The organism is Streptomyces shenzhenensis, from assembly GCF_021462265.1.
GTDB classification, from domain to species: Bacteria; Actinomycetota; Actinomycetes; order Streptomycetales; family Streptomycetaceae; genus Streptomyces; species Streptomyces shenzhenensis.
Map to the genome: position 1 here is coordinate 1 of NZ_JAJONF010000022.1, position 169552 is coordinate 169552.

Here is a 169552-nt window from a genome sequence, read left to right on the forward strand (position 1 = left end):
GTCCTCTTCCTCGCCTCCCCCCTCGCCGCCAACATCACCGGAGCCGAGATCGTCATCGACGGCGGGCAGATCAAGACGATCTGATGCCCGCACACGACGCGGAACGGACGGCGGCACCGCTCATGCCGGGCCACCAGCGGACTTGTGCACGAAAGGGCAACCCAGCCGGTCAGCGGGCTTTCCCCGCCCCCTGATCGGTCTCGCGTCACACCGCGTCACGGTTCCGCGCCCGGTCGTCGGCCAAAACATGTTTAGCATTCAACTTCCAACACTCGACTGGAGACACACATGTCGGTCAACGACCCGATCACCCCTGAGCCGCTTCTTCAGCTCGGCCTCGGCTTCATGGCTTCCAAGACGCTGCTGAGCGCGGTGGAGTTGGGAGTCTTCACCGTGCTGGCCGACGGCGGCCGCGACCGTGAGTCCCTCGCCTCCGAGGTGGGGCTGCACCCGAGATCCTCCGCGGACTTCCTCGACGCCCTGGTGTCACTCGGCGTTCTGAGCCGCGACGAGAACGGCGTCTACGGCAACACCCCCGCCGCGGACCTGTTCCTGGACCGGGCCAAGCCGTCGTACGTGGGCGGCATCCTGGAAATGGCCAACACCCGTCTCTTCGGCTTCTGGAACAACCTCACCGACGCCCTGAAGACCGGCGCTCTGCAGAACGAGGTCGCGCACAGCGGCGCCCCGTTCTTCGTCGCCCTCAGCCAGGACCCGGCCGCATGGCGCAACTTCCTCAACGGCATGAACGGCGTCAGCACCCCGCTGGCCGGCGCCCTCGCCGCCGACTTCGACTGGACCGGCCGCCGCCACGTCATCGACCTCGGCGGAGCCCTCGGCGCCGTCCCGGCCGCGGTACTGCACGCCAACCCGGACATCACCGGCGCCGTCTTCGAACTGCCCCCCGTGCAGCCGGTGTTCGACGAGTTCGCCGCCGCCCACGGCCTGACCGACCGCCTCACCTTCCACGGCGGGGACTTCTTCGCCGACCCGCTGCCCGCGGCCGACGTCTACGTCATGGGGCAGATCCTCCACGACTGGAACCTGGAACAGCGCCAGTTCCTGCTCAAGAAGGCCTACGACGCGCTGCCCGAGGGCGGCACCCTCATCGTCTACGACGCCATGATCGACGACGAGCGCCGCCACAACACCTACGGTCTGTTGCTGTCGCTCAACATGCTCATCGACACCGAGGGCGGATCCGAGTACACGGTCGCGGACGCCACCGGGTGGCTCCAGGCCGCCGGTTTCGCCAAGGTGGAGGCCCGTCATCTCGTCGGCGGCTACACCGCCGTCTACGCCACCAAGTGAGCGTGTGGTCCACCGTCCCCGCGCCGGGCAGCGCGCTGCCGAGGACCACAATGGCCGCCAGGCCCCGGCCGCGGCAGCGCACACGGGACACATGCGCCGCCCCCTCCATGACCCACCCGTGAGGGGGCGCGTCCCACGCGCGTGCCACCAGCGCATCCGGCTCCGGCAGGCCGCCGCTGCGGGAGCCGGAAGGCCGTTGCAAGGTTTCGGCAAGGTCCTGGCAGGCCTTCCGTCCACCGGCAGGGGCAGAGGCCCGGCAGACGAGGGCTGAACCGGCCCGCAGGACAACGGGGGACATCATGTCGGCGTTGCGGAAGAGTACGGACACGTCGGTCGAGGAACGGGAATGGCTGACGCTCGTGGAACGCAAGACGGTGCTGGTCGTCGTGCACACCCTCACCTACGGAAAGCGGCTGGTGGACGTCCTGGCGCTGCTGGAGGCCGACTTCAGGGTGCAGGTGGTGTTCACGGCACCGCCGCACGTCTTCGGCGACGAGGTTCCGCGCTTCCTCCAGGGACTGGGCGGCGCGGTGCTGCCCTGGGACGAGGCGGTGCACATGACGTTCGACCTGGCCCTCACGGCCGGGCCACGAGGCGTGGAGAGGATCTCCGCTCCACTGATCACGCTGCCCCACGGGGCCGGTTACCTCAAGCGTCTGGTCTCGGGACCGCATCCGGGTGTGGCCGGACTGCGCAGGCAGGACCTCGTACCCGGCGGCCGCCTGCCCGCCGCCGTCGCGGTGCCCCACCGGGCCGAACTGGCCGACCTGGAGCGGCACTGCCCGGAGGTGCTCCCGCTCACCCACGTGGTCGGCGATCCCGCGTACGACCGGATGGCGGCCAGCCTGCCGCTGCGCGCCGGGTACCGCCGGGCCCTGGGCCTCGCGGACGGCGAACAGCTGGTGGTCGTCGTCTCGACCTGGGGTGCGCGCTCGTCCTTCGGCCGGCTCGAGGCGCTGCTGCCCCGGCTCGTCACCGAGCTGCCCGCCGGGCGGTTCCGGTCCGTTCTCCTCGTCCACCCCAACGTGTGGTCGGGGCACGGTTCCTGGCAGATCCGGGCCTGGCTGGCGCGCTGTGCCGCGCTGGGCATCGCGCTCGTACCGCCGGAGGCGGACTGGCGTGCCGTCCTGATCGCCGCGGACTGGATCATCGGCGACCACGGTTCCGTGACGCTGTACGGCACGCTCACCGACGCGCCGATCCTGCTGGCCAGTTCACCGGAGCGGGAGATCAACCCCGCCTCGCCCGCCGCCGCCCTCGCCGTGACCGCGCCCGCGCTCTCGCCGACCCACCCGCTCGTCGCCCAGCTCCAGTACACCGCCGCCGAGTACAACCGGGAGGAGTACGCGGCGATCGCCGCGCGCATCACCTCGGAACCGGGCCGCTTCAACCGCAACATGCGGCGGCTCATGTACCGCCTGCTGGGCCTGGGCCAGCCCGCCCATGAACCCGAGACGGTCCCCCTGCCGGAGCCACCGCCGCTGCACACGTGGACGCGGGGGCGCAGCGGGGTTCCGGCATGATGCGCTTCGTCTCCGTCCGGCTGGGGACGGCGCTGCCGTGTCCGCGGACTGCGCAACGGGACGTCGGACCGGCCCTGCTGCTCCGGATACGGGCAGCCGGGAGGGACTACCGCGTGCTGGCCCGGGCCGGCCTCACCGGGCCCGGCGACCCCTTGGGCGCCGACGGAACGGCGGTCGCCGCCGACGAGCACTTCGCCGCGGACGCCGGCCCGTGCCTCCAGGACCGGTGGCGGGCCTGTGCCGACGTACTGCACGACCGGCACCCGCGCCCGTTCGCCGACACGGTGCGCCGGCTGAACGACATCACGGCCGCCCATCCGGGATGCCGCCTGGCTGCGGCTCCCCTGGCCGAGGGCGGCTGGGCGGTCGCCGACGGGACGAGCCGTACCGTCGTGCCGCTGGCCCACCGGGTCCCTGCGGGCGAACCACTGCTGGCGTCCTGTCTGCACGCCTGGCTGGTCGCGGGACACGCGCTCCGGGACATCGAGGACATCCGCCTGTTGCACGGCACGTGAGCACGGCTGCGGCTAGGTTCGCCGGAGCCGGCGGGCGTCCGCCGGACTGGTGGTCTCGTACAGGGCGAGGGCCCGGGCGTGGAGTTCCTCGGCAAAGGCGTCCTCGCCCCGTTCACGCGCGGTGTCGCCGAGCATCTCCAGGGTGCGGGCCTGCCAGTGGACCGCGCCGGAGGCGGTGAACACCGCGAGCGCCTCCTCCATCTGCGCGGCGCCCGTGGCCTGGTCGCCGGTCCGGGCCCGGGCCCGGCCGAGGAAGGCGAGGGCCCGGGCCGCGTCGTGCGGGTCGGCCACCGCGAGGAGCCCTTCCCTGGCCCGGGCGAAGCAGCTGACGGCCCGCTCGGGGTCGTGCTCGGCGAGTGCGACCTCGCCCAGCACGATCCGGGCGAGGGCCACCCCTCGCGGGTAGCCGCACCCCTCCCAGGTCGTCACCGCGCGATTCAGGTGCGCCACGGCCTCGGCGAGACGCCCCGCCTCGTAGTGGCAGCCGCCGAGGCCGAGCAGCGCCTGCCCCTCGTCGCGCGCGTCCCCGGCCTCGCGTGCCGCGGACAGGGATGCCGAGTACCACTCGGCGGCTTCGCCGGTCCGGCCGGCGGCGCTCAGCCCGATGGCCCCGGAGTTGAGCATCTGCCGTTCGGCCTCGCGGTGCCCGTGCGCGCGGGCGGCTTCCAGGCCGATGCGGTGCGCCTCGATCCACAGGTCGTAGTGGCGCAGCCGGAGGAACAACGGCCACATGGCGTCGACGAGTTGCCAGGCCGTGGCGTGCCAGCCGCGGTCGACGGACAGGCGCACGACCGCCATGAGGTGCGTGCGCCGGTCGTGCAGCCAGCCGAGGGCGCTCCGGTCGTCCGTGAAGGGGGCGGGCAACGAGGAGGGCTCCGCGTAGGTCCGGGGCAGGGTGAGCTGAAGGGGCGTGATGCGGCTCTGGGCCGCGGTCGCGACCTGCAGGTACCAGTCGGCGACCCGTCGCAGAGTGCGGGCGCGGTCCGCTTCGCTGTCCGTCGCGGTCGCGCGGTCCCGGGCGTGGATCCGGACGAGATCGTGGAAACGGAACGCGTCCGGGCCGATGTCCTCCAGCACATTGGCCTCGACGAGTTCGTCCAGTCGCCGCTCCGCCCACTCGAGGGACGTCGCACAGGCCGCGGCGGCCGTCCGGGAGTCGAAGTCGGGCAGTGGCAGCAGGCCGAGGGCCCGGTACGTCCGGGCGGCCTCCGGGTCCAGTACCGCGTACGACGCGTCCAGGGCCTTGCGCACGGTCGCCTCCCCTTCGACTTCCAGTACGGCCAGCCGGCCGGCGTCCGGTGCGAGTGCGTCCGCCAGTGCGGCGACGGGCTGTCTCGGCCGGGCGGCGAACCGGGCGGAGGCGAGGCACACCGCGAGGGGCAGGCCCGCGCAGAGGTTCACGACCTGGCGGACCGCGGCCAGGTCGTCCGAGACCCGGTCCTCACCGGCACCCCGGATGAACAGCTCCACCCCGGCGGCGGGACCGAGCGCCTGCACCTGGTGGAACTCCGCTCCGTCCAGGCGCAGTCCCGTCAGCCGGCGTCGGCTGGTCACGACGACGAGGCTGCGGGGCCCGCCCGGTAACAACGGCCGGATCTGTGCCGCGGTGAAGGCGTTGTCCAGCATGACCGCGATGCTCAGGTCCGCGGTGACCGACCGCCACAGGGACGCCTGCTCCGCCAGGTCGACGGGCACCGCCCATGAGCCGAGCGCCCGCAGGAACCGGCCGAGGATCTCACCCGGACCGGCCGGTCCGTCCGCCGCGTGTCCGCGCAGGTCGGCGTACAACTGCCCGCCCGGGAAAGCGGATTCGTGTCCGTGCAGCCATCGGGAGACCAGGGTGGTCTTGCCGATCCCGGCCGGGCCGTTCACCACGATCAGCGGCTGCCGGGTCCCGGCGCCCGGGTGTCGTGCGAGCAGCCCGTCCAGGGCGGCCAGTTCGGCATGCCGGTCGGTGAAGTGCGCTGGTACCGGCAGAAGTTGACGGGGTGTCGGCGGTCGCGGCGGGGCGGTCCGGACGTGGATACCTCCGTGGACGTCGCGGGCCTGGACCGTGGGTCCGTAGAACTGCGCCGAGCCGCCGATGGCATTGCTGCTCTGACTCCCGCGGCCGTCGCTGCGCGCCGCACTCATACCGCCCGTCCCCCTTCGACCGGTTGCCCGCCACATCGATCGAGGCCGTCCTACCCACGCCGCGCCGCGCTCGATGCGGATCACGAACGTTCGGCTACGCCACGGAGGGGCGATTCAGCCAGTCCACCGGCGTCCCGGTCCCGTTCCGCACGGAACCGCACCTGGAAACACTCTCCGCTCCCTGTCATGCTCGTCGGTCCATGGCATGTCCATTCCCCACTGCCATGTTCGTCGAACGGCCGGACCAGCGGGAGGCGCTGGTGGAGTTCCAGGTACTGGGCCCGGTGGGTCTCCGGGTGGACGGTCGGCGGGTGGAGCTCGGCTCCGACAAGGAGCGGGCCCTCATGGCCGCGCTCGCGTTGGACGCGGGCCGGCCGGTCGCGCTGGACGTGCTCATGGACCGGCTCTGGGACGGCGAGCCGCCGCCGCGCGCCCGCGAGAACACGCACAGCTATGTCTCGCGGCTCCGCCGGCGATTACGGCTGGCCGGCCCGGCGTCCCCGAGCGCACCCCGCATCATCAGCCGAGCGCACACGTACACCTTGGAGGCCGCCCGCGAATCCGTCGACTGGCGCCGCTTCCAGGATCTCGTGGCACAGGCCGGTGCCGCCGCGGCGGGCGGTGACGACGAGCGGGCGGCCGCCCTCCTCGACCGCGCCGAACGCCTGTGGCGGGGCGAGGCGCTGGCAGGGCTGCCCGGCCTGTGGGCCGAAACCGTGCGCCGGACCCTGGCGGAACGGCGGCTCAGCGCCACCGTCTCCAGGGTCGGCGCCTGTCTTCGGCTGGGCCGGTTCACGGAAGTGAGCGCCGAACTGTCCGCCCTCGTCGACCGGCACCCGGGCGACGAGACGCTGGCGGGTCAGCTGATACTGGCGTACTACGGCAGCGACCGGTACACCGAGGCGTTACGAGTGCACCAGGAGACCCGTCAGCTGCTGATGACGCAGTACGGCTCCCGCCCCGGCGCCGAGCTGAACCGCCTGCATCGCGGGATCCTCGATCGCGTACCGGCCGCCGATCTGGTCCGGGGCCGGCCGGACGCGTCCCGCCCGGCCGCGGCCCCGCCGCCTCCGCGTCCGCACCGGCCGAGGAACCTGCCGCATCAGCCGCCCCTGGTCGGGCGTCGCGCGGAACTGCAGGCGCTGAGCACAGCGGTCGACGCCGCGGCCGAGGACGGCACGGTGATCAGCCTGGAGTGCGTCAGCACGGTCAGCGGGATGGCCGGAATCGGCAAGACCGCCGTGGCCGTGCACGGCGCGCGCCGGCTCGCCGAGCGGTACCCCGCCGCCCAGCTGTACGTGGACCTTCGCGGCCACTCCCCCGCCGGCGAACCGCTCGGTGCCGGGGCGGCCCTGGCCACGCTGCTGCGGCTGCTCGGCACGCCCGCGGAGACCATTCCCGTGGAGCTGGAGGCCCGCGCCGCGCTGTGGCAGACCATGCTGGCCGAGCGCCGGGCCGTGATCGTCCTCGACGACGCGGTGAGCGCCGACCAGATCCGCCCGCTGCTGCCGAGCGGTTCGCCCTCACTGACGATCATCACGAGCCGACGCCACCTGACCGGCCTGCCGCACGCCCGGCACATCCCGCTCGACGTACTGCCGACCGACGACGCCATCGCCCTGTTCCGCGCGTTCGCCGGCGGGGAACGCACCCTGGACATCCAGGAGATGACCCGAATCGTCCGGACATGCGGTCACCTTCCGCTGGCGATCGAGCTGGTGGCGAGCCGCTTCCGCGCGCATCCCGCTTGGACCCTCACCACACTCGCCGACCGCCTGATGCGCAGCGAGGGCCGGCTGGACGAGCTCAGGGACGCCGAGCGGGAGATGGTCCGCGCCTTCGACCTCACGTACCAGACCCTCACGGAAGAACAGCGCACGGCGTTCCGCCGGCTCAGCATGATTCCCGGCCCGGACGTCACGGCGGACTCCGCCGCCGCCTCGCTCGGCCTTCCCCCCGCCGCCGCGGAACGCGTGCTGGAGTCGCTGCTGGCCTGCCACCTGCTCCGCGAGCCGACCCCGGACAGGTACCAGTTCCACGACCTCCTGCGCGAGTACGGCCACCAGAGGTCCCTCACCGACGACACCGAGCCGGACCGCGCCGCCGTCCTCCGCCGCCTCGTGGACTTCCGCGTCGCCGCCGCCGAGCACGCCGACCGTCTCGCGTACCCTCGCCGCACCAGGCCCGCTCCGCCGCCGGACCACGGCCGCACCCGCCTCCCCCACTGGCCGGACGCCCCGGCCGCTCGGTCCTGGCTTGCCACCGAGCGCGCGAACCTGCTGGCCACGGAGGTCCAGGCCCGCAGCCGGGGACACCACGGCGCCGCCGCCCGGCTCGCCTACGCCATGGCCGGTTTCCTCGACGAGGAGTGCCACTGGCACGACGCCAGGACCGTGCTCCAGCACGCCGCCGACCACTGGACCCGGACCGGCGAACAGGCCGCGCTGTGCCGCACTCTGCTCCACCTCAGCGCCGTCCATGCCCACACCGCCCGCTACCGGGAAGCGGCCGAGACCGGCGACCGGGCCCTGCGGATCGCCCGTGCGACCGGAGACACGGAGGCGGAGGCCGAGGTACTGCGCACGCTCGGCACCCTGAACTGGCACCTGGGCGACCACCGGGCCGCGCTCGTCCTCTTCCAGAAGTCGTTCGCCATCACCACGCGGTCCGGAGATTCCCTGGACCGTGCGCGCCTGCACAACAACATGGCGGTCACCCTGCTGTTTCTCGGTGAACACGACCGCGCGCTCGAACACTTCGAGAAATCACTCAGCGGGTTCACGGAGGCCGGTGACCACGCGGCAGTCGGAAAGACACTCAACAACATCGGTGACTTATACATGCGTCGCGGAGATCTGGATTCCGCCCGTCGCGCGTTCGAGGAATCGCTGGCTTTTCTGGAGCGCTCCGGCAACCGCTACGACCGTGCCACCGTGCGCGGCAGCCTGGCCGACGCCCTCACGGAATCGGGCGACATCACCGCGGCTCTCCCCCTTTACCAGGAAACCCTGACGGAGTTCCGCGAACTCGGTGACCGAAAGAGCCAAGCCGACACATTGATCGGTCTGGGAGAGGCACACCGGAAAGCAGGTGCCACCGAGAAGGCCGTACGGCAGCTTCTGGACGCCCTTGACATCGCCCGCATGATCGGCGCGGCCCACCAGGAGATACAGGCACTGCACCGCATCGGGCAGACCTATTTCGACGCCGGCCGGTTCGACACGGCGAGGGAACACCTGGAGGCCGCGGTTTCGCTGGCCGAGCACACCCATGACGCCGACGAGAAAACGAAGGCGGAAAGCGTCTTGACGGAGGTGCGGCTGGCGTCGGGGACGGCCGCCGAGCCCCGGACGCCAATGCAACGAACGTTCGATCTACCTGGCAGTAATTAAATCCGCAACCATTACACTCGTTCAATTAGCCATATAAGCTGAAGATCACTACGCTCCCCTCCGTACTGCCGATCACTCAAGGAGGGGCACGTCCAGGTGAGCAAGATCCGCCGGCTGGCCATCGCCGGAGCCAGTCTCGTCACCCTCGGCATAGTTGGCGTGAACACACCAGTCGCTTCGGCGACCGAGCTCGCTTCGACCTCAACGGTCACCGCGAACCGCTGCATCATGATGGAGACCCCCTGAGGGTCAGTCGGCGCACCCGGGTGGCGGCACAAGCCGCCACCCACCCCTCGGATCCAGAACGGTTCTGCTCGCGTGCCGGACGGCTGCGCCTGGTCCGCCGCGTCGTCGAGGACGACCGGCCCCTGCGCCGGGCCGACCGCTCAGCCGGACGGGGAAGGCCTGCGGGGCCATGAAGCCGCACAACGGACAAGCAGTGCGGCGGGGCGGGCCGACGGGGTCCTGGAGCGCGGAAGGCTGTGTGCCGGGCAGCCCGCCGCACGTCAGGGCCAACTGCCGTGCGTGACGGGTCACTTGCGATCGGCAGACCCGGCCCCCGGGAATTCGCCGGCGGCCCCGTCAGGACGGAGCCCTGCGCACCATGGGCCATGTTTCCCTCCCTGCCCGGCCGGCCCTGCCCCGTTCTGTGCCTGTGCCGCTGTGCCGCCGCCCTCTGCGGTCAGTGGATGTGGGACCCGCCGTTGACGTCGTAGGTGGCGCCGGTGATGTACCCGGAGCCCGGGCGTGCCAGGAACGCGATGACGTCCGCGACGTCGGAGACGTCGCCGATGCGGCGCATGGGGATGTCCGCTGTCATGGCGTCCTTGCGGTCCTGGTCGAGCTTGCCCTGGGTGATGTCGGTGTCGATGAGCCCGGGCGCCACGCAGTTCGCCGTCACCCCGGACGGACCGAGCTCGCGGGCCAGTGCGCGGGCGAAGCCGAGGAGCGCGGCCTTTGCCGCCGAGTACGCCACCCCGCCGAAGACCCCTCCCCCGCGCTCCGCGGAGACGGAGGAGAGGAAGACGATGCGGCCGAATCCGCGCTCGGCCATACCGGTGGCGACGCGGTGCCTCACAAGGAAGCTGCCGCGGACATTGACGTCGAAGATCCTGTCCCAGTCACCCGGCGTGACATCGAGGAACGGGACGGGCGAGGTGATACCCGCGTTGTTGACGAGGGCGCCGATCGGCGGCAGGACGGCTTCGGCCTGTGCGATCGCCGCGTCCACGGCGGCGGCGTCGGTGACGTCCGCCGCGAGGGCCAGCGTCTCGACCCCGTGACTCGCCGCGACGTGGCGAGCGGTGTCTTCGGCGGCCTCCATGTCCAGGTCGACGACGGCGATGTGGTACCCGTCGGCGGCGAGCGCGTGTGCGGTGGCACGGCCGATGCCACGAGGGGAACCGGCTCCGGTGATGACGGCGGTTCGGGGAGTGTGCGGGGTGGTCATGCGGGCTCCTCGCTGAGGTGGGGCGGGTTCACGGCCGTCGGCGTCACAGTTCTCGCCGCACGCGGTTCTTGATCGCCGCGACGGAGAGGCCGTACCGGTCATGCAGCGTGGGCAGCGCGCCCGCGGCGAGGAACTCGTCCGGCAGAGCGATGGGAACGATCCGTGCCGTGGTCCGGGCGAAGGCCAGGCAGGCGGCGACCGACTCCGCCAGACCGCCGACGACGCTGTGGTTCTCGAGGGTCACGACGAGTCGGCCCTTGGCCGCCTCCCGGACGACGGTCTCGTGGTCGAAGGGCTTGATGGTCGGCACATGGAGGACCGCGACGTCCACACGGTCACGCTCCAGTTCCCGGGCCGCCGTCAGGACGCGGACCGTCATCAGACCGGTGGAGACGAACAACACGTCGCGGCCGCCGCGCAGTTCGGCGGCGCGTCCCAGCTGGAAGGTGTAGTCGTACTCGTCCAGCACCGTGGGGACCGCCCCGCGCAGCAGCCGCATGTAGGTGGGGCCGGGGTGTGACGCCAGTGCGGGGACGGCCTGCTCGATGTCGACGGAGTCCGCCGGGTCCACGATCGTCAGTCCGGGCATGGCGCGCAGGATGGCCACGTCCTCCGTGGCCTGGTGGCTGGGCCCGTAGCCGGTCGTGAGGCCGGGGAGGGCGCCGACGACGTTGACGTTGAGTCCCGGTTCGGCGATGTCGAGGCACAGGAAGTCGTAGGCACGGCGGGTGGCGAAGACGGAGTAGGTGGAGGCGAACGGGGTCAGACCGGACTCGGCGAGCCCCGCGGCCGCGCCGAGCATCGTCTGCTCCGCCATCCCCATCTGGAAGAAGCGGCCGGGATGCGCCTCGCGGAAGACGTGCATGTCCGTGTACTTGGCGAGGTCGGCGGAGAGGCCGACGATGTCGGGGCGTCCCTCGGCGAGCCGGGCGAGTGCGTGTCCGAAGGGTGCTTTCGTGGTGCGCTGCCCCTCCTCCACGATGGAGGCGATCATGGCGGAGGTGGTGAGCCTGCGCGTGGCCGGCGCGGTGGCGGCTGCGGAGTTCATGCGGTGTGCTCCTTGCTAGTGCTCTGACCGGGAAGGTTCGCCGGGTCGGCGGTTCCAGCGGTTGGATGTCCGGAGACGTCCGACCCAACCGTTGGGGGTGTGGTGGCTGAGCCTGTCCGTGTGCGCAGATTGACCGACCAGGAGGGGCAGAAGCTGCAGCAGATCGTGCGCCGGGGCAGCACCAGCTCGGTGCGGTACCGGCGCGCGATGATGCTGTTGGCCTCGGCCGGCGGAAACCGGGTCCCGGTGATCGCGAAGCTGGTTCAGGCTGACGAGGACACCGTCCGCGACGTGATCCACCGGTTCAACGAGATCGGCCTGGCCTGCCTGGACCCTCGCTGGGCGGGAGGCCGTCCCCGCCTGCTCAGTCCTGACGACGAGGACTTCGTCGTCCAGACGGCCACCACCCGCCCGACCAAGCTCGGCCAGCCCTTTACCCGCTGGTCGATCCGTAAACTCGCCGCCTACCTGCGGAAGGTGCACGGCCGTGTGATCCGGATCGGCCGCGAGGCATTACGGTGCCTGCTCGCCCGCCGCGGCATCACCTTCCAGCGCACCAAAACCTGGAAGGAGTCGCCCCACCCCGAGCGTGACGCCAAGCTGGACCGCATCGAGGAGGTGCTGGAACGCTTCGCGGACCGCGTGTTCGCGTTCGACGAGTTCGGGCCGCTCGGCATCCGCCCCACCGCCGGGGCCGGCTGGGCTCCCGCCGGTCACCCCGAGCGCCATCCCGCGACCTACCACCGCACCCACGGGGTGCGGTACTTCCACGGCTGCTATTCCGTCGGCGACGACCGGCTGTGGGGCGTCAACCGCCGCAAGAAGGGTGCGGTGAACACCCTGGCCGCACTGAGGTCGATCCGGGCCGCGCGCCCGGACGGCGCCCCGATCTACGTCATCCTGGACAACCTGTCCGCCCACAAAGGCGACAAGATCCGCCGCTGGGCGAAGAAGAACCGTGTCGAGCTGTGCTTCACCCCGACCTACGCCTCGTGGGCCAACCCGATCGAAGTCCATTTCGGGCCACTGCGGCAGTTCACGATCGCCAACTCCAACCACCGCAACCACAGCGTGCAAACCCGGGCCCTGCACGCCTACCTGCGCTGGCGAAACACCAACACCCGCCACCCGGACATCCTCGCGGCGCAGCGTCGCGAACGTGCCCGCGTCCGAAGCGAGAAGGGCATCCGCTGGGGCGGACGTCCCTTGCCGTCGCAACCTGAACGATCTGACGAATCCATGCGGTCGCGGCCCGAACGTGCAGCAGAGCACCGGGCAGACGAATCACTCGCGCGTACGGCCTGACGCGGGCGAGGCGAGCATCGCTTTGAGGATGCGTTGCAGCTCAACGCGGTCCTGGGGGGTGACCCTCGCCAACCTGCGGTCGTACTCCGCCGCGAGAGCTGCAAGTGCTCGATCGCGTGCTTGCGTGCCCTCAGCGGTCAGTACGAGCCGATGACGCCGCAAGTCCGCCTCGTCGATCTCGCGGCGGACAAAGCCCTTGGCGACGAGGTTGCGAACGTAGACCGTCACGCTCGCCTTGGGCAGCAGCAGCGCAGTCGCGATCTCAGCCGGGTACGGCGATGCCTCCACCTCGGCCAGGACGAAGAACTCCTTCGTCTCCAACCCGAGCTCGGCCAGCTCCCCCGTGCAGGCATCCATCACAACACCCAGCAGCCGCTGGTTCAGCGTCCACAGCTGCGCCCCGTCGACTGACATCGACCCTCCATCCAGATGATACGGTTTCGTATTAGTTTCAGATCGTACAAGATATTATTGTGTACTGGACTCCTATGGAACAACACTCTCGCGAAGGAAGCCAGGCATGCTTCAGCACCTCACGATCCCGCGCGGTCCCATCAACCTCGCCGCGGACCTCCACCTGCCCGACAACGCCGACAGCAGAGCACCGCTGCGCGCCGTGGTGCTCTCCACCCCAGGCAGCAGCGTGAAGGAGCAGATCGGCGCCAACTACGCCTCCCGTCTCGCCGCCCGCGGCATCGCGGCGCTCGTCCTCGACCCCGCCCATCAGGGCCAGAGCGAGGGCGAGCCCCGCGACCTCGAAGACCCCTACCGCCGCGGCGAGGACATCTCCTACGCCATCGACGTGCTCACCACGACCCCCGGCATCGGCCCGCAGCGCATCGGCGTCCTCGGCATCTGCGCCGGTGGAGGCTACGCCGTGCACACCGCCCGCACGGACCACCGCATCAAAGCGGTGGGTACGGTCGTCCCCGTCAACATCGGCAACGCGTTCCGCAGCTTCTCCCCCGACGGTCCGGCCGCAGCACTCGACGCCCTCGCGGACGCACGGACCGAAGAGGCCCGCTCCGGCGGGACGACCCGCGTGAACTGGCTGCCCGACACCCTCGAGGACGCCGCGGCAGCGGGCCTGACCGACATCGACACCACTCAGGCCGTCACCTACTACCGCACCGAGCGCGGCGGTAACGAACACTCCACGAACCGGCGCCTCCTGCGCAGCGACTCCCACCTGCTGGGCTACGACGCGTTCCACCTGGCCGATCAGCTCATGACCCAACCCCTGCAGGTCATCCTCGCCGGACGCATCGGCAACACCGGCTCCTACGACACCGGCATGCAGTTGTGGAAGCTGGCCCCCGACCCCGTCGACCTCATGGTGATCGACGGCGCCGGCCACTACGAGATGTACGACGAACCCGAATACGTCGACGCTGCCGTCGAACGACTCGTCAGCTTCTATGCGAACAACCTGTAAGGCATACGAACCGGCGAACCTATGCGGTCACAGCACTAGCCGGGGCTGCGTTCCGGACGGCCTGCAGCTCGGCCTCCTCGGCGTGGAACCGCCCGGTCAACTGGTCACGCGCGATCTGCCATTCGTGCTCCTCGACCCGCATGAAGTGCGCCTTCTCGCGGGTCTCGAGCATCGGCACCCCCGGCCGATCCGCGTGTCGCAGATGAGTACGCTGGGCGCGCCTCGGTAGGCGCGCACGCTGTCGAAGGCCGTGACGAGGGCGTCGACGTCGTTGCCGTCGACCCGGACGGCGTGCCAGCCGAACGCCTCCCACTTGGCGGTGACGGGCTCGGTGCGCAGAACACCCTGCGTCGGTCCGTCGGCCTGAAGGGCGTTGACGTCGACGATCGCGGTGATGTTGTCGAGTGCGTGGTGGGAGCAGGCGAGAGCCGTTTCCCAGGTGGAGCCCTCGTCCAGTTCTCCGTCCGACAGCAGGTTGTACACCCGCGCGTCACTGCCCTGGTGGCGCAGTCCGAGCGCCAGTCCGGTCGCGATGCCCAGGCCGTGCCCGAGGGACCCGCCGGATATCTCCATGCCCGGGGTGTAGGAGGCCATGCCCGACATGGGCAGGCGCGAGTCGTCACTTCCATAGGTGGCGAGTTCGGACTCGTCGAGGACGCCGGCCTCCGCGAGCGCCGCGTACAGGGCGATGGCGTAGTGGCCGATCGACAGCAGCAGACGGTCTCGCCCGGGCCACTCCGGGTCCTCGGGGGCGGTGGTTGAGGACGTCCTGGTAGACGACGGCGAGAATGTCGGCCACACCGAGTGCCTGACCGATGTAGCCCTGGCCCTGGACCTCGCCCATGTTCAGGGCGTTCAGCCTGATGCGGTAGGCGGACTCCCGCAGGGACCGCAGTCGCTCCGCCGGTGCGGCAGGTGGGCCGGTCCGCGGGTCTGCGGCCGAGGGGGCGGTGGTGGGGGTCACGTCGTTCCTGTCTTGAGTGGAGTCAGTGGAGTTGGGCGGCGGGAACGGTCACGCCGACCGCGGCCCGCGCCGCCAGATCGGCCTGGTGCCGCTCGAGGAGGTGCGGATCACGCGCAGGACACTGCTGGAACTGCCTGAGCCGGGGCCGCCCACGCCGCTGGCGGCCGGATCGGAGCTGCCGGTCAAGGCGGCCTACCAGGAGATCCTGGCAGTGTTCGCCGAGGCTGGCGGTCCGCTACCCGCGCGGGGTGTATGCGAGGCGATTGACCTGGACCTGGCTCCGAACAACATCAATCCCTGAACTGGGCCCACCGGCGCTGGTGCTATCGGCTGCTGTTCCGTTGATCTGCACTGTCAGGCATGAGGCGGGATTCCCAGGCCCAGGCAGTGATCTCGCTGCGGTTGCGGGCTCCGAGTTTGTTCTGGATCGCGGCGAGGTGGCCCTTCACGGTACTGACGGAGATGAACAGGGCGGCCGCGATCTCCTGGTTGGTGCGACCCCGGGCGACGGCGCGGACGACGTCGGTCTCCCGGTCGGTGAGCGCGGGGTCGGGCTGGTGGGCCGGGGAGGGATTGATGGAGGCGAGGTCGCGGAGCAGGCGCCGGGTGATCGACGGGGAGATCAGCGCGTCCCCGGTGCTGGCAGCCCGCACGGCGGCGGTGAAGAGGGTGGGGTCGCCGTCTTTGAGGACGAAGCCGAGGGCTCCGGCCTGGAGGGCGCCGTGGACGTACTCGTCGAGCCCGAAGGTGGTGACGATGACCACCCGGAGCGGGTCGGCGACGCCCGGGCCGGCGAGTGCGCGGGTGACGTCGATGCCGTCGAGGCGGGGCATCCGGATGTCGATGAGGCAGACGTCGGGCCGCAGTTGGCGGGCGAGGGCGACGGCCTCGGCGCCGTCGCGCGCTTCCGCGACGACGGTGATGTCGGGCTCGTCCTCCAGGATGAGGCGCAGGCTGGTGCGGATCATGGCCTGGTCGTCGGCGATCAGCACGCTGATGCTCACGGGCGGTCTCCGGCTTGCAGGGGCAGGGTGGCCCGTACCGACCAGCCGACGCCGGGCCGCGGACCGGCGTCGAGCGTACCGCCCAGTGCCTCGACGCGTTCGCGCATGCCGACCAGGCCGTAGCCGTCGCGCGTGGAGGCGTGGATCGCGGGGTGCGGCGGAACATCGTTGTCGATCTCGACGGTGAGGTCCGTGCTGTCCTGGGAGATGGTGACGGTGGCCGCGTGGGTGCCGCGGGCATGGCGGGCGATGTTGGTCAGAGACTCCTGGACGACCCGGTACACGGTGGTGGTGATGATGGGTGGCCAGGTCGGCGCCGCGGTGGGCAGACGGAGGTCGACGGCCGGTCCGCGCTCCTCGAAGCGGCGGACCAGGTCGACGAGTTGCTCCTGCCCGGCGGTGACGGCGGCGCCGTCCTCCTCGTCGCGGAGCAGGGCGACCACCCGTCGCATCGCGTCCATGGCGTCGGTGCCCGAGCGTTTGATGTCCGCCAGGGCGTCGCCGAGCTGGTCGGGCTGCTTGCGGAGCATGATCTGGGCGGCATGGGTGTGCATCACGATGCCGGACACGTGGTGGGCGACGACATCGTGCAACTCCCGTGCCAGAGCCAGTCGTTCGTCACGCCGTACGGCCTCGACGGTGGCCCAGCGGCGCTGCTCCAGTAGGCGCAGGACGAGCCCCGTGCCGAGGCCGGCTGACCAGCCCTGGACGCCCATGTGGACGCCCATGTGGAAGTGGGTGGCGGCCTGCGAAATGGTCACCAGCCAACCGAGTCCGGTGACCGCGAGCCCGGCCGCGGCGACCGCGACGGCCCGCCAGGGCGGCAGCGCCCGGACGGCGGAGCCGGCCAGGACGGCCAGCGCCAGGGAGGCGGCGACGCCGGGCTGACTGGTCAGGTACCCCATGGCGGCGACGAGGACGGCGGCAGCCGCGACGGACAGCCCGACGGCCGCGGCGACCAGCCGATCGCGCTCCCGGAGCAGCGCCGCTACGCACACCACCGCACCGATGCCGCAGTCGAGCAGCCAGCCCCGGTCACCCGGGTGGACGGCATGCCAGCAGGCCGTCGCCGCCAGCACCGCCGCGAAGGCCAGCCCGAGCAGCACGTCGATTCGCCTGGCGGCCAGTGCGGCCAGCCGTTCCATCACCCTCACGGTGCTCAGGCTAGGGAACCGGCCGCAACCGCGGCACCGGCCAAAAGGACCGCTCCGTGACGCCCGATCAGTACTTGTGGCCGTTACCGACTCCAGTCGGCGCGAGCAGGCTTGACGGCATGCAACGAGACCTCGACACACCCCGCGTCGCCCCGGGGCCCGCACCAGCCGGCAGGCGGACGTGAACCGGTCCATCTGGGCCCGCCTCCGATTGGAGCTGCGGGTCATCGGTATCGCCGCGCCGTTGACGGCACTGGCGGCAACGCTGGGCGGCGCGACCCTGGTGATCGTCATGCATGCCACCGGGGCCAGCGCGGAGCACCTCAACCTCGCCGCCGGCGCGGTCCTGGCGGGCCTCGCCCCGCTCGGCACCGCCATCACGGCCTCCTCGATCGTGGGGCGTGATCCCGGCGCCGAGCTGGTCGTGACCAGCACGGTCTACCGCCGGGTGCTGTTCCTGCGTGCCGGCCTGGTGGTGGCCCCAGCGGCCCTGGTCACGCTGTTGGACGCCGTCGTGTTCCGCGCCTTGAACGCCTGGCCCGCGGGGCAGGGCACAGGCGGTTACGTCCTGGTGTGGGCCCCGCCGATGCTCTGGCTGGTCGCACTGGCGATGCTCATCGCGATCGGCCTACGCAGCCCGGCCGCCGCAAGCGGCCTGATCGGGGGCCTGTGGCTGGCCCAGTACCTGATGACGCGCGCCATCCGGGACAACACGGTGCTGCGGGCGCAGTACATGTTCATGGGCGTCGGCACCAAGGTTTCGGCGCACGAATGGACCGTCAACCGAATCGCCCTGTCCGCCGTCGGCGTCGTCGCCGTGATCGCGGCCGGTCTGCTACTGGGGCGTCCCGAACGATTTGTGGGGAGCGATACCGCATGACCACCGTCCTTCAGCGAACCGCCCCGCCGACGGCAGCTCGCACCTGGTGGGCGAAGACCGTCGCGGCCGCCCGCTACGAGTACCTGATGCAGGTGCGCCGCCCGGCGGTCTGGCTGGTCGTGATCGGGCTGATCGCGCTGCGCTGCGCATCGCTCTTCCCGCCCGGCTTCACCAGCACCACGGACCACGACACGCTGGTCGCGGACTGGGCGAACAACTTCATCCAGCTGTGCCCGATCGGCGTCGGCGCCGTCCTCGCCGACCGCGCCCGGCGGGAGGCCCGGCTGGGGTTGGACGACCTCCTGACCTCGACGCCCACCGGCATCGGCCCGCGCCTGTGGGGCAAGGCCATCGGCGCCGGCGCGGCGACCATCACACCGGTCGCCGTCGCCTGGGTGGGCCTTCTCGGCTACCTGACCGCCCAGCGCGGCGCTGGGGTGATCCCGGTCGGCCTCGCGGCGTTCGCCGCCATCATCCTTCCCGGGCTGGTCTTCATCTCGGCCTGCTCGGTCACCATCCCGTATCTGACCGGGCCCGTGCTGTACCGGCTCGGTGTGTTCGGCTACTGGATCTGGGGCAACATGGTCGGCCCGCGCTTCGGGATCCCCACCCCCGCCGGCACGCCCTTCGAAGCCATCGGCGAGTACCCGGCCGGTGCCTGGTTCCACGGCTTCTTGTCCGACGCCAGGGAGCGGGGAATCACCCCGACCGGCGGCGAGGCCGTCCTCAGCATCGCCTTCCTGCTGCTCATGGCGCTCGCCGCCCTCGTGACTACCCAGCTCGTGCTCACCAAGAGGAGCCCGTCATGACCGCGCCCAACGTGACCATCACCGATCTGACCGTCACCTTCCGGCGCGGACAGGTCCGCGCCCTCGACAGCGTCAACCTGCGCCTGCCCGCCGGTATGGTCGGCCTGCTCGGCCCCAACGGAGCCGGCAAGACCACCTTCATGCGGGTCCTGACCGGGGTGCTGCTGCCGACCTCGGGCACCATCGCGGTGGACGGCACCGAGCTCACGTCGCGCAGCCAGCGCCGAGAGGTCAAGGCCACCACCGGCTACCTCCCCCAGGAGCTCGGCCTGTACTCGGACTTGACGGCCCGCCAGTTCCTCGACTACATGGCGCTGCTCAAGGGCATCACCGGCCGGCGCGCCCGCCGCGCCCGCGTCAATGAGGTCCTCGAACTGGTCTCGCTCAGCGATGTCGCCAACCGGAAGGTAAAGGGCTACTCGGGCGGCATGAAGCGCCGCGTGGGCATCGCCCAGGCCATCCTGAACGACCCCCGGCTGCTGATCGTCGACGAACCCACCGTGGGACTGGACCCCGAGGAGCGGCTGCGGTTCCGCAGCCTGCTCGCCAGGCTGGCCGGCGACCGGACGGTACTGCTCTCCACCCACATCGTCGACGACATCGTGCAGACCTGCCCGAACGTCGTGGTGATCGAGCGCGGGCACGTCGCCTTCCAGGGCGCCATCGGTGACCTCGCCACCCGTGCCGAGGCCATGGTGTGGCACGTCACCCAGCCGGCCACCGCCGTGCCACCCGACCTGCCCACCGTCAACGTCACCCCCGGCATGGCCGGCACCACCTACCGGGTCATCAGTTCCACCGCCCCCGCCCCGGATGCGGAAAGCGTCAGCGCCACCGTCGAGGACGGCTACATCGCCCTGATGCACGACATCGCCCCGGAGCGGGCCAGCGCCAATCTCCGCGTCATCTGACCCCAGCCCCGCCGATACGAAGGACCAGAAGATGTCCCAGCAGCCACTCGCCGCCGTCCTGGCCGCCGCCAACGACACCGGCTCCCACCCCGGCCCTGCCTACTTCGTGTTCTGGGCCCTCGTCATCGCCGCCATCGTCGGCGCTCCCATCTACGTCCTCCGTCTGGTGCGCAGCCGCCGCAACTGCCGTTGAACAACTGCCTGAGCACACGGCGGTTGGCGCCTCGCGTGGCGCTCGGATGGACCCTGCCCACAAGCGCCTCCCCAGAGAGCTCCTCCTCGACCGGGGGCAACAGAACGTCGCCGGTGTCGTGCTGTGGGCGCGGACCGGTCGGTCCGCGCCCACACCAATGGGCCGTGATCTGCGCTCGCGTGCACTTACTCGTTTGCAGCGGGGGTGCTGCTGGCGAATGCTGACGTACTGCTCGGGCTCCCACTCGGGCGAGGCGACCAGCTGGTCTTCGCATCCATATCTCTGCCATGCCCTTCTTGTGGTGGGCGGGACGGCTGTACGCCTCACCGGTAGCCAGGACGCGCCCGACGTCGTGACGGGTGCCGGAGTGCGGTTCTTGGAGCCTGATGGTCGGCCGGGGCCGGGCCGGGTCGGTTTCGGTGCACGTGCTGGCCATGGGTCTTCGTGTGGAGGTTCCTGAACCCGCGTCGAACGCAGGCGGGCGTAAGTTTGTTCGATTCGGCCGGTCTCTCCCAAGGGCGGCTGCGGCGTGCAGGCTCTGCGTGTCGAGCACCCCAGGCTGGGGTCGGCTGATCGGCCCCTCTTCTTGCGGACCTGCCAGCGCAGCAGGTCGTGAATGACCTGGTCGGTGCCGTCATTGCGCCACGTGTAGAAGTAGTACTTCACCGCGCCGCTCGGCGGAAGGTCGTGCGGGAGGTAGTCCCACTGGCAGCCGGTCCGGGACTGATGGAGCAGCGCGTTGACGATCTCCCGAATCTCGTAGCGGCCCTCGTGGCCGCTGACGGAGGGGCGCTGGGCCTTCCAGGCGGTGATCACGGGCTCGATCAGCGCCCAGCGTTCATCGGATGAATCGCTCTTGTAGGGCTTGCGGTTACTCACCCAGCCTCCTCAGCACGGCACTGGCCCGGCGACCTGCCACGGACGGCAAGGCCACACGTTCAGGCGACGACAGAACAGATATCAGCTCACATTCCGCCCCCTCAGAACCGGATGGCCAGGGCGAAGGGCAATCACATGCCCGTGCTGGTGGACATCCCCGCCTGGCGCGCATGCGGCATCGACATCCGACGCATTGTGTCCGATCCCCCAGACTGGCCTTCAGGGGCAAGATGGCCCCTGTCTCACGCCGGGCCAAGCCGTACTCGCCCGCGTGGACCCTTGAAGCCACCACTCCCGAGATCTACTTGACAGTCGATGCCGACGACCTGCTCCACCACTGACCGACGTCGAGGCCCCGGCACGGTGAAGTACGCAGACCGTGCAGGCACACGCTGCACAAGGCCCCATCGCCGCTGGGGGCGCCCTGGACCATACTGGGCCTTCCGGCTGCATCAACGGGCATAAGCGTCCAACAGTCATCATTGGCACAGGTCAGCAGGCCCAACGGTATCCGCGCCACACGCTGCCTCAGGGCCAAGTCGGCGCGATGCCAGACGTCGGTCGCGGCCAGCCTTCGGGAGGTTGCGTCCCATGGAGGGGTGCACCGACAGCTACTCCACGAGGCGCCCCGCCACCATCCTCTGTCCGGGACGCACTAGAAAGCCACAGGTCAGACCATGCACCCGCACCACCGGCCCGCCATCTGTGGCGCACCTTGACTGGGTCAAGGTGCGCCACAGCCCCTTCAAAATGCACTGGTCCCCAAGCGGTCCCCAAGAATGATCAAGGGGCCGCTTCAGATCTCCTCTGAAACGGCCCCTGACCTGCGACTTCGTAAAGTCGGGACGACAGGATTTGAACCTGCGACCCCTTGACCCCCAGTCAAGTGCGCTACCAAGCTGCGCCACGTCCCGATGCCGTTTGACCTGGGGTTTCCCCGGGCGAAACGCGCAAGGAAACAATACCGCACTCGGCTCGGTGATCGCGCACGCCTTTCGTCCGGGCCGGCCGCGGCGGGGCCAGGGGGTGATCAGCTTCCGCCCGGCAGCCCCAACTGCGGGTAGGCGTCCAGAAGTCGCTGCGGGGCCGCCTGCCTCCAGGAATCGGCCAGGATGTCGCGCAGTTCGCCCTCGTCCTCCAGGGCGGCGAGCCGGACCCGGACCCAGGCGAACTGGGCCTCGTGATCGGCGATCCAGAACTTGCCCGGCTCGGCGAGCACCAGTTCGTCGCGCTCCTCCTTGGGGCAGCGCACGGCGATGGAGGTCTCGTCCTCGGGCAGTGTGGCGAACATCTTCCCGGCCACCCGGAAGGTGGGCATACTCCAGGCGATCTTCTCGCTGGTGTCCGGCAGGGAAAGGGCGGCACGGCGTACGTCTTCGGCTTCCGGCATGCCCCGAACCGTAGCCCCTGCCACTGACAGTCACCTGGCCGGAGCACCAACGCGCTTGTAGTAGAGGGTCGTCGGCCGCAGCACGCCGGAGGGGTCCGCGGCGTAGTCGGGGATGACACCGGCGCGGGTCCATCCCGCGGAGCGGTAGAGGCGTTCGGCGGGGCTGTCCGTCTCGGTGTCCAGGTGCAGCAGGGTGATCCCGGCGGCGGCCGCGGCCTCCTCGGCGACGGCCAGCAGTCCGCGGGCGACACCGCGGCCGCGGGCGTCGCGGTGGACCATCAGCTTCACCAGTTCCGCGCGGTGCCGGCTGTTGGGTTTGCCGGGGAACGGGAAGCTGAGCCCGACGGTGCCGACGACCCGGCCGCCGGCGTCCAGTGCCACCCACACGGCAAGGTCCCCGGCGGCCACCGCGGCCGCCCGCCCCGCCCACCAGGTGACGGCCTCCTCCGGGTCCAGCGGCGCGAGGAACCCCAGGGACGCCCCGGCGTTCACGGTGTCGGCCAGCAGCCCGGCCAACTCCACTGCCCAATCCCGGAGTTGTGCCTCCCCCAGCCGCAGCGTCCTCATGGCCGCACCACCGCCAGAACGTACCGGGCCTCGCGCGGCCCGGCGCAGCGGAACCGGGTCGGTCCCCACACCCGCAGCCGCAGGCAGTCACCGGTTTCCAGTACGTGCTCGACGCCGTCCGCGGTCACGCCGAGCCTGCCCTCCAGCATCCAGATGTGCTGCTCCAGGCCGGGCACCGGCGGCCGGTCGTAGGCGATGTCCGCGCCCTGCGCGAGCCGGCCCTCGACGAGTTCGCCGCGCAGTGCGCCGTGCGGCGGCGACACGGACCGGCGTACGAAACCGGAGGCCAGGTCCTCCCACACCGGCTGCTCGGCGGCGCGCAGCACCGGGGCGGGTTCCGCCTCGACCTCGCTGAGCAGCTGGGACATGGTCCGGCCGTAGACGCCGCAGAGGCGGTTGAGAAGGGCTGCCGTGGGGCTGGTCTCGGCCCGCTCGGCCCGCGACAGGGTGGACTTGCTGACTCCGCTGCGCTCCGCCAGCTCCCCCAGCGACCAGCCGCGCTCGGTCCGCAGCTCGACGAGCCGGGCGCCGAGGCGGGCGTCCACGGGGTCGGGGGTGACGGTCACCTCTCGTTTCATATCCGGGACGATATCCCCGATATGAAACGGCCAGGTTAACTGCCCGCGCTCACAGCCGTGCCGCCTCGCCCAGGGCCGTGAGCACCGGGCGGATCAGCGGATGGCCCTCGGCTCCTTGCCGTACGGCCGCGAAGACGCGGCGGGTCGGAGCGACGCCGTCGACGGGGCGTACGACGACTCCGGTCAGGTCCATGCCGCGCAGCGCCGAGCGCGGGACCAGGGCCACGCCCGCGTCGGCCGCGGCCAGGGCCACCACGGCACGGAAGTCGTCGGAGGAGTGTTCGAGGCGGGGCTGGAAGCCGGCGCTCTCGCAGGCCAGGACGACCACGTCGTGGCAGGGGTTGCCGGGGTAGGGGCCGATCCAGGTGTCCTTGGCCAGCTCGGCGAGGGGGACCTCGGGGCTGTCGGCGAGGCGGTGGTGGAGCGGGACGACGGCGTCGAAGGGCTCGGCGTACAGGGGTACGTGGGTGAGCCGGGGGTCGTCGGCGGGCGGGGCCCCCCGGTACTCGACGGCGACCGCGACGTCGACCTGCCGGTCCAGGACCATCGGGAGGCTGGCGTCGCCCTCGGCGTCCTGGACGCGGATGCGGATGCCTGGGGCGGTGCGGGCGAGGCGGGCCAGGGCCGGGGCGACCACCTGGGCGATGCCGGTGGCGAAGGCGGCGACGGTGACCGTGCCGGCCTCGCCGGAGCCGTACGCGGCCAGTTCGGCCTCGGCCCGCTCCAGCTGGGCGAGGACCGCGTTGGTGTGGGCGAGCAGGATCTCGCCGGCGGGGGTCAGCCGTACGCCCTTGGCGCTGCGCTCGACCAGACGGTGGCCGGTCTCCTGCTCCAGGGCCGCCAGTTGCTGGGAGACGGCCGACGGCGTGAGATACAGCGCGGCGGCAGCCGCCGTCACCGTACGGTGGTCGGCCACCGCACGGAGGATGTGGAGCCGCCGCGCCTCGATCATGAGATTGATTATCGCAATATGTCGGGGCCGCCCGGACCGTCGGCCCTGCTCAGCCCGTCAGACTTGCTGGCCCGCCGGACCTGCTCGGCCCGCCGGTCCCGCTGAGCCCCCGGTCCCGCTCAGCCAGCCAGCTCGGCCCGGGCCGCGACGAAGGCGTCCACCGCGCGGTTGACGTCGTCCGTCGAGTGGGCCGCGGACAGCTGGACCCGGATCCGGGCCTGGCCCTGCGGGACCACCGGGTACGAGAAGCCGATCACGTACACGCCGCGCTCCAGCAGCAGCTCGGCCATCCGGGCGGCCTCGGCCGCGTCGCCGATCATCACGGGGGCGATGGCGTGGTCGCCGGGGAGGATGTCGAAGCCCTCCTCGGTCATCCGGCGCCGGAACAGGGCGGTGTTCTCGGCGAGGTGGACCCGCAGGTCGTCCGCCGCCTCCAGCAGGTCGAGGACCTTCAGCGAGGCCGCCGCGATCACCGGGGCGAGGGTGTTCGAGAAGAGGTAGGGACGGGAGCGCTGGCGGAGCAGGGCGACGATCTCGGCGCGGGCGGCCACGTAGCCGCCGGAGGCGCCGCCGAGGGCCTTGCCGAGGGTGCCGGTGACGATGTCGACGCGGTCCGCCACGCCGTGCAGCTCGGGGGTGCCGCGGCCGGACGGGCCGACGAAGCCGACGGCGTGCGAGTCGTCGACCATGACCATCGCGTCGTAGCGGTCGGCGAGGTCGCAGATCTCGCCGAGCGGCGCCACGTAGCCGTCCATGGAGAACACGCCGTCGGTGACGACCAGCCGGCGCCGGGCGCCCTGTGCCTCCTTCAACTGCTGTTCCAGGTCGGCGAGATCGCGGTTGGCGTAGCGGAGGCGGCGGGCCTTGGAGAGGCGGATGCCGTCGATGATCGAGGCGTGGTTGAGGGCGTCGGAGATCACCGCGTCCTCCTCGCCGAGGAGGGTCTCGAAGACACCGCCGTTGGCGTCGAAGCAGGAGGAGTAGAGGATCGTGTCCTCCTGGCCGAGGAACGCGGACAGGCGCGCCTCCAGTTCCTTGTGGACCTCCTGGGTGCCGCAGATGAAGCGGACGGAGGCCATCCCGTAGCCCCAGCGGTCCAGGGCCTGGTGGGCGGCGGCGATCACCTCGGGGTGGTCGGCGAGGCCGAGGTAGTTGTTGGCGCAGAAGTTGAGGACCTCGCCGGGGCGGCCGCCGGAGGTGACGTCGACGGTCGCGGACTGGGGGCTGCCGATGACCCGCTCGGGCTTGTGCAGGCCGGCGGCACGGATCTCGTCGAGGGTGGCGCGCAGGTCGTCGCGCACGGAGTCGAACATCATCAGTCCTTGGGTGTCGTCAGTGGGTCCAGTCGAGGATGACCTTGCCGCCGCGGCCGCTCGCCGCGTCGGCGAAGGCCGCCTCGAAGTCGCGGTAGCCGTAGCGGCCGGTGATCACGGGGGCGAGGTCGAGACCGCCCTCCAGCAGGACCGACATGGCGTACCAGGTCTCGAACATCTCGCGGCCGTAGATGCCCTTGATGGTGATCATCGAGGTGACGATCCGGGCCCAGTCCACGGGGAACTCCTGTGCGGGCAGGCCGAGCACGGCGATACGGCCGCCGTGTGTCATGTTGGCGATCATGTCGCGCATGGCCTCGGGCCGGCCGGACATCTCCAGGCCGATGTCGAAGCCCTCGCGCAGCCCCAGCTCCCGCTGCCCGTCGGCGATCTCGGCCTGCGACACGTCCAGGGCGAGGCTCACGCCGATCTTGCGGGCGAGTTCGAGCCGCTCCTCGCTGACGTCGGTGATCACGACATGGCGGGCGCCCGCGTGCCGGGCCACCGCGGCGGCCATGAGGCCGATCGGTCCCGCCCCGGTGATCAGGACGTCCTCGCCGACCAGCGGGAAGGAGAGCGCGGTGTGCACGGCGTTGCCGAACGGGTCGAAGATCGCGGCCACGTCGAGGTCGACGGGGACCCGGTGCACCCAGACGTTGCCGGCGGGCAGCGCGACGTACTCGGCGAACGCGCCGTCCCGGCCGACGCCGAGGCCGACCGTGGCCCGGCACAGATGGCGCCGCCCGGCCTGGCAGTTGCGGCACTTGCCGCAGACCAGGTGTCCCTCGCCGCTGACCCGGTCGCCCGCCTTGACGTCGCTGACGTCCCGGCCGGTCGCCACGACCTCGCCGACGAACTCGTGCCCGACCACGAGCGGGGTGCTGATGGCCTGCCGGGCCCAGCCGTCCCATGCCCGGATGTGCAGATCGGTGCCGCAGATGCCGGTCCGCAGGACCTTGATGAGCACGTCACCGGGTCCGACCGCGGGCTCCGGCACGTCCGTGAGCCACAGCCCGGGCTCCGCCTTCTCCTTGACCAGCGCCTTCAACGCTACGGCTCCTGTGCGTGAGGCCCCGGCCGCGGGGGCGCCGAGGCGGCCCGCGGCCGGGGAGGGGGTGGAATCTCACAGCAATCTGCCGCACCCGGGGGCGCCGGTCCATCGAGGATTTCTTAAGCGCCGCCACAGCTGCGCTTCACACCGCCCGCAACGCCCGGCAGGACACGGTCAGTCGAGGCGGGAGACCTGGTAGTGGGCGATGTACCAGTCCTCGCCCGACCGGGTGACGAGGACGGAGAGCTTCACCTCCAGCGGGGGCCGGTCCGTGAAGGAGAACTCGACGGCCAGGTAGCCGAGGACGACGCCGTCGGCGGGCCGCCGGGTCTCCAGGACGCGGTACGCCGCCTTCATCCCGAGGGGCTGGGAGTCGTAGTACGCGGCGACGCCCTGCCGTCCGACGCTGTAGGGGTGCAGCCCCTGGAAGACGGCGTCCTCGGTGAACTGGGCGGCGACGCGCTCGGGTTGGTGCGCGTCGACGGCCTCCTTCCACCTGTCGAGCACCCCGGTCAGGATCGCCGTGTCGTCCGTCGTGCTGGTCATGTCCGCTCCTCCTTCGTGTGCCCTGGTGACCTGCTCGAGTGAGCGCCGTGCCGTCAGTGTCCGGCGCTCATGCCGCCGTCGACGTGCAGGATCTCGCCGGTGACGAACGGCGCGGTCTCCAGGAAGAGGACCGCGTCGACGATGTCGCTCACTTCACCCATCCGGCCGACCGGGTGCAGCGCGGCGAGGAACTCGTGGGTCTCGGCCGGGTGCATCGGAGTCTTGATGGTGCCGGGCGACACCGCGTTGACGCGGATGCCGCGGGTGGCGTACTCGATCGCCAGGGACTTCGTCGCGGACTGCAGGCCGCCCTTGGTCAGCGAGGCGAGGACCGAGGGGACCCGGGCGTCCGCGCTGTCGACCAGGCTGGTGGTGACGCTGACGATGTGTCCGCCGCCCTGGGCGAGCAGGTGCGGGAGGGCCTGCTGGGTGAGGTGGAAGAAGCCGGCGACGTTGATGCCGGTCACGGCGGCGTAGTCCTCGGCGGTGTAGTCGGTGAAGGGCTTCGCGACGAAGACGCCGGCGTTGTTGACCACGGTGTCGACACGGCCGAACCGCTCGACGGCGGCGGCCACCACCCGCTCGGCGGTCGCCGGGTCGGCGATGTCGCCCTGGACGGTCAGGACGCCGGCGTCGTCGGTGGGGGCGATGGTGCGCGAGGTGGCGACGACCGCGAAGCCGAGCTTGCGGTAGCCCTCGACGATGGCGGCGCCGATGCCCTGCGAGGCACCGCTGACGATCGCGACCTTCTGCTGCTGCGTGCTCATGGTGACCTTCTCTGTAGTGGCTGACCGATCACTAGCCGACCGGTCGACTATTTGGAAGGTAGGCCGCCCCGGCCCAGGGCGCCAGGATCGGTTTCCTCCCGGTTGGGAGGCTGGGCCTCCCAACGCAGCTCAACCCCGAAGTACGTACGGGTCGCCGGCGGGCAGCCAGGCGTCCGGGGCGTGGATCCCGAGGTCGCCGACGCCGTCGCACAGGGCGTCGACGGCGGCCAGCACCCCGGCGCGGTCCTCGTCGGCCCGCCAGACCAGGGACCAGGTCCAGTACACCTTCGGCGCGACGATCTCGCGCCGGACCAGGTCGGGCGGGAGCGGGGTGGTCTGGCCCTTGGGCGAGTTGAGGACGGGCCGGGTGCAGCGCCGGACGTGGTCGAAGTAGGCGGGGCCGGTGACGGCACCGTCGGATATGCGCACCGGGCGGGCGCCGACGGCCTGGACGAGCTCCTCGGCGTACACGTTCCAGGAGGCCCAGGAGGTGATGTCGGCGTCGATCAGGATGTCGGCGTCCCGGGCCGGCAGGTCGCTCGTGTCGGTGCCCTTCGCGACGGCGTAGAGCCGGTCGGCGCCGACCAGCCGGGCCCGCAGCCCGAGCCGCGCGAGGTCCTCGGTGCGCACCCAGCAGACGGCGAGGTCCAGGCTGCGGTCGGCGACCCGGGCGGCCTGGGTGTGCGAGGGGGCCACCCAGGCGTCCACGTGGATCCGGGCCGCGGCGGCCGTCCTCGACATCAGGTCCGCAGGCAGCCAGTTCACGTAACCGAGGCGTACCGACTGCGAACCGGACAGCCGGGCGGCCCGGCGTTCGAGGTCCTCGGCCCGCTCCAGCAGGGTGCGGGTGTGCGGAAGCAGGTCGGCGCCGGCCGGGGTGAGGGAGACCGAACGGCGGTCCCGGTCGAACAAGCGGACGCCCAGGTCCCGTTCGAGTGCCTTGATCTGCTGGGAGAGCGAGGGGCCCGCGATGAGCAACCGCTCGGCGGCCCGGCCGAAGTTCAGCTCCTCGGCGACCGCGACGAAGTACCGCAGCTGGCGCAGCTCCACGCGCGTCATGCTACGCGCACTGGGAGGCTGCGCCTCTCAGCAGCGAGGCGGCCGGTCGTGGCACCGGCGCCGGCGTCGGCGGACGATGGAGTCACCGACGATGAGAGGGGCACACCGTGCGAGAGTTCCTGGTCGAGATCACCACCACCGTTCCCGAGGGCACGGGCCAGGACGAGGTCGACCGGCGGCGCGCGGCGGAGGCCGTCCGGGCGCGGGAACTGGCCGCGACCGGTCATCTGGCCCGGCTGTGGCGCCCGGTGGGCGAGTTGCGCAGCATCGGCGTCTGGCGCGCCGCCGACGAGGGGGAGCTCCACGAGAAGGTCCTCGGCACCCTGCCGCTGCGCCCCTGGATGACGCTCGCCGTCACCCCGCTGGAGTCCCATCCCAACGACCCCGGCCGGGGCGACGGCACCCGATGACCCGCACCTTCACCGCCGCCTCTCCGTGGACCGATGTCGGCAGGGCCGCCGCCGCACTCGCCGCGGGCATGGGCATCGGGCGTTTCGTCTACACCCCGGTCCTCCCCCTGATGCACGCCCAGGCGGGCCTGTCCGCCGGGGCCGGGGCGAACCTGGCCACCGCCAACTACGCCGGCTACCTGGTGGGCGCGCTCGCCGGCACCCTGGCACCCGCGCTGGTCCGGTCGCGCACCGTGCTGCGTGGCTCCCTGCTTCTACTGGCCGCCACGCTCGCCGCGATGCCCCTCACGCACAGCACGGCGGTGTGGGCCGCACTGCGACTGCTGGCCGGAGTGGCGAGCGCCCTGGTCTTCGTGGTCGCCGCCGCCTCGCTGCTGCACCATCTGCGGGACCACCCGGCGCACCTGCCGGGGTGGGCTTTCGGCGGGGTGGGCGCCGGCATCGCGCTGTCGGGTCTGCTGGTCCTCGCCCTGCGGTCGGTGGCCGACTGGCGGGCGGCCTGGTGGGCGGCGGCCGCGCTCACCGGCGTGCTGGCCGCGGCCTCCTGGCGGCTGCGGCCCGAGGACGCGCCGGCCGCGACGGGTACCGGCGACCGGCCCGGCGCCCGCACCCACCGGTGGTTCGGCGCGCTGTTCGTCAGCTACTTCCTGGAGGGCGTCGGCTACATCGTCGCCGGTACCTTCCTGGTCGCGGCGATCGGCCAGGGCTCCCCCGGCTGGCTCGGCAGCGGCGCATGGGTGCTGGTGGGGCTGGCCGCCGTACCCTCCTCAGCGCTGTGGGCCCGGCTCGGGCGCCGCTGGTCCCGGCCCGGTCTGCTGCTCACCGCGCTCACGATCCAGGCGGCCGGCATCGCGCTGCCCGCGCTGACCGGGAGCACCGCCGCCGCCCTTGCCTCGGCCGTGCTGTTCGGCGCCACCTTCCTGGGCGTGAGCACCCTCGCCCTGGCCACGGGCGCGCACCTGCGCTTCCCGCGCTCCGTAGCCCTGCTGACCGCCGGATACTCCGTGGGCCAGATCCTCGGACCGCCGGTCGTCGCCCCACTGCTGCGCCACGGCTACCACCAGGCCCTGCTGCTGGCCGCCCTGTTGGTCCTCGCGGCCGCCGTCGCCGCCGCCGTGCTGCGGATCGGCTTCCCGCACCACATGGGCGGCGACCACACAGTGCGCGTACGACAGCGGCAACCGGCCGAGGCCACCCGCCCCTAGGCGCTGCGTGGGCGGATCCAGACCGAGCCAAGCGCTTCCCGGTGAGCGGGCGGTGCTCACCTCCCGGACCGTGAGCGTCGGCTCACCGCATCGCGCGACGACGGCACCTGCGGCCTGCGACGGCTTGTCCGCGCGCACGCCGCGCGCCCGGCCGGGGCCAGCCGGTCGGGCGCGCGGGCCGTCCGGACTGGTGGTCACCTCTTGACGACGGACCTCACCCAGCCGATGAAGTTCGTCGTCGGGTCGCCGGTGCGCTCGGCTTCCGTGTGTCCCTGGGCCCACACGGTGGCGAAGTCGACGTCGCGGATGCCGTAGTTCTGCAGGGCGAGCAGGAGGTTGATCTCGGTGGTGTTGGCGGTGTCTCCCTGCATGATGCCGGTGCGGATGCGCCAGTGGCGCGCCACCCGCGACCGGCGGTAGCCGCCGAAGGCGGGCGAGAGGAAGTACAGGGGGTTGTACGCGTCGGCCCGCCAGGCCATGTCCTTGCCGACGCTGTCCTTCTTGGCGAAGTCGGAGTCGTACGCCGAGGCGCCGTAGTCGGACTCCCAGTCGGAGTACGTGGCGTACGCCGTCTCGTTCGCCTTGATCAGGTCCCGGGTGAGCGGCGCGAAGTGCGACGGGGCGTCGAGCCCCATGGCGAACACGTTGTTCTCGGTCTGCTCGCGGGAGTAGCCGTCGAACGCGCCGACGGGCTTGCTCGCGGTCTTCTGGCTTTTGACGAAGCCCTCAAGGCCGGACACCGTGGCGGTGTTGGTCGTGGGGTCGTAGGTGACCCAGGTGCTGTCGGCGTTGAGGTGGGTGATGTAGTCGCCGGCCGTCTCGTATGTGGTGGAGGACCCCGTCCGGCCCGATCCGGGCGGGCCGCCCGTCGTCGTGACGGTGTAGGGGAAGGTGTTGTCGGACAGGAAGTGGTTCAGCGAGGTGGTGATCACCTCGATCAGGTGGTCGTAGTAGCTGCCGGCCAGGTGGACGCCGCTGCTGGACTCGGTCAGCTCCAGGCGCCTGCCGTGCTCGTCGCGCAGGCCCAGGCGGTTGAGGTACCTGGGCCAGGCCTTCGCGAGGTCCGCCGAGTAGGCGCTGGTCCATGTCCCGGAGGCGCGCGTGCCGGTCGAGGCGAACTGGCCCATGTTCCACTCGTAGGACAGGTTGGCCTCGTGCAGGCTGGTGATCGGGCACCAGGCCATGACACCGGCGACCGCGTCGCTGAGGGGCCGGCCCTCGGCGTCCTCCATCGCCGCGCCGATCGTGCGCAGGTAGGGCTCGAAGAGGGGGCTGTCACCCGACGCGCCCGCCACGGTGTCCTGGGCTCCGCCGCCGCTCATGCCGAACAGGACGATGTCGTCGGTGCTGCCGGGCAGGACGCTCCGGTTGTACCGGAGGAAGCGGACCGCGGCCTTGAGGTCGGTCACGCCCCAGGGAGCCGCGTCGGAGCGGGTGCCGGTCGAGCCGTCCCGGCCCCGCAGACCCGGCCACACGTAGATGAGACCGGCCTCGAGGTGGTGCGACACGCTGCCGTAGCTGTAGGACGTGGCCGGCTTCTGCGCGGCGTAGCCGGGGGTGTTGACCGGGATCACGATCGGCGCCGTGCGTCCCGAGTAGTCGCCGACGGTGCCCTTCGGGTTGACGGTCGCGGTGTATGTGGTCCCGTCACTGTTCGCGGTGGCCGTCAGGTAGGCGCCCGGCACGTAGATCGACAGGTTCTCGTAGTCCGCGGCGGCCGGGTTGGCGACGTACACCTTCCCGGTCTGGTAGTACACGTCGTTGGTCGCGTCGTACGACCAGGCGGTGGAATCGAACTCCAGCGAATACGCCGAGGAGCTGCTTGCCAAGCCGCCCGACGACGAGGTACCCGCGAAAGCCGCGCCTGCCGCGCCCTCGACGATTCCGAACGCGGCCATGGCCGCGGCGCCCCGTACAACGGTTCTGCGGTTGATGTCCACCCGTGGACCTCCTTGTGCAGCGGGTTACGTGGTGACAGCCGTACCTGCGCACCGCTCCGGCGGCACCGCGGGCGAGTCAGGCTGTGCGGCTCGTTCGAGTCCCCGACTGTAGGCAAGGAGCCCATGGATTGTTGACAATTTCGATGATAATTTTGTTAGAACAGCTAGGAGGTCGCTGTCATCCCCAGCAGGGCCCGGCAGTTGTGCCAGAGCGGGCTCAGCCGCCCGGCGCTGTTGTACAGCTTGGCGAACATCACCTGGCCCTCCAGCTGCGCCACCACCGCCCGCGCCGCCTCCCGGGTGTCGGTCACGCCCACCTCGCCGCGCTCACGGGCCTCGGCGATGACGGACTCCACCATGTCGACCTGGGCGTCGAAGATCTCCTGCAGCCGCCCGCGGACCGCCTCGGTCTGATTGCTCAGCTCCAGGGCGAGGTTCCCGAACAGACAGCCCGCCACGGTCCCGCAGCCCTGCTGTGCCGCCAGCTGACCGGCCTCGGTCTCCTCGAACAGCCGCCGCAGCCGGCGCAGCGGCTCCGCGTCACCGGTCAGGGCCCGGGTCCAGTCGCGCTTCTGGGCCGCCCAGTGCTCGTCGACGACCGCGAGCGCGAGGGCCTCCTTGGACTCGAAGAAGTAGTAGAAACTGCCCTTCGGCACCCCGGCGGCCTTGCATATCTCGGCCACCCCGAGCGCGGAGTAGCCGCGCCCCTCGATCAGCGAGCGAGCGGCGTCGAGGATCTTCCGCCTGGCGTCACTGGTACGTCCCATGCGGCCAGGATACGGAGATATTAGACCGGTCGGCTAGTGACGGGGGTGTTCCCGTCGTCACAGCAGCGGCAGACCGTCGGCCTCGCGGCGCTCGATGCGGGCCACCAGCTCCGCCGCCGACGACTTGATGGTCTCCAGGCCGGGCCGGCCCCAGGGCCGCGGCTCCACGTCGACCACGCACAGCGTGCCGAGCGTCGTCCCCGTGCTGTCGATCAGCGGTGCACCCAGGTAGGAACGGATCCCGAACTCGTCGACGACCGGATTGCCCGCGAACCGCGGGTAGTCGCAGACGTCCTCCAGGACCAGCGCCTTGCGCCGGACCACCACATGGGGGCAGAAACCATGGTCGCGGGGCAGCTCACGGCCCAGGACCGGGGTGCTGCCGTCGGGCCGCACCACGGGCGGCGCCACGTCCGGCAGGTGCAGACCCGCGAAGAACTGACGGTTCAGATCGATGAAGTTGACCATGGCGTACGGCGCCCGGGTGACCTCGGCGAGACGGTCCGCGTAGGCGTCGAGGGCGGGGTCCGGGTGTGCGCCCAGGCGCAGTTGGCAAAGGCGCCGGGTGCGCTCGGGGGCCTCCTTGTCCTCGGGCGTGAGCAGCAGCCGGCCGGCCGGGCGCGACGGGTCGTACCTCATGCGCGGGCTCCGTCGCGGTGGGCGTGGGTCATATACGGGCTCCGTAAGGGGTGTATGGGATTCACATGTGGGCGCCGTGGCTCGGCGCGGAGACCGGAGCGTGGGCGATGAGATGGCGGACGAGGGTGAGCAGGGTCTGGACACCGGAACTGGAGATCCGGGCGTCGCAGCGGACCACCGGGATCTCCGGGTCGAGGTCGATGGCGGCGCGCACCTCGTCGGGGTCGTAGCGGTAGGAACCGTCGAATTCGTTGATGGCGACGACGAAGCCGAGGCCGCGTTCCTCGAAGAAGTCGACGGCCGCGAAGCAGTCCTCCAGGCGGCGGGTGTCGGCGAGGACGACCGCGCCGAGAGCGCCCTCGGACAGCTCGTCCCACATGAACCAGAACCGCTCCTGTCCGGGCGTGCCGAACAGGTAGAGCACGTGTTCCGGGTCCAGCGTGATGCGGCCGAAGTCCATGGCCACGGTCGTCTCGACCTTGTTCTCGATCCCTTCGAGACTGTCGGTCGCGGCGCTGACCGTGGTGAGGAGCTCCTCCGTGGACAGCGGCGCGATCTCGCTGACCGCGCCCACGAAGGTGGTCTTGCCGACCCCGAAACCCCCGGCCACCAGGATTTTCAGCGCGGTGGGAAAGGGATCAGAGCTGTCGTCGTAGTCCATCGAGCACTGCCTCCAGAAGGGACCGGTCAGTGGGGTTGTGGTGGAAGACGGGGGGCTTGGTGGTCAGCGCCCCGCAGTCGACGAGGTCGGAGAGCAGCACCTTGGTGACCACGGCGGGCAGTTCGAGGTGCGCGGCGACCTCGGCGACCGAGACGGGGGCACGGCACAGGTCGAGTGCCTGCGCGTGCTCGGGGCCGAGGTAGCCGAGGGGCGTGGACCCGGTCGCCATCACCTGCGACATGAGGTCGAGGGCGATGCTGGGCTCGGTGCGGCCGTTACTGACGGTGAAAGGGCGCACGAGGCGTCCCGCCGCATCGTCGAGCCAGGGCCCGTCGCCGGCTGCCGCCACCCTCAAGGCCTCATCGCCGTGGATTCGACGGCGTGCTGCCGGGGCGCGGTGACGAGGTACGGACGGACGCTCTTGACCAGCATCGCCATCTCGTAGCCGAGGACGGCGGCGTCGGCCTCCCGGTCGGCCAGCACGGCGAGGCAGGTGCCGGAGCCGGCGGTGGTGACGAACAGCAGCGTCGAGTCGAGTTCGACGACGACCTGACGGACGTCCCCGCCGTCGCCGAACCGGACGCCGGCGCTGCGGCCGAGCGAGTACAGGCCGGAGGCGAGCGCCGCCATGTGGTCGGCGCTGTCCGGGTCCAGGCCGTGAACGGACTTCACCAGCCCGTCGCAGGACAGGAGCACCGCGCTGGTGGTGTGCGGCACGCGCTGCACCAGGCCGCTCATCAGCCAGTCGAGGTCGGATACCTGGGCGGTCGGCGCATCGCTCGCCATGGTGGATCGACTCCTTGGGGTACGAAGGTCTGCGGGAGCTGTGGGGGTGAAGGCGGAGGCGGGGACGGTGCTGGTCATCCGGCCGGAGCGCCCCCGTCGGGCTCGGCGGTGAATTCGGAGGTGCGCACCGGGCGCAGGGCCTGGGAGTAGGGCTGGGGCCAGGCGGCGGACTGGCCGTCAGAGGGTTCCCGCTGTGTCCGGCTCAGGTGGGTGGGGGCGGCGGGGAGGGGCGCCAGGTGGTCCGCGGCCGGGTGGCCTGTGGGCATGTGGTCGGAGGCCGTGTGATCCGAGGCAATGGGGTCGGAGGCTGTGTGGTCTGAGGCCATGTGCTCTGGGGACAGAGGGGCCGGCTCCGTGGCGTCAGGTGTCACGCGGTTCCGGGTCGGCCGGCCCGAGGCCGTGTGGTCGGGAGCTGTGCGGCCCGGAGTCAGGTGGCCCGCCTCCCTGTGTGCCGCGTCCGCGGGCGCCACGTCCATGTGTGGGGCCTCCATGTACGGGGCCTCCATGTTCGCGGCATGGGAGGTGTTGGTCGGCTGGTCGCCGGATCCGTCACCGGCGGCCATGTCTCCGAACCCCATATCGGTGAATCGGTCGTGGAGGGATGCGCCATGTGTCCCGCCCACAGACTCGGCGGCGGTCGACTCCGTCTGGGTGGCTTCCAGGTGCTGCTGGGCCTCCGCGAGGCCGATGCCGCGCTGGAAGGCGGCCATCAGGCCGGGGTCGTGTCCGGCCGGGGACTCGTTGTCCTGGCGTGGTGCCGGGCCGCCGCGGAGCTGCGGAACGATGTGCTCCTGGGCCCGGCGGCGCGGCAGTTGGGGTTTGCCCATGGTGCCGCGTACGGCGCCGACGCGCGGTACGGGCACACTGCCCGCGTGCCCGCCGACCGCGGGACGGTCCTCGGGCCGGATGCCGGGCAGCGCCTCGGCGGGGTTGGGGCGCAGCTCCTGGGCACCGCGCACCGGCAGCGGCGCGGGCGCGCCCCCGGGCTGCGCGTGCCGGCGCCGGCCACCGGCGCCGGCCGTGGCGGGACCTTGCTGCTGCCCGGGCCGTCCGCCGTCAGGCGAACCGCCCGTGGCGGCCCGGTTGTCGGCCCCCGCGTCCGGTCCGGGGGCGCCGCCGCGGACGCCTTCCAGCGCCCCGGTGCCGCCGGAGGGACGTGCTCCCGCGGCTCCGGGCGGACCACCCGGCGTCCCCGGCGCGCCGCCCCCGTTCGCCGTGTCGCGTGGCTGCGGTACGGCAACGGGAACCCCGGGTGTGCCCGGTGCGGTGCCCAGCAGGCCCTGCGGGACGACGAGAACGGCCTGGACGCCGCCGTAGATGTTGGTCTGCAGGCGGACGTTGATGCCGTGTCTGCGGGCGAGCTGGGAGACGACGAAGAGGCCGATGCGGCCGTCGGCCAGCAGGCTGGCGACGTTGACCTGGTCGGGGTCGGCGAGCAGGGCGTTCATCTTGGACTGCTCGCCGACCGGCATGCCGAGTCCGCGGTCCTCGACCTCGACCGCGAGGCCGGAGGTGACGAGGTTGGCACGCAGCAGCACCTGGGTGTGCGGGGCGGAGAACACCGTGGCGTTCTCGACGAGTTCGGCGAGGAGGTGGATGACGTCGGCGACGGCGTGCCCGCGCAGTTCCCCGTCGATCGGCGGGACGAGTCTGACCCGGGAGTACTGCTCGACCTCGGCGATGGCGGAGCGCAGCACCTCGGTCATGGACACGGGGTTGCTCCACTGCCGTCGGGACACGGCGCCGCCGAGGACGGCGAGGTTCTCGGCGTGCCGCCGGATACGGGTGGCCAGGTGGTCGACGTGGAAGAGGCCCTTGAGGAGGTCCGGGTCCTCGATCTCGTTCTCGAGTTCGTCGAGGATCGAGATTTCCCGGTGCACGAGGGACTGGAGGCGCCGTGCCAGGTTGACGAAGACCTCCAGCTTCTGTTCGCTGCCGGCCTGGCTGGAGAGCTGGGCCGCCTGCACGACGGCGGTGACGGCGCCGTCGTGCGCACGGGACAGGTCGGCGGCGAGCAGCTCGAAGTCGTCCGCGTCCGCGGGCGGTCCGCCGCGCGGCTTGCGCTGGGGCGGGGTCTCGCCACGGCGCAGCGCGTCGACGAGGGCCAGCAGATCGGCCTCGCCGCGGGCGGCGTTGCGCCGCAGGATGCCGAGGCGGTCGCTGACCGAGCGGGCGGCGCGGCCCGCGGCCACGGCGGCGATCATGATGCCCGCGGCTGTCACCGAGGCCGCTCCGGTGAGCACGGCCAGCAGGGTGAGGCTGGGCCGGGCGCCGCTGGAGCGGATGGTGAACAGGACGGCCGCGCAGCCGCTGAGCGCCACCGCGACGGGCGGCAGGACCGCCAGACGCATGAGCTGAGGCCGTATGTGGGTCTCGGGCAGCGCGGGAACGGGTCGGGCGACCGGTCGTCCGTGCCGGCCGCCCTCACGGCGGTCGGCGCGGGCGGCCGGTGCACGGAGGTGAGACATCTGCGTCCTCGTACTGGTCCGTCGGGCCTGTTTCCTCGCGCGGGTCGCGCGAGTCGGGCATGCGCCATCGCGGTGCCGGCCGAGGGGACCGCAACGGAATTCGGCCCCGCACCGCCCGGCGGACACTCACAGTAGTCGCCAGGGCATCATGTGCGGTGGGCAGTTGACAAAGTCCCCCGGAGACGGTCCCGCTCTGGTATGAGCCGTCGCACGAAGGACCGATAACCCCCTCGGCAACCCGCCCTCGATCAGTCACCGACCGATCCAACCTGGTCAGAAGCGGTCGGACACAGAAGATGCCGAAGACACGAACCGGGCTCCCCTCACCCCTGTCCCACTCCCCGCCCCTCGGCCCGCACGCCCTCGATCGGCCCGCCAGGAGACCTCACAAGGTTTTCAGCGCCCCCCGCACCCCCCGAAACATCACTCACAGTGACTCCTTTGGCCTCGGCTGTTCTCCATCGGCGCGCAGCACCCGATCGGCGCGCAGCACCCGGAAGGGCCAGGAGCGGCAGGGCCGGGGGCTGGGGTGCGGGCGAAGGCACTGCCGATTCATTTGCCGTACGGCGGGTAGCGCCGGCCCAGCAGGCAGGAAGAGCCGCATCAGGTCGCGGACCAGGCGAACGGTCTGGACGGCCGCTCCCAGCGCGCCAGGAGCGGGCGCACGGCCTCGTCACAGAAGCACCGGAAGACCCCAAGTCCCGGTAGGTAAGAAGAAATCGATACATGTGCACGGCGAACGGCGGTGCCCCCGCCCGGATGGTGCAGGGGCATGCGCCCCACTTTCACGCCACTGTCACGTCGAAACGGCGTCGCAGGCCTTTCGTACGCGTTCCTCGCCTCAACGGGTCACCGGCCCGCCGTCACAGCTCGCCCGCGAGGTCGAGGTCCCCCCGCCCCGGCGCGCCCTCCGGCTGCCTGTCGAGGTGCCACGGCCGGGCGATCGGCGCCGAGACCGTTCGCCACCATGGGTCCGCGGGCAGTTTCCCGGACGGCTCGAACGGCTCACCGGGACGCGGCAGCGCGACCGCCTGGCCCGCCTCGTCGCCCGCGTCCTTGGTCCACTCCCCCGGCTCGGCCCACGCGTGCGGTGCGAGGTTGAAGGTGCCCCAGTGGATCGGCAGCAGCACACCGTGCGGCTGCCCGCCCTGGAGGTCGAGGTGGGCGCGCACGCCCTCCTGAGGCGTCATGTGTATGTCGGGCCAGTACTCGCTGTACGCGCCGATCTGGATCATCGTCAGGTCGAAGGGCCCGTGGTCGGCCCCGATGTCCCTGAAGCCGTCGAAGTAGCCGGTGTCACCGCTGTGGTAGATCCGGTGCTCCCCGCCGGTGACGGCCCATGACGCCCAGAGGGTGTGCTGGGTGTTGCGCAGCCCGCGGCCGCAGAAGTGGCGGGCGGGGGTGGCCGTCAGAGTGAGTCCGCCGACCTTGGTCTCCTCGTGCCAGTCCAGCTCGCGCAGCCGGCCGGCGGGCACGCCCCAGTGTTCGAGGTGGGCGCCTACGCCCAGCGGCACGGCGAACACGGTGTCCGTGCCGGCCAGCGCCTTGATGGTGGGCAGGTCGAGGTGGTCGTAGTGGTCGTGCGAGATGACCACGACGTCGACCGGGCCGAGCGCGGCGAGCGGCAGGGGCACCGGGTGCAGCCGCTTGGGCCCGACGAACGGGAACGGAGAGCACCGCTCACCCCAGACGGGATCGAACAGGACCCGGTGTCCGTCGATCTCGGCGAGGACGCTGGAGTGCCCCGTCCACGTCACCCGCAGGCCCGTGGCGGCGGGCCGGGAGAGGTCGGCGACGGTGGTGGGATGCACCGGAACGGTGCCCCGGGGAGCTCTGCGGGCGCGCTGCTCCTTCTCGAAGTAGGTCTTGGCGAACTCCAGCATCGAGCCCGAGGGCCGCATCCGGGTGGTGCCGCCGGGGTTCTGGAAGACACCGTCCTTGAAGTGCGGGGAGCCCTGGATGCGGGCCAGGCGCTCGCCGCCGGGGTCCGCGCCGAAGGCAGCGGGCCGCAGCACACGGAGCCCGGAGCTCAGGGAACGCAAACCGGTCACGGTACCTCCAGAGGTGTCGCCGAGTTCCCCATTATGGTCGGCCCTTTGGACAGTCGGCGTTGACACCGCGCCATCCGCCTCCCAATACTGACCCACTGTTCAGTAACACCCTTTCTGCACGCAGTTCCCGAGGAGCCCCCCCCCGTGACCGCTCCCCTGATGTCCCTCGTCTGGACCGACCACGTCACCGGCCGCCAGGGCTTCCTGGTCGTCGACCGGCTGGTGCGGGGCGTGGCCAGCGGCGGTCTGCGGATGCGGCCGGGCTGCACCCTGGAGGAGGTGACCGGACTCGCGCGCGGAATGACGATGAAGGAGGCCCTGCACTACAACCCCGAGGGCCACTACATCCCGCTGGGCGGCGCCAAGGGCGGCATCGACTGCGATCCGCAGGACCCCGGGGCGTACGCCCTGCTGGTCCGCTATCTGCGCGCCATGCGGCCGTACCTGGAGGGTTTCTGGACCACCGGCGAGGACCTGGGGCTCACCCAGGACCTGGTGGACCGGGCGGCCGCCGAGGCGGGGCTGGTCTCCTCGATCCAGGCCGTGTATCCGCTGCTCGACGACGAGGCGGCGGCCCGCCAGCGGCTCGCGGACGCCTTCGCCGCCGAGGTCGACGGGATCGGCCTGGACGAGCTGGCAGGCGGCTGCGGGGTCGCCGAGTCGGCGCTGACGGCCCTGGACCGGGCCGGGGTGCCGTACCCGGGGACGCGGGTCGCCGTGCAGGGCCTCGGCACCATGGGCGGGGCCACGGCGCGGTTCCTCGCCCGCGCGGGCCTCACTGTCGTGGCGGTCGCCGACATCAAGGGCACGATCGCCAACCCGGCGGGACTGGACGTCGAGGCGCTGCTGCGCGCGCGGGACGCGTACGGCACCGTCGACCGCGCGGTACTGCGCCCCGGTGACGTGGAACTGCCGGGCGACGCCTGGCTGTCCGCCGACGCCCAGGTGCTGGTGCCGGCGGCGGTGTCGTACGTCGTCGACGCGGCCAACGAGCACCTGGTCACCGCCCGCTGGATCGTGGAGGCGGCCAACATGCCGATGCTGCCCGAGGCGGAGGAGCGGCTCACCGCGCGCGGGGTGACCGTGCTGCCGGACGTGGTCGTGAACTCGGCTACCAACGCCTGGTGGTGGTGGACCCTCTTCGGCGACATCGGCCCCGACCCGGACGAGGCGTTCGCCCACACCCGCCGGTCGATGCGGGCCCTGGTGGAGTTGACGCTGGACCGCGCGGAGTCCGACGGCACGACCCCGCGCGCCGCGGCCCAGGCCCTGGCGACCGACCGGCTGCCGGTGATCGCGGAGCGGTTCGGCTGGTACCGGTGACGGATCCGCGGCGTCCGAGGGCGGCGGCGAGAAGCAACGCGCCCAGGGCCGTGAGGCTGGTGCCCTGCCGGCCGAGGGTCTCCAGGAGGGGTCCGGCGCCAGCCGTGCCGGGGGCGCCGGTCGTGAAGTCGGTGGCGACCGTGGTGAGCACGGGCCGCACGGCGCAGTTGTCGGCTGTCGCCGTCCCGGCTGTCGCGGCCGGCAGGAGCGTGCCGCCGGGGGACGGCGTCCGGCTCACGGCCGGGTGTCGCGGCTGAGGACGACGGCGTAACGGCACTCGGAGCCGGTGGTGTTGGCGAAGACGCGCTCGGCCGGCGCGCCGAGTTCGACGGTGTCGCCGGCCTCGAGTTCGTGGACCGTGTCGCCGTCGTGGAAGGTGAGGCGGCCGTCGAGGACCCAGACGAGCTGCCGTACGAAGGCGAAGGCCGCGGCCGGGTAGGGCACCCGGGCTCCGGCGGGCAGCCGGATCTCGGCGATCTCCGCCGGGAAGCGCGGGCCCGTGATCTGGCGGCGCCGGTAGCCGGTGCCGGGATCGCGCCATTCGGCGGCGTCGGCGCCGCGCCGCACGCCCGGCACGTCCGCCCCGGACTCCCGCGCGCCTTCGGCGAGGGCCAGCAGCGCGGCGACGCTGAGCTGGAAGGCGGCGGACAGCTTGCCGAGCACGACCGCGGTGGGGCTGCTCTCGCCGCGTTCGATCCGGCTGATCATCGCCGAGGAGACACCCGAGGCGTCCGCGAGCTGCGCCAGCGTCCAGCGGCGGCGCTCCCGCTCGGCGCGGACACGCGCGGCGATCTGCCGCACCAGGGGGTCCGCCAGGGGTTCTACTATGTTGGACATGAATCCAATATACGAGAGAAGCCGAGTGACGGTACGCCCGGCCCGTCCCGGCGACGAGGAGGCCGTCCGCGCGATCCGCAATCACGCGATCGAGCACTCGACCGCCCTGTGGACCGAGACCCCGCAGTCCCCCGCCGAGGGCGCCGCCTGGTTCGCCGCCCACCTGGAGCGCGGGTCGGCACTCGTGGCCGAGGCGGCCGGGACGACGGCCGAAGCGCCGGGCGAGGTGGCCGGGTTCGCGGTCTACGGCCCGTGGCGCGCGCTGGACGGCTACCGGCACACGGTGGAGGACTCCGTCTACGTCCGGGAGGGCAGGCACGGGCTCGGCATCGGCTCCGCGCTGCTGGGCCCCCTCATCGCCTCGGCACGCGAGGCCGGCCACCATGTGATGATCGCCGGCATCGAGGCGCGGAACGCCGCGTCGATCCGGCTGCACGACCGGTTCGGCTTCGAGCACGTGGGCACGGTCCGGGAGGCGGGCACCAAGTTCGGGCGCTGGCTGGACCTGACGCTCATGCGGCTGCCGCTGGCCTGAGAGGGCAACGCGGGCGACGGGTGGACCGAATAGGGTGACCGCGTGGCGAGAGTGCGGTTGAGCGTGGCCGAGCGGCGGGAGGAACTGCTGCGGGCCGCCATCGAGCAGATCCAGGCGCGGGGCGTGGCGGCGGTGCGGATCGCCGACGTGGCCTCGGCCCTCGGGGTGAGCAACGCACTGGTGCTGTACCACTTCTCGACGAAGGAGAAGCTGGTCGCCGCCGCCTTCGCCTACGCCGCCGAGGACGACCTGGCGCATCTGCGCAAGCTGCTGGGCCGCCGTACGTCGGCGTTGCGCCGGCTGCGGGCGGCGGTGCGCTGGTACGCGCCGACGGGGCAGGCGAAGGGCTGGCGGCTGTGGATCGAGGGCTGGGCGGCGGCGTTGCGGGAACCGGCGCTGCGGGACGTCACCAAAAGCCTCGACCAGCAGTGGAAGGCGGCGATCGCCGAAGTCATCGCCGAAGGGGTGGCGGCGGGTGAGTTCCGGTGCCCCGACCCCGCGGCGGCGGCGCTGCGGCTGACCGCGCTGCTCGACGGGCTCGCCGTCCAGTTGACGTCGTACCCGGGTGCCGTGCCCCGCGCCCGGGCGCAGGAGTGGGCGGACGAGGCGCTGGCGCGCGAACTGGGCCTGCCCGGGGAGCGGTAAGGGGCAGCCCGCGAGGAGGCCACCCCTTGCCCGTCTCAGGCCACGGAAGCGATCCGCATCTTGATGTCGTCCGGGGAGAGCGCCCCCTTGGCCGTCACGTGATCGCCGGACGACTCGCCGCGCAGCCGGCGGCCGATCCAGGGGACCAGGTACTCGCGGGCCCAGTGCACGTCGTCGCGGCGGATCTCCAGGGTGCCGCGGGGTGGCAGCGGCGGCCACGGCTGGTCCGGGTCGGCCGGCACCTCGACGCCGAGCACCTGGCCGGCGCGCAGCGCCACGCGCGTGTGCCCCTCGGGCGAGAGGTGCAGGCGGTCGCCGTCCCAGGCCCGGCGGTCCTGCACCGTCTTCAGGGACCACAGGTCCAGGACCGGGCAGCCGTACCGGTCGGCGATGGCCCGGACGTGCCCGTTGTACGTGGCGATCTTGCCGCGCAGATGCTTGAGGACGGGCACGCCCCGGGTGTCGAATCCGGTGGTCACCAGCACGGTGCCGATGGCCTCGGTCAGCTGGGCCACGGCCCGCTCGAACCGCTCGGCCACCTCGTCGGGGTCGGTGCCGGGGCGGATGATGTCGTTGCCGCCCGCGCAGAAGGAGACCAGGTCCGGGGCGAGTGCCAGGGCCTGCGGCACCTGGTCCGCCACGATCTGGTCGAGCAGTTTCCCGCGTACGGCGAGGTTGGTGTACTCGAAGTCGCCCTCGGGGCGCCGGTCCGACAGCAGTACCGCGAACCGGTCGGCCCAGCCGACGAACGCCCCGTCGGGGCCGGGGTCGCCGACGCCCTCGGTGAAGCTGTCCCCCACCGCCACGTACGACCCGATCACTGATGCCTTGTCACTCTTCGAATCGTCTGCCACGTCGGAACATGATTCACCTTCGGTTGTGACCTACGCGACCGTAATAAGGGGTTGACGTTCGGTGAGATAAGACACTTTTAAATACTTTGCCAAGCCTGGAATAAGGCCCTGACCAGCGGTGTTGACATGTCGATCGTCAGAGCCGGAAGTCAGGTCCGGGACACGGTCGTTGACACCGCCCGCCGGCACCGGGGGGCGGTGGGTTCGGGGACGTACGGCCCTTCGTGGCGCCGCCGTAACCGGATTCGGTTCGCCGGGTCAGCCGACGGTGAGGCCCTTCGAGCGGAGGTAGGCGACCGGGTCCACGTCCGAGCCGTAGTCGGGCGTGGTGCGGATCTCGAAGTGGAGGTGCGGTCCGGTGGCGTTGCCGGTCGCGCCGGAGAGGCCGATCCGCTGGCCCGCGGTCACGGTCTGGCCGACCGAGACGGAGAGGGCGGAGAGGTGGCCGTACTGCGCGTAGTAGCCGTCGGCGAGCCGGATGACGACCTGGTTGCCGTAGGCGCCGCCCCAGCCCGCCGTGACGACCGTGCCCGCACCGACGGCCTTGAGCGGGGTGCCGGTCGGGACGACGAAGTCGACGCCCGTGTGGTGGCCGCTGGACCACATGCCGCCGGCGACGTGGTAGCCGGTGCCGACGGTGGCACCGGTGACCGGGAGAGTGAAGCCGGCGGCGGTCACCGCCGAGCCGTCCGAGGAGGAAGCGGAGGACGGGGAGGACGGGGAGGAAGCCGAGGGCAGGGAGGAAGAAGGCGAGGACGAGGAGGCAGAAGGCGAGGAGGCCGAGGGCGAGAACGACGACTGCGCGTCCGACCGCCCCTCGGAGCGGAAGCCGAACCCCTCGGTGTCCGTCGTCGCGGCGTGCCGGCCGCCGAGCGTGAGCTTGAGGCCGGGGTGGATCAGCGCGGGGTTGTCACCGACGGCCTGCCTGTTGTCGGCGTAGAGCCGGGGCCAGCCGCCGCGTACGTGCTGCTCGTGGGCGATCTTCGAAAGACAGTCACCGGGCACCACCGTGTAGACATGGTGCGCGGAATTCGGCGCGGCCGCCTTCCGCACCGCGCTCTTCCCGACCGCGGGAAGCGACTGTGCGGCCTTTTCGGAAACGGACTGTGAGGTGGCGGCGTGGGCGCCGGTGGCGCCCATGAGCGGCAGGGCCAGCGCGGCGCCGCCGGTTCCGGCGACGGCCATCGAGCGGGTGAGACGCTGGGTTTTGGGGCGGCGGTGCTTACCCTTCGCGGGCATGGCGCTTTCCTCTCCGGCGCCTGCGAGGTGAGCTGTCGGGTTCGGGCTGGAGCCGCCCGGCCACGCACCGTCGCGTGACTGCACCCCGAGCCGTCCCGGGAACCGGAACAGGCGGTCTTACCTGGTGGGTCCCCCGCTCCTGCCGGGCACGGGTGAGTGTGTGGGGATTCCGGGCGGCGGCAGGATTCGGCGTTCCGCCCGGATGTGTGGCGAACGTAAGCGAGTACGCCGCACACGGACAAGCAGCCGGTTCCGCCCGTCCGGGTTCCCGCTTGATCCGTTACCGGAAATCCCGGTGACCCTCCGTGAATTCCAGCCTTTTCGCTTTTCCAATGGCCGTGAAAGACACCGGAATTACGTGAACATGACGCGCGACGGACGGTCACGAATATGACGCTCCTCACGCACGTCATGCCACACATTCCCATTCCGGACCGAGTCGCAATGAAGGCTGCAATTCGGGCAGATGTGTCAAATCCGGCGAATCCGGATGACTGCCGCATCCAGGTCACCCTTCAACCCGGTGTGCAGCCCGTGGTGCATCAGGACGGCACCCCGGTGCACTTCACCCGTTTCGCGGCATTCGTACGACGCCGTCGGGTCCAGGCCTCGCAACCGCAGTGCCGGCGCCGGCTCGCCGTAACTCTGGGCCTGGAGCCAGGCGAGGACGACGGTCTCCTCGCCGAGCGTGTACTGCACCGCGCTGAGCCCGCCGGTCGGCGGGCTCAGCCGGAACTGGTCGCCACGCTGCACCAGCGGCCGGATCTCCTTGTAGAGCTCCACCCAGCGGCCGGCCTCGGCGAGCTCGTCCTCGGTCCACCGCGAGAGGTCGCCGCCGACGCCGAGTGCCCCGGCCATCGAGCTGACGAAGCGGAAACGCAGACTGCTCACGCGGCCGTTGAGCTGGTGGTTCGGGCTGTCGGTGACCCAGGCGGACATCACCCGGGCGGGGTGGATCTGGCTGAAGCCGTGCTGGATGGCGAGGCGGTCCAGCGGGTCGGTGTTGTCGGAGGTCCACACCTCGTCGGTACGGCTCATGATGCCGAGGTCGATCCGCCCGCCACCGCCGGAGCAGGACTCGATGGCGACCTCCGGGTGGGCCGCGCGGAGCCGGTCGAGCAGGGCGTACAGCCCGCGGACATGGTCGACCCACAGGCGCTGCGGGTAGGGCTCGCCCGGCCAGCCCGCGTCGGTGAAGCAGCGGTTGAAGTCCCACTTGACGTAGTCGATCGGGGCGCTGGACAGCAGGGTGTCGAGTTGCGTCCAGAGGTACTGCTGGACGTCCTCGCGGGCGAGGTTGAGAACGAGCTGGTTGCGCAGTTCCGTCCGCTTTCGCCCCTGCTGGTACTGCACCCAGTCGGGGTGGGCGCGGTACAGGTCGCTGTCCGGGTTCACCATCTCGGGCTCCACCCAGATGCCGAACTGCATGCCGAGGGCGTGCACGTAGTCGGCGAGGGGCTTGAGGCCCTTGGGGAAGCGGTCGGGGTTGGGTGTCCAGTCGCCGAGTCCGGCGCGGTCGCTGGTACGGGCCCCGAACCAGCCGTCGTCCACCACGAACAGCTCGACGCCGATCGCCGCCGCCCGGCGGGCGAGGGTGGCCTGCTGGTCCTCCGAGATGTCGAAGGTGGTGGCCTCCCAGGAGTTGAACAGCACCGGCCGGTCCCGGTCGGCGTCCGGGATGATGTACGCCCGCTGGTAGGCGTGCCAGGCACGGCTCGCCCCGCCGAAGCCGCCGTCGGTCCACAGGCCCGCGAAGACCGGGCTGGTGTACGACTCCCCCTCGGCCAGCATCAGCAGGCCCGAGTCGTCGTAGCCGGCGCCGCCGGTGATCTGCACGCGCGCGTCGGGGAGTTGAGCGACGGCGATGCGCCAGGAGCCGGACCAGCCGAGGGCGCATCCCCAGACCTCGCCGCGCTCCTCGGTGGCGTCGGTGTCCAGGGCGACCCAGGGCAGGTGCTGGTGGCCGGTGTGGCCGCGGCGGCTGCCGATGACCTTCTCGCCGTAGGTGAGCGGGCTCCTGGCGAGCCGGGACTCGGCGGCCCAGCGGCCGTGCAGCTGGGAGAGCCGCCAGCCCTCGCGGTCGGGCAGGGTCCAGGTGGCGGGGTCGGCGCGCAGCAGCTCCACGCGCGCGTGCCCCTCGTTGCCGACGGTCACCCAGCGTTCGACCACGTCACCGCGCATCCGGTAGTGCAGCGTGATGACGATGCCGTCGTCCGTGAAGCGCAACCGGAGTTCGTCGTCCTCGACCTCGTACGACGCGAAGGTCCACTCGGTGCCGCGCCGCTCCTCGGTGCGCACGGACAGGGCGGGGCGCACGAACCGGGGCCCGCCCTCGACCGGGTACTCCTCGCGGCCGTCGAGCGGCGACTCGAAGGGCCAGTAGCCGGGCAGCGCCCGGGTGCTGAGCTCCTCGGCGTCGGCTAGCTGGATTCTGGCGCCCCAGTGCAGGTGGAGCAGCTCGTCGGCCTCCGTCAGATGCAGCGCGTAGCTGCTGCCCGGGCCCGACAGGAGCCAGGTACGACCGTTTTCGGCGATGTCCACCATCGAGAAACCTCACACAAGGGCCAACAGATCCGCTCAAGCACCAACATCATCAAGGGCCACGGGCTCCGGAAGCAAGGGCTGCGGACTCTCAAGGCGCCGCCTGTGGACAACTCGCTGCCCGCGGAAACCGATGTCGTATCGTCGAGCCAGTGCCCGTTGACGAGCCGCGCCGACGGGGCCGACCGGGAGGAGCCCCCGTGACGCAGCAGGTCCCGTCCACCGAGCCCGAGCTGGCCGGGGTGCGCAACTTCCGTGACGTGGGTGGCCTGCCGACCGTCGACGGGCGGCAGGTGCGCCCGGGTGTGCTGTTCCGCAGCGGTCATCTGGCGCACGCGACGGAGCAGGACGCGGAGTTCCTCGCCTCGCTGGGCCTGCACACGATCTTCGACTTCCGCAACGCCGCCGACCAGAAGCTGGAGGGCCCGGACGTCGAGCTGCCCGGCGTGCGGAACGTGAACCTGCCGCTGACCGACCCCGCGCACGGCGCCGACTTCTGGGTGATGGTCCGTGAGGGCGACCTCGACCAGCTGCACGGGCTCCTGGGCGACGGCAAGGCCGCGGCCCGGATGGTCAGCTCCTACCGCGCGATCGTCAAGGAGCGCACCGGCGAGCACTCGCACGTGCTGCACGCGCTCGCCGAGGACAGCGTCCCGGCGCTGATGCACTGCGCGGCCGGCAAGGACCGGGCCGGTGTCTCCATAGCGGTGACGCTGCTCGCGGTGGGCGTGGAGCGGGACGCGATCGTCGCCGACTACCTGGAGTCCAACGCCAAGCACCGCCGGTACAAGGTGCGGCGCAGCGGCGGTGACGGCGCGTACAGCCCCGAGGTGATGGACCTGCTGAGCCCGCTGTTCGACGCCCGCGTGGAGTACCTGACGGCGGCCTTCGAGAGCATCGAGGAGACCTGGGGCGACGTCGACACGTACCTGGAGCGGGGCCTCAGGCTGGCCCCACAGACCCGGGAGCGGCTGCGCGAGCGCCTGCTCCTCGGCTGAGGCTCAGCTCTTCGCGCCGAGGGAGAACAGCAGGAACAGGAACGCTGCCAGGACGTGCCCGGCGGCGATGTAGATGATCAGCCGGATCCACAGGGCCCGCGGGAACTTCTCCTCCATGTTGGTCATGGCAACTCTCCAATGATCGGTCCCAGGCACAGGGCGGCCGTGGGACTCTGCAACAGGGTGTGGACGAACAGGAGCTCGACCCCGTCCTCGTCCTGGGCGGCGAGGCGGTGCGGGGTCAGGGAGTCGAAGTGCGCGCTGTCGCCGGCCGCGAGCACGTGGGTGGTGTCGCCGAGCCGCAGCCGGAGCCGCCCGCGCAGGACGTACAGCCACTCCTCGCCGGGATGCACCCGCACGATGTCGCCCTGGGAACCGTGGGGCACATGGACGCGCAGCGCCTGCATGCCCCGGCCCGGGGCACCGGTCTGCCAGTACGTCCAGCCGCCCGCCCGGGTCGGATCCATGTCAACGGCGCGCACGATCGCGTCCCGGTCGGCGACGGTCTCGCCGAGCAGGTCCGAGACCGTCGTACCGTAGATACGCGCGAGGGCGAGCAGCATCGGCAGCGAGGGCTGCCGGTGCCCGGTCTCCAGCCGGGACAGGTGCGCGGGCGACAGCCCGGCGTCCCGGGCGGCGGCCTCCAGGGTGAGGCCGGCGCGGCGGCGCAGGGCGCGCAGCTGCGGGGCGACGGCGGGCAGGTCATCGACCGGCTTCCCGCCCGCCCGCTCGTTCGCGGAGGAGCTCATGCCTCCATTGAGCCGCGACTTTGTCTCATTGGCAATTTCCTTGCCTCAGAGACAAAGTCCAGGGTGCCGCCCTAGCGGCCGGCCACCGCCTGCTTGACGAGCGTCTTGCCGAAGTCCCACATCAGGCCGCCGCCGCTGTGCGCGTCGTCCATCACATCGGTGAAGGCGTCCACGAAACGGTCGACGTCGGCCTCGTCGACGATCAGTGGCGGGATGAGCTTGATCACCTCCAGGTGGTCGCCGGAGACCTGGGTGAGGATCCGGTGCCGTTGCAGCAGCGGTACGACGACCATCTGCGCGAACAGGCCCTTGCGGGCGGCCTGGAGCATGGTCCAGCGGCTGCGCAGTTTCAGTGAGCTGGGCCGGCCGAACTCGATGCCGATCATCAGGCCCCGGCCGCGCACCTCGGCGAGCAGTTCGTACTTCTCGGTCAGCGCGGCGAGCCGGGACTTCAGCCGCTCCCCGACGGCCCGGGAGTTGGCGACGATCTGGTCGTTCTCCATCACGGAGAGGACGGCGAGCCCGGCCGCCATGGCCTGGGCGTTGGCACCGAAGCTCGCCGAGTGGACCAGGACCCGGTCCATGGAGGAGTAGACCTTCTTGAAGATCCAGTCCTTGCCGAGCGTGGCGCCGACCGGGACGTACCCGCCGGACAGCGCCTTCGCCACGCACACCAGGTCCGGCTCGACGCCCTCCTCGTGCTGGTAGGCGTAGAAGTCGCCGGTGCGGCCCAGGCCGGTCTGCACCTCGTCGGCGATGAGCAGAGCCTTGTGCCGGTGCAGCAGTTCCTGCGCGGCGCGCAGATAGCCGGGCGGTGCCTCGTGCACGCCCTTGCCCTGGATCGGCTCGACGATCAGGGCGGCGACATCGCCCTTCCTCAGCTCGCGGGCGAGCGCGTCGAGGTCACCGAGGGGTACCGCGGTGTCGGGAAGCAGCGGAGCGAAGCCGTCCCGGAAGCCGGCCTCGCCGTTGACCGACAGGGAGCCGGTGGTCAGGCCGTGGAAGGCGTGGTCGCAGTAGAGGACACGAGGTCTGCCGGTGGCGAAGCGGGCGAACTTCAGAGCCGTCTCGACCGACTCGGTGCCGCTGTTGCCGAAGAACACCCGGTCCAGGTGCGGGCTGTGCGCGAGGAGCCGTTCGGCGAGCAGTCCGGGCAGCGGCTGGCAGTCGAAGCGGGTGAGGTCGGCCAGCTGGGCGTCCAGCACGTCGTGCAGGGCCTTGCGGACGACGGGGTGGTGACGGCCCAGCCCCATCACCCCGAACCCGGCGAGCATGTCCAGGTAGTCGTTGCCGTCCGCGTCCCAGAAGTGGGCACCCTCGGCCCGCTCGTAGACCTTGTCGAAGCCGATGGTGTGCAGCATGCGCGGAAGCTGGTGGTTGAGGTACTTGCCATGCAGCTCGTACCGCTCCCCGCCACGCTCGGCGAGCAGCGCCCCGAGGTCGAACTCCGTAGTCATTGCCTCTCCTTGTCAGCACCCTCGGCGTCAGCGCCCCGAAGGGGCGCGGGGCGCATCGATGTGCGGCTGCCGCGGCGGGGCGCGACCAGCGCGGACGGCGCCGCACCCGCCGAACGACCCCCTGCGGCGCCCCCGTAGGCGCTGCCGTCCCCCCGCACCGCGAGGCTGGACCCGATCCGCCCCGCGATCTCCACCGGCGTCAACCCGATGTCGGCCAGCACCTCCCCCCGCTTGGCATGCGCCAGGAACTGCTCCGGAATCCCGAACCTCCGCACCGGCACGTCCACTTCCGCGTCACCGAGCGCGAGCGCGACCGCCGCGCCGACACCGGCCGCCCTGCTGTTGTCCTCGACGACGGCCACCAGCTCGTGCCGGGCCGCCAGGGCCGGCAGCGCGGGATCGACGGGTTTGACCCAGCGCGGGTCCGCCACCGTGCAGCTGATGCCCCGGGCGGCCAGCAGCTCCGCGGCCTGGAGGCACACCGGCGCCATCACGCCGACCGCGACCAGCAGCACCCGCGGGTCCTCCCCACGGTGCAGGACGTCGATCCCGCCGACCCGGTCGACCGCCGGGATCTCCGGGCCCACCGACTCCTTCGGGAACCGCACCAGCGTCGGCGCGTCGTCCACGGCGACGGCCTCGCGCAGCTGGAGCCGCAGCTGTTCGGCGTCGCGCGGGGCGGCGATCCTGAGGCCAGGGACGACCTGGAGCACCGACATGTCCCACATACCGTTGTGTGATGCGCCGTCGACGCCGGTCACACCCGCCCGGTCCAGGACGAACGTCACCCCGCAGCGGTGCAGCGCCACGTCCATCAGCAACTGGTCGAACGCGCGGTTCAGGAAGGTGGCGTAGACGGCGACGACCGGGTGCAGCCCGCCGGTCGCGAGGCCGGCCGCCGAGACGGCCGCGTGCTGCTCGGCGATGCCGACGTCCCAGACCCGGTCCGGGAAGCGCTCGGCGAACTTGCCGAGGCCGACCGGGTGCAGCATGGCCGCGGTGATCGCCACGACGTCGTCCCGCTCCTCGCCGATCCGGACGATCTCGTCGCCGAACACCGAGGTCCAGGACGGCCCGTTGGACGGCGCGAGCGGCTCGCAGGTGAGCGGGTCCATGACGCCGACGGTGTGGAAGTGGTCCTCCTCGTGGGCGAGGGCGGGCTCGTAGCCGCGGCCCTTCTCCGTGAGGCAGTGCACCAGCACCGGCCCGTGGAAGCGTTTCGCGCGCCGCAGGGCCGACTCGACCGCCCTGATGTCGTGGCCGTCGATCGGGCCGACGTACTTGAGGCCCAGGTCCTCGAACATGCCCTGCGGGGCGAACGCGTCCTTGAAACCCTTCTTGGCGCCGTGCAGGGACTCGTAGATGGTGCTGCCGATGACCGGCGTGCGCAGCAGGACGCCCTTGCCCCAGGCCAGCATCCTCTCGTAGCCGTCGGTGGTGCGCAGCGTGGCGAGGTGGTTGGCGAGGCCCCCGATGGTGGGCGCGTAGGACCGCTCGTTGTCGTTGACGACGATGATCAGCGGCCGGTCCTTCGCCGCCGCGATGTTGTTGAGCGCCTCCCAGGCCATCCCGCCGGTCAGCGCGCCGTCGCCGATCACCGCGACGACATGGCCCTTCTCCCCCTGCACCTGGCGGGCCTTGGCAAGGCCGTCGGCCCAGCCGAGCGCGGTGGAGGCATGGCTGTTCTCGATGACGTCGTGCTCGGACTCCTCGCGCGAGGGGTATCCGGACAGGCCGCCCTTGCCGCGCAGCTTGGAGAAGTCCTGACGGCCGGTCAGCAGCTTGTGGACGTAACTCTGGTGGCCGGTGTCCCACAGGATGCGGTCGGCCGGGGACTCGAAGACCCGGTGCAGTGCGACGGTCAGTTCCACGACGCCCAGGTTGGGCCCGAGGTGACCACCGGTCCTGGCGACCGCGTGCACCAGGAACTCGCGTATTTCTTCGGACAGTTCGCCGAGTTCCGCCTCGGACAGCGCCTTCAGGTCGCGTGGTCCCCGGATGGTCTCCAGAATCGTCACGCTCGGCCCCCTCTCGGTCCGTGCTGTTCAGCTCACCGTGACGGCGGGTGCTCCGGACCCGGCGCCGTCCTGCTCCATCTGCTCGGCGATCTTCATCGCTTCCTCGATGAGGGTCTCCACGATCTTCGACTCGGGCACGGTCTTGATGACCTCGCCCTTGACGAAGATCTGCCCCTTGCCATTGCCGGAGGCCACCCCCAGGTCGGCCTCCCGCGCCTCGCCGGGGCCGTTGACCACGCATCCCATGACGGCGACCCGCAGCGGCACCTCCATGCCCTCCAGGCCGGCCGTCACCTCGTCCGCCAGCTTGTAGACGTCGACCTGGGCGCGACCGCAGGACGGGCAGGAGACGATCTCCAGGCGCCGCTGCCTCAGGTTCAGCGACTCCAGGATCTGGATGCCGACCTTGACCTCCTCGGCCGGCGGGGCGGACAGCGAGACGCGGATCGTGTCACCGATGCCCTGGGACAGCAATGCTCCGAAGGCGACCGCCGACTTGACCGTGCCCTGGAACGCCGGGCCGGCCTCCGTGACCCCGAGGTGCAGCGGGTAGTCGCACTGGGCGGCGAGCTGCCGGTACGCCTCGATCATCACGACCGGGTCGTTGTGCTTGACGGAGATCTTGATGTCCCGGAAGTCGTGCTCCTCGAAGAGCGAGGCCTCCCACAGCGCACTCTCCACAAGCGCCTCGGGCGTCGCCTTCCCGTACTTCTGGAGCAGCCGGCGATCGAGCGAGCCGGCGTTGACCCCGATACGGATCGGCGTGCCGCGGTCCCCGGCGGCCCGTGCGATCTGCTTCACCTGGTCGTCGAACTGCTTGATGTTGCCGGGGTTCACGCGGACCGCCGCGCAGCCGGCCTCGATGGCCGCGAAGACGTACTTGGGCTGGAAGTGGATGTCGGCGATCACCGGGATCTGGGACTTCCGCGCGATCGTCGCCAGGGCGTCCGCGTCCTCCTGCGTGGGGCAGGCGACGCGGACGATCTGGCAGCCGGACGCGGTGAGTTCGGCGATCTGCTGGAGGGTGGCACCGATGTCCGAGGTGCGGGTGGTGGTCATCGACTGCACCGACACCGGAGCGCCACCGCCGACGGCGACGGGCCCGACGTGGATCTGCCGGGAGACCCGCCGTTCGGCGATCGGCCGGGCCGGGACCTCGGGGAGGCCCAGGGGGATCGCGGTCATGCCGTCACTCCCGGTTCCCGGAGACCGTCTCGCGCATCGCGCGCAGGGACTCCTTGAGCGAACCCATGGTGGCGAGGACGGCGGTGGGCTCGTAGCCGCAGTGCGCCATGCAGTTGGCACAGCGCGGGTCCTTGCCGCGGCCGTACTTGTCCCAGTCGGTCTTCTCGATGAGTTCGCGGTACGTCGGCACGTATCCGTCACTCATCAGGTAGCAGGGGCGCTGCCAGCCGAAGAGCGAGTAGTTCGGGATCGCCCAGGCCGTGCACGGGAAGTCGACCTTGCCCTCCAGGAAGTCCAGGAAGAGCGGGGAGTGGTTGAGCCGCCACTTCTTCCGGTTGCCGCCCGCGAAGGCCTTCTTGAAGAGTTCGCGGGTCTGCTCCACGCCGAGGAAGTGCTCCTGGTCGGGGGCCTTCTCGTAGGCGTAGGCGGGCGAGATCATCATCTCGTCGACCTTCAGGTCGTCGTTGAGGAAGTTGAGCACCTCGATGATGGTCTGGGGGGTGTCCGTGTTGAAGAAGGTCGAGTTGGTGGTCACCCGGAAGCCGCGCCGCTTGGCTTCCTTGATGGCCTCCACCGCCTCGTCGAACACCCCTTCCTTCGCAACGGACTCGTCGTGCCGCTCGCGCAGCCCGTCGATGTGCACCGCGAAGGCGAAGTAGGGCGAGGGCGTGAACTTGTCCATCTTCTTGCGCAGCAGCATCGCGTTGGTGCACAGGAAGACGTACTTCCGCTTCGCCACCAACTGCCGCACGATCTCGTCGATCTGAGGATGCATCAGCGGCTCGCCGCCCGCGATGGAGACCATCGGGGCACCGGACTCCAGCACCGCACCGACCGCCTGGGCGACGGGCATACGCTGCTTGAGCACCCCCGCCGGATGCTGGATCTTGCCGCAGCCCTCACATTTCAGGTTGCACGCGAAGAGGGGTTCAAGCTCCACGATCAGCGGGAACTTGTCCCGCTTGCGGAGCTTCTGTTCGGCCAAGTAAGTAGCGACCTTGATCGACTGACGCAGCGGCATGGCCATCTGGCTCACCTCCGGGGGAGCAGCAAAGAACGGTGCCATTCGAAGAAAGCAGGAAGAACGGATCGAAGAACGCGGAAAGCAGATATCCCACCGCGCACCGTGCCGATCCGGACGAGTTCGTGTTCAGGGGCGTCCACGACCACTCGTACGGCCGCGACCGGGCGGTCGCCCGCGCGGACGGCGCTCAGGAGCGTGGCCGCCGATTCCATGTCGACCGCGATCGCGCCGGTCGCGAGCAGGTCTGATCGCTCGTGACCGCGGACGACATGATCGGAGCCGGTGAGGGGGCCGGTGTGGACGGTGCGGCCGGGCAGGGTCCGGACGAGTTCTTTCACCAGGAGTTCGGTGCCCACGCACGGGACGCTGCCGCGGGGGTCCCGGGTCTCCTCGGCGACGACCAGGTCGCCGGGGTGCATGCCGGGGGCGAGTCCCGCGCAGAAGCCCGTCGCCAGGACCGCGGCGGCGGCGAGCGCCGGGTCGGCCAGGACCCGGGTGACGGACCGCTCCGCCGCTTTGGGCCCCATGCCCGTACGCAGCACGGTGACCGGCCCGCCCGAGCCGCCCCTTTCGCCGGCGCGCAGGGCGAGGTGCTCGATGCCGAGTGCGCAGGCGATCAGCAGCGGGGCCGGCGCGGGCGTGGTGTTCATCAGTCCCCCTCGGCCTCGGGGGTGGGCTCGCCGTGGACGTAGCGGCCGAGGGCGGTGAGCGGGAAGACCTGCCGGTAGAGGTGGTAGTTGATGGAGAAGTCCCAGGGGAAGCCGGTGCCGGTGAAGTACGGCTCGTCCCAGGAGCCGTCCTCCGCCTGCGTCTCGGCGAGCCACCTGACGCCCCGCTCGACGGCTTTGGACTCCTTCTCCCCCGCGGCGAGCAGCGCCATCAGCGCCCACGCCGTCTGGGAGGCCGTGGAGACGCCGCGCCCGCTCCAGTCGTCCGCGTACTTGTAGGAGCGCAGATCCTCACCCCAGCCGCCGTCCTCGTTCTGGACCTGCTCCAGCCAGCTCACCGCGCGCCGGATCGCCGGATGCGAGGCCGGCAGGCCGGCCGCCGTGAGCGCGGGTACCACCGACCCGGTGCCGTACACGTAGTTGACGCCCCAGCGCCCGAACCACGAGCCGTTGGGCTCCTGTTCGGCGAGCAGCCACTCGACGCCGCGCCGGGTGCGCGGGTCGTGGGACATGCCCTCGAAGGCGAGCATCTCCACGACGTGCGCGGTGACGTCGGCCGACGGCGGGTCGATGACCTCGCCGAAGTCGCAGAACGGCAGCCGGTTGGGGAACGGGCTGGTGTTGTCGACGTCGAAGGCCCCCCACGCCCCGTTCTTCGACTGCATGCCGAGGTTCCAGCGCACCCCGCGCCCGATGGCCTTCTCCATCCGCTCCGGGTCGTGGTGCCGGACCCGGCGCAGGGCGAGGACGACCTCGGCGGTGTCGTCGATGTCGGGGTAGTTGTCGTTGTGGAACTCGAACGCCCAGCCGCCCGGCGGCAGTTGGGGGCGCTTCACGGCCCAGTCGCCGGGCCGCACGATCTGTTCGGCAAGCATCCAGTCGGCGGCCTTGACGAGCTGCGGGTGGTCGGCGGGCAGCCCGGCGTCGGCGAGGGCGATGGTCGCAAGGCAGGTGTCCCACACCGGCGACTGGCAGGCCTCGATCATCCTGGAGCCGTCCGCGCGCCACACGGCGTATCGATCCAGCGACTCGAGTCCCGCGCGCATCACGGGGTGTTCGAGGTCGTAGCCGAGCAGGTACAGGGCGATCACCGAGTACACGGCCGGGGGCTGGATGCCGCCCCACGCGCCGTCGTTCTCCTGGCGCTCGACGATCCAGCGGGCGGCGGAGTTCAGCGCGGAGCCGCGCAGCCGGCGCAGCGCGACCTTGCGGTAGCCGCGGACAACCTTGTCGAGCCGCTGGAAGACGCCCTCCCAGCTCGCCACCGGGGCAAGCGGCTGGGGCGGGTTCGGATGCGCCGGGTCGGTGTGGAGTTCGTCCAGCGCGAAAGGGGCGGGGCGCACCGGTCGCTTGGCCGAGACCACGGTGAGCGGCACGATGGTCTGCCGGGCCCACTGGCCGAAGTTGTAGATGCTGAGCGGGAACCACTTGGGGAAGTACAGGAGCTCCGGCGGGAGTTCGGGCAGGTCCTCCCACTTCCACCAGCCGAACAGGGCCAGCCAGATCCGGGTGAAGACGCGGGCGGCGGCGATCCCGCCGCGCTCGCGGACCCAGGCCGACGCCTTCGCCATGTGGGGCGCGTCCGGCGCGTCCCCGGCCAGCCGCAGCGCGACGTACGCCTCGATGGTGGTGGAGAGTTCGCCCGGGCCGCCGTAGAAGGTGGCCCAGGTGCCGTCCTCGCGCTGCTCGCCCCGGATGAAGAGCGCGGCGGCCGCGGTCGTCGACTCGTCGCGGATGCCCAGGAACTGACGGAGCAGCAGGTCCTCGGCGTCCATGGTGACGTTGGTCTCCAGGTCGCCCTTCCACCAGCCCTGCGCGTCCTGCCGCGCGAGCAGATGGGCGGTGGCACGCCGCACGGCGCGTTCGGCGGCTTCTTGCACCCCGGCCGCCACGGGGGTGGTGAGTTCGGTGCTGGCCGAGTCGGCCCGGGGCGGCGGGGCGGCCCCGGTGCTTCCGTCGGTCGTCGCTGTCATGGCTTCCCCTTCGTGCAGTCGTACGAAATCGTTCTGCTGTGGGTCCGCCGTCGGCCGGTGCTGGCTGCGCGTTCGCACCGGCCGGCGACTACGCGAGGGTTGTTCGACCGATAATGATCATCTCTTTCGTACGACGACGAAGTCCGCCAGCGCCGTGAACCGGGCCCGGACCTGGGCGGGCATGTCGACGGCGTGGAGGGCTTCGATGGCGATGGTGTGCTGACGGCGCGCCTCTTCGGCGGTCCACTCGCGGCCGCCGGCCTCCTCGATGAGGGCGGCGCGGGCCGCGAACTCCTCCTCGGAGAAGTTCTCGAAGTCGCTGCTCTTGGCGTCGGCCGCGAGGATCTCGCCGAGCTGCTCGGAGGCGGGCCCGCCCGCGGCGAGGGCGGCGACGACGGGCAGGGACTTCTTGCGCTGGCGCAGGTCGCTCCAGGTCTGCTTGCCGGTGGACTCCGGATCGCCCCAGATGCCGAGCAGGTCGTCGACGGCCTGGAAGGCGAGGCCGAGGTGGTAGCCGTACTTCTCCAGGGTGTCGGCGGTACGGTCGTCGGCGCCGCCCAGCACCGCGCCGATGGAGCTGGAGGCGGCCAGCAGCGCGCCGGTCTTGTTGCCCTCCATCTCCAGGCACTCCTCGACGCTGACGCGGTCGCGGTGCTCGTAGGAGATGTCCTGGGCCTGGCCGTCGATCAGGGCGCGGGTGGCGGTGGTGAGCCGGCGGGTGGCCCGGCCGGCCTCGACGGTGCCGAGTTCGAGGAGGACCTCGTTGGCGAGGGCGAACAGGGCGTCGCCGACCAGGATGGCCTGGGCGGGGCCGTGCACCTTCCAGACGGTGTCGCGGTGCCGGCGCTGTTCGTCGCCGTCCATCAGGTCGTCGTGCAGCAGGGAGAAGTTGTGGACGAGTTCGACGGCGACGGCGCCGGGGATGCCGACCTCGGGGGCGGCACCGGTGACCTCGGCGGAGAGCACGGCGAGCGCGGGCCGTACGGCCTTGCCGCCGTCGCCGTCGGCGGGGTTGCCCGCGGCGTCGATCCAGCCGAAGTGGTAGGCGGCAACGGTGTCCATGGGAGGTGCCAGGCGGTCGACGGCCGCCCGCAGTACCGGTGTGGCAAGGGTCCGGCCGCGCTCCAGGAGCGCGGTCACGTCCACCGCGTCGGCAGCCGTCTCGGCCGGGGGCACAGTGGGCACAGTTTCTCCTCTTGTTGCGGTACCGGGGGTGCGGGGGCCTGCCGCCTGCTGATCGAGCGTCACGCCGCCTCCTCGAACTCGAAGAGGTGACGGGGGCGGGGCCGGCCCAGAGTGCACAACGCGGCATCGGCCGCGCTGACACCGCTGCGGACCGCACTCTCCATGGTCGCGGGCCACCCGGTGGCGGTCCACGCTCCGGCCAGGTAGAGGCCGGATGCCTTGGTACGGGCGCCGGGCCGCAGCCGCCCGACGCCGGGGGTGGGGGCGAACGTCGCGGTGCGCTCCCGGGTCACGAAGAAGTCCCGCACCCCGGCGCCGCGCGCACCGGGCAACAGCCGTTCCAGCTCGGGCAGATAGCGCTCGCGCAGGTCGGCCACGGGGGTGTCGATCTCGTCCTGGGCGGCCGACTGGGACAGCGCGAGGTACTGGCCCGAGCGCAGCCCCGAGGCCTGGGTGCGGTCGAACACCCACTGCACCGGGGAGCCGAGGGCCGCGAAGAACGGCTTGGTGAGCACCGTACGGTCGTAGACCACATGGACGTTGAGGATCGGCGCGGTGCCGATCTCCAGCAGGTTCTGCGGGGCGTCGAGGGCACCGGCCGGCAGCAGGTCGTACGCCTCGCGCTGGGCGACGGCGAGCACGACGGCGTCCGCGGTGAGTGTCTCGCCGGGAACCTGAACGCCCCAAGTTCCGTTCTTGTTGGTGGAGACGGAGGTGACGCGTGTACGGACCTCGGTACGCACGCCCGCGGAGTCGAGCGCCTTGCGGGCCAGCCGGTCGTGCAGTTCGCCCAGCGGCACATGGGCCCAGCCGATGTCGGCCGCTCCCGGGTCGGACAGCAGACCGGTCTTGAACACCATCGCGGCGAGCCCCAGCGAGGCGTCGCCCGCGACCGCGTTGAGGGTGGCGACCCCGACCAGGTCCCACAGGGCCTCGACGGCACGCGCGGACTGGCCGTGGGCGGCCAGCCAGCTGCCGAAGTCCTGTGTGTCCAGGCTCGGATCGGCGAGGTCGAGCCCCTTGAGCGCGAGCGCGGCACGCCCGACCCTGACCCGCTCGGCGAGCGAGAGGTGCGGATAGGCGGCCAGGCTGCGCCCCAGGTGAAGGGGGACGGGCAGCGGGTCGCGCCGCAGCCTGCCCAGGCGCCGCCCCTCCGGCTTGGCGAGGTCGAGCACGGGCACGTCGAGGCGGTCCTGCAGCGGTGCCAGCGCCGCACCCTCGATGCGGTCGAGGAACCAGCGGTAGGCGGTGCAGCAACGCAGGTACACGTGCTGGCCGTTGTCCACGGTCAGGTCGCCGCGCTGGAAGGAGAAGGCGAGCCCGCCGAGCCTCGGCCTGCCTTCGAGAAGGGTGACGTGGACGCCCGCGTCGGCGAGCGCGAGCGCGGCCGTGATACCGGCGAGGCCGCCGCCGATCACGACGGCGGTGCGCCCGGACGGGAGGTCGTCGTGCGTCCGTTCGGATCGCGTGCCGTCGCTCATCGTGCCGCCTTTCCTGCCTGCCCGCCGTGCCGGTGGAACGGGGCAGGTCGGGCCGTCGCAGTCAGGGACGCCATGTCGTGCCGGAGGGTTGCCTGCCGTTTCTCTCCGGTCGCGTCGCCCTGGCCCACTGTGTCCATCAGGCGCGCCTCCTGACGGCCAGACGGGAGGTGTGGCGCCGCGTGTCGAGCCCGGACAGACCGCGCACCGCGACGTACGCCTTCTCGCGTCCGGGCAGCGAGACCCGGCCGCGCAGCACGGCCTCCGGTTCGCGCTCGATGCGGTCGAGCAGACGGCGGTAGATGCCGGCCATGGCGGCGACACAGGCGCCGCTGCGCCGGTCCAGCATGGGCAGCAGGCGGTACCCCTCGGTGAAAAGGGCTCGGGCGCGCCGTACTTCGAAGTGCACGAGGCCCGCGAAGTCGGAGCCCGCCGGCGGGGTCGGCCCGTGGAATCCGGCCGAGCAGCCGAACTTGGCGAGGTCATCGGAGGGCAGATAGGTACGGCCGTTGCCGGCGTCCTCGCGGACGTCCCTGAGGATGTTGGTGAGCTGGAGCGCGAGCCCGAGCGTGTCGGCGTACTCCGGCGCGCGCTCGGCGCCGCGTGCCCCCGGTTCCGTGCCGAACACGCCGAGCGAGAGCCGGCCGATGGCGCCGGCCACGCAGCGGCAGTAGACCTTGAGGTCGTCCCAGGTCTCGTAGGTCTCGCCGCGGACGTCCATCAGGACACCGTCGATCAGCTCGTCCAGGCCGCCCAGCGGGATCGGGAAGACCTGGGCGGCATGCGCGAGGGCGACCGCGACCGGGTCGGTGTCGTCCTCGGCGACCGCGCCGTCCTGGATCCGGGCGAGCAGCGCCCGGGTGTCCTCCAGGCGGGCTGTCTTCACCTCGCCGGCCAGCTCGCCGTCGCCGATGTCGTCGACACGCCGGGAGAAGGCGTAGAGCGCCGACATGGCGCGCCGCTTGGGCGCCGGCAGCAGCCTGATGCCGTAGGCGAAGTTCCGTGCCTGCTGTCCGGTGACCGTCTCACAGTAGCTGTAGGCGGCGAGTACCGGCGCGGACACGTGTGTGGGAGAGTCCACGGTCCGGATCACCCCTCTCCTCGCAGAGTCACGCCCACCTCACGCAGCAACCGGCCCTTGCCGGGCTTGGGCGGGCCGGGAAGTACGTCGTATTCGGCGGCGGCGATCGCGTGGACCGCCGCCCTTCCCCCCGCCACGAACCCCGCGAGCAGCAGCTTCAACCTGCCGTGGACGCTACCCACAAGGGGGGCGCCTTCATTCAGGAGATCGCGGGCGCGTTGTGCTTCGTATGCAACCAGTGCACGCACCGATGCGCCCGTGGTTTTCCTGGCGAGATCCGCCTCCTGGACGTGAAAGCGCTTCATGTCCTCGGCGGGCAGATAGATCCGGTCGCGGCCCAGGTCCTCGGCCACGTCCTGGAGGTGTTCGACGATCTGCAGTGCGGTGCAGATCGAGTCGGAGAGCCGGATCCGGTCGGCGGTCGAGGTGCCGGTGACGGCGAGGACCAGGCGGCCGACGGGGTTGGCGGACAGCTCGCAGTAGGCGAGGAGGTCGTCGTAGGTCTCGTACCGCTTGACGAGCTGGTCCTGGCGGTTGGCGGCGATCAGGCCCAGGAACGGCTCGGGGGTGAGGGAGTGACGGCGGACCAGGGGCTGCAGGCGGCGCAGCAGGGGGTGGTGCGCAGTGCCGTCGAAGACGCGGCGCAGGTCGGCCTCGAAGGCGTCAAGCAGGACCAGGCGGTTGTCGGCATCGGCCGGCGACACCCCGAGCAGGCGGGCGTCGGCGCCGCCGGGGGCCAGGTCGCCGTCGCCGATGTCGTCGACGAGCCGGGCGAAGCCGTACACCGCCATCAGGTCGTCGCGCCAGGCTCTGGGCAGGAAGAAGGGGGCCACGGGGAAGTTCTCGTCCGCGGCCTTGTCCAGGGTGCCGCGCTCCGGGTCCCCGGTGCGCGCCGAGGCGGCCGCGGTCACCGTTCGCTGCCCGGGGCGGGGACGGCGCGGCCTGCGTTGAGCTGGGGAGTTTCCGTAGCCATTGCCGTCACATCTCCCGTTCTACACTGCCGACCCAATACACACTATTTCGGACACGCCGCCCGGCAATCCGCGAGGCGGCCCGGCAGAGGGTGTCGCGCATTATCGCCCCACTTGCCGCTTTCCGGGACCGGTACAGCTTACGTTGTACAACGCATCGAGGTTCGTCGGGGTGTCCCGCAGATCACAACAACACACCGATTGGCTTCAAGATTCCTAAGACAAGCCGGAGTTGACGTTTCCTTTGCAGACGCGGGGCCCCGCCGGAAAGGTTCCGGCGGGGCCCCTGCCAGTCCGCGCTACTTGCCCGTGAACTTCTCGTACTCCTTGAGCACCTCTTCGGTCGGGCCGTCCATGCGCAGCTCACCGCGCTCCAGCCACAGGACACGGTCGCAGGTGTCGCGGATCGACTTGTTGTTGTGACTGACCAGAAACACCGTGCCCGCGTGCTCACGCAATTCGCGGATCCGGTCCTCGGAACGCCTGCGGAAGGCCGCGTCACCGGTGGCCAGCGCCTCGTCGATCATGAGGACGTCGTGGTCCTTGGCGGCCGCGATGGAGAACCGCAGCCGGGCCGCCATGCCGGAGGAGTAGGTGCGCATCGGGAGGGTGATGAAGTCGCCCTTGTCGTTGATGCCGGAGAAATCGACGATCTCCTGATAGCGGGCCTTTATCTCGTCCCGGGTCATGCCCATGGCCAGGCCGCCCAGGATGACGTTGCGCTCGCCCGTGAGGTCGTTCATCAGGGCAGCGTTGACGCCGAGCAGCGAGGGCTGGCCGTTGGTGTAGACCCTGCCCTTCTCGGCGGGCAGCAGGCCGGCGATGGCGCGCAGCAGGGTGGACTTGCCGGAACCGTTGGAGCCGATCAGGCCGATCGCCTCGCCGCGGTAGGCGACGAAGGAGACGCCGCGCACCGCGTGCACCTTGCGGACGCCCCGGTCGTCGCCGCGCTTGAAGATGCGGCTCAGGGCGGCCGTCGCGCTGCCCTTGCCGGTCTTGGCACCGTTGACCCGGTAGACGATGTGCACGTCCTCCGCGATGACGGTGGGGATCCGCTCCCCGGGGTTCTGCTCCACGTCGTTGAGGTCAGCCACGGCCGTACCGCTCCTCCGCCTTCCAGAAGTACACGAAACCGCCGGCGAACACGACCACGGCCCAGGACAGGGCGACGGCCCAGACGTGCGGCGGGAGGTTCGAGGCGCCGTAGCCGTCGATGAGGGCGAAGCGCATCAGGTCCATGTAGACGGTGGCGGGGTTCACCTGGAAGAGCGTGCGCGCCCACTCCGGCCGGCCCTCCATCATCTTGCTGATCGAGAACATCACACCGGACATGTACATCCAGGTGCGCAGGACGAACGGCAGCAGCTGGGCGAGGTCCGGCGTCTTGGCGCCCAGCCGGGCCACGACCAGGGCCAGGCCGGTGTTGAAGAGGAACAGCAGGAGCAGGATCGGGACGACCAGCGCCCAGGACAGGCCCGGGCGGCTGCCGAACCCGACCACCACCGCGACCATCACGATCATCGAGAACAGCAGCTGCTGGAGCTGCTGGAGCGCGAAGGAGATCGGCAGCGAGGCGCGCGGGAAATGCAGCGCACGCACCAGACCGAGGTTGCCGGAGATCGCGCGCACGCCCGTCATGATCGAGCTCTGCGTGAACGTGAAGGTGAACACGCCGGTGACCAGGAACGGAATGTAGACGTCCTGCGACATGCCGCGGCTGGCGTGCAGGATGACTCCGAAGATGAAGTAGTACACGGCAGCGTTCAGCAGCGGCGTGGCCACCTGCCAGAGCTGGCCGAGCTTGGCCTGGCTGTACTGGGCGGTGAGTTTCGCCTGCGAGAAGGCCAGGATGAAGTGGCGCCGGCCCCAGAGCTGGCGTACGTACTCGGGCAGCGAGGGGCGTGCGCCGCTCACCGCGAGCCCGTACCTGGCGGCGAGTTGCGCCGCCGTGAGGCCCTCGTCGGCGGACGGCACCGCGCTCACCGCGATGCCGCCGTCATGCGTTGTCTCACTCAAGGGTGGAAGCCTTCGTTTTCGGATGCGTCTTACGTTCGTCTTACGGAATTGTGCTACTAGGCGCGACACGTCTGCGCCATCAGACACATTTCCGGGGACGTGGACGTGCCGTGCGCGTCAGTTCCGTGGCGTGTCCGCACGCCGTAGCGCGCGGACACACGCCTTCGAGCTTGTCAGATCACCGGAGGGCGGCCCAGTCGCGTGAGTTTCCACACGGTCCGCCAGCGCATCGGGCGGCGGGGTCCGCAGGGGGTGGTCCAGCCCTCCCGGAAACCGGCGAACCAGGCGTACAGGGCCGGCCGGGACGGGCGGCGGACCAGGGTGAGCAGCATCCACACCCCGAGGTAGACCGGGACCAGGAGGGCCGGCAGGTTGCGGCGGGCGAGCCAGACCCGGTTGCGGGCGACCATCCGGTGGTAGACCGCGTGCCGGGAGGGGGCGGTCGTGGGGTGGAACAGCACCATGTCGGAGCGGTAGTCGATCATCCAGCCGGCGTCCAGGGCCCGCCAGGCCAGGTCGGTCTCCTCGTGGGCGTAGAAGAACTCGTCCGGCAGGCCGCCGACCTCGGCGAGGACCTGGGTGCGGACGGCGTTGGCGCCGCCGAGGAAGGTGGTGACGCGGGAGGAGCGCATCGGGTCGGAGGCCCGCAACCGCGGCACGTGCCGGCGCTGCGTCTGCCCGGTCTCCGGGTCGGCGATGCGGAAGCTGATGATGCCGAGCCTCGGGTCGGCCGTGAAGGCCTCGCGGCACAGCTCGGCGGTGTCGTGCCCGGCGAGCAGGCCGTCGTCGTCGAGGAAGAGCAATATGTCGACGTCGCGGCCGCTCGGGCCGAAGGCCTCTATGCCGACGTTGCGCCCGCCGGGGATGCCGAGGTTCTCGGGCAGTTCCAGGGTGCGGACGCCGTCGGGCACCTCCGGGACGGGCGAGCCGTTGCCGACGACGACCACCTCGACCGGGTCGCCGTGCTGCTTGGCGACCGAGTCGAGGAGGGCGCGCAGTTCGTCGGGGCGGTTGCCCATGGTGATGACGACCGCGCCGACCTTCGGTCCGCCGCTCACCGCAGCCTGCTCGACGCGAGGACCGAGACCAGGTGCAGCAGGGTCTGGAGCAGCGCGATGCCGGCCAGCACGGCGGTGCCGAGGCGGGTGAAGAAGAGGTCGCCGCGGACGTGGTCGACGATCGCCAGCAGCAGGATCAGCAGGGAGGCCTCGATGCCGAGGATCAGCCGGTGGAACCGGAGCAGGGCGGCGGCCCGGCGGGCCAGCGCCATGCCGGAGGAGCGCATCTCGGCGGCGGCCTCCTTGACCACCGGAAGGCCTGCCTGGTGGCGGGCGACGCCGACCAGGTCGGTCTCGGCCTTGATCAGGATGGCGCCGAGCGCGGCCAGGGTACCGAGGAAGGCCCACAGCCAGTCGATACGGCCGCTGCCGAACAGGTCGGCGGCGCGCAGCCCGAGCCCGACCAGGACGGCCGCGTCGGTGAGGTACGCCCCGACCCGGTCCAGATAGACCCCGCCCAGCGAGTACTGCTGCTTCCAGCGGGCGACCTCGCCGTCCACGCAGTCCAGCAGCAGGTACATCTGGACGCAGACCACGCCGAGGACGGCGCCCGTGATCCCCGGCACCAGCAGTGCCGGGGCGGCGAGCACGCCGAAGACGGTCATCAGATACGTGAGCTGGTTGGGCGTGACCCTGGTGTTCACCAGGTAGCGGTCCACCCGCAGGGACACCTCACGCATGTAGAGGCGTCCCATCCAGTGCTCACCGCTGCGCCGGTCCTTGACCCCAGCGGGGTGCACGACCGGACGGAGTTCAGCTACCGATGGCCTTGACATAGTCGACGTAGAAGTCCTTGATCTGGTGGGTCTTGAGGTCGAGGTGTTCGAGGATGGTGTAGCGGCCGGGCCGGGTCTCCGGAGCGAACTCCACGACCCGGACGAACTCGTCCACGGTGAAGCCGATCTCCTCCGGCAGCACCGGCAGACCGTGCCGGCGCAGCACATCGGCCATGTACACGGACTGTTCGTGGGCTCCGCGCAGATACATCGCGAAGGCCGCGCCCAGCCCGCACTGCTCGCCGTGGCTGGCGGCACGCCTCGGGAAGAGCAGGTCGAAGGCGTGGTTGATCTCGTGGCACGCGCCGGAGGACGGACGGGAGTCGCCCGACACCGACATGGCGATGCCGCTGAGCACCAGCGCCTCGGCGAGGACCTGGAGGAAGTCGTTCTCGCCGATGCCGCCGGGGTGGCGCAGTACCGCCTCGCCGGCCTGCCGGGCCATGGCGGCCGCCAGACCGTCGATCTTCTCGCCGTTGACGCGGTGGGACAGCTCCCAGTCCGCGATCGCCGAGATGTTGGAGACGGCGTCTCCGATGCCGGAGCGCACGAAGCGCGCCGGTGCCTCGCGGATGACGTCGAGGTCGATGACGACGGCGATCGGGTTCGGCACGCCGTAGGAGCCGCGGCCCGCGTCGTTGTCGAGGGTGGCGACCGGCGAGCACAGGCCGTCGTGGGCGAGGTTCGTCGGCACGGCGACCAGCGGCAGGCCCACCCGCGCCGCGGCGAACTTGGCGCAGTCGATGATCTTGCCGCCGCCGAGGCCGACGACCGCGTCGTAGCGGCCGGCCTTGATGTCGCCGGCCAGCCGGATCGCGTCGTCGAGGGTGCCGCCGCCCACCTCGTACCAGGTGGCGCCGGGCAGGCTCGGCGAGAGGCGCTCGCGCAGCTTCGAGCCGGAGCCGCCGCTGACGGCGACGGCGAGCCGCCCCGAGTGCGAGATGCGCTCGTCGGCGAGCACGCCCCCGAGGTCGTCGAGGGCACCCGGACGGATGTCCACGACGACCGGCGAGGGGATCAGCCGGGTCAGTACTGGCACGCGATCTCCCGTCCCCTGGCGAGATCGGCGTGGTTGTCGATCTCGACCCACTGGACGTCGCCGATGGGCGCCACGTCGATCCGGAAGCCGCGGTTGACCAGTTCCTGGTAGCCGTGCTCGTAGAACTGCTGCGGGTCGGTCTCCCAGACCGTCTTCAGCGCGTCGGCGAGCTCGGGGGCCGCGTCGCCCTCGATGAGGGTGACGCCGATGTACTCACCGGTGGCCTCGGCGGGGTCCATCAGCTTGGTGATCTTCGTCATGCCCTTGTCGGCATCGGCGACGACCTTCATCTCCTCGTCCGCGAGGGACTTGACGGTGTCCAGGGCGAGGATGATCCGCCTGCCGTCGCCGCGGGCGGCGAGCAGCGTCTTCTCGACGGAGACCGGGTGCACGGTGTCGCCGTTGGCGAGGATCACGCCGTCCTTGAGAGCGTCACGCCCGCACCACAGGGAGTAGGCGTTGTTCCACTCCTCGGCCTTGTCGTTGTCGATGAGGGTGAGCTTGAGGCCGTACTTCTCCTCCAGGGCCGCCTTGCGCTCGTAGACGGCCTCCTTGCGGTAGCCGACGATGACGGCGACCTCGGTCAGGCCGATCTCCGCGAAGTTGGCGAGGGTCAGGTCGAGCACCGTGATCGAGTCCTCTATCCCGGCAGGCCCCACCGGCACCAGCGCCTTGGGCAGGCTGTCGGTGTAGGGGCGCAGACGCCGGCCGGCGCCGGCCGCCAGCACGAGGCCGATCATGCGGGTTCTCCTTCGTCGTGTACGGCGGGCGCCCCTGCGGACACCCAGAAGCGGATGCTCTCGATAAGCACCAGCCCGGCCACGGCCACGGCGAGGACCGTGAGCGCGACCTTGAACTGCGCGGCGGTGAGCACCGTGGCCAGGACGCTGACCAGCAGCACGCGCCCTTCCTGCCCCCCGATGGCGCGGACCAGCCAGACCGGCGGCGCTCCGGCGTTCCCGCGGATGCGGTACACCGTGTCGTAGTGATGGTAGGCGACGGCAGCCACCAGACCGAAAGCCGCAGGAAGGGCTCCGTTTACCCCGGCTTTACTTGCGAGGACGAGCACGGTGCCGTACTCGGCGGCGCGCAGGAAGGGCGGGACCAGCCAGTCGAGGGCGCCCTTGAGCGGCTTCACGACCGCTTCGGAGGAGATCAGGACGTAGACGACGGCAGACCCGACGAGCGACGGACCCGGCCCGTCGATCGCCGCCGCGAGAAGCAGGAGTGCGGACCCGGCGGCCGTCCACAGAACCGCCGGCAGCTTGGAGGCCCGGCGCAGGACGCGCGCGCTCAGCTCCGCCAGCGGACCGTTGTCCGCCAGGTCCGCCAGCGCCTTCGCGGCCCGGTCGGTGCGCCCGGCTCTGCGGGTCAGCGACCGCAGCACCCGTCCCGCCGTGGTGTAGGTCGCTGCGAAGGCGCAGCCGGCCAGCAGCACGTAGAAGGTGATCCGCGGGGTCGTGGCCGCCGTCAGGACGGCTATCAGTGCCCATCGCTCGCCGATGGGCAGCACTATCATCCGGCGCACCCAGACCGTCCAGCCGACGCTGTCCAGCCTGTCGGAGAGCGCGGCGGTGGGGCTGGTGTTGGCGGTGGCGTCCTGGTTGGCCTCGTTGAAGGAGAAGTCGACCACGTGCCGGCAGGTCTGCAGGATCATCGCGCCGAGGGCGAGGGCCCATACGTCGTCATGCCCCCCGCCGCGGGCGGCGCCGAGGGCGAGGCCCGCGTAGTAGGCGTACTCCTTGGCCCGGTCGAAGGTGGCGTCCAGCCACGCGCCGAGCGTGGAGTACTGCAGGGAGTAGCGGGCGAGCTGGCCGTCGGTGCAGTCCAGGACGAACGAGCAGATCAGCAGGGCGCCGGCGGCGACGAAGCCGATCCGCGTACCGGTGGCCGCGCAGCTCGCCGCGATCAGGGCGGTGAGCAGGGAGGCGGTGGTGACCTGGTTGGGGGTCAGGCCGCGCCGGGCGCACCAGCGGGCGAGGTACCGCGAGTACGGGCTGATGAAGAAGGTGGTGAAGAAGCCGTCCCGGGACTTCACGGCCGACTTCAGGCGTACGGCCTCGTCGTCGACGGTGGCCACGGCCTGCCGTGCCTCGTTGCGGGCCTGCGGGTCGGCGGGGACGGCGGCGACCAGGCTGCCCAGCTCGGGGCGGTGGACGTCGGCGTCCAGGGCGGTGACGAGGTTGTCGACCGCGAGGTCGGTGCTGCCGCCCGCGGCTGCCTGCCGGGCCAGCGCCTGGCTCAGGGCCGGCCGGCCGGCGGGCTGGGCGGTGACGGCGCCGGGTATCGCGGCGAGCGGGAAGCGGGGGTCGGTGAGGCCGAGCCGCAGGGCGTGCACATGGCCGACGAAGCGGGCGTCGACGACGGCGACGCGCCGGTCGGCGGGTACGGCCGCGAGCAGCGCCTGGGTCTCGGCGGTGTCCGACGCCGCGCGCACCTCGAAGCCGAGCGCCCGCAGATCGCTCTCCAGTGACGATCCGGGCACCGGCGGACCGGTGACGATGGCGGTCGACAACCGAACTCACTCCCTGGGTGCCGGCGTACGGACGCCGGTCTGCTGCGTGGTGGGGCGGGGGGTGCCTGACGGCCCCCTGACGGCATTCGGCAGAGGTTATCGGATGGTGAGGACCGCTTGTTCACCGGCCGTTCACGGCACGGTCGGCCCGCTCTGCCCCGGCCGTTGCCGAGATCATCATCCGTGATCCAGGCCCCGGCCGACAAACCGCGCTCCCACAACGGGCATTGAGGACACCGGTCCGTGGCGGCGCATCCCCCTCCGGCCGGCCGCCTATACAGCGCCCCCTCACGGAAGGCAACTGAGGCTGCCCTGACCTGCGGTTCGTTTCCGCAGGTCAAGGCACATGACAACGGTGTTCAGTGCCGCGTTGCCGGATACCCCCCACCCGTAGTTCACTGTGAGCCCGGGCGGAACACAGGAGGCGTATCTCATGGGGGCAGGGCACGACCACGGCCACAGCCACGCGCCGCCCACCGGTACGGCCGCGGCGGCGTACCGCGGACGGCTCCGGGTGGCGCTCGGCATCACCCTCGGGGTGATGCTGGTCGAGATCGCCGGCGGTCTGCTGGCCGACTCGCTGGCACTGATCGCGGACGCGGCCCACATGGCGACCGACGCGCTGGGCCTCGGCATGGCTCTGCTGGCGATCCACTTCGCCAACCGCCCGCCGAGCACCAACCGCACCTTCGGACTGGCCCGCGCCGAGATCCTCGCCGCCCTGGCGAACTGCCTGCTGCTGCTGGGGGTCGGCGGCTATGTGCTGTTCGAGGCGATCCAGCGGTTCGTCACGCCGGCGGACACCCATGGCGGCCAGATGATCGTGTTCGGTCTGATCGGGCTGGTCGCCAACATGATCTCACTCACGCTGCTGGTGCGCGGCCAGCAGGAGAGCCTGAACGTGCGCGCCGCCTTCCTGGAGGTGGCGGCCGACGCGCTGGGCTCACTGGCGGTGCTGATCTCGGCCGTGGTGATCCTGACCACCGGCTGGCAGGCGGCCGACCCGGTCGCCTCGCTCGTCATCGGCCTGATGATCGTGCCGAGGACGTTCAAGCTGCTGCGCGAGACCCTGAACGTCCTGCTGGAGGCGGCGCCTCGGGATGTCGACATGGCGGAGGTGCGGGCGCACATCCTGGCTCTGGACGGCGTGGAGGACGTCCACGACCTGCACGCCTGGACGATCACCTCGGGGATGCCGGTGCTGTCGGCGCACGTGGTGGTCCGCTCGGACGTGCTCAGCGCCATCGGGCACGAGAAGATGCTGCACGATCTGCAGGGCTGCCTGGGCCACCACTTCGACGTGGAACACTGCACCTTCCAGCTGGAGCCGGGCGGACACGCGGAGCACGAGGCCCGGCTCTGCCACTGACCCCGGCCGGCCGGGGTCCGGACGAGGCGCCCCGCGCTGCCCCGGCGTCCTCGCGTTCGAGGGCCCCGGACGGTTCCCGCTCACACCCGTAGGGCACGATCAACTACCGGGCCCCTCTTCCGGCGTGCCCGTGCCGGGAAGTGCCGGGAGTGTCGGATTGGTACGGCAGACTGGGTGCGAAGACCGAGGCGAAGGATGGGTATGCCGATCACACCTGCCACCGCGACGCACAGCACGTCGGAAGGGACCGCAGACGCGATTTTCCTTGAACTCGTCGACGAGAAGGGTCTGGCCATCGGCACCGCCGAGAAGCTGGCCGCGCATCAGCCCCCCGGGCAGCTGCACCGGGCGTTCTCCGTCTTTCTCTTCGACGAACACGGCAGGCTGCTGCTCCAGCAGCGGGCGCTGGGCAAGTACCACTCCCCCGGTGTGTGGTCCAACACGTGCTGCGGTCATCCCTACCCCGGCGAGGCGCCCTTCGCGGCGGCGGCCCGGCGGACCTTCGAGGAGCTGGGGGTCTCCCCGTCGCTGCTCGCCGAGGCGGGCACGGTCCGCTACAACCACCCGGACCCGGCCTCCGGCCTGGTCGAGCAGGAGTTCAACCACCTGTTCGTCGGCATGGTCCAGGCGCCGCTCGCGCCGGACTCCGAGGAGGTCGAGGCGACCGCCTTCGTGACGGCCGCCGAGCTGGCCGAGCGGCACGCCCAGGACACCTTCTCGTCCTGGTTCATGACCGTGCTGGACGCGGCCCGCCCGGCGATCAGGGAGCTGACGGGCCCGTCCGCCGGCTGGTGAGACCCCTCAGGGCAGCGTCGCGGGCTTGAGCGGCAGGGCGGCCCAGATCACCTTGCCGCCGCTCGACGTGTGCTCCACGTCCACGACCCCGCCCGCCTCCCTGGCCACCTCCCGCACCAGCAACAGCCCCCGGCCGCCGGTCTGGCCGTGGTCGGCCTCCAGGGCGGTCGGGCGGTAGGGGTGGTTGTCCTCCACCGACACCCGCACCCAGTCGGCGCCGACGGCGACCTCGACGGCGAGCACCGGCGACAGCAGCGCCGCATGCTTGACCGCGTTGGTGACCAGCTCGGAGACGATCAGCAACAGCCCGTACACCAGGTCCTCCGAGACCGGGACGCCCTGGCGCTGGAGCAGGTCCCGTACGGCGCGCCGCGCCTGCGGGACCGAGGCGTCCACGGCGGCGGCGGTGAACCGCCAGACTCCTTCGTACGGCAGCGGATCCGGCGGCGGAGCGCCGCCTGCCTCTGGACGCGGGTCATGCCCGCGCCCGCGGTTCTCCATCGTCCGGTCGCCGCCCTCGCGCTCGATTGTCACCACACGTCGAGTGTTGGTAAGGACCCGCTCCGCGCCGGACGACTGAACACAAGTCAGCAACTATCGAACGGATCTGACCGTTGGCGTATGACAAGGTCAGTTGTGGGATGACTCTTGCCCTCCTCGATGCCGACTTCGCGAACTATTCGGGTTGTACGGGTATGGGAACTTTCCGAGCGGGCGGGGCGCGGCTCCCGTGAACCACCCGAATTCCCCCCTCCCCGGCGCGGATACCATCGCGCACCATGGAGCCCCGCCTCGACCACCAGGTCAGAAACGCCGTTGCCACCGTAGTCATCGGCAACGCGGCCAAACGCAACGCGATGACCGCGCAGATGTGGCGCGCCCTCCCGCCCCTCCTCGACGGCCTCGCGGCCGACCCCGCCGTGCGCGCCCTCGTCCTCACCGGCGCGGGCGGCACCTTCTGCGCCGGCGCCGACATCTCCACCCTCCAGGGCTCCCCCGCCGAGGCACAGGCCCTCGCCGGCGCCGCCGAGGAGGCGCTCGCCGCGTTCCCCAAGCCGACCCTCGCCGCGGTGCGCGGCCACTGCGTCGGCGGCGGTTCGCAGCTGGCCGCCGCCTGCGATCTGCGGTTCGCCGAGGAGGGCGCGCTGTTCGGGGTGACTCCGGCGAAGCTCGGCATCGTCTACCCGGCCGCCTCCACCCGCCGCCTGGTGTCCCTGGTCGGGCCGGCCACCACCAAGTACCTGCTCTTCTCCGGCGAGCTGATCGACGCGGAGCGGGCGCTGCGCACCGGTCTGGTCGACGAGGTGCTGCCGCAGGGCGAGCTGGACAAGCGGGTGGCCGAGTTCACCCGGATCCTGACCGAACGCTCGCAGCTGACGCAGGCCGCCGCGAAGGAGTTCGCGAACGGCCGCGCGGACCGGGACGCGCACTGGGCGGAGCAGGCGCGCGGCAACGACGACACCGCCGAGGGCGTCGCCGCGTTCCTGGAGCGCCGCCGGCCGCGGTTCACGTGGGCGGTTCCGCGCCGCGGATGAACCGGCTCACCGAGCGGAGCCGGTCGGCGGCCTCGGCGGCGCCCGGCGCGGGGAGTTCGCGTCGCAGGGCGGCCGGGGGTCGTACTCGATCCTCCAGCCGCACGGCCTGGGCGTCGGTGACGGCCCGCTCCCCCGCCGGCGAGGACGACGTGAACGTCACCCGCCTTCTCCGCCCTGCCGGACGGCGAACCGGGTCCGCCTCGGGTCGGGCACTGGAGTCCGTACCAACCAGTCAGTAGCGTGCGGCCCATGACAACCGCCTTCCTGGAGCCGCTCGCCGGCCGCCGCTGCCAGTCCCTGCTCAATTCCCTGCACGCGACCCACTTCTTCAGCCCCGAGCTGGCCGAGGAACTGGCCGCGCTCGGCGTCACCCACCCGCGGGCCGTCAACCTCGCGGTACGGGCGGCCGCGCTGGGGCCGGTCGGGGCCGGCACGGTGACGGCGACGTTCTACAACTACAAGTACGATCTGGTGGCCCGGCATGTGCCGGCCGTCTGGGAGATCGCGTCCCCGAAGGACGTCCTCGCGGCCCGCGCGCGTGCCGTCGACGCGTCGATGCGGAGGCTGCTCGGCGCGGACGCGGTGGCCTCCGACGCGATGGCCGAGGCGGCGCGGCTCGCGCTGCGCGCCACCGAGGCCTGCGCGCGCTCCGGCCGCCCGCTGTACGCCGCCCACGCGGACCTGCCGGTGCCTCAGGAGCCCCATCTCGCCTACTGGCACGCGAGCACGCTGCTGCGCGAGCACCGCGGCGACGGGCATCTCACGGCGCTGCTGGCGGCCGGGCTGGACGGGCTGGAGGCGGTGGTGACGCACACGGCGACCGGCAAGGGCCTGACCCCGAAGTGGGTGTTCGCCACCCGGGGCTGGAGCCAGGACGACTGGGACGCGGCGGTGGCACGGCTGCGCGAGCGCGGCCTGCTCGACGCGGCGGGCGAGCTGACCGAGGCGGGGGTGGCCCTGCGCGCGGACATCGAGACCGAGACGGACCGCCTGGACCGGGCACCGTACGAGCACCTGGGAGCCGACGGCGTGACCCGCCTGACGGAACTGGCGGTGACCTTCACAAGGGCCGCGGTGGCCGCCGGAGCGTTCCCCGCAGACCTCGTCGGCAAGGGCTGACGGGACCGAGGGCCGGCCGGGGCGGTCTCGACACCGCCGGACGGCACCGTCGGGGCTGAGTGCCGCTGCGGCGGAACTGAGACCGGCGGACCGTGGCACCGCCGGACACCACCGTCCCGGCCCAGCACCGAAACGGCCGAACACCGAGACCAACGGACCGGGACACCACCCGCCACCACCGTCCCGGCCCAACGCCGCTGCGACCGAACACCGAGACCAACGGACCGGGACACCACCCGCCACCACCGTCCCGGCTCAGCGCCGCTGCGGCCGAACACCGGGACCGGCGGGTCGTAGGGAGCGGGTGATCGAAGGGGGGTGGTTTGTTCGGCTCGTTGGATCGGGTGTGCGGGTGGTTTTCGGGTGCGTGGGAGGAAACGGGGGGAGTCCGTGTCGCGGAAAGGCGCCCTGGGGCCCGGTTGTCGGTGTCACCTGCCACAATTGCGGCGCAACCTCAGTGGAGAAGGCGGTACGGGATCGTGACGACACCCGGGTCCCTGGTTCCAGGGTCCATCGAAGGCAGGATCGCCGAGGAGCTCGGCGTACGGGAGCGGCAGGTCAAGGCTGCCGTGGAGCTGCTCGACGGCGGTTCGACGGTGCCCTTCATCGCCCGCTACCGCAAGGAAGCGACCGAGATGCTCGACGACGCGCAGTTGCGCACGCTCGAGGAGCGGCTGCGCTACCTGCGGGAGCTGGAGGAGCGGCGGTCGGCGATCCTGGAGTCGGTGCGGGAGCAGGGCAAGCTCACCCCGGAGCTGGAGGCGCGGATCCGGGGCGCCGAGACCAAGGCGCGGCTTGAGGACATCTATCTGCCGTACAAGCCGAAGCGGCGGACCAAGGCGCAGATCGCCCGGGAGGCCGGCCTGGAGCCGCTGGCCGAGGGGCTGCTCCGGGACCCGGGGGTGGAGCCGCTGGCGGCCGCCGCCGCCTTCGTCGACGCCGACAAGGGCGTCGCCGATCCGCAGGCCGCCCTGGACGGCGCCCGCGCGATCCTCACCGAACGGTTCTCGGAGGACGCCGACCTCATCGGTGAGCTGCGTGAGCGGATGTGGGTGCGCGGCCGGCTCGCCGCGAAGGTGCGGGACGGCAAGGAGGAGGCGGGCGCGAAGTTCGCCGACTACTTCGACTTCGCCGAGCCGTTCACCGACCTGCCCTCGCACCGCATCCTGGCCATGCTGCGCGGCGAGAAGGAAGAGGTCCTCGATCTCGTCCTGGAGCCGGAGGAGCCGGCCGAGGGCCCGTCCTCGTTCGAGGGGATCATCGCCCACAAGTTCCAGATCGCCGAACGCGGCCGGCCGGCCGACAAGTGGCTGTCGGACACGGTCCGCTGGGCCTGGCGCACCCGCATCCTCGTCCACCTCGGGATCGACCTGCGGCTGCGCCTGCGTACGGCCGCCGAGGACGAGGCGGTCGACGTCTTCGCGGCGAACCTGCGCGACCTGCTGCTCGCCGCCCCGGCCGGCACCCGGGCGACGCTGGGCCTGGACCCCGGTTTCCGGACCGGCGTGAAGGTCGCCGTCGTCGACGCCACCGGCAAGGTGGTCGCCACCGACGTCATCTACCCGCACGTCCCGGCCAACAAGTGGGACGAGGCGATCGCCAAGCTGGCCCGGCTCGCCAAGGAGCACGCGGTCGAGCTGGTCGCGATCGGCAACGGCACGGCGTCCCGCGAGACCGACAAGCTCGCCGGTGAACTCATCACCAGGCACCCGGACCTGAAGCTCACCAAGGTGATGGTGTCCGAGGCCGGCGCGTCCGTGTACTCGGCGTCCGCGTTCGCCTCCCAGGAACTGCCCGACATGGACGTGTCGCTGCGCGGCGCCGTGTCGATCGCCCGCCGGCTCCAGGACCCGCTGGCCGAGCTGGTGAAGATCGACCCCAAGTCGATCGGCGTCGGTCAGTACCAGCACGACCTGTCCGAGGTGAAGTTGTCCCGCTCGCTGGACGCGGTGGTCGAGGACTGTGTGAACGGCGTGGGCGTGGACGTCAACACGGCGTCCGCACCGCTCCTCGCCCGCGTCTCCGGCATCACCTCCGGGCTCGCCGAGAACATCGTCGCCCACCGCGACTCCAACGGCCCCTTCACCTCCCGGAGCCAGCTGAAGAACGTGGCCCGGCTCGGCCCGAAGGCCTACGAGCAGTGCGCGGGCTTCCTGCGCATCCGTGGCGGTGACGACCCGCTGGACGCGTCGAGCGTCCACCCGGAGGCGTACCCGGTGGTACGGCGCATGGTGAAGACGTCGGGGCAGGAGGTGGCCGCGCTCATCGGCAACACGGGGGCGCTGCGCTCGCTGCGGCCGACGGACTTCGTGGACGAGACGTTCGGTCTGCCGACCGTCACCGACATCCTCAAGGAGCTGGAGAAGCCGGGGCGCGACCCGCGTCCGGCCTTCAAGACGGCCACCTTCAAGGAGGGCGTCGAGAAGATCTCCGACCTGTCCTCCGGGATGGTCCTGGAGGGGGTCGTCACGAACGTGGCGGCGTTCGGCGCGTTCGTCGACGTCGGTGTGCACCAGGACGGCCTGGTGCATGTCTCCGCGATGTCCAAGACGTTCGTCAAGGACCCGCGGGACGTGGTGAAGCCGGGTGACATCGTCAAGGTGAAGGTCCTCGAAGTGGACATCCCGCGCAAGCGGATCTCGCTGACGCTGCGGCTGGACGACGAGGCCGCGCCGGCTGCCGGCGGCGAGCGCCGACCGCAGCAGCGGGGCGGCGGCGGGCGTCCGCCGCAGCAGCGCCAGCAGCAGCGCCAGGGAGGCGGCGCTCGTCAGGCGTCGGCGCCGGCGAACAGCGCGATGGCCGACGCGCTGCGCCGGGCCGGGCTGCTGGGCGGGAAGGACGGGAGGCGCTGAGGGCAGTGCCTGCCGGGGGTGGCCGGGGAACCGCGGGCCCGTTGCGGCTGGTCGCGCCCACGCGGCGAAGCAGCGGATCGCCACGGCCCCGCGCCCCACGGGGGGCGCGGTTCCCCCGCCGGTGGGGCCTCGCGCCGCCTAATTCCGTGGACAATGATCCGTTGATCCGAAGACTGGTCCGATGACTGGATCAGATTTCAAGGCCGATCTGCGGACCTACCTCCAGGACGCCCGGGACGTGCTGTTGTGGAAGCTGGAGGGGCTGTCCGAGTACGACATCCGGCGGCCGCTGACGCCCACGGGCACGAATCTGCTGGGCCTGGTCAAGCATCTCGCCGGTGCCGAGGCCTGGTACTTCGGGGCGGCCTTCGGGCGGCCATTCGACGGGGCAATACCGCTGTGGTTCACCGGTGACACGGAACCCAACGGAGATCTGTGGGCGCGGCCCGACGAGACGCGTGCGGCGATTGTCGGCGGGTACCGGCGGGTCTGGACCCACTCGGACGAGACGATCGCCGCGTTGCCCCTGGACGCGGTCGGGTACCTTCCCGTCGACCCGCCGAAGGAGATCACCCTCCACCGCGTCCTCACGCACATGGTCGCCGAGAGCCAGCGGCACGCCGGTCACGCCGACATCGTGCGGGAACTCCTCGACGGGTCGACGGGGCAGCGGGCGAACGGCACCAACATGGCGCCCGGCGACGCGGCGGCCTGGGTCGGGCACCGGGACCGGGTGGAGCGGGGGGCCGAGGGGGCCGGGCGGGGCGGTCGGTGAACAGGAGACGAACCGAGCGTGCCAACTCACCGTCGTACCTGTGCGCCTCCTCCGGTGATCGCGCATGGCGTTCTCGTCATGCGCATGCGGGGTGGAGGACAGGTGCTGGCGGCCGGGCCGACGCCGAGGGCCGGGCTCATGTGGACGGACCACACCTCCGAGTACAGGTCGGCCTCCGGGCCGCGGTCCGCTCGGACGTTCTCGCGGGCCCCGAAGGGGCGCTTCGAGGCGGGATGTCGTCAGCGTTCCGCTACCTTGCCTGCCGCCACCTCCAGGCGGCGGGTCACCCGGACCGCGTCCAGCATGCGGCGGTCGTGGGTGACCAGGAGGAGGGTGCCCTCGTAGGCGTCGAGCGCCGATTCCAGCTGCTCGATGGCGGGCAGGTCGAGGTGGTTCGTCGGCTCGTCCAGGACGAGGAGGTTGACGCCGCGGCCTTGGAGCAGGGCCAGCGCGGCGCGGGTCCGCTCCCCCGGTGACAACGTGGCCGCGGAGCGCAGCACGTGGTCCTGTTTGAGGCCGAACTTGGCCAGGAGGGTGCGGACTTCGGCCGGTTCGGTGTCCGGTACGGCCGCGCCGAAGGCGTCCAGCAGGGACTCGGTGCCGTGGAACAGCTTGCGGGCCTGGTCGACCTCGCCGACCAGCACGCCCGAGCCGAGGGCGGCGTGCCCGGCGTCCAGTTCCACCCGGCCGAGCAGCGCGGCGAGCAGCGTCGACTTGCCCGCGCCGTTCGCGCCGGTGACCGCGACCCGGTCCGCCCAGTCGATCTGGAGGGACACCGGCCCGAAGGTGAAGTCCCCGCGTCGTACCTCCGCGTCCCGCAGGGTGGCGACGACGGCGCCGGAGCGCGGGGCCGCCGCGATCTCCATGCGCAGTTCCCACTCCTTGCGGGGCTCCTCGACGGCCTCCAGGCGTTCGATCATGCGCTGGGTCTGGCGGGCCTTGGCGGCCTGCTTCTCGCTGGCCTCGCTGCGGAACTTGCGGCCGATCTTGTCGTTGTCGTTGGACGCCTTGCGACGGGCGTTCTTGACGCCCTTGTCCATCCAGGAGCGCTGCATCTGGGCGCGGTCCTGGAGGGCGGACCTCTTGTCGGCGTACTCCTCGTAGTCCTCGCGGGCGTGCCGGCGGGCCACGTCGCGTTCTTCCAGGTAGGCGTCGTAACCGCCGCCGTAGAGGTTGATCTGCCGCTGGGCGAGGTCGAGTTCGAGGACCTTGGTGACGGTGCGGGTGAGGAACTCGCGGTCGTGGCTGACGACGACCGTGCCGGCGCGCAGGCCGGTCACGAAGCGTTCGAGGCGCTCCAGGCCCTCCAGGTCGAGGTCGTTGGTGGGCTCGTCGAGGAGGAAGACGTCGTAGCGGGAGAGCAGGAGGGAGGCGAGGCCGGCGCGGGCGGCCTGGCCGCCGGAGAGGGAGGTCATCGGCTGGTCGAGGCCGACGGCCAGGCCGAGGGAGTCGCAGACCTCCTCGGCCCGCTCCTCCAGGTCGGCGCCGCCGAGGTCGAGCCAGCGCTCCAGGGCGGTGGCGTAGGCGTCGTCGGCGCCCGGGGCCCCGTCGACCAGGGCCTGGGTCGCCTCGTCCATCACGCGCTGTGCCTCGGCGACCCCAGTGCGCCGGGCGAGGAAGGCGCGGACGGTCTCGCCGGGCCGCCGCTCCGGCTCCTGGGGCAGGTGGCCGACGGTCGCGGCCGGCGGGGAGAGCCGCAGTTCGCCCTGTTCGGGAGCGGTGAGCCCGGCGAGCAGCCGGAGCAGGGTGGACTTGCCCGCGCCGTTGGCACCGACCAGCCCGATCACGTCACCGGGCGCGACGACGAGGTCGAGCCCGGAGAAGAGCGAGCGGTCGCCGTGCCCGGCGGCGAGGTTCTTGGCGACGAGGGTTGCAGTCATCAGAACGCCGATCCTAATGTCCGCGGGGCAGGGCGGTCAGCGCACCGTCGCCCGCACCAGGACGCTGCCGGAGGTGCGGGCCACGACGTAGGACGGGCCTTTGGCCGCCTTGCCGTCCAGGGGGATGCGGTGGCGGCCGGGTTCCAGGACGCCGTCGAAGAGTTCGTGGGCGCGAGGCCGGGAGAGCCGGTCGAGGCGGTACGCCGTGACCCGCACCCGGCAGGGCGAGGTGACCTCGATGCCGGCGGTGCCGTCGGCGGCGACCAGGCGGGCCAGCCGGCGCTGTAGCAGCGGGCTGCGATCGAGGGCGTGTTCGATCTGGGCGACGAGAAGCGGGACGATCGGGGCGAGGCCGTCGACGTAGGCCACGTCCACCCCCGCCCGCTCGAACGCCTGGCGTACGGCGGTCCGCTCGGCCTCGCCGGCCGCGGGGCCGAAGGCGACGGCACCGTAGCCGCGGAGCTCCTCGGCGGGGACGCCGTCGGCGTCACGGGTGATGTCGGCCCCGATGCCGATGGCGCGCAGGGCGGCGGCCAGCTTGGCGAGGAGGGCGACGCGGGCGCCGATCAGCAGCACCCGGCGGCCGGGCGGCGGGCCGGACTCCGCCAGCAGCGCGCCGAGGGCCGCACGGTACTCGGGGCCGCGGAAGCGGAAGGGGCCGAGGCCGTGGTAGCCGTTCAGCTCCAGGTCGGCGTGTTCGCCGGTCTGCCAGGCGAACTCCCGCCACACGTAGTCGTCGCCGTCGTGCTCGATGACCGCGGTGACCGCGCCGCAGGCCAGGTCCTCGCACTCCGGGCAGCCGTAGACGACGTACCGGTTGCCGGGCAGCGGTGCCGCCGACTCCAGCAGGAGGCTGCGGACCTGGGCGGTGAAGATCGCGGGCGGGACGTCGGAGGCGAGCGGGGAGACGGCGTCCAGGTCGGCGAGCTGGAACAGCAGCGGGCGGCCGTCGACGACGAAGTCCGTGAAGTCCCGGTGGAGCTGGTAGCCGCCGTCGGCGCGGACACCGCCGGCGCGCATCGCCGGGGCCAGGCCGAAGGTCGCGTATGCGGCAGACATGCTGTGAGTATCCCCAGAGCGGGATGATCTGAGCGCGGCATGACATATTCCGCTAACGTCACGGTGTGCGTTCTGAGCTGAGTGACGAAGTGATCGTGGTCGGTGGCGGGGTCGTCGGACTGACCACGGCGGTGGTGCTGGCCGAGGGCGGGCGCCGGGTGCGGGTGTGGGCCCGGGAGACCGGCGGGCGTACGACCTCGGCGGTCGCCGGCGCGCTGTGGTGGCCGTACCGCATCGAGCCGGAGGCGCTGGCCGGGGAGTGGGCGCTCGCCTCCCTTGTCGTGTACGCGGAGCTGGCGGCGCGACCGGAGGAGACGGGCGTACGCCTGGTCGAGGGCGTACACGGTGGACTGCGGCTGGACGAGCTGGGTGCCTGGGCGGCTCAGGTGCCGGGGCTGACCGAGACCGGTGAAGGTCTGGCGGCCCGGCTGCCGTTGATCGACATGCCGGTCCATCTGGCGTGGCTGCGGAAGCGGCTGGAGCGGGCGGGCGGGACCGTCGAGGAGCGGGTGGTGGGCGACCTGGACGAGGCGGCCGCGCCGGTCGTGGTCAACTGCACCGGGCTCGGGGCCCGCTCCCTGGTCCCGGATCCGGCCGTGCGGCCGGTGCGCGGGCAGCTGGTCGTGGTGGAGAACCCCGGGATCACCACCTGGTACACGTCCGCCGACGAGGCGGAGGGGGGCGCCTCCGCCTACTTCTTCCCGCAGCCCGGCGGGCTGCTGCTCGGCGGTACGGCGCAGGAGGACGCCTGGTCGCTGGAGCCGGATCCGGCGGCCGCGGCCGGGATCGTGGCGCGGTGTGCGGCGGTCCGGCCGGAGATCGCCGGGGCCCGGGTGCTGGCGCACCGGGTGGGGCTGCGGCCGTACCGGGCGGCGGTCCGGCTGGAGCCCGAACTCCGGCCGGGCGGGCGGATGCTGGTCCACAACTACGGGCACGGCGGGGCCGGGGTGACGGTCGCCTGGGGATGTGCGCGGGAGGCGGCCGGGCTGGTGGACGCCGGCCCGGCCGCCTGAGCGGTCAGCCGGCGGGGACGCGCTGGACGGTGTGCGGTGTGCGGACGCCGTGCAGGGCGGTCGTCCCGGGGGCGGTCCACCGGGTGGCGGTCGCGCGGGTGAACGCGGCCGCGCCGCCGGCCAGCGGGACCGTGGCCGTCGTACGGGACAGGTCCACGGTGAGCGTCGGGGTGGTGGACGGCGGATCGATGAGGTCCTTGTCCGTGCCCGCGACGATCAGCGCCAGGCGGTGGCCCTTGGGTACGACGTGGTCGGTGGCCGCCAGGTCGAGTGTGATCGTGTAGGACTTGCCCGGGGTGAGCGGGACGCCCTTGCCGGGGTCGGCGTAGGTGCCGAGGTCGGCCCAGCCGCGGCTGAAGACGGTGTAGTCGACGGCCTTGGTCCTGGCCGCGGTCCGCAGGAAGCACGCGCTGTCGCCGGCCGTGCTCTCGCCCCAGCAGGTGCGGTCGGTGAGGGTGGTGATGCCCTCGGCCGCGTCGGCGTAGTCCCGGATGGTGTCGGGGCCGAGGTCGACCAGGACGGCGGTCAGGTGGGCCGAAGAGGTGGTCGGGGTGGCGGTGACGGTCACCTTCGACGAGCCGGACAGGCGCAGGTCGCGGGTGAGCGGCGCGGTGAGGAAGCCGGCCTTGTCCGAGGTGGGGGTGGCGAGCTGGGCGGCCCAGTCGGTCTCGCTGTGCCGCGGGTCGTCGGTGAACGTCTCGGTGCCGAGGCCCCGGCTCAGCCCCAGGGTGCCGACGCCGGGCCGGCTGCCGGTGGCGGGGCGCAGGGTGGTGGCCTGCGTGTCGCGCGGCGGCCAGGCGGAGGAGGTCACCCACTGGTCGGGGTGGCGCTCGATGTCGGCGGTCGGCTCACGGTCGATGCCGTTGTCGTAGCCGAGGAGTTCGTGGTCGAACCAGCGGTGCAGGGTGTCGACCCAGGCGTCGCGCCGGTAGTCGAAGGGGTCCACGTGCCCGGTCTGGGAGAGCCAGATCTTGCGCTCGACGCCGTGCCTGGCGAGGGCGTCCCACCACTGGCCGAAGTGCTTGGTGCGGACGTTGAGGTCCTGCATGCCGTGCACGAGGAAGACGCTGGCCCTGACCTTGGCGGCGTCCTTGACGTAGTCGCGCTCCGTCCACAGTCCGGTCCAGTCGCCGCTGCGCGGGGCGCCGTCGACCAGTTTCTGCTGGACGGCACCGCACTTGGCGAGGGCCGCGTCGCTCTCCACCGCGCCGGCCAGCCAGTCGGGGCCCGAGGCGTAGAGCGGGGCGCCCTGGGCGAAGTAGTAGTCGTACCAGGAGGAGATGGCGCTGATCGGGACGATCGTCCTGAGACCCGCGACACCGGTGGCGGCCACGCCGTTGGCGATGGTGCCGTCCCAGCTCTTGCCGATCATGCCGGTCCTGCCGTTGGTCCAGGTCGCCTTGACGGTGGTGGTGCCGGTACGGCTGCGGTACGCCTTGGCACGGCCGTTGAGCCAGTCGATGACGGCCTTCGCGGACTGGATGTCGGAGCGGCCGCCGACGTCGACGCAGCCGTCGGAGCGGTTGGTGCCGGCCAGGTCGACGCCGACGAAGGCGTAGCCGCGGGGCACGAAGTAGTTGTCGTAGAAGAGCGGCATCTGGACGACGTCGCCGTTCGCGTCGTACGTCTTCACCTGGCTCTCGTTGCCGCGTCCGCAGCAGGAGTAGTAGGGGCTGGCGTCCATGATGACCGGCACCTTGCGGCCCTGCGCGGCGGGTTCCGCGGGCCGGACGATGTCGGCGGCGACGCGGTCGGTCCTCCCGTCGCCGTCGGAGTCCAGGCCGGTGTCCACCCAGACGGCCTCGCGGATGGCGTTCGCGTACGAGTAGACGGGCCGGCTCTCGTGAGGGGTACCGGCGGCCTGGGCGGCGCCCGGGGTGAGGAAGGCGGCGAGCAGGGCTGCGACGGCCGCGACGGCGAGCTGTCTCCAGATCGTGAAGCGCGTGCGTTTCGGCATGCGGCGGACGCTACCTCGGTCAACTCCCGTGCAGAAGGGGGCATCTGGGGGACCTGTGGGACGGATTGCGGCCGAATGGCGATCGTGTGACAGCAGGTGCCATGGACAGGCCAGGGGACACAGGGACTGAATAGGCTCCGAACAGTTTGGTGCTCCATCGACTTGGCGCCGCCCACCCGGAGGGGGCGGGTGCGCCTGGGCCCCCTACCGACTTGGAGTTCTCGTGCACCGCAGAATCCTCGCGCCGGCCGCCCTCGCGGCGGCTTCCCTGCTGCTGGCGATCCCGGCATCGGCCGCGAGCTACAGCCCCGGCGCACCGGGCATCGGCGACCCCTACTACCCGTACTACGGCAACGGCGGTTACGACGTCTCCCACTACGACCTCCGGTTGCAGTACCAGCCGGCCACCGACGAACTGGCCGGTACGGCGACGATCCTGGCGCGCACCACGCAGGACCTGTCCAGCTTCGACCTGGACTTCCTGCTGGACGTGAGCGAGGTGCGGGTCAACGGGGTGAAGGCGGACTTCGCCACATCCGGCCAGCACGAACTGGTGGTCACGCCCAGGTCGCCGCTGGCGAAGGGCACACCGGTCACCGTCGTCGTCCGCTACAGCGGGGTGCCGTCGACGAAGAGCGCGTACGGCTTCGACACGTGGCACCGCACACCGGACGGGGCGGTCGCGGCGGACGAGCCCGAGTCGGCCTGGTGGTGGTTCCCGAGCAACGACCACCCGCTGGACAAGGCGACCTACGACGTGTCCGTGGCCGTCCCCGACGGCACCCAGGTCATCTCCAACGGCCTGCTCCAGTCGTCGAGTTCGCAGCGCGGCTGGACCCGGTACAACTGGCGGCAGAACAAACCGCAGGCGACCTATCTGGCCACACTGGCGGTCGGGAGGTTCGACATCACGACGAGCACCTCCGAGGGCGGCGTTCCCGTCGTCAACGCCTACAGCAGGGACCTCGGTGACAACGACGGGGCGGCGCGGGCGAGCGTGGAGCGCACCGGGGAGCTCGTCGACTGGCTCTCCGGCTACTTCGGGCCATATCCCTTCAGCTCGGCCGGCGGCTACGTGCCCAACACCACCACCGGGTACGCGCTGGAGACACAGACCCGCGTCTACTACAGCCCCAGGCAGTTCGCGAACGGCGCCAACACCTCCGTGGTCGTGCACGAACTGGCGCACCAGTGGTACGGCGACGACGTATCCCTCAAGGGCTGGAAGGACATCTGGCTCAACGAGGGCTTCGCCCGCTATGCGCAGTGGCTGTGGTCCGAGCACGAGGGCGAGGGCACGACGCAGGAACTCGCCGACTACGTGTACGCCTCCCATCCGGCCGACGACGCGTTCTGGACGGTGAAGCCGGGGGATCCCGGCCCCGACGACCAGTTCGACCTCGCTGTCTACGACCGGGGGGCGCTGGCGGTGCAGGCGCTGCGGAACGCGGTCGGGGACGACGCGTTCTTCGCGATTCTGCGGGGCTGGCCGAAGGAACACGCTTATGGGAACGCTTCGGTGGCCGACTTCGAGGAGTACGCCGAGCACGTGTCGGGGAAGTCGCTGGCGGGGTTGTTCGACACGTGGCTGTTCCAGCCGACGAAGCCGGCGGCGCCCGCGCGCGTGGCGGTGAAGACCGTGGGGCATGTCGCGCAGCCCAAGTCCTGGAAGCGGATCGAGGCTACGAACGACGTGCACTAGGCGGTTCGCCGGGCGCGGCGGCCGGTGGCCGCGGGCCGGCCGTGGCTGCGCGCGCCCGCCCGGCGGAGCCGCAGGATGCCGCGTGCTCGCGCGTCCCGCGCACATCCCGGTGTCACAGTGCCGGTGTGACAGCGATACTGCTGCACATGACGACCGACACCGACGGCGGCTCCGGGGAGCCCGCGCTCACCATCGACGAGCTGGCCGCGCGGGCCGGCACCACGGTCCGCACGGTCCGCTTCTACGGCACCAAGGGGCTGCTCCCGCCGCCGGTGATCGGTCCGCGGCGGGTGGGCCACTACGGGCGGGACCACCTGGCCCGGCTGGCGCTGATCGAGGAGTTGCAGCACCAGGGCATGACACTGGCGGCGATCGAGCGCTATCTGCGGCGGCTGCCGCCCGGCCTGAGCCACCACGACCTGGCCATCCACCGGGCCGCGGTGGCCTCCTGGGCCCCGGACACCGAGGAGACGGTGACAGCCGCGGAGCTGCGGCGGCGGGCCGGGCGGCCGCTGGCCGAGGAGGACGTCGAACGGCTCGTCGCCATGGACGTCGTACGGCCCGAGGGCGACGCCTACCGTCTCGACCCCGGCCTGTTCCGGCTCGGCGTACAGCTCCTCGACGTGCCGCTGTCCGAGAAGGCGATCCTGGCCGCGCGCACGGTCCTGACCGAGCACGCCCGGGCGGCCGCGCACGAGCTGTCCCAGCTGTTCCGGGCCGAGGTCGCGGAGCGGACCGAGGCGGACGTGAAGTCCCTGTCCGCCCACATGCAGCCACTGGTGGTCCAGGCACTGCTGACGGCCTTCCAGCGGTCGCTCAGCGCGGAGGTCCGCCAGTGGCTCGCGGGCCCCTGAGAAGGGCCCGCTCCGCGCACCCGGCCCGGTGCCGGCTCAGCGGCCGTCCGTGAAGGTCTCCCCCCGCTCCGCCTTCGCCAGCAGCAGCGCGGGCGGGGTGAACCGCTCGCCGTAGGTGTCGGCGAGTTCACGCGCGCGTGCCACGAAGCCGGGCAGGCCTGCACCCGCCCCGCCGTAGGCGCCGTAGCCGTTGATGTACTGGAGGACGCCGCCGGTCCAGCCCGGGAAGCCGATGCCGAAGAGCGAGCCGATGTTGGCGTCGGCGACCGAGGTGAGGACGCCCTCCTCCAGGAGGCGGACCGTGTCGAGGGCCTCGGCGAAGAGCATCCGCTCCTGCATGTCCCGGAACGGGATCTGGTGGCCGGCCTTCGTGCTGTGCTTGCCCGGGGGGCGACCCCCGGAACCCCCGAAATGCTCGCGCAGGCCGGGCCACAGGGCGGTCCGGCTGCCGTCCTCGGCGTAGTCGTAGAAGCCCGCTCCCCCGCTGCGGCCGGGGCGGCCGAACTCGTCGACCATGCGGTCGATGACCGCCTCGGCGGGGTGCGGGGTCCAGGTGCCGCCGGCCTCCTCGACGGCCCGCCGCGACTCGCGGCGGATCTTCTGGGGCAGCGTGAGGGTCAGCTCGTCCATCAGGGAGAGCACCTTGGCCGGGTAGCCGGCCTGGGCCGCCGCCTGCTCGACCGAGGCGGGCTCGATGCCCTCGCCGACCATGGCGACGCCCTCGTTGATGAAGTGGCCGATCACCCGCGAGGTGAAGAAGCCGCGCGAGTCGTTGACGACGATCGGCGTCTTGTTGATCTGCCGGACCAGGTCGAAGGCGCGGGCCAGGGCCTCGTCGCCGGTGCGCTCGCCCCTGATGATCTCGACGAGCGGCATCTTGTCGACGGGCGAGAAGAAGTGCAGGCCGATGAAGTCGCTCTGGCGCTCGACGCCCTCGGCGAGGGCGGTGATGGGGAGCGTGGAGGTGTTGGAGCAGAGCAGGGCGTCGGGGGCGACGACGGACTCGATCTCCTGGAAGACCTTGTGCTTGAGAGCGGTGTCCTCGAAGACGGCCTCGATGACCGCGTCGCAGCCGGCCAGGTCCTGCGGGTCCGCGGTGGGCGTGATCCGCGCGAGCAGCGCGTCCGCCTTCTCCTGGCTGGTACGGCCCTTGGCGACGGCTTTGGCGCAGAGCTTCTCGGAGTAGCCCTTGCCCTTGCGGGCGGCCTCGGCCGAGACGTCCTTGAGGACGACGTCGATGCCCGCGCGGGCGCACGAGTAGGCGATGCCGGCGCCCATCATGCCCGCGCCGAGGACGGCGACCTTGGTGACCTTGCGGGGCTCGACGCCCCGCGGCCGGTTGGCGCCGGAGTTGACGGCCTGGAGGTCGAAGAAGAACGCCTGGATCATGTTCTTCGAGATCTGCCCGGCGGCCAGCTCCACGAAGTAGCGGGCCTCGATGACCTGGGCGGTCTCGAAGTCGACCTGGCTGCCCTCGACGGCGGCGGCGAGGATGCGGCGCGGCGCCGGGTAGGGGGCGTTGTTGGTCTGCTTGCGCAGGGTCGCCGGGAAGGCGGGCAGGTTGGCCGCGAACTTGGGGTTGGCGGGCGTGCCGCCGGGGATCCGGTAGCCCGGCGTGTCCCAGGGCTGCCGGGACTCGGGGTTGGCGTCGATGAACGCGCGGGCCTTGGCCAGCAGCTCTTCGGGGGTCGCGGCCACCTCGTGGATGAGCCCGTTCTCCAGCGCGCGCGTGGCGTTGTACTGGGTGCCCTGCAGGAGGACCTTCAGCAGCGCGTCGGCGATGCCGAGGAGGCGCACGGTGCGGACGACTCCGCCGCCGCCGGGGAGCAGGCCGAGGGTGACCTCGGGGCAGCCGATCTTGGTGCCGGGGGTGTCGAGGGCGACGCGGTGGTGGCAGGCGAGGGTGAGTTCGAAGCCGCCGCCGAGGGCCGCGCCGTTGATCGCCGCGACGACCGGCTTGCCCAGGGTCTCGATGCGGCGCAGATCGCGCTTGACGGCGAGGCCGCCGTCGAAGAGGTCCTGGGCGGTCTCGGGGGTGACCCGGATGAGGTCGCGCAGGTCGCCGCCGGCGAAGAAGGTCTTCTTGGCGGAGGTGAAGACGATCCCGCGGATCGAGTCCTGCTCGGCCTCCAGGCGGTCGGTGACCGCAGCGAGGGACGCGGCGAAGGCCGCGTTCATGGTGTTGGCGGACTGGTCGGGGTCGTCCAGGACGAGCGTGACGACGCCGGTGTCGTCCTGTTCCCAGCGGATGGTGGTGCTCTCGGTCATGTGAGGGTCTCCGTGAGGTCTCTTGGTTCCGCCGGGGTTTCAGACGCGCTCGACGATGGTGGCGATGCCCATGCCGCCGCCCACGCACAGGGTGGCGAGGCCGTAGCGCTTGTCCTGGCGCTCCAGTTCGTCGACGAGCGAGCCGAGGATCATCGCGCCGGTGGCGCCGAGGGGGTGGCCGAGGGCGATGGCGCCGCCGTTGACGTTGACCTTGTCCAGGGACAGGCCCATGTCCCGCGCGAAGCGCAGGACGACCGCCGCGAACGCCTCGTTGATCTCGACCAGGTCGATGTCGTCGATGGTCAGGCCGGCCTTGGCGAGGGCCTTGCGGGTGGCGGGGGCGGGGCCGGTGAGCATGATGGTCGGCTCGGAGCCGGAGACGGCGGCCGAGACGATCCGCGCGCGCGGGGTGAGGCCGTAGCGCTCGCCGATCTCCTTGGAGCCGATGGCGACCAGGGAGGCGCCGTCGACGATGCCGGAGGAGTTGCCCGCGTGGTGGACGTGGTCGATCCGCTCGACCCAGTGGTACTTCTGCAGCGCGACCGCGTCGAAGCCGCCCAGTTCGCCGATGTCGGCGAAGGAGGGCTTCAGCCTGGCGAGCGAGTCGGCGGTGGTGCCGGGACGCAGGTGCTCGTCGTGGTCGAGGACGACCAGGCCCGCGCGGTCCTTCACGGGGACCACGGAACGGTCGAAGCGGCCCTCCTTCCAGGCGGTCGCCGCGCGTTCCTGGGAGAGCGCCGCGTACTCGTCGACGTCCCGCCGGGAGAAGCCCTCGATGGTGGCGATCAGGTCGGCGCCGATGCCCTGCGGCACGAAGTTGACGGCCAGGTTGGTCATCGGGTCGTTGAACCAGGCGCCGCCGTCCGAGGCCATCGGCACCCGGGACATGGACTCGACGCCGCCCGCGAGAACGAGGTCCTCGAAGCCCGAACGGACCTTGGCGGCGGCCATGTTGACAGCCTCCAGACCGGACGCGCAGAAGCGGTTCTCCTGCACGCCGGCGACCGTGTCCGGCAGCCCGGCGGCGATCGCGGCGATCCGGGCGATGTCGGAGCCCTGGTCGCCCACCGGGCCGACGACACCGAGCACGATGTCGTCGATGGCTGCCGGGTCGAGGCCGGGGAAGCGGTCACGGATCTCGTGGATGAGTCCGACGACCAGATCGATGGGCTTCGTGCCGTGCAGGGCGCCGTTCGCCTTGCCGCGGCCGCGCGGGGTGCGGATCGCGTCGTACAGGTACGCTTCGGTGCTCACTGACAAGCCTTTCAAGGAGGGTTTTCGCGCGGTGGGGGCAGAGCCGGTCTCCGGCCGGCTCAGAGCCAGTTCTTGACGGTCTCGACCAGCCGGGCCGGGTCCGGGCCGACGGGGGCGATCTCCAGCATGGTCACGCCGGCCTCCCGGAAGGCGGCGATGCGGTCACGGACGTACCCCTTTGGACCACACAGGGATATGAGCTCGCAGAACTCGTCGGGTACGGCCGCCTCGGCCTCCTTCTTGCGGCCGGAGAGGTACAGCTCCTGGATGAGCCGGGCCTCCTTCTCGTAGCCGTAGGCGACGGCGAGGTCGTTGTAGAAGTTCTTGCCGGGGGCGCCCATGCCGCCGACGTACAGGGCGATCCGGGGGCGGGCCAGGTCGCGGACGGCGGCCGCGTCCTCGCCGATGGCGAGCAGGCCGCCGGCGACGATCTTCAGCTCGCCGAGGGCCGGGTCCCGGCGGGCGGCGCCCTCTGCCAGCGGGGTCCCCCAGACCTGGTGGGCCTTCTCGGGGATGAACAGGGTGGGCAGCCAGCCGTCGGCGATCTCGGCGGTCATCCGGACGTTGGCGGGTCCGAGGGAGGCGACGTAGATCGGGACATCGGGGCGGACCGGCTTGGTGAGGATCTTCAGGGGCTTCCCGAGGCCGCCCGGGCGGGGCATGTCGGTGATGCCGTGGTGGTCGATGACCTCGCGGCGCAGGATCCGCCGGGTCAGCTCGATCGTCTCGCGGGTACGGCCGAGGGGCTTGTCGTACGCCTTGCCGTGCCAGCCCTCGACCACCTGCGGGCCGGAGGCGCCGAGGCCGATGATCGCGCGGCCGCCGGAGATCGCGTCGAGGCCGGCGGCCGTCTGGGCGATGAGGGCGGGGGTGCGGGAGTAGACGTTGAGGATCGCGGAGCCGATCTTCATCCGTTCGGTACGGGCGGCCAGGTAGCCCATGATCGTGGGCGAGTCGAAGCCGTAGGCCTCCGCCACCCAGACCGCGTCGAGGCCCGCCGACTCCAGCGCGGCCGCCCGGTCGGCCGCCGCACGCGGGTCGCCCGCGTAGTCGAGGAAGGTCGAGAGCTCCATCAGATGCCGTCCTTGTGGTCGTCGTCGAGGAGTGCCGGTACGTCCCAGTCGCGGGCCACCGCGCCGGTGTCGGCGCCGGGCCGGGCGGGAGGGGTGCGCACGGTCGTGGGGCTCACGGAGAAGCGCGGGGCCGGGGCCGGCTGGGTGATGCCGCCGTGGTCCGTGAAGGTGCCGCGGGCGGCCAGATGGGGGTGGTGCGGGGCCTCGCGCAGGGAGAGGACGGGGGCCACGCAGGCGTCGGAGCCCTCGAAGACCGCCGTCCACTCGTCCCGGGTACGGGACTTGAAGCGGGCGGCGACGCGCTCGCGCAGCTCGCCCCAGCGCGTCCAGTCCTTGCGGGCGTCGGCCAGGTCGTCCAGGCCGCCGAGAAGCCGCAGGAACTCGGCGTAGAACTGCGGCTCCAGGGCGCCGACCGCCATGTGGCGGCCGTCGGCGGTCTCGTAGGTGCCGTAGTACGGGCAGCCGCCGTCCAGCAGGTTGGCCGCGCGCCGGTCCTGCCAGCCGCCCGCGGCCACCATGGCGTGGATCATCGCGGAGAGGTGCGCGGTGCCGTCCACGATGGCGGCGTCCACGACCTGGCCGGTGCCGCCCGCGCGCGCGTGGTGCAGGGCGGCGAGGACGCCGACGACGAGGTAGAGGGAGCCGCCCGCGTAGTCACCGAGCAGGTTGGCGGGGACGGCCGGGGGTTCGTCGGGGCGGCCGATCATGCCGAGGGTGCCGGTGACGGCGATGTAGGCGATGTCGTGGCCGGCGCGGTGGGCGAGCGGTCCCTGCTGGCCCCAGCCGGTCATCCGGCCGTAGACCAGGCGGGGGTTGCGGGCGTGGCAGGCCTCGGGGCCGACGCCGAGCCGCTCGGCGACGCCGGGGCGGTAGCCCTCGATCAGGATGTCCGCGCGGGCGGCCAGGTCGAGGACGCGGGCGGGGCCGTCCGGGGACTTCAGATCGACCAGCACCGAGCGCTTGTTGCGGTTGGTGACGTCGTACGCCGGGTCGACGCCGAGTCCCGGGCCGCCGGGCCGGTCGACGCGGACCACGTCGGCGCCCAGGTCGGCGAGGAGCATGGCGGCGAAGGGGCCCGGGCCGATGCCGGCGAGCTCGACCACGCGCACGCCGGAGAGCGGGCCGTGTCCTGGCGTCCCTGCCGTGGTCATGCCGCCCCCAGTCATGTGACACAACTGATGTAACACCGATGATGCTAAGAACGCGCTCCCCTGGGCACAAGAGCCAACGAGCACGTGGACGAGCAAGCGCTTAGTCAAGATACCCCGCAGGGGTGCGTCCGCACTCCTCACGCTAGCCTCAGCCACCGACAACGGCGCGGGTTGCACGACCGAGGGGTGTCATGCGCAGGCTGAAAACGACGGACCGTCCCTATGACCTCGTGCTCTTCGGAGCCACCGGCTTCGTCGGCGAGCTCACCGCCGAGTACCTCGCCGCCCACGCGCCAAAAGGCCTGCGCTGGGCCGTCGCGGCCCGGGACGGACGCAGGCTGGAGGCACTGCGTGAGCGGCTGCCCGGCGGCGCCGGGGTCGGGTTGCTGCGCGCCGACGCGGCGGAGCCCGCCACGGTCCGCGCCCTCGCCGAGCACGCGCGCGTGGTGGCCTCGGCGGTCGGCCCCTACCTCCGCCACGGCGAGAGCCTGGTCGCGGCCTGCGCGGACACCGGCGCCGACTACCTGGACCTGTGCGGCGAGCCCGAGTTCGTGGACCTGATGTACGTCCGGCACGACGCACGCGCGCGTGAGACAGGCGCGCGCCTGGTGCACGCGTGCGGTTTCGACTCAGTCCCGCACGACCTGGGCGCGTATTTCACGGTCCGGCAGCTGCCGGAGGGCGTGCCGCTGACCGTGGACGGGTTCGTGACCGGCGACGCGGCCTTCTCCGGCGGCACCTTCGCCTCCGCACTGGACCAGTTCGCACGCCCCCGGCAGCTGATCGCCGCCGCGCGCGACCGCGCCCGGCACGAACCGCGGCTGATGAGCCGCCGGACGAGCGCGCCGACGGGTGTCCCGCGGTTCGCGCCCGAGGTCGGCGCCTGGGCGCTGCCGCTGCCCACCATCGACCCCCGGATCGTGCACCGCTCGGCCAAGGCCCTGGACCGCTACGGCCCCGACTTCCGCTACCGGCACTACGCGGCCGTCGAGCACCTGCCGGTGGCCCTCGGCGGGATCGCGGCCGTCGGCGCGGTCGCCGCGGCCGCCCAGCTGCCGCCCGCCCGGCGCTGGCTGTCGGACCGCCTCAAGCCGGGGACCGGGCCGGACGCGCAGAGGCGGGCCCGCAGCTGGTTCACGGTCCGGTTCGTCGGTGAGGGCGGCGGACGGCGGGTGTTCACGGAGGTCTCGGGCGGGGATCCGGGCTACGGCGAGACGGCGAAGATGTTCGCCGAGGCCGCCCTCTGCCTCGCCTTCGACGACCTGCCGCCGACGGCCGGCCAGGTCACCACCGCGCAGGCGATGGGCGACGCGCTGACCGAGCGGCTGCGCGCGGCCGGGATCGGTTTCCGGGTGGCGGCCACCCGCTAGGCGTATGGGTCACGAGCCCGCAACAGGCCCTACGGCCCGGCCGGGGCCCGGCGGGGGACGCCGTCAGGACTGCCACTGCAGCACGGTGTAGAGCATGCCGACGATCCAGGCGAACCCCGCCACCACGGCGAGGGCCAGCGCCGCGTTCACGGCGCGCTCGGCGGACCGGACGGGGCCGGCCGCGGACTTGGGTGCACGGTGGTGTGTCGTCATGCGGGCCAGCCTGCCGTCGGACTGTAACAACGGCATCCGCACTCGTACTCAGAATGGCTACTCAGGACCGCTGCTCAGGCCTGGGCTTCGCGCAGCGCCCTGCGGCACAGCGCGTCCGCGCGGCGGGTGGTCTCCGGCAGGCGGTACCGCGGGGTGAGCGCGAGGGTGTGGGCGCAGGCGTTGTCGAGGCTCACCCGGTGGCCGGCGGAGACGAAGACCGGCTTGACGGCGTCCCGGGTGCGCAGCGCGCGGCCGACCTCCTCGGCACCGGCGAGCAGCGGCGCGTGGCTGCCCCGCGGGGCGCCGGGGTCGTCGTACGCGAAGGCGAAGGGATTCTTGGCGACGCCGATGGTGGGCAGGCCGGTGAGGACGCCCAGGTGGCTGGCGAGGCCGAAGCGGCGCGGGTGGGCGAGGCCGTAACCGTCGCAGACGACCAGGCCCGGCGGGCAGGGCAGCGCGTCGAGGGCGGCGCGTACGGTCGGGATCTCGCGGAAGGCGAGCAGTCCGGGCACGTACGGGAAGGACACCCGGCCGACGGCGGTCGCCTCGGCGAGGACCTCCAGGGTGGCGGCGTCCAGGACGACGGCCGCCGCGGCGACCAGATCGCGCTCGTCGTCGTAGGCCACGTCGACGCCGGTGACACGGCCGGTGCCGGGCGGCGGGCCCGGCTCGTCGAGGATCACCCGCCCGCGCAGTTCGTCCTGTACCGCCAGGGCCTGTTCCTCGGTCGCGGGCCAGCCCGCGGGTGCGCGTACCGTCGTCGTCATGGTGGGCACGAGCGTACGGCGTGCCACGCGCGCGTGCGGTGCCCGTGGGCCCTGACCGCACGCGCGCGTGCCGCGGAGTATCAGCTCTTCTTGGCGTTGACGGCGCGTTGCAGCTCGGCCTTGTTCATGTGCGAACGCCCTTCGATACCGCGCTGCCTGGCCTCGTTGTACAGCTGGTCCCGGGTCGGGCCCTGGGAGCCCTGCCGGCTGCCCGACCGCTGGCCGCCGCGCTTGCCGGACGACATGTCCTGCGTGGAACTGCGGCTGGCGGACTTGGACTCACCGGACCGGGCGCGCTCCTTGTTGACCGTCCGAGCGGCGATCTCCTCGGCACGGCGCTTGTTCTCGCCCCGGTCGAGCGCGCTCTCCTTGATGTGCTCGTACTGGCGTTCCCGCTTGGGGCTGGATCCGCTGGGCATGGCCGCTCCCTTCTCGGTATGCGGCGGTCGAGTACCCACGGATCAGTTCTCCAGACGTGCCGCCCGCCCCTGCTCGCCGGCCGCCCAGCAGCTCAGGTCCGGCGTGCAGGCCACGGTGTCGTACGAGCCGGTGTCGACGGTCCGCCAGGTGCGGCCGCCGTCGGTGGTCAGGTCGGTGCCGGTGGGGCCGACGGCGAGGGCCGTGGTGCGGCTGTGCGGCAGCCAGGCCACGCCGGAGCGGTAGGCGGGGGGCGGGACGGCGGCGGACCGCCAGCTGCGGCCGCCGTCCGGGGTGACCGCGGCCGCCTGCGGTGAGGCCTGGTCGGGGCGGTAGTCGCCGCCGACCGCGAGGCCGTGGGCGCGGTCCCGGAAGGCGAGGGCGAAGACGCCCTTGGCCGGATCGCCCGCCGGGATCGTGGTGTCGGCGGCGGTCCAGGTCAGGCCGCGGTCGGCGGAGTGCAGCACGCGCGCGTGGGCGCCGCCGCCGGTGGCCAGCCAGGCGTCCTTCGGGCCGGAGGTGACCAGGCACTGGCCGCTCGCCGCGAAGCCCGCCTCGCCGGCCAGGGCGGCCGGCATGCCGTCGTCGGGCAGCACGCGCCACGAACGGCCGCCGTCGCTCGTCGACAGGATGCGGAATCCGCCGTCGACCGGGTCGCTCATGGCGAGGCCGTGGCGGCGGTCGAAGAAGGCCATGCAGTCGTAGAAGGCGGCGGGGTCGGTGTTGCGGAAGGCCTCCGTCCAGCTCCGGCCGCCGTCGTCGGTGCGGTAGACCCGGGACGCCTCGCCCTCGCCGATGGCCAGCACCACCGCGTGGCGCGCGTCGAACGCCTCGACGTCCCGGAACTGGAGGTCGCCCGCGCCCGGCGGAGAGACGTTCCGCCAGCTCGTCCCGCCGTCCGTGGTGCGCAGCACGGTGCCGCCGGTGCCGGCCAGCCAGGCGGTGCTCCGGTCGACGGCGGCCAGTCCCCGGAACCGCACGCCCGGGGTGCCGGTGTCCTTGACCGCCCAGTGCGGGGCCCGTGTCGTGGCCCGCGCGGAACCGGCGGTCAGCGCGGCCAGCGCCGCGGTGCACACCACCCCCACCGCGACCGCCCGCCCGGTACGCCGGGCCCGTCCTGTACGTCGCGTGCTCCCCAAGCGCCTCATGGCGCGCGAAGCTAGCCCACCACGACCGCGTCGTCCAGAGGGCCCCGGCCTCCGGCAACCGGTAAGCCGCGGGTGTGAATAAGCCCGGTGACAGAGGTCACTCGCCCCTCCTGTGCACGGATCGGCCGCTTCCTTCGTCTCATCCAGTGCCAGGTCTCACACGCCCGGGAATCACCACCGTCACGAGGGAGCAAGGCGTTGTCCACCGTCATCGAGCAGCCCGTAGAGGCCCGCCTGGTCGCCGCGTCACCGCGCATGCCGAGCATTCCCGCCACCCTGCGCTACGACCGCGAGGACCCCTTCGCCGTATGCATGACCTTCCCGGCTCCGGCCACCCTGGAGGGGGTCGACGTCTGCTGGACGTTCTCCCGCGAGCTGCTGGCGGCCGGGCTGCACGCGCCCGAGGGCGACGGGGACGTCCGGGTACGGCCGTACGGCTACGACCGGACCGTGCTGGAGTTCCACGCCCCGGAGGGCACCGCCGTCGTCCATGTGCGCACCGGCGAGATACGCCGGTTCCTGGAGGCGACCGGCGACCTGGTCCCCGCCGGTCTGGAACACCTCCAGCTGGACCTGGACCAGGACCTGGCCGAGCTGATGCGGGACGCCTGCTGACCCGGTGCTTCAGCGCCGGCCGGGCGGGAGAGGCGGGGGCGCGCTTCCGAAGGGTGTGCGGGTTCGTCATGCGGCCGGCTCGGCCGGCCGGGCCGGGGCCGGCAGGAATCCGCCGCCGACGTGGGACGGTGGCCGGTGGTTAATCGCGTTGACACCCCGTAAGGCCCCTCCTACCGTTGACGACGGTTCTGTTGCCGTCGATTGGAGAAGGACGTTGCTCGTCTGAGGTTCTGAGACACCGCGTCACACCTGTGAGGTGTGTCTGTGGCGTTCGGCCTCGGCGTGTGAGCCGTCCTTCCGGCGCAGGATCCCTTCCTGGCCTTCGGCTTCTGCCTCGCGGTGTCTCGACACGCGTCTGTCCCCGACACCGCAAGCAACCGCGAGGCGCCCATGTCTGCTTCCGTCACCGTCACCTCCCTGTCCTTCGCCTGGCCCGACGGCTCCCCCGTCTTCGAGGGCCTGGACGTCTCCTTCGGCCCCGGCCGCACCGGCCTGGTCGGCGTCAACGGATCGGGGAAGTCGACGCTCTTGAAGCTCGTCGCCGGCGAGCTCACGCCGGCCGACGGCACCGTCAAAGTGGCCGGCGAGGTCGGCTGCCTCCCGCAGAACGTCACGCTCGACACCGCCCTGCGCGTCGACGAGGCGCTCGGCATCGCCGCCCGGCGGGCCGCGCTGCACGCCATCGAGGCGGGCGACGCGTCCGATCGGCACTTCGAGGCGCTCGGCGACGACTGGGACGTCGAGGAGCGCGCGCTGGTCACCCTCGGCGAACTCGGGCTCGGCCACATCGGCCTGGACCGGACCGTCGGCGAGGTGTCCGGCGGCGAGTCGGTGCTGCTGCGACTGGCCGCGCTGCTCCTTCGGCGGCCGGACGTGCTGCTGCTCGACGAGCCCACCAACAACCTCGACCTGTACGCCCGCAAGCGGCTGTACGCGGCCGTGGCGTCCTGGCCCGGCGTGCTGATCGTGGTCAGCCACGACCGGGAACTCCTCGAACTGGTCGACCAGATCGCCGACCTGCGCGCCGGGGAGGTCACCTGGTACGGCGGCAGCTTCTCGGCGTACGAGGAGGCACTCGCCGTCGAGCAGGAGGCGGCCGAGCGCATGGTGCGGGTCGCCGAGGCCGACGTCCGCAAACAGCGGCGCGAACTGTCCGACGCCCAGGTGAAACTGGCCCGCCGCAAGCGGTACGGGCAGAAGATGTTCGAGCAGAAGCGCGAGCCCAAGATCGTCATGGGGGCGCGCAGGCGGGCGGCGCAGGAGTCCGCGGGCAAGCACCGCATCATGCACGAGGAACGCCTCGCCGAGGCCAGGGAACGCCTGGACGAGGCGGTGGAGGCGGTCCGCGACGACGACGAGATCCGCGTCGAACTGCCGTACACGGCCGTACCGCCGGGCCGGAACGTGCTGACCCTGGAGAACCTGGAACTCGCCCACGGCCCGCGGGTGAAGGGGATCCTCGATCTGCGCGGCCCCGAGCGGATCGCGCTGGTCGGGCGCAACGGTGCGGGCAAGACGACACTGCTGCGGACGATCGCCGGGGAGCTGGCGCCGGTCGCGGGCGAGGCGCGCACGCACGTGCCGACGCGTTTCCTGCCGCAGCGGCTGGACGTCCTCGACGAGGAGCTGACCGTCGCCGAGAACGTGACCCGGTTCGCGCCGGACGCCGGCAACAACCGGATCCGGGCCCGGCTGGCCCGCTTCCTGTTCCGGGGCGCCCGGGCCGACCAGAAGGCGGGGACGCTCTCCGGCGGCGAGCGCTTCCGGGCGGCGCTGGCCGCGCTGCTGCTGGCCGAGCCGGCACCGCAGCTGCTGATGCTGGACGAGCCGACGAACAACCTCGACATGGCGAGCGTCCGGCAGCTCACCACGGCCCTGGAGTCGTACGCGGGCGCCCTGATCGTGGCCAGCCACGACCTGCCGTTCCTGGAGTCGATCGGGATCACGCGGTGGCTGCTGATGGCGGACGGGGAGCTGACGGGCACGACGCCGGACGAGGTGGCCGGTCTCGGGGAGGGCACAGCCTGACGTCAGGGGTTTTGTCGACACGTACCCGCCCTGCATGATGGCGGTCCGGCGCCCCGCCATGGGCGCCGGACCGAACCCCGACCCCGGAGACCCGTCGTGCCCAGCAAGAAGGCCCTCATCCGCCGCCCCAGCCCGCGCCTCGCCGAAGGCCTGGTGACGCACGTCGAGCGGGAGAAGGTCGACGTCGAGCTCGCCCACGAGCAGTGGGAGGCGTACGCGGAGGCGCTGCGCGCGCACGGCTGGGAGACCGTCGAGGTGGACCCGGAGGACGAGTGCCCGGACTCGGTGTTCGTCGAGGACACGGTCGTCATGTACAAGAACGTGGCGCTGATCACCCGGCCCGGCGCCGAGTCCCGGCGCGAGGAGACGGCCGGCGTCGAGGAGGCGGTGGCCCGCCTCGGCTGCTCGGTCAACTGGATCTGGGACCCGGGCACCCTGGACGGCGGTGACGTCCTCAAGGTGGGCGACACCGTCTACGTCGGCCGCGGCGGGCGGACCAACGCGGCCGGGGTGCAGCAGTTGCGGGCCGCGTTCGAGCCGCTGGGCGCGCGCGTGGTCGCCGTGCCGGTGAGCAAGGTGCTGCATCTGAAGTCGGCGGTGACCGCGTTGCCCGACGGAACGATTCTGGGGCACATCCCGAACATGGACCGACCCTCGCTGTTCCCGCGGTTCCTGGCCGTGCCGGAGGACGCGGGCGCCCATGTGGTGCTGCTCGGCGGCGGCAAGCTGCTGATGTCGGCGAGCGCCCCGAAGACCGCGGAGTTGCTGACCGACCTCGGCCACGAGGTGGTCACGGTGGACATCTCCGAGTTCGAGAAGCTCGAGGGATGTGTGACGTGCCTCTCGGTGCGGCTGCGGGAGCTGTACGCCTGACGGCTGATCGATCCGCCACTTCGGACCCGGACCTGCGGGTCCCGGGTCTGTCCGGCATGACGCGCGCCTTGTCCACCGGGCCTGATCAGCAGCCTTTACAGCGCACTTAACCTACGGTTTCGTAACCTACGGTTTCGTAGCTTACGATCTCGTAGGTTTCCGGCCCCGCTCGCCGGTCTTCGTTCATCCGCTCGTGTTCGGCGTCCCCCTGGAGTTCTCGTGACGATCACTTCTCCCCCTTTCGACAGCCCGTCCGTGTGGACCGATACGCGGCTGCTGTACGCCCTGGAGGAAGTGGTCGAGAAGGAGCTGAACCGTCATCTGAAGGTCGCCAAGGACTGGATGCCGCACGAGTACGTGCCGTGGAGCGACGCCCGTAACTTCGAGGGATTCTTCGAGGACGGTCTGGCCTGGGGCAAGGAGCAGTCCAAGGTCACCGAGATCGGCCGGACCGCGCTGGTGGTGAACCTGCTCACCGAGGACAACCTGCCCAGCTACCACCACGAGATCGCCTCCCTGTTCGGCCGGGACGGCGCCTGGGGCACCTGGGTGCACCGCTGGACCGCCGAGGAGGGCCGGCACGGCATCGTGATGCGCGACTACCTGCTCGCCTCGCGCGCGGTGGACCCGGACAAGCTGGAGCAGTTCCGCATGGCGCACATGAGCGAGGGCTTCGAGTCGGACAACCGGCACTCGATGCTGCACTCGATCGCCTACGTGGCCTTCCAGGAACTCGCGACCCGCATCTCGCACCGCAACGCCGGCCACCAGTCCGGCGACCCGGTCTGCGACCGCATGCTGGCCCGCATCGCGACCGACGAGAACCTGCACATGGTCTTCTACCGCAACCTCCTGAAGTCGGCGTTCGAACTGGCCCCCGACCTGACCATGCAGGCGGTGCGGGACGTCGTGGTCAACTTCCGCATGCCCGGCCACGGCATCCCCGGCTTCGAGCGCGCCGCCGCCCAGATGGCGATCGGCGAGGTCTACAACCTGCGCATCCACCACGACGACGTGCTGCAGCCGGTGCTGCGCCACCTGAAGGTCCTGGAGATCGACGGTCTCGGCCCGGAGGGCCTGCAGGCGCAGGAGGAACTCGGCCTGTTCATGGGCGGCCTGGACGCGGAGGCCTCGAAGTTCGACGAGAAACTGGCCGCGCGCAAGGCACGGATGGCGGCGCGCGCCGGCGCGTGACGCCAGGGCGGACGGGCGCCCGGATCTTCCGGTGCGCCCTGTCGGCGGCCTGCGGCATCATGCGCGCACGCGTGCTGACACCGCCTCCGGCCGGGCGGTCCGCATCCTGCCGGACCTGATCGGCTCCTCGGCCGACGACCGGATACGCGCGCGTGTCGGCCTGCCCCGGCCGGGGACGGCGGCGCCGCGGGCGGGGCGGCCGGATTCGAACCGGCGTGTCCGCCTGGGCAAGGCGGTTTCGTCCGCCTCTGCGCCACGTCCGGCCGCGTCCCGGACGCCAACCGGGGCGGAGCGCACGGACGTACCGCGCCTCCCTGGCGGCGGGCTCGGGGTTCAGCGGGCCGCGCGGCGCAGTTCCAGGCGTTCCTTCTCGGACAGCCCGCCCCAGACGCCGAAGCGTTCGTCGTTGTCCAGCGCGTACTCCAGGCAGGCCGAGCGCATCTCGCACATGCCGCAGATGCGCTTGGCCTCGCGCACCGAACTGCCGGGCTCGGGAAAGAAGAAGTCCGCCCCGGTCTGCGCGCACAACGCCTGCGCCTGCCAGGCCGGTACGGGCGTGCGGGGCGGGGTGATGGTGTCGAAGTGCATGGCCAGGATCGTGCCGGGCGGCGAAAAACGTTCGATCAACGCCCGCTCAACGGGACCGTGACGGACCACCGCAGCGTCGATCATGCTCCCGTGCACCACGCCCGCGCACGGCGGCGCGCGGAACGGATCCGAAACTCGGCGGTCGTGTCGGGTGACCCACGGTAACCGGTTCGCGGCGGGCGTGGTCCTGCAGCGGTTGTCAGTGGGCGGTGGAAGACTCGGCGCAGCAGTGAACAGGACCCTTCCGAGGAGGGCGATGATGCTCACCACCCGTTTCGTCGACGGTGCTCCCAACTGGATCGACCTCGGCACTCCCGAGATCGACGGCGCCGTCTCCTTCTACCACGGTCTCTTCGGCTGGCGGTTCCAGTCGGCGGGCCCCGACGCCGGCGGCTACGGATTCTTCCAACTGGACGGCAGGACCGTCGCCGGCGGTATGCAGACCACCCCGGAACAGGGTCCGCCGTCCTGGACGGTGTACTTCCGCAGTGCGGACGCGCAGGCCACCGCGAAGGCGGCCGAGCAGGCGCACGGCAGCGTCCTCACCCAGCCGACGGACGTGCTGGACCGGGGCCGCATGGCGATCCTCGCCGACCGGGCGGGCGTGCCCTTCGGCGTCTGGCAGCCGGCGCGCACCAAAGGTGTCGACCTGGCGGGCGATCCGGGTTCGCTGTGCTGGGCGGAGCTGTACACCCCGGACATCGCGGCCGCCGCCGCCTTCTACCGCAAGGCGCTCGGCCTGGAGACCTTCGGCGTGCCCTTCCCCGGCGGCACCTACACCTGTGTCAACCCGGCGGGCGGTGACGAGGCGTCGGCGTTCGGCGGCATGGTGCCGCTGGCCGAGGACCCGGCCGAGGCGCAGGCGGGCGCGTACTGGCTGCCGTACTTCGAGGTCGAGGACCCGGACGCGGTGGTCGAGAAGGCCCAGCAGACGGGCGGCACGGTGCGGATGCCGGCGACCACGCTGGCGGGCGTGGGCCGGATGGCCAAGCTGGCGGACCCGTACGGCGCCCGCTTCGCGGTGCTCAAGAGCGAACCGCAGCAGGCCTGAGGCCGGATCGCGGCAGGCTCCGAAACCGGGATCCGCTAGGCGGTCGCGCGCCGTATCAGTGTCGTGGGCAGGACGACGCTGCTCGGCGCGCCCGTCGCCGACTCCCCCCGGGGCAGCGTGGACAGCAGCAGCCGGGCCATCAACCGGCCCATCTCCTCGATGTCCTGACGGACCGTCGTCAGCGCCGGTTCGCTCTGTCCCGCGACGGGCAGCACGTCGTCGAAGCCGATCACGGCGACGTCCTCGGGCACCCGGCGGCCGCGCTCGCGCAGGACACGCAGGACGCCGAGCGCGGTGAGGTCGTTGGCGGCGAACACGGCGTCCACGTCGGGGCAGCGGTCGAGGAGTTCACGCATGGCGCGCTCGCCACCGCCCGGGGTGAAGTCGCTGGCGACGACCAGCCGGGGGTCGCTCTCCCCCATCACGTCCCGGTATCCCTGGAGGCGGTCGGCCGCCGACGTCTGGTCCAGCGGTCCGGTGATGTGCGCGATCCGGGTGCGGCCGAGCCCGACGAGATGACGTACCGCCTCCTCGGCACCGCCCCGGTTGTCGCAGTCGACGTACACGGCGCTGTTCGAGCCGCCGCCCCAGCCGGGCCGGCCGCCGAACACGGTGGGGACCGCGGCGCCCTCGATCAGACCGGGCAGCGGGTCGTCGAGGTGCAGCGAGAAGACCAGGGCGCCGTCGACATGGCCGCCGGCGAGATAGCGGGCCACCCGGGCGTGGTCGTCCCGGCCTTCGGTGAGCAGCAGCACGAGCTGGTTGTCGTGGGCGGTCAGCTCCTTGCTGATGCCGCGCAGCTGGAGGGCGAAGAAGGGGTCGGCGAAGATCCGGGTCTCCGGTTCGGCGATGACGACGGCGACGGCGTCGTGCCGTTTGGTGACGAGGCTGCGGGCCGCCTGGTTGGGGACGTAGCCGAGTTCCTCGACCGCCCGCCGGACCCGCTCGACGAGGGGCTCGCGCACGCCGTCGCCGCCGTTGACGACCCGTGACGCGGTGGCCCGGGAGACCCCGGCCCGCGCGGCCACGGCCTCCAGTGTGGGGCGCGACACTGCCTCGGACACCTCGGCCCTCCTCCTCGGTGGCTGGCGATCAGCATAGCCCCGGGGGCAGGAGGCGGTGAGAGCGCTCTCGTGGCCGTGCCGTCCGCCGACGGCCGCCGGTGCGCCGCCAAGTCCGCCCGTCAGGAGGGCTGTTCGGGCCGGGCCCGGCTCGGCTGGACGCGTTTGGGCTCGCCCGGCATCTTCGGGTACTCCGGCGGATAGGGCAGGTCGCCGAGGCCGTGGTCGTGTTCGTCGCGGCGGGCGAGTTCCAGAAGGGCGTCGAGGGAGCAGGCGTGGTCGTCCATGTCCGCGTGCACATCGCCGGCCTCGGCGAACCGGGCCGGCATGGTGACGAGGTCGAAGTCCTCCGGGCGGACGTCGTCGACCTCCTCCCAGCGCAGCGGCGCGGACACGGGCGCGTGCGAGCGGGGCCGCAGGGAGTAGGCGGAGGCGATGGTGCGGTCGCGGGCGGTCTGGTTGTAGTCGACGAAGATGCGCTCGCCGCGCTCCTCCTTCCACCACTTGACGGTGACCCGGTCCGGCATCCGGCGTTCCAGCTCGCGGCCCACGGCGATCGCAGCCCGCCGGACCTGGGCGAAGGTCCAGCGGGGTTCGATGGGCACGAAGACGTGCAGCCCACGGCCGCCGGAGGTCTTGGGCCATCCCCGCAGTCCGCCGAACTCGTCCAGGACGGCGCGCAGTTCGTGTGCGGCGCGCACCGCGTCGGCGAAGTCGGTACCGGGCTGCGGGTCGAGGTCGAGGCGGAGCTCGTCGGGGTGGTCGACGTCCCCGCGGCGCACCGGCCACGGGTGGAAGGTGAGCGTGCCGTACTGCGCGGCCCACACGACCGCGGCCTCCTCGGTGGGGCACATCTCGTCGGCGCTGCGGCCGCTGGGGAAGGTGATGTGGGCGGTGGGGATCCAGTCGGGCATGTTCTTGGGTGCGCGTTTCTGGTAGAACCACTCGCCCTCGATGCCGTCCGGGTAGCGCTGCAGGGTGGTGGGGCGGTCGCGCAGGGCGCGCAGGATGCCGGGGGCGACGGCCGCGTAGTAGCGGGCGACGTCCAGCTTGGTGAAACCGCGCTCCGGGAAGAACACCTTGTCCGGGCTGGACAGCCGTACGGTCCGGCCGGCCACCTCCAGTTCCACCGCATCGCCCATGCGGCCACGGTAGGCGAGCCATCCCCCTCGCGCATGTCGCTCGACGCGGTCCGCGGGCCCGGACCGCGGGTGGCCGCGTGACGAGCGGGCGCCGGGGAGCGCTCGTAGAGTCGGGGCATGGATCTGCCGGTGATGCCGCCCGTGAAGCCGATGCTCGCCAAGCCGGTGGCGACGATCCCGCCGGACATGCAGTACGAGGCGAAGTGGGACGGCTTCCGGGCGATCGTGTTCCGGGACGGCGCCGAGGTGGAGCTGGGCAGCAGGACCGGGAAGCCGTTGACCAGGTACTTCCCCGAGCTGGTGGCGGCGTTGCGGGAACGGGTGCCCGAGCGGTGCGTGCTGGACGGGGAGATCGTCGTCGCGCAGGAGGGCCGGCTCGACTTCGACGCACTGACCGAGCGGATCCATCCGGCGGACTCCAGGGTGCGCGCGCTGGCGGAGCGGACGCCCGCCTCCTTCGTCGCCTTCGACCTGCTGGCGCTGGCCGACGAGTCACTGCTGGACGTCCCGCTGACCGACCGCCGCGCGCTGCTCACGAGGGCGCTGGAGCACGTCACCCCGCCGGTGCATCTGGCGCCGGCCACGACCGATGTCGAGGTGGCCCGGCAGTGGTTCGAGCAGTACGAGGGGGCCGGTCTCGACGGAGTCATCGCCAAGCCGCTCGCGTCGCGCTACCGGCAGGACGAGCGCGCCATGTTCAAGGTCAAGCACGAGCGGACCGCCGACGTGGTGGTGGCCGGCTACCGCCTCCACAAGAGCGGCCCGGTGGTGGGCTCGCTGCTGCTGGGCCTGTACGACGACCGGGGCGCCCTCCAGCACGTGGGCGTGTCGGCCGCGTTCCCGATGAGGCGGCGGGCCGAGCTGATCGAGGAGCTGGAGCCGCTGCGCATGGCGGACGTCTCGGGTCATCCGTGGGCGGCCTGGGCTCAGGAGGCGGCCCATGAGTCGGCCCGGCTGCCCGGCGCGCCGAGCCGCTGGTCGGGCAAGAAGGACCTGTCCTGGGTGCCGCTGCGGCCCGAGCGGGTGGCCGAGGTGGCGTACGACCACATGGAGAACGGCGCCCGCTTCCGGCACACGGCCCGCTTCCGCCGCTGGCGCCCGGACCGCACACCGCTCAGCTGCACCTACGCTCAGCTGGAGGAGCCGGTGCGCTACGACCTCGCCGAGATCCTGGGGGCGTGACCGCCGCGGTCACGGCTTCAGGAGGATCTTCACCGCGCCGTCCTGCTTGTGCTGGAACATGTCGTACGCGTGCGGGGCCTCGGACAGCGGCAGCCGGTGGGTTGCGAAGTCCTCGACGCCGAGCGGGTCCTCGTCCGTCAGGTACGGGAGGATCTGGTCGGTCCAGCGGCGGACGTTCGCCTGGCCCATGCGCAGCTGCACCTGCTTGTCGAAGAGCGTGAGCAGCGGCAGCGGGTCGGCCATGCCGCCGTACACCCCGCTCAGGGAGATCGTGCCGCCGCGGCGGACCAGGTCGATCGCCAGGTGGAGCGCGCTGAGCCGGTCGACGGCGAAGCGTTCCGCGAGGGGCGCGGCGATCTTGCGGGGCAGCAGGCCGGTCGCGGTCTGGGCCAGCTTGGCGGCGGCGCTGCCGTGCGCCTCGGTGCCGACGGCGTCGATCACGGCGTCCGGGCCCCGGCCGCCGGTCTCGTCGTGGATCGCGCGGACCAGTTCCTTCTCGTCGTCGAAGGCCCGCAGGTCGTACGTCTCGACGCCGCGGCGGGCGGCCCGTGCGAGCCGCTCGGGAACCAGGTCGACGCCGAACACCCGCTCGGCCCCGCGTGCCCTGGCGAGACGGCAGGCCATGTCGCCGATCGGACCGAGGCCGAGGACGGCGAGGGTGCCGCCGTGCGGGACCGCGGCGTACTCGAGGGCCTGCCAGGCGGTGGGGAGGACGTCGGAGAGGTAGACGAAGCGGTCGTCGGACGGTCCCTCGGGCACCTTGATGGGGCCGTAGTGCGCCTGCGGGACGCGCAGGTACTCGGCCTGGGCGCCGGGAACCGCGCCGTAGAGCCGGGTGTAGCCGAACAGGGCGGCGCCCATGCCCTCCCCGGTGACCTGGGTGGTCTCGCACTGGGTCATCAGCCCCGCCGAGCACATGAAGCAGTGCCCGCACGCGATCTGGAAGGGCACCACCACCCGGTCGCCCGGCCGCAGGTTCGGCACCTCGGAGCCGGTCTCCTCGACGATGCCGATGGGTTCGTGGCCGAGGACGTCACCCGGGGTCATGAACGGCGTGAGCACCTCGTACAGGTGCAGGTCCGAGCCGCACAGGCCGGTGGAGGTGATGCGGATGACAGCGTCCGTGGGCTCTTCGATGCGGGGATCGGGCACGTCGTCCACCCGTACGTCCCGTCGGCCCTGCCAGGTGACTGCCTTCATGGCTCGCGCTCCCTCTCTCGCGTGCGCGCCGGTTCCGGCACGCGTTCGAAACGGCGGCCCGAGCCGGGTACCCGGCGGTCCCGGACCGAACCGCCCCCGGCCACACTGCCGGGGGGCGGGGCACGTCGACACACCCGATCGGGTTCGACCAGGTATGGCCACCGATGAACTGATGAGCACACAATCAAGGGGCAGGCGGGGCGGACGAACGGGGTGACAGCGGTGGGCATGCGACAGGGGGCGCCGACGCGCCGGACCGTGCTGGCGGCGGCGCTGGCGGCCACGGTGACGTCCTCCGCGGCGGCGGGCTGCACCCGGCACGGCACGACGGACGACGGCCGCGCCCCGCAGGGCACCTCCACGCCGAACGGGCCGCACGCCACCGGATCCGTACTGGCCGTGAAGATCGACAACGTGGCCCCGGCCCGCCCCCAGACCGGGCTTGAATCGGCGGACGTGGTGTACGCGGAGCAGGTGGAGGGCGGGCTCAGCCGACTGATGGCGGTGTACGCCACCCGGCTCCCCGAGGTCATCGGCCCCGTCCGCAGCGCCCGCGAGTCGGACCTGGAGCTGCTGCGCCAGTTCGACCGGCCGACGCTCGCCTTCTCCGGCGGCCAGAAGAAGCTGCTCCCCCTGATCGGCCGGGCACCGCTGCGGGCCGAGTCGCCCGAGCAGGCGTCCGCCGCCTACTTCCGGGGCAGCGGCAGGCCGGCCCCGCACAACCTCTACCTCCGCCCGGCCAAGCTGATGGACGGGGCGCCCGGCGGGGCGGCGCTCACCACCGGATTCCACTACGGCCCGGCCCCGGCCGGCGGCACGGTCACCGCCGCACGCACCGTGCGGTACCCGGCGGCCCGCTTCACCTTCACCTGGTCGGCCGGCCCCGGCCGCTGGCTGGTGTCGGTGGACGGCACCCCGGACCGGACGACGGCCGGGGAACGGCTGACGGCCGCGACGGTCGTGGTGCAGTACGTCAGGGTGACCACGTCCCGCTATCACGACGTGCTCGGCAACTACACGCCGTACACCGAGACGGTCGGCTCGGGGAAGGCCGACGTGTTGCGGGACGGGCGGTCGTTCGAGACCACCTGGTCACGGCCGGCGGCCACGGGCGGCACGACGTTCACGGGGGCCGACGGCAGTCCGGTGAACTTCGCCGACGGACCGGTGTGGGTGGTGTTCGCGAAGGCCTAGGGCCTGTTGCGAAAGTCCCGCCTGCCGCGCGACGCCATGCACGCACTCTCGCCGCACCGGGCGAAAGCCCAAGTACATCCAGTACGAGAGCTTCCGCCCGGCACGCCGAGAGCACGCACCTGACGCCGCGCGGCCCGCCCTCCGGGCGGACGACGGGACTTTCGCAACACGCCCTAGGCGCCGCGGACGCCCAGGCCTGGCAGGGCCTGGACCCCGGAGGCGGCGGCCTCCGGGGGATTGCGCAGGCTCTCCGCCGCGTCCGCGACCCGGCGGATCAGGCCGAAGAACTGGGTCTGCTCCTCGGCCGACAGCGGGGCGAGGAAGACCTGGTTCATCCGGGCGGTGCGCACGGCGAGCTTGCGGTGGGTGCGCAGGCCGTCGTCGGTCAGGCGCAGCAGGAAGCGGCGGCCGTCCCGCGGGTCACGCACCTTGTCGAGGAGCCCGCGCCGGTCCAGCCGGCTGATGACCTCCGCGATGGTCGACCGGTCCAGTCCCACCCGCTCCCCCACGGTCCGCTGGTCCAGTCCCGGCTCGGCGACGAGCGCGTTCAGCACGGCGAACTGCGGCGAGGTGATCTCCTCCGAGACCATCGTGTTCCACAGCAGGTAGTGGGCCTGCTGAAGCCGCCGGGCCAGGTGCCCGGGGTGGGTGGTGAGGTCCACCGCGGCCATATGCGCTCCCATGGTCCGAGTTCGTTGGTGCACTGAACAATACCCGCCGGGCCCTGCCCTGTGTGTACGTCCATCCAATCATCGTCCGAGGTATTGACTGGTTTCGACGCCAGTGGCAGCGTGACGGCCATCTCGCTGAAATACTCAGTGCCCTGATTAATTCACGGAGAGACGAGGCTCACGGATGGACAAGGTGGTCGCCACGGCCGCGGCGGCGGTGGCCGGCGTACGGGACCGCGCGTCGCCGGCGGCGGTCGCGCCCACGCGGCGGAGCCGCACATGGACCACAGCCCCGCGCCCCTGAAGGGGCGCTCACCACCTAGGACCTCCCATGACACTCACCCAAGCCGATATCGACCTGGAGATCGCCGCCGAGCGCGCCGCCTACGAGAAGGGCGTGGCCGAAGGGGCCCCCGTCGAGCATCAACCGCGCCGGGACTACGCCCCCTACCGGTCCTCCGTGCTCCGGCACCCGAAACAGCCCCTGGTCGCCATCGACACCAGCAAGGATCCGGAGCTGGTGGAGCTGCACTCGCCCGCGTTCGGAGAGCGGGACATCACCGGGATAGACAACGATCTGACCCGGCAGCACAGCGGAGAGCCCATCGGGGAGCGGATCACCGTCTCCGGGCGGCTGCTGGACCGTGACGGCCGGCCCGTGCGGGGCCAGCTGGTCGAGATCTGGCAGGCCAACTCGGCGGGCCGCTACGCGCACCAGCGGGAGCAGCACGACGCCCCGCTGGACCCCAACTTCACGGGTGTCGGCCGGACGATCACCGACGCCGACGGCGGCTACCGCTTCACCACCATCCAGCCGGGCCCCTACCCCTGGCGCAACCACCTCAACGCCTGGCGTCCGGCGCACATCCACTTCTCGATGTTCGGCACGGCGTTCACGCAGCGGCTGGTGACGCAGATGTACTTCCCGAGCGACCCGCTGTTCCCGTACGACCCGATCATCCAGTCGGTGACGGACGACGCGGCCCGGCAGCGGCTGGTGGCGACCTACGACCACAGTCTGTCCGTGCCGGAGTTCTCGATGGGCTACCACTGGGACATCGTGCTGGACGGCCCCGCCGCCACCTGGATCGAAGAAGGACGCTGACCTGATGACGAAGATCGACACGAGCAGCCCGCAGAACGTGCTGCCCACCCCGTCCCACACGGTCGGCCCGTTCTACGGGTACGCGCTGCCGTTCCGCGGCGGCGAGGACATCGCGCCCCTCGGGCACCCGGACACGATCACGGTCCACGGGTACGTCCTCGACGGCGCGGGCGACCCGCTTCCCGACGCGCTCGTGGAGCTGTGGGGCCCCGACCCGGCGGGCCATGTGTCCACGACCGACGGTTCGATGCGCCGTGACCCGGCGAGCGGTGACCACCTCGGCCGCAACGGCGTGGAGTTCACCGGCTGGGGCCGGATCCAGACGGACACCGACGGGCACTGGTACGCGCGGACGCTGCGGCCCGGCGCCCGCGGCGGCAGCGCGCCCTACCTCAGCGTGTGCGTGTTCGCGCGCGGCCTGCTCGTGCACCTGTTCACCCGGATCTACCTGCCGGGCGACGACGCGGTGCTCGCCGCCGACCCGCTGCTCACCCGGGTGGGTGAGCGACGCGACACGCTGATCGCCGCCGACGAGGGCCGGGGGACCTACCGTTTCGACATCCGCCTTCAGGGCGAGGGCGAGACGGTCTTCCTGGAGTTCCTGTGAGTTCGGTGGAATACGGCGGTGGTGACGCCGGGCTGCTCGGCCCCGGGTGGTCCGGATCGGCCGCCGCGTCCGCGACCGCGGACGGCGCGTGGCTGCGGGCGCTCCTTGACGCGGAGGCGGCCCTCACCCGTGCCCAGGCCACCCTGGGGACGGTCCCGGCCGAGGCCGCGGCCGCCGTGACCGAGGCGGCCGATCCGGGCCGTTTCGACGTCGGTGCCCTCGCGGAGCGCGGCCGCGCCGGCGGCAACCCGGTCATCCCGCTGGTCGCCGATCTGACCAAGGCGGTCGGCGCGGAGTACGGACCGTACGTGCACCGGGGCGCGACCAGCCAGGACATCATGGACACGGCGACCATGCTGGTCGCCGCCCGCACCCTGGACCTGGTCCTCGCCGACCTCGGCCACGCCGAGAGGACCCTGGCCCAGCTGGCCGCCGAGCACCGTGACACGGCGATGCCGGGCCGCACGCTCACCCAGCACGCCGTTCCGACGACCTTCGGACTGAAGGCGGCCGGCTGGCGCTCGCTGGTCCTCGACGCCCGGGACCGCGTGACCCTGGTCCGGGAGTCGCTGCCCGCCCAACTCGGCGGTGCCGCAGGCACGCTGGCCGCCTTCGGCGCGTACGGCGCGGAGCACGCCGAGCAGCTGCCGGCGGCGTACGCCCGTGAACTCGGCCTGGCCGCACCCCTGTTGCCCTGGCACACCCTGCGCACACCGATCGCCGACCTCGCCGGGTGTCTCGCCCTCACGGCAGGGGCGCTGGGGAAGCTCGCCGCGGACGTGCTGACCCTGTCCCGTAGCGAGATCGGCGAGGTCTCCGAGGGCAGCGGGGGCGGTTCGTCGGCCATGCCGCACAAGGCCAACCCCGTGCGGGCGACGCTGATCGCGGCGGCCGCCCGGCGGGCTCCGCAGCTCGCAGCCGTCCTGTACGGCTCGATGGCCGCGGAGGACGAGCGGCCGGCCGGTGCCTGGCACGCCGAGTGGGAACCGCTGCGGGACCTGCTGCGGACCGTCGGCGGCGCGGCCCGGAACGCGGCGGAGCTGGCGGCGGGGCTGCGGGTGCACCCCGAGGCGATGCGCCGCCACCTCGGCCTCACCGGCGGACTGATCGTCTCGGAGCGGCTCTCCGCCGAACTGGCCCCCGTGCTCGGCCGGGCCCGCGCCAAGGAGCTGCTCACCGAGCTGGCCCGCCGCACCCGCACCGAGCACCGGACGCTGCGTGAACTCCTCTCCGAGGAATCCGACTTGAAGGACGTCGAGCTCGACAGCCTGACCGATCCCGCCCGCTACACCGGATCCGCCGGTGAGCTCACCGACCGTGCGCTGGAGCGACGTTGACCGAGAACCTCCTCAACCACCTCGTCGAGGGCTCCGCTTCGGCTCCCCCGCTGCTGCTCGGGCCGTCGCTCGGCACCTCGTACGCCCTGTGGGACGCCGTGGCACCCGAACTGTCGATCACTCACCGCGTCGTGCGCTGGAACCTGCCGGGGCACGGCGGTTCGGCGCCCGGCCTGGTCAAGGCCGGGGCGAGCGTCGGTGACCTCGCCGCCCTGGTGCTCGCGCTGGCCGACGCGCTCGGGATCGAGCGGTTCGCGTACGCGGGGGTGTCGCTGGGCGGTGCCGTGGGACTGTACCTGGCCGTCCACCACCCGGACCGGCTGGAGAACCTCGCGGTGATCTGCTCCTCGGCCCACTTCGGCGGGTCCAGGCCCTGGGAGGAGCGGGCCGAGCGGGTGCGCCGGGAGGGCGTGGAGTGGCTGGCGGAGAACGCCGGCTCGCGCTGGTTCACCCCCGGCTTCACCGTGCCGCGGCTGGTCGAGGACCAGCGGTCGGCCGACCCGGAGGCGTACGCCGCCTGCTGCGACGCACTGGCCGCCTTCGACCTGCGGGACCGGCTCGGCGAAATCGCCGTCCGCACCCTGCTGATCGCCGGCCGCCAGGACCCCGCGACCCCGCCGCCGCAGCTGCGGGAGATCGCCGACGCGGTGCCGTCGTCCACGCTGGTCGAACTGCCGGGCGCCGCGCATCTGGCGCCCGCGCAGTGCCCCGAGGCCGTCCTCACCGCGCTCCGCTCCCACCTCGACGGAGGAGCCAGGCGCGGGATGGCGGTACGCCGTGACGTGCTCGGCGACGCGCACGTCGACCGCGCCCAGGCCCGGCAGACCCCCTTCACGGCCCGGTTCCAGGACTTCATCTCGCGCTACGCCTGGGGCGAGATCTGGACCGACCCCACGCTCTCCCGCCGCGAACGCAGCATGATCACCCTCACCGCGCTGGTCGCCCACGGCCACTACGACGAGCTGGCCATGCATGTGCGGGCGGCCCGGCGCAACGGGCTGACGCCGGAGGAGATCGGCGCGGTGCTGCTGCAGACGGCCGTCTACTGCGGAGTCCCGGCCGCGAACTCGGCGTTCGCGACGGCGCAGCGGGTGCTGGCGGAGGAAGAAGAGTGACCCTGCCGGTCGTACCTCCAGCGGCACCACCCACCCGCCACCGCCGTGTGCCTAGGCTGGAGGCATGTCCACTGTTCTGATCACCGGTGCCACCGCCGGGCTCGGCCGGTACGTCGCCTTCGAACTGGTCCGCTCCGGGCACCTCGTCCTCGCCCACGGCCGCGACCCGGGCCGTACCGCGCGACTGGTCGACGAACTGCGCACCGAGGGCGCCGCGGAGGGCTTCGTCGCGGACCTGGCCTCGCTGGCCCAGGTCCGCGAACTGGGCGCGCGGGTCGCCGACGCCCATCCGGACCTGGACGTACTGGTCAACAACGCGGGCGTCGGCGCCGGCACTCCCGGCTCGGGCCGCGAACTGAGCACCGACGGACACGAGTTGCGCCTGGCCGTCAACTACCTGGCTCCGGTGGCCCTGACCCGCGTCCTCCTGCCGGTACTGCGCGCGAACACCCCGGCCCGCATCGTCAACGTGGGCTCGGCGGGCCAGGAACCCCTGGACTTCGACGACCCCGAATTCACCCGCGGCTACCAGGGGTTCGCGGCCTACTGCCGCGCCAAGTGGGCCCTTGCGGCCCACACCTTCACGCTGGCGGACGAACTGGCCGGCACGGGAGTCCGCGTGAACGTCCTGCACCCGGCGACCTTCATGGACACGGCGATGGTCCGGGAGGGCGGAGTGACGCCCTGGAGCACGGTGGCGGACGGCGCGCCCGGTGTCCTGGCCCTGGCGACGCGGGACGTGGGTACCGGGCGCTACTTCGACGGTACGAGTCCGGCACGAGCGCACGAGGCGACGTACGACCAAGAGGCGCGGCAACGCCTGTCAGCGGTGACCGGTCAGCTCCTGTCCCTGTAGCGCCCCTTCTCCCAGGGGTACGGGGCCGTCCTGATATGCGGCTGCCGCCGCGTGGGCGCGATCAGCCCCCCTCCCGCACCCGTCAACGCAGCCCGCGGCCCGTGTCCAGGACCTCCCGGGCCTGAGCGACCAGCCCGTCCGCCCCGCACGACCGGGCCAGCGCCAGCCCCCGGTTCAGCTCGGCCACCGACCGCGCGGCGATCCCGTACTCCACCCGCGCCGCCGCATGCTCGTACTGGCAGGGCGAGGCCTCCAGATAGGCCACCGCCTGCGAGGCCAGCCGCACCTGTCGCTGCCCGGTCTCCAGCGCGGCGGCGCACCGCAGCGCCTCGCCGATCGCCGTGTCCGTGCCGAACCGCTCGGCCTGCCGTCGCGCGTCACTCGCCAGTCGCGCCGCCCGCGCCGGGTCCTCGTTCGCGAGGGCCCGGGCGAGGTCGAGCGCCCAGGGCACGACCACGGGGTTGGAGTGCCCGCGGGTGGCGGCCGCCTTCTCCGCCGCCTCCAGTTCGTTCACCGCCTCCTTCGTGCGGCCGACGGCGAGCAGCAGCCGGCCGCGCACCGACCGCGGGTCCGGCATGACGATGGTGGACGGGTACGGCGGTGCGAAGCCGTACTGTTCGGCGGTCTCCCAGGCCTGCTGGACATGGCCGCGGGCGAGCAGCGTGTCGACGAGGTTGCAGGTGGCGGTCCAGTACAGGGGCAGCCGGCGGCCGACCCGCTCGGCGATCCGCAGGGACTCCCGCAGCGAGGTCTCCGCGTCCCGCAGCCGGCCGCGCCTGCGGTGGCCGAGGCCGACGTAGGCATGGGCGAGGGCGAGGTGGCCGCCGCTCCAGCCGGCGGTCTCGTAGGCGCGCAGGGCCTCGTTGTACAGGCTCTCCGCGCGGTCGAGACGGTCGGTGTAGACGTAGGAGCCGGCGAGCATCAGCAGGAGTTCCATGCCCCACTCGGTGTCCGTCCAGCCGAGGCCGGGTGCCAGCCGGCCGTTGACGAGGGCGCGGTCGCACAGCTCGACGACCTCCTCGGCGCTCTCGCCCTGGATGAGCAGGTCGAAGCCGCGCAGCATCAGCAGGGCGCGCTCGGAGTTGTCGCGGCCGGTGCACAGGGCGGCGAGGTCGGCGAGCCGTTCGGAGCTGCGCGGGGAGACGGCCTCGCCGGCGATGCCCTCCCACATGAACTGGACGGCCTGGAGGCGGAGTTTCGCGGGTCCCTCCTCGTGCCGGGCGGCCTCCGCCTCGACCGTGCGGACCGCGTCCTCCAGCTGGTCGTTGTGGAGGAGGGCCTGGGAGAGCCGGAAGACGGCGTCGACGCGCTCGGGACCGGTGAGGCCGGACATGCCGAGGGCGCTTCGCAGATGGCCGATGGTGACGACGGGTTTGGTGAGCAGGGTGGCGCAGCCCAGTTCGTAGAGCACGCGCGCGTGGACCTCGGGGAGGGGCGGTTCGCGCAGGGCGCGTTCGAGGCAGCGGCGGGCCGCGTCCGGGGCGCCGACGGCGAGGTGTTCCTTGGCCGCGTCCCGCAGCTGTTCGACGAGTTCCTCGTCGTCGTCCGGGTGCACCTTCAGCAGATGGCGGGAGGCCTCGGCGATGCCACGGCCGTCGTCGATGACGATCTGGGCGGCGATGCCGTGCATGGCGGTGCACATCGCGGGCGGGATGGAGTTGTAGACGGCGGTGGCGATCAGCGGGTGGACGAACTCCAGCTCACCGGTGTGGGACCGGGAGCCGGCCGGGTCGGGCGCGGTGAGGATACGGGCGGTGCGCAGCAGTTCGGCGCAGCGCTCGGCGTCGTCCACGGCCATGCTGGCGAGCTGGGCGACGAGGTCGACGGAGATGCCGGTGCCGAGGATGGCGGCGGCCCAGGCGAACCGGGTGGCGTCGACGCCGAGGCCTTCGAGGCGGGTGACGAGTCCGCCGCCTCTGGCCGACCGGTTGAGGGCGCGCAGTTCACCGGCCCGGGCCTCGACGGGTTCGACCTCGCTGTCCTGGACCTTGGCGAGGAGTTCGACGGTCTCGTAGGGGTTGCCGCCGGTGACGGCCCACACCTCGCGGCAGAACGGGGCGTCGGCGTGCTCGCCGAGGGTGGCGCGGGTCAGGCCGGCGGTGGCGTCCGGGGTGAGGGCGTCGATGGTGCGGACGGGGCGGCCGGCCGCGGCGGCCACGGCGTCGAGGTGGCGGGCGCTGTCGCCGCTGACCCCGCCGGGGCGGCGGGCCACCAGGACCAGCACGGACAGGTCGTCGAGGCGTTCGACGAAGGCGGCGAGCCAGGCCAGGGTCTCCTGGTCGGCCCAGTGCGCGTCGTCGATCAGCAGGACCAGCGGCCAGTCGCGTCTGGCGAGCCGGCGGACGGCCGCGACCAGGCCGTCGCAGACGCCCTGCGGGTCGGCCCGGCGGTCGCCGGGGTCCGTCAGCCCGAGGGCGGGGCCGGCGATGTCGTACCAGTCGCCGAGGTACTCGCGGGCCTCCTCGGGCAGCAGAGAGACCAGGGCGGGCTGGAGCAGCTGCCGTACCACGTGGAAGGGCACGCTGCGCAGGGTCTCGACGCCTCGGGTGGACCAGACGGTGCAGCCACGGCGTTCGGCGATGCGGCGGGTCTCGGCCAGCAGCGCGGTCTTGCCGATCCCGGCCTAGCCGTGCAGCACCAGCAGGTTTCCCGAGGTGGAACGGTCGGCGCACAGGACGTCGAGCGCCTCGGTGACGACGGCTGTCTCCTCCTCGCGCTCCCAGAGAGGGGCCGAGGCGCCTCCCGGGGGCTGCTCCTCCGTCATCGCGTTACCTCCCCAAGTCGCCCGAACGACGTACAGACCACGAGCCTAGTCGTCCGGTTGACGGTCCGGAGGCGGGTCCGGACAGCAGTTGCCGCGACGGGTGAAAGCGGGTTCGCCCCGGACGACGCGGGAGCCTCGCCACCAGCGTTCGCGCACGTCGAGACCGTCAACAGCGCACGAACGTCACCGCGCCTCCTCGGACTCGCCTACGTCCTGTCCAATGCCGGGTTCCCGGGCGGTGCGGGCCTCATCATCACGAAGACGGTGCGGCGCACCGGGAACCCCGACGTTCCCGGCTGCCACGCGGCGGCGACCCGCGCGGTCAGCGCCCTCGCGCTGCTCGGGTCGCCGCGGAGAAGGCGGGTCGAGAGGCGGGTTGGGACAGTGCTGGTGATCGGCCTGATGTCCGGGACGTCGTACGACGCGGTGGACGCGGCGGCGGCCGAGTTGCGGCTGCTGGACGGCACGCTGCTGCTGAAGCCGCTGGGGATGGTGAGCACGCGGTACGACGAGGAGTTGCGGGAGGCCCTCGCGGGGTCGCTGCCACCGGCCGCGGTGCCGCTGGCCCGGGTGTGTCTGCTGGACACCCGGATCGGTCAGGCGTTCGCGGCGGCCGCGGTCCGCGCTGATCGCGAACTGTGCGGCGGCCGTGCCGAGTTGGTGGCCTCGCACGGGCAGACGGTCTATCACTGGGTGACGGACGGCCGGGTGCACGGCACTCTTCAGCTCGGGCAGCCGGCGTGGATCGCGGAGGCGACGGGGCTGCCGGTGGTCTCCGACTTCCGGCCGCGCGACGTGGCCGCCGGGGGCCAGGGGGCTCCGCTGGTGAGCCTGGTCGACCTGCTGTGGCTGCGCGGCCGGCCGGGGACGCCGGTGGCGCTGAACCTCGGCGGGATCGCCAACCTCACCGCGCCCGACGGCACGGCCTTCGACACCGGGCCCGGGTGCGCGCTGCTGGACGCGGCGGTCCGGGAGTTCACCGGCGGGCGGCTGGCGTACGACGTGGACGGGGCGCTCGCGGCGCGCGGCCGCCCGCAGGAGCCGCTGCTCGACGAGCTGCTGGCCGAGCCGTACTACGCGCTGCCCGCGCCGAAGACGACCGGCAAGGAGCTGTTCCACGCCGGGTACTGGCGGGCGCCGGCGGGCCTGTCGGCCGAGGACGCGCTGGCGACCCTCACGGGGCTGACCGCCCGGACGGTGGCGGAGGCGGTGCGGGGCGTGGCGGCGACGGAGGTGATCGCGTCGGGCGGCGGCACCCGCAACCCGGTGCTCATGCGGATGCTGGCCGGACTGCTCCCGGGGATCCCGGTGCGCGTCTCCGACGAACTCGGCCTGCCCGCGGCGGCGAAGGAGGCGTACGCCTTCGCGGTCCTCGGTTTCCTCACCGCGCACGGCGTCGCGGGCACGGCCCCGACCGCCACCGGCGCCCGCCACCCGAGCGTCCTCGGCTCCCTGACGCCGGGCCGCGGCGGCCTGCGCCTCCCGCCGCCGGCACCGGGGCCGCCGGTGCGGCTGCGGATCGAATGAGGCGGGCCGGACCACCTCGTCCGGACCGCGCCGGATCGGGTATCGGCCACGTTCGGACCGCCTCGCGCGAACATCGCCGGATCCTCTCATCCGACTTTCACCGATGCCTCATACGGTGGGGGCATGACGCAGGTGACTCCTCCCGGGTGGTATCCCGATCCCGGGCAGACAAGTGACGGTCCGGCGACCGAACGCTGGTGGGACGGCAAGGCCTGGACGGAGCGGACCCGGCCCGCCGGGTCGGCCGCGGACTGGGGTCCCCCGCCGCAGCCGCCGGCCGACGGGGCCGAGCAGGCCTTCCCGGCCGAGGGGGGCACCCCGGCACACCCGGCGTATCCGGCACACCCGGCGTACCCGGCCGACGGGTCCTACCCCGCGTACCCGGGTCATCCGGGGTACCCGGCGCCGCCGGCCCCCGCCAGGCGCGGACTGCGTACCGGCGTTGCCGTCGGTGTCGCCGTGGCGGTGCTGGCCGCCATCGGGGTGGGCGTGTGGGCGCTCACCGCCGACGGCGGCGACAACGGCGGTCAGCAGGCCTCGCAGCAGGGCCAGGGCGGGTTCGGCCAGGGCGGCCCCGAGGGGCAGAACGGCGGCCAGGGCTTCCCGTTCGGCGGGTCGGGCGGCGAGTCGGGTTCCGGTGGCACCGACGGGGGCGCGTCGCCGTCGCCGGGCCAGTCCGAGGCGCCGAAGATCAAGGGCGGCGGCAGGGTGCCGGACCCGGTCAACGCCATCAGCGTCCCGGTGCCGGACGGCTGGACCGGGCAGACGATCAACTACGGCGCGAACGTCAGCTCCGACGACTCCTACAAGTGCCCGGGCGACACCTCGCAGACCTGCACCGCCGGCGGTGCCTACTCGGCGCCCGCGGTGTTGCTGGGCACCAAGGGGGACACGGCCGAGGAGGTCGCCAAGGCGGACATCTCGGCCAACGCGCGGAACTCGTACGGCGGCAAGAGCTACGGCTCGATCACCTCGCACCAGGTGCTGGCCTCCAAGGCGGTCACGGTGGCCGGGCAGAAGGGGTACATGGTCCGCTGGAAGGCGATCACCAGCAAGGGCGCCGACGGCTACGTCGAGTCGCTGGCCTTCCCGTCGCCCGCGAACGCCCGGCAGATGGTCGTGGTCCGGTTCGGCGTCGACGTCGGTCAGCAGGAGTCGGTCATCGACACCATCACGAGCGGCATCAAGGTGTCCTCGGGCAGCGGCAACGGTTCGAACGTCTGAGCTGCGCCGGTCCCCGGACAGCAGTCGGCCGGGTGGAGCGCCCCTCCGCTCAAAGGGGCACCCCACCCGGCCGGGGGGTGCGCGCCGCCCCCGTCCCCACGGTGCGGCGCGAGCAGGTCACCGTCCAGTCATCCCGTGGACGGCGGCCTGGGTCCTAGGCCAGTCCGAGTGCGGGCAGCGCGACGGCCTCCACGAAGCGGACGAGATAGTCGGCGTCGGCGTACTCGCCGGTGAGCACGGGCCGCACCCGCAGGACGCCGAACATCATGGCGGGCACGTAGTCCAGCGCGGGATGCCCCTCGGGCACCTCGCCGCGCACGACACCGCGCTGCAGGATCTCCTGGAGCGCGGCGATCTCGGGTTCGACGAGTGCCTCGCGCAGCGCCTGCGCAAGTTCCTCGTCCGAGTGCACCGCGTGCCCCAGCGCGGCGAGCAGCCTGGTGTCCTTGCGGGACCAGTCACCCGCGACCCGCGCCACCTCGCGCAGGTCCCCGGCGAGTGACCCGGTGTCGACGCCGGCGAAGCGCACCTCACGGTTGGCCCGCAGCGCGGCCGCGACGAACTGCGGTTTCGTCTTCCACTGCCGGTAGAGGGTGGACTTGCTGCACCGGGTGCTGGCGGCGATCCCCTCCATGGAGACGGAGTCGTAGCCACACTCGCGGATCTGTTCGAGCACAGCTTCGAAGAACTCCCGCTCACGCTCCGGCGTGATCTTGGAGCGGCGCGAGGCTGCGACCGTCTCCGGTCCGTCCGCGGCCTGCGACGTCATGTGCTCTTCTCCTCACTCGCGCATCACTTGCCGATCACTTCCGCCCCGCCCGCCGTTCGGCCGTCGCGGAAACCTACAACCAGTGTGGCCTACGTCTATCGATACGCCACTGTACCGGTACACGACCGTATCGGTACAGTCTCGTATCGGTACAGCTGCGTATCGGTACAGTTCCGTATCGGTACGCTTCCGTATCGAAGAGTTCGGGCCACCGCCCGGGACTCGCACAGCACCATCGTCAGTGAGGGGGCCTGGGATGAGATCCCAGTCCGAGCCGGCAGCGGCGGAGCCGGGCGCGATAGCCCGGCCGCCGCTCGTCCGTGAGCTCCTGCTCGTCGCAGGGCTCTTCCTCGTCTACAAGTTCGGGCGCCAACTGGCCACCGGCCATACCGCCGAGGCCCTGCACAACGCCCACCGGATCTGGGACCTGGAACGGACGCTGCACCTGCCCTCGGAGGTCGGCGTGCAGTCCGCACTGCTGCACGGCGACACCCTCGTCCACCTGGCCAACACCTACTACGCCACCGTTCATTTCCCGGCGACGCTGGCCTTCCTGGCCTGGCTCTACCTGCGGCGGCCCGCGCACTACGTCTGGGCCCGCCGGGTCCTCGCCGTGGTCACCGCGGCCGCCCTGGTGCTGCCCTTCACCTTCCCGCTGGCACCGCCCCGGATGCTGGCCGCGACCGGCCTGGTCGACACCGCCCGCGTCTACGGCCCCTCCGTCTACGGGCCGCCCGCCAGCGACCACCTCTCCAACCAGTTCGCGGCGATGCCCTCCCTGCACTTCGGCTGGGCTCTGATGGTGGCGATCGGCCTGATCGTCGCCACCCGGTCCCGCCGGCGCTGGCTGTGGCTGCTGCACCCGGCGATCACCCTCCTCGTGATCGTCGGTACCGCCAACCACTACTGGCTGGACTCGATCGTCGCCGCCGCGATGCTCGGCGCCGCCCTCGCCCTGATCCGCCCCCGGACCTCGTCCGGGGGGACCCCCGCCTCGCTCGGCTCGCCGCAGCACCACACGGCCACCACGGCCGGGCGCGGCACCCGGCACCTCGTCTCCGGGGCGCCCTCCCTGGTGGGGGCGGACCGATGAGCACCGCGGCCGTCGTCGCCGTCGCGCTGTCGCTGGTCTCGGCCGTGGCCTACGCCGCCGCCGCCGTCGCCCAGGAACGGCTCGCGTCGAGGACCTCGGCCACCGGTCTGCTGCGGCTGCTCGGCAGCGGCGCCTGGTGGGCGGCGGTGGGCCTGAACGCCGGCGCCGCCCTGCTGCACGTCGTCGCCCTCAAGTACGGCCCGCTCACCCTCGTACAGCCGCTGGGCGCACTCACCCTGGTCGCGGCCGTGCCGTTGGGCGCGCGGGCGGCCGGCCGCCGGGTCACCGCGGCCGAGTGGCGGGGCACCGCCCTGACCCTGCTCGGCCTCGGCGCCCTCCTGGTCACGGCCTCGGGTCCGGCGCCGCACCAGGTACTGAGCCTCACCGAGGCGCTCGCCGTCGCCGGTACGACGGCCGCCCTGATCGGTGTCCTCTCCCGCCCCGGCACCCGGCCGGGCCTCCGGCACGCCACCGCGTCCGGCTTCGCCTCGGGCGTCGCGTCCGCCCTCACCCAGACGGTGACGGTGGCGGCGACGGACCGTTCGGGCCCCGCTCTGAGCGCCGAGGTGATCGTGGTGGCCCTCCTGGTGGCCGCCTTCGCGGTGGGCGGCCTGCTGCTCTCCCAGACGGCCTACCGCGGCGGCCTGGGCGCCCCGCTCGCGCTGGTCACCCTCGCCAACCCGCTGGCGGCGGCGGTCATCGGCCTGGCCCTGCTCGGCCAGGGACTGCAGGGCGGAGTCTGGGGCGTCCTGCTCGCCCTCACGGGCGCCGGCCTGGCGTCCCGCGGCGTGTTCCTGCTCACCCGGGTGGCACCGCCGCCACCGGCTGTCGGACTGGACGACGAACACCCGGTGGCGGCGGTCCTGGCCCTGGACCCGACACTGGTCCCCCGGCAGAGGACGGGGCCGAAAAAGCTGACGTCCCTCTGAACACCCCGTCCACCGGGCGCCCGAAAGGGGCGCGGGGCCGTAGTCGAAATGCGGCTCCGCCGCGCGGGCGCGACCGGCCACGAGCAAGCCGCAGCCGCCGCACAGCGGTCCCCCGCGCCCCCTCGGGCGCACGCTCAGACCGTGATGATCGCCGGGTCGCTCACCCCGGGCCGCCCGTTCTCCACGTGGCCGGCGAACCGCCGCACATATCTCGCGTCGGCGTCGGAGGTGACCGTCAGGTCGTACCACCGCTCGCTGTGGTTGAGGTGCACGATGTGCTTCACCACGGCCCCGGCACGCACCGTGAACGTGCGCCCCCGGCCGCCGTACCCGTCGGCCACCTTCAGCTTCACCGTGCCGCCGCCCCTGTTGGTGAAGGCCAGCTCGATGTCGTCGCCGTGCGGCCGGGCGGTGACCTCGGGTCCCGCCACCGTACCGGAGCCCTGGAAGGTGCGCAGGAAGCCGTTCGGACCGTGCACGGTCAGGTCGTACGAGCCGCCCGAGTACACCGAGTTCCACGTGTCGGAGACGGACTTGCCGGCCTCGGTGGTGTAGGTCCAGGGACCGTCGGTGCGGTTGCCGGAGGTCACCAGGAAGGCCGCACCGGCCTGCGCGCCCGACGCGAAGGTGAGCGTGAACCTGCCGGCCGCCGGGTCCAGCGAGCCGTCCACCACCGGGGCGTACCTGAGCGGCCGGGTGGGCCGCGAGCCGCGCTCCTGCCTGGGCAGCGACGGGTTCGCGGGCGGGGTGGGCACGTAGTCGGGGTGGCGCTTGTCGTCCGGCGGCCGGTAGCCGTCCGTGGACGGCAGCGTGACCGGCTTGACGTCCTTGCGGGAGAAGTCGAACGCGGAGGTCAGGTCGCCGCTGACGGTACGCCGCCAGGGCGAGATGTTGGGCTCGTGGACGCCGAAGCGGGCTTCCATGAACCGGATGATCGAGGTGTGGTCGAGCGTCTCGGAGCAGACGTAACCGCCCTTGCTCCACGGCGAGACGACGAGCATCGGGACCCGCTGGCCGAGGCCGTAGGCGCTGGCGGGGTGGCTCGCGTTGCCCTTGAAGAGGTCCAGGCTCGGGTCGACCGTGGACTTGCCCTGCGCCGCGGAGGACGGCGGGAACGGCGGGATCAGGTGGTCGAAGAAGCCGTCGTTCTCGTCGTAGGTGATGAACAGGGCCGTCTTCGCCCAGACGGCGGGGTCGGCGGTGAGCGCGTCGAGGACCTGGGAGAGGTACCAGGCGCCGTAGTTCGCGGGCCAGTTGGGGTGCTCGGTGAAGGCCTCGGGGGCGACCACCCAGGAGATCTGCGGAAGCTTGCCCGCCTTGACGTCGGCCTTCAGCCGGTCGAAGAAGCCCTCGCCCTTGGTCGCGTCGGTGCCGGTGCGGGCCTTGTCGTACAGCGGGTCGCCGGGCTGGGCGTTCTGGTACTGCTTGAAGTAGAGCAGCGAGTTGTCGCCGTAGTTGCCGCGGTAGGCGTCCTGGATCCAGCCCCAGCCGCCGGCCGCGTCCAGGCCGTCGCCGACGTCCTGGTAGACCTTCCAGGAGACGCCGGCCTTCTCCAGGCGCTCCGGGTACGTCGTCCAGCTGTAGCCGGCCTCGTCGTTGCCGAGGACCGGACCGCCGCCCTGGCCGTCGTTGCCCGTGTACCCCGTCCACATGTAGTAGCGGTTCGGGTCGGTGGAGCCCATGAACGAGCAGTGGTAGGCGTCGCAGACGGTGAAGGCGTCGGCGAGCGCGTAGTGGAACGGGATGTCGTCCCGGTTCAGGTACGCCATGGTCGTGGAGCCCTTGGCCGGCACCCACTTGTCGTACTTGCCGCCGTTGACGGCGGTGTGCGTGTCGTTCCAGCCGTGCGGGAGGTCCTGGAGGAAGGCGAGACCCAGGTCGTCGGCGTCCGGGTGGAAGGGCAGGATGTCCTTGCTGCCGTCCGACTGCTTCCAGACGGACTTGTCGTTCTGGGTGACCGGACGCGGGTCCCCGAAGCCGCGGACGCCGCTGAGGGTGCCGAAGTAGTGGTCGAAGGACCGGTTCTCCTGCATCAGGACGACGATGTGCTCGACATCCTCGATCGACCCCGTGCGGTGGTTCGCGGGCAGCGCGGCGGCGCGCTGGATGCTGTTGGACAGCGCGGTGAACGCCGTTGTGGCGCCCGCGAGTTGTAGAAATCGGCGCCGGTTGACTTCGGGCATGGGGAAGCGACCTCTCATCCTGACGCACGGGATGGCCGGAACAGGGCGGATTGTGCGCGGTGCGAGTTTTCCAAGGTCATCGAACGTCAGGGAAGGGTCAGGTGGCGCCGATGTGAAAGTCGGCGGTACGTGGGGTGAGTAGCCGGCGGGCGGGAGGAGGCGACATGGCCGTCGCCGTCTCCTGGAGCGGCCGGTGCGGGTGAGCGCGGCCACGGCGACGACGGCGCTCGGCCACACGGCCCTTTTCGGCGGAAGGCGGTGCGTTTCGTCGGACGGCTCCCGGTGCGCACGGCGCATGACCCGGGGCCCCCGGGCCGTCGACGCCGCCGACGGCGCGTGCGTACGACATGTGCCGCGGGGAGTCCGGGCGCGGCGGATCCGGGTGCGCGGGCGTACGAGATCCGGCCGGCACCTGGGGCGCGCAGGGGGTGCGCACGCACTCCACGCCGGGCGTGCGGTCCTGCGTGGCGGACGCCTTCGCCGGCTCAGGTCGCCGTGCGGTACCAGGAGCACGCGGAGACGGTGACCGACGAGGACTGCACCGAAGGCATCCGGTCCAAGCCGGCCGTGGCTCCTCGCCGACGGACAGCCACGTCAAGAGCCCGGCGCGGCTCCCCGGCGCGGCCGCCTGGTGACGGCCGCCGCCCTGCCCGGGCCCAGGACGGGTGTGCGCCCGGCCCCGGGACGGGGCCGGGCGCACAGGACGATGTGGTTCAGGGACTCACACCTCGGCCGGGAAGCGTGCCCAGACCCGGTGCTCGCCCAGCAGGGCGACGACCTGCTGCAGCGTCGAGGTACCGCTGTCGCCGACCACCACGCCGGCCGCGTCGGCGGGCACACCGGCCGCTTCCAGGGCGGCCTCGGCGCCCTTCCAGCCGCCGATCGCCTTGCCGTGCCGGAAGGTCTCGTCGAGCAGCAGGGCCACCCGCGGGTCATGGGTGGGTCCCTGTCCGTTCGCCGTGCCCGCCTTGGCGTCCCGGGCGCCGTACGCGTCGGTGCCCAGCCCCGGGGTGCCGGCGACCAGGAGGGCGTCGAACTCCACGGACCGGGCGGTGGCGTAGGTGCGCTGCACCGGCACCGCACCGTCCCCGTTGCCGCCGCTGCCGTTGAGTGTGCCGCCGGCCGGGGCGACGACCAGCGGCACCATGCCGGCCTGGACCACGGCCTCGCGCACGGCCTGCACGCCGTCGAGGTCGCCGTCCGGGCCGGTGACGATGCCGATGACCCGCCCGTCGGTGGGCCAGGTCCGCCCGACCTGGGACAGGGCGGGACTGGGCTCGACGTCGGCGAGCGGCACGGTCGGCGCCGGCGCGGACAGCCCGAGACCGGCCGCGACCTGGGCGCACAGCTCCGGGTCGATGTTGGCGAGCACCTGGAGCCCGCGTTCCCTGACCGCCTGTTCGTAGCACTTGCCGAGTTCGAAGGTGTAGGCGCCGATGATGTGCTCGCGCTCCACCGGGCTCATGCTGAGCCAGAACCGGCGTGGCTGGCTGAAGTGGTCGGCGAAGGTCTCGGGCGGCTGCCGGGTCTTGTGGGACTCCGGTACCGGGACGGGCGTCTCGACGTACGCGCCGAGGTCGGCGCCCGGGGCGAACGGGCAGCCGCCGTCGAGGGAGTTGGGCCGGTAGGGGGCGACACCCCGGTGCACGGCGGTCTGGTGCATGCCGTCGCGCAGCATGTCGTTGACGGGGGCGTGCGTCCGGTTGATCGGCAGCTGGGCGAAGTTGGGGCCGCCGAGGCGGGTGATCTGGGTGTCGAGGTACGAGAAGAGGCGGCCAGCGAGCAGCGGGTCGTCGGTGATGTCGATGCCGGGGACGAGGTGGCCGACGTGGAAGGCGACCTGTTCCGTCTCGGCGAAGTAGTTGGACGGGTTGCGGTCGAGGGTGAGCAGCCCGATCGGCTGCACCGGGGCGAGTTCCTCGGGGACGAGGTTGGTGGGGTCGAGGAGGTCGATGCCCTCGAAGGTCTGGTCCGCGGTGTCGGGGAAGGTCTGGATGCCGAACTCCCACTGTGGGTAGGCGCCGGCCTCGATGGCGTCGGCCAGGTCCCGGCGGTGGAAGTCGGGGTCGACGCCGTTGGCGATCTGCGCTTCCTCCCAGACCAGGGAGTGCACGCCGAGCTTCGGCTTCCAGTGGAACTTCACCAGCGTGCTCGCGCCGTCGGCGTCGACCATGCGGAAGGTGTGGACGCCGAAGCCCTCCATGGTGCGGTAGGACCGCGGGATGCCCCGGTCGGACATGTTCCACAGGGTGTGGTGGGTGGCCTCGGTGTGCAGGGTGACGAAGTCCCAGAAGGTGTCGTGGGCGCTCTGCGCCTGCGGGATCTCCCGGTCCGGGTGGGGTTTGCCGGCGTGGATGATGTCCGGGAACTTGATGGCGTCCTGGATGAAGAAGACCGGCATGTTGTTGCCGACCAGGTCGAAGACGCCCTCGGAGGTGTAGAACTTGGTCGCGAAGCCGCGGGTGTCACGGACGGTGTCGGACGATCCCCTGGATCCCAGCACGGTGGAGAACCGCACGAAGACCGGTGTCTCGACCTCGGCGGCGAGGAACGCGGCCCTGGTGACCGTGGCGGCCGTGCCGTAGCTGCGGAAGACGCCGTGCGCGCCGGCGCCCCTGGCGTGCACCACGCGCTCCGGGATCCGTTCGTGGTCGAAGTGCATGACCTTCTCGCGCAGGTGGTGGTCCTGCAGGAGGACGGGACCGCGCGGCCCCGCCTTGAGCGAGTGGTCGGTGTCGGGGCGGCGATGCCCCTGGGCGTCGGTCAGGTAGGGCTCCGCCTGTGCCGTCCGGGCCTGGTCGGCGCCGGTCGGCTGCCCGGTCGGCGAGTAGGTGTCCGGGCCGCTCTGGTCCGGCTTCGGGGGCAGCGGGTCACGGGGCTCGGTCGGTTCCGCGACCGTGGGTGACTCGGGGCCGGGCTTGCCCGGAATCCCGTCGGCGGGTCCCGCGTACTCGCCCCGGACGGTGTCGGCGACCTTGTCTGCCGCTCGCTTGAGGGGGTTGGTCTCGCCCATCGGTACCACTCCTTCGCATCTGGCGGGCCGCCGTACGTCGCGGCCTGCTGTTCTCTGAGCGCGGACACCCCCTGAACCGGCTACGCCCGCGTACCCGGGCGGCCGCGGTCCAGGCACGGATTCCGCGATCGGATCACACCGGTCCGGTGGTGGCCGACGGCTCAGCGCCGTACCACGCGCAGCTCGCGCAGCGACGGGTCGGCGGCGTCCGGGACGAGGACGCCGTGGTCGGCGCCGCTGCGCAGGTAGTGGAGGACCTCCTCGGTGATCACCTCGCCGGGGCGATCACGGGCACGCCCGGCGGATACGGGCTGATCATCTCGGCGGCGATCCGGCCCGCCGCCCGCTGTGCGGGCACGTGCTCGGCCGCGGCGAAGAAGGCGTCACGCGGCAGCATGGCCTGCTCCGGCTCCAGCGCGGGTGGCTCGGGAAGGTGCACCCACTGCCGGTGCCCGAGGGAGCCGGCGTTCTCGACCAGGGCGTGCAGGGCGTCGAGGAGGATCTTCTCGGTCTCGTCGTCGTCGGCGCGGAGAGTCAGTCACTTTGTTGACTATGGACCGCCGCCCGCTGTGCGAGTCTGCGCAGTACCAGGTCGCCCCACTGGAGGTTCTCGCGCTCGAAGGACATGCCGCGCAGCAGGGTGAGGTAGGGGCCGACGCGCTCGGCTTCGGCGAAGTACGCCTCCTCCGAGCGGCCGGCGAGCAGGCGCTGCCGGATCCGTTCGTAGCGGGCCAGTTTGGCGGTGGCCCACTCCATGCGCTCGGCGACGGCGGCGCGGACCGCGTCGAGGTCGCCGGCGTCCGCGCACTGCACCTTGACCAGCAGCTCGTCGCGGACCACGGACGGCCGCGCGGGGGGCTCGGCCGTATAGGCGCGGACGGCGTCACGACCGGCCGGGGTGAGGGAGAAGAGCCGTTTGTTGGGGCGCCGTTCCTGCTCGACGACGCGGGCGGTGACCAGCCCGTCGGCCTCCATGCGCTCCAGTTCGCGGTAGAGCTGCTGGGGCGTCGCGGCCCAGAAGTTGGCGACCGTCGCGTCGAATCCCTTGGCGAGGTCGTATCCGGAGGCCTCGCCCTCCAGCAGGGCGGCCATCACCGCATTCCGCAGAGCCATGGGTGCACGCTAGCATGCACCTAGTCAACTTTTTGAATAGGTGAGGTGGACCCCATGCGTGCTGTGCACCCCTTCCGTGAGGCCGTCGAGAACGGCGACATGGACGCCGTGGCGGCCCTGCTGGCCGACGACGTCGTCTTCACCAGCCCGGTCGCCTTCAAGCCGTATCCGGGCAAGGCGATCACGGCCGCGATCCTGCGCGCGGTGTCGCAGGTGTTCGAGGACTTCGCCTATGTGCGGGAGATCGCGAACCCGGACGGCCGCGACCACGCCTTCGTGTTCACGGCGGCGGTCGCCGGCAAGAAGCTCCAGGGCTGCGACTTCCTGCACTTCGACGAGGACGGGAAGATCGACGAGTTCACGGTGATGGTGCGCCCCCTGTCGGCCGCGCAGGCGCTGTCCGAGGCGATGGGCGCCCGCTTCGACCAGATCGCCCAGGAGGCCGCCGCCGCGCGGTGACCCCGGCCGGCCGCGGGACTCGGCGCATGGCCGCTTGCCGTGACCGGCCGCGGGCGCTCGTCCGGAACGGAGCCCGGTACCGGAGGCGTGGGCCGGCTCGGGCTCCGCACAGCGACGGCCGGGCGGTACCGCGTGGCTCGCCCGCCGCCCGGACGCGGCCGACGCCGGGTACCGCGAACGCGGTCCTCCGCGGCCACGCCACCCCACCGGGTACGGGTCCCTCACCTCACCCCTTGCCACCGCTGAAGTTCCGCCACTGGGGCCCGATCCGCCGCCATTCCGCGTCCCATTCGGCGAGGCGGCGGCGCATCAGCCGGCGGCGGACCGCCCAGCCGCCGCCCCACACCGCGGCGGCGACGAGCGGGCTCACGAGGGCGGCGGTCGCCAGGGACTGGCAGGTGACCTCGGCCTGGCTCGGGGGCGCTGAGACGGGCCGGTCGGCGCGGTCCACCCAGACCCGCACCTGACTGTCCGTCCTGGCCGTGGACAGAACCTTGGCCAAACCCGTGCGGGTGGTTCCGTCCGCGTCCGTCCAGCGCACGGTGACCCACGACTTCCCCACGTCGTAGCCGGTGAGGACGGGTGAGCCGGCCGCCGCGTTCCCGGTCAGCCGGGCCGACACCTGATGGATGGCGGCCCGTCGATCGGCGAAGCCCCGGTGCACGGTCGTGCCGGCCGCCCCGCCGGCGAGCAGCCCGCCGAGGAGGGCCACGGCCCAGACGGCGAGCACGATCCAGGCCTCCACGACGTCGCTGTGGCGGCGCAGCGGATTGCGCCGCCAGCGCCAGAGGGGTCTTCTGGCCACGGGTACGCGACACGTGCTGGTCATGGTCCGCCGCCTCCTTCCGGGATCCGGGACGTCCGGCCGCGGGCGGGCTGCCTCAGCCCGGTGGGACGTGCTCCGGGCCGGGAAGATCGGGGTCGAGGTCCGGTCGGCGGGGCGGCCCGGCGAGCGCGCACTCCACGGCGACCACGCCGTCGACGCCCCGCACCCACCCGGCGGCCACCGGAATCAGCGCGGTGTCCGAGACGCGGCCGGTGAGGGTGACGACGCCGTCACGGACCCGCACCCGCACCTGTTGCGCCGAGCCGGAGAAGAGGTGCGGGACGATGTCGCGCCGGATCTCCTCGGCGATGTCCTCGTCGTCCCGCAGGAACACCTTGAGCAGGTCGGCACGGCTCACGACGCCCCGCAGCAGGCCCTCGTCGTCGATCACCGGAAGGCGTTTGACGCCGTGCCGGGCCATCGTGCGCGCCGCCTCGGGCAGGGTGGCCTCGGGATGGACGGTGACGGCGGGTACGGTCATCAGCTCCCCGGCGGTGACGGCCGCCGCCGCGCCGCGGTCGGCCTTGGGCAGACGGCCGGCGACGTCACCGCGGGCCTGCTCCTTGCGCAGCAGATCGGCCTCCGAGACGACTCCGACGACCCGGCCGTCGTCGTCGAGGACGGGGGCCGCGCTCACCTGCCACCGCTGCATGGCCTTCACGATGTCCTTGAACGGCGCGCCGTGGCGCAGGGCGAGAACCGTGTGGGTCATCACGTCGTTCACGATGTGCGGGGCGCCGGTCATGGCGACCTCCAGGGTTCGGCTGCCGTGGTCCGACACCCTCCAGAATCGGTCATCCGGGCCCTGAGGGCATAGGCCGAACGGTCCCGTTTCGGGTTCCCGGCCCGCTCCGGGCCGGGCAGGGGCGCGGGTCGGGCAGCGCCGGTGATTCGAGGCTACGGCTCCCCCACCGGCACCCGCCACACCAGCGTCGTACCCCCGCCCCCGGCACCCGCCGGGGACTCCCACTCCAGACGCCCACCGAGTTCCTCAGCCCGCTCCGCCATGTTGCGCAGCCCACTGCGCCGCCCCCCGGGTGCGATACCCACCCCGTCGTCCCTGACCGTCAGCACCAGCTCCCGCCCGTCGGTCACCAGCACCACCTCGACACGGCCGGCACGCGCATGCCGGGCCACGTTCGTCAAAGCCTCCGACAGAACAGCCACCACATGATCCGCGATCTCCTTGGGCACCTCCGTGTCGATCAGCCCCTCCATCCGCACACTCGGCGCGAACCCCAGCGCCCCCGCCGCCTCACCCGCCACCCGCACCGCACGAGCCCGCAGCCCCGTACCCGCCCCGCCCTCCCGCGCCCGCAACCCGAAAATCGTCGACCGAATGATCTTGATTGTCTCGTCCAGATCATCCACCGCCCGCAACACCCGCTCCGACGCCTCCGAATGCTCGATGAACCGCCCCGCACTCTGCAACGTCATCCCCGTCGCGAACAACCGCTGAATCGCCAGGTCATGCAGATCCCGCGCAATCCGGTCCCGGTCCTTGAGCACCGCGATCTCCTCGGCGTCCCGCCGCCGCTCCGCCAGTTCCATCGCAAGAGCCGCCTGCGCCGCGAACACCTCAAGCGGCTCCGTCTCCTCCACCGTGAACAACGGCCCCCCCGCCTCCCGCGCCAGCAACACCACGCCCCGCACCCCACCCGGACCACCAGCGCCATCCGCACCACCAGTCCCGCCGGTACCACCGGTACCACCGGTACCGATGGGAATGGCCACCGCCGGTCCCAACCCCGCAAAACGCGGCGGCTCAGCCGAGACCCGCTCGTCATGCAGCACATCCGCACTGATCACCGCCGCCCCCCGGGAGAACGCCAGCCCCATCAACGTACGGTCCGCGGACAGCACCAGCCCCCGATGATCCTCCGCATCCACCCCCACCGCGATCTCCACCGCCAGCGACCCTGTCTCCTCCATCGGCGTCGCCACCGCCGCCAGAGCCGAACCAGTGATCTCCCTCGCCCGCTCCGCTATCAGCCCAAGCGCCTCACCACTCACACTGCCCGACATCAGACGGTGGCTGATCTCCGCACTCGCCCGCAGCCACCGCTCACGCAACCGCGACTCCTCGTACAGACGCGCATTGTCGATCGCCACCCCCGCCGCCACCGCCAGCGTCGACGTCACCGACACGTCCTCCTCGTCGAACAGCCCCCCGCCCCGCTTCTCCGTCAGATACAGATTCCCGAACACCTGGTCACGGACCCGGATCGGAACCCCCAGAAACGTGTTCATCGGCGGATGATTCGGCGGGAAACCGTACGACGCCGGATGCTCGGACAGCTTCGTCAGCCGCAACGGCTCCGGACGACGGATCAGCTCCCCCAGAATCCCGTGCCCCTCCGGGAACGGACCGATCCGCACGATCTGCTCCTCCGTCACCCCCACCGTATGAAAGGCCGACAACCGCCTGCCGTCCGGCCCGATCACACCAAGTGCCGCGTACTCCGCATCCACCAGCACCGCCGCGGCCTCCACAATGCTGTGCAGAGCCTGCTCCAGATCCAGCTCCCTGCCGACCGAAAGCACCGCCTCCAGCAGACTGTGCACCCGGTCCCGGGTCCCCCGCGCGGCATCCAACCGCGCCTGCAACTCCTCCAGCAGCTCATCCAACCTCAGCTGCGGCAACCGCACCCGGGCCTCGTCGCTCTCCACCGCACTCCTCCGACCCCGTCGACTCGCAAACCGGCAGGTCCGATCAAGCCCACCGTAGTGGGCACCGACCGCATCGGGCACCCGGATGATGCAAGTCACAGGCCCCCAAGCGGCTCCACCGTCTCACGCCGGGCCGGACAGCCACCCCGGGGGCAGGGGGCTGTGCCGATATGCGGCTGCCGCCGCGCGGGCGCGACCGGCCCCCACCGGCCCGCGGGTGGTCACCGGCCGGTTCGGCACCGCCGGAATCGGCCGCCGCGGCTGAGCACCGCCGCGGCGGAAGGGAAGAGCGGAGCGGGGAACTGTGCGCCGGTGGGGGCGCAAGGATCTTCAGGAGACGGCGTCCAGGCCGTACCGGGTGCGGCCACCGGTCAGTTCGCGCCCGGTGACCAGCTCGGGGTCGATGCGGACGAAGACCTCCCGCGGGGACGGTGCCCAGGACCTGGGGCCCTCGCGGAGGAGCCTCTCGTGTTCGCGGGGGTCGCCGACCACACTCGCGTGGCCGGTCACCACGACGCTCCAGCCGGCCTGCGCGACAGCGTCCACCTCGTCCGCCTCGAAGGCGACGACGGCACCGTCGACGGCCCGCACCAGCTCCGAGGACTCGGACGTGCGCAGGACCACCGCTCCGTCGCGGTCCAGACCGAAGTTGACGGGCAGCACGGCCGGAAGCGCCCCGCGCGTGTGGACGATACGGCCGACCGGCACCCGGGCGAGCAGCCCCAGGCACTCCCGCCGGTCGAGTTCACGGAATCCGTCGTTGGCATACATCGGCCGTCTCGTCTCTCACGTCCTGCTCTGGTCGGTGGCCGCGAAGCGGGCGCGAGGCGCCCGGGTCAGGCCTCATGCGGCGCCCGGTGCCGACGGCACGGGCGAAGGCGTTCTGTCGTCACTCACCGTCCTTGGCCGCTGCGGAACCGGAGGCTGGTCGCAGCTCCAGCTTGACGCAGTCCGGTGGGACGGGCTTGGGCCGTCCGGCCCCAGCCGCCCGCCGGACGGGCCCCGCGCGCCGGAACAGCCGAGGACGGGCCGTTCGGGCCTGCCGTCACGGCATCGAGGGGGCCGAACGGCCCTTCCGCCTGCCCCCCTGACCGGGCTTCGCTCTTTCCATGGCCGAGAACCACACGGAGTCCGTGACCTACCGCACGACGCGCGCCGGCGGCGCCACCGTCGTCACCCTGCACGGCGACCTCGACCTCCTGGCGGTTCCGGTCCTGTCGGCGGCCCTCGACGACCTGACGTCCGGTGCGCAGCCCGATCTGGTGCTCGACCTGAGTCCCGTCTCCTTCGTCGACAGCTCCGGGCTCAGCCTGCTGTGCCGGGCCCACAACCGCGTCCGCTCACGCGTCGGCAGACTGCGACTGGTGACACCGGACGACGGCTTCCGCCGGCTGCTGCGCCGCACGGGGCTGGGCGACACCTTCGAGGTGTACCCCGGCCTTGCCCCGGCCCTCGCCCGCAGCCACCCTTCCCTCAGCTCCGCGGCGCCCCGGCGATCCCCGGCGTCCGTGAGCTGACGTCCCCGGGACCGGGCGGCGGCGGCACACCCGTGGGCGGGCAGGGTGCGCGGCCACCTCGCCGGACAGTACGGTGGCGTCCTGGTGTTCGACCCCGGACACCGGATGGCTTCAACGGGTAGGTCATCGGGCGGGTGGAGGCGGCATGGCCGGCACGAAGGCGGCGGAGCTGCCGCGCAAGGCGTACGAGGTTGAACTGCTTCGTCTGCAGACCGAGTTGGTGAAACTGCAGGAGTGGGTGCGGGCCACGGGGGCCCGCCTCGTAGTGATCTTCGAGGGGCGGGACGCGGCGGGCAAGGGCGGCACGATCAAACGGGTCACCGAGCACCTCAACCCGCGTATCGCCCGGATCGCGGCGCTGCCCAAGCCCACCGAGCGCGAACGCACCCAGTGGTACTTCCAGCGGTACGCGGAGCATCTGCCGGCGGCCGGGGAGATCGTGCTGTTCGACCGGTCCTGGTACAACCGGGCCGGCGTCGAACGGGTGATGGGTTTCTGTACGAAGGAGGAGTACCAGCTCTTCCTGCGGCACTGCCCGATCTTCGAGCGGATGCTGGTGGAGTCCGGGATCCTGCTGCGCAAGTACTGGTTCTCGGTGAGCGACACCGAGCAGCAGGACCGGTTCCGCAAGCGCCTCGAGGATCCGCTGCGGCGCTGGAAGCTCTCGCCGATGGACCTGGAGTCGATCACCCACTGGGAGGCGTACTCCCGGGCCAAGGACGAGATGCTGATCCACACCGACATCACCGAGGCGCCCTGGTACATCGTGGAGAGCGACGACAAGCGCCGGGCCCGGCTGAACATGATGGCCCACCTGCTGTCGACCGTGCCGTACCACGACGTGCCGCCGCCGGTGCTGGAGCTCCCGGAGCGGCCGCCGTCGACCGGCTACGAGCGTCCGCCGCGGGATCTGCAGACGTACGTCCCGGACCACTCGGCGAGCCTCTGAGCAGCGGGTCGCCGCGGCCACGCCGGCTCGGGGAACCGGCGGAAGCCGCCGGGAGCAGGCGCCGCGTGCCGGTCGTTGTCCGCCCGTCCCGAGGACGGGCCGCCGGCCGAGGCGACCGGCCGGGCCGGGGTGGGCCGCACGGTTTTCGGCGCGCGGGCACTGCCATGATGCTTCCCGGGATCACCAGGCGAAAGGCGGCACATGACCCACGGCGATGACGCGCGTCCGGGATGGCACCGGCTCCTCGTGCCCGGACTCGTCTCGCTGCTCGGCTACCGGCGCTCCTGGCTGAAGGGTGACGTGCTGGCCGGGGTGACGGTCGCCGCGTACCTGGTGCCGCAGGTGATGGCGTACGCCGGGGTGGCCGGGCTGCCCCCGGTCGCCGGTCTGTGGGCGATCCTGCCCGCCCTGGCCCTGTACACGGTGTTCGGCTCCTCACGGCTGCTGTCGGTAGGCCCGGAGTCGACGACCGCCCTGATGACGGCCACCGTGGTCGCCCCGCTCGCCGGCGGCGCCCCCGGCCGCTACGCCGTACTGGCGGCCACCCTCGCCGCCGCGGTCGGCCTGCTCTGCCTGATCGCGCGGGTGGTCCGGCTGGGCTTCCTGGCGGACCTGCTCTCCCGCCCCGTCCTGATCGGCTACCTGGCCGGGGTCGCTGTGATCATGGTGGTGGACCAGTTGCCGAAACTCACCGGCGTGCCGGTGACGGGAACCGAGTTCTTCCCCCAGCTCTGGTCGTTCTTCACCCACCTGCGCGAGGCGCGGCCGGCGACGGTGGTCTTCTCGGCGGCGACGCTGTTCTTCCTCCTCGTCGTCACACGGTCCATCCGGGCGCTTCCCGGGCCGCTGCTGGCCGTGGTCCTGGGTACGGCGGCCGTGGTGGCGTTCGACCTCGACGGCCGGTACGGCATCCGGGTCATCGGCACCGTCCCGGCGGGTGTGCCCGGCCTCGCCCTGCCGGACCTGACCGAGCTGCCGCGCTTGGTGCTGCCCGCGCTCGGCGTCCTGCTGGTGGCGTACACGGACTTCATCCTCACCGCCCGCGCGTTCGCCGGCCGAGGCCCCGACGACGGCCCGGAGCTCGACGCCGACCAGGAGTTCCTGGCCCTCGGCGCGGCCAACCTCGGGTCGAGCGTCGTGCACGGCTTCCCGTTGAGCAGCAGCGCCAGCCGTACCGCCCTGGCCACCTCGGCGGGGGCCCGCAGCCAGGCGTACTCCCTGGTCGCCGGCGCCCTGGTCCTCGCGGTCCTGCTCTTCCTCAGCCCCCTGCTCACCCGGACGCCCGCCGCGGTGCTCGGCGCCCTGGTGGTCTACGCGGCGACCCGGATGACCGACCTGGCCGGCTTCCGCCGCCTGGCCGCCTTCCGCCGCCGCGAGCTGCTCCTCGCGCTCGGCTGCCTGACCGGGGTCCTCGTGCTGGACATCCTGTACGGCGTGCTGGTCGCCGTCGGCCTGTCGGTGGCCGAACTGCTGACCCGGGTGGCCCGCCCGCACGACGCGGTCGAGGGCCTGGTCCCCGGACTGGCCGGCATGCACGACATCGACGACTATCCCACCGCCCGCACGGTCCCCGGTCTCCTGGTCTACCGCTACGACTCGCCGCTGTTCTTCGCCAACGCCGAGAACTTCCACCGCCGGGCCCTGGCCGCCGTCGACGGACAGAGCCGGCCCGTCCGCTGGTTCGTCCTCAACGCCGAGGCCAACGTGGAGGTCGACATCACCGCCCTCGACGCGGTCGACGCCCTCCGCCGCGAGCTGGACGCGCGCGGCGTCGTGTTCGCCCTCGCCCGCGTCAAGCAGGATCTCCTGAACAGCCTGGAGCGGTACGGCCTCGCGGACGCGGTCGGCCACGACCTCATCTTCCCGACCCTACCGACGGCGGTGGCGGCGTACCGGGAGTGGCTGGCGGCGCAACCGGGCCGGTAGGCCGGCCCCGGGGGCTGTCCGGCCCGCCTCCTGCGCGGCACACGCCGGGCCGCTTCCCGGTCGCCCTCGCCCGGTCGATCGCGATCCTCCTGCCCGTGTTCCCGGCCGCGACGTTCCACGCCGGGACCGGCGCGGTTGTGGCAATCGTGTTTCAGCACCCCACGTCACCCTGGCCCCGCGGCACCGGCTGTGGTTCTCTCACCGCATGACCGTGCTCGTGACCCGCCGCCACGTCGACTACGTGCGTGTCACCAGCACGGGGTGTCCCCTGGCGAGCTGACACTCCGCTCCTGCCTCCGGCCCCCCTCCTTCCCCCCGCACCCCGCCGACGTCCGTCGTGTCTTCCTCCGGACAGCGGCCCCGCGGTCGTTCCACGTACCCGCACGCCCCGCACAAGGGAGAACCATGAGCCAGCCCATCGACTCCGTCGCCGCGGGCCACACGCCCGAGGACCCCACCGGTCCCGGCACCTCGGCCTGGTCGTTCGAGACCAAGCAGATCCACGCCGGTGCCGTACCGGACCCGACGACCGGGGCGCGGGCGGTGCCGATCTACCAGACCAGTTCGTTCGTCTTCCGTGACACCCGGCATGCCGCCGACCTGTTCTCGCTGGCCGAGCCCGGCAACATCTACACCCGCATCCACAACCCCACCCAGGACGTCTTCGAGCAGCGCGTCGCCGCCCTGGAGGGCGGGGTCGCCGCCGTGGCCCTCGCCTCCGGGCAGGCGGCGGAGACCCTCGCCCTGCTGACGCTGGCGTCCGCGGGCGACCACATCGTCTCCAGCGCGTCCCTGTACGGCGGCACGTACAACCTCTTCCGGCACACGCTGCCCAAGTTCGGCATCGAGGTGTCGTTCGTGGACGACCCGGACGACTTCGAGGCCTGGCGGGCCGCGATCCGGCCGAACACGAAGGCCCTGTTCGCGGAGACGCTCGGCAATCCGCGGGGCAACGTGCTCGACGTCAGGGCGGTGGCGGACGTCGCGCACGAGGCGGGTGTCCCGCTGATCGTGGACAACACCGTGCCGACCCCGTATCTGCTGCGGCCCATCGAGCACGGCGCCGACATCGTCGTCCACTCCGCGACGAAGTTCCTCGGCGGGCACGGCACCACCATCGCCGGTGTCGTCGTCGACGGCGGCACCTTCGACTTCGGCGCGCACGCCGGGCGCTTCCCCGACTTCAGCGAGCCGGACCCCAGCTACCACGGCCTCCGGTACTGGCCGGCGCTCGGTCCGGGTGCCTTCGCCGTCAAGCTGCGCGTGCAGTTGCTGCGCGACCTGGGGCCGGCGATCTCGCCGCACTCCGCGTTCCTGCTCCTCCAGGGCGTGGAGACGCTGAGCCTGCGCATCGAACGGCACTCGGCCAACGCCCAGGCACTCGCCGAATGGCTGGAGCAGCGCGACGAGGTCGCCGCCGTCCACTATCCGGGGCTCGAGTCCAGTCGCTGGTACGAGGCGGGTCGGCGCTATCTGCCGCGCGGCGCCGGCGCGGTGCTCGCCTTCGAGCTGCGGGACGGGGTCGAGGCCGGGAAGCGGTTCGTGGACGCGGTCGAGCTGTTCAGCCACCTCGCCAACATCGGGGACGTACGCAGCCTGATCATCCACCCCGCGTCCACGACCCACAGTCAGCTGGACGACGCGCAGTTGGCGGCGACCGGGGCATCGCCCGGTCTGGTACGCCTGTCGGTGGGCATCGAGAACCTCGCCGACCTGAAGGCCGACCTGGAGGCCGGTTTCCGCGCGGCCAAGGGCGCGTCCTGAACACCGTGCACACGCCGTCAGGGGTCCCCTTCCCGCCGGCCTCCGGGGCCTGGCGGGAGGGGGACCCGCCCGGGCGCCGCCAGTGGTACACCCGGGAGAAACCCCTCGCGCTGGAGGCCGGGGGTGAACTGCCCGGTGTACGGCTGGCGTTCGAGACCTGGGGACGGCTCGCACCGGACCGCTCGAACGCGGTTCTGGTGCTGCACGCACTCACCGGCGACAGCCATGTCCGCGGACCGGCGGGGCCCGGTCATCCCACCCCCGGCTGGTGGGACCCGCTCATCGGTGCCGGCCGAGCCCTGGACACGGACCGCTGGTTCGTCGTCGCACCGAACGTGCTCGGCGGCTGCCAGGGCAGCACCGGGCCGTCCTCGCCGCGCCCGGACGGGCGGAGCTGGGGCGGCGGCTTCCCCTTCCTGACCCAGCGCGACCAGGTCGCCGTGGAGGCCGGTCTCGCGGACGGCCTGGGCATCGGACGCTGGGCGTTGGTGATCGGCGGTTCCATGGGCGGGATGCGGGCGCTGGAGTGGGCCGTCACGTATCCGCAGCGGACGGACGCGCTGCTGCTGCTCGCCACCACGGCCGCGGCGAGCGCCGAGCAGATCGCCTGGACGAACATCCAGCTCCACGCCATCCGCTCCGACCCGCACTGGCACGGCGGCGACTACCACGGCACCGGCCGGGAGCCCCGTGCCGGACTCGGCCTGGCCCGACGGCTGGCTCATGTCACCTACCGCAGCGAGCCGGAGCTGGCGGTCCGCTTCGGCCGCGGCGCGCAGGGCTTCGAGGATCCGTGGAACGGCGGCCGGTACCAGGTCGAGTCGTATCTCGACCACCACGCCGCCAAGTTGGTGCGCCGCTTCGACGCCGGCAGCTATGTCACCCTCTCCGAGGCCATGAACAGCCATGACATCGGCCGCGACCGCGGTGGCACGCGTGCCGCGCTGCGCCGGGTGACCGCGCGGACCCTCGTCGCCGGAGTCGGCTCCGACCGCCTCTATCCACCCTCCCAGCAGGCCGAGTTGGCGGCCGGGATTCCCGGGGCGGACCGTCTGCGCCTGATCGAGTCGCCTTACGGCCACGACGGCTTCCTGATCGAGACGGAGCAGGTCGCCGCGCTCGTACGCGAGCTGCTCGACCAGCGGGGCCGCCCCACCGGGGCATCCGCCCGCGCACTCTGAGGGGACAGGCACGGTGCCGTGCCTGTCCCCGGACGGTCAGTTCTGCAGTTGCCAGTGCTGGTTCGCACCGCCCGTGCAACTCCACAGCTGGACTTTCGTCCCGTTCGCGGTGCCCTGGCCGTTGGCGTCCAGGCAGAGACCCGACTGCGCGGCCGTGACCGTGCCGTCGGGACTGACGTTCCACTGCTGGTCCGCCTGACCGGTGCAGTCCCAGATCGCCGCGGGGGTGCCGCTGCCCGCGGACTGGCCGACGCCCAGGCACTTGTCGCCGTAGACGACCAGCTGCTTTCCGGTGCTGTAGGTCCACCGCTGGTTGGAGCCGCCGTTGCAGTCCCACAGTTGCGCCTGGGTGCCGTTGGCCGTCGTCGAGTTGTTGATGTCGAGGCAGCGCCCCGACTGCTGTCCGATGATCTCCTGGTTGCCCTGGGGCGGTGGCGACTGGTCCGAGCCGAACTGGGTGAAGAACTGCCACACCGCCGCCGACGTCCAGGTGTGCCAGCCGTCACCGGTGGAACCGTCTATCGGCCCGGGGTCGTGGCCGGCTCCGTCGAACGCGGCCCAGACCACGGGGTATCCGGACTTGCATCCGGAGTAGGCGGTGATGATGTGCGTCAGGCTTCCGTAGGCCGGCTCGGGCGGGTTCTGCGGGGTGCAGCCGTTCGTCCGGACGAAGGTGTCGCGCAGTTCCCGCCCCGACGAGATGGGCAGCACGTTGTCCCTGATGCCGTGCAACCCCATGTAGGCGATGGGCTGGTTGCCGCCGGAGCACCCGCTGAGGTTCGCGCCGGAGTAGACCGCGACCGCGCGGAAGACCGTCGCCCGGGAGCAGGCGAGGGCGTACGACATCGCGCCGCCGTAGCTGAAGCCGGCGGAGAACAACTGGGTGGTGTCGACGCACAGTCCCGCTTCGAGCTGGCTGACCATGGCGTCGACGAAGGCCACGTCCTGACCGCCGGAGTTGGCCCAGCCGTTGCTGATGCCCTGCGGGGCGACGAAGATCGTGCTGTTGTTCGCGTTGTCGGCCAGGCGCCTCAGGCCGTAGTAGGACCAGTTGTATCCGTCCGTTCCGCCCGAGTCGACGTCGCCCGCCGTGCCGCCCAGCCAGTGGAACCCGAAGATCAGCCGGTAGGGGCGGCCGCTGTCGTAGCCGGCGGGAACCCGCAGTATGTAACTGCGCGTCTGGCCGCCGCTCTGGATCGTGTGGGTACCGCTCGTCAGCGCGGGGGCCTTCCCGCAGCCGGCGCTCGGCTGGACGGCCGCGGCGGTGGCCCGCGCGGACCCGCCGAGGCCGCTGCTGAACGAGGTGCCCGCGGCTGACAGCACGAGAAGCACCGCAGCCGCGATGGACAGTAAGAGCGGTTTGCGTTTCATGCGCTCCTTCTTCCGTGGTCGAGGATCGAGGGGGAGCACCGGTGACCGGGGTGGGTCAGACGCCGGTGACGGTCCACTGGTTGTTGGTGCTGGAGTTCGGGGCCCACAGCACCGCGGTCGAGCCCGCCGCGGTGCTGCCGCTGCCGTCGAGCGCTGTGCCCGTGCCCCGGTTGACGATCTGGTACCGGTTGCCGCCGAGGCTGTTGAGCGACCACTGCTGGTTGTTGCCGCCGTTCCACGTCGCCTGCCGTACGGGAGCGCCGTTGGCGGAGTTGCCCCAGCTGTCGGCGGCCATGCCGTTGGCGCGGTTCATGACGCGGAGGTAACCGTTGCCGAGGTCGATCAGCTGCCACTGCAGGTTGGCGCTCCCGTCGTAGTTCCACTGCTTGAGGTTGGAGCCGGAGGCGACGCTGCCTCCGCTGTCGAGCACCAGACCGCTGGTCACGTTGGCGATCTTCACCCAGGTGGTGGATCCGCCCGGTGCGCCCAGGACGGGGATCTCCCCGGAGAAGGTGAGCTTGACCGTGTACGCCAGGGCGCTGAACGGCGGGTTCGACGAGGGCATGGCCAGGTGCAGGCCGGCGGCGTCCTGGGTCGGGGCGGGCAGGCTGACGTAACTGCCGGCGGTGTTGTCCAGCAGTTGGGCGCCGGTCAGGCTGCTGAGGTTGATCTGGTTCGAGTTCAGCGTGGTGACGGTCATGGTCGCGCCCTGCCAGCCCAGCGCGGTGACGTAGAGGACCTTGTTGTCCTGGCTGCGGGTGAACCGGACGTCCTTCGGGGTGCCGGCCACCGGTCCGCTGAAGGAGCCTCCGCCCATCTGGGTGGGGCCCTCGCCGTAGCTGGTCCAGGAGCGGGTGCCGTAGACGGCCTCTCCGAAGCGGCCGAGCCAGTCCCCCATCGCCAGCAGGATCGTCTGCTGTCCGCCGGGGATGGTGCCGTCGGCCATCGGGGCGATGTTCAGCAGCATGGTGCCGCCCTTGCTGACCCGGTCGATCAGCGAGTGGAGCAGCGCCTGCGTCGAGTAGTAGCCGATGCCCGCCGTGTAGCACCAGCTGGAGGAGGAGATGCTGTCGTCGGTCAGCCAGTAGGGGGTGAGGAGCCCGGCCGGGCCGCCGCGCTCGAAGTCGTAGACCTCGCCCTTGTCGTCGAGCCCGTCCTTGTAGGTCGCGACCACGTCCTTGTTCCAGGAGACCGCCTGGTTGTAGTAGTGCGCGAGGAACTGGAGCCGGTAGGACTCCTGCACCAGGCCCAGGTCGAAGTCCTGCCAGAGCAGGTCCGGCTGGTACCCGTCGATGACCTCGATCAGCTTGTCGTACCAGAGCTGGTTCTCCGCGGCCGAGCCCTGCTGGCCGAAGAGGACGCGCAGCGCCGGGTCCGACTGGGCGGGTACGTGGTCGTAGTAGCCGTTGAAGTGGTACGCGTGGTGCAGCGAGGCCATGAACTTCAGCCCCTGTCCGCGGATGGCCTGGGCGTGCAGCCCCACGAGGTCGAGTCCGGGACCGTGCCGGACCGAGTTCCACGGGTTGGCGCGGCTGTTCCACATGGAGAAGCCGTCGTGGTGTTCGGCGACCGGGCCGGCGAATCTCGCGCCCGCGGACTTGAACAGCCGGGCCCAGGCGTCGGGGTCCCAGTTTCCGCCCTGGGATACCGGTTTGGGGGCGAACTGGACGAAGTTGCCGGCCTTGTCGCGGGCTCCGTCGATGAAGTTGTTGTACGGCCACACCGAGGGGTCGCCGTAGGTGGCGATGTGGTGCTTGTTCTCGTTCGAGCCGCCGATGTACATGTTGCGCGGATACCACTCGTTGCCGAACGCGGGCACGCTGAAGACGCCCCAGTGGTAGTAGATGCCGAACTTGGCGTCCTTGAACCAGGCCGGGGCCGGGGGGTGCTGGTCGACGGAGGTCCAGCTCGCGGTGTAGCTCGCGGGGCCGTCGGTGGCGGCGGCCTCGGGGGCGAACCGCAGCAGGCCGAGCGCCGTGACGGCGCCGGTCGCCGCCAGCAGCCGGCGCCGGCTGATCGGGAGGGGGGAGGAGGTCATGCGGAGCCTCTCAGCGTCGTCGAACGGGGTGGGTGATGCCGGCCGTGACCGGATCAGTCGCGCGTCCACTTCTGGTTGCTGCCGCCGCCGCAGGTCCACAGCTCCAGCAGGGTGCCGTTGGCCGTGCCCGCCCCGGTGGCGTCCAGGCACAGGCCGGACTGGGCGCCGGTGATCGTGCCGTCGGCGTTGAACGTCCACCGCTGGTTGCTGCCGCCGCCGCACGGAGCGATGTCGACCTTGGTGCCGGGGCCGGTGCCGCCCCCCGCGGCGTCCAGGCAGGAGCTGCCGTAGACCCGCAGCTCACCGGCGGAGGTGCTGGTCCACTGCTGGTTGCTGCCGCCGTTGCAGTCCCACAGCTCCACCTGGGTGCCGGACGTCTGGGACTGGTTCGGCACGTCCACGCAGCGGCCGGAGCCCACCCCGACGATCGGCGCGGTCGTGCCGCCGCCCGTTCCGCCGCTGCCGGGGGTGAGGGACAGGTTGTCGAACTGTGCCGTCTCGCCCTGGCTGGTCGCGTAGCCGACCTGTCCGCCGGCCCAGGTGCGGTCGCTGGCGGAACCGACCGTGGCACCGTCGACGACGGCGGTGAGGGTGGTGCCGGAGAAGGTCAGGGCCAGGGTGTGCCACCGGCCTGTGCCCAGCGCCCCGGTCGTGCCGTGGGCGAGGGTGGAGACGCTGCCGTTGGTGCTGGTGTTCAGGATCGACCAGGCCCCGGTGTCGCTCACCCGCAGGCGGTAGGCGTTCAGTCCGCCGGTGCTGCTGTAGTCCTGGCCGTTCGCGCGGCCTATCAGCTCGGCGTAGCCCGGCTGTTCGAGCAGTACGTCGGAGGAGACGGTGTAGTTGCTCCAGCCGACGTCCCCGAGCAGGGCGTGCGGATCGGACAGCGCGTCCCAGGTGATCGGCTTCTGGGGGCTCATCTGGCGCACGCACTTGCCGCTGCGGCCGCCGCCGCAGGCCGTCACCTCGAAGGCCCCCTGCCAGTCCATGAGGTACTTCGCCTCGGAGCCGGTGGCGTAGCCGTCGAAGGAGTCGCTGTACGGCAGGCTCATCGCGCCCTGGGCGGGGCCGGTGGCGGTGCCCTTGCCCTGGCCGGTCGTGGTGGTCAGGGTGTAGACGCGGCCGGGTTGCACGGTCAGGCTGAAGCCGCCGCCGGACGGGGTGACGTCCGTGACGTGCGCGAAGTAGTCGGCGGGATTGGCTGAGTTGACGTCGGTCGACCAGACGTGGACGGTTCCGGTGGACAGCCCTCCGGTGACGTTGAAGTTCAGCGTCTGGGCGCTGCCGGCGTCCATCGTCTCGATGACCGTGGAGTAGTCGGAGTTGTTCGGGGACTTGAGGGAGACGTAGCTGCCGTTGTTGCGGTTGCCGCCGAGGTAGCCGCTGGAGGAGTCGAGGTACTGCCAGCCCGGGGCGGTGAACTGGGTGGTCTGCGCCATCACCCAGGTGTTCTTGCCGATCGCGTAGTGCCCGGACCACGGCTGCGAGGCCAGGGCGAGGCCCATCGTCGGGTACGGCAGGTTCGGGGTGATCGCCGCGACCACCGGCCAGTTGAGGTAGGCGGTCATCCGGCCGTCGATGTAGCCGCGGTTGATGCCGCGGGCCACGGCCGGCGCTCCCGCGTTGTAGTCGTCCGAGCCGTTCTCGCTCGCCCACAGCTGTTTGCCGGACGACGTGGCGGCCGACGGCACCGAGCAGTTGGACTGGGAGGAGCGGTAGCCGCACGGGTAGTGGGTGCCGATGACGTTCACCGCGGCGGCGAACGCCGGGTTGGAGTCGACGTCGTTCGCCACGGTCCAGTCCGAGTCGGCCGCGACGATCTTGACGCTGCCGTAGCCGTTGCTGTCCAGGGCGCTGCGCAGTTGCTCGTACCAGGAGACGTTGTAGCCTCGCTCGTTCCACCCGCCGAGGTAGTCGATGCCGAGCCCGTGCTGTTTGGCACAGCCCAGCCACGAGACCAGGTAGTTGATCATGTCGGTGGACCAGAAGTTCCCGCCGCCGATCCAGCCGGGGGCGCCCCAGGCGAGCCCGTACAGCTTGATGTCCGGGTTACGGGCTTTGGCCTGCTCCATCAGCCACCACTCGTATCCCCGGTCGCAGTTCAGGTCGGAGCGGGTGTGCTGGTGACTGGGCTCGGCTCCCGAGGTCGAGTTGGTGTCCCCGCCGATCTCGGCCTTGAGGATCTGCAGGGAGGCGCCGTACCCCGGCCGGAAGAGATAGTCGAGGATCTGCCCGCGTTGGGGCTCGGGGTAGTCGATCAGGAGTCTGCTGTTGCCGCCTCCGCCGCTGATCGCGCCGACACCGTCGAAGGTCCGGCCGCCGGACGCGCCGTTGACGGTGATGGAGGTGGCCGCATGGGCCGGCTCCGCGGTCGTGGCCACGATCCCGCCGGCGGCCAGGACGAGGCCCGCGAGCACGGCCGTCGAGACGCGCAGGCGCCGGAACAGCCGTCTGAATGCTGACACGGTGGGTTCCTTTCACAGGTCGTAGGTGTCCACGGCCGGTTCGGGCGGCGGACGGTTCAGCGGACGACGAAGTCCTGGTTGGTGCCCGGTGCGTTCTTGCACTGCCACTGGTCCAGTTGCTGTCCCGCGGTGCTGCCGGCGCCGTACACGTCCAGGCACAGGCCGCTGTTCCGGTTCTGGAACGCGTAGGAGCCGTCGGACTGGCGCACGGGCAGCCAGAGGCCGTTGGCCGCTGTGCCGGGTGCCTGCTGGACGATGTCCGGGGTGCCTGCCGCCGTGGAGCTGCCCGCGACCGCCACGTCCTGCCCGGAGCTCTGGGCGCGCAGTTCGCCGTAGCCGCCCGAGGCCGGTACGAACTGGAACTGCTGGTTTCCCTGCCCGTTGCAGGTCCACTGGTCGATCGCGGCGCCCGCGCTGCCGGAGTTGCCGTAGACGTCCAGGCACAGGCTGTTGCCGGCGACGACGAGCTGGTGGTAGCCGCCGGGGAAGCCTCCGCCGCTCGTCGAGGCGGGGGTCAGATAGACGGCGAACGCGTCGTGCGAGCTCTGGAACGTGAACGGCACGGTGATCGAACCGCCCGAGGCGCTCACGTCCTGGTCGTACACGGTCTGTGGTGCGCTCAGCGGTGCCTGGTCCGGGATGCGGTGCACGGTGACGTGCACGGTGCCGGCGCTCGTCAGCCAGGGTACGGACGACAGCCCGTCGAAGGTCACGGACGCGGCGCCGGTGTATCCGTTCGAGTCGCCGATGACGGCCACCGCGCGCTTGGCGGTGGAGTCCTCGGCGGCGGAGATCGCCGTCGAGCCGACCTGGCCGGAGGTGCCGACGAGGGTGCCGGTCATGTCGGCGTAGTCCCGAAGCGCCCACCAGTTGCCGGTCGGCTGCCAGCTGCCGCCGCTCTGCGTCAGCACCCCCGTCAGGTTCGGGGTGACGCAGCACACCCAGTTGCCGCGCATCGCGTTGGTGTAGTCGGACTGCGCGAACCGCGCCAGGTACCAGGCCGTCACGCCGGCGGTCTGCCGGTCGGCCGGCTGGTACTCGTTCGAGGACAGCGGCAACCGGCCGATGCCCGCCGAGGTCAGGGCGTTGTCGAGGCTCTGCCCGACGGTGACCGGGTCGTCGACGTCGCCCTCGTTGTGGTTGGTGATCATGTCCGGCACCGTCCCGGCCGCCTTCACGTGCGCGAGCCAGGCCTGCCACTCACCCGGGTTGCGCTGCGGGGTGTACGCGAGGGACGGCCCCACGATCTGCGCGCCGGGGGCGATCCGCCGGATCTCCCGGTAGGCGGTGTCCCACATCCGGAAGTACTGGGCGCTGTTCACGCCCCGGGTCCAGAAGACGGAGATGTCCGGCTCGTTCCAGATGTCGTAGGCGAACGTCAGCCCCGATGCCTGCAGCGCTCCCACCGTGGAGTCGATGAAGCTGATCCAGTTGGCGCAGTCGCCGTTGTCGCACGGGTACGTCGTGTTCGAGGGCTGGCCGCCGTTCGCACCGTAGATGTCGCTCACCAGCACCTGGTACTGCGCGTGGTAAGGCGCCCGGGTGAGCCGTTTCGCCTGCGCGACGATCGAGTCGACGTCGGCCCGGGTGGCGGAGCCGTACTGGTAGTTGTCCTTGATCCAGCCGCCGGAGAACCATCCGCCGCCGCGGAACGCGTTGATCCCCAGCGGTTGGAGGAACTGGTCGGCGGGCTGGCTGCCGTCCTCGGTGATGCCGTAGAGGAACCCCTCCCCCACGCCGGTCGACGGTCCCCTGGGCGACGCCAGGTCGACGCTCAGCGACGTGCCTGTGGCGGCCTGGCTGGAGGCCGTCGACAGCAGCGCCAGCACGAGTGCCAGGACCGTGCCGGCCACCAGTGCCAGACGGCCGGGTTTCGCTCTCGTCCTCATCCGATCCTCCTGCGATGGGGGGGCCGCTGCCCTGCGGGACGGCGGCCTGCCGGGGCGGCGGCCGGACGCCGCCCCGGTGCCGGGCGCGGAACTCTCAAGCGCGGAACTCTCACCGGGTCAGCTCAGCGACCACTGCTGATTCGACTGGCCGTTGCAGGTCCACAGTTCTACGAGGGTGCCGTTGGCGGTGGCGGCGCCGGTCACGTCCAGGCACAGCCCGGACCGGGCGTTGGTGACGGTGCCGTCGGCGTTGCGGTTCCACTGCTGGTTGGCCTGGCCGTTGCAGGGCCAGGTGATGACCTTGGTGCCGGGGCTGGTGCCCTGGCCCGAGGCGTCCAGGCACAGCACGCTGCTCCCGGAGTAGACGGTGAGCTCGTGCGAGGCGGTCTGCGACCAGGTCTGGTTCGTCGCGCCGCCGCAGTCCCAGATCTGGGTCTGTGTACCCGCCGTCGTGGACGAGTTCGGTACGTCCAGGCACTTGCCCGCGCCCACCGCGTGCAGCGCGCCCGTCGTGCCGCCGGTGCCGCTTCCCGTCCCGTAGCCGGCGGCCGTGATACTGGCCTGGACGGCGTTCTCGGTGGCGTCGGAGGGGTAGCCGGCGGTCATCGCCCCTTCGAAGAACTCACCCTGTCCCGAGGGGCTGTTGTCGCCGCCGGTGCCCAGCAGGACCGAACTGTCGGTCTTCATCGGTGAGTAGCCGTTGGGCAGGGGCCCGGAGAAGGTGGTGGTCAGGCCGCCGCTGCTGCCGTTGCCGTACTTGAGCGTGAAGTTGCTGGTGCCGTTGTTCTTCTCCCAGGCGCTGACGAAGGGGTAGTGCACGCCGGGGTTGTTCGGGTCTTTGTTGGAGCCGGTGTTGGTGTGGTACATGCCGTTCTCCAGGTCGGCCTCGACCCAGGGGCCGGTGCCGGTGCAGCCGCCGAACCAGCAGGCGTTGCCCCAGTAGATGGCGTTCATGGTGGCGTTGCCGGTGTCGGTGTGGGTGTTCTCGCCGCTGCCGTAGTCGAAGCAGCACCACTGGTTCGTGTAGTTCGACGAGGTCACCATGTAGATGCCTTCGGGCTGGGAGCCGGTGGCCACGCCGCTCGCGTGGTCGAGCCGGTAGCCGACACCGGGGCTGACCTTGACGCCGAAGACCTGGTGGCCGGCCGCGGTCACCGGCAGGGCCATGGCGTCGGCACCCACGTCCGCTCCGTTGGGGCCGGGGCCCTTCCAGTAGCCGCCCCAGGAGATCGGCAGGTCGTTGTGGCGGGCGGTCTGGTCGTAGATCTTCGTGATCGTGCACGACGTGCCCGCGCAGAACGACACCTGGGACGCGGCGTCGGCGTACCCGCCGGCGGTGAGCACCCCGATGTCGCGGTGGCTCTGGTCGGAGGACCGCTGGATCTGGTACAGCGGCCCGTCGTACGCCGCGAAGAGCGCCCTGGTCGTGGAGTGGGCCGTCACGCACGGCGTGCCGCCCGCGGCATAGATGTCGCAGGGCAGCGACGTGTCGGCCACGGCGTTCGCCGGCGCGGCCGCCGGGTGGGCGGCCGGGGGTGTGCCGGTGCGCGGGGAGGTGGCGAACGCCGGTGTGCCCAACGCGGCCAGGGCCATCACCAGGGCGATCAGGAGCACGGCCGGGAATCGCGTGCGTCGGCGATCGGTTGCTGGTCGGGGCAAGGAGACCTCCTGTGTGACGGCGCCCCGGTGCGGCGGCGCCGAAGCTGCCGGTGGGCGCGGGCCGGGGCGGGTCATCCCAGCGTCCACTGCTGGTTGCTGCTGCCGTTGCAGGTCCACAGCTCGGCGAGGGCTCCGTCGGCGGTGGACCCGCCGGTGACGTCCAGGCACAGGCCGGACTGGACGCCGGTGATGGTGCCGTCGGAGTTCAGCGTCCACTGCTGGTTGGCCTGGCCGTTGCACGACCAGATCTCCACCTTCGTCCCGGCGGTGGTCTGGTTGTCGTAGGCGTCCAGGCACATCTGGCCGCTGCCGGAGTACACGGTGAGCTGGTTGGACGTGGAGTGCGTCCATGTCTGGTTGGTGCCGCCGTTGCAGGTCCAGATCTGCACCTGGGTGCCGGCGGCGGTGGTCGAGTTCGGTACGTCCAGGCACTTGCCGGCGCCCACCGCGTGCAGTGCACCGGTGACGCTGGTGCCGCCACCGCTGCTGGTGCCGCCCGCGACCCGGTACATGACCGTGCCGTGCGCCGGCACCGAGGCGCTGATGGTGCCCGAGGTGGTGGAGGACGCGCCCGACCACAGGTCGGTCAGGGCGTAGGAGGATGCGCCGGTCTTCCCGATCGCGGCCGCGGTGGTGGTGATGGTCGCGGTGGAGCCCGTCTCGTTGAACAGCGCCACCGACACGTCCCCGCCCGCGAGCGGTTTGGCCAGCACGTCCAGGCCGCCGGAGGACGACACCATGGTGCCCTGCCTGCCCAGGGAGTCCTGGTCGACGGCGATCACCCGGGAGTTGGTCAGGGTGGCCAGGGTGTCCGCACTGGCCGAGGGGATGTTGGTGCCCGCGATCAGCGGTGCGGCCATCTCCGCCCAGAGACTGAACTCGCTGCGGCTCTCGGTGGCCGTCATCGAGCCGTTGCCGACCTCCAGCATGTCCGGGTCGTTCCAGTGGCCGGGGCCGGCGTAGGAGGCCAGTCCGACGTTGCTGTGGAAGATCGACAGCATGCTGGAGAAGCTCGCGTTGATGTCCCCGGTGGTGCGCCAGCTGTTGCCCACGCCGGCGCCCCAGGTCCACACGTTCTCCTGGCCCCAGTTGCACAGGCTGAACAGGATCGGCCGCCCGGTGGCCGCCAGCGCGTCCCGCATCGCGGTGTACCGGGTCTGCGCCGGTGCCCCGGTGTTGTTGCAGTTGTCGTACTTCAGGTAGTCCACACCCCACGACGCGAACGACTGCGCGTCCGTGGTCTCGTGCCCCAGGCTGCCCGGATACCCCGCGCAGGTCGCGGTGCCCGCGTCCTCGTAGATCCCCAGCTTCAGCCCCAGCGAGTGCACGTAGTCGGCGGTGCCCTTGATGCCGTCGGGGAACTTGGCCGGGTCCGGGACCAGGTGGCCCCCGGAGTCGCGGCTGTGGGTCATCCAGCAGTCGTCGATGTTGACGTACGAGTAGCCCGCCGCCTGCATGCCGTTGGTGTGCATGGCCTGCGCGGTGGACTTGATCAGCGACTCGGAGACGTTGCAGCCGTAGGCGTTCCAGTCGTTGAAGCCCATCTGCGGGGTCAGTGCGAGCCCGTTGCCGAGCGCGGCCGCGGGCTGCGCCGTGCCGAGGGCGAGCAGGGGGGCGGCCGCGATGAGCAGCACGGCCGAGCAGGCGAGCGCCAGGCTCCTGCGCAGGGGCGCCGGCAGGGACGGCAGTCGAAGGCGCCTGGTTCTCGGGCGCCCGGCTCTTGCGGTGGTCGTGGACATGGGTGATCGGCTCCTTGGCGAGTCGGGGAAGCTGAGTGGCGTTCAGCGGTGGCCGGCCGCGGTGATGCCGGCCCGCACCGCGTTGTCGGTCGCGTACACGGCACCGGTGACGGACCCGTCGCAGGTGTCGCAGGCGGCCACACACCGGGTGCCGTTCGTCGTCCTCAGCTCGCACGGGGCCGCGGCCGCCGGTGGGCGTGCGGCACGGACTGCGGGACTGCGGGGCGGAGCGGATGAAGGCTGCATTCTGTGTCCTCGGTATGCGGGGAGGGGACGGAGAGTGCCGTGCCTGTCCGAAGCGGTTCAGGGGTGCCGACCGCTCCCGTCAGGGTGCCCTGAACACCCACAGGGAACACTCAGACATCCCATGTCGCATAGTGATCCCACAGGCACAACTCGCTGTCAATAGACCTGACTTGCGACTGAGAACTCAATACATCCCATGTCTTGCCGCTGGTCAGGCCGGTATGAGGGCATGCCGAAACCCGCGTCCGGCGACGGCCTCCGTGCCGGGCGCGGGTGTTCGTCAGGGGGTCAGCGGCGCGTGCCGGGCGCCGGCCGTCTCACCGGAGGTTCCAGTGCTGGTTGGCTCCGCCGTTGGCGTCCCAGACCTGGACGGGGCTCCCGTTGGCGGTCTGCCCGGCCGGGACCTCCAGCACCCGGCCGGAGGCGGCGTTGGCCAGGGTGTACGAACCGTCGCTGTTCTGGCTCGCCCGCCAGTGCTGGTTCGCACCGCCGTTGGCGTCCCAGACCTCCATCCGTGTTCCGTTGCCCGTCTGGCCGCCCGGCTCGTCCAGCACCCGCCCGCTGCCGACGTTGGTCAGGGTGTACGAACCGTCGCTGTTCAGGCTCGCCCGCCACTGCTGGTTCGCGGCGCCGCCGGCGTCCCAGACCTGCAACGGCGTGCCGTTGGCCGTCTGGCCGCCCGGGACGTCCAGCACCCGGCCGGCGGCGACGTCGGTCAGCGAGTACACCGTGCCGGAGACGATGCCCCCCGAGTTCCCCGTGCCTCCGCCCAGCGCGGACAGGACCGCGTCGTAGGCCGCCTTCTTGTTGCCGTTGCCGTCGAACAGCAACGGGTTCTCCCCCGTCCGCCACGAGTCGCTGTCCCTGATCCCCCACACCGTCATGCCGGTGCAGCGGGCGACGTTCATGCACGCCTTGACGGTGTTGGCGTAGGCCGTCGGCGACGCCTGGGCGATGTCCAGTTCCGTGATCTGGACATCGACGCCGAGGGCGGCGAAGTTCGACAGGGTGGTCTGGTAGCTCGACGGCGGGCCGCCGGCGCCGAAGTGGCTCTGGAAGCCGACGCAGTCGATGGGCACGCCGCGTGACTTGAAGTCGCGCACCATGTTGTAGACGCCCTGCGTCTTGGCGTCGGACCAGTTCTCGATGTTGTAGTCGTTGTAGCAGAGCTTGGCGGAGGGGTCCGCCGCCCGGGCGGTGCGGAAGGCCTCCTCGATGAAGCCGTCACCGAGCACGTTCTGGAACACGGAGCTGCGGTGCCGGCCGCTGCCGTCGTCCGCGAAGGCCTCGTTGACCACGTCCCAGGCGTAGATCTTGCCCTTGTAGTGGTTCATCTCGGTGGTGATGTGGTTGTCCATCACGCTGCGCAGGGTGTTCGCGTCGGTGATGGAGCTGACCCAGCCGGGCAGCTGCCCGTGCCACACCAGGGTGTGGCCACGCATCCGCTGCCCGTGCGCGGTGGCGTGGTTGACGATCTGGTCGGCGGGCCCGAAGTTGAAGTTGCCGCGGGACGGTTCGGTGGTGTCCCACTTCATCTCGTTCTCCGGGGTGATCATGTTGAACTCCCGGTCGAGAATCGTGGAGTACGTCGAGTCGCCGAGCTTCCCGGCGGCCACGGCCGTACCGAAGTAGCGGCCGCTGCCGGCCGCCGCCGCACCCAGCGTGCCGGAGGCGGCATGGGCGGCGAGGTTCGCCGGGCCGGCCAGGGCCAGGACCGTGCCGGCCGTCAGGCCGGCGGCCCGGGTCAGGACCTTACGGAGACGGGGCTCTTCGTTGAGCCAGGACATGACGAATCGTTCTCCTTGTGTGGGGGGGGTGGGAGACACCGGCTCGGAGTCGGTGCCGTGGTGGGGCAGGGTCACAGGGCGGACGTGGCCTACAGCGCGGTCCACTGCTGGTTGGCACCGCCGTTGCAGTCCCACAGGACCAGCTGCGTTCCGTCGGTGGCGGACGACCCCGGGTCGTCGAGACAGCGGCCGGAGGCGGGGTTGCGGTAACCGCCGTTGTACGCCTGCCACTGCTGGTTGCTGCCGCCGTTGCAGCCCCAGATCTCGATCTTCGTTCCGTTGGCGGTGCCGCGGCCGGTCGCGTCGAGGCACTTGCCGAGCGCCCGCAGGGTGCCGTCGGAGGGCGCGGACCAGGCCTGCGCGTCGGAGCCGTTGCAGGCCGCGATGTCCGCGGCGGTCCCGTCGGCACTGCTGCCGCCGCTCACGTCCAGGCACTTCCCGGCGATTCCGGAGCGGACCTGGCCGCCCGCCGAAGCCGGCGGTGCGATCCAGCCTGCCGCGTCCGCGGCCTGCACCCCCGCGTTGAACGCATCCGCCATCTTGCGGTAGCCGTTGTCGTTGGGGTGCAGGGAGTCGGCCAGGTCCACGCTGGTCAGCGCGCTCATGTCCACCAGGCGTACGTGTTTGCCCGCGGCCTGCTCGGCCTGGACGATTCCGGGGAGCCGGGCGTTGAACGCGGGCCGGTTGGCCTCCTCGGTGCCGCTCGTGGAGACGATCACGGTACCGACGAGGACGGTCGCCTGGGGGGCGTCGCGGGTGATCTGGTCGAGGAGCGCACGGAGCCGGTCCGGGGCGGTCGGGACCTGGTAGTTGCCGTTCAGGTCGTTGGTGCCGATCTCCAGGGTGACCACGTTCGGGCGGTAACCGGTCAGCACGGAGTCCGCGATGCCGGCTATCTGGTCGATCCGCCAGCCGGAGTGGCCTTCGTTGTCCGGGTCGGACATGGTGCCGTTGCGGCCCGAGCCGACGAAGTCCAGGGCGTGCCCCTCGGCGGTCAACTGGTCCCACAGAAAGCCCCGGTAGCTGTTCCCGGAGGGGCTGCCGACGCCCCAGGTGATCGAGTCGCCCAACGGCATCAGCCGCAGCGCGGTCGGTGCGGCGGCGGCTCGTACGGCGGGGGGCGGCGACCCGGTGCCGGTGGCGGCCGCCGCGGGTAACGCGGTGCCGACGCCGAGAGCGGCCGCCAGGGCGACGGCCGGAAAGACCGAGCACTTCTTCATGGGCGTTCCTCACTGGTGCGGGACAGTGGGTGGGGGTGAACGAGCACGCGAGCCGGTCGGCGCGGGACGAAGTCCTGGTTGCCGCGGCCGTGTTGCGGCAGGGCCGTCGATCGGGCCGCCCGCCGGGGTGCTGCCGCCGCCATGGGCTCCGGGCACAGCCCGCCGATCCGGGTTTCTGGAGGGCTTACGAGCGGGCGGCGGCGGCCACGGAGCGCCGGCCGCGGTCCGTGGCCGGTGGCGACTGGTCCGTGGCCGGCGGTGTGCCGGCCACGGGCGGCAGCCTTCAGGTCAGCTGAGACTCCACTGCTGGTTGGAGCCCCCGTTGCACGGCCAGAGTTCCGCCAGGGCGCCGTTGGCCGTCGAGGCACCGGTGACGTCGAGGCAGAGCCCGGACTGGGTGCCGGTGACGGTGCCGTCGGAGTTCACCTGCCATTGCTGGTTGGCACCGCCGTTGCACGGCCAGGTCACCACCTTGGTACCGGCGGACGTCTGGTTGTTGTACGCGTCCAGGCACATCTGGCTGCTGCCGCTGTAGACGGTCAGCTGGTTGGAGGACGTACGGGTCCAGGTCTGGTTGGCGCCGCCGCTGCAGTCCCAGATCTGCAGTTGTGTGCCGGCCGTGGTCGACGAGTTCGGCACGTCCAGGCACTTGCCCGCGCCCACCGCGTGCAGCGCGCCGGTGCTCGTCCCGCCGGAGGAGGCGTTGCTGTATCCGGCCGCTGTGATGTTGGCCTGAACCGCGTTCTCGGTGGCGTCCGACGGGTAGCCGGAGGTCATCACGCCCTCGTAGAAGGTGCCCTGGGCACCCTTGCTGTTGTCCCCGCCGGTGCCCAGGATGATGGCACCCTGCTTCCGCATCGGGTTGTAGCCCGCGACGTTGGGACGCACTCCGTCGTAGAAGGTGGACAGGCCACCGGACTGCGCGTTGCCGCCACGGATCGCCCAGTGGTTCGGGCCGCCCTTGATGATGGCGGTCGTGTAGCGGTAGTTGACGGTCGGGTCGCCCGCGTTGTAGCCCGCGTTGACTCCCGAGTACAGGCCGTTCTCCAGGTCCGCCATGATCCACGGGCCGTTGCCGCTGCCGTAGCCCCAGACCTTGATGTTGCCGAAGTAGATGGCCTCCATGGTGCCGTTGCCGTCGTCGTTGCTGTCCGTCTCGGCGTTGCCGTAGTCGAAGCAGCAGCCGCCGTTGTAGTGCGTGCCGTCGAAGATCGCGTACATGCCCTCGGGGTTGTCCCCGGTGGCGATGCCGTTGGTGTGGTTGTTGCGGTAGCCCGTGCCGGGTGCCACGAAGACGCCGTACGCCTTGTGACCGCCCACCGTGGTGGGTGCGGCGGTCGCGTTCGCGAGGTTGTCGGGGCCGCCCGCCGCGCCGCCGCCGGGCGCCTGGGTGAGGTCGTTGCCGCGTCCCGACTGGTCGTAGACGACCGTGATCAGGCAGGTCGTCCCCGAGCAGAACGAGTCCTGCGCGGCGGCGTCGGCGTACCCGCCCGCGCTCAGCACGCCGATGTTCCGGGTGGTGTTGTCCGAGGCGCGCCGGACCTGGTACAGCGGCCCGTTGTACGAGGCGTACAACGCTCGCGTGGTGCTGTGCGCCGCCACGCAGGGCGTACCGCCTGACGCGTAGATGTCGCACGGCCCGGACGTGGCGGCCGTGGCCGTGCCCGCCGTGGCCGTGGCACCGGCCAGGACTCCGGCGACGAGCGCGGCCGCGGCCCCCGCCCGTGCGAACGTCTTCCACCGGGAGCGGGCGGAGCGCGCCCGCGGCGCTCCGTCGGTCCGGGCCGGACGACGGTCCGGACTGCCACGGTGTCGCACCGCCGCGAGTAACCGCTCGATGCCACCCCTTCCGGACAGCAGGCGGCGTCTGTTGCGTGTGGTTCCCATCTGATCTCCCTACCGTTCCGGCGCGGCCCGTTCGGATGGTGGTGGCGGCGCCGGTACATGCCGAAGCGCGTGAACGTTCCGTTGGTGCACTGGGATTGCAGAGAGAGCGCGGAGCCCCCGTTGTGAACCTTGCAGCGGAACCGATTCGACTCCTGATTCCTGCGGTGCGCAAGCTCTCGGAGTGCTCGAAAAGTTGCGGTGCGGCGGCATCCGGACGGCTCCGCGGCCACCCGCCGCGCGGACGCCGCGGCAGGGTCGGGGGTACCCGGCGCCGGGACCGGCTTCTCCCGATGCTCCACCCTCCTGCCGTTGAACAGGGACGTGGCCGAACGGACCGGCCTCGTCGCGACTGTTCAACGGCCCTGTCCCAGGTGGCCGGACCGCGGTCCGCGCGCCGGCGCCGCTGTCGCCTCGCGGTCCGCCGTCGGCCCCGCGCACCGCCGGTCACAACGGTCCCGTCGAAGCGCTTGCGTCGAACCGATTCGCCCGGCACTCTCCAGTACGCGGTGAGAACCGGAACGCACGCCGCTGCCGGCGGCCCGGTGCCGTTCCCGCCGTGCCTGCCGGCCGGCGGGCACGGGTCGGCGCATCGCGGTCAATGCGGGCGGCGCGTCAGGGAGCGGTTGCGCGTCACTGAGCGGTTGCGCGCCGCGGAGCGGCACGCCGGCGACCGCCCGGCGCGGTTCGTGCTGCGCCGCGGATCGTGCCGGTGGCGTCCTGACCGTGCGCTCCGCCGACCACCGGTCGGTGACGTACGACATCGTCCTGGGCCTCGGCCTCCTGCTCGATGCGTGCGTCGAGCGGCGCGGCCGACACGGGGTGGGCGAGACCGCGGCACCGGACGGCCCCGGGCCGGTCCGTGCTCGGCCCGGTCGACGCGACTGCGCCGTTCGGCCCTGTTCGGATTGCCGCCCCCCGCGACGACCCTCTGTGATGATTCATGACTTTCCGATCCCTCGGAACGAACCTTGCGGAGGTATCAGTGACGTTCCGTCAATGGAGCGCGGCCCTCGTCGCGACAGTCGGGCTCAGCGGCTGCATGCTGCTCGGCACCCCCGTGTCCGCGGCCGCGGACACGGGGGACGGGCCCCCCGGCCGGCCCGTGACGCACAGACACCCGCCGGTCGCCCCTCCGGCGACCGGCACGGACACGGCGCGGCCGCCGCAGAGCGCGCCGAGGCTGCAGGACGAGCAGCCGCGCTGCCTCGGGCTGGTGCCGTCGCCCTACCCGTTCGCGCACACGCCCTTCGTGTGCAACGACTGGCGGTTCGGCCCGGCCAAGCTGCCCACCACGGGCGTCCTCGGCCGGATCCTCGCCGGCTACGACCGGTTCGGCAACCTGACGCCGGTGGAGTTCCTGAACAAGTGGTGGAACCCGAACGCGGACCACGGCCAGGGCGACTGGAAGTTCTCGTTGCTCCCGGACGACGGCTTCGACCACACCCCCCAGGGCGAGCCCATCGCGGCCGAGTACACCCTGCCGGTCGGCCAACTGGTGGACCGCTTCGGCAACGAGTTCGGCAAGTTCCTCTCACCGGCCGGAGCCTCGTACGGGGAGCGGTCCATTCCGCCGTCGGCCCTCAACACCCAGGACCCGCGATACCCGTACGACTATCACCTGTACCGGGTGAAGAAGCCGACTCTGGTCTGCGCGGGCCCGGCCGCCCCCGGCTTCGAGCAGCCCGGTCAGGGCGTGCAGTACGTGACCTCGGTCAGGGCGCAGGCGACCTACTGTCCGAATGTGAAGACCGGTGCCACGGTGAGTGACCTGCTCGGCAGCGGCAACCTGGAACGCGCCAACTGACACCGACGGGAGAGGGGCCGGGGCATGGATCGGCACGAACTGCACGAAGCACTGCGAGCGGCCCGGGTCCCCGCCGGGCTGTACGAGATCGCCGGCTGCCCCGTGCCGCCCGGCACGCCCCGGCCGGAGGACCGCCTCTACCTGGAGGAGGACGACGGCGCCTGGGTCGTGGGCGTGCGACAGCGCGGTGTCCGGACCGTCCTGGAGCGGTTCGACGACGAGGACCGGGCGTGCCGGAGCCTGTACGCCCGGCTGACCGCCCCGGGGCCGCCGTCCGTGCCGCTGACTCCCGAGGAACGGGCGCGGCTGCCACGTTCCTGACATCACTTGCGCGCCGCGTGGAGCAAGCGCCCGCGGCCCCCGGCGGCCGAAGTCGACTCCGGCCGTCTCTGCCCACCCTCCGGGCAGGCCGAGCCGGCCGGAGAGGCGAAGCGAACTCACGACGTCGAGGATGACGGGACCCCTCTCATGCCGCACATGACAGCGTCCCCGTCAGCGAGGCCCGAATCCGCAGTGAGTCCGATGGACGGAGCGGTAGGCCGCGACGATGCCGGCGACATAGCCACGGTTGTACTCGGCGGACGCCCCCGGCTTACCGCTCCGTCCACGAGTGTCGCCACGGACGCAGTCGCGGGCGTACACCAAACCGTCCCGGTATCCGTCTTTGTAGCCCTGGTCGTAGGGGGTGATCCTCGCCGAGGCGGGCTGGGCCACCGCCTCCGGGGCCGACGGCGCCGCGAATGCCTGCGCATGCGCCGCCGCGGACAGCGGTAGCAGAAGTACGGCGACAGCAAACGAGGTTGTGAGAAGAACACTCAGCCGCTTCGCGTGCATGACTTCCTCCTCGGCCGGGAAGTGAGTCGTCGGTCACATGCCGTAACCGGCTCGGCAGACTGGCCAGTTGCCACTGGTACCGGACCCATGCGCCGGAGGGTGGACTTCTGCCCGTTCATCGCCATCTGCCGCATCTATCGCATACGACAGTGGGTCATGGCGCGTGTGGGCCTCTCTCTGACAGGCTAGGTCGGCTGGTTCCGGGCCGCGACCCGAGACCGTGGCACACACCGGGTATGACAGACGGTTACGGGGTCCCGCCAGGGCGGTCTGGAACATCGACCGTACCCTCGCTCGACAGACGCCTTCCGCCGACTCGCACGTCACCGGGAACGCCGAATCAGCGTGATCGACGCCTACTTCGACCTGGCCGGCGCGTTTCGGTTTCGGCCGGCCCGCCCACCACCGGGGGCTTTCGAGCCCACGATGATCCCGCCTCCTCCGAAATGCCACCGGGTGGGCCGTGGCGGGGTCACTCCGGCTTGGTGTCAGCGGCTGACTCGCCGAGGTGCTCAGCAAGTTGGAACAGAGCGGGCAGAGCGTCCCCGACCGGTCGCCCGGGAACTGTCGTCCAGGGCGGCGTCGGTAACGCGCTCGACGGGCAGTGATCCAGGCGGCGAGCTTCTCGCGGCCGGTGTCGTCAAGCGCAACGACGGAGGCCCGGTCGTCGGCGGCGTCGACATCGCGGGTGACCAGCCCGGCGCCGATCGTCTGGCCGGAGAGCCCGCCGACCGTGCTCGGCGCCAGGCGCCGACCGGCGGCGAGGTCGCTGATCCGGACGGGGCGACTGCTCGCCGAGTACCTGGAGCAGTTCGACCTGCGCCGTGGGGAGGGCGTCCCACGGTGAGTCGGTGCGGATCGGGGGCGCAGCGCACGCTGAAGCCGGTTGACAGCCTCGGCGAGCAGACACGCGTCCCGCCGCGCCACCCCGGCGAGGCGAACCGCTGGGGTGACTACGTGAACCAGCAGCTGTGGGGCCGCCCCCACCTACCTGCCCTGGGCCCTGCAGATCGACCCCGGCCACCGCCCCGCCGACAGGCCCACAGTCAGCCTGTACCGCCCGTCGTTCCTCTACGAGTCGTTGTGGGACTGGGCGTCATGGCGCTGCCGCTGTGGCTGGACCGCCACCACCCGCAGCTCCTCCGGGACGGCTCTTCGCCTGCATCGTGCTCGCCTACGCCGCCGGGCGGCCCTGGATCGAGGCCCTGCGCATCGACCACGCCAATCACTTCCTCGGCCTGCGCCTGGACGACTACGTCTCCTTGATCGAGCTCAGCAGCGCACACGTCCACCTGATCGCCCCTCGGCGTCCGCGCCCAGACGACGACGCGTCGTATCCGCCGGGCCGGGGAGGGGCAGCGGAGCCCGCACCGAGATCGGACTGACGGCCAACCACCACCTTGGACCGCATACCCCGACCCGTATCAGCGCCCGGGCAGGGCGCGTCACCGAACGGGAAGCAGAGACCACCCTTCACGCTGCCGCACAGCCGAGTGCCATGCGGGCGGCCGGCACAACTGTGACGCCACTTTCCGGCGGGGCAGTCGCCAGGCCGCGGCCACCGCTCGGACACGTCCTGCACGCATGAGCGAGTTCACGCCTATAACGTCGACACCGGCATTCGCGAAGAAAGAGCAGCAATAGTGCGTGATTATCGATTGATGCAGAAATGATCCTTGTTCGCTGCATACGCCGGTTTGATCGCTGCCGTCGGCGACTGCCCGGCGATGCGCCGCCTCGTGGGCTCCGCCCCACATCCCGGTCAGCGAACTCTGGCCTCTGCAGCCCTCTTCGGCGATGTCCCGCCACAGCAAGTGGGAACTGCTGCCGCCGTGTCGTGTTCCCGGACTGCGCCTCCCGCCGCCGAGCCTTACGCGCCTATGGGCACAGACACTCAGGTGCCGCACCCCGGTTCCCCTTGCTCGGCCGCGGTGCGGACGACGGCTGCCGCCCGGTCTCCGACACCCACGCGCTTCGCCCTCGGCGGAGGGCTTCCGACGGCACGACACAACTGACTGCAAACGTAGATCGCCGAGGCGAAAGCCTCTGTTGGGCGGCGTCCGCCCCACCACCCGGGGTACCGGCCGTGGATCTCTCCCGCTTTTCATCCAGGCCAACCGCTCATCCAGCGCATCACTGGTCGACGCCCACGACGGTCCGCCAGCGCTCCTTCGTACTTCCACCAGCGACGGTGTCGCGCCTCACCGCCGTGCGCTCGCTTTCGTGTCCGCGCGCCTCCGGCGAGCCGTTGCCGCCATCCGAGCCAGGAAACCACCATGCCACTGCACCCCGTCCTGCCGCGCATCGCCGACTGGCTCAACAGACGACTCGGACGCGCCTCCTTCGTGTGCTACGCCGCCGCCTTCATCGTTCCTGGAGCCGGGAACGCGGTTCGCCACAACACCCTGCACCTCTGTGGCACCCGAATCGGTGCGCCAACGGCACTGCTCATCAGCATCCTCTTCGCGGCGTCCTATCAAGTGCCCCTACAGAAAATGGCCATCAGCCTACGGCGCCCCACGGTGCTTGTCGCTGGACTGGCCGCGCACTTGGTGACGCCTTTCATCCTCGCACCCGCCGCTGCGGCCGCTCTGGCTCTGACCGGCACGACCGGCGCTGCGGATTTCGTGCCGACGGCGCTCGCCCTGGTCACCACGGCTCCTGTCGCCGCCGGGGCAACCGTATGGATCAGCAGAGGCAGGGGCGACGGATCAGCCATGATCAGCATCATCGTGATCTCCGCGTTGCTCAGTCCGCTGACCCTGCCGATCACCTTCAGCATCCTCAACCACACCGGTGCGTTCGGAACCCACCACCCGTTCCTCGCAGCCGGTACGCCTGGAAGCACCCGTGACCTCCTGACCGCCACCGTGGCCCTCCCCTGTGCCGCCGGACTTCTGTGCAGGCGGCTCAGCCGTCCTCGCGTACGCGACTGGGCCGACGGCCTGTCCCCCCTTGCCGCGATGCTGGGCGTTCTCGCGCTGACTTATGTGAACGCCTCCGCGGCCGCCTCGCTCGTCCGTATCTCCTCTGTGCCGTCGCTGCTTGTGGCAGTCACCAGCGCCTGTGCGGCATGTCTGCTCGCTTTCCAGATCGGCCGCTGGACAGCCCGCTGGGTCCGGCTCCCCGGCGAAGCCGCCGCCACAGTGACCCTCGCCTGCGGTATGAACAACGTCAGCATCAGTTCCGTACTCGCGGTCACCACGGTGTCCACCGAACCGGGACTGCTTATGACAACCCTGGCATACGGCCTGATTCAAAAGGTCGCGGCCCACCGCGCCATGGCGGCCCCGGCCTCACCGACGACGACATCGCCGTCGCCTTCCGACGCGGCACCCTGACCGACCGCTACCGAGGCGTCCGTCCCGTCGGCAGCGGGCTGGGCCTGGCGTCGCGTGACCAGGAGCGTGACATGCCCCGGCGGGCTGCCGTCGACCGCGTCGCCGAGGGCACCTGCGGAAACGAATTCCGACGACGCGCGACGGACGCGCCGACCGCAACCAGCCGGACGACCTGGTCTGAACCCCACGCATACGGACCAGAGATCACCCGGCTATTCAGCGGCGATCCAGTGCTCGAAGGCCGTCTGGTGCCGCTGCGAGGCGGCCAGCAGGTTGGTGTACACCTGACGGGCGTCCGGAGCCGTGAGCCCGGACAGCGCCTTGGTCAGCGCGGCGATGTCGTCGGTCTCGACCGTACGGCCCGCCTTCAGGGCTCCGGACATGCTGTCCTCACCCTGCTTGAGCAGCCGGTCGTAGGTGGCCTGGACGGCCGGGTCGGTGAACTCACCGGCCGGCTTGCCGGCGGTCGGGTCGGTGATGTCGTAGCGGTCCAGCAGGGTGCGCACGGCCGTCAGGTGGGTGGTCTCGGCCGCCGCGATCCGCTCGAAGACCCGCACGTCGTAGCGTGCGGCGAACGCCGTGTAGAGGTCGTGCGCGAGCTTCTCCTCCTCGGCCATGCTCGCCAGCGTGGCCTTCTGGGCGGCCGTCAGGGTGCCTTGCGAGGCCAGGGCGGTGTAGCTGGTGCAGCTCCCGTCGCGGCGGGCGTCGTGCCTGCCGTCGACGTGCCGTTCGGTGTGGTACTGACGGCCTGTCGTCATCTGCTGCCGCACGGTGGGTTCCGGCGTCGGGGTGCCGTCGGTGCTGGCCGCCACCGCACCGCTGGTCAGCACGCCGCCGATGGCGAGCACGCCCGCGGTGACCGCGGTGGCGATCTTGATGTTGCGCCTCATGGCGAACCTCCTCGGGTCCGCGGGAGCGTCTTCCGTTCCCGCACCGTCACCGTCGCGCCGGGCCCTGCAGTCGCCGTGCGCCGCGTGTGGAGACGGGATGGAGACGGCCGCCGGGCGGGTCGGGGCCGTTCGGCCCTCCCGGGAGCGCGCGTGTGACGGGTAGATGTGGGACATGGCCACCACCGTGCTCGTCGTCGAGGACGAGAGGGAGATCCGCGAACTGCTGCGCCGCTATCTGGAGCGCGCCGGGTACGGGGTGCTGACGACCGGGTCGGGCGCCGAGGCCGTACGACTGCTCGGCGAGCGGGGCGTCGATCTGGCGGTGCTCGATCTCGGGCTTCCGGACGTGGACGGGGACGAGGTGCTGCGCGAGGCCCGCGAGCGCGGGCGGGTGCCGGTGGTGGTACTGACCGCGCGTACGACCGTGGAGGACCGCATCCACGGGCTGCGGCTGGGCGCCGACGACTATGTGACCAAGCCCTTCAGCCCCACCGAGGTGGTGCTCAGAGTGGGAGCGGTCCTTCAGCGGGCCCGGGGTACGGCGGCCGGGGCGGCACCGGTCCAGTCGTACGGCGAAGGGCGGCTACGCATCGACGAGGCCCGGCACGAGGTGATCCTCGACGGGGCGCCGGTGGAGCTGACGCCCACCGAGTGGGGGCTGCTGACCACGCTCGCGTCGATTCCGGGCCGGGTGTACTCGCGCTACGAGCTGGTCAATCGGGTGCGCGGCTACGAGTTCGCCGGATACGAGCGGACGATCGACTCGCATGTGAAGAACCTGCGGCACAAGCTCGGCGGCGTGCGCCCGGAACTGGTGGAGACGGTGCTGGGCGTGGGCTACCGGCTGGGGTGGTCCCGTGACCCGTGAGCCACGCCCGGCTGTCCGGCCGTCCGGCGGGCTCGGCCCGCTCGGGCGACGCCTGTTCGCCGCGTTCGCCGTGGTGGCGCTGGCGTCCGTGGCCCTGCTGACGGTCGCGGCGCTCATCGGCACCGACCGCGGGCTCAGCAGCGCCCACCAGGCCGACCGGCAGCGCGCCGCAGACCGGGTGGCAGCGGCAGCCGCCGACGCCTACCGACCGGCGGGCGGCTGGGCGTCGGCCGACCTGTCCGCGGCGCGGTCCCTTGCTTCCGGTGCCGGGGCGCAGCTCACGGTTCGGAACGCGGACGGCGAGACGGTCTCCGGTGGCTCGGGGACCGGCTCCGGGACCGGCTCCGGGACCGGCTCCGGGACCGGCTCCGGGACCGAGGACGAGCACGGCATGCCCGGTTCGGGCCCGGGGCACCACGGGCAGGGCATGGGCTCCGGGCCCGGCGCGAGCGCGGCCGTGGTGGCCGACGGCCGCACCGTCGGCTCCGTACACCTGGTCTTCTCGGCCGGCTCCGGGTCGGCCGGCCTGTCCGTCGCCTGGGGCTGGGTGGCCGCGTCCGCCGTCGGCGCGCTGGCCCTGGCGCTGGGCGTGAGCTGGTTCGTCACCCGGCGCCTGACGGCTCCGGTCGTCCGGGTCGCGGCGACCGCGCGTGCGCTGGCCGCAGGGGACCGCGCCGCACGGGCCCGCATCGACGCACCCGGCGAACTCGGCGAACTCGCCCACGCCTTCGACGCCATGGCCGATGACGTCGGCCGCGCCGAACAGGCCCGCCACCGGCTCGCCGCGGACGTCGCCCACGAGCTGCGCACGCCCCTGACCTCCCTGCGTGCGGGGCTGGAGGAACTGCGCGACGGCTACACCGAGCCGACCCCGGACCGCCTCGCCTCCCTGCACGACCAGGCGCTGCGGCTGGGCCGCGTCATCGACGACCTCGGGGAACTGGCCGAGGCCGAGTCGGCCCGGCTGTCCCTGCACCTGGCCGAGGTGGACCTGGCCGCCCTGGCCGAGGCCGCCGTGGCCGAACGGGAGCCCGAACTGCGCACCGCCGGACTGACCGTGCGCACCGTGCCGAGCCCCGTTCCGCTGGCGGTCCGCGCGGACGCCGACCGGATGCATCAGGCCCTGGGCAACCTGCTGAGCAACACCGCCCGCCACTGCCGCCCCGGCGACACCGTCACCGTCACCACGTCCGCCACGCTCACCGAGGCACTCGTCGAGGTGGCGGACACCGGTCCAGGCATCCCCGCCGACGAGCTGCCGCACGTCTTCGACCGTCTGTGGCGCGGCGCCCGCGCCCGCTCCGCAGGCGGCAGCGGCATCGGCCTCGCCGTCGTCAAGGAGCTGGTCACCGCGCACGGCGGCACGGTCACCGCGGCCTCCGGACCGGGCGGCGGAACGCGGATGACCCTCCGGTTGCCCAGGCCCGCGCCACAAGGATCCAAGCCCGCCCCGGACTCCGCCACCGCGCCGCGATGAGTTACCTCCCGGTCAAATAGCCGATGGGGTATTTGACGCGCCCCTCCGCACCACCACACTCTCATAAGATACCCCCTGGGGTATTTGAGGAGGCAGTGAAGTGGCTCGTGAAGTGAGACAGGAAGCACTCGCGGCGACCTGGCCCGACAGTGCGCTCGTGGTCGACGTACGAGAGGCCGACGAGTACGCCGCCGGACACGTAGGGACTCGGCACACGCTCTCGGAATCCGGCCCTGAGGAGGTGTCCGGTGAACATCGACGACCAGGAGGCGGACTCGTGGCCCGAGGCACTCAATCTGCTGCGGCGGGCCCAGGGACAACCGGCCGCGGCCATCGCCACGATCGAAGCGGGGCGCGACCGCAAGGAGGTCGTCACCCGGTCGGCCACGGCCTCCCACGCCCCGGAGCGGGCGGGCTTCAGGACAGTGGTGGACGGCATTCGCCAGTGCCTCACCGAACGACAGCAGGGATACGTCCCGCCGCCGAGCGAGGCCGCACCGGGGAAGCTGTTCCTGACGCTCGCGTGCCCCGGACCCCGAATCCCATGTCAGGGAGTGCAGGGTGATCTCCCGCGCCATCATCACCGACCGGACCGTCCAGCCGGGCGGCCACTGCCCCGACACCCGACCGGTCGGCCCACCGACACCGGCGGCGGAGCAGCGCGCCCGCCAGGACGTCCAGGAGCGGCTCGCGCGCCGATTCCCGGACCTCCCGTCCGAGACACTGGCGACGGCAGCGGAGGAGGCGTTCGCGTTCTTCGCCGACGCGCGCGTGCGGCACTACGTTCCCGTCCTGGCCTTCAAACGCGCCTCGGGGCAGCTGTCCGAACGCCTCGCCGCCCTGGGCGAGAAAGGCGATGAGGCGTGAAACCGACCCCGAAGTGCGTCGTCGACCGATCCCGCCCCTGCAACGCCTGCATCGCTCCGGACCCCAGCAGCTGTCCCTATCCCTATCTGCTCGCAGGCGACGACACCATGGACCCGGACGATGGCACCGACACGGACGAAGATTCCGCGCACGCGGAGAAATGAGGCGCAGGACATGGACGCGGCGAGCTGGGACGAGCGCTACCGCGGCGGCGAACTGGTGTGGAAGGCCGACCCAAACCGCTTCGTCGCCGAGGAGCTGGCCGGCCTGAAGCCGTCCGGAAGGGCGGTGGACCTCGCCGCCGGGGAGGGACGCAACGCGGTGTGGCTCGCGGAGCGGGGCTGGGAGGTGGACGCCGTCGACTTCTCCGCCGTAGCTCTGGAGAAAGCCAGGACGCTGGCGGCCGAACGGGACGTGCGGCTGCACACCGTGCAGGCCGATCTCACGCTCTGGGAGCCCGCGGAGGCGACGTACGGCCTGGTGTTGATCGCGTATCTGCACCTGCCGTGGCCACAGATGGCCCAGGTGCTGGCCCGGGCCGCCGACGCCGTCCGCTCAGGCGGCACCCTGCTGCTCGTCGGCCATGACGCGGCCAATCCCGAGCACGGGTACGGCGGCCCGCGGGATCCAGGCGTGCTGTACAGCGCCGAACAGGTCGCCGACCTGTGGCGGCCCTACGCCGAGATCCTGCGGGCCGGGACGGTCACCCGGCCGGTGACCGGCACCGAGGGCGACAGCCGCACGGCTCTGGACGCGCTCGTCCGCGCCGTACGGAGATGACCCCCGCCGGCGCGTCAGGCCGCCGTACCGGGCTTCGTCGCCAGGTACCAGTCGGTGAGCTTGACGCTGTCGTCGGCCAGCCGGGCCTCCAGTTCGGCCTGGGTGCGCGGGGCGCCCAGCACGACGTCCTCGCCCGGGTGCCAGTTGGCGGGGCAGGAGACGCCGTCGCGGTCGGAGGTCTGCAGGGCGTCGACGAGCCGCAGGATCTCGGGAATCATGCGTCCGGCGTTCATCGGGTAGTACAGCACCGCCCGGACGGTGTGCTCCGGGTCGATGACGAAGACGGCGCGTACGGCGGCGGTCCCGGAGGTGTTCGGGTGGAGCATGCCGTAGGCGCGCGAGACGCGCATGTCCAGGTCGGCGATGATCGGGAACGGGATGCGCACGCCGAGCTTCTCCTCGATCGCGCGGGCCCAGGCGAGGTGGCTGTGGACGGAGTCCACGGAGTTTCCGAGCAGGGCGGTGTTGCGGGCGGCGAACTCGTCGGCGAGTTCGGTGAACGCGACGAACTCGGTGGTGCACACCGGGGTGAAGTCCGCCGGGTGGCTGAAGAGCACCAGCCACCGGCCCGCGTAGTCGGACAGCCGGACCGGACCATGGGTGGATTCGGCCTCGAAGTCCGGGGCCCGGTCGCCGATGAGTGGCAGGCGGGGGTGGACAGGCGGGGTCGGCGGGGACTGGTCGGAGACGGTCATCGGGGCATTCCTCCCGGACGATCACGGATTCGAATACCCCCCACGGTATTTACGCGACCCGAGGCGCATGGAGGGCCGGACGGCCCTGATTACTCCCCATTCGCCCCTTGCGCAGCACTCCACCGAGCTACCCGCATCACCGGAGAACGACCGCCTGCGCGCGAGGGGAACAATGCGCCCTCGCGCGACGCTGTCACCAATACCCCTCCGGGTATTCAGGTCGCGGATGGCGCCGCTGTCGCTGCAACACCCGCCGGGGACCGCAACCCAACCCGGCGAAGGAGTGTGAGGACGATGGCGACGACAGGACGTGCCCGGCCCCCGACGAGCGAGGGCGACTGCGTCGTGACCACTTGCGGGCGCAGGATCGCCGTGCGGCGCCTACGGCTCGCGCCCGCGGAGCGGCCCATCAGCCGGGTCGCCCTCGACGTGGGCCGGGACCAGGGCGGCGAACCAGGCGTGTGGGCGGCACTCACCGTCGGCGAGGCACGTGACCTGGCCCGCCTGCTCCTCCTGCACGCCGGCCTCGCCGAGCACGGCACCGAGCATGTCGGGCCGACGAGTGCGGGATTCCCCTCACCCTGACTCAGGCGCGTGTTCGCGTCACTCCAGGACACGCAAGTACTCCCGGTCGCCCAGAAGTTCCAGACGACGCCAGAGCACCGGGTTGTCCGACGACTGACTGGCATGACAGGCGATCGCACGGCGCTGCCGCTCGCGCGGCACCGGGTCGACGACGCGGCACCCGGCCGGATCCCGCCCGCGGAAGGACGTGCCGAACTCGTCGTTCAGCCGTCCCGCCACGTGCCTTGGCAGGGTCCACGCCACGACGGCGACACCCGCCCCGCGGGCGGCGAACAGCGCGGCATTCGTGGCCCGTTGGTGATCCCGGTGCCCGGTGACACCCCCCGTGTCGAACACCAGCAGGTGGGTGGGGCGCCGCTCGCCGATGAGGCGGGTCACCTCCGCGGCCAGCCGGGGCACCGGGATGCCGTCTAGGGCTCCGTCCGGGTGCCCGGTCAGTTCCACGCGCTCGACGCCCAGCTCCCTTGCCGCGCAGGCGAGTTCGTCCGCCCGCACGGTGTGCAGGTCGCCGGGCCGGCCGTGCAGCGTGGACGACTCGCCATGGGTGAAGCAGAGCACCGCCGTGGGCACACCGGAGTCGGCCAGCAGGGCGAGC

149 protein-coding genes, 2 tRNA genes, 5 pseudogenes and 1 riboswitch are annotated in these 169552 nt (G+C 71.8%); of the genes and pseudogenes, 61 read left to right on the forward strand and 95 right to left on the reverse strand.

Going from position 1 to position 169552, the window contains the following annotated elements; translation table 11 throughout:
* The first annotated feature begins 288 nt into the window (after positions 1-288).
* From LQ326_RS26090 to LQ326_RS26100, 3 genes are all read left to right on the forward strand, one after another.
* Positions 289-1311, forward strand: a complete 1023-nt coding sequence (locus LQ326_RS26090) for an acetylserotonin O-methyltransferase (protein WP_234540238.1) — start codon at positions 289-291, stop codon at positions 1309-1311.
* Between the two features lie 299 nt (positions 1312-1610).
* Positions 1611-2834, forward strand: a complete 1224-nt coding sequence (locus LQ326_RS26095; protein ID WP_234540239.1) for a hypothetical protein — start codon at positions 1611-1613, stop codon at positions 2832-2834.
* Positions 2831-3349, forward strand: a complete 519-nt coding sequence (locus tag LQ326_RS26100) for a hypothetical protein (RefSeq protein ID WP_234540242.1) — start codon at positions 2831-2833, stop codon at positions 3347-3349. The genes LQ326_RS26095 and LQ326_RS26100 overlap by 4 nt, the downstream gene beginning before the upstream one ends.
* 12 nt (positions 3350-3361) lie before the next feature.
* On the opposite strand, the gene LQ326_RS26105 is transcribed toward LQ326_RS26100, so the two are convergent.
* Positions 3362-5482: a tetratricopeptide repeat protein gene (locus tag LQ326_RS26105; RefSeq protein ID WP_234540243.1), complete on the reverse strand. Its 2121-nt coding sequence runs from the start codon at positions 5480-5482 to the stop codon at positions 3362-3364.
* 224 nt (positions 5483-5706) lie between these two features.
* On the opposite strand from LQ326_RS26105, the gene LQ326_RS26110 reads away from it, so the two are divergent.
* Complete coding sequence (locus LQ326_RS26110; RefSeq protein WP_234540245.1) at positions 5707-8874, forward strand: AfsR/SARP family transcriptional regulator; 3168 nt, start codon at positions 5707-5709, stop codon at positions 8872-8874.
* Between the two features lie 96 nt (positions 8875-8970).
* Positions 8971-9120 carry a hypothetical protein gene (locus tag LQ326_RS26115; RefSeq protein ID WP_234540247.1) on the forward strand — a complete coding sequence of 50 codons (150 nt, stop codon included), beginning with the start codon at positions 8971-8973 and terminating at the stop codon, positions 9118-9120.
* 436 nt (positions 9121-9556) lie between these two features.
* Here LQ326_RS26115 and LQ326_RS26120 read toward each other — a convergent pair whose 3' ends face one another.
* Both LQ326_RS26120 and LQ326_RS26125 read right to left on the reverse strand, forming a co-directional pair.
* Positions 9557-10324 (reverse strand): SDR family NAD(P)-dependent oxidoreductase, encoded by a 768-nt coding sequence (locus tag LQ326_RS26120; protein WP_234540249.1) that lies wholly within the window; start codon positions 10322-10324, stop codon positions 9557-9559.
* A 43-nt stretch (positions 10325-10367) separates the two neighbouring features.
* On the reverse strand, positions 10368-11372 hold the full coding sequence (locus LQ326_RS26125; protein ID WP_234540251.1) for a transketolase family protein: 1005 nt from the start codon (positions 11370-11372) through the stop codon (positions 10368-10370).
* Between the two features lie 102 nt (positions 11373-11474).
* Here LQ326_RS26125 and LQ326_RS26130 point away from each other — a divergent pair.
* Positions 11475-12581 (forward strand): annotated as a pseudogene (locus tag LQ326_RS26130) (IS630 family transposase); the annotation flags it as partial.
* A gap of 75 nt (positions 12582-12656) precedes the next feature.
* On the opposite strand, the gene LQ326_RS26135 reads toward LQ326_RS26130, so the two are convergent.
* Positions 12657-13091, reverse strand: a complete 435-nt coding sequence (locus tag LQ326_RS26135) for a MarR family winged helix-turn-helix transcriptional regulator (RefSeq protein ID WP_227961134.1) — start codon at positions 13089-13091, stop codon at positions 12657-12659.
* A gap of 106 nt (positions 13092-13197) precedes the next feature.
* On the opposite strand from LQ326_RS26135, the gene LQ326_RS26140 reads away from it, so the two are divergent.
* Positions 13198-14112 (forward strand): alpha/beta hydrolase, encoded by a 915-nt coding sequence (locus tag LQ326_RS26140; RefSeq protein ID WP_234540254.1) that lies wholly within the window; start codon positions 13198-13200, stop codon positions 14110-14112.
* 96 nt (positions 14113-14208) lie between these two features.
* Here LQ326_RS26140 and LQ326_RS26145 read toward each other — a convergent pair whose 3' ends face one another.
* The gene (locus LQ326_RS26145) at positions 14209-14913 is read right to left on the reverse strand and encodes a thiamine pyrophosphate-binding protein (protein WP_234540256.1); all 705 of its coding nucleotides are present in this window, start codon (positions 14911-14913) and stop codon (positions 14209-14211) included.
* A 188-nt stretch (positions 14914-15101) separates the two neighbouring features.
* Here LQ326_RS26145 and LQ326_RS26150 point away from each other — a divergent pair, with 188 nt between their 5' ends.
* Positions 15102-15377, forward strand: a complete 276-nt coding sequence (locus tag LQ326_RS26150) for a hypothetical protein (protein ID WP_234540258.1) — start codon at positions 15102-15104, stop codon at positions 15375-15377.
* 22 nt (positions 15378-15399) lie between these two features.
* Here the strand turns inward: LQ326_RS26150 and LQ326_RS26155 are convergent, their stop codons facing one another.
* Positions 15400-16044, reverse strand: a complete 645-nt coding sequence (locus tag LQ326_RS26155) for a response regulator (RefSeq protein WP_234540450.1) — start codon at positions 16042-16044, stop codon at positions 15400-15402.
* Between the two features lie 32 nt (positions 16045-16076).
* Positions 16077-17225: a sensor histidine kinase gene (locus tag LQ326_RS26160; RefSeq protein WP_234540451.1), complete on the reverse strand. Its 1149-nt coding sequence runs from the start codon at positions 17223-17225 to the stop codon at positions 16077-16079.
* Positions 17226-17415: 190 nt separating this feature from the next.
* Here LQ326_RS26160 and LQ326_RS26165 point away from each other — a divergent pair, with 190 nt between their 5' ends.
* From LQ326_RS26165 to LQ326_RS26180, 4 genes are read left to right on the forward strand one after another with little or no spacing between them, the layout of a single operon-like run.
* On the forward strand, positions 17416-18114 hold the full coding sequence (locus LQ326_RS26165) for a hypothetical protein (protein ID WP_234540260.1): 699 nt from the start codon (positions 17416-17418) through the stop codon (positions 18112-18114).
* Complete coding sequence (locus LQ326_RS26170; RefSeq protein WP_234540262.1) at positions 18111-18923, forward strand: hypothetical protein; 813 nt, start codon at positions 18111-18113, stop codon at positions 18921-18923. Before LQ326_RS26165 ends, LQ326_RS26170 begins: the two co-directional genes overlap by 4 nt.
* Positions 18920-19834, forward strand: a complete 915-nt coding sequence (locus LQ326_RS26175; RefSeq protein ID WP_234540265.1) for an ABC transporter ATP-binding protein — start codon at positions 18920-18922, stop codon at positions 19832-19834. The genes LQ326_RS26170 and LQ326_RS26175 overlap by 4 nt, the downstream gene beginning before the upstream one ends.
* 31 nt (positions 19835-19865) lie before the next feature.
* Positions 19866-20027 carry a hypothetical protein gene (locus tag LQ326_RS26180; protein ID WP_234540267.1) on the forward strand — a complete coding sequence of 54 codons (162 nt, stop codon included), beginning with the start codon at positions 19866-19868 and terminating at the stop codon, positions 20025-20027.
* A gap of 310 nt (positions 20028-20337) precedes the next feature.
* Here LQ326_RS26180 and LQ326_RS26185 read toward each other — a convergent pair.
* The 12 genes and pseudogenes from LQ326_RS26185 to LQ326_RS26240 form a co-directional block, all read right to left on the reverse strand.
* A pseudogene (locus LQ326_RS26185) lies at positions 20338-20548 on the reverse strand (NF041680 family putative transposase); the annotation flags it as partial.
* A gap of 154 nt (positions 20549-20702) precedes the next feature.
* A pseudogene (locus LQ326_RS48785) lies at positions 20703-20906 on the reverse strand (transposase); the annotation flags it as partial.
* Between the two features lie 840 nt (positions 20907-21746).
* Positions 21747-21820 (reverse strand) — tRNA-Pro (locus LQ326_RS26195).
* Between the two features lie 116 nt (positions 21821-21936).
* Entirely contained in the window at positions 21937-22296 is a 360-nt protein-coding gene (locus LQ326_RS26200; protein WP_234540269.1) for an MmcQ/YjbR family DNA-binding protein, read from the reverse strand.
* Positions 22297-22326: 30 nt separating this feature from the next.
* Positions 22327-22863 (reverse strand): GNAT family N-acetyltransferase, encoded by a 537-nt coding sequence (locus tag LQ326_RS26205; protein ID WP_234540270.1) that lies wholly within the window; start codon positions 22861-22863, stop codon positions 22327-22329.
* Positions 22860-23441, reverse strand: coding sequence for a helix-turn-helix domain-containing protein (locus tag LQ326_RS26210; protein ID WP_234540272.1), 582 nt, complete (start codon positions 23439-23441; stop codon positions 22860-22862). The genes LQ326_RS26205 and LQ326_RS26210 overlap by 4 nt, the downstream gene beginning before the upstream one ends.
* A 49-nt stretch (positions 23442-23490) precedes the next feature.
* Entirely contained in the window at positions 23491-24393 is a 903-nt protein-coding gene (locus tag LQ326_RS26215; protein WP_234540274.1) for a LysR family transcriptional regulator, read from the reverse strand.
* Between the two features lie 119 nt (positions 24394-24512).
* A complete protein-coding gene (locus LQ326_RS26220) occupies positions 24513-25706 on the reverse strand; it encodes a glycine C-acetyltransferase (protein WP_234540453.1) in 1194 nt (397 codons plus the stop codon).
* A 19-nt stretch (positions 25707-25725) separates the two neighbouring features.
* A complete protein-coding gene (gene tdh, locus LQ326_RS26225; protein WP_234540276.1) occupies positions 25726-26754 on the reverse strand; it encodes an L-threonine 3-dehydrogenase in 1029 nt (342 codons plus the stop codon).
* A 177-nt stretch (positions 26755-26931) separates the two neighbouring features.
* Positions 26932-27303: a YybH family protein gene (locus tag LQ326_RS26230; protein WP_234540278.1), complete on the reverse strand. Its 372-nt coding sequence runs from the start codon at positions 27301-27303 to the stop codon at positions 26932-26934.
* Between the two features lie 53 nt (positions 27304-27356).
* Entirely contained in the window at positions 27357-28070 is a 714-nt protein-coding gene (locus LQ326_RS26235; protein ID WP_234540280.1) for an SDR family NAD(P)-dependent oxidoreductase, read from the reverse strand.
* A gap of 129 nt (positions 28071-28199) precedes the next feature.
* Complete coding sequence (locus LQ326_RS26240) at positions 28200-29129, reverse strand: LysR family transcriptional regulator (protein ID WP_268207560.1); 930 nt, start codon at positions 29127-29129, stop codon at positions 28200-28202.
* A gap of 107 nt (positions 29130-29236) precedes the next feature.
* Between LQ326_RS26240 and LQ326_RS26245 the strand changes: the two genes are divergently transcribed.
* Entirely contained in the window at positions 29237-29539 is a 303-nt protein-coding gene (locus tag LQ326_RS26245) for a muconolactone Delta-isomerase family protein (protein WP_234540283.1), read from the forward strand.
* 68 nt (positions 29540-29607) lie between these two features.
* On the forward strand, positions 29608-30744 hold the full coding sequence (locus LQ326_RS26250) for a YbfB/YjiJ family MFS transporter (RefSeq protein WP_234540454.1): 1137 nt from the start codon (positions 29608-29610) through the stop codon (positions 30742-30744).
* A gap of 194 nt (positions 30745-30938) precedes the next feature.
* On the opposite strand, the gene LQ326_RS26255 is transcribed toward LQ326_RS26250, so the two are convergent.
* The 8 genes from LQ326_RS26255 to LQ326_RS26290 all read right to left on the reverse strand — a co-directional run bounded on the left by LQ326_RS26255 (position 30939) and on the right by LQ326_RS26290 (position 40056).
* The gene (locus LQ326_RS26255) at positions 30939-32684 is read right to left on the reverse strand and encodes an esterase (RefSeq protein WP_234540285.1); all 1746 of its coding nucleotides are present in this window, start codon (positions 32682-32684) and stop codon (positions 30939-30941) included.
* 164 nt (positions 32685-32848) lie between these two features.
* On the reverse strand, positions 32849-33451 hold the full coding sequence (locus tag LQ326_RS26260; RefSeq protein WP_234540287.1) for a TetR/AcrR family transcriptional regulator: 603 nt from the start codon (positions 33449-33451) through the stop codon (positions 32849-32851).
* A gap of 57 nt (positions 33452-33508) precedes the next feature.
* On the reverse strand, positions 33509-34090 hold the full coding sequence (locus LQ326_RS26265) for a GAF domain-containing protein (protein ID WP_234540288.1): 582 nt from the start codon (positions 34088-34090) through the stop codon (positions 33509-33511).
* Positions 34091-34151: 61 nt separating this feature from the next.
* Entirely contained in the window at positions 34152-34751 is a 600-nt protein-coding gene (locus tag LQ326_RS26270; RefSeq protein ID WP_234540290.1) for a GTP-binding protein, read from the reverse strand.
* Entirely contained in the window at positions 34729-35100 is a 372-nt protein-coding gene (locus LQ326_RS26275; protein ID WP_234540291.1) for a DUF742 domain-containing protein, read from the reverse strand. Before LQ326_RS26275 ends, LQ326_RS26270 begins: the two co-directional genes overlap by 23 nt.
* A gap of 2 nt (positions 35101-35102) precedes the next feature.
* On the reverse strand, positions 35103-35537 hold the full coding sequence (locus tag LQ326_RS26280; RefSeq protein ID WP_234540293.1) for a roadblock/LC7 domain-containing protein: 435 nt from the start codon (positions 35535-35537) through the stop codon (positions 35103-35105).
* Between the two features lie 74 nt (positions 35538-35611).
* Positions 35612-38005, reverse strand: coding sequence for a sensor histidine kinase (locus LQ326_RS26285; RefSeq protein ID WP_234540294.1), 2394 nt, complete (start codon positions 38003-38005; stop codon positions 35612-35614).
* Positions 38006-38868: 863 nt separating this feature from the next.
* Positions 38869-40056, reverse strand: coding sequence for an MBL fold metallo-hydrolase (locus LQ326_RS26290; RefSeq protein ID WP_234540295.1), 1188 nt, complete (start codon positions 40054-40056; stop codon positions 38869-38871).
* A gap of 144 nt (positions 40057-40200) precedes the next feature.
* On the opposite strand from LQ326_RS26290, the gene LQ326_RS26295 reads away from it, so the two are divergent.
* The gene (locus tag LQ326_RS26295) at positions 40201-41379 is read left to right on the forward strand and encodes a glutamate dehydrogenase (protein WP_234540297.1); all 1179 of its coding nucleotides are present in this window, start codon (positions 40201-40203) and stop codon (positions 41377-41379) included.
* 234 nt (positions 41380-41613) lie between these two features.
* Here LQ326_RS26295 and LQ326_RS26300 read toward each other — a convergent pair whose 3' ends face one another.
* Positions 41614-42216: a helix-turn-helix domain-containing protein gene (locus LQ326_RS26300; RefSeq protein WP_234540299.1), complete on the reverse strand. Its 603-nt coding sequence runs from the start codon at positions 42214-42216 to the stop codon at positions 41614-41616.
* Here LQ326_RS26300 and LQ326_RS26305 point away from each other — a divergent pair.
* Together LQ326_RS26305 and LQ326_RS26310 are read left to right on the forward strand one after the other, a co-directional pair.
* Positions 42215-42751 carry a GNAT family N-acetyltransferase gene (locus tag LQ326_RS26305; RefSeq protein WP_234540300.1) on the forward strand — a complete coding sequence of 179 codons (537 nt, stop codon included), beginning with the start codon at positions 42215-42217 and terminating at the stop codon, positions 42749-42751. The two genes, LQ326_RS26300 and LQ326_RS26305, sit on opposite strands and share 2 nt — an antisense overlap.
* Before the next feature lie 42 nt (positions 42752-42793).
* The gene (locus LQ326_RS26310; protein WP_234540302.1) at positions 42794-43396 is read left to right on the forward strand and encodes a TetR/AcrR family transcriptional regulator; all 603 of its coding nucleotides are present in this window, start codon (positions 42794-42796) and stop codon (positions 43394-43396) included.
* Between the two features lie 35 nt (positions 43397-43431).
* Here LQ326_RS26310 and LQ326_RS26315 read toward each other — a convergent pair whose 3' ends face one another.
* The 3 genes from LQ326_RS26315 to LQ326_RS26325 all read right to left on the reverse strand — a co-directional run bounded on the left by LQ326_RS26315 (position 43432) and on the right by LQ326_RS26325 (position 48033).
* Entirely contained in the window at positions 43432-44217 is a 786-nt protein-coding gene (locus LQ326_RS26315) for an SGNH/GDSL hydrolase family protein (RefSeq protein ID WP_234540456.1), read from the reverse strand.
* A 291-nt stretch (positions 44218-44508) separates the two neighbouring features.
* Positions 44509-45489 (reverse strand): M23 family metallopeptidase, encoded by a 981-nt coding sequence (locus tag LQ326_RS26320; protein ID WP_234540303.1) that lies wholly within the window; start codon positions 45487-45489, stop codon positions 44509-44511.
* Between the two features lie 2 nt (positions 45490-45491).
* Positions 45492-45654: riboswitch (cyclic di-AMP (ydaO/yuaA leader) on the reverse strand.
* A gap of 306 nt (positions 45655-45960) precedes the next feature.
* Positions 45961-48033 (reverse strand): alpha-galactosidase, encoded by a 2073-nt coding sequence (locus LQ326_RS26325; protein ID WP_234540304.1) that lies wholly within the window; start codon positions 48031-48033, stop codon positions 45961-45963.
* 197 nt (positions 48034-48230) lie between these two features.
* On the opposite strand from LQ326_RS26325, the gene LQ326_RS26330 reads away from it, so the two are divergent.
* Entirely contained in the window at positions 48231-49028 is a 798-nt protein-coding gene (locus LQ326_RS26330) for a tyrosine-protein phosphatase (RefSeq protein WP_234540307.1), read from the forward strand.
* A 3-nt stretch (positions 49029-49031) separates the two neighbouring features.
* On the opposite strand, the gene LQ326_RS26335 is transcribed toward LQ326_RS26330, so the two are convergent.
* The 20 genes from LQ326_RS26335 to LQ326_RS26425 all read right to left on the reverse strand — a co-directional run bounded on the left by LQ326_RS26335 (position 49032) and on the right by LQ326_RS26425 (position 70221).
* Positions 49032-49154 (reverse strand): DUF6126 family protein, encoded by a 123-nt coding sequence (locus tag LQ326_RS26335; protein WP_234540309.1) that lies wholly within the window; start codon positions 49152-49154, stop codon positions 49032-49034.
* Positions 49151-49777, reverse strand: a complete 627-nt coding sequence (locus LQ326_RS26340) for a helix-turn-helix domain-containing protein (RefSeq protein WP_234540311.1) — start codon at positions 49775-49777, stop codon at positions 49151-49153. The genes LQ326_RS26335 and LQ326_RS26340 overlap by 4 nt, the downstream gene beginning before the upstream one ends.
* A gap of 71 nt (positions 49778-49848) precedes the next feature.
* Positions 49849-51234 carry an aspartate aminotransferase family protein gene (locus LQ326_RS26345; protein ID WP_234540313.1) on the reverse strand — a complete coding sequence of 462 codons (1386 nt, stop codon included), beginning with the start codon at positions 51232-51234 and terminating at the stop codon, positions 49849-49851.
* Positions 51231-53252: a 1-deoxy-D-xylulose-5-phosphate synthase gene (dxs, locus tag LQ326_RS26350; protein ID WP_234540315.1), complete on the reverse strand. Its 2022-nt coding sequence runs from the start codon at positions 53250-53252 to the stop codon at positions 51231-51233. The genes LQ326_RS26345 and dxs overlap by 4 nt, the downstream gene beginning before the upstream one ends.
* A gap of 27 nt (positions 53253-53279) precedes the next feature.
* Positions 53280-54437 (reverse strand): flavodoxin-dependent (E)-4-hydroxy-3-methylbut-2-enyl-diphosphate synthase, encoded by a 1158-nt coding sequence (gene ispG, locus LQ326_RS26355; protein ID WP_234540317.1) that lies wholly within the window; start codon positions 54435-54437, stop codon positions 53280-53282.
* A gap of 4 nt (positions 54438-54441) precedes the next feature.
* Positions 54442-55464 (reverse strand): adenosyl-hopene transferase HpnH, encoded by a 1023-nt coding sequence (hpnH, locus tag LQ326_RS26360; RefSeq protein WP_181803030.1) that lies wholly within the window; start codon positions 55462-55464, stop codon positions 54442-54444.
* A gap of 5 nt (positions 55465-55469) precedes the next feature.
* Positions 55470-56111, reverse strand: coding sequence for a phosphorylase family protein (locus tag LQ326_RS26365; protein WP_234540319.1), 642 nt, complete (start codon positions 56109-56111; stop codon positions 55470-55472).
* A complete protein-coding gene (gene shc / locus LQ326_RS26370; RefSeq protein WP_234540321.1) occupies positions 56111-58102 on the reverse strand; it encodes a squalene--hopene cyclase in 1992 nt (663 codons plus the stop codon). Before shc ends, LQ326_RS26365 begins: the two co-directional genes overlap by 1 nt.
* Positions 58103-58219: 117 nt before the next feature.
* Entirely contained in the window at positions 58220-59350 is a 1131-nt protein-coding gene (locus LQ326_RS26375; RefSeq protein ID WP_234540323.1) for a polyprenyl synthetase family protein, read from the reverse strand.
* Positions 59347-60768: a hydroxysqualene dehydroxylase HpnE gene (gene hpnE, locus LQ326_RS26380; RefSeq protein ID WP_234540326.1), complete on the reverse strand. Its 1422-nt coding sequence runs from the start codon at positions 60766-60768 to the stop codon at positions 59347-59349. Before hpnE ends, LQ326_RS26375 begins: the two co-directional genes overlap by 4 nt.
* A complete protein-coding gene (locus tag LQ326_RS48790; protein ID WP_220213516.1) occupies positions 60765-60905 on the reverse strand; it encodes a DUF6380 family protein in 141 nt (46 codons plus the stop codon). The genes hpnE and LQ326_RS48790 overlap by 4 nt, the downstream gene beginning before the upstream one ends.
* Entirely contained in the window at positions 60905-61858 is a 954-nt protein-coding gene (gene hpnD, locus LQ326_RS26385; RefSeq protein ID WP_234540328.1) for a presqualene diphosphate synthase HpnD, read from the reverse strand. Before hpnD ends, LQ326_RS48790 begins: the two co-directional genes overlap by 1 nt.
* Complete coding sequence (hpnC, locus tag LQ326_RS26390; RefSeq protein ID WP_234540330.1) at positions 61855-62757, reverse strand: squalene synthase HpnC; 903 nt, start codon at positions 62755-62757, stop codon at positions 61855-61857. Before hpnC ends, hpnD begins: the two co-directional genes overlap by 4 nt.
* Positions 62758-63116: 359 nt before the next feature.
* Positions 63117-63911: an ABC transporter ATP-binding protein gene (locus tag LQ326_RS26395; RefSeq protein ID WP_234540333.1), complete on the reverse strand. Its 795-nt coding sequence runs from the start codon at positions 63909-63911 to the stop codon at positions 63117-63119.
* Positions 63904-64833, reverse strand: a complete 930-nt coding sequence (locus tag LQ326_RS26400) for an ABC transporter permease (RefSeq protein ID WP_234540335.1) — start codon at positions 64831-64833, stop codon at positions 63904-63906. Before LQ326_RS26400 ends, LQ326_RS26395 begins: the two co-directional genes overlap by 8 nt.
* A gap of 173 nt (positions 64834-65006) precedes the next feature.
* On the reverse strand, positions 65007-65891 hold the full coding sequence (locus LQ326_RS26405; RefSeq protein ID WP_234540338.1) for a glycosyltransferase family 2 protein: 885 nt from the start codon (positions 65889-65891) through the stop codon (positions 65007-65009).
* On the reverse strand, positions 65888-66631 hold the full coding sequence (locus LQ326_RS26410) for a CDP-alcohol phosphatidyltransferase family protein (RefSeq protein ID WP_234540340.1): 744 nt from the start codon (positions 66629-66631) through the stop codon (positions 65888-65890). The genes LQ326_RS26405 and LQ326_RS26410 overlap by 4 nt, the downstream gene beginning before the upstream one ends.
* 13 nt (positions 66632-66644) lie before the next feature.
* On the reverse strand, positions 66645-67706 hold the full coding sequence (locus LQ326_RS26415) for an iron-containing alcohol dehydrogenase family protein (protein WP_234540342.1): 1062 nt from the start codon (positions 67704-67706) through the stop codon (positions 66645-66647).
* Positions 67694-68446, reverse strand: a complete 753-nt coding sequence (locus LQ326_RS26420) for a phosphocholine cytidylyltransferase family protein (protein ID WP_234540344.1) — start codon at positions 68444-68446, stop codon at positions 67694-67696. The genes LQ326_RS26415 and LQ326_RS26420 overlap by 13 nt, the downstream gene beginning before the upstream one ends.
* The gene (locus LQ326_RS26425; RefSeq protein ID WP_234540346.1) at positions 68443-70221 is read right to left on the reverse strand and encodes a DUF5941 domain-containing protein; all 1779 of its coding nucleotides are present in this window, start codon (positions 70219-70221) and stop codon (positions 68443-68445) included. The genes LQ326_RS26420 and LQ326_RS26425 overlap by 4 nt, the downstream gene beginning before the upstream one ends.
* Positions 70222-70654: 433 nt before the next feature.
* Between LQ326_RS26425 and LQ326_RS26430 the strand changes: the two genes are divergently transcribed.
* Both LQ326_RS26430 and idi read left to right on the forward strand, forming a co-directional pair.
* Entirely contained in the window at positions 70655-71590 is a 936-nt protein-coding gene (locus LQ326_RS26430) for a cation diffusion facilitator family transporter (RefSeq protein ID WP_234540348.1), read from the forward strand.
* Positions 71591-71791: 201 nt separating this feature from the next.
* Positions 71792-72385 carry an isopentenyl-diphosphate Delta-isomerase gene (idi, locus tag LQ326_RS26435; RefSeq protein ID WP_234540349.1) on the forward strand — a complete coding sequence of 198 codons (594 nt, stop codon included), beginning with the start codon at positions 71792-71794 and terminating at the stop codon, positions 72383-72385.
* A 6-nt stretch (positions 72386-72391) separates the two neighbouring features.
* Here the strand turns inward: idi and LQ326_RS26440 are convergent, their stop codons facing one another.
* Positions 72392-72886, reverse strand: a complete 495-nt coding sequence (locus LQ326_RS26440) for an ATP-binding protein (protein WP_234540459.1) — start codon at positions 72884-72886, stop codon at positions 72392-72394.
* Between the two features lie 278 nt (positions 72887-73164).
* On the opposite strand from LQ326_RS26440, the gene LQ326_RS26445 reads away from it, so the two are divergent.
* A complete protein-coding gene (locus LQ326_RS26445) occupies positions 73165-73920 on the forward strand; it encodes an enoyl-CoA hydratase/isomerase family protein (RefSeq protein ID WP_234540351.1) in 756 nt (251 codons plus the stop codon).
* Here the strand turns inward: LQ326_RS26445 and LQ326_RS26450 are convergent.
* Positions 73892-74080, reverse strand: coding sequence for a hypothetical protein (locus tag LQ326_RS26450; protein ID WP_234540353.1), 189 nt, complete (start codon positions 74078-74080; stop codon positions 73892-73894). The genes LQ326_RS26445 and LQ326_RS26450 overlap by 29 nt on opposite strands.
* An 89-nt stretch (positions 74081-74169) precedes the next feature.
* Here LQ326_RS26450 and LQ326_RS26455 point away from each other — a divergent pair, with 89 nt between their 5' ends.
* From LQ326_RS26455 to LQ326_RS26465, 3 genes are all read left to right on the forward strand, one after another.
* On the forward strand, positions 74170-75039 hold the full coding sequence (locus tag LQ326_RS26455) for an SCO6745 family protein (protein WP_234540355.1): 870 nt from the start codon (positions 74170-74172) through the stop codon (positions 75037-75039).
* Between the two features lie 479 nt (positions 75040-75518).
* On the forward strand, positions 75519-77891 hold the full coding sequence (locus tag LQ326_RS26460) for a Tex family protein (protein WP_234540356.1): 2373 nt from the start codon (positions 75519-75521) through the stop codon (positions 77889-77891).
* Positions 77892-78072: 181 nt separating this feature from the next.
* Complete coding sequence (locus tag LQ326_RS26465) at positions 78073-78666, forward strand: DinB family protein (RefSeq protein WP_234540357.1); 594 nt, start codon at positions 78073-78075, stop codon at positions 78664-78666.
* Positions 78667-78905: 239 nt separating this feature from the next.
* On the opposite strand, the gene LQ326_RS26470 is transcribed toward LQ326_RS26465, so the two are convergent.
* Both LQ326_RS26470 and LQ326_RS26475 read right to left on the reverse strand, forming a co-directional pair.
* Entirely contained in the window at positions 78906-80546 is a 1641-nt protein-coding gene (locus LQ326_RS26470) for an ABC-F family ATP-binding cassette domain-containing protein (RefSeq protein WP_234540358.1), read from the reverse strand.
* Between the two features lie 36 nt (positions 80547-80582).
* Positions 80583-81605 (reverse strand): oxidoreductase, encoded by a 1023-nt coding sequence (locus LQ326_RS26475; RefSeq protein ID WP_234540360.1) that lies wholly within the window; start codon positions 81603-81605, stop codon positions 80583-80585.
* Positions 81606-81694: 89 nt separating this feature from the next.
* Here LQ326_RS26475 and LQ326_RS26480 point away from each other — a divergent pair, with 89 nt between their 5' ends.
* Entirely contained in the window at positions 81695-82618 is a 924-nt protein-coding gene (locus tag LQ326_RS26480; protein ID WP_372496962.1) for an FAD-dependent oxidoreductase, read from the forward strand.
* A gap of 4 nt (positions 82619-82622) precedes the next feature.
* On the opposite strand, the gene LQ326_RS26485 is transcribed toward LQ326_RS26480, so the two are convergent.
* Positions 82623-84575: a Xaa-Pro dipeptidyl-peptidase gene (locus LQ326_RS26485; RefSeq protein WP_234540364.1), complete on the reverse strand. Its 1953-nt coding sequence runs from the start codon at positions 84573-84575 to the stop codon at positions 82623-82625.
* Positions 84576-84798: 223 nt separating this feature from the next.
* Here LQ326_RS26485 and LQ326_RS26490 point away from each other — a divergent pair, with 223 nt between their 5' ends.
* Positions 84799-86277, forward strand: coding sequence for a M1 family metallopeptidase (locus LQ326_RS26490; RefSeq protein ID WP_234540366.1), 1479 nt, complete (start codon positions 84799-84801; stop codon positions 86275-86277).
* A gap of 146 nt (positions 86278-86423) precedes the next feature.
* Positions 86424-87131: a MerR family transcriptional regulator gene (locus tag LQ326_RS26495; RefSeq protein WP_234540461.1), complete on the forward strand. Its 708-nt coding sequence runs from the start codon at positions 86424-86426 to the stop codon at positions 87129-87131.
* Positions 87132-87167: 36 nt separating this feature from the next.
* Here the strand turns inward: LQ326_RS26495 and LQ326_RS26500 are convergent, their stop codons facing one another.
* From LQ326_RS26500 to LQ326_RS26515, 4 genes are read right to left on the reverse strand one after another with little or no spacing between them, the layout of a single operon-like run.
* Positions 87168-89399, reverse strand: coding sequence for a 3-hydroxyacyl-CoA dehydrogenase NAD-binding domain-containing protein (locus LQ326_RS26500; RefSeq protein ID WP_234540367.1), 2232 nt, complete (start codon positions 89397-89399; stop codon positions 87168-87170).
* A 39-nt stretch (positions 89400-89438) separates the two neighbouring features.
* The gene (locus LQ326_RS26505) at positions 89439-90653 is read right to left on the reverse strand and encodes an acetyl-CoA C-acetyltransferase (protein WP_181806755.1); all 1215 of its coding nucleotides are present in this window, start codon (positions 90651-90653) and stop codon (positions 89439-89441) included.
* 59 nt (positions 90654-90712) lie between these two features.
* The gene (locus LQ326_RS26510) at positions 90713-91726 is read right to left on the reverse strand and encodes an LLM class F420-dependent oxidoreductase (protein ID WP_234540369.1); all 1014 of its coding nucleotides are present in this window, start codon (positions 91724-91726) and stop codon (positions 90713-90715) included.
* Complete coding sequence (locus tag LQ326_RS26515) at positions 91726-92877, reverse strand: CaiB/BaiF CoA transferase family protein (protein ID WP_234540371.1); 1152 nt, start codon at positions 92875-92877, stop codon at positions 91726-91728. The genes LQ326_RS26510 and LQ326_RS26515 overlap by 1 nt, the downstream gene beginning before the upstream one ends.
* Before the next feature lie 191 nt (positions 92878-93068).
* Between LQ326_RS26515 and LQ326_RS26520 the strand changes: the two genes are divergently transcribed.
* A complete protein-coding gene (locus tag LQ326_RS26520) occupies positions 93069-94247 on the forward strand; it encodes a saccharopine dehydrogenase family protein (RefSeq protein WP_234540372.1) in 1179 nt (392 codons plus the stop codon).
* A 63-nt stretch (positions 94248-94310) separates the two neighbouring features.
* On the opposite strand, the gene mmpA is transcribed toward LQ326_RS26520, so the two are convergent.
* The 4 genes from mmpA to LQ326_RS26540 all read right to left on the reverse strand — a co-directional run bounded on the left by mmpA (position 94311) and on the right by LQ326_RS26540 (position 96720).
* Positions 94311-94460 (reverse strand): morphogenic membrane protein MmpA, encoded by a 150-nt coding sequence (mmpA, locus tag LQ326_RS26525; protein ID WP_234540373.1) that lies wholly within the window; start codon positions 94458-94460, stop codon positions 94311-94313.
* Between the two features lie 74 nt (positions 94461-94534).
* The gene (locus tag LQ326_RS26530; protein ID WP_234540375.1) at positions 94535-95227 is read right to left on the reverse strand and encodes an endonuclease V; all 693 of its coding nucleotides are present in this window, start codon (positions 95225-95227) and stop codon (positions 94535-94537) included.
* 80 nt (positions 95228-95307) lie between these two features.
* Positions 95308-95646 carry a plasmid stabilization protein gene (locus LQ326_RS26535; protein ID WP_234540376.1) on the reverse strand — a complete coding sequence of 113 codons (339 nt, stop codon included), beginning with the start codon at positions 95644-95646 and terminating at the stop codon, positions 95308-95310.
* Positions 95647-95688: 42 nt separating this feature from the next.
* Positions 95689-96720, reverse strand: coding sequence for a beta propeller repeat protein (locus tag LQ326_RS26540; protein WP_234540462.1), 1032 nt, complete (start codon positions 96718-96720; stop codon positions 95689-95691).
* 270 nt (positions 96721-96990) lie between these two features.
* Between LQ326_RS26540 and ssgD the strand changes: the two genes are divergently transcribed.
* The 4 genes from ssgD (at position 96991) to LQ326_RS26560 (ending at position 101502) form a co-directional block, all read left to right on the forward strand.
* Complete coding sequence (ssgD, locus tag LQ326_RS26545) at positions 96991-97407, forward strand: spore wall synthesis regulator SsgD (protein ID WP_234540378.1); 417 nt, start codon at positions 96991-96993, stop codon at positions 97405-97407.
* Between the two features lie 390 nt (positions 97408-97797).
* Positions 97798-99435, forward strand: a complete 1638-nt coding sequence (locus tag LQ326_RS26550; protein ID WP_234540379.1) for an ABC-F family ATP-binding cassette domain-containing protein — start codon at positions 97798-97800, stop codon at positions 99433-99435.
* Positions 99436-99531: 96 nt separating this feature from the next.
* On the forward strand, positions 99532-100308 hold the full coding sequence (gene ddaH / locus LQ326_RS26555) for a dimethylargininase (RefSeq protein ID WP_234540381.1): 777 nt from the start codon (positions 99532-99534) through the stop codon (positions 100306-100308).
* Between the two features lie 219 nt (positions 100309-100527).
* Complete coding sequence (locus LQ326_RS26560; RefSeq protein WP_234540382.1) at positions 100528-101502, forward strand: acyl-ACP desaturase; 975 nt, start codon at positions 100528-100530, stop codon at positions 101500-101502.
* 191 nt (positions 101503-101693) lie between these two features.
* Here the strand turns inward: LQ326_RS26560 and LQ326_RS26565 are convergent.
* Positions 101694-101759: transfer RNA gene (locus tag LQ326_RS26565), tRNA-Gly, on the reverse strand.
* A 76-nt stretch (positions 101760-101835) separates the two neighbouring features.
* Complete coding sequence (locus tag LQ326_RS26570; protein WP_234540465.1) at positions 101836-102090, reverse strand: WhiB family transcriptional regulator; 255 nt, start codon at positions 102088-102090, stop codon at positions 101836-101838.
* Between the two features lie 259 nt (positions 102091-102349).
* Between LQ326_RS26570 and LQ326_RS26575 the strand changes: the two genes are divergently transcribed.
* Positions 102350-103141, forward strand: coding sequence for a VOC family protein (locus LQ326_RS26575; RefSeq protein WP_234540466.1), 792 nt, complete (start codon positions 102350-102352; stop codon positions 103139-103141).
* Between the two features lie 35 nt (positions 103142-103176).
* Here the strand turns inward: LQ326_RS26575 and LQ326_RS26580 are convergent, their stop codons facing one another.
* The gene (locus tag LQ326_RS26580) at positions 103177-104205 is read right to left on the reverse strand and encodes a LacI family DNA-binding transcriptional regulator (protein ID WP_234540384.1); all 1029 of its coding nucleotides are present in this window, start codon (positions 104203-104205) and stop codon (positions 103177-103179) included.
* A 119-nt stretch (positions 104206-104324) separates the two neighbouring features.
* Positions 104325-105344, reverse strand: coding sequence for a non-homologous end-joining DNA ligase (ligD, locus tag LQ326_RS26585; protein ID WP_234540386.1), 1020 nt, complete (start codon positions 105342-105344; stop codon positions 104325-104327).
* Between the two features lie 117 nt (positions 105345-105461).
* Here ligD and LQ326_RS26590 point away from each other — a divergent pair, with 117 nt between their 5' ends.
* Positions 105462-106526, forward strand: a complete 1065-nt coding sequence (locus tag LQ326_RS26590; RefSeq protein ID WP_234540388.1) for an ATP-dependent DNA ligase — start codon at positions 105462-105464, stop codon at positions 106524-106526.
* Between the two features lie 9 nt (positions 106527-106535).
* On the opposite strand, the gene LQ326_RS26595 is transcribed toward LQ326_RS26590, so the two are convergent.
* Positions 106536-107726 (reverse strand): zinc-dependent alcohol dehydrogenase, encoded by a 1191-nt coding sequence (locus tag LQ326_RS26595; protein ID WP_234540389.1) that lies wholly within the window; start codon positions 107724-107726, stop codon positions 106536-106538.
* 228 nt (positions 107727-107954) lie between these two features.
* Between LQ326_RS26595 and LQ326_RS26600 the strand changes: the two genes are divergently transcribed.
* Entirely contained in the window at positions 107955-108920 is a 966-nt protein-coding gene (locus tag LQ326_RS26600; RefSeq protein ID WP_234540468.1) for a DUF3048 domain-containing protein, read from the forward strand.
* Positions 108921-109093: 173 nt separating this feature from the next.
* Here the strand turns inward: LQ326_RS26600 and LQ326_RS26605 are convergent, their stop codons facing one another.
* Positions 109094-109591, reverse strand: coding sequence for a MarR family winged helix-turn-helix transcriptional regulator (locus tag LQ326_RS26605; protein ID WP_234540470.1), 498 nt, complete (start codon positions 109589-109591; stop codon positions 109094-109096).
* 331 nt (positions 109592-109922) lie between these two features.
* Between LQ326_RS26605 and pcaH the strand changes: the two genes are divergently transcribed.
* From pcaH to LQ326_RS26630, 5 genes are all read left to right on the forward strand, one after another.
* Positions 109923-110696: a protocatechuate 3,4-dioxygenase subunit beta gene (gene pcaH / locus LQ326_RS26610; protein ID WP_234540390.1), complete on the forward strand. Its 774-nt coding sequence runs from the start codon at positions 109923-109925 to the stop codon at positions 110694-110696.
* Between the two features lie 4 nt (positions 110697-110700).
* Positions 110701-111303, forward strand: coding sequence for a protocatechuate 3,4-dioxygenase subunit alpha (gene pcaG, locus LQ326_RS26615; protein ID WP_234540392.1), 603 nt, complete (start codon positions 110701-110703; stop codon positions 111301-111303).
* A gap of 5 nt (positions 111304-111308) precedes the next feature.
* Positions 111309-112640 carry a 3-carboxy-cis,cis-muconate cycloisomerase gene (pcaB, locus tag LQ326_RS26620; RefSeq protein WP_234540472.1) on the forward strand — a complete coding sequence of 444 codons (1332 nt, stop codon included), beginning with the start codon at positions 111309-111311 and terminating at the stop codon, positions 112638-112640.
* Positions 112637-113755, forward strand: a complete 1119-nt coding sequence (pcaDC, locus tag LQ326_RS26625; RefSeq protein WP_234540393.1) for a bifunctional 3-oxoadipate enol-lactonase/4-carboxymuconolactone decarboxylase PcaDC — start codon at positions 112637-112639, stop codon at positions 113753-113755. Before pcaB ends, pcaDC begins: the two co-directional genes overlap by 4 nt.
* A gap of 64 nt (positions 113756-113819) precedes the next feature.
* Positions 113820-114611: an SDR family NAD(P)-dependent oxidoreductase gene (locus tag LQ326_RS26630; RefSeq protein WP_234540395.1), complete on the forward strand. Its 792-nt coding sequence runs from the start codon at positions 113820-113822 to the stop codon at positions 114609-114611.
* Between the two features lie 82 nt (positions 114612-114693).
* Here the strand turns inward: LQ326_RS26630 and LQ326_RS26635 are convergent, their stop codons facing one another.
* Positions 114694-117228: an ATP-binding protein gene (locus LQ326_RS26635; RefSeq protein WP_234540474.1), complete on the reverse strand. Its 2535-nt coding sequence runs from the start codon at positions 117226-117228 to the stop codon at positions 114694-114696.
* Positions 117229-117234: 6 nt separating this feature from the next.
* Complete coding sequence (locus LQ326_RS48385) at positions 117235-117375, reverse strand: hypothetical protein (protein ID WP_234540397.1); 141 nt, start codon at positions 117373-117375, stop codon at positions 117235-117237.
* A 384-nt stretch (positions 117376-117759) separates the two neighbouring features.
* On the opposite strand from LQ326_RS48385, the gene LQ326_RS26650 reads away from it, so the two are divergent.
* Positions 117760-118902, forward strand: a complete 1143-nt coding sequence (locus tag LQ326_RS26650) for an anhydro-N-acetylmuramic acid kinase (RefSeq protein ID WP_234540476.1) — start codon at positions 117760-117762, stop codon at positions 118900-118902.
* Positions 118903-119025: 123 nt separating this feature from the next.
* On the forward strand, positions 119026-120126 hold the full coding sequence (locus LQ326_RS26655; RefSeq protein ID WP_234540398.1) for a DUF2510 domain-containing protein: 1101 nt from the start codon (positions 119026-119028) through the stop codon (positions 120124-120126).
* A gap of 154 nt (positions 120127-120280) precedes the next feature.
* On the opposite strand, the gene LQ326_RS26660 is transcribed toward LQ326_RS26655, so the two are convergent.
* The gene (locus LQ326_RS26660; protein WP_234540399.1) at positions 120281-120895 is read right to left on the reverse strand and encodes a TetR/AcrR family transcriptional regulator; all 615 of its coding nucleotides are present in this window, start codon (positions 120893-120895) and stop codon (positions 120281-120283) included.
* A gap of 256 nt (positions 120896-121151) precedes the next feature.
* On the opposite strand from LQ326_RS26660, the gene LQ326_RS26665 reads away from it, so the two are divergent.
* Together LQ326_RS26665 and LQ326_RS26670 are read left to right on the forward strand one after the other, a co-directional pair.
* A complete protein-coding gene (locus LQ326_RS26665) occupies positions 121152-121988 on the forward strand; it encodes a phosphatase PAP2 family protein (RefSeq protein ID WP_234540401.1) in 837 nt (278 codons plus the stop codon).
* Positions 121985-122917 (forward strand): DMT family protein, encoded by a 933-nt coding sequence (locus LQ326_RS26670; RefSeq protein ID WP_234540402.1) that lies wholly within the window; start codon positions 121985-121987, stop codon positions 122915-122917. Before LQ326_RS26665 ends, LQ326_RS26670 begins: the two co-directional genes overlap by 4 nt.
* A 134-nt stretch (positions 122918-123051) precedes the next feature.
* Here LQ326_RS26670 and LQ326_RS26675 read toward each other — a convergent pair whose 3' ends face one another.
* The 4 genes from LQ326_RS26675 to LQ326_RS26690 form a co-directional block, all read right to left on the reverse strand.
* Positions 123052-125100, reverse strand: coding sequence for a phosphocholine-specific phospholipase C (locus LQ326_RS26675; protein WP_234540403.1), 2049 nt, complete (start codon positions 125098-125100; stop codon positions 123052-123054).
* A 721-nt stretch (positions 125101-125821) separates the two neighbouring features.
* On the reverse strand, positions 125822-128113 hold the full coding sequence (locus LQ326_RS26680) for a catalase (protein ID WP_234540405.1): 2292 nt from the start codon (positions 128111-128113) through the stop codon (positions 125822-125824).
* Between the two features lie 268 nt (positions 128114-128381).
* Complete coding sequence (locus tag LQ326_RS48795; RefSeq protein WP_372496959.1) at positions 128382-128552, reverse strand: Orn/Lys/Arg family decarboxylase; 171 nt, start codon at positions 128550-128552, stop codon at positions 128382-128384.
* 95 nt (positions 128553-128647) lie between these two features.
* Positions 128648-129226, reverse strand: coding sequence for a PadR family transcriptional regulator (locus LQ326_RS26690; RefSeq protein WP_234540406.1), 579 nt, complete (start codon positions 129224-129226; stop codon positions 128648-128650).
* Between the two features lie 63 nt (positions 129227-129289).
* Between LQ326_RS26690 and LQ326_RS26695 the strand changes: the two genes are divergently transcribed.
* The gene (locus tag LQ326_RS26695; RefSeq protein WP_234540477.1) at positions 129290-129685 is read left to right on the forward strand and encodes a nuclear transport factor 2 family protein; all 396 of its coding nucleotides are present in this window, start codon (positions 129290-129292) and stop codon (positions 129683-129685) included.
* Between the two features lie 226 nt (positions 129686-129911).
* Here LQ326_RS26695 and LQ326_RS26700 read toward each other — a convergent pair whose 3' ends face one another.
* The 4 genes from LQ326_RS26700 to LQ326_RS26715 form a co-directional block, all read right to left on the reverse strand.
* Positions 129912-130514, reverse strand: a complete 603-nt coding sequence (locus LQ326_RS26700; protein WP_234540407.1) for an Rv1733c family protein — start codon at positions 130512-130514, stop codon at positions 129912-129914.
* 52 nt (positions 130515-130566) lie between these two features.
* Complete coding sequence (locus LQ326_RS26705) at positions 130567-131256, reverse strand: CBS domain-containing protein (protein WP_234540408.1); 690 nt, start codon at positions 131254-131256, stop codon at positions 130567-130569.
* Positions 131257-131408: 152 nt separating this feature from the next.
* Entirely contained in the window at positions 131409-133181 is a 1773-nt protein-coding gene (locus LQ326_RS26710) for a GAF domain-containing sensor histidine kinase (protein ID WP_234540410.1), read from the reverse strand.
* A 330-nt stretch (positions 133182-133511) separates the two neighbouring features.
* A complete protein-coding gene (locus tag LQ326_RS26715) occupies positions 133512-133952 on the reverse strand; it encodes a pyridoxamine 5'-phosphate oxidase family protein (protein ID WP_234540411.1) in 441 nt (146 codons plus the stop codon).
* Positions 133953-134290: 338 nt separating this feature from the next.
* On the opposite strand from LQ326_RS26715, the gene LQ326_RS26720 reads away from it, so the two are divergent.
* From LQ326_RS26720 to metX, 5 genes are all read left to right on the forward strand, one after another.
* Positions 134291-134698, forward strand: a complete 408-nt coding sequence (locus LQ326_RS26720; protein WP_234540412.1) for an STAS domain-containing protein — start codon at positions 134291-134293, stop codon at positions 134696-134698.
* A 145-nt stretch (positions 134699-134843) separates the two neighbouring features.
* Complete coding sequence (gene ppk2 / locus LQ326_RS26725) at positions 134844-135647, forward strand: polyphosphate kinase 2 (protein WP_234540414.1); 804 nt, start codon at positions 134844-134846, stop codon at positions 135645-135647.
* A 201-nt stretch (positions 135648-135848) separates the two neighbouring features.
* Positions 135849-137573, forward strand: a complete 1725-nt coding sequence (locus tag LQ326_RS26730; RefSeq protein WP_234540415.1) for a SulP family inorganic anion transporter — start codon at positions 135849-135851, stop codon at positions 137571-137573.
* A gap of 405 nt (positions 137574-137978) precedes the next feature.
* Entirely contained in the window at positions 137979-139337 is a 1359-nt protein-coding gene (locus LQ326_RS26735; RefSeq protein ID WP_234540417.1) for a bifunctional o-acetylhomoserine/o-acetylserine sulfhydrylase, read from the forward strand.
* Entirely contained in the window at positions 139334-140518 is a 1185-nt protein-coding gene (gene metX, locus LQ326_RS26740) for a homoserine O-acetyltransferase MetX (RefSeq protein ID WP_234540479.1), read from the forward strand. The genes LQ326_RS26735 and metX overlap by 4 nt, the downstream gene beginning before the upstream one ends.
* A gap of 36 nt (positions 140519-140554) precedes the next feature.
* On the opposite strand, the gene LQ326_RS26745 is transcribed toward metX, so the two are convergent.
* The 10 genes and pseudogenes from LQ326_RS26745 to LQ326_RS26790 form a co-directional block, all read right to left on the reverse strand.
* Positions 140555-141889: a ricin-type beta-trefoil lectin domain protein gene (locus LQ326_RS26745; RefSeq protein WP_234540418.1), complete on the reverse strand. Its 1335-nt coding sequence runs from the start codon at positions 141887-141889 to the stop codon at positions 140555-140557.
* Between the two features lie 55 nt (positions 141890-141944).
* Positions 141945-143927, reverse strand: coding sequence for an alpha-L-fucosidase (locus LQ326_RS26750; RefSeq protein ID WP_234540420.1), 1983 nt, complete (start codon positions 143925-143927; stop codon positions 141945-141947).
* A gap of 53 nt (positions 143928-143980) precedes the next feature.
* Positions 143981-146389 (reverse strand): ricin-type beta-trefoil lectin domain protein, encoded by a 2409-nt coding sequence (locus LQ326_RS26755; RefSeq protein ID WP_234540421.1) that lies wholly within the window; start codon positions 146387-146389, stop codon positions 143981-143983.
* A 56-nt stretch (positions 146390-146445) separates the two neighbouring features.
* Entirely contained in the window at positions 146446-148278 is a 1833-nt protein-coding gene (locus LQ326_RS26760) for an RICIN domain-containing protein (protein WP_234540422.1), read from the reverse strand.
* Positions 148279-148395: 117 nt separating this feature from the next.
* Complete coding sequence (locus LQ326_RS26765) at positions 148396-149871, reverse strand: arabinofuranosidase catalytic domain-containing protein (RefSeq protein ID WP_234540480.1); 1476 nt, start codon at positions 149869-149871, stop codon at positions 148396-148398.
* Between the two features lie 137 nt (positions 149872-150008).
* On the reverse strand, positions 150009-151676 hold the full coding sequence (locus LQ326_RS26770; RefSeq protein ID WP_234540424.1) for a glycoside hydrolase family 27 protein: 1668 nt from the start codon (positions 151674-151676) through the stop codon (positions 150009-150011).
* A gap of 42 nt (positions 151677-151718) precedes the next feature.
* The gene (locus LQ326_RS26775; RefSeq protein ID WP_234540426.1) at positions 151719-151922 is read right to left on the reverse strand and encodes a hypothetical protein; all 204 of its coding nucleotides are present in this window, start codon (positions 151920-151922) and stop codon (positions 151719-151721) included.
* 320 nt (positions 151923-152242) lie between these two features.
* A pseudogene (locus tag LQ326_RS26780) lies at positions 152243-153709 on the reverse strand (glycoside hydrolase family 10 protein); the annotation flags it as partial.
* Positions 153710-153798: 89 nt separating this feature from the next.
* Positions 153799-154929, reverse strand: coding sequence for an SGNH/GDSL hydrolase family protein (locus LQ326_RS26785; protein WP_234540427.1), 1131 nt, complete (start codon positions 154927-154929; stop codon positions 153799-153801).
* A gap of 288 nt (positions 154930-155217) precedes the next feature.
* On the reverse strand, positions 155218-156816 hold the full coding sequence (locus LQ326_RS26790; RefSeq protein ID WP_234540429.1) for an arabinofuranosidase catalytic domain-containing protein: 1599 nt from the start codon (positions 156814-156816) through the stop codon (positions 155218-155220).
* 982 nt (positions 156817-157798) lie between these two features.
* On the opposite strand from LQ326_RS26790, the gene LQ326_RS26795 reads away from it, so the two are divergent.
* Both LQ326_RS26795 and LQ326_RS26800 read left to right on the forward strand, forming a co-directional pair.
* Positions 157799-158620, forward strand: a complete 822-nt coding sequence (locus tag LQ326_RS26795; protein ID WP_234540430.1) for a TNT domain-containing protein — start codon at positions 157799-157801, stop codon at positions 158618-158620.
* 24 nt (positions 158621-158644) lie between these two features.
* Positions 158645-158941: a hypothetical protein gene (locus LQ326_RS26800; RefSeq protein WP_234540431.1), complete on the forward strand. Its 297-nt coding sequence runs from the start codon at positions 158645-158647 to the stop codon at positions 158939-158941.
* Between the two features lie 171 nt (positions 158942-159112).
* Here LQ326_RS26800 and LQ326_RS26805 read toward each other — a convergent pair whose 3' ends face one another.
* Positions 159113-159454: a hypothetical protein gene (locus tag LQ326_RS26805; protein ID WP_234540433.1), complete on the reverse strand. Its 342-nt coding sequence runs from the start codon at positions 159452-159454 to the stop codon at positions 159113-159115.
* Between the two features lie 688 nt (positions 159455-160142).
* On the opposite strand from LQ326_RS26805, the gene LQ326_RS26810 reads away from it, so the two are divergent.
* From LQ326_RS26810 to LQ326_RS26820, 3 genes are all read left to right on the forward strand, one after another.
* Positions 160143-160301 (forward strand): hypothetical protein, encoded by a 159-nt coding sequence (locus tag LQ326_RS26810; RefSeq protein WP_234540434.1) that lies wholly within the window; start codon positions 160143-160145, stop codon positions 160299-160301.
* 319 nt (positions 160302-160620) lie between these two features.
* A complete protein-coding gene (locus tag LQ326_RS26815; protein WP_234540435.1) occupies positions 160621-160839 on the forward strand; it encodes a hypothetical protein in 219 nt (72 codons plus the stop codon).
* A gap of 891 nt (positions 160840-161730) precedes the next feature.
* Positions 161731-162795 (forward strand): bile acid:sodium symporter family protein, encoded by a 1065-nt coding sequence (locus LQ326_RS26820; protein ID WP_234540437.1) that lies wholly within the window; start codon positions 161731-161733, stop codon positions 162793-162795.
* Between the two features lie 212 nt (positions 162796-163007).
* Here LQ326_RS26820 and LQ326_RS26825 read toward each other — a convergent pair whose 3' ends face one another.
* A complete protein-coding gene (locus tag LQ326_RS26825; RefSeq protein ID WP_234540439.1) occupies positions 163008-163685 on the reverse strand; it encodes a DUF2202 domain-containing protein in 678 nt (225 codons plus the stop codon).
* A 172-nt stretch (positions 163686-163857) separates the two neighbouring features.
* Between LQ326_RS26825 and LQ326_RS26830 the strand changes: the two genes are divergently transcribed.
* The 5 genes and pseudogenes from LQ326_RS26830 (at position 163858) to LQ326_RS26850 (ending at position 167677) form a co-directional block, all read left to right on the forward strand.
* Entirely contained in the window at positions 163858-164553 is a 696-nt protein-coding gene (locus LQ326_RS26830) for a response regulator transcription factor (RefSeq protein ID WP_234540440.1), read from the forward strand.
* Positions 164543-166030: a sensor histidine kinase gene (locus LQ326_RS26835; protein ID WP_234540441.1), complete on the forward strand. Its 1488-nt coding sequence runs from the start codon at positions 164543-164545 to the stop codon at positions 166028-166030. Before LQ326_RS26830 ends, LQ326_RS26835 begins: the two co-directional genes overlap by 11 nt.
* A 248-nt stretch (positions 166031-166278) precedes the next feature.
* A pseudogene (locus LQ326_RS26840) lies at positions 166279-166434 on the forward strand (hypothetical protein); the annotation flags it as partial.
* Positions 166435-166591: 157 nt separating this feature from the next.
* Positions 166592-166897, forward strand: a complete 306-nt coding sequence (locus LQ326_RS26845; protein ID WP_234540482.1) for a three-helix bundle dimerization domain-containing protein — start codon at positions 166592-166594, stop codon at positions 166895-166897.
* 174 nt (positions 166898-167071) lie between these two features.
* Entirely contained in the window at positions 167072-167677 is a 606-nt protein-coding gene (locus LQ326_RS26850; protein ID WP_234540442.1) for a class I SAM-dependent methyltransferase, read from the forward strand.
* Between the two features lie 14 nt (positions 167678-167691).
* Here the strand turns inward: LQ326_RS26850 and LQ326_RS26855 are convergent, their stop codons facing one another.
* On the reverse strand, positions 167692-168372 hold the full coding sequence (locus tag LQ326_RS26855; protein WP_234540444.1) for a peroxiredoxin: 681 nt from the start codon (positions 168370-168372) through the stop codon (positions 167692-167694).
* Between the two features lie 294 nt (positions 168373-168666).
* Between LQ326_RS26855 and LQ326_RS26860 the strand changes: the two genes are divergently transcribed.
* Positions 168667-168957, forward strand: coding sequence for a hypothetical protein (locus LQ326_RS26860; protein ID WP_234540446.1), 291 nt, complete (start codon positions 168667-168669; stop codon positions 168955-168957).
* Between the two features lie 18 nt (positions 168958-168975).
* Here LQ326_RS26860 and LQ326_RS26865 read toward each other — a convergent pair.
* Positions 168976-169552 (reverse strand): PIG-L deacetylase family protein (locus LQ326_RS26865; RefSeq protein WP_234540448.1); only part of this gene is annotated, 577 nt, incomplete at its 5' end.

Bases quoted from the DNA above. Each gene is read 5' to 3' on its own strand.
- LQ326_RS26300 (WP_234540299.1), bottom strand. From the start codon at position 42,216: ATGTCCAACATAGTAGAACCCCTGGCGGACCCCCTGGTGCGGCAGATC.
- LQ326_RS26715 (WP_234540411.1), bottom strand. From the start codon at position 133,952: ATGTATGCCAACGACGGATTCCGTGAACTCGACCGGCGGGAGTGCCTG.
- ppk2 (WP_234540414.1), top strand. From the start codon at position 134,844: ATGGCCGGCACGAAGGCGGCGGAGCTGCCGCGCAAGGCGTACGAGGTT.
- LQ326_RS26095 (WP_234540239.1), top strand. From the start codon at position 1,611: ATGTCGGCGTTGCGGAAGAGTACGGACACGTCGGTCGAGGAACGGGAA.
- LQ326_RS26200 (WP_234540269.1), bottom strand. From the start codon at position 22,296: ATGCCGGAAGCCGAAGACGTACGCCGTGCCGCCCTTTCCCTGCCGGAC.
- LQ326_RS26790 (WP_234540429.1), bottom strand. From the start codon at position 156,816: ATGGGAACCACACGCAACAGACGCCGCCTGCTGTCCGGAAGGGGTGGC.
- LQ326_RS26770 (WP_234540424.1), bottom strand. From the start codon at position 151,676: ATGTCCACGACCACCGCAAGAGCCGGGCGCCCGAGAACCAGGCGCCTT.
- LQ326_RS26465 (WP_234540357.1), top strand. From the start codon at position 78,073: ATGACTGGATCAGATTTCAAGGCCGATCTGCGGACCTACCTCCAGGAC.
- LQ326_RS26265 (WP_234540288.1), bottom strand. From the start codon at position 34,090: ATGAGGTACGACCCGTCGCGCCCGGCCGGCCGGCTGCTGCTCACGCCC.
- LQ326_RS26590 (WP_234540388.1), top strand. From the start codon at position 105,462: ATGGATCTGCCGGTGATGCCGCCCGTGAAGCCGATGCTCGCCAAGCCG.
- LQ326_RS26575 (WP_234540466.1), top strand. From the start codon at position 102,350: ATGCTCACCACCCGTTTCGTCGACGGTGCTCCCAACTGGATCGACCTC.
- LQ326_RS26855 (WP_234540444.1), bottom strand. From the start codon at position 168,372: ATGACCGTCTCCGACCAGTCCCCGCCGACCCCGCCTGTCCACCCCCGC.
- idi (WP_234540349.1), top strand. From the start codon at position 71,792: ATGCCGATCACACCTGCCACCGCGACGCACAGCACGTCGGAAGGGACC.
- LQ326_RS26430 (WP_234540348.1), top strand. From the start codon at position 70,655: ATGGGGGCAGGGCACGACCACGGCCACAGCCACGCGCCGCCCACCGGT.
- LQ326_RS26320 (WP_234540303.1), bottom strand. From the start codon at position 45,489: ATGCCCGCGAAGGGTAAGCACCGCCGCCCCAAAACCCAGCGTCTCACC.
- LQ326_RS26825 (WP_234540439.1), bottom strand. From the start codon at position 163,685: ATGAGGCGCAACATCAAGATCGCCACCGCGGTCACCGCGGGCGTGCTC.
- LQ326_RS26515 (WP_234540371.1), bottom strand. From the start codon at position 92,877: ATGACCACGGCAGGGACGCCAGGACACGGCCCGCTCTCCGGCGTGCGC.
- LQ326_RS26860 (WP_234540446.1), top strand. From the start codon at position 168,667: ATGGCGACGACAGGACGTGCCCGGCCCCCGACGAGCGAGGGCGACTGC.
- LQ326_RS26110 (WP_234540245.1), top strand. From the start codon at position 5,707: ATGTTCGTCGAACGGCCGGACCAGCGGGAGGCGCTGGTGGAGTTCCAG.
- LQ326_RS26240 (WP_268207560.1), bottom strand. From the start codon at position 29,129: ATGACGCGCGTGGAGCTGCGCCAGCTGCGGTACTTCGTCGCGGTCGCC.
- LQ326_RS26420 (WP_234540344.1), bottom strand. From the start codon at position 68,446: ATGATCGGCCTCGTGCTGGCGGCCGGCGCCGGCCGGCGTCTGCGCCCC.
- LQ326_RS26365 (WP_234540319.1), bottom strand. From the start codon at position 56,111: ATGAACACCACGCCCGCGCCGGCCCCGCTGCTGATCGCCTGCGCACTC.
- LQ326_RS26325 (WP_234540304.1), bottom strand. From the start codon at position 48,033: ATGGTGGACATCGCCGAAAACGGTCGTACCTGGCTCCTGTCGGGCCCG.
- LQ326_RS26445 (WP_234540351.1), top strand. From the start codon at position 73,165: ATGGAGCCCCGCCTCGACCACCAGGTCAGAAACGCCGTTGCCACCGTA.
- LQ326_RS26205 (WP_234540270.1), bottom strand. From the start codon at position 22,863: ATGAGGACGCTGCGGCTGGGGGAGGCACAACTCCGGGATTGGGCAGTG.
- ligD (WP_234540386.1), bottom strand. From the start codon at position 105,344: ATGGGCGATGCGGTGGAACTGGAGGTGGCCGGCCGGACCGTACGGCTG.
- LQ326_RS26475 (WP_234540360.1), bottom strand. From the start codon at position 81,605: ATGTCTGCCGCATACGCGACCTTCGGCCTGGCCCCGGCGATGCGCGCC.
- LQ326_RS26760 (WP_234540422.1), bottom strand. From the start codon at position 148,278: ATGAGGACGAGAGCGAAACCCGGCCGTCTGGCACTGGTGGCCGGCACG.
- LQ326_RS26750 (WP_234540420.1), bottom strand. From the start codon at position 143,927: ATGACCTCCTCCCCCCTCCCGATCAGCCGGCGCCGGCTGCTGGCGGCG.
- LQ326_RS26665 (WP_234540401.1), top strand. From the start codon at position 121,152: ATGAGATCCCAGTCCGAGCCGGCAGCGGCGGAGCCGGGCGCGATAGCC.
- hpnE (WP_234540326.1), bottom strand. From the start codon at position 60,768: ATGAGCGACGGCACGCGATCCGAACGGACGCACGACGACCTCCCGTCC.
- LQ326_RS26345 (WP_234540313.1), bottom strand. From the start codon at position 51,234: ATGACTACGGAGTTCGACCTCGGGGCGCTGCTCGCCGAGCGTGGCGGG.
- LQ326_RS26270 (WP_234540290.1), bottom strand. From the start codon at position 34,751: ATGGACTACGACGACAGCTCTGATCCCTTTCCCACCGCGCTGAAAATC.
- LQ326_RS26305 (WP_234540300.1), top strand. From the start codon at position 42,215: ATGAATCCAATATACGAGAGAAGCCGAGTGACGGTACGCCCGGCCCGT.
- LQ326_RS26140 (WP_234540254.1), top strand. From the start codon at position 13,198: ATGCTTCAGCACCTCACGATCCCGCGCGGTCCCATCAACCTCGCCGCG.
- LQ326_RS26160 (WP_234540451.1), bottom strand. From the start codon at position 17,225: ATGGAACGGCTGGCCGCACTGGCCGCCAGGCGAATCGACGTGCTGCTC.
- LQ326_RS26850 (WP_234540442.1), top strand. From the start codon at position 167,072: ATGGACGCGGCGAGCTGGGACGAGCGCTACCGCGGCGGCGAACTGGTG.
- LQ326_RS26520 (WP_234540372.1), top strand. From the start codon at position 93,069: ATGCGCAGGCTGAAAACGACGGACCGTCCCTATGACCTCGTGCTCTTC.
- LQ326_RS26440 (WP_234540459.1), bottom strand. From the start codon at position 72,886: ATGGAGAACCGCGGGCGCGGGCATGACCCGCGTCCAGAGGCAGGCGGC.
- LQ326_RS26210 (WP_234540272.1), bottom strand. From the start codon at position 23,441: ATGAAACGAGAGGTGACCGTCACCCCCGACCCCGTGGACGCCCGCCTC.
- LQ326_RS26705 (WP_234540408.1), bottom strand. From the start codon at position 131,256: ATGACCGGCGCCCCGCACATCGTGAACGACGTGATGACCCACACGGTT.
- LQ326_RS26735 (WP_234540417.1), top strand. From the start codon at position 137,979: ATGAGCCAGCCCATCGACTCCGTCGCCGCGGGCCACACGCCCGAGGAC.
- LQ326_RS26120 (WP_234540249.1), bottom strand. From the start codon at position 10,324: ATGACCACCCCGCACACTCCCCGAACCGCCGTCATCACCGGAGCCGGT.
- LQ326_RS26495 (WP_234540461.1), top strand. From the start codon at position 86,424: ATGACGACCGACACCGACGGCGGCTCCGGGGAGCCCGCGCTCACCATC.
- LQ326_RS48790 (WP_220213516.1), bottom strand. From the start codon at position 60,905: ATGGACACAGTGGGCCAGGGCGACGCGACCGGAGAGAAACGGCAGGCA.
- LQ326_RS26670 (WP_234540402.1), top strand. From the start codon at position 121,985: ATGAGCACCGCGGCCGTCGTCGCCGTCGCGCTGTCGCTGGTCTCGGCC.
- LQ326_RS26700 (WP_234540407.1), bottom strand. From the start codon at position 130,514: ATGACCAGCACGTGTCGCGTACCCGTGGCCAGAAGACCCCTCTGGCGC.
- LQ326_RS26125 (WP_234540251.1), bottom strand. From the start codon at position 11,372: ATGAACTCCGCAGCCGCCACCGCGCCGGCCACGCGCAGGCTCACCACC.
- LQ326_RS26830 (WP_234540440.1), top strand. From the start codon at position 163,858: ATGGCCACCACCGTGCTCGTCGTCGAGGACGAGAGGGAGATCCGCGAA.
- LQ326_RS26800 (WP_234540431.1), top strand. From the start codon at position 158,645: ATGGATCGGCACGAACTGCACGAAGCACTGCGAGCGGCCCGGGTCCCC.
- LQ326_RS26135 (WP_227961134.1), bottom strand. From the start codon at position 13,091: ATGTCAGTCGACGGGGCGCAGCTGTGGACGCTGAACCAGCGGCTGCTG.
- LQ326_RS26155 (WP_234540450.1), bottom strand. From the start codon at position 16,044: ATGATCCGCACCAGCCTGCGCCTCATCCTGGAGGACGAGCCCGACATC.
- hpnH (WP_181803030.1), bottom strand. From the start codon at position 55,464: ATGGCCATGCCGCTGCGTCAGTCGATCAAGGTCGCTACTTACTTGGCC.
- LQ326_RS26285 (WP_234540294.1), bottom strand. From the start codon at position 38,005: ATGTCTCACCTCCGTGCACCGGCCGCCCGCGCCGACCGCCGTGAGGGC.
- LQ326_RS26550 (WP_234540379.1), top strand. From the start codon at position 97,798: ATGTCTGCTTCCGTCACCGTCACCTCCCTGTCCTTCGCCTGGCCCGAC.
- shc (WP_234540321.1), bottom strand. From the start codon at position 58,102: ATGACAGCGACGACCGACGGAAGCACCGGGGCCGCCCCGCCGCCCCGG.
- LQ326_RS26105 (WP_234540243.1), bottom strand. From the start codon at position 5,482: ATGAGTGCGGCGCGCAGCGACGGCCGCGGGAGTCAGAGCAGCAATGCC.
- LQ326_RS26340 (WP_234540311.1), bottom strand. From the start codon at position 49,777: ATGAGCTCCTCCGCGAACGAGCGGGCGGGCGGGAAGCCGGTCGATGAC.
- LQ326_RS26785 (WP_234540427.1), bottom strand. From the start codon at position 154,929: ATGAAGAAGTGCTCGGTCTTTCCGGCCGTCGCCCTGGCGGCCGCTCTC.
- LQ326_RS26765 (WP_234540480.1), bottom strand. From the start codon at position 149,871: ATGGCCCTGGCCGCGTTGGGCACACCGGCGTTCGCCACCTCCCCGCGC.
- pcaH (WP_234540390.1), top strand. From the start codon at position 109,923: ATGACACTCACCCAAGCCGATATCGACCTGGAGATCGCCGCCGAGCGC.
- LQ326_RS26675 (WP_234540403.1), bottom strand. From the start codon at position 125,100: ATGCCCGAAGTCAACCGGCGCCGATTTCTACAACTCGCGGGCGCCACA.
- LQ326_RS26510 (WP_234540369.1), bottom strand. From the start codon at position 91,726: ATGGAGCTCTCGACCTTCCTCGACTACGCGGGCGACCCGCGTGCGGCG.
- LQ326_RS26730 (WP_234540415.1), top strand. From the start codon at position 135,849: ATGACCCACGGCGATGACGCGCGTCCGGGATGGCACCGGCTCCTCGTG.
- LQ326_RS26820 (WP_234540437.1), top strand. From the start codon at position 161,731: ATGCCACTGCACCCCGTCCTGCCGCGCATCGCCGACTGGCTCAACAGA.
- LQ326_RS26570 (WP_234540465.1), bottom strand. From the start codon at position 102,090: ATGCACTTCGACACCATCACCCCGCCCCGCACGCCCGTACCGGCCTGG.
- LQ326_RS26335 (WP_234540309.1), bottom strand. From the start codon at position 49,154: ATGACCAACATGGAGGAGAAGTTCCCGCGGGCCCTGTGGATCCGGCTG.
- LQ326_RS26180 (WP_234540267.1), top strand. From the start codon at position 19,866: ATGTCCCAGCAGCCACTCGCCGCCGTCCTGGCCGCCGCCAACGACACC.
- LQ326_RS26745 (WP_234540418.1), bottom strand. From the start codon at position 141,889: ATGAAACGCAAACCGCTCTTACTGTCCATCGCGGCTGCGGTGCTTCTC.
- LQ326_RS48385 (WP_234540397.1), bottom strand. From the start codon at position 117,375: ATGACGGAGGAGCAGCCCCCGGGAGGCGCCTCGGCCCCTCTCTGGGAG.
- LQ326_RS26250 (WP_234540454.1), top strand. From the start codon at position 29,608: ATGGGCATCGGGCGTTTCGTCTACACCCCGGTCCTCCCCCTGATGCAC.
- LQ326_RS26720 (WP_234540412.1), top strand. From the start codon at position 134,291: ATGGCCGAGAACCACACGGAGTCCGTGACCTACCGCACGACGCGCGCC.
- LQ326_RS26230 (WP_234540278.1), bottom strand. From the start codon at position 27,303: ATGACCAGCACGACGGACGACACGGCGATCCTGACCGGGGTGCTCGAC.
- LQ326_RS26485 (WP_234540364.1), bottom strand. From the start codon at position 84,575: ATGCCGAAACGCACGCGCTTCACGATCTGGAGACAGCTCGCCGTCGCG.
- LQ326_RS26455 (WP_234540355.1), top strand. From the start codon at position 74,170: ATGACAACCGCCTTCCTGGAGCCGCTCGCCGGCCGCCGCTGCCAGTCC.
- LQ326_RS26630 (WP_234540395.1), top strand. From the start codon at position 113,820: ATGTCCACTGTTCTGATCACCGGTGCCACCGCCGGGCTCGGCCGGTAC.
- LQ326_RS26690 (WP_234540406.1), bottom strand. From the start codon at position 129,226: ATGGCTCTGCGGAATGCGGTGATGGCCGCCCTGCTGGAGGGCGAGGCC.
- LQ326_RS26805 (WP_234540433.1), bottom strand. From the start codon at position 159,454: ATGCACGCGAAGCGGCTGAGTGTTCTTCTCACAACCTCGTTTGCTGTC.
- LQ326_RS26655 (WP_234540398.1), top strand. From the start codon at position 119,026: ATGACGCAGGTGACTCCTCCCGGGTGGTATCCCGATCCCGGGCAGACA.
- LQ326_RS26260 (WP_234540287.1), bottom strand. From the start codon at position 33,451: ATGGGACGTACCAGTGACGCCAGGCGGAAGATCCTCGACGCCGCTCGC.
- LQ326_RS26170 (WP_234540262.1), top strand. From the start codon at position 18,111: ATGACCACCGTCCTTCAGCGAACCGCCCCGCCGACGGCAGCTCGCACC.
- LQ326_RS26100 (WP_234540242.1), top strand. From the start codon at position 2,831: ATGATGCGCTTCGTCTCCGTCCGGCTGGGGACGGCGCTGCCGTGTCCG.
- LQ326_RS26500 (WP_234540367.1), bottom strand. From the start codon at position 89,399: ATGACCGAGAGCACCACCATCCGCTGGGAACAGGACGACACCGGCGTC.
- LQ326_RS26680 (WP_234540405.1), bottom strand. From the start codon at position 128,113: ATGGGCGAGACCAACCCCCTCAAGCGAGCGGCAGACAAGGTCGCCGAC.
- mmpA (WP_234540373.1), bottom strand. From the start codon at position 94,460: ATGACGACACACCACCGTGCACCCAAGTCCGCGGCCGGCCCCGTCCGG.
- LQ326_RS26215 (WP_234540274.1), bottom strand. From the start codon at position 24,393: ATGATCGAGGCGCGGCGGCTCCACATCCTCCGTGCGGTGGCCGACCAC.
- LQ326_RS26470 (WP_234540358.1), bottom strand. From the start codon at position 80,546: ATGACTGCAACCCTCGTCGCCAAGAACCTCGCCGCCGGGCACGGCGAC.
- LQ326_RS26775 (WP_234540426.1), bottom strand. From the start codon at position 151,922: ATGCAGCCTTCATCCGCTCCGCCCCGCAGTCCCGCAGTCCGTGCCGCA.
- LQ326_RS26090 (WP_234540238.1), top strand. From the start codon at position 289: ATGTCGGTCAACGACCCGATCACCCCTGAGCCGCTTCTTCAGCTCGGC.
- pcaG (WP_234540392.1), top strand. From the start codon at position 110,701: ATGACGAAGATCGACACGAGCAGCCCGCAGAACGTGCTGCCCACCCCG.
- LQ326_RS26280 (WP_234540293.1), bottom strand. From the start codon at position 35,537: ATGGCGAGCGATGCGCCGACCGCCCAGGTATCCGACCTCGACTGGCTG.
- LQ326_RS26530 (WP_234540375.1), bottom strand. From the start codon at position 95,227: ATGACGACGACGGTACGCGCACCCGCGGGCTGGCCCGCGACCGAGGAA.
- LQ326_RS26175 (WP_234540265.1), top strand. From the start codon at position 18,920: ATGACCGCGCCCAACGTGACCATCACCGATCTGACCGTCACCTTCCGG.
- LQ326_RS26605 (WP_234540470.1), bottom strand. From the start codon at position 109,591: ATGGCCGCGGTGGACCTCACCACCCACCCCGGGCACCTGGCCCGGCGG.
- LQ326_RS26660 (WP_234540399.1), bottom strand. From the start codon at position 120,895: ATGACGTCGCAGGCCGCGGACGGACCGGAGACGGTCGCAGCCTCGCGC.
- LQ326_RS26600 (WP_234540468.1), top strand. From the start codon at position 107,955: ATGCGACAGGGGGCGCCGACGCGCCGGACCGTGCTGGCGGCGGCGCTG.
- LQ326_RS26535 (WP_234540376.1), bottom strand. From the start codon at position 95,646: ATGCCCAGCGGATCCAGCCCCAAGCGGGAACGCCAGTACGAGCACATC.
- LQ326_RS26595 (WP_234540389.1), bottom strand. From the start codon at position 107,726: ATGAAGGCAGTCACCTGGCAGGGCCGACGGGACGTACGGGTGGACGAC.
- ispG (WP_234540317.1), bottom strand. From the start codon at position 54,437: ATGACCGCGATCCCCCTGGGCCTCCCCGAGGTCCCGGCCCGGCCGATC.
- LQ326_RS26220 (WP_234540453.1), bottom strand. From the start codon at position 25,706: ATGTTCGACTCCGTGCGCGACGACCTGCGCGCCACCCTCGACGAGATC.
- LQ326_RS26235 (WP_234540280.1), bottom strand. From the start codon at position 28,070: ATGAGCACGCAGCAGCAGAAGGTCGCGATCGTCAGCGGTGCCTCGCAG.